Source organism: Nocardioides albus (assembly GCF_014648255.1).
In the GTDB taxonomy this organism is placed as follows: Bacteria; Actinomycetota; Actinomycetes; order Propionibacteriales; family Nocardioidaceae; genus Nocardioides; species Nocardioides albus.
Window position 1 is genome coordinate 113,071 of the sequence record NZ_BMQT01000002.1, and the last position, 228,823, is coordinate 341,893.

The 228,823-nt window shown below is 69.3% G+C and carries 205 protein-coding genes, 2 tRNA genes and 1 pseudogene (2 of these 208 running past the window's edge); 133 read left to right on the forward strand and 75 right to left on the reverse strand.

Annotated elements, in window-relative coordinates; translation table 11 throughout:
* Together IEY84_RS03870 and IEY84_RS03875 are read left to right on the forward strand one after the other, a co-directional pair.
* On the forward strand, positions 1 to 704 hold the end of the coding sequence (locus tag IEY84_RS03870) for an APC family permease (protein ID WP_183545322.1). The gene continues 760 nt to the left of window position 1, outside the view; 704 of the gene's 1,464 nt are visible here — the last part of the coding sequence; its start codon lies off the left edge, out of view; the stop codon is at positions 702 to 704.
* Positions 705 to 816: 112 nt separating this feature from the next.
* Complete coding sequence (locus tag IEY84_RS03875; protein WP_183545321.1) at positions 817 to 2,157, forward strand: class II 3-deoxy-7-phosphoheptulonate synthase; 1,341 nt, start codon at positions 817 to 819, stop codon at positions 2,155 to 2,157.
* Here IEY84_RS03875 and IEY84_RS03880 read toward each other — a convergent pair.
* From IEY84_RS03880 to pknB, 4 genes are all read right to left on the reverse strand, one after another.
* Positions 2,154 to 2,621, reverse strand: a complete 468-nt coding sequence (locus IEY84_RS03880; RefSeq protein WP_183545320.1) for a GNAT family N-acetyltransferase — start codon at positions 2,619 to 2,621, stop codon at positions 2,154 to 2,156. The genes IEY84_RS03875 and IEY84_RS03880 overlap by 4 nt on opposite strands.
* Positions 2,622 to 2,636: 15 nt before the next feature.
* Positions 2,637 to 3,641 carry a hypothetical protein gene (locus tag IEY84_RS03885; RefSeq protein WP_183545319.1) on the reverse strand — a complete coding sequence of 335 codons (1,005 nt, stop codon included), beginning with the start codon at positions 3,639 to 3,641 and terminating at the stop codon, positions 2,637 to 2,639.
* 262 nt (positions 3,642 to 3,903) lie between these two features.
* Positions 3,904 to 4,797, reverse strand: coding sequence for a deoxyribonuclease IV (locus IEY84_RS03890; protein WP_229788297.1), 894 nt, complete (start codon positions 4,795 to 4,797; stop codon positions 3,904 to 3,906).
* A gap of 2 nt (positions 4,798 to 4,799) precedes the next feature.
* On the reverse strand, positions 4,800 to 6,977 hold the full coding sequence (pknB, locus tag IEY84_RS03895; protein WP_373292281.1) for a Stk1 family PASTA domain-containing Ser/Thr kinase: 2,178 nt from the start codon (positions 6,975 to 6,977) through the stop codon (positions 4,800 to 4,802).
* Between the two features lie 41 nt (positions 6,978 to 7,018).
* Between pknB and IEY84_RS03900 the strand changes: the two genes are divergently transcribed.
* The 3 genes from IEY84_RS03900 to IEY84_RS03910 are packed head-to-tail and all read left to right on the forward strand — an operon-like array spanning position 7,019 to position 8,269.
* On the forward strand, positions 7,019 to 7,390 hold the full coding sequence (locus tag IEY84_RS03900) for an Rv2175c family DNA-binding protein (RefSeq protein ID WP_183545317.1): 372 nt from the start codon (positions 7,019 to 7,021) through the stop codon (positions 7,388 to 7,390).
* 34 nt (positions 7,391 to 7,424) lie between these two features.
* Positions 7,425 to 7,841 (forward strand): guanyl-specific ribonuclease, encoded by a 417-nt coding sequence (locus IEY84_RS03905; RefSeq protein ID WP_183545316.1) that lies wholly within the window; start codon positions 7,425 to 7,427, stop codon positions 7,839 to 7,841.
* 5 nt (positions 7,842 to 7,846) lie between these two features.
* Positions 7,847 to 8,269, forward strand: coding sequence for a barstar family protein (locus IEY84_RS03910; protein ID WP_183545315.1), 423 nt, complete (start codon positions 7,847 to 7,849; stop codon positions 8,267 to 8,269).
* On the opposite strand, the gene IEY84_RS03915 is transcribed toward IEY84_RS03910, so the two are convergent.
* Positions 8,270 to 9,808, reverse strand: coding sequence for a molybdopterin-dependent oxidoreductase (locus IEY84_RS03915; RefSeq protein WP_183545314.1), 1,539 nt, complete (start codon positions 9,806 to 9,808; stop codon positions 8,270 to 8,272).
* A gap of 103 nt (positions 9,809 to 9,911) precedes the next feature.
* Here IEY84_RS03915 and sigK point away from each other — a divergent pair, with 103 nt between their 5' ends.
* Both sigK and IEY84_RS03925 read left to right on the forward strand, forming a co-directional pair.
* Positions 9,912 to 10,535: an ECF RNA polymerase sigma factor SigK gene (gene sigK / locus IEY84_RS03920; protein WP_229788299.1), complete on the forward strand. Its 624-nt coding sequence runs from the start codon at positions 9,912 to 9,914 to the stop codon at positions 10,533 to 10,535.
* Entirely contained in the window at positions 10,525 to 11,202 is a 678-nt protein-coding gene (locus tag IEY84_RS03925; RefSeq protein WP_183545424.1) for an anti-sigma factor, read from the forward strand. Before sigK ends, IEY84_RS03925 begins: the two co-directional genes overlap by 11 nt.
* Positions 11,203 to 11,337: 135 nt before the next feature.
* Here IEY84_RS03925 and IEY84_RS03930 read toward each other — a convergent pair whose 3' ends face one another.
* Positions 11,338 to 12,423, reverse strand: coding sequence for a polyprenyl synthetase family protein (locus tag IEY84_RS03930; RefSeq protein WP_229788304.1), 1,086 nt, complete (start codon positions 12,421 to 12,423; stop codon positions 11,338 to 11,340).
* Between the two features lie 34 nt (positions 12,424 to 12,457).
* Here IEY84_RS03930 and metF point away from each other — a divergent pair, with 34 nt between their 5' ends.
* Complete coding sequence (gene metF, locus IEY84_RS03935; RefSeq protein WP_183545313.1) at positions 12,458 to 13,348, forward strand: methylenetetrahydrofolate reductase [NAD(P)H]; 891 nt, start codon at positions 12,458 to 12,460, stop codon at positions 13,346 to 13,348.
* 7 nt (positions 13,349 to 13,355) lie between these two features.
* On the opposite strand, the gene IEY84_RS03940 is transcribed toward metF, so the two are convergent.
* Positions 13,356 to 14,681: a phytoene desaturase family protein gene (locus IEY84_RS03940; protein ID WP_183545312.1), complete on the reverse strand. Its 1,326-nt coding sequence runs from the start codon at positions 14,679 to 14,681 to the stop codon at positions 13,356 to 13,358.
* Positions 14,682 to 14,760: 79 nt separating this feature from the next.
* The gene (locus tag IEY84_RS03945) at positions 14,761 to 15,396 is read right to left on the reverse strand and encodes a DUF4126 domain-containing protein (RefSeq protein ID WP_183545311.1); all 636 of its coding nucleotides are present in this window, start codon (positions 15,394 to 15,396) and stop codon (positions 14,761 to 14,763) included.
* Positions 15,397 to 15,543: 147 nt separating this feature from the next.
* On the opposite strand from IEY84_RS03945, the gene IEY84_RS03950 reads away from it, so the two are divergent.
* From IEY84_RS03950 to IEY84_RS03970, 5 genes are all read left to right on the forward strand, one after another.
* Positions 15,544 to 16,137, forward strand: coding sequence for a hypothetical protein (locus tag IEY84_RS03950; RefSeq protein ID WP_183545310.1), 594 nt, complete (start codon positions 15,544 to 15,546; stop codon positions 16,135 to 16,137).
* Between the two features lie 193 nt (positions 16,138 to 16,330).
* On the forward strand, positions 16,331 to 16,771 hold the full coding sequence (locus IEY84_RS03955) for an SAV_6107 family HEPN domain-containing protein (protein ID WP_183545309.1): 441 nt from the start codon (positions 16,331 to 16,333) through the stop codon (positions 16,769 to 16,771).
* A 37-nt stretch (positions 16,772 to 16,808) separates the two neighbouring features.
* On the forward strand, positions 16,809 to 17,537 hold the full coding sequence (locus tag IEY84_RS03960) for a methyltransferase domain-containing protein (RefSeq protein ID WP_221208751.1): 729 nt from the start codon (positions 16,809 to 16,811) through the stop codon (positions 17,535 to 17,537).
* Between the two features lie 156 nt (positions 17,538 to 17,693).
* Positions 17,694 to 18,899 carry a DNA polymerase IV gene (gene dinB / locus IEY84_RS03965; protein ID WP_183545307.1) on the forward strand — a complete coding sequence of 402 codons (1,206 nt, stop codon included), beginning with the start codon at positions 17,694 to 17,696 and terminating at the stop codon, positions 18,897 to 18,899.
* A 145-nt stretch (positions 18,900 to 19,044) separates the two neighbouring features.
* A complete protein-coding gene (locus IEY84_RS03970; protein WP_183545306.1) occupies positions 19,045 to 19,413 on the forward strand; it encodes an SCO2097 family morphological protein in 369 nt (122 codons plus the stop codon).
* Between the two features lie 31 nt (positions 19,414 to 19,444).
* Here the strand turns inward: IEY84_RS03970 and IEY84_RS03975 are convergent, their stop codons facing one another.
* From IEY84_RS03975 to IEY84_RS03985, 3 genes are read right to left on the reverse strand one after another with little or no spacing between them, the layout of a single operon-like run.
* Positions 19,445 to 21,733, reverse strand: a complete 2,289-nt coding sequence (locus IEY84_RS03975) for a transglutaminase TgpA family protein (RefSeq protein ID WP_183545305.1) — start codon at positions 21,731 to 21,733, stop codon at positions 19,445 to 19,447.
* Entirely contained in the window at positions 21,730 to 23,058 is a 1,329-nt protein-coding gene (locus IEY84_RS03980) for a DUF58 domain-containing protein (protein ID WP_183545304.1), read from the reverse strand. The genes IEY84_RS03975 and IEY84_RS03980 overlap by 4 nt, the downstream gene beginning before the upstream one ends.
* A gap of 26 nt (positions 23,059 to 23,084) precedes the next feature.
* On the reverse strand, positions 23,085 to 24,062 hold the full coding sequence (locus IEY84_RS03985) for an AAA family ATPase (protein WP_183545303.1): 978 nt from the start codon (positions 24,060 to 24,062) through the stop codon (positions 23,085 to 23,087).
* A 255-nt stretch (positions 24,063 to 24,317) separates the two neighbouring features.
* Between IEY84_RS03985 and mraZ the strand changes: the two genes are divergently transcribed.
* The 22 genes from mraZ (at position 24,318) to IEY84_RS04095 (ending at position 46,827) form a co-directional block, all read left to right on the forward strand.
* Positions 24,318 to 24,740 carry a division/cell wall cluster transcriptional repressor MraZ gene (gene mraZ, locus IEY84_RS03990; RefSeq protein ID WP_183545302.1) on the forward strand — a complete coding sequence of 141 codons (423 nt, stop codon included), beginning with the start codon at positions 24,318 to 24,320 and terminating at the stop codon, positions 24,738 to 24,740.
* 246 nt (positions 24,741 to 24,986) lie between these two features.
* Positions 24,987 to 25,997 carry a 16S rRNA (cytosine(1402)-N(4))-methyltransferase RsmH gene (gene rsmH, locus IEY84_RS03995; RefSeq protein WP_183545301.1) on the forward strand — a complete coding sequence of 337 codons (1,011 nt, stop codon included), beginning with the start codon at positions 24,987 to 24,989 and terminating at the stop codon, positions 25,995 to 25,997.
* A complete protein-coding gene (gene ftsL / locus IEY84_RS04000) occupies positions 25,994 to 26,581 on the forward strand; it encodes a cell division protein FtsL (RefSeq protein ID WP_183545300.1) in 588 nt (195 codons plus the stop codon). The genes rsmH and ftsL overlap by 4 nt, the downstream gene beginning before the upstream one ends.
* A gap of 79 nt (positions 26,582 to 26,660) precedes the next feature.
* Positions 26,661 to 28,463, forward strand: coding sequence for a peptidoglycan D,D-transpeptidase FtsI family protein (locus IEY84_RS04005; protein ID WP_183545299.1), 1,803 nt, complete (start codon positions 26,661 to 26,663; stop codon positions 28,461 to 28,463).
* 80 nt (positions 28,464 to 28,543) lie between these two features.
* The gene (locus tag IEY84_RS04010; protein WP_229788307.1) at positions 28,544 to 28,975 is read left to right on the forward strand and encodes a MarR family winged helix-turn-helix transcriptional regulator; all 432 of its coding nucleotides are present in this window, start codon (positions 28,544 to 28,546) and stop codon (positions 28,973 to 28,975) included.
* Positions 28,976 to 29,030: 55 nt separating this feature from the next.
* Positions 29,031 to 30,260 carry an MFS transporter gene (locus IEY84_RS04015; protein ID WP_260173601.1) on the forward strand — a complete coding sequence of 410 codons (1,230 nt, stop codon included), beginning with the start codon at positions 29,031 to 29,033 and terminating at the stop codon, positions 30,258 to 30,260.
* A 167-nt stretch (positions 30,261 to 30,427) separates the two neighbouring features.
* A complete protein-coding gene (locus tag IEY84_RS04020; RefSeq protein ID WP_476739285.1) occupies positions 30,428 to 31,966 on the forward strand; it encodes a UDP-N-acetylmuramoyl-L-alanyl-D-glutamate--2,6-diaminopimelate ligase in 1,539 nt (512 codons plus the stop codon).
* A 138-nt stretch (positions 31,967 to 32,104) separates the two neighbouring features.
* Positions 32,105 to 33,223 (forward strand): phospho-N-acetylmuramoyl-pentapeptide-transferase, encoded by a 1,119-nt coding sequence (mraY, locus tag IEY84_RS04025; RefSeq protein ID WP_183545298.1) that lies wholly within the window; start codon positions 32,105 to 32,107, stop codon positions 33,221 to 33,223.
* Complete coding sequence (gene murD / locus IEY84_RS04030) at positions 33,223 to 34,701, forward strand: UDP-N-acetylmuramoyl-L-alanine--D-glutamate ligase (RefSeq protein WP_183545420.1); 1,479 nt, start codon at positions 33,223 to 33,225, stop codon at positions 34,699 to 34,701. Before mraY ends, murD begins: the two co-directional genes overlap by 1 nt.
* A 269-nt stretch (positions 34,702 to 34,970) precedes the next feature.
* Positions 34,971 to 36,263, forward strand: a complete 1,293-nt coding sequence (gene ftsW, locus IEY84_RS04035; protein ID WP_183545297.1) for a putative lipid II flippase FtsW — start codon at positions 34,971 to 34,973, stop codon at positions 36,261 to 36,263.
* Between the two features lie 13 nt (positions 36,264 to 36,276).
* A complete protein-coding gene (murG, locus tag IEY84_RS04040; RefSeq protein WP_183545296.1) occupies positions 36,277 to 37,353 on the forward strand; it encodes an undecaprenyldiphospho-muramoylpentapeptide beta-N-acetylglucosaminyltransferase in 1,077 nt (358 codons plus the stop codon).
* Positions 37,350 to 38,768 (forward strand): UDP-N-acetylmuramate--L-alanine ligase, encoded by a 1,419-nt coding sequence (gene murC, locus IEY84_RS04045; RefSeq protein WP_183545295.1) that lies wholly within the window; start codon positions 37,350 to 37,352, stop codon positions 38,766 to 38,768. The genes murG and murC overlap by 4 nt, the downstream gene beginning before the upstream one ends.
* Before the next feature lie 17 nt (positions 38,769 to 38,785).
* Positions 38,786 to 39,691 (forward strand): cell division protein FtsQ/DivIB, encoded by a 906-nt coding sequence (locus IEY84_RS04050; protein WP_183545294.1) that lies wholly within the window; start codon positions 38,786 to 38,788, stop codon positions 39,689 to 39,691.
* Positions 39,692 to 39,912: 221 nt separating this feature from the next.
* The gene (ftsZ, locus tag IEY84_RS04055) at positions 39,913 to 41,139 is read left to right on the forward strand and encodes a cell division protein FtsZ (protein ID WP_183545293.1); all 1,227 of its coding nucleotides are present in this window, start codon (positions 39,913 to 39,915) and stop codon (positions 41,137 to 41,139) included.
* Between the two features lie 11 nt (positions 41,140 to 41,150).
* Positions 41,151 to 41,861 carry a peptidoglycan editing factor PgeF gene (gene pgeF / locus IEY84_RS04060; protein WP_183545292.1) on the forward strand — a complete coding sequence of 237 codons (711 nt, stop codon included), beginning with the start codon at positions 41,151 to 41,153 and terminating at the stop codon, positions 41,859 to 41,861.
* Positions 41,861 to 42,565: a YggS family pyridoxal phosphate-dependent enzyme gene (locus IEY84_RS04065; RefSeq protein WP_183545291.1), complete on the forward strand. Its 705-nt coding sequence runs from the start codon at positions 41,861 to 41,863 to the stop codon at positions 42,563 to 42,565. The genes pgeF and IEY84_RS04065 overlap by 1 nt, the downstream gene beginning before the upstream one ends.
* Before the next feature lie 36 nt (positions 42,566 to 42,601).
* Entirely contained in the window at positions 42,602 to 43,087 is a 486-nt protein-coding gene (locus IEY84_RS04070; RefSeq protein WP_183545290.1) for a cell division protein SepF, read from the forward strand.
* A gap of 152 nt (positions 43,088 to 43,239) precedes the next feature.
* Positions 43,240 to 44,007 carry a DivIVA domain-containing protein gene (locus IEY84_RS04075; protein ID WP_229788310.1) on the forward strand — a complete coding sequence of 256 codons (768 nt, stop codon included), beginning with the start codon at positions 43,240 to 43,242 and terminating at the stop codon, positions 44,005 to 44,007.
* Positions 44,008 to 44,467: 460 nt separating this feature from the next.
* On the forward strand, positions 44,468 to 44,896 hold the full coding sequence (locus IEY84_RS04080) for a TraR/DksA family transcriptional regulator (protein ID WP_183545289.1): 429 nt from the start codon (positions 44,468 to 44,470) through the stop codon (positions 44,894 to 44,896).
* Positions 44,897 to 44,925: 29 nt separating this feature from the next.
* Positions 44,926 to 45,444 carry a signal peptidase II gene (gene lspA / locus IEY84_RS04085; protein ID WP_229788312.1) on the forward strand — a complete coding sequence of 173 codons (519 nt, stop codon included), beginning with the start codon at positions 44,926 to 44,928 and terminating at the stop codon, positions 45,442 to 45,444.
* A 71-nt stretch (positions 45,445 to 45,515) separates the two neighbouring features.
* Positions 45,516 to 46,382, forward strand: coding sequence for an RluA family pseudouridine synthase (locus tag IEY84_RS04090; protein WP_229788388.1), 867 nt, complete (start codon positions 45,516 to 45,518; stop codon positions 46,380 to 46,382).
* A 4-nt stretch (positions 46,383 to 46,386) separates the two neighbouring features.
* The gene (locus tag IEY84_RS04095) at positions 46,387 to 46,827 is read left to right on the forward strand and encodes a GNAT family N-acetyltransferase (RefSeq protein WP_183545286.1); all 441 of its coding nucleotides are present in this window, start codon (positions 46,387 to 46,389) and stop codon (positions 46,825 to 46,827) included.
* A 1-nt stretch (position 46,828) separates the two neighbouring features.
* Here the strand turns inward: IEY84_RS04095 and mmuM are convergent, their stop codons facing one another.
* Positions 46,829 to 47,692, reverse strand: a complete 864-nt coding sequence (gene mmuM / locus IEY84_RS04100; protein WP_183545285.1) for a homocysteine S-methyltransferase — start codon at positions 47,690 to 47,692, stop codon at positions 46,829 to 46,831.
* A gap of 166 nt (positions 47,693 to 47,858) precedes the next feature.
* Here mmuM and dnaE point away from each other — a divergent pair, with 166 nt between their 5' ends.
* From dnaE to IEY84_RS04115, 3 genes are all read left to right on the forward strand, one after another.
* A complete protein-coding gene (dnaE, locus tag IEY84_RS04105; RefSeq protein WP_183545284.1) occupies positions 47,859 to 51,443 on the forward strand; it encodes a DNA polymerase III subunit alpha in 3,585 nt (1,194 codons plus the stop codon).
* Positions 51,428 to 52,057 (forward strand): hypothetical protein, encoded by a 630-nt coding sequence (locus IEY84_RS04110; protein ID WP_183545283.1) that lies wholly within the window; start codon positions 51,428 to 51,430, stop codon positions 52,055 to 52,057. The genes dnaE and IEY84_RS04110 overlap by 16 nt, the downstream gene beginning before the upstream one ends.
* 88 nt (positions 52,058 to 52,145) lie before the next feature.
* Positions 52,146 to 53,666 carry a hypothetical protein gene (locus IEY84_RS04115; protein ID WP_183545282.1) on the forward strand — a complete coding sequence of 507 codons (1,521 nt, stop codon included), beginning with the start codon at positions 52,146 to 52,148 and terminating at the stop codon, positions 53,664 to 53,666.
* 107 nt (positions 53,667 to 53,773) lie between these two features.
* On the opposite strand, the gene ybaK is transcribed toward IEY84_RS04115, so the two are convergent.
* From ybaK to IEY84_RS04130, 3 genes are all read right to left on the reverse strand, one after another.
* Positions 53,774 to 54,298 carry a Cys-tRNA(Pro) deacylase gene (ybaK, locus tag IEY84_RS04120; protein ID WP_229788314.1) on the reverse strand — a complete coding sequence of 175 codons (525 nt, stop codon included), beginning with the start codon at positions 54,296 to 54,298 and terminating at the stop codon, positions 53,774 to 53,776.
* Positions 54,298 to 54,960, reverse strand: coding sequence for an LON peptidase substrate-binding domain-containing protein (locus tag IEY84_RS04125; RefSeq protein WP_183545280.1), 663 nt, complete (start codon positions 54,958 to 54,960; stop codon positions 54,298 to 54,300). The genes ybaK and IEY84_RS04125 overlap by 1 nt, the downstream gene beginning before the upstream one ends.
* 144 nt (positions 54,961 to 55,104) lie before the next feature.
* Positions 55,105 to 55,884, reverse strand: coding sequence for a hypothetical protein (locus IEY84_RS04130; RefSeq protein WP_183545279.1), 780 nt, complete (start codon positions 55,882 to 55,884; stop codon positions 55,105 to 55,107).
* A 147-nt stretch (positions 55,885 to 56,031) separates the two neighbouring features.
* Between IEY84_RS04130 and hisD the strand changes: the two genes are divergently transcribed.
* From hisD to hisF, 11 genes are all read left to right on the forward strand, one after another.
* Positions 56,032 to 57,339 (forward strand): histidinol dehydrogenase, encoded by a 1,308-nt coding sequence (gene hisD, locus IEY84_RS04135; RefSeq protein ID WP_183545278.1) that lies wholly within the window; start codon positions 56,032 to 56,034, stop codon positions 57,337 to 57,339.
* Positions 57,336 to 58,433 carry a histidinol-phosphate transaminase gene (locus IEY84_RS04140; protein WP_183545277.1) on the forward strand — a complete coding sequence of 366 codons (1,098 nt, stop codon included), beginning with the start codon at positions 57,336 to 57,338 and terminating at the stop codon, positions 58,431 to 58,433. Before hisD ends, IEY84_RS04140 begins: the two co-directional genes overlap by 4 nt.
* Positions 58,430 to 59,044, forward strand: coding sequence for an imidazoleglycerol-phosphate dehydratase HisB (gene hisB / locus IEY84_RS04145; RefSeq protein ID WP_183545276.1), 615 nt, complete (start codon positions 58,430 to 58,432; stop codon positions 59,042 to 59,044). Before IEY84_RS04140 ends, hisB begins: the two co-directional genes overlap by 4 nt.
* Positions 59,041 to 59,685, forward strand: coding sequence for an imidazole glycerol phosphate synthase subunit HisH (gene hisH / locus IEY84_RS04150; protein ID WP_183545275.1), 645 nt, complete (start codon positions 59,041 to 59,043; stop codon positions 59,683 to 59,685). The genes hisB and hisH overlap by 4 nt, the downstream gene beginning before the upstream one ends.
* Entirely contained in the window at positions 59,686 to 60,018 is a 333-nt protein-coding gene (locus IEY84_RS04155) for a hypothetical protein (RefSeq protein ID WP_183545274.1), read from the forward strand.
* A gap of 9 nt (positions 60,019 to 60,027) precedes the next feature.
* Complete coding sequence (locus IEY84_RS04160; protein ID WP_183545273.1) at positions 60,028 to 60,480, forward strand: DUF1801 domain-containing protein; 453 nt, start codon at positions 60,028 to 60,030, stop codon at positions 60,478 to 60,480.
* A 112-nt stretch (positions 60,481 to 60,592) separates the two neighbouring features.
* Positions 60,593 to 61,042 (forward strand): GNAT family N-acetyltransferase, encoded by a 450-nt coding sequence (locus IEY84_RS04165; RefSeq protein WP_221208749.1) that lies wholly within the window; start codon positions 60,593 to 60,595, stop codon positions 61,040 to 61,042.
* A gap of 26 nt (positions 61,043 to 61,068) precedes the next feature.
* The gene (locus tag IEY84_RS04170; protein WP_183545272.1) at positions 61,069 to 61,539 is read left to right on the forward strand and encodes an SRPBCC family protein; all 471 of its coding nucleotides are present in this window, start codon (positions 61,069 to 61,071) and stop codon (positions 61,537 to 61,539) included.
* Between the two features lie 61 nt (positions 61,540 to 61,600).
* The gene (locus IEY84_RS04175) at positions 61,601 to 62,320 is read left to right on the forward strand and encodes a VOC family protein (RefSeq protein WP_183545271.1); all 720 of its coding nucleotides are present in this window, start codon (positions 61,601 to 61,603) and stop codon (positions 62,318 to 62,320) included.
* Positions 62,321 to 62,479: 159 nt separating this feature from the next.
* A complete protein-coding gene (gene priA / locus IEY84_RS04180; RefSeq protein WP_183545270.1) occupies positions 62,480 to 63,229 on the forward strand; it encodes a bifunctional 1-(5-phosphoribosyl)-5-((5-phosphoribosylamino)methylideneamino)imidazole-4-carboxamide isomerase/phosphoribosylanthranilate isomerase PriA in 750 nt (249 codons plus the stop codon).
* Positions 63,226 to 63,987, forward strand: a complete 762-nt coding sequence (gene hisF, locus IEY84_RS04185) for an imidazole glycerol phosphate synthase subunit HisF (protein WP_183545269.1) — start codon at positions 63,226 to 63,228, stop codon at positions 63,985 to 63,987. Before priA ends, hisF begins: the two co-directional genes overlap by 4 nt.
* A 57-nt stretch (positions 63,988 to 64,044) precedes the next feature.
* Here the strand turns inward: hisF and IEY84_RS04190 are convergent, their stop codons facing one another.
* Together IEY84_RS04190 and IEY84_RS04195 are read right to left on the reverse strand one after the other, a co-directional pair.
* Complete coding sequence (locus IEY84_RS04190) at positions 64,045 to 65,472, reverse strand: YncE family protein (protein WP_183545268.1); 1,428 nt, start codon at positions 65,470 to 65,472, stop codon at positions 64,045 to 64,047.
* 111 nt (positions 65,473 to 65,583) lie between these two features.
* Positions 65,584 to 66,207 (reverse strand): TIGR03085 family metal-binding protein, encoded by a 624-nt coding sequence (locus tag IEY84_RS04195; RefSeq protein ID WP_183545267.1) that lies wholly within the window; start codon positions 66,205 to 66,207, stop codon positions 65,584 to 65,586.
* 85 nt (positions 66,208 to 66,292) lie between these two features.
* Here IEY84_RS04195 and IEY84_RS04200 point away from each other — a divergent pair, with 85 nt between their 5' ends.
* The 4 genes from IEY84_RS04200 to IEY84_RS04215 all read left to right on the forward strand — a co-directional run bounded on the left by IEY84_RS04200 (position 66,293) and on the right by IEY84_RS04215 (position 70,987).
* On the forward strand, positions 66,293 to 68,077 hold the full coding sequence (locus IEY84_RS04200; protein ID WP_183545266.1) for an ABC transporter ATP-binding protein: 1,785 nt from the start codon (positions 66,293 to 66,295) through the stop codon (positions 68,075 to 68,077).
* Positions 68,074 to 69,891, forward strand: a complete 1,818-nt coding sequence (locus tag IEY84_RS04205; RefSeq protein ID WP_183545265.1) for an ABC transporter ATP-binding protein — start codon at positions 68,074 to 68,076, stop codon at positions 69,889 to 69,891. Before IEY84_RS04200 ends, IEY84_RS04205 begins: the two co-directional genes overlap by 4 nt.
* 182 nt (positions 69,892 to 70,073) lie before the next feature.
* On the forward strand, positions 70,074 to 70,442 hold the full coding sequence (gene hisI, locus IEY84_RS04210; RefSeq protein ID WP_183545264.1) for a phosphoribosyl-AMP cyclohydrolase: 369 nt from the start codon (positions 70,074 to 70,076) through the stop codon (positions 70,440 to 70,442).
* Entirely contained in the window at positions 70,439 to 70,987 is a 549-nt protein-coding gene (locus IEY84_RS04215; protein ID WP_183545263.1) for a Trp biosynthesis-associated membrane protein, read from the forward strand. The genes hisI and IEY84_RS04215 overlap by 4 nt, the downstream gene beginning before the upstream one ends.
* 31 nt (positions 70,988 to 71,018) lie before the next feature.
* On the opposite strand, the gene IEY84_RS04220 is transcribed toward IEY84_RS04215, so the two are convergent.
* Positions 71,019 to 71,354 (reverse strand): DUF4190 domain-containing protein, encoded by a 336-nt coding sequence (locus tag IEY84_RS04220; protein ID WP_183545262.1) that lies wholly within the window; start codon positions 71,352 to 71,354, stop codon positions 71,019 to 71,021.
* A 207-nt stretch (positions 71,355 to 71,561) separates the two neighbouring features.
* Between IEY84_RS04220 and IEY84_RS04225 the strand changes: the two genes are divergently transcribed.
* Positions 71,562 to 71,762, forward strand: coding sequence for an HGxxPAAW family protein (locus IEY84_RS04225; protein ID WP_179657199.1), 201 nt, complete (start codon positions 71,562 to 71,564; stop codon positions 71,760 to 71,762).
* Positions 71,763 to 71,837: 75 nt separating this feature from the next.
* Here IEY84_RS04225 and IEY84_RS04230 read toward each other — a convergent pair whose 3' ends face one another.
* Positions 71,838 to 72,167, reverse strand: a complete 330-nt coding sequence (locus tag IEY84_RS04230; RefSeq protein WP_183545261.1) for a DUF4190 domain-containing protein — start codon at positions 72,165 to 72,167, stop codon at positions 71,838 to 71,840.
* A 147-nt stretch (positions 72,168 to 72,314) separates the two neighbouring features.
* Here IEY84_RS04230 and trpC point away from each other — a divergent pair, with 147 nt between their 5' ends.
* From trpC to pyk, 9 genes are all read left to right on the forward strand, one after another.
* Positions 72,315 to 73,097 (forward strand): indole-3-glycerol phosphate synthase TrpC, encoded by a 783-nt coding sequence (gene trpC, locus IEY84_RS04235; protein WP_183545260.1) that lies wholly within the window; start codon positions 72,315 to 72,317, stop codon positions 73,095 to 73,097.
* A 19-nt stretch (positions 73,098 to 73,116) separates the two neighbouring features.
* Entirely contained in the window at positions 73,117 to 74,361 is a 1,245-nt protein-coding gene (trpB, locus tag IEY84_RS04240) for a tryptophan synthase subunit beta (RefSeq protein WP_183545259.1), read from the forward strand.
* On the forward strand, positions 74,358 to 75,167 hold the full coding sequence (trpA, locus tag IEY84_RS04245; protein WP_183545258.1) for a tryptophan synthase subunit alpha: 810 nt from the start codon (positions 74,358 to 74,360) through the stop codon (positions 75,165 to 75,167). Before trpB ends, trpA begins: the two co-directional genes overlap by 4 nt.
* Entirely contained in the window at positions 75,164 to 75,781 is a 618-nt protein-coding gene (locus tag IEY84_RS04250; RefSeq protein ID WP_183545257.1) for an SCO family protein, read from the forward strand. Before trpA ends, IEY84_RS04250 begins: the two co-directional genes overlap by 4 nt.
* Before the next feature lie 8 nt (positions 75,782 to 75,789).
* On the forward strand, positions 75,790 to 76,752 hold the full coding sequence (lgt, locus tag IEY84_RS04255) for a prolipoprotein diacylglyceryl transferase (protein WP_229788316.1): 963 nt from the start codon (positions 75,790 to 75,792) through the stop codon (positions 76,750 to 76,752).
* A gap of 277 nt (positions 76,753 to 77,029) precedes the next feature.
* Complete coding sequence (gene gltB / locus IEY84_RS04260) at positions 77,030 to 81,586, forward strand: glutamate synthase large subunit (RefSeq protein ID WP_183545255.1); 4,557 nt, start codon at positions 77,030 to 77,032, stop codon at positions 81,584 to 81,586.
* Between the two features lie 68 nt (positions 81,587 to 81,654).
* Positions 81,655 to 83,121, forward strand: coding sequence for a glutamate synthase subunit beta (locus IEY84_RS04265; protein WP_183545254.1), 1,467 nt, complete (start codon positions 81,655 to 81,657; stop codon positions 83,119 to 83,121).
* Between the two features lie 122 nt (positions 83,122 to 83,243).
* Entirely contained in the window at positions 83,244 to 83,699 is a 456-nt protein-coding gene (locus tag IEY84_RS04270) for a winged helix-turn-helix transcriptional regulator (RefSeq protein ID WP_183545253.1), read from the forward strand.
* Positions 83,700 to 83,792: 93 nt separating this feature from the next.
* A complete protein-coding gene (pyk, locus tag IEY84_RS04275; protein ID WP_183545252.1) occupies positions 83,793 to 85,262 on the forward strand; it encodes a pyruvate kinase in 1,470 nt (489 codons plus the stop codon).
* Here the strand turns inward: pyk and IEY84_RS04280 are convergent.
* A complete protein-coding gene (locus IEY84_RS04280; protein WP_183545251.1) occupies positions 85,259 to 86,002 on the reverse strand; it encodes a helix-turn-helix domain-containing protein in 744 nt (247 codons plus the stop codon). The two genes, pyk and IEY84_RS04280, sit on opposite strands and share 4 nt — an antisense overlap.
* 52 nt (positions 86,003 to 86,054) lie before the next feature.
* Positions 86,055 to 86,130: transfer RNA gene (locus IEY84_RS04285), tRNA-Leu, on the reverse strand.
* 92 nt (positions 86,131 to 86,222) lie between these two features.
* On the opposite strand from IEY84_RS04285, the gene IEY84_RS04290 reads away from it, so the two are divergent.
* The 5 genes from IEY84_RS04290 (at position 86,223) to IEY84_RS04310 (ending at position 91,087) form a co-directional block, all read left to right on the forward strand.
* A complete protein-coding gene (locus IEY84_RS04290; RefSeq protein ID WP_183545250.1) occupies positions 86,223 to 86,852 on the forward strand; it encodes an ANTAR domain-containing response regulator in 630 nt (209 codons plus the stop codon).
* 192 nt (positions 86,853 to 87,044) lie between these two features.
* Positions 87,045 to 88,385, forward strand: coding sequence for an ABC transporter permease subunit (locus IEY84_RS04295; RefSeq protein ID WP_183545249.1), 1,341 nt, complete (start codon positions 87,045 to 87,047; stop codon positions 88,383 to 88,385).
* Positions 88,386 to 88,393: 8 nt separating this feature from the next.
* A complete protein-coding gene (locus IEY84_RS04300; RefSeq protein WP_183545247.1) occupies positions 88,394 to 89,386 on the forward strand; it encodes a branched-chain amino acid ABC transporter permease in 993 nt (330 codons plus the stop codon).
* Position 89,387: 1 nt separating this feature from the next.
* Positions 89,388 to 90,314, forward strand: a complete 927-nt coding sequence (locus tag IEY84_RS04305) for an ABC transporter ATP-binding protein (RefSeq protein ID WP_229788328.1) — start codon at positions 89,388 to 89,390, stop codon at positions 90,312 to 90,314.
* Positions 90,311 to 91,087: an ABC transporter ATP-binding protein gene (locus IEY84_RS04310; RefSeq protein ID WP_183545243.1), complete on the forward strand. Its 777-nt coding sequence runs from the start codon at positions 90,311 to 90,313 to the stop codon at positions 91,085 to 91,087. The genes IEY84_RS04305 and IEY84_RS04310 overlap by 4 nt, the downstream gene beginning before the upstream one ends.
* Before the next feature lie 58 nt (positions 91,088 to 91,145).
* On the opposite strand, the gene IEY84_RS04315 is transcribed toward IEY84_RS04310, so the two are convergent.
* Positions 91,146 to 91,739 carry a GNAT family N-acetyltransferase gene (locus IEY84_RS04315; RefSeq protein ID WP_183545241.1) on the reverse strand — a complete coding sequence of 198 codons (594 nt, stop codon included), beginning with the start codon at positions 91,737 to 91,739 and terminating at the stop codon, positions 91,146 to 91,148.
* A 309-nt stretch (positions 91,740 to 92,048) separates the two neighbouring features.
* Here IEY84_RS04315 and IEY84_RS04320 point away from each other — a divergent pair, with 309 nt between their 5' ends.
* Positions 92,049 to 93,293: an ABC transporter substrate-binding protein gene (locus IEY84_RS04320; RefSeq protein WP_229788330.1), complete on the forward strand. Its 1,245-nt coding sequence runs from the start codon at positions 92,049 to 92,051 to the stop codon at positions 93,291 to 93,293.
* 56 nt (positions 93,294 to 93,349) lie between these two features.
* Here the strand turns inward: IEY84_RS04320 and IEY84_RS04325 are convergent, their stop codons facing one another.
* Positions 93,350 to 93,799, reverse strand: coding sequence for a hotdog fold thioesterase (locus tag IEY84_RS04325; protein WP_183545237.1), 450 nt, complete (start codon positions 93,797 to 93,799; stop codon positions 93,350 to 93,352).
* Between the two features lie 61 nt (positions 93,800 to 93,860).
* Here IEY84_RS04325 and polA point away from each other — a divergent pair, with 61 nt between their 5' ends.
* The gene (polA, locus tag IEY84_RS04330) at positions 93,861 to 96,548 is read left to right on the forward strand and encodes a DNA polymerase I (RefSeq protein ID WP_183545235.1); all 2,688 of its coding nucleotides are present in this window, start codon (positions 93,861 to 93,863) and stop codon (positions 96,546 to 96,548) included.
* An 11-nt stretch (positions 96,549 to 96,559) separates the two neighbouring features.
* Here polA and IEY84_RS04335 read toward each other — a convergent pair whose 3' ends face one another.
* Positions 96,560 to 97,801: a lipopolysaccharide biosynthesis protein gene (locus IEY84_RS04335; RefSeq protein WP_183545418.1), complete on the reverse strand. Its 1,242-nt coding sequence runs from the start codon at positions 97,799 to 97,801 to the stop codon at positions 96,560 to 96,562.
* Positions 97,802 to 97,981: 180 nt separating this feature from the next.
* On the opposite strand from IEY84_RS04335, the gene IEY84_RS04340 reads away from it, so the two are divergent.
* A complete protein-coding gene (locus tag IEY84_RS04340; protein ID WP_183545233.1) occupies positions 97,982 to 99,670 on the forward strand; it encodes an MmpA family trehalose lipid delivery protein in 1,689 nt (562 codons plus the stop codon).
* A 20-nt stretch (positions 99,671 to 99,690) separates the two neighbouring features.
* Positions 99,691 to 99,846 (forward strand): hypothetical protein, encoded by a 156-nt coding sequence (locus IEY84_RS04345; RefSeq protein WP_183545231.1) that lies wholly within the window; start codon positions 99,691 to 99,693, stop codon positions 99,844 to 99,846.
* Between the two features lie 63 nt (positions 99,847 to 99,909).
* Here IEY84_RS04345 and IEY84_RS04350 read toward each other — a convergent pair whose 3' ends face one another.
* Complete coding sequence (locus IEY84_RS04350) at positions 99,910 to 101,067, reverse strand: glycosyltransferase family 4 protein (protein WP_229788331.1); 1,158 nt, start codon at positions 101,065 to 101,067, stop codon at positions 99,910 to 99,912.
* A 152-nt stretch (positions 101,068 to 101,219) separates the two neighbouring features.
* Between IEY84_RS04350 and IEY84_RS04355 the strand changes: the two genes are divergently transcribed.
* The 5 genes and pseudogenes from IEY84_RS04355 to IEY84_RS26595 all read left to right on the forward strand — a co-directional run.
* Positions 101,220 to 102,017 (forward strand): class I SAM-dependent methyltransferase, encoded by a 798-nt coding sequence (locus tag IEY84_RS04355; protein ID WP_183545229.1) that lies wholly within the window; start codon positions 101,220 to 101,222, stop codon positions 102,015 to 102,017.
* On the forward strand, positions 101,984 to 103,480 hold the full coding sequence (locus IEY84_RS04360) for a UbiA family prenyltransferase (protein WP_221208747.1): 1,497 nt from the start codon (positions 101,984 to 101,986) through the stop codon (positions 103,478 to 103,480). The genes IEY84_RS04355 and IEY84_RS04360 overlap by 34 nt, the downstream gene beginning before the upstream one ends.
* A complete protein-coding gene (locus IEY84_RS04365) occupies positions 103,477 to 104,784 on the forward strand; it encodes an FAD-binding oxidoreductase (RefSeq protein ID WP_183545227.1) in 1,308 nt (435 codons plus the stop codon). Before IEY84_RS04360 ends, IEY84_RS04365 begins: the two co-directional genes overlap by 4 nt.
* Entirely contained in the window at positions 104,781 to 105,524 is a 744-nt protein-coding gene (locus IEY84_RS04370; protein WP_183545225.1) for an SDR family NAD(P)-dependent oxidoreductase, read from the forward strand. Before IEY84_RS04365 ends, IEY84_RS04370 begins: the two co-directional genes overlap by 4 nt.
* A 101-nt stretch (positions 105,525 to 105,625) precedes the next feature.
* A pseudogene (locus IEY84_RS26595) lies at positions 105,626 to 107,539 on the forward strand (alpha-(1->3)-arabinofuranosyltransferase domain-containing protein); the annotation flags it as partial.
* Positions 107,540 to 109,647: 2,108 nt separating this feature from the next.
* Here IEY84_RS26595 and IEY84_RS26600 read toward each other — a convergent pair.
* Both IEY84_RS26600 and IEY84_RS04380 read right to left on the reverse strand, forming a co-directional pair.
* Positions 109,648 to 110,799, reverse strand: coding sequence for an acyltransferase family protein (locus tag IEY84_RS26600; protein WP_229788332.1), 1,152 nt, complete (start codon positions 110,797 to 110,799; stop codon positions 109,648 to 109,650).
* Positions 110,796 to 112,622, reverse strand: coding sequence for a hypothetical protein (locus tag IEY84_RS04380; RefSeq protein ID WP_183545221.1), 1,827 nt, complete (start codon positions 112,620 to 112,622; stop codon positions 110,796 to 110,798). The genes IEY84_RS26600 and IEY84_RS04380 overlap by 4 nt, the downstream gene beginning before the upstream one ends.
* Before the next feature lie 110 nt (positions 112,623 to 112,732).
* Between IEY84_RS04380 and pgfA the strand changes: the two genes are divergently transcribed.
* Complete coding sequence (pgfA, locus tag IEY84_RS04385) at positions 112,733 to 113,695, forward strand: cell envelope lipid trafficking protein PgfA (RefSeq protein ID WP_183545219.1); 963 nt, start codon at positions 112,733 to 112,735, stop codon at positions 113,693 to 113,695.
* An 83-nt stretch (positions 113,696 to 113,778) separates the two neighbouring features.
* Here the strand turns inward: pgfA and IEY84_RS04390 are convergent, their stop codons facing one another.
* Positions 113,779 to 114,666, reverse strand: coding sequence for a class I SAM-dependent methyltransferase (locus IEY84_RS04390; protein ID WP_229788334.1), 888 nt, complete (start codon positions 114,664 to 114,666; stop codon positions 113,779 to 113,781).
* A gap of 273 nt (positions 114,667 to 114,939) precedes the next feature.
* On the opposite strand from IEY84_RS04390, the gene rpsA reads away from it, so the two are divergent.
* A complete protein-coding gene (gene rpsA / locus IEY84_RS04395) occupies positions 114,940 to 116,421 on the forward strand; it encodes a 30S ribosomal protein S1 (protein WP_183545217.1) in 1,482 nt (493 codons plus the stop codon).
* A gap of 90 nt (positions 116,422 to 116,511) precedes the next feature.
* Here the strand turns inward: rpsA and IEY84_RS04400 are convergent, their stop codons facing one another.
* The 8 genes from IEY84_RS04400 to IEY84_RS04435 form a co-directional block, all read right to left on the reverse strand.
* Positions 116,512 to 116,868 carry a hypothetical protein gene (locus IEY84_RS04400; RefSeq protein WP_183545215.1) on the reverse strand — a complete coding sequence of 119 codons (357 nt, stop codon included), beginning with the start codon at positions 116,866 to 116,868 and terminating at the stop codon, positions 116,512 to 116,514.
* Entirely contained in the window at positions 116,852 to 117,637 is a 786-nt protein-coding gene (locus IEY84_RS04405) for an ABC transporter ATP-binding protein (RefSeq protein ID WP_183545213.1), read from the reverse strand. The genes IEY84_RS04400 and IEY84_RS04405 overlap by 17 nt, the downstream gene beginning before the upstream one ends.
* A complete protein-coding gene (locus IEY84_RS04410) occupies positions 117,634 to 118,488 on the reverse strand; it encodes an ABC transporter permease (protein ID WP_221208746.1) in 855 nt (284 codons plus the stop codon). Before IEY84_RS04410 ends, IEY84_RS04405 begins: the two co-directional genes overlap by 4 nt.
* Entirely contained in the window at positions 118,488 to 119,312 is an 825-nt protein-coding gene (locus IEY84_RS04415) for an ABC transporter permease (protein ID WP_221208745.1), read from the reverse strand. The genes IEY84_RS04410 and IEY84_RS04415 overlap by 1 nt, the downstream gene beginning before the upstream one ends.
* Positions 119,309 to 120,436, reverse strand: a complete 1,128-nt coding sequence (locus IEY84_RS04420; RefSeq protein ID WP_183545210.1) for an ABC transporter substrate-binding protein — start codon at positions 120,434 to 120,436, stop codon at positions 119,309 to 119,311. Before IEY84_RS04420 ends, IEY84_RS04415 begins: the two co-directional genes overlap by 4 nt.
* Before the next feature lie 38 nt (positions 120,437 to 120,474).
* On the reverse strand, positions 120,475 to 121,401 hold the full coding sequence (locus tag IEY84_RS04425; RefSeq protein WP_229788389.1) for a sugar kinase: 927 nt from the start codon (positions 121,399 to 121,401) through the stop codon (positions 120,475 to 120,477).
* A gap of 7 nt (positions 121,402 to 121,408) precedes the next feature.
* On the reverse strand, positions 121,409 to 122,062 hold the full coding sequence (locus IEY84_RS04430) for an RraA family protein (protein ID WP_183545206.1): 654 nt from the start codon (positions 122,060 to 122,062) through the stop codon (positions 121,409 to 121,411).
* Between the two features lie 89 nt (positions 122,063 to 122,151).
* Complete coding sequence (locus tag IEY84_RS04435; protein ID WP_183545204.1) at positions 122,152 to 123,150, reverse strand: LysR family transcriptional regulator; 999 nt, start codon at positions 123,148 to 123,150, stop codon at positions 122,152 to 122,154.
* 318 nt (positions 123,151 to 123,468) lie between these two features.
* Here IEY84_RS04435 and IEY84_RS04440 point away from each other — a divergent pair, with 318 nt between their 5' ends.
* Together IEY84_RS04440 and IEY84_RS04445 are read left to right on the forward strand one after the other, a co-directional pair.
* Entirely contained in the window at positions 123,469 to 124,653 is a 1,185-nt protein-coding gene (locus IEY84_RS04440; RefSeq protein ID WP_183545202.1) for a mannonate dehydratase, read from the forward strand.
* 18 nt (positions 124,654 to 124,671) lie between these two features.
* The gene (locus IEY84_RS04445; RefSeq protein ID WP_183545200.1) at positions 124,672 to 126,219 is read left to right on the forward strand and encodes a TCP-1/cpn60 chaperonin family protein; all 1,548 of its coding nucleotides are present in this window, start codon (positions 124,672 to 124,674) and stop codon (positions 126,217 to 126,219) included.
* A 22-nt stretch (positions 126,220 to 126,241) separates the two neighbouring features.
* On the opposite strand, the gene IEY84_RS04450 is transcribed toward IEY84_RS04445, so the two are convergent.
* Together IEY84_RS04450 and IEY84_RS04455 are read right to left on the reverse strand one after the other, a co-directional pair.
* Positions 126,242 to 127,666 carry a mandelate racemase/muconate lactonizing enzyme family protein gene (locus IEY84_RS04450; protein WP_183545198.1) on the reverse strand — a complete coding sequence of 475 codons (1,425 nt, stop codon included), beginning with the start codon at positions 127,664 to 127,666 and terminating at the stop codon, positions 126,242 to 126,244.
* A 173-nt stretch (positions 127,667 to 127,839) separates the two neighbouring features.
* Positions 127,840 to 127,986 carry a hypothetical protein gene (locus IEY84_RS04455; protein WP_183545196.1) on the reverse strand — a complete coding sequence of 49 codons (147 nt, stop codon included), beginning with the start codon at positions 127,984 to 127,986 and terminating at the stop codon, positions 127,840 to 127,842.
* Positions 127,987 to 128,073: 87 nt separating this feature from the next.
* Between IEY84_RS04455 and IEY84_RS04460 the strand changes: the two genes are divergently transcribed.
* The 4 genes from IEY84_RS04460 to IEY84_RS04475 all read left to right on the forward strand — a co-directional run bounded on the left by IEY84_RS04460 (position 128,074) and on the right by IEY84_RS04475 (position 132,281).
* Positions 128,074 to 129,036: a helix-turn-helix domain-containing protein gene (locus IEY84_RS04460; RefSeq protein WP_183545194.1), complete on the forward strand. Its 963-nt coding sequence runs from the start codon at positions 128,074 to 128,076 to the stop codon at positions 129,034 to 129,036.
* A 25-nt stretch (positions 129,037 to 129,061) separates the two neighbouring features.
* A complete protein-coding gene (gene coaE, locus IEY84_RS04465) occupies positions 129,062 to 129,643 on the forward strand; it encodes a dephospho-CoA kinase (protein ID WP_183545192.1) in 582 nt (193 codons plus the stop codon).
* Positions 129,644 to 129,739: 96 nt separating this feature from the next.
* Positions 129,740 to 131,032 carry a glycoside hydrolase family 3 N-terminal domain-containing protein gene (locus IEY84_RS04470; RefSeq protein WP_221208794.1) on the forward strand — a complete coding sequence of 431 codons (1,293 nt, stop codon included), beginning with the start codon at positions 129,740 to 129,742 and terminating at the stop codon, positions 131,030 to 131,032.
* An 85-nt stretch (positions 131,033 to 131,117) separates the two neighbouring features.
* Positions 131,118 to 132,281, forward strand: a complete 1,164-nt coding sequence (locus IEY84_RS04475) for a DNA polymerase IV (protein ID WP_183545187.1) — start codon at positions 131,118 to 131,120, stop codon at positions 132,279 to 132,281.
* Positions 132,282 to 132,446: 165 nt separating this feature from the next.
* On the opposite strand, the gene IEY84_RS04480 is transcribed toward IEY84_RS04475, so the two are convergent.
* The 3 genes from IEY84_RS04480 to IEY84_RS04490 all read right to left on the reverse strand — a co-directional run bounded on the left by IEY84_RS04480 (position 132,447) and on the right by IEY84_RS04490 (position 137,208).
* On the reverse strand, positions 132,447 to 133,394 hold the full coding sequence (locus IEY84_RS04480) for a sigma-70 family RNA polymerase sigma factor (protein ID WP_141803993.1): 948 nt from the start codon (positions 133,392 to 133,394) through the stop codon (positions 132,447 to 132,449).
* 205 nt (positions 133,395 to 133,599) lie between these two features.
* The gene (locus tag IEY84_RS04485; RefSeq protein ID WP_183545185.1) at positions 133,600 to 135,747 is read right to left on the reverse strand and encodes a S9 family peptidase; all 2,148 of its coding nucleotides are present in this window, start codon (positions 135,745 to 135,747) and stop codon (positions 133,600 to 133,602) included.
* A 150-nt stretch (positions 135,748 to 135,897) separates the two neighbouring features.
* A complete protein-coding gene (locus IEY84_RS04490) occupies positions 135,898 to 137,208 on the reverse strand; it encodes a DNA polymerase IV (RefSeq protein WP_183545183.1) in 1,311 nt (436 codons plus the stop codon).
* Between the two features lie 137 nt (positions 137,209 to 137,345).
* On the opposite strand from IEY84_RS04490, the gene IEY84_RS04495 reads away from it, so the two are divergent.
* Positions 137,346 to 138,272 (forward strand): DUF4192 domain-containing protein, encoded by a 927-nt coding sequence (locus tag IEY84_RS04495; RefSeq protein WP_183545181.1) that lies wholly within the window; start codon positions 137,346 to 137,348, stop codon positions 138,270 to 138,272.
* On the opposite strand, the gene IEY84_RS04500 is transcribed toward IEY84_RS04495, so the two are convergent.
* Together IEY84_RS04500 and IEY84_RS04505 are read right to left on the reverse strand one after the other, a co-directional pair.
* Positions 138,269 to 138,733, reverse strand: a complete 465-nt coding sequence (locus tag IEY84_RS04500; RefSeq protein WP_229788335.1) for a hypothetical protein — start codon at positions 138,731 to 138,733, stop codon at positions 138,269 to 138,271. The genes IEY84_RS04495 and IEY84_RS04500 overlap by 4 nt on opposite strands.
* Before the next feature lie 61 nt (positions 138,734 to 138,794).
* A complete protein-coding gene (locus tag IEY84_RS04505; RefSeq protein ID WP_183545179.1) occupies positions 138,795 to 140,015 on the reverse strand; it encodes a glycosyltransferase in 1,221 nt (406 codons plus the stop codon).
* Between the two features lie 117 nt (positions 140,016 to 140,132).
* On the opposite strand from IEY84_RS04505, the gene IEY84_RS04510 reads away from it, so the two are divergent.
* The 3 genes from IEY84_RS04510 to IEY84_RS04520 all read left to right on the forward strand — a co-directional run bounded on the left by IEY84_RS04510 (position 140,133) and on the right by IEY84_RS04520 (position 144,512).
* Positions 140,133 to 140,711, forward strand: coding sequence for an HhH-GPD-type base excision DNA repair protein (locus tag IEY84_RS04510; RefSeq protein WP_221208744.1), 579 nt, complete (start codon positions 140,133 to 140,135; stop codon positions 140,709 to 140,711).
* 166 nt (positions 140,712 to 140,877) lie between these two features.
* On the forward strand, positions 140,878 to 142,413 hold the full coding sequence (locus IEY84_RS04515; protein WP_444544189.1) for an RNA polymerase sigma factor: 1,536 nt from the start codon (positions 140,878 to 140,880) through the stop codon (positions 142,411 to 142,413).
* Between the two features lie 131 nt (positions 142,414 to 142,544).
* Positions 142,545 to 144,512 carry an N-acetylmuramoyl-L-alanine amidase gene (locus IEY84_RS04520; RefSeq protein WP_229788337.1) on the forward strand — a complete coding sequence of 656 codons (1,968 nt, stop codon included), beginning with the start codon at positions 142,545 to 142,547 and terminating at the stop codon, positions 144,510 to 144,512.
* 18 nt (positions 144,513 to 144,530) lie between these two features.
* Here the strand turns inward: IEY84_RS04520 and IEY84_RS04525 are convergent, their stop codons facing one another.
* Positions 144,531 to 145,031 (reverse strand): DUF456 domain-containing protein, encoded by a 501-nt coding sequence (locus tag IEY84_RS04525; RefSeq protein ID WP_183545171.1) that lies wholly within the window; start codon positions 145,029 to 145,031, stop codon positions 144,531 to 144,533.
* An 88-nt stretch (positions 145,032 to 145,119) separates the two neighbouring features.
* Positions 145,120 to 145,326, reverse strand: a complete 207-nt coding sequence (locus IEY84_RS04530) for a DUF7455 domain-containing protein (RefSeq protein ID WP_183545169.1) — start codon at positions 145,324 to 145,326, stop codon at positions 145,120 to 145,122.
* Between the two features lie 382 nt (positions 145,327 to 145,708).
* Here IEY84_RS04530 and IEY84_RS04535 point away from each other — a divergent pair, with 382 nt between their 5' ends.
* Positions 145,709 to 147,802: a DNA gyrase/topoisomerase IV subunit B gene (locus IEY84_RS04535; protein WP_505816080.1), complete on the forward strand. Its 2,094-nt coding sequence runs from the start codon at positions 145,709 to 145,711 to the stop codon at positions 147,800 to 147,802.
* 16 nt (positions 147,803 to 147,818) lie between these two features.
* Positions 147,819 to 148,229 carry a hypothetical protein gene (locus tag IEY84_RS04540; RefSeq protein WP_183545167.1) on the forward strand — a complete coding sequence of 137 codons (411 nt, stop codon included), beginning with the start codon at positions 147,819 to 147,821 and terminating at the stop codon, positions 148,227 to 148,229.
* 9 nt (positions 148,230 to 148,238) lie between these two features.
* Here the strand turns inward: IEY84_RS04540 and IEY84_RS04545 are convergent, their stop codons facing one another.
* Positions 148,239 to 149,144 carry an RNA polymerase sigma-70 factor gene (locus tag IEY84_RS04545; protein WP_183545165.1) on the reverse strand — a complete coding sequence of 302 codons (906 nt, stop codon included), beginning with the start codon at positions 149,142 to 149,144 and terminating at the stop codon, positions 148,239 to 148,241.
* An 80-nt stretch (positions 149,145 to 149,224) separates the two neighbouring features.
* Between IEY84_RS04545 and IEY84_RS04550 the strand changes: the two genes are divergently transcribed.
* Positions 149,225 to 150,214, forward strand: coding sequence for an NAD-dependent epimerase/dehydratase family protein (locus IEY84_RS04550; RefSeq protein WP_183545163.1), 990 nt, complete (start codon positions 149,225 to 149,227; stop codon positions 150,212 to 150,214).
* A 35-nt stretch (positions 150,215 to 150,249) separates the two neighbouring features.
* Positions 150,250 to 150,702 (forward strand): PaaI family thioesterase, encoded by a 453-nt coding sequence (locus IEY84_RS04555; RefSeq protein WP_221208790.1) that lies wholly within the window; start codon positions 150,250 to 150,252, stop codon positions 150,700 to 150,702.
* A gap of 45 nt (positions 150,703 to 150,747) precedes the next feature.
* Here IEY84_RS04555 and tuf read toward each other — a convergent pair whose 3' ends face one another.
* The 6 genes from tuf to IEY84_RS04585 all read right to left on the reverse strand — a co-directional run bounded on the left by tuf (position 150,748) and on the right by IEY84_RS04585 (position 160,435).
* Positions 150,748 to 151,935 (reverse strand): elongation factor Tu, encoded by a 1,188-nt coding sequence (tuf, locus tag IEY84_RS04560; RefSeq protein WP_183545159.1) that lies wholly within the window; start codon positions 151,933 to 151,935, stop codon positions 150,748 to 150,750.
* 299 nt (positions 151,936 to 152,234) lie between these two features.
* Positions 152,235 to 153,476, reverse strand: coding sequence for an HNH endonuclease signature motif containing protein (locus IEY84_RS04565; RefSeq protein WP_183545157.1), 1,242 nt, complete (start codon positions 153,474 to 153,476; stop codon positions 152,235 to 152,237).
* Positions 153,477 to 153,993: 517 nt separating this feature from the next.
* Complete coding sequence (locus IEY84_RS04570; protein ID WP_183545155.1) at positions 153,994 to 156,261, reverse strand: FdhF/YdeP family oxidoreductase; 2,268 nt, start codon at positions 156,259 to 156,261, stop codon at positions 153,994 to 153,996.
* A 10-nt stretch (positions 156,262 to 156,271) separates the two neighbouring features.
* The gene (locus tag IEY84_RS04575) at positions 156,272 to 158,884 is read right to left on the reverse strand and encodes an ABC transporter permease (RefSeq protein WP_183545153.1); all 2,613 of its coding nucleotides are present in this window, start codon (positions 158,882 to 158,884) and stop codon (positions 156,272 to 156,274) included.
* Positions 158,885 to 158,969: 85 nt separating this feature from the next.
* The gene (locus tag IEY84_RS04580; RefSeq protein ID WP_183545151.1) at positions 158,970 to 159,755 is read right to left on the reverse strand and encodes an ABC transporter ATP-binding protein; all 786 of its coding nucleotides are present in this window, start codon (positions 159,753 to 159,755) and stop codon (positions 158,970 to 158,972) included.
* Positions 159,756 to 159,937: 182 nt separating this feature from the next.
* Positions 159,938 to 160,435: a beta-class carbonic anhydrase gene (locus IEY84_RS04585; protein ID WP_183545149.1), complete on the reverse strand. Its 498-nt coding sequence runs from the start codon at positions 160,433 to 160,435 to the stop codon at positions 159,938 to 159,940.
* Between the two features lie 62 nt (positions 160,436 to 160,497).
* Here IEY84_RS04585 and IEY84_RS04590 point away from each other — a divergent pair, with 62 nt between their 5' ends.
* Positions 160,498 to 162,519: a M3 family metallopeptidase gene (locus tag IEY84_RS04590; RefSeq protein ID WP_183545147.1), complete on the forward strand. Its 2,022-nt coding sequence runs from the start codon at positions 160,498 to 160,500 to the stop codon at positions 162,517 to 162,519.
* A 3-nt stretch (positions 162,520 to 162,522) separates the two neighbouring features.
* Here IEY84_RS04590 and IEY84_RS04595 read toward each other — a convergent pair whose 3' ends face one another.
* Entirely contained in the window at positions 162,523 to 162,720 is a 198-nt protein-coding gene (locus tag IEY84_RS04595; RefSeq protein ID WP_183545145.1) for a hypothetical protein, read from the reverse strand.
* Positions 162,721 to 162,784: 64 nt separating this feature from the next.
* The gene (locus IEY84_RS04600) at positions 162,785 to 163,360 is read right to left on the reverse strand and encodes a hemerythrin domain-containing protein (protein WP_183545143.1); all 576 of its coding nucleotides are present in this window, start codon (positions 163,358 to 163,360) and stop codon (positions 162,785 to 162,787) included.
* A 160-nt stretch (positions 163,361 to 163,520) separates the two neighbouring features.
* Here IEY84_RS04600 and IEY84_RS04605 point away from each other — a divergent pair, with 160 nt between their 5' ends.
* The 4 genes from IEY84_RS04605 to IEY84_RS04620 all read left to right on the forward strand — a co-directional run bounded on the left by IEY84_RS04605 (position 163,521) and on the right by IEY84_RS04620 (position 165,359).
* A complete protein-coding gene (locus IEY84_RS04605) occupies positions 163,521 to 164,141 on the forward strand; it encodes a helix-turn-helix transcriptional regulator (RefSeq protein ID WP_229788338.1) in 621 nt (206 codons plus the stop codon).
* Positions 164,142 to 164,324: 183 nt separating this feature from the next.
* Positions 164,325 to 164,858: a sigma-70 family RNA polymerase sigma factor gene (locus tag IEY84_RS04610; protein ID WP_183545133.1), complete on the forward strand. Its 534-nt coding sequence runs from the start codon at positions 164,325 to 164,327 to the stop codon at positions 164,856 to 164,858.
* A gap of 29 nt (positions 164,859 to 164,887) precedes the next feature.
* On the forward strand, positions 164,888 to 165,031 hold the full coding sequence (locus tag IEY84_RS04615; RefSeq protein ID WP_183545131.1) for a hypothetical protein: 144 nt from the start codon (positions 164,888 to 164,890) through the stop codon (positions 165,029 to 165,031).
* 1 nt (position 165,032) lies between these two features.
* The gene (locus IEY84_RS04620) at positions 165,033 to 165,359 is read left to right on the forward strand and encodes a plasmid stabilization protein (RefSeq protein ID WP_183545129.1); all 327 of its coding nucleotides are present in this window, start codon (positions 165,033 to 165,035) and stop codon (positions 165,357 to 165,359) included.
* 80 nt (positions 165,360 to 165,439) lie between these two features.
* On the opposite strand, the gene IEY84_RS04625 is transcribed toward IEY84_RS04620, so the two are convergent.
* Together IEY84_RS04625 and IEY84_RS04630 are read right to left on the reverse strand one after the other, a co-directional pair.
* Positions 165,440 to 165,661, reverse strand: coding sequence for a hypothetical protein (locus IEY84_RS04625; RefSeq protein ID WP_183545126.1), 222 nt, complete (start codon positions 165,659 to 165,661; stop codon positions 165,440 to 165,442).
* A gap of 59 nt (positions 165,662 to 165,720) precedes the next feature.
* On the reverse strand, positions 165,721 to 166,515 hold the full coding sequence (locus IEY84_RS04630; protein WP_183545124.1) for a sigma-70 family RNA polymerase sigma factor: 795 nt from the start codon (positions 166,513 to 166,515) through the stop codon (positions 165,721 to 165,723).
* A 176-nt stretch (positions 166,516 to 166,691) separates the two neighbouring features.
* On the opposite strand from IEY84_RS04630, the gene IEY84_RS04635 reads away from it, so the two are divergent.
* The 3 genes from IEY84_RS04635 (at position 166,692) to IEY84_RS04645 (ending at position 169,427) form a co-directional block, all read left to right on the forward strand.
* Positions 166,692 to 168,833 (forward strand): catalase, encoded by a 2,142-nt coding sequence (locus IEY84_RS04635; protein WP_183545122.1) that lies wholly within the window; start codon positions 166,692 to 166,694, stop codon positions 168,831 to 168,833.
* A gap of 118 nt (positions 168,834 to 168,951) precedes the next feature.
* On the forward strand, positions 168,952 to 169,095 hold the full coding sequence (locus IEY84_RS04640; RefSeq protein ID WP_183545120.1) for a GPGG-motif small membrane protein: 144 nt from the start codon (positions 168,952 to 168,954) through the stop codon (positions 169,093 to 169,095).
* Between the two features lie 83 nt (positions 169,096 to 169,178).
* A complete protein-coding gene (locus tag IEY84_RS04645; protein ID WP_183545118.1) occupies positions 169,179 to 169,427 on the forward strand; it encodes a metallothionein in 249 nt (82 codons plus the stop codon).
* A 2-nt stretch (positions 169,428 to 169,429) separates the two neighbouring features.
* On the opposite strand, the gene IEY84_RS04650 is transcribed toward IEY84_RS04645, so the two are convergent.
* The 5 genes from IEY84_RS04650 to IEY84_RS04670 all read right to left on the reverse strand — a co-directional run bounded on the left by IEY84_RS04650 (position 169,430) and on the right by IEY84_RS04670 (position 175,678).
* Positions 169,430 to 171,268, reverse strand: coding sequence for an MFS transporter (locus IEY84_RS04650; RefSeq protein WP_183545116.1), 1,839 nt, complete (start codon positions 171,266 to 171,268; stop codon positions 169,430 to 169,432).
* Between the two features lie 157 nt (positions 171,269 to 171,425).
* A complete protein-coding gene (locus IEY84_RS04655) occupies positions 171,426 to 172,148 on the reverse strand; it encodes an LppX_LprAFG lipoprotein (protein WP_183545114.1) in 723 nt (240 codons plus the stop codon).
* 72 nt (positions 172,149 to 172,220) lie between these two features.
* Entirely contained in the window at positions 172,221 to 173,210 is a 990-nt protein-coding gene (locus IEY84_RS04660; protein WP_221208743.1) for an MBL fold metallo-hydrolase, read from the reverse strand.
* Positions 173,211 to 173,438: 228 nt separating this feature from the next.
* Positions 173,439 to 174,629, reverse strand: coding sequence for an MFS transporter (locus IEY84_RS04665; RefSeq protein ID WP_183545108.1), 1,191 nt, complete (start codon positions 174,627 to 174,629; stop codon positions 173,439 to 173,441).
* Positions 174,630 to 174,751: 122 nt separating this feature from the next.
* Positions 174,752 to 175,678 carry a LysR family transcriptional regulator gene (locus IEY84_RS04670; RefSeq protein ID WP_183545106.1) on the reverse strand — a complete coding sequence of 309 codons (927 nt, stop codon included), beginning with the start codon at positions 175,676 to 175,678 and terminating at the stop codon, positions 174,752 to 174,754.
* Between the two features lie 117 nt (positions 175,679 to 175,795).
* On the opposite strand from IEY84_RS04670, the gene IEY84_RS04675 reads away from it, so the two are divergent.
* From IEY84_RS04675 to IEY84_RS04725, 11 genes are all read left to right on the forward strand, one after another.
* Positions 175,796 to 176,923 carry an FAD-dependent monooxygenase gene (locus tag IEY84_RS04675; RefSeq protein WP_183545104.1) on the forward strand — a complete coding sequence of 376 codons (1,128 nt, stop codon included), beginning with the start codon at positions 175,796 to 175,798 and terminating at the stop codon, positions 176,921 to 176,923.
* 27 nt (positions 176,924 to 176,950) lie between these two features.
* The gene (locus IEY84_RS04680; protein WP_229788340.1) at positions 176,951 to 177,928 is read left to right on the forward strand and encodes a VOC family protein; all 978 of its coding nucleotides are present in this window, start codon (positions 176,951 to 176,953) and stop codon (positions 177,926 to 177,928) included.
* A 9-nt stretch (positions 177,929 to 177,937) separates the two neighbouring features.
* A complete protein-coding gene (locus tag IEY84_RS04685) occupies positions 177,938 to 178,909 on the forward strand; it encodes a fumarylacetoacetate hydrolase family protein (protein WP_183545102.1) in 972 nt (323 codons plus the stop codon).
* Between the two features lie 25 nt (positions 178,910 to 178,934).
* The gene (locus IEY84_RS04690) at positions 178,935 to 180,107 is read left to right on the forward strand and encodes an alpha/beta hydrolase family protein (RefSeq protein WP_183545100.1); all 1,173 of its coding nucleotides are present in this window, start codon (positions 178,935 to 178,937) and stop codon (positions 180,105 to 180,107) included.
* Entirely contained in the window at positions 180,104 to 181,090 is a 987-nt protein-coding gene (locus IEY84_RS04695) for a cyclase family protein (protein WP_183545098.1), read from the forward strand. The genes IEY84_RS04690 and IEY84_RS04695 overlap by 4 nt, the downstream gene beginning before the upstream one ends.
* Positions 181,091 to 181,834: 744 nt before the next feature.
* Entirely contained in the window at positions 181,835 to 182,605 is a 771-nt protein-coding gene (locus IEY84_RS04700) for an SDR family NAD(P)-dependent oxidoreductase (protein WP_229788342.1), read from the forward strand.
* A gap of 28 nt (positions 182,606 to 182,633) precedes the next feature.
* On the forward strand, positions 182,634 to 184,085 hold the full coding sequence (locus tag IEY84_RS04705) for a GntP family permease (RefSeq protein ID WP_183545096.1): 1,452 nt from the start codon (positions 182,634 to 182,636) through the stop codon (positions 184,083 to 184,085).
* Positions 184,082 to 185,014, forward strand: a complete 933-nt coding sequence (locus IEY84_RS04710) for an NAD(P)-dependent oxidoreductase (RefSeq protein WP_221208742.1) — start codon at positions 184,082 to 184,084, stop codon at positions 185,012 to 185,014. The genes IEY84_RS04705 and IEY84_RS04710 overlap by 4 nt, the downstream gene beginning before the upstream one ends.
* A 1-nt stretch (position 185,015) precedes the next feature.
* Entirely contained in the window at positions 185,016 to 185,894 is an 879-nt protein-coding gene (locus IEY84_RS04715) for a transketolase (RefSeq protein WP_183545094.1), read from the forward strand.
* Entirely contained in the window at positions 185,891 to 186,901 is a 1,011-nt protein-coding gene (locus IEY84_RS04720; protein WP_183545092.1) for a transketolase family protein, read from the forward strand. Before IEY84_RS04715 ends, IEY84_RS04720 begins: the two co-directional genes overlap by 4 nt.
* A gap of 90 nt (positions 186,902 to 186,991) precedes the next feature.
* A complete protein-coding gene (locus IEY84_RS04725; RefSeq protein ID WP_183545090.1) occupies positions 186,992 to 187,654 on the forward strand; it encodes a GntR family transcriptional regulator in 663 nt (220 codons plus the stop codon).
* Positions 187,655 to 187,751: 97 nt separating this feature from the next.
* Here the strand turns inward: IEY84_RS04725 and IEY84_RS04730 are convergent, their stop codons facing one another.
* Positions 187,752 to 190,229, reverse strand: a complete 2,478-nt coding sequence (locus tag IEY84_RS04730) for a DNA gyrase/topoisomerase IV subunit A (RefSeq protein ID WP_183545088.1) — start codon at positions 190,227 to 190,229, stop codon at positions 187,752 to 187,754.
* Positions 190,230 to 190,393: 164 nt separating this feature from the next.
* Here IEY84_RS04730 and IEY84_RS04735 point away from each other — a divergent pair, with 164 nt between their 5' ends.
* Complete coding sequence (locus tag IEY84_RS04735; RefSeq protein WP_183545086.1) at positions 190,394 to 190,621, forward strand: type II toxin-antitoxin system VapB family antitoxin; 228 nt, start codon at positions 190,394 to 190,396, stop codon at positions 190,619 to 190,621.
* Between the two features lie 15 nt (positions 190,622 to 190,636).
* Here IEY84_RS04735 and IEY84_RS04740 read toward each other — a convergent pair whose 3' ends face one another.
* Positions 190,637 to 191,032: a PIN domain-containing protein gene (locus IEY84_RS04740; protein WP_183545084.1), complete on the reverse strand. Its 396-nt coding sequence runs from the start codon at positions 191,030 to 191,032 to the stop codon at positions 190,637 to 190,639.
* Positions 191,029 to 191,325 carry a type II toxin-antitoxin system Phd/YefM family antitoxin gene (locus tag IEY84_RS04745; RefSeq protein WP_183545075.1) on the reverse strand — a complete coding sequence of 99 codons (297 nt, stop codon included), beginning with the start codon at positions 191,323 to 191,325 and terminating at the stop codon, positions 191,029 to 191,031. The genes IEY84_RS04740 and IEY84_RS04745 overlap by 4 nt, the downstream gene beginning before the upstream one ends.
* Positions 191,326 to 191,397: 72 nt before the next feature.
* On the opposite strand from IEY84_RS04745, the gene IEY84_RS04750 reads away from it, so the two are divergent.
* From IEY84_RS04750 to IEY84_RS04765, 4 genes are read left to right on the forward strand one after another with little or no spacing between them, the layout of a single operon-like run.
* The gene (locus IEY84_RS04750; RefSeq protein WP_183545073.1) at positions 191,398 to 194,100 is read left to right on the forward strand and encodes a bifunctional acetate--CoA ligase family protein/GNAT family N-acetyltransferase; all 2,703 of its coding nucleotides are present in this window, start codon (positions 191,398 to 191,400) and stop codon (positions 194,098 to 194,100) included.
* A gap of 33 nt (positions 194,101 to 194,133) precedes the next feature.
* Positions 194,134 to 194,733, forward strand: coding sequence for a DUF5998 family protein (locus IEY84_RS04755; protein WP_183545071.1), 600 nt, complete (start codon positions 194,134 to 194,136; stop codon positions 194,731 to 194,733).
* A gap of 4 nt (positions 194,734 to 194,737) precedes the next feature.
* Entirely contained in the window at positions 194,738 to 195,862 is a 1,125-nt protein-coding gene (locus tag IEY84_RS04760) for an alkaline phosphatase family protein (RefSeq protein WP_183545069.1), read from the forward strand.
* Between the two features lie 18 nt (positions 195,863 to 195,880).
* On the forward strand, positions 195,881 to 196,525 hold the full coding sequence (locus tag IEY84_RS04765) for a thymidine kinase (protein WP_183545067.1): 645 nt from the start codon (positions 195,881 to 195,883) through the stop codon (positions 196,523 to 196,525).
* A 141-nt stretch (positions 196,526 to 196,666) separates the two neighbouring features.
* On the opposite strand, the gene sepH is transcribed toward IEY84_RS04765, so the two are convergent.
* The gene (gene sepH, locus IEY84_RS04770) at positions 196,667 to 197,971 is read right to left on the reverse strand and encodes a septation protein SepH (protein WP_308424443.1); all 1,305 of its coding nucleotides are present in this window, start codon (positions 197,969 to 197,971) and stop codon (positions 196,667 to 196,669) included.
* Here sepH and IEY84_RS04775 point away from each other — a divergent pair.
* The gene (locus tag IEY84_RS04775; RefSeq protein ID WP_229788344.1) at positions 197,874 to 198,503 is read left to right on the forward strand and encodes a trimeric intracellular cation channel family protein; all 630 of its coding nucleotides are present in this window, start codon (positions 197,874 to 197,876) and stop codon (positions 198,501 to 198,503) included. The genes sepH and IEY84_RS04775 overlap by 98 nt on opposite strands.
* A gap of 15 nt (positions 198,504 to 198,518) precedes the next feature.
* Here IEY84_RS04775 and IEY84_RS04780 read toward each other — a convergent pair whose 3' ends face one another.
* Complete coding sequence (locus IEY84_RS04780; RefSeq protein ID WP_183545061.1) at positions 198,519 to 199,061, reverse strand: hypothetical protein; 543 nt, start codon at positions 199,059 to 199,061, stop codon at positions 198,519 to 198,521.
* On the reverse strand, positions 199,058 to 200,827 hold the full coding sequence (locus tag IEY84_RS04785) for a PHP domain-containing protein (protein WP_183545059.1): 1,770 nt from the start codon (positions 200,825 to 200,827) through the stop codon (positions 199,058 to 199,060). Before IEY84_RS04785 ends, IEY84_RS04780 begins: the two co-directional genes overlap by 4 nt.
* A 243-nt stretch (positions 200,828 to 201,070) precedes the next feature.
* Between IEY84_RS04785 and IEY84_RS04790 the strand changes: the two genes are divergently transcribed.
* Positions 201,071 to 201,733 (forward strand): DUF3159 domain-containing protein, encoded by a 663-nt coding sequence (locus IEY84_RS04790; protein ID WP_183545057.1) that lies wholly within the window; start codon positions 201,071 to 201,073, stop codon positions 201,731 to 201,733.
* Here IEY84_RS04790 and IEY84_RS04795 read toward each other — a convergent pair.
* Positions 201,726 to 202,595, reverse strand: coding sequence for a LysR family transcriptional regulator (locus tag IEY84_RS04795; RefSeq protein WP_183545055.1), 870 nt, complete (start codon positions 202,593 to 202,595; stop codon positions 201,726 to 201,728). The genes IEY84_RS04790 and IEY84_RS04795 overlap by 8 nt on opposite strands.
* 99 nt (positions 202,596 to 202,694) lie before the next feature.
* Here IEY84_RS04795 and IEY84_RS04800 point away from each other — a divergent pair, with 99 nt between their 5' ends.
* A complete protein-coding gene (locus tag IEY84_RS04800) occupies positions 202,695 to 203,048 on the forward strand; it encodes a nuclear transport factor 2 family protein (protein WP_183545053.1) in 354 nt (117 codons plus the stop codon).
* A gap of 5 nt (positions 203,049 to 203,053) precedes the next feature.
* On the opposite strand, the gene IEY84_RS04805 is transcribed toward IEY84_RS04800, so the two are convergent.
* Entirely contained in the window at positions 203,054 to 203,848 is a 795-nt protein-coding gene (locus tag IEY84_RS04805) for an alpha/beta fold hydrolase (protein ID WP_183545051.1), read from the reverse strand.
* 111 nt (positions 203,849 to 203,959) lie between these two features.
* On the opposite strand from IEY84_RS04805, the gene IEY84_RS04810 reads away from it, so the two are divergent.
* Positions 203,960 to 204,031: transfer RNA gene (locus tag IEY84_RS04810), tRNA-Val, on the forward strand.
* Positions 204,032 to 204,133: 102 nt separating this feature from the next.
* Here IEY84_RS04810 and IEY84_RS04815 read toward each other — a convergent pair.
* From IEY84_RS04815 to IEY84_RS04835, 5 genes are read right to left on the reverse strand one after another with little or no spacing between them, the layout of a single operon-like run.
* Positions 204,134 to 205,507, reverse strand: coding sequence for an MFS transporter (locus IEY84_RS04815; RefSeq protein WP_183545049.1), 1,374 nt, complete (start codon positions 205,505 to 205,507; stop codon positions 204,134 to 204,136).
* The gene (locus IEY84_RS04820; RefSeq protein ID WP_183545047.1) at positions 205,500 to 206,417 is read right to left on the reverse strand and encodes an amidohydrolase family protein; all 918 of its coding nucleotides are present in this window, start codon (positions 206,415 to 206,417) and stop codon (positions 205,500 to 205,502) included. The genes IEY84_RS04815 and IEY84_RS04820 overlap by 8 nt, the downstream gene beginning before the upstream one ends.
* A 4-nt stretch (positions 206,418 to 206,421) precedes the next feature.
* The gene (gene ligK / locus IEY84_RS04825) at positions 206,422 to 207,105 is read right to left on the reverse strand and encodes a 4-carboxy-4-hydroxy-2-oxoadipate aldolase/oxaloacetate decarboxylase (protein WP_183545045.1); all 684 of its coding nucleotides are present in this window, start codon (positions 207,103 to 207,105) and stop codon (positions 206,422 to 206,424) included.
* A gap of 28 nt (positions 207,106 to 207,133) precedes the next feature.
* The gene (locus IEY84_RS04830; protein ID WP_183545043.1) at positions 207,134 to 208,171 is read right to left on the reverse strand and encodes an amidohydrolase family protein; all 1,038 of its coding nucleotides are present in this window, start codon (positions 208,169 to 208,171) and stop codon (positions 207,134 to 207,136) included.
* Positions 208,168 to 209,379, reverse strand: a complete 1,212-nt coding sequence (locus IEY84_RS04835) for a 4-oxalomesaconate tautomerase (RefSeq protein WP_308424444.1) — start codon at positions 209,377 to 209,379, stop codon at positions 208,168 to 208,170. The genes IEY84_RS04830 and IEY84_RS04835 overlap by 4 nt, the downstream gene beginning before the upstream one ends.
* Before the next feature lie 41 nt (positions 209,380 to 209,420).
* Between IEY84_RS04835 and IEY84_RS04840 the strand changes: the two genes are divergently transcribed.
* The 5 genes from IEY84_RS04840 to IEY84_RS04860 all read left to right on the forward strand — a co-directional run bounded on the left by IEY84_RS04840 (position 209,421) and on the right by IEY84_RS04860 (position 220,501).
* Entirely contained in the window at positions 209,421 to 210,140 is a 720-nt protein-coding gene (locus tag IEY84_RS04840; protein WP_229788346.1) for a GntR family transcriptional regulator, read from the forward strand.
* A gap of 146 nt (positions 210,141 to 210,286) precedes the next feature.
* Entirely contained in the window at positions 210,287 to 213,970 is a 3,684-nt protein-coding gene (locus IEY84_RS04845; protein ID WP_183545039.1) for a DUF4132 domain-containing protein, read from the forward strand.
* Positions 213,971 to 213,972: 2 nt separating this feature from the next.
* A complete protein-coding gene (locus IEY84_RS04850; RefSeq protein ID WP_229788348.1) occupies positions 213,973 to 215,103 on the forward strand; it encodes an ATP-binding protein in 1,131 nt (376 codons plus the stop codon).
* The gene (locus IEY84_RS26605; protein ID WP_221208741.1) at positions 215,094 to 218,768 is read left to right on the forward strand and encodes a DUF5682 family protein; all 3,675 of its coding nucleotides are present in this window, start codon (positions 215,094 to 215,096) and stop codon (positions 218,766 to 218,768) included. The genes IEY84_RS04850 and IEY84_RS26605 overlap by 10 nt, the downstream gene beginning before the upstream one ends.
* Positions 218,765 to 220,501, forward strand: a complete 1,737-nt coding sequence (locus IEY84_RS04860) for a hypothetical protein (RefSeq protein ID WP_183545037.1) — start codon at positions 218,765 to 218,767, stop codon at positions 220,499 to 220,501. The genes IEY84_RS26605 and IEY84_RS04860 overlap by 4 nt, the downstream gene beginning before the upstream one ends.
* A 27-nt stretch (positions 220,502 to 220,528) precedes the next feature.
* Here the strand turns inward: IEY84_RS04860 and IEY84_RS04865 are convergent, their stop codons facing one another.
* On the reverse strand, positions 220,529 to 221,182 hold the full coding sequence (locus IEY84_RS04865; RefSeq protein WP_183545035.1) for a GNAT family N-acetyltransferase: 654 nt from the start codon (positions 221,180 to 221,182) through the stop codon (positions 220,529 to 220,531).
* 169 nt (positions 221,183 to 221,351) lie between these two features.
* Here IEY84_RS04865 and IEY84_RS04870 point away from each other — a divergent pair, with 169 nt between their 5' ends.
* The 7 genes from IEY84_RS04870 to IEY84_RS04900 form a co-directional block, all read left to right on the forward strand.
* A complete protein-coding gene (locus tag IEY84_RS04870) occupies positions 221,352 to 222,818 on the forward strand; it encodes an alanine/glycine:cation symporter family protein (RefSeq protein WP_221208740.1) in 1,467 nt (488 codons plus the stop codon).
* 72 nt (positions 222,819 to 222,890) lie between these two features.
* Positions 222,891 to 223,790 (forward strand): dihydrodipicolinate synthase family protein, encoded by a 900-nt coding sequence (locus IEY84_RS04875; protein WP_183545031.1) that lies wholly within the window; start codon positions 222,891 to 222,893, stop codon positions 223,788 to 223,790.
* 81 nt (positions 223,791 to 223,871) lie between these two features.
* Positions 223,872 to 225,335 (forward strand): aldehyde dehydrogenase (NADP(+)), encoded by a 1,464-nt coding sequence (locus IEY84_RS04880; RefSeq protein WP_183545029.1) that lies wholly within the window; start codon positions 223,872 to 223,874, stop codon positions 225,333 to 225,335.
* Positions 225,332 to 226,333, forward strand: a complete 1,002-nt coding sequence (locus IEY84_RS04885) for a proline racemase family protein (RefSeq protein WP_183545027.1) — start codon at positions 225,332 to 225,334, stop codon at positions 226,331 to 226,333. Before IEY84_RS04880 ends, IEY84_RS04885 begins: the two co-directional genes overlap by 4 nt.
* Complete coding sequence (locus IEY84_RS04890; protein WP_229788350.1) at positions 226,330 to 227,493, forward strand: NAD(P)/FAD-dependent oxidoreductase; 1,164 nt, start codon at positions 226,330 to 226,332, stop codon at positions 227,491 to 227,493. The genes IEY84_RS04885 and IEY84_RS04890 overlap by 4 nt, the downstream gene beginning before the upstream one ends.
* Positions 227,490 to 227,765, forward strand: coding sequence for a (2Fe-2S)-binding protein (locus IEY84_RS04895; RefSeq protein ID WP_183545025.1), 276 nt, complete (start codon positions 227,490 to 227,492; stop codon positions 227,763 to 227,765). The genes IEY84_RS04890 and IEY84_RS04895 overlap by 4 nt, the downstream gene beginning before the upstream one ends.
* Positions 227,758 to 228,823: the 5' portion of an NAD(P)/FAD-dependent oxidoreductase gene (locus IEY84_RS04900; protein WP_183545023.1), read on the forward strand. It continues 407 nt past the right edge of the window; only the first 1,066 of its 1,473 coding nucleotides appear in the window; it begins with the start codon at positions 227,758 to 227,760; its stop codon lies off the right edge, out of view. The genes IEY84_RS04895 and IEY84_RS04900 overlap by 8 nt, the downstream gene beginning before the upstream one ends.

The window sequence follows — 228,823 nt, forward strand, 5'->3', positions numbered from 1 at the left end:
CGCTCCTCTACATCCTGGTCGCCATCTCGGTGGTCAGCGTGCTCAGCCCGGGTGAGCTCGAGACCATCCGTGAGTCCGAGGGCCGGGCCCTGCTCGAGGTGGTCGAGAAGGGCGCTCCGGACTTCCCGATCGACAAGGTCTTCCCGTTCCTGGCGGTCTTCGCCGTCGCCAACACCGCGCTGATCAACATGCTGATGGCCAGCCGGCTGGTCTACGGCATGGCCAAGCAGCGGGTGCTGCCCAAGCAGCTGGGTGCGGTTCTGCCCGGCCGCCGCACGCCCTACATCGCGATCATCTTCACCACGGTGCTGGCGCTGCTGCTGATCTGGTACGTCTCCAGCGACCCGGACAGCAACATCGTCTCCAACCTCGGCTCCACGACCGCGCTGCTCCTTCTGTGCGTGTTCGCGATCGTCAACGTCGCCGCTGTGGTCCTGCGCAACCGACGTGGCGACACGGACAAGGTGTTCTTCACCGCGCCGAAGTGGGTGGCTCCGGTTGCCGCCCTGCTGTGCGTCTACCTGGCCGGCCCGTGGGTCGACCGCGACGGCATCGTCTACGAGATCGCCGGCGGTCTGATGGTCATCGGACTGATCCTGTGGGCGGTCACCTGGCTGATCAACAAGTTCGCCAACAAGGACGATGAGCCGCCGCACTTCCAGGACATCGAGCACATGGACGTCAACCCGGAGGACGACAAGTAACCGGGTGACTTCGGCCGGGGCCGGCGTACGTTCTCCGATGGGGAGGTGCGCCGGCCCTGTCGTGTCTGAGATGACTTCGTAACCACCGTCCTATCCGCGTACCCTGAGCCTCGTGAACGACGCCTTCCCCTCTCTCGAGCAGCTGCACGCCATCGGAGCCCTCCAGCAGCCGACCTATTCCGACCCGGCCGCGCTGGCCGCGGCGGTCGAGAAGCTGAGGAACCAGCCGCCGCTCGTCTTTGCGGGGGAGTGCGACCAGCTCAAGAGCTCGATCGCCGCCGCCGGCCGTGGTGAGGCGTTCATCCTGCAGGGCGGCGACTGCGCCGAGGTCTTCGCCGAGGCGACCGCCGACAACACCCGCAACAAGCTGCGCGTGCTGCTGCAGATGGCAGTGGTCCTGACGTACGCCGCCTCCGTCCCGGTCGTGAAGATCGGCCGGCTCGCGGGGCAGTACGCCAAGCCGCGCTCCTCCGACACCGAGACCCGCGACGGGGTGACCCTGCCGGCCTACCGCGGCGACGCCGTGAACGGCTTCGAGTTCACCGAGGAGTCCCGCATCCCCGACCCCCAGCGGCTGCTGGACGTCTACCACGCCTCCTCCTCGACGCTGAACCTCGTGCGCGCGTTCACCACCGGCGGCTACGCCGACCTGCGCCAGGTGCACACCTGGAACTCCGAGTTCGTGCGCAACTCGCCCGTCGGTGCGAAGTACGAGGCGATGGGCTCCGAGATCGAGCGCGCGATCGCGTTCATGGAGGCCATCGGCGCCGACCCGGAGGAGTTCCACCGGGTCGACTTCTACTCCTCCCACGAGGCGCTGCTGCTCGAGTACGAGCACGCGATGACCCGCATCGACTCGCGCACCGAGACGCCCTACAACGTCTCCGGCCACTTCGTCTGGATCGGTGAGCGCACCCGGCAGCTCGACGGCGCCCACGTCGAGTACTTCCGCCACCTCAACAACCCGATCGGCTGCAAGCTCGGCCCCACCGCGACCCCCGACGACGCGCTCGCGCTGGCCGCCAAGCTCAACCCGAAGAACGAAGAGGGCCGGCTCACCTTCATCACTCGCTTCGGCGCGGGGAAGGTGCGCGACGGGCTGCCCGGGCTGGTCGAGAAGATCACCGCCGAGGGCGTCAACGTCACCTGGATCTCCGACCCGATGCACGGCAACACCTTCTCCACCTCCAACGGCTACAAGACCCGCCGCTTTGAGGACGTCCTCGACGAGGTCCAGGGCTTCTTCGACGTCCACCACGCCCTCGGCACCGTCCCCGGCGGCATCCTGGTGGAGAACACCGGCGACGACGTCACCGAGATCATCGGTGGCGGCGAGGAGCTCGACGAGGCCGGCCTCGTGCACCGCTACGAGTCCGTCGTCGACCCGCGGTTGAACCGTGTGCAGTCCCTGGAGATGGCCTTTCAGGTCGCCGAGATGCTCCGCTCCCGCTAGTCCCGCGCCCAGGCCAACTGCATGATCTCCTCGCCGTCGCGGAGGGTGCTGCGGTTGCCGGTGTCGGTGAAGCCGGTGCGCTCGTAGAGACGCTGGGCGCGCCGGTTGTCGGTGCGGGTCCACACGCTGAGGCCCTCCCAGTCGCGTGACTGGAGGTCGCGGATCATCTCGGTGCCGACATGAGAACCCCAGACCGCCGGGTCGACGAAGACCATCGAGAGGTGGCCGTAGCCGGGGAGCGGGACGCCGTCGACGAGGTAGGTCTCGGCCACCAGCATTCCCGCGGGGCGAGGGCCGTAATGGGCGAGCAACGCGAGCTCGGCCGCTGCCAGCTTCCCCTCAACCCTGCGGATCCGACCCGCCGTGGCGTTGCGCCGACGAGCGGCATTGGCGGCCCGCCAGATGTCGACGGCGACGGCGCGCTGCTCGGTGCTGTCGATCTCGGCGACGATGATTCTCGGCATGTGCAGGACGCCGGGCTACAGCGTCATCAGCCAGATGCCGAGCACGAGCGTCACGATCATGAAGATGGCGCCTACCCACAGCAGCACGACCCAGGTCGAGGGGTTGTCCTCGGCCTCGCCGGCCATCAGGGAGGAGACGTACTCCTGCTGCGCGCCGTAGTCGCCGAAGTCCTGCTCGAGAGGCTCCTGCTCGCCGACGTATCCATAACCGCTCTGCCAGTCGTTGGTCCCCTCGGTGGCAAAGGCCTCCTCGGCGTAGCCGGTCGCATAGGCGGGCTGGGTGTCGTAGACCTGATCGGTCGAGGTCTCCTCCGGCACCGCCTCCGAAGGCGGGGCCCAATGACGCGCCTTCCCGTTCCGCGACTCCTGCACGAGCGTCCCGGAGGGCTCGACGAAGGGTCGGTACGCAGCTTCGGCCGTGGCCTCGGAGACCGGCTCCGGCTCGGGGATCGGGCCGGGGACAGGATCGGGCCCTGGGACGGGCTCCGGGGCGGGGACGGGTTCGGGCCCTGGGACCGGCTCGGGCTCCGGGACCGGCTCGGGCTCCGGGACGGGGCTCGGGTCAGGGCTCGGGTCTGGGAAGGGCGAGGGGTCCGGGAGCGGCGACGGCTCCGGATCAGGGATCACGGCGTCGGTGCCGGTCGGCCTCTGCGCCGGCGGCGGTGTGGTCGGTGGTGCGAAGGCCGAACGGACCGCAGTGGACTCGTTCGGCTCGTCGTCGGTGTCGAGGCGCTCCTCGACGTCGGGGGACGTGCGCCTCGAGGTGCGCTCGGCGGGCTCGTCCTCCGCAACCGCGGCCGACGACGCCGGGCCGGGCAGGTTGTCGTCGCCGTAGGCGCTGATCCGGGGCAGGCTCAGGGAGGTCTGCTCCGCTTCGGGAACGTCGTCGATCGCCTCCGGGGCGGTCGACGCGGCCGGCTTCCGGATCACGGTCGACTCGTTGGGCTCGTCGGACCCCGGCGTACTGTCGTCGTTCGCAGCAGCGTGCGTGGCTTCGGGCTTCGCTTCAGCACTGGACACGGGTGGCGTCCTTTCCTCTACATCGATGGAGTCGGCCTCGGCGGCTCGGTCGGGCTCCGTGGCGACCTCGAGACCGCACATCGGACACGTGGGCTCATCAGCGAACCGGTGTCCACACTGTGCGCAGCTGGTCATGCCACCCCCATGGCGTCGAAGATCACTCTCGTGCAGTTCCCAGCGTAGACGACCGGAGTGAGGGCGAGCGGTGAGCCAGCTCGTCCGCAGGTGCCGAGCGAGGGAGTGTCCAGGCCGAACATGGTGGTCACCTGTCCGATCGGTGCGCCGATGCGCGCAGATCGCGGAGCAGCGCCATGTCGGGGTTGTCCGCGTCGCGGGAGCCCGGCGTCTCGAGGATGAAGGGCACCCCGGCAGTCGCCGGATGAGCGAAGAGCTCCTCGAAAGCCCGGGTGCCGATGTGGCCGCGACCGATCTGCTCGTGGCGGTCGAGATGCTTGCCGCGTACGTCCTTGGAGTCGTTGGCATGGATCAGCCGGAGCCGCCCGGGGCCGCCGATCTCGACGATCTGATCGACGCATGCGGTGGCCCCACCCGGCTCGTCGAGCGGGGCCCCGGCGGCGAAGACGTGGCAGGTGTCCAGGCAGATCCCGGCCTTGGGGTGGAAGTCGACTGCGTCGAGGTAGGTGGGCAGATCCTCCACACCCGCGCACAGCGACCGTCCCTGCCCGGCGGTCGGCTCCAGCAGCAGCCAGGGAGCGTCGTCGGCAGAGATCTCGTCTAGCACGGGGAGCAGCGCCTCGCGTACCTGCTTCATCGCGGCAGCGTGCTTCTCGACCGCGTCGCCCTCGGGAGAGACGAACGAGCCGGTGTGGATGACGACGCCCTCGGCGCCGATCTCGGCGGCCCGGCGCAGGTTGTGCGCGACCAGGGCAGCCGACCTCTCGTACGTCGCCGGGGTCGGTGAGCCGAGGTTGACCAGGTAGGGAGCGTGGATGAAGGCACGCATCCCGCGCCGTTCGAGCTCGGCCCGAAAGGCCCTGTCCTCGGCCGGCTTGCCGGCCGAGAGCGCCCAGCCCCGCGGGTTGCCGACGAAGATCTGCAGGGTCTCGCCACCGACCGCGTCGGTGTTGGCGAGGGCACCGGCGACGAGGCCCTTGCCGACCTGTACGTGGGTGCCGATCGGGTTTCTCAGGGTCAAGATCAGTTCAGCCAGATCGTGATCATGGAGCCGTAGGGCGCCTCACCGCTCGCGGGTTCCTGACGCGTCACGTAGCCCAGCCCGAGGATGATCTCTGCCTCCGGCAACTCCGTGACCTGGAACCCGGCGGACTCGAGTGCCTGTCGGGCGGTCGCCTTGTCGGCGCCGACGACGTTGGGGACCGGCACCGCGGCCGGGCCCTTGGCCACGACCAGCGTCACGGTCTCGCCCTTGGGGAGCGTGCCGGAGCTCGGGCTCTGGCTGAGCACGGTGCCGGGCTGGATCTCCTGGTTCTCCTCCTCGGTGATCTCGACCTTCAGGCCGTCGGCCTCCAGCGACTTCTTGGCTCGCTCGGCGCTGCGGCCGGTCCAGTCGATGATGTCGACGGGTGCCGGGCCCTTGCTGATCACGAGGACTACGGCCTTGCCGGGGCGCACCAGCGTGCCGGGTCGGGGCTGGGAGTTGATGACGTGGCCCTCGGGGACATTGTCGTTGAACCTCTTGATCGGATCGCCGACGTTGAGCCCGACATCCTGGATCAGGTCTTGGGCATCGTCGGCGAGCATGCCCTTGACCTTGGGCACCGAATACTCCTCCACGCCCTTGCTCACGCTGATCTCGACCGTCGCGCCGGGGAGCGCCTTGTGGCCGCGACCGGGGTCGGAGTCGATGACCACGCCCTTGTCGACCGTCTCGGAGAACTCGGTGTTGGCCGTGACCTCGAAGCCGGCCTCCTGCAGCTCCGTGGTCGCCGCCGCCTTGCTCAGGCCGGCCACCGACGGCACCCGCTCGTAGCGGCCGTCGACGAACCACCAGATGCCGGTCGCCACCAGGGCGACGGCGACCACGGCGGCGGTGATCGCGATCGGACCCTTCCAGGGCGCCGGCATGCCTCGACGCTGCTTCGGCTGCTTGGGGGTGGGAGCGATGCGTACGTTCTCCTCGGGCTCGCTCAGCGAGAGCCGTGCGCCCGAGGGGAGGCCGACGGGAGGCGGTCCCGGCGGGCCCGAAGGACGGCCCGGCGGCGGACCGGAGGGTCCCAGGCCGAGCGCGGGCAGGACCGCGGTCGATTCGGCGCTGGACTCGTCGTGGGTACGTGCCGGGAAATCGGCGGCCCGAGTCCCGTCGTCGGCTGCGCCGGCGGTGGGGAGCGCCAGGTCGGCGGTGAGGTCGGGGTCGTCGAAGATGCCCGCCGACAGGGTGGCCATGACGCGGGTGACCATGCGCAGCAGCACGCCGGCGTCGGCGGGGCGCAGCTCCGGGTCGCGGGCGGTCGCGCGGGCGACCAGCGCATCGACGTATCGCGGGATTCCGGGCGCGGCCTTCGACGGCGGCGGGATGTCCTCGTGGACGTGCTTGTAGGCGATGTCGACCGGGGACGGTCCGCTGTGGGGCTTGCGCCCGGTGAGCAGCTCGTAGAGCACGACGCCGACGGCGTAGACGTCGCTGCGCGGCCCGGACTTGGACTCGGTGACCAGCTCGGGCGCCAGATAGGAGACCGTGCCGACCAGGTTGCCGGTGGTGGCGTCGTTGGAGTTGTTGGTCATCACCCGCGCCAGACCGAAGTCGGCGACCTTGACCCGCTGCGAGATCGAGCCGGGGCCGGTGGTGATGAGCACGTTCTCGGGCTTGATGTCGCGGTGCACGATCCCGACCGCGTGCGCCGCGGTCATCGCGCTCAGGATCGGCTCGACGTACGCCAGCGCCTTCGCGGCGCCCAGCGGCGCCTGCGACGCGATCGTGTCGCGCAGGGTGTGGCCCTCGATGTACTCCATCGCGAGGAAGGCGACGCCGTCGTCCTCGTCCTGGTCGTAGACGGCGACCACGTTGGGGTGGGACAGCTTCGCGGCAGACCTGCCCTCGCGTACGAACCGGTCGGCGAAGTTGCCCTCCTCGTCGAGGTCCTGGTGCATGACCTTGACGGCGACGATGCGGTCCAGCCGGGTGTCGTGGGCGACGTAGACCGTCGCCATCCCGCCCTTGGCGACCTTCTCGACGATCCGGTAACGCATCCCCAAGACCTTGCCCAGAAGGGGGTCGGATGCGGTAGCCGAGCCTCCGCCGTGGCGTCCGACGACGCTGTCACGGGGGTCCGCCTCACTAGCCACGCGATCCTCCTGTCTCCGGTTGGAGAAGTATTCCGGACCGGGCAATGGTACGGACCAGCGGGTCCGACTCACGACTTTCCGCAGTGGCTACCCGGGCCGGTAATGTGATTGTTATGAGCGAATTGCGGCTGGCCGAGCAGGATCTGGGTGTCCTGGTGGATGAGTGGATCGACTGGGCCACGGCCGCGTCGCAGCTCGGTGTGACCGTGGGGAAGGTGCGCACCATGATCCGCGAGCACGAGCTCGCCGCGGCGGTTCCTCCGGGGATGAAGGGCCAGCACATCCCGGCCCTGTTCATCCAGGACGGTCTGCCGGTCAAGGGCCTGGGCGGGCTGCTGCACGTGCTCCACGACGGACGCTACGACGACCGCGAGATCATCGCCTGGCTCTTCCTCGACGACGATCTGCCCGGCCGCCCGATCGACGCACTTCGTGAGAACCGCGGGTCGGAGGTCAAGCGCCGGGCTCAGGCCATGGCACTCTAGGCCGAGCCCGGTCCCGTACGTCTCGGAGGAACCCGTGAGGTCGAAGTCTGCCCTGGTTGGCCTGCTGCTCGCAGTCGCGCTGGCGCTGTTCGCCGGATGCGGTGGTGGATCCGGAGACGGGTCCGGTTCGGGGGAGGGCCAGAAGAGCGGCACCGACCCCGAGAGCGGGGTCGCCTGGATCGCGGAGTCGGACCTGCCACCTGAAGGGGTGGAGACGCTGGAGCTGATCGACGCGGGCGGCCCGTTCCCGTATCCGGGCAAGGACGGGAGCACCTTCGGCAACCGCGAGGGGATCCTGCCGGACGAGGCGTCGGGCTACTACGCCGAATTCACGGTGCCCACGCCCGGCTCCGAAGATCGTGGCGCGCGGCGTATCGTCACCGGTGAGGGTGGAGAGTTCTACTACACCGAGGACCACTACGAGTCGTTCTCACGGATCGACCGGGGGTGATGGGAATGAGCGGACTGGCAGGTCTTCTTGCCGGGAGGACCGATCCCGGCGTCTATCGCTGGCACACCGAGCTGGCGGCTGCTGATCTCGCCGACTCGGTGGCTGCGGCCGGCTGGTCGCTGGCCGAGGTCTCCGACGTCGCCGAGACCAAGGACGAGGTGCTGGCCGCCATCGGCGCCGCACTCGGGTTCCCGGCCCACTTCGGCCGCAACCTCGACGCGCTGTGGGACTCGCTGCGCGACCTCGCTGCGCCGACGGTGCTGCTGTGGGAGACGTGGGGGAGCGCTGCGTACGCAGATCGTGCTGGTTTCGACAAGATCGTCCGGGTCCTCACGGACCGTGCGGCGGAGATCTCCGAGGACCGGCCGGCGTTCACCGTGCTGCTGCGCGGGGACGGCCCGGAGACCGATCTGACCGATCTGGGCTGATCACCCGACGGTGACGGTTCGGGTCGGGTAGCCGGTGGCTCCGTCGGGAGCGGGCGGCGCCTCCCAGTCGGTCTGCGGTTCGCCGGTGCGGTCGAAGGCACGCGCCTGGACCCGGTGCTCGCCCTCGGTCGCGTCCCAGCGGTAGGTCCACTGACGCCAGGTGTCGATGCTGTCCTCGGCGGCGAGCTCGGCGGGCTGCCAGGGACCGTCGTCGATGCGTACCTCGACCTTGCTCACGCCGCGGTGCTGCGCCCAGGCGACGCCGGCGACGGTCCGTTTGCCGGGCATGACGTCTTCACCGGGCAGGTCGATGCGGCACTGCGTCTTGATCGGGCCCTCGGCAGACCAGCCGCGGTCGGTCCAGTAGGCGCGGAAGTCGGCGAAGCGGGTGACCTCGAGCTCGGTGAGCCACTTGGTCGCCGAGACGTAGCCGTAGAGGCCGGGGACGACCATGCGGACGGGGAAACCGTGGTCGCGGGTCAGGGGTTCGCCGTCCTGGGCGATCGCGAGCAGCGAGTCGCGGCCGTCGGTCAGCGCCTCGAGCGGGGTGCCGATGGTGATGCCGTCGGCACCGGTGGACTTCACCGCGTCGGCATCAGGATCGACGCCGGCCCGCGCGAGGACGTCGCGGATGCGTACGCCGGTCCAGGTGGCGTTGCCGATCAGGTCGCCGCCGACCTCGTTGGAGACGCAGCAGATCGTCACCCGGCGCTCGTAGAGCGGCATCGCGAGCAGGTCCTGGTAGGTCAGCTCGACGGGGTTGTCGACCAGGCCGTGGATCTTGAGCCGGTAGTCGGCGACATCGAGGCGTGGGGTGAGCAGGGCGATGTCGATCCGATAGAAGTCCTCGACCGGGGTCAGGTGGGGCGTGAGGCCATCGATACGGAGCTCCGCGCCCGCCGGGAGGGGCGCGGCGGGAGAGACGGTCGCGGGGATCGCGACCTTCGTCGCCGGGTGGCGGCGGCCGGTGACCACCTTCGCGCCGACCCCGCTCGCCACCCCCACCGCGGTCACGGCCGAAGCCGCCACCAGGAACCTACGGCGGTCGAACCCGTCGGGTGCCTCCGCCTCGATGGCTGCGCCGGTCCGCGAGGCCTGCCTCAGGCGTCGGGTCAGCAGGACCAGTGCGGTGATGCCGGCGGCCAGCCCGATCAGCAGCGCGATGATCCCTGCTGTCCCGTTTCCAGATCGGTCGGCGAGCAGGGCGGCGATGTCCACGGCGCCGAGGATCAGCAGCATGCCTACGCCGAGCGCGAGGCGGCGTACGGCCAGGGCACCGGCCACGCCGAGCAGGCCCAGCGTCACGAGCGCGACGCAGGCCAGCAGGATCGGCTTGTCGGCGGTGCCGAAGGTGGCGACCGCCGCCTCCTTGAGCCAGCGCGGGGTGAGGTCGATGACCCGGTCGCCGAGCGCGAGCAGGGGAGAGGCGCCGCCGGCGAGGGCGGCGATGAGCTCGGCGATGCCGAGGCCGAGTACGCCGGAGGCCACCCCGGCGACAGGGCCGACGACGGGGCGGCTCGGGAGCGTGCGGGATGTCATGCTGTGGGTTCGTGGCTGCTCGATGCTCGGATGGGACCAATCCTCCCACTCTTCGGCTGCGAATCCGTGGTGAGAGCTGTCGATTCTGTAGGAGGGAGTGCGCGTGCGGCGAGCGTTGCGGGTCGTGGGCGAGGAGTCGTCACGCGACCCGGATGACGGCCTGGACGCGGCGGGGGTGCTCGCCGCGGTCGCGGGTGGTGATCTGCACGCCTTCGGACGGATCTACGACGATCTGGCTCCGCTCGTCTTCGGCGTGGCGCGGCGGGTGGTGCGGGACCCCTCCCGCGCGGAGGAGGTGACCCAGGAGGTGTTCACCGAGGTGTGGCGCCAGGCTGCTCGGTTCGACGCGTCGCGTGGTTCTGTGCGGACCTGGGTGCTGACGATCGCGCACCGGCGTGCGGTGGACACCGTGCGCTCCTCGGAGGCCTCGCGTGCGCGAGAGGAACACGTCGCCCGGCGCGAGCCGGTCGAGGTCGCCGGCCCGGAGGACGCGGTGGTCACGGCCTCGGAGCACGATGGCGTACGCCGCTGCCTGGAGTCGCTCACGCCGCTGCAGTCGCAGGCCGTGCGGCTCGCCTACTACCAGGGCTTCACCTACCCCGAGGTCGCGGAGATGCTCGGCCGGCCGCTGTCGACGGTGAAGACGCGCATGCGGGACGGGCTGATCCGTCTCCGGGACTGTCTGGCCCAGGCAGAGGCCGAGGGAGGGACTCACGATGGCGCCTGACGTACACGGACTGCTCGGTGCCTACCTCCTCGACGCGCTGGAACCGAGGGAGCGTGCAGAGTTCGAGGCCCACCTGGCGGCCTGCGCCGAGTGCCGCGAGGAGGTCGACTCGCTGCGGCCGGCGACCGCATCGTTGGCCGGTGGGGTCGCCGCGACACCGCCCGCTCCGCTGCGCGCCCAGGTGCTGCGTACCGTCTCCCAGACGCCGCAGCTGCCACCCGTGGTGGCTGCGGATCGGCCACGCCGCCGGTGGCTGGCGCTCGCGGTGGCCGCGGCCGCCGTGCTGCTCATCGGCGTCGGGGTGAGCGTCGGAGTGGTCGTGGGAGACGACGATCCGCCCACCATGACCGCCGCCCAGGTGATCTCGGCCCCGGACGCGAAGATGCACAAGGAGGACACCTCCGACGGTGAGCTGATGGTCGCGATGTCGCCAGAGATGCACATGGTTGCCGTGGACGCTGCCCGCCTCGACTGTCCCACCGGCATGACCTACCAGGTCTGGTGGCACACCGCCGCCGGGATGGAGTCCGCCGGAGTCCTGGGCGAGGAGATGTCGGTCGCCGTACCTGTCGAGGACGGCGACCTGATGGTCACCATGGAACCGGTCGGCGGCTCCGACGAACCGTCCGACAAGGTCCTTTTCGAGATGCCCGCGACCTCGCTCTAGCCGAGACGTCAGTTAGGTCGGCCGAGACGTCACTCCGGTCGACCGAGATGGCATCCAGGTGACGTCTCGGCCGACCGGAGTGACGCTTCGGCCGACGTACGTGACGTCTCGGCCGACGTACGTGACGTCTCGGCGTCAGAGGGTGCGCTGGGTGGCGGCGGTGGCGAGGGCGCGGAGGACTTCGGCGGCGTTCGCGTCGAGGACTCGTGACGTCCTGGCGTCGTCGAGGGCGGTGAGGCCCTGGTCGGCGAGCTCGGTGATGGTCTTCTCGACCTGCTGCTCGGCGCCGGAGGAGGCGATGATCGTACGCAGCGTGGAGACCTGGTCCTCGGTGAGCGGCTGGCCGAGGGAGCGGTCCAGGAGATCGGCTTCGGCGGGAGCCGAGCCGGTCAGGGCGAGGGCGACCAGGACGGTGCGCTTGCCCTCGACGAGGTCGTCGCCGGCGGGCTTGCCGGTGACGGACGGATCGCCGAAGACACCGAGCAGGTCGTCGCGGAGCTGGAAGGCCTCGCCGACGGGCAGGCCGTAGGCCGAGAGCGCCTCGATCTGGTCGGCGGAGGCGGCTGCGAGGGCGGCGCCGACGTGGAGGGGGCGCTCGACGGAGTACTTGGCCGCCTTGTAGCGCACCACCTTCATCGCGGCCTCGACGTCCGCGACACCACGGGCCTGGACGGTGATGTCGAGGAACTGCCCGGCGATGACCTCGCTCCGCGTGTGGTCGAACACCGAGAGCGCGGCGGCGGTCTCGGCAGCCCCGAAGCCAGAGGTACGCAGCAGCTCGTCGGACCAGGTCAGCAGCAGGTCTCCGAGGAGCACCGCGGCGGCATCCCCGTAGGCACGGGACCGCCCGGGCCAGCCGGCCGCGGAGTGGTCCGCCTCGAACGCGCGGTGCGCGGCCGGGGCGCCGCGCCGGGTGTCGGAGTCGTCGATGACGTCGTCGTGGACGAGAGCCGAGGCCTGGAGCAGCTCGAGCGCGGCGGCCGCCCGTACGAGCGACTCCTCCTCGGCCGGAGCAGGGGAGGGGTGGACGGCGCGGAAGCCCCAGTAGCAGAATGCGGCGCGCAGCCGCTTGCCACCGGACATCGACTCTCGGGCCCGGCGCAGCAGCGGTTCGACCTCGTCCCCGAGCGCGGCCAGCCGCTCGGTCTGCATCGCGAGGAAGGTGTCCAGAGCCCCCTGGACGCGACGGCGGAATTCATCGGCGTCCCACGTTTCATTCACTCTCTGAGCCTAGGCCACTGCCTACGATGGTCCGATGGTGACCGGACGTGGACGCTCCCTCGCGGAGCTGATCAACGAGGGCGAGCGCTCGTTCTCCTTCGAGTTCTTCCCACCCAAGGACGAGGCCGGTGAGGAGCAGCTGTGGAACGCGATCCGTACGTTGGAGCCCTACCGGCCGACCTTCGTGAGCGTCACCTACGGCGCCGGCGGCTCGACCCGTGACAAGACCGTCGCCATCACCGGCCGGATCGCCGCGGAGACCGAGCTGCTGCCGGTCGCCCACCTGACCTGCGTCGGCCACACCCGTGACGAGGTCGCGGGGATCCTGGACTCCTACGCGGCGAAGGGTGTCGAGCACGTGATGGCGCTGCGCGGCGACCCCGCCGAGGGGCCGCGCGCCGACTGGACCCCGACGCCGGGCGGACTCGACTATGCGATCGACGTGGTGAGGCTGGCCCGGGAGCGCGGCGACTTCCGCATCGGTGTCGCCGCCTTCCCCGAGGGCCACCCGAGCGCCGAGTCGCTCGAGACCGATGCCGACGTGCTGGTCGCCAAGGCGGAGGCCGGCGCCGAGTTCGCGGTCACCCAGATGTTCTTCCGCGCGGCCGACTACTTCGGCCTCGTCGACCGGGTCCGTGCCCGCGGGGTCGACATCCCGATCCTGCCCGGGATCATGCCGATCCTGAACCTCGCCGCCATCCGCCGTCAGAGCGAGCTGATCGGCGCCCAGGTCCCCGAGGAGATCGTCGAGCGCCTCACTGCCGCCGGCCCGGAGCCCGCCGACATCCGTGCCGAGGGGATCGCCGTGGCCGCCGAGCTGTGCCAGGAGCTCCTCGACGGAGGCGCTCCGGGGCTGCACTTCTACACGCTCAACCGCTCCAAGGCGACGCTGGAGATCTTCGCCAAGCTCAACGTGACGCCCTAGCCTGCGCTCACTTCTCGGCAGGCCCGATCGACTGCGCGACCAGCGCGGAGGACAGCCCGGTGAACGGCAGCCCGGAGCCGGGCGTGGCGTGGGCACCGGCGGCATAGACGTTCGGGACAGGGGTGCGCGGACCGAGGCGCTGGAACACCGTGCTCCGTCCCACCCATTTCACGCCCAGCGGGGACCCGCGCCAGCGGCGTACGAGCTCGGCGGCGCCCAGGTCTACACGGTGCACCACGTGCTCGCGCAGGTCGATCTTGTGGCGGGCCAGCGCGAGCAGGACGTCCTCCATCAGCTTGCCGTAGGAGTGGACCGTCCAGGCGTGCTGGCCCTCGGGCGCGAGCCCGCGGGTGCGTACGACAAGGGTGGGCTCTCCGTGCAGGACCAGCTCGTCGGGCAGGTCGAGCAGGTGCTCGGGCAACGAGGAGAGCCCGAGGTGGAACGTCATCGGCGGGATCGCCGGCAGGGTGCGGTCCACCAGCGGCCGCAGTGCGGGCAGCGAGCGCGGGTCGAAGGCGACCACGACCGCGCCGTCGGCGCCGACGTCGATCTCGCCGGCGGTGGTGCTGACCGCGACCGCGCGTCCGTCGCGGACCACGATGTCCTCCACCTGGGTCGCGGTCTGCACCGAGACCCGGCGGGTCGCCATCCGGGCGGCGAGCACCTCGGCGACCACGCTCATCCCGCCCTCGATCCGCCACACGCCGAAGCGCTGCTCGAGATAGGCGGTGAGCCCCGCCCAGGCAGGTACGTCACGCAGCTCCTGCCCCGCCGCGACGAACGGGTGCGCCGCGACCAGCCGGAGCCGCTCGTCCTTGAACGTCTTGCGCAGCCGCTTGTGGAGGGTCTCGCGCGACCGGAACCGCTCCGCGACGGCCGCGGGCAGCGCCGAGGGCTCCCACGGCACCTCGAAGTAGTGCTGGCGCAGCACCTCCCAGTCCTCGCTGAACCTGGCGACATAGTCGGTCCACTGCTGGCCCATGCCCGGGCCCAGCTCGTCGAAGGCCGCCAGCTGGGCGCCGCGGGTGCCCCCGGGCACCGCCACCGAGGTCTTGTCGGCGAACCGGTGCTCGCGGATGACGTCCATCGGCACCAGCTCGAGCTCGCGCTCCGCGGGTCGCCCGGACTTGCGGAACAGGTCGCGCATCACCGCTGGCAGCAGCGTCGAGGTCGCCGAGGCGTCCCAGGTGAACCCCTCCTCGCGTACCGGCACCAGCGCGCCGCCGAGCTGACCGGAGGCCTCGAGCAGGGTCACCGAGTGGCCGAGCTTGGCCAGCCTCGCCGCGCTGGCCATCCCGGCGTACCCGCCCCCGAGAACGACGACTCTGGTCACGTCGCCACCTCCGTAGCGCAAGCGCAAGAGTACGGACGCGACGACGTGTTGTTCCTACTGTTCACTCGCTGGCGCTCGCTCACTGGACGGGGTAGGGCTTGGTGGCGCCGTCGGAGGGCCCCTCCGGCGGTGGGGCACCCCGTCTTCCGCGGCGGGTGAGTCTGCGCCAGCCGCCGCGAACGGTGCGGACGATGAAGTACACCAGCACCAGCCCGGCCGCCAGCAGAACGGCGGCGATGCCGGCGGCAGCCAGCGGGTGCTCGGTCGCGAACCACACCACGCCGAGGACGAGGCCGTCCTCGGCCAGGCTGACCACCGAGTTGGAGACCGGCTCGGGGGAGGAGTTGACCGCCAGCCGCTCGCTGGCCTTGACCAGGTGGGACATGAACGCCGAGGTGCCGCCCACGACGCCGCCGACGGCCGCGTTCAGCGAGTCGGCCTCACCGGCGAGCAGGACGCCGATCACGGCGCCGATCGTGGGCCGGATCACCGTGGAGATCGAGTCCCAGGTCGAGTCGATGTAGGGCACCTTGTCCGCGACGAACTCGATCGCGAACATCACCCCCGCGGCCGCGAGCACCGGCCAGGTGCCGAGCACGTCGGGGATCTCCTCGGCTCCGGTCGTGCGCTGCACGACGCCGAGCACCAGCACGACCAGGTAGGCGTTGATGCCACTGGCCCATCCGCTGGAGAAGGTCAGCGCGAGAGATTCCATGGGGACATCTTGGCGTACGCCTCCCCGAAGCGGGTCGAGACCCGGCTGCGTCGCGGATCGAGCGCCGATCTCGGTATTTACCCTGGTTGCATCCCGTACGGCAGAATGGGTTGACCGATACAGACCCCCACGTGGCAAGGAGACCGGATGACCATGACGACACCCGACGAGAACGAAGGTGTGGTCGTGAACGAGGACCCGGAGGCTGCCGTTGAGGTGGCCGCCCTCGCGGCCGACCCTGCGCCGCGGGAGATGACGTGGGCGATCCGGCTGATCATCGGACTGATCGCGTTCAGTGCCGTCGTGGTCGTGGTGATGGTGCTGCGTTCCGACGACCTGGTGCGCGCGTGGGCGGAGGGCAACCCCTCGGCCAAGCGCATCCTGGAGACCGAAGGGCTCGAGGCTCTGATCAACCCGCCCACCGACAACCGGGTCAGCGCGCCGGCCTTCATCGCCCCGGCGATCACCCTGTTCGGGGTGATGGCGACCATGATGGGCGTGCTCGCGGTCTTCCTCCGTAACGGCTTCGAGTGGGCCCGCATCACGATCACCTTCTTGGTGTTCATCTCCGCCGTGGCCAGCGTCGGCGGCATCCTGACCGGCCCGCCGGTGATTATCAGCGTGCTCACCGCGGTCGCGATCGTCATCGCCGTGGCTCTGCTGGTGGTCATGTGGCTCCCGGCGAACACCCGCTACATCCACCCGCCGCACCAGATCCGCGGCGCTGTCGCCGACGATTGAGCGGCCCGCAACAGCTTCTCGACACACCCCGTCCCGGTACGTCCTTGTGACTGTCGGTGGCGGGGTGTAGTTTGATCCTGTGTTCGAACAGATGTTCGAACACCCAGGCTCTGGCGGGTGTCGTCCTCGACCCCCGGCGCCCGCCGGAGCCGTCCACTGCGGGGTCGACCTTTGAGCGAGAAGGACGACCCCGATGCATCTGCTTCCGGCGACGACACACAACTACCTCTTCCGCGCCACCGAGACCCTCTCGGAAGCCATCGTGGCCGGCGACGTGCCGAGCAGGTACGCCATCGCGCACGTCGCAGCCCTCCAGGCCGCCGCCGCGTTGATCGCCGCCCGCACCGACCCCGTCGAGGCCGCCAGTCGCGCCGGACGTCGCCGTCCCTGGAACGCCTGGGTCCGTCTCAAGAAGGTGGCGCCCGAGCTCTCCGAGTGGGCCGACTACTTCGCCGCCGGCGCCGCCAAGCGCGCCGCCGCGGAGGCGGGCTCGATCCGGGCCGTCACCGCGGAGGAGGCCGACGACCAGGTGCGTGACGCCGACCGATTCCTCGCCGTCGTCGAGGAGTCGCTCGGGCTGATGGCCCACACCTCTGTGGTCACCCGGCCCCGGCACGACCGCCTCGTGGGCTGATTCAGGTGAGGTGGGCACAGGGCCTACGCTTGGCACCATGGCAGCTGGCTCCGCATCAACCGGTCGTCGGGCAGGCGCCCGGACCATCGCCGTCTGGGACGCGCTCGACCCGATCCTGGCTTCCGGCTCGGTCGACGTCCTCGACATCGGTGGTGGCACCGGCACCTCCGCCGTACGCATCGCTGGGCTCGGTCACCGGGTCACCGTGGTCGACCCCAGCCCCGACGCGCTCGCCGCGCTCGACCGGCGCGCCCGTGAGGCCGGCGTCTCGGTCGACGCGCGCCAGGGTGACCTCGCCGCACTCTCCGACGTCGCCGACCCCGGCGGCGCCGACGTGGTGCTCTGCCACGGCGTCCTCGAGGTCGTCCCCGACCCGGCGGCGGCACTGGCGGGGATCCGCGAGGTGCTCCGTCCCGGCGGCACGCTCAGCCTGCTGGTCGCCCAGCGCACCGCCGCCGTTCTCTCCCGTGCCCTTGCCGGTCACTTCGCGCAGGCCGCCGAGCTCCTCGACGACACCGCCCCGCAGGGGCGCTCGGGGCGCCGGTTCTCGCTCGACGAGGTTCGTGGGCTGCTCGAGGCGGCAAGGTTCGAGGTCACGGACGTTCGTGGCGTACGTGTGTTCGTGGATCATGTTCCGGGGTCGCTGCTCGATGCGGATCCGGGTGCGACCTCCGCGCTCGTCGAGCTCGAGCAGCGGGCTTCTACTCGGGCGGACTATCTGCCGATGGCTTCGCAGGTGCACCTGGTCGCTTCGCTTCGGGGTTAGCTCGCTTCGCTTCGCAGCTTGCTCGCTTCGCTTTGCTTACGGCTCGCTTCGCTTCGCCGGGTGGCGCCGACGCGGCGCAAATGTCCCACCTCCGCTAGCGCTCCGGCGGGACATTTGCGCCGAGTCAGCGCTGGTCCGCGTCCTTGGAGGATCGGGGTGACCTCCTCCGCTGGCGCTCCGGAAGCCACCCCGATCCTCCATGTCGACATGGACGCCTTCTTCGTGTCTGTGGCGATCAGGCACCAGCCCGATCTCTGGGACCAGCCGGTCGTCGTCGGGGGACATGCCAGAGGCGTGGTGACCTGCGCCAACTATCCCGCCCGGGCCTACGGGATCCATGCCGCGATGCCCGGCTCGATGGCGAGGCGGCTGTGCCCGCAGCTCGTCTCGGTCCGTCTCGACTTCGGTGAGGTCGCGGAGGTCTCCCGTCAGGTCCGCGAGATCTTCCGTCGCGCCACCCCGCTGGTCGAGGTGGTCAGCGTCGACGAGGCGTTCCTCGACGTCAGCGGGGCGACCCTGCTCTTCGGGAGCCCCGAGCAGATCGCGCAGCGGATCCGGCGCCAGATCGCCGAGGAGCTCAAGATCACCTGCTCGGTCGGCGTCGCGCCGACGCCGAGCGTGGCCAAGGTCGGCAGCCGCAAGGCCAAGCCGGACGGCGTGGTGGTCGTCCGCCCCGAGGACATCCCCGGCTTCCTCCACCCGCTCGACGTCGGTGAGCTCTACGGCGTCGGCCCGAGCACCCGGACCCGGCTCAGGCGGCTCGGGTTCGAGACGGTCGGCGACCTCGCCCGCACCCCGGTCCCGACCCTCCACCAGATCCTCGGCCGGCGCCTCGGTGGCCATCTTCACCGGCTCGCCACCGGCACCGACCGGCGCGAGCTGACCGGGCGGCTGGGTCCGGAGCTGCCGGACCGATCAACCGGGGCCCAGGAGACCTTCGGCCACGACCTGAGCGACCGCGAGGACATCGTCCGCGAGCTGCTGCGCCTCTCGGCCCGCGTCACGCGCCGGATGCGAAAGGCAGGCACGGTCGGCCGCACGGTCGCCCTGACGGTCCGGTTCACCGACTTCAAGACGATCTCCCGCTCCCGCACGCTGCCCGACCCCACCGATGTCACCCAGGAGGTGCACGCCACGGTCGTCCGTCTCTACGACGAGCTGAACCTCCGTGGCCGGGCGCTACGCCTGGTCGGGGTCCGGGTCGAGCACCTGGTCGAGCGTGAGGGGACCGACCGCCAGTTGGTGCTCGGCGAGCGGGAACGAGGCTGGTCCGACGCCGATCGCGCCGTGGACCAGGTCGCCGAGCGCTTCGGATCCAGCCTCGTACGCCGCGCCAGCCTCCTCCGCAACGGCCAGGGTTGACGCAACCGCCGGTTTGCTTGACACAATCAGCTCAGGTTGTGCCATGTGGCAGAACGTCGAGGGGCAAGAATTTTCCGGGCTCCCTACCGCCTTCAGGGTGGCGAGCCTAGACTTGGAGATGCCCCAACAGGACATGGGAGGTACGGTGCCACTCTCGGAAGAGGAGCTTCGCCTGCTCGAGCAGATGGAGCGCGCGCTCTCGGCGGAGGACCCGAAGTTCGCCTCCGCCCTCCGAGGCACGGCTTTGCGCCGTGCCCAACGTCGGCATGCGGTCATCGCGGGCGTCGTGCTCGCCGGTGGAGTCGCGCTGCTGATGACCGGTGTGATCTCACAGATGTGGGTCGTCGGGGTGGTCGGCTTCTTGGTGATGCTGGCCTCGACCTCTGTGCTGCTCACCGCTCTGCGCGGCGCTGCCACGGTCGAGGACGACGACGGGGACCGCGAGCCACGCAGCTCGTTCCTCGATCGCGCCAGCGAGCGCTGGAAGCAGCGTCGCCGCGACAACGACCTCTAGACCCTGGATCTCGGTCAGAGAAGAGGCCGTCTCACGACGAGATCAGCTCCCGCTCGGACCGCGCTGTCGGTCCGGCGGCTGCTGCCGTCGGACGGCGGAAGACCGACGCCGGCCACAGGCGAGCCCGGCGCCGGGTACGTCGGTCGGCGTGCTCCCTGAGGGCGGCCGAGACCAGCCGTACGTCGTCCCCGACCGATGCGGCGTCGCCGTGCTCGGCGTAGCGGTTGCGCTCGACGGCAGCGACGATCCGCTGCAGCGCGTACATCGGCTCGCGATCCAGCAGGTGCGGGGCGAGCCCGGTCGCCTCCTCCCGCGGTGATCGTGCCCCGGACCAGGGGAGATCCAGGTCGATCGCGGTGTCGCCCAGCTCGGCCCATCCGGCTTCCGCGTCGCCCGCCAGCCGAGCCGTACGCCGCCGGCGCCGGATCAGGGCCGGCGCCGTGAGTGCCGCCGCGCCGATCAGGGCCGCGATCCCCAGACCGATCCAGACAGCGCCGGCCCCGGACTCCTCGGTGCCGGTCTCGGCGACCTCGGTGGTGTCGGGCTCCTCGCGCTGCGGCCGGTTGGGGACCGGTGCGGCGCTCGCGTCGGTGCTCGGGACAGGCGCATCCGGCTCGGCACGGACGTTGCCCAGTGCGCCCGTGGTGTAGTCCGGCTCGCTGGTGTCGGCGGCCGCCGGGGTGGGTTCGAAGCGGATCCAGCCGATGTCCTCGAACCACAGCTCGGGCCAGGCGTGCAGGTCGCGGCCACGGAACTGCCAGGCGCCGTCCGCGTTCTGGTCGCCGCCGAGGAAGCCGAAGGCGACCCGAGCCGGGATGTCGAGCTGGCGGGCGAGCACGGCCATCGCCGTGGCGTACTGCTGGCAGTAGCCGACCTTGTTATCGGTCAGGAAGTCCACCAGTGCGGCGCCGTCGGTGCCGACGTCGCGTTCCAGGCTGTAGGTGAACTCGCCGCTGTGCCGGAACCAGTTCTGCAGGGCGACGGCTTTGGTGAACGGCCTGTCCTGGCCGGCGGTCCGCTCCAGGGCGATCTCCTCGATCTCGTCGGGGAGCAGCGGGAGCTCCGTCATGCCCGTCGGGGCGCCGACACCGGGCTCGCCGGCGGCCAGCAGGCGCTCCTGGGTGGGTTCGACCGGGGCCGCTGTCACCCGCCAGGTCTCTCCGGCGATGGTCTCGTCGCGGCCCTCGGTGGACATGAAGTCGAGGGTGTCCTCGTCGTAGCGCCAGGGCCCGTTCGCGGTGACGTCGAGGGGGTGGGTGAAGACCGGGAGCCACGTCGACTCGAAATTGTCGCTGGCTCTCAGCTCATAGGTCGTGGGCTCGCCCAGCAGGGTCTCGTCCGACATCGGCGGCTCGAAGGTGGCCACGCCGGTCTGGTCGGAGGGCACGTCGCGGTTGCCCGAGGTCCACTCCGTGCCGGTGAACTTGGTCAGCGCCCCCACCCGCAGATAGGACGGGGGAGTCTCGGTGTCACCGTTGGTGGGGAGCACGGTCACCATCACCTGGTCGCTCTGCCGCCGCAGGTCGTCGTAGAGCCCGACGGTGGGGTTGATCACCCGCAACGGCCCGTCGCCGTCGCCCGCCCCCAGGCCGGGGAGGGTGACGCTCGGGCTGGGCAGCCAGGCCGGGGCGAGCAGGGCGATCGCGACGGCGGAGACGCCGATGACCGCCGGGCCGGCGGCGGGCACCACCGGCAGGTCCTCGTCGAGACGCCTGCCCCAGCGACCGAGCTGCTGAGCACGGTCGAGTCGCAGCATCACCAGGAACGAGGTCGCAGTGAGCGCGAAGACGACCCAGGAGACCCCGCCCCAGCCGCCGGCGCCGATGATCGTGAACGGCACCGTGAAGACGCCGAGGACCACGAGGCCCATCATCGGCGGGCGCCGCAGCGTGACGGCCAAGATGTCGGCCAGCAGCACCGCCGCCACCCCGCTCGGGACGAGATAGGCGGCCACCTCCGATGCTGACATCGGCAGGTCGAACGGGTTGAACGCGGCGTACGCCTCGGTCATCTCGGCCACGACTCGCGCCCGACCGCTGCCGACGACGGGGAAGGGGTGCTGCACGACCAGCAGGCCGGTCGCGATCGTCCCGAGAAGCACCTGCAGCAGCACCACGACCGAGCCGTGCACGCGCAGCAGCCGCGCGGAAATGCCGGTGCCGACTACGAGCAGGCCGGCAACCAGGATCGGGCCCAGGTAGGGGAACCGGGAGCTGGTGAACGAGCCCCACGAGGACAGCGACAGCAGGACGGTCACGAAGCACGTCAGCGGCACCACCATCGCGGGCGCGACGCCGCGTACGTCGGAAGAGGTCATCATCGCGCGGCCCCCGCTCCCGCCGCCGCGCCTCGGGTGCCGAGCTCGCGCCAGCGGGTCGCCACCGAGTCACCGGGGGCGAGGTCGACCGCCTTCCAGCCATGCTGGACCAGAAGAGGTACGCCGCTGGGCCGCCGTTGCTCGGGCGCGAGGTGTACCGCGCTCCAACCGTCGACGGCGAGCGCGAAGGCGAGTGCGGCCCCGGTGTGGTGCCGCACCCGGCGCAGGACCCCGGCGTCCTCCTCGTCGAGAGAGCCGAGGATCGCCACGGTCACCCCACCCTGTCCGGCCTCGCCGATCCAGGAGGCGTCGATGCGATGGTGATGGACGGTCTCGACCACCGCGAGCGCCTCCAGCAGGGCAGCCGCGTCGGCCTGTCCCTCACGATCGTGCCAGCCGGCGCTGGGCTGGCTGCCGCCTGCCGCGGCGAAGCCGGAGGCGATCCCGCCGCCCGAGCCGGCACCCGCCGCGGAGCCGGCCGAGGTCACCAGGCGCACGGAGTAGCCGGCCTCGACCAGATGCACCGCGACGGAGGCAGCGACCACGACTGCCTGCTCGAAGGACGAGCCCGCGCCCTGGCCGCGGTGGACCGAGCGCCGGTTGTCGAGGTAGACGGTGGCGCGCGCCTGCCAGGGCTGCTCCTCCCGGCGGACCATCAGCTCGCCGAGCCGGGCCGAGCTGGGCCAGTGCACCCGTCGGAGCTCGTCGCCGCGACGGTATTCACGCACGGTGACGTCCTCGGCGCTGCCGCCGAGGAACGCCCGAGGCCGAGAGTCGCCCGAGGAGGTGGCGTTGCCGGTCAGCGGAGTCGGAGGCAGCGGGACCACCCGCGGCGTGACCGTGAACGGGACCGTCGACTGGAAGGCGCGGTTGAGCTCGACCAGGCCGAACGGGTCGGCCACCGTCACCCGCATCGGGCCGATGTCGAACCGGCCCCGGATCTCCGAGCGGATCTGATAGCCGAGCTTGTGGCGCCACCCGAAGCCGATCCGGTCGACCACGAAGCGTGGACGTCCACCTAGCGCGTAGGGCACCGTCTCTTCCAGCAGCAGGGTGCCGGTGGGGATCCGGCCCTCGTTGGCGATGGTGAGCTCGACCCTGGCGGGCTGACCGGCCTCGGTCAGGTGCGGGTCGATGTTGCGTACGAGCGCGAGCCGGTAGCGGCCCAGGGCGGCGATCACCGCGGTGACCAGCGGCAGCGCGACCAGCAGCATCCCGATCCGAGACAGCGTGGACTGCTCGAGCAGGATCCCGCAGACGACTGCGGTGATCCCGGCGGCCAGGAATGCCCGGCCCCGGACGGTCAGTCCGGACAGCGCCTCGCGCATCGTTTTCCTCCCTGGAGCCCGGCAGGTCAGGTCTGCGGCACCGGAACGGCGGACACGACGGTCTCGAGGATGTCGTTGACCGACCGACCGTGCATCGCCGCGGAGGCGCTGGGGAGGAGACGATGGGCGAGGACCGGGCCGGTCAGCCTGCGTACGTCGTCGGGGAGGACGAACTCGCGTCCGTGCAGAGCAGCATGAGCCTTCGCAGCCCGCAGCAGGTGCAGGCTGGCCCGCGGAGACGCGCCCAGAGCCAGCTCGTTGTTGGCCCGGGTCGCCGCGGTCAGAGCCACCGTGTAGCGGCGCACCGCGTCCGCGACGTAGATCTGGTTGACCACGCCGACCAGCTTGCGGATCTCGGCCGCGTCGGTCACCGGGTCGAGGTCGTCGAGCGGGTTGGAGGCGCTGTGGTTGGCCAGCATCGCGATCTCGGAGGCGACCGGCGGGTACCCGACCGAGACCCGTGCCATGAAGCGGTCGCGCTGCGCCTCGGGCAGCGCGTAGGTCCCCTCCATCTCGATGGGGTTCTGGGTGGCGATCACCATGAACGGCGACTCCAGCTGGTAGGTCGCGTTGTCGACCGTGACCTGATGCTCCTCCATGCACTCCAGCAGCGCCGACTGCGTCTTGGGAGAAGCGCGGTTGATCTCGTCGCCGACGACGATGTTAGCGAAGATGCCGCCCGGGCGGAACTCGAACTCCCGGGAGTTCTGGTTGAAGATCGAGACCCCGGTGACATCGCTCGGGAGCAGATCGGGCGTGAACTGGATGCGGCGCACCGAGCAGTCGATCGAGCGCGCCAGCGCCTTCGCGAGCTGGGTCTTGCCGACCCCGGGCACGTCCTCGATCAGGAGGTGGCCCTCGGCGAGCAGCACGGTCAGCGTGGAGTCGACGACGTCGGTCTTTCCTTCGATCACCTTCTCGATGCTGTCGCGAATGCGGCCCGCGACCCGCACCAATGTCTCGATCTCTGCCTCGTGCGATGAGGCCTCAAACGGCGTCGTCACATCGCGTCCTTCCGACTCACACCTGCTTATGGGGAACACCGTACGGGGTAGTGCCCACGGCGTCTGCGGCATTCACCCGACTGTGACCTGTGGACAGGGCCTTCGACGGCCGCTTTCGTGCCCGCGGCCAAGGGCCGGATGTGGTGGCAGAACGCACCGAGGGGGAGGAAGGTGGTTTGAAAGTGGGGAATAGTGGGGTACGGTGGGGCAAAGTGGAGGAACGATCCACGTTGAGCTGACCGCGGGGGCGAGCACATGTTCTTCATGGGCACGTACACGCCGAAGCTCGACGAGAAGGGCCGGGTCTTCCTCCCGGCAAAGTTTCGAGATCGACTGGCGGAGGGGGTTGTCGTGACGCAAGGTCAGGAGAACTGCCTCGTCGTCTGGCCCGAGGACGTCTTCATGCAGGAGGCGCAGCGGGCCCAGCAGACGCCGCTCACCTCTCGGGACGCACGTGACTACGCCCGTGTCCTCTTCGCGGGGGCCGAGCAGACGACACCCGACAAGCAAGGCCGGATCGGCATCCCGCCGCTCCTGCGTGACTACGCCGGGATCGTCAAGGACGTGGTCGTGATCGGTGTGATGGACCGGATCGAGATCTGGGACCCGGCCAAGTGGGCGGAGTACTCCGCGGGTGCACAGGCCAAGTTCGCAGACCTGGACGAGTCGGCGGACTGATAAAGGGACAGATCGACAAAGCGACAAGTACCGAGCAGATCAGAAACAAGACAAGTCAACAGCGGATCCGCAGGACGAGGTCTCAGTCCCGCTCCACCCATCCAGCCATCCGGGGCACCTTCCCCGGTTCCGGACGGCACCCGATGACGGAGCGGGCATGAGACCTGGCTCTGCGGATCCGTGGCGTTGTCAGCCCGTCGCACTGCCACAGGCGGCGGGAGAACACACACCAGACGAAGCCGTGCGATGGGGGTCGAGGCGGTGACGAACCAGAAGCACGTGCCGGTGATGCTCGACCGCATCGTCGACCTGCTCGCGCCGGCGCTCGCCGATGGCGGCGTCCTTGTGGACTGCACGACCGGTCACGGTGGCCACACCGAGGCGGTCTTGGAGCGGATCCCCGGTGCCCGGGTGATCGGCATCGACCGGGACACCTACGCCCTCGGCATCGCGGGGGAGCGGCTGGCCCGTTTCGGTGACCGGTGGACGGGCGTCCACGCGGTCTACGACGAGATCCTCGACGTGATCGCCGAGCAGGGCCTGGACGAGGTCCAGGCGGTGCTCTTCGACCTCGGCGTCTCCTCGATGCAGCTCGACCAGCGCGAGCGCGGCTTCGCCTACGCGGAGGACGCGCCGCTCGACATGCGGATGGACGCCACCCGGGGCCAGACCGCGGCGGACGTCCTCAACACCTACTCCGCGGCCGACCTGACCCGGATCCTGCGGGACTACGGCGAGGAGAAGTTCGCCAAGAAGATCGCCTACGCCGTCGTCAACCGTCGCGAGAAGGTGCCGTTCACGACGAGCGGACCTCTGGTGGAGCTCCTCTACGCGGAGATCCCGGCTCCGGCCCGTCGCACCGGCGGACATCCGGCCAAGCGCACCTTCCAGGCGCTGCGGATGGAGGTCAACGACGAGCTCGGGGCGCTGCGTACGGCACTTCCGGCCTCGCTCGAGGCCGTCGGTGTCGGTGGCCGGGTGGTGGTCGAGTCCTACCACTCGCTCGAGGACAGGCTCACCAAACGAGCCTTCGCCGAGGCGACGAAGCTGGACGTACCTCCGGACATGCCGTTCGTGCCGCCCGAGGCGGAACCGTCGTTCCGTCTGCTCACCCGTGGTTCCGAGCAGGCCAACGAAGCAGAGATCGAGGAGAACCCGCGCGCCGCCTCGGTGCGACTTCGCGCGGTGGAGCGCACGAAGCGCCGGACCAATCCACGAGCCAATACAGCCAAGCCAACCCCTGGAGCGACCAGATGAGCATCGCCGCCGCGCCACAGGCGCCTGTGCGTGGCCCGGACCGGGCCCGCGAGACGACCCAGACCCGGCTCACCGCCGTCCCGGCACCGCTTCCGGCGCCGACGGCGCCCCGACTCCCGTTCGTCGTGCTCGTCTCGATGCTGCTCGTCGGCGGCGTCGTGGGCCTGCTCGTCTTCAACACCTCCATGCAGCAGTCGGCCTTCCAGGAGCAGCGCCTCCAGGAGCAGGCGACCACCTTGGCCGCCCGGGAGCAGGCGCTCGACGGTGAGCTGAAGAAGATGGAGGATCCGCACAAGATCGCCGCCGAGGCGAAGGAGCTCGGCATGGTCGTCCCGCAGAACGCGGCCATGCTGCGGGTCCCCGACGCGAAGGTCGAGGGCGAGGCGGCCCCGGCCAACCGCTCCGCGACGCCGCCGCTGCACCCCAAGGTCGCCAAGCCGTACAGCGTGCTGGTCGCCGAGCAGAAGGCTGAGGACGCGGCAGCCGCGAAGAAGAAGGCGGCCGAGCAGGCGAAGAAGAAGCGCGCCCAGGAGACGACGCAGGTGCAGGAGCAGCAGCGTACGTCTCCGGATGAGGCTCGCTGAAGGCGAGTCGCTGGCTGGTCCCAGGGGTCGCCTGGGACACACTGGCAACACCAGTCACATCAGTAGGGAGGGGCCGGCGATGGCCGAGCGACAGGTCAAGCGGAAGGTGCGGAGGCCCGCTCAGAAGGCGACGCAGCGACGCGGACCGGTGCACATCCGGCTCCGCGTCGGCTTCATCCTGGTGGCGATGGTGCTCTCCGTCTTCGGCGGCCGGCTGGTGCAGCTGCAGGGCATCGACCCCCACTCGTACGCAGCGATGGCGGCCGCCGAGAACGTCGTCGACGTCGTGCTGCCCGCCGAGCGCGGCGAGATCCTCGACCGTGACGGCGAGGCGCTGGCCGACTCCGCCGACGGGCTGATGGTCCTGGCCGACCCGAAGCAGACGAAGAAGGACGCTGCGGCGATCGCCGCGTTCCTGGCCAAGGAGCTCGGGGTCGACTACGCGACCGCGCTCGCCAAGCTCCGCAAGGACGGGAGCCGGTTCCAGTACATCAAGCGGCAGGTGCCCGCGACGCAGGCGACCGCCGCGGTCGAGAAGGCCGCCAAGCAGGGCTACCAGGGGCTGTGGACGAGCCGTGACCCGCTGCGCAACTACCCCAACGGCGACGTCGCGGCCAACCTGGTCGGCTTTCTCGGCAACGACCAGCGGCCGCTGGCGGGCCTGGAGTCCGCTTTCGACAAGCACTTGGCCGGCAAGGACGGGCATGCCGAGTACGACGCGACCAGCCCGATCAGCGGCACCCGGATGCCGCTGGGCACCAACAACCGGGTCGCTCCCGTGGACGGCAACGACCTGAAGCTGACCATCGACCGCGACCTGCAGTACTACGTGCAGCAGACTTTGATGGACGCGGTGCAGAAGTCGCGCGCGGAGTCGGGGATGGCGGTCGTCATGGACACCCAGACCGGCGAGATCCTCAGCCTGGCCGACTACCCGACCTTCGACGCCCGCGACCCCGCGGCCTCGCCGAAGACGCTGCGCGGGAGCAACGCGCTCTCCAACGTCTACGAGCCGGGCTCGGTGCAGAAGGTGCTGACCGTCGCGGGCCTGCTCGACCAGGGCCTCGTCTCGCCCTCGACCCGGATCAAGGTTCCGGAGTCCTACATGTCGGGGGGCGCTCCGATCCGCGACTGGTACCCCCATGGCGTGGAGAAGCTCACCCTCGCAGGCGTGATCGCGAAGTCCTCCAACATCGGTACCGTGATGGCCGCCGACAAGTACGCCGACGGCCAGCTGCGCGAGTACCTGTCCGCGTTCGGCATGGGGCGGCGTACGGGGCTGGGTCTCGACACCGAGTCGAACGGACTGCTGGCCTCCCCGGAGACCTGGAACGCCGCTGACGAGGACCGCATCGACTTCGGCCAGTCGATCTCGGTCAACGCCGTGCAGATGACCGCCGCGCTCAACACGATCGCCAACGGCGGCGTACGCATCGACCCCAGCCTGATCGCCGGGGGCGCCACCAACAACTCCGGCGCCGAGGTCGGCACCGACACCGCCCAGCGCACCCGGGTGGTGTCGCAGGACGCCGCCGCCCAGACCGCGGAGATGATGGAACGGGTCATCAACGACCCCGTCAACGGCACCGCCAAGCAGGCCGCCGTCCCCGGCTACCGCGTCTCCGGCAAGACGGGCACCGCGCAGCGGGTCAACTCCGAGTGCAAGTGCTACGACGGCACCAACACCGTCTCCTTCGGCGGCTTCGCCCCGACCGACGACCCTCGCTTCACCGTCTACGTCGCGATCCACGATCCGGCCAACGGCGGTGGCGGTGGCTCGGTCACCGGACCGGTCTTCTCCCAGATCATGTCCTTCGCGCTCCGCCGCTACGGCGTCCCGCCGACCGGCACCGAGCCGTCGAAGATGCCTACCGGTTGGTGAGCGTCTGCCGAGTCGGCTCGTTCTGACGAACTTTCCCGCCGACTCGGCGGCACGATACATAAGCGTGTTATGTTGTTCGGGTGAGCACAGAGCTGAGCGGACGAGACCTGGCGCCTGTCATGGAACGGCTGGTGCGGCTGGTGCGGGAGGTCTCGACAGCGGGGGAGGTGTCCACGACCGGGGCTGCGGTGATCGCCCGACTCGGGCGCCTCGGCGGGCAACGGATCACTGACCTGGCGCGAGCCGAGGGCGTGTCCCAGCCCGCGATGACCCAGCTGGTCAACCGCCTCGAGGGTGACGGCCTGGTGCGGCGCGCGGCCGATTCGGCCGACCGGCGTGGGGTCCTCGTCGAGACGACCGACCGTGGCCGCGAGGTCATCGACGCCAGGCGTACGCAGCGGGCCGAAGCGCTCGAGGCGGCGCTGGGTCGCCTCGACGCGACCGACCGGGCCGCCATCGCGGCGGCGCTGCCGGCGCTCGACCGGCTCGTCGACGCGGTGCTCGATTCCTGACGCGCCGGCCTGCCGGCGACGCGTACGAAAGAACGTCTGAGAAGAGGCAAGAAGTATGGGCTCCCACTCCGGGGCAGCAGTAAGTCCGTTCAAGCAACCACGCGCGGTGTGGGCGGTCGCGTTCGCATGCGTGGTGTCGTTCATGGGGATCGGTCTCGTCGACCCGATCCTGCCGGTGCTCGCCGAGGAGCTGGCGGCGACGCCCGCGCAGGTGTCGCTGCTGTTCACCAGCTACCTCGTGGTGACCGCCGTGGCGATGATCGGGGTCGGCTGGGTCTCCAGCCGGATCGGCGCGAAGTGGACGCTGGTCCTCGGTCTGGTGCTGATCGTGGTGTTCGCCGGGCTGGCCGGCACTGTCGACGGGGTCGACGGCATCGTCGGCTTCCGGGCCGGGTGGGGCCTGGGCAACGCGCTGTTCATCTCCACCAGCCTCGCCGTCATCGTCGGCTCGGCGACCAGCGGGTTCGCGGGCGCGATCATCCTCTACGAGACCGCGCTCGGCCTCGGCATCGCGGTCGGCCCGCTCCTCGGCGGCGTGCTCGGTGGGATCTCCTGGCGCGGCCCGTTCTTCGGCGTCTCCGCGCTGATGGCGATCGCGCTGGTCGCCACGCTGGTCTTCCTGCCGCCGACGCCCAAGCCGGAGAAGAAGGTCACCCTGCTCGCGCCGCTCGCCGCGCTGCGCCACCGCGGGCTGCTGACGATGGGCATCATGGCGCTGCTCTACAACTGGGGCTTCTTCACCCTGCTCGGCTACGCGCCCTACCCGATGGGGTTGCACGATCCGCTGCAGCTCGGCTGGGTCTTCTTCGCGTGGGGCATCCTGGTCGCGATCTTCGCCGTGTGGGGTGCGCCGTGGGCGCAGCGACGCTTCGGCACCGCGCCGACCCTCTACGTCAACCTGCTCGGTCTCGGGGCCCTGCTCGCCGTCATCGGCCTGGGCGTCTCCTCACCGACCGTGGTCATCGTGGCCGTGATCCTGTCCGGCATCTTCGTCGGCCTCAACAACACGCTGACCACCCAGGCGGTCATGCTGGTCTCGCCGGTGGAGCGGCCGATCGCGTCGTCGGCCTACGGTTTCGTACGCTTCATCGGCGGCGGTCTCGCGCCGTTCGCCGCGGGCAAGATCGCGGAGGCGACCGACCAGTCGGTGGCCTTCTACGTCGGTGCCGCGGCGTTCCTGATCGCGATCCCCGTCCTGGCCAGCGGCCACCGCCTGATCACCGCCGCCGAGTCTGCGGAGGCCGTCGAGCCGGGTGCGTCCACCTCAGAGCCCGTCCACGCCTGAGACCGCGCCTGAGATGCGCCACGCCGGTGGCCGGTCCGCGATCGTCGGGGTAGTCCGGGAGCAAACTGCCCATATACCGCCAGTAATAGGCAGTTTGCTCCCGGACTACCCCGAGATGGGGCCGGTCCGACGAGACCCCGTCCCCCTGGGCGGATAACCTTCGCCAGGTGAGCAGTGCGTACGAGACGGCGGATCCGAAGAGCCCGACCCGCCCGCGAGTGACGGAGCCGGTGACTCTGGCCGCGCTGGCCGGCGAGTTCGGTCTGGAGGTTCGGGGTGAGGCCCGTGTCACCGGGGTCACGCTGAGCTCTCAACGGGTGCTGCCCGGTGACCTGTACGCCGCCCTCCCCGGCAGCCGGGCGCACGGCGCCAGCTACGCCGCCGGCGCCGTCGAGGCCGGTGCGGTGGCCGTGCTCACCGACGCCGCCGGCGCCGCCGCGCTGGAGGCCCAGGGCCTCGGCGAGGTGCCCGTGCTCCTCGTCGAGCAGCCGCGCAAGGTGCTCGGCGCGCTCTCGGCCCGGGTCTACGGCAACCCCTCGAGCAGGCTGCGGCTGATCGGGGTGACCGGCACCCAGGGCAAGACCACGACCACCCGGCTCGCCGAGAGCGCCCTGCTCGACGCAGGCCACCGGGCCGGCGTCATCGGCACCGTCGGCACCCGGATCGGCGGGCGCGACGTGAAGACGCCGTTGACCACGCCCGAGGCGCCCGACCTGCACGGTCTGTTCGCCCGGATGGTGGAGGAGGGGACCGAGGCGTGTGCCATGGAGGTCTCCTCCCACGCGCTGGTGATGGGGCGCGTGGACGGGGTCGTCTTCGACGTCGCCGTCTTCCTCAACCTCGGCCGCGACCATCTGGACTTCCACGAGACCGTCGAGGACTACTACGCGGCGAAGGCCGACCTGTTCACCCCCGAGCGGGCGATGTTGGGCATCGTCAACATCGACGACGAGCACGGCCGGCGCCTCGCCGCCGAGGCGACCATCCCGATCCTCACCTACGCCCTGCACGACGACTCCGCCGACTGGCGCGCCACCGACGTCGAGCTGCGCCCCGACGGCTCCAGCTTCACCGTCCACGGCCCCGACGGCCTGGAGTTCCCGGCCGCCAGCCCGCTGGCCGGCGACTACAACGTCAGCAACACCCTGGCGGCCCTGGCGAGCATCCACCACGCCTACGGGGATGCGACGGTCGTACGCGATGTCGCCACCGCCCTCGCCAAGGGCTCCGGTGTCCCGGGGCGCCTCGAGCGGGTCGACGAGGGCCAGCCGTTCACCGTCGTGGTCGACTACGCGCACAAGCCGGATGCGGTCGAGGCCGCCCTCGGCACGCTTCGTCCGCTGACCGAGTCCCGGTTGATCGTGGTGATCGGTGCCGGGGGAGACCGCGACACCGGAAAGCGGCCGATCATGGGAGAGATCAGCGCGCGCCTGGCCGACCACGTCATCGTCACCGACGACAACCCCCGCACCGAGGATCCGGCGAGTATCCGGCGACAGGTGCTGGAGGGCACGACCGGTGGAAGCGCGAGCGTCGAGGAGATCGGTGACAGACGCGCCGCGATCGCCCGTGCGATCCGCCTCGCCGAGGCCGGCGACATCGTCGTCGTCGCAGGTAAGGGGCATGAGACGGGTCAGGAGATCAACGGCGTCACCCACCCGTTCGACGACCGCGAGGTGGTTCGTGAGGCGCTGTCGTCACACTGATCGATGTGCTGATACGGCGGGGTGCCGCAGAGCCGGCGAACCCGTAGGGAAGAATGCCCGGGGCCGGTGTCTTCGCTATGCACACCGGCCCGGGGGCAAGGACCAGGAACGGCATGGCAAGGAAGGCACCCGGCTGACATGAGAGCGATCTTGCTGAGCGGAGCGATTGCGCTTCTGTTCTCGCTGCTCGGCACCCGATTTGCGATCGTCCAGTTCACGAAGTTGGGCTACGGCCAGGAGATCCGCGAGGACGGGCCGACGACCCACCGCACCAAGCGCGGCACCCCGACCATGGGTGGCGTGGCGATCGTGATCTCTGTCGTCGTGGGCTACTTCGCGGCCAAGCTGCTGACCGGCGACGCACCGAGTGCGACGGCGTACCTGCTGCTCTTCCTGCTCGTGGGCATGGCTGCGGTCGGCTTCGTCGACGACTTCATCAAGGTCTTCATGCAGCGCAACCTCGGTCTGCGCGCCTGGTCCAAGATGGTCGGACAGACACTGGTCGCGGTCGGCTTCGGCGCAGTCGCGATCCACCCTGCCCTGGAGAACGACGACGGCATCACGCCGGCCGCCGACCAGCTCTCCTTCATCCGTGACTTCGGACCACACTTCCTCGGCGGCGACGGGATCCTCTACTGGCTCGGCGGCGCGCTGCTGCTGGTCATCTTCTGGATCATGGTCACCGGCACGTCGAACGCCACCAACCTCACCGATGGCCTGGACGGGCTGCTCGCGGCCTCCTCGGCGATCGTCTTCGCCGCCTACACGATCATCTCGATCTGGCAGAACAACCAGCGCTGCGGCCGGCCGAGCGTGGAGATCGGCACCTGCTACGAGGTGCGCGACCCGCTCGACATGGCGATCCTCGGCGCCGCGATCAGCGGTGCGTGCATCGGCTTCCTGTGGTGGAACGCCAGCCCCGCGAAGATCTTCATGGGCGACACCGGCTCGCTGGCGCTCGGCTCCGTGCTGGCCGGCTTCGCGATCCTGTCGCACACCGAGTTCCTGCTGATCATCCTCGGTGGTCTGTTCGTGATGGAGACCGCAGCGGTGATGCTGCAGGTGAGCTGGTTCAAGCTCTCCCGCCGTCTGACAGGCACACCGAAGCGGATCTTCCGGATGACGCCGATCCATCACCACTTCGAGTTGCTCGGCTGGGAGCAGGTCACGGTGACCATCCGGTTCTGGATCCTCACCGGCCTCTTCGTGGCGGTCGGCCTGGGAATCTTCTACGCCGAATGGGTGGCGACGATCTGATGACCGATCCCGACGACAAGCGCAAGAAGCTCGACGAGCTCGGTCGCAACGACTCCTGGGAGGGCGTGAAGGCGGTCGTGGCCGGCTTCGGCGTCTCCGGCTTCGCCGCCGCCGACAACCTCACCCACCTGGGCGCCGCCGTGATCGCGCTCGACGAGTCGCCGGGCGACGAGGAGCGCCAGGAGAAGGCCAAGCTCCTCGGCATCCTCGGCGCCGACGTACGCCTCGGCGAGGGCTCCACCCACGTGCTGCCCGACGACGTCGACGTCGTGGTCACCTCTCCCGGCTGGCGGCCGACGGCTCCGCTGCTCGCCCAGGCGCGCGAGCGCGGGATCCCGATCTGGGGAGAGGTCGAGCTCGCCTGGCGGCTGCGCTCCACTGGTCCAGATGGCAACGCCGCCCCCTGGCTGGCGGTCACCGGCACCAACGGCAAGACCACGACCGTGCAGATGCTCGACAACATCCTGCGTACGGCCGGGCTCCGGTCCGTCGCCGTCGGCAACGTCGGCCTGCCGATCGTCGAGGCCGTGATGGACCCCGAGCCCTACGACGTCTTCGCCGTGGAGCTCTCCTCCTTCCAGCTCCACTACACCTCCTCGATGGCCGCCGAGGCGGCCGTGGTCCTCAACATCGCCGAGGACCACCTCGACTGGTACCCGTCGATGAAGGAGTACGCCGCCGACAAGGGCCGCGTCTACGAGGGCGTCGAGCTGGCCTGTGTCTACAACGTCGCCGACGAGGCCACGATGCACCTGGTCGAGGAGGCCGACGTCGTCGAGGGCGCCCGCGCGATCGGCTTCACCCTCGGCACCCCGGCGGTGGGTCAGGTCGGGATCGTCGAAGACATCCTGGTCGACCGGGCCTTCATCGAGGAACGCCAGACCTCCGCCGCGGAGCTGTGCCAGATCTCCGATCTCGCCTCCGCCGCACCCCACTACGTCCAGAACGCCCTGGCCGCGGCCGCGCTCGCCCGGGCGCACGGGGTCTCCCAGGCCGCCGTACGCGACGGACTGATGTCGTTCCGCCCCGACGGCCACCGCATCGAGGTCGTCGCCGAGGCCGGTGGCATCACCTGGGTCGACGACTCCAAGGCGACCAACCCGCACGCCGCCCAGGCCTCCTTGCAGGCCTACGACCCGGTGGTCTGGATCGCCGGCGGCCTGGCCAAGGGCGCCCGCTTCGAAGACTTGGTCGCCTCTGTCCACGACCGGCTGCGGGCCGTCGTCCTGATCGGTCAGGACCGCGACGTCATCGCCGCCGCCCTCGCCGCCCACGCACCCCAGGTCGAGATCGCCGACATCGCGACCGCCGACGGTGAGGCCGCCATCGCCGAGGCCGTCCAGATCGCCGCCGCCCTCGCGAAGCCGGGCGACACCGTCCTCCTCGCCCCAGGCTGCGCCAGCCAGGACCAGTTCCGCGACTACAAGGTCCGCGGCGACGCCTTCGCCGATGCCGTACGCCGAAACGTCAGTTCCTGACGCCGAGACGTCAGTTCCTGACCGCGAGACGTCAGTTTGTGACCGCGAGCGGTCGATTCTTGACGCCGAGTGCCAGCAGCTGTCGCGATTTCGACAACTGACTTCTCGATCTCAGAAATCGACGCCTCGCGGTCAAGAATCGACCTCTCGACGTCAGAAACTGACTTCTCGGGGCAGGGGCGACACGCGGGGCCAGATGTGAAGGGTTGGGGAGGTAGGCGGGGAGAATGTAATGGACGTACGTCGCACCGCAACTGGGAGGTAGGGCCGTGACGACCACCAGCCCCGACCAGACCGGTGCCGGCGCGAACGAGCAGGCGAAGGCGTACCCGAAGACGGTTCTCGACTACCTCAAGGCCTGGTTCCACGCGCTGCGGGTGGCGCTGAACCGACCGCTGGCGGCCTACTACCTGCTGCTCACCAGCACGGCCCTGCTGCTGACCATCGGACTGATCATGGTGCTGAGCGCCTCGAGCGTGTGGTCCTACCAGAACCTGGACAACTCCTACGCGGTCGTCGGGCGGCAGGTGCTCTGGGTGATCATCGGCGTCCCGTGCGCGTTCATCGCCTCCAAGATCAGGCCGAAGCACCTGCGCCGGCTGGCCTGGCCGGGCTACATCGTCGCCTGCGTGCTGCTCTTCCTGACGATCTTCCTGGGTCACGACGTCAACGGACAGCAGAACTGGATCGGGGCCGGCCCGGTCAAGATCCAGCCGAGCGAGATCGCCAAGCTGGCCATCGTGCTGTGGGCGGCTCATGTCTACGCGCTCAAGGAGCGCCGGCTCGACAGCCTCCACGAGGTGCTGATGCCGGTTCTGCCGGGCATCGCGCTGGCCACCGGGCTGGTCCTCGCCGGCCGGGACCTCGGCACCGCACTGGTCTTCTTCACGATCGTGCTCGGGATGCTGTGGGTGGTCGGGGCGCCCGGGCGGCTGTTCGGGATGGCGATCTCGATCATCGGCGTCTCGGTGCTGTTCCTGATCAGCACCGACACCGAGCGGCTCGCCCGGCTGACCAGCTTCGCGGACCCGTTCAAGGACTACCACGGGCAGGGCTGGCAGCCCTCCCACGGTCTCTACGCCCTCAGCTCGGGCGGCGTCCTGGGCCAGGGGATCGGCGCCTCGCAGCAGAAGTGGGGCGACCTGCCGGAGGCCCACACCGACTACATCTTCGCGGTGCTGGGCGAGGAGCTCGGCCTGGTCGGCACCCTGCTGGTCGTCGGCCTCTTCCTGACCCTCGCCTTCGCGCTGGTCAAGGTGGCCCGCCAGACCGACCGGCCGTTCGTACGCTACTTCAGCTTCGGTGTGCTGGTCTGGCTGCTCGGCCAGATGATCATCAACGTCGGCATGGTGCTCGCCCTGCTGCCGGTCATCGGCATCCCACTGCCACTGGTCTCCTACGGCGGCTCGGCGCTGATCCCGTCGATGGTCGCACTCGGCGTCGTCATCGGCTTCGCCCGTCGCGAACCCGCAGCTGCCGCGGCGCTGAAGCACCGTAAAGCCTTGGCAAAGGATCGGGCGCGCCAGGCAGCCGCCTACCGGTCCGCGCAACGCACCCGATAAGTTCTGACGCATCATGAAGGCCCTCCTCGCCGGCGGTGGCACCGCCGGACACACGTCCCCCCTTCTCGCCACGGCTGATGCCCTGCGCCGTCTGGACCCGAGCGTGGAGGTGACCTGCCTCGGCACCCCTCGCGGCTTGGAGAACCAGGTGGTGCCGGCTGCGGGATACCCGCTCGAGCTGATCCCCCCGGTCCCGCTGCCGCGCCAGCTCAGCAGCGACCTGCTCAAGGTGCCGGCCAACCTGAAGGGCGCGGTCGAGGCGACCTACGAGGTGCTCGACCGGGTCCGGCCGGACGTCGTCGTCGGCTACGGCGGCTACGTCTCGATGCCTGCCTATCTCGCCGCGAAGCGACGTCGCATCCCGATCGTCGTGCACGAGGGCAACGCGATGCCCGGGCTCGCCAACAAGGCGGGTGCCCGGGTCGCCGACCGGGTCGCGGTGAGCTTCCCGGACACCAAGCTGCCCAAGGCCGAATACATCGGGCTGCCGATCCGCCGGATGATCTCGACGATGGACCGCTGGGCGCTGCGCGCGGAGGCCCGGAGCTTCTTCGGGCTCGACCAGCACCGTCCCACCATCGTGGTCACCGGTGGCTCCCAGGGCGCCCGGACGATCAACGACTCGGTCTCCGGCGCCTACCGCACCCTGGCCAGCAACGGGATCCAGGTGCTCCACGTGATCGGCCCGAAGAACGACCTGGCCTCGCCCGGCCCCGGCTACCACGTGCTCAACTACGTCGACCGGATGGACCTCGCCCTGGCCGCGGCCGACCTGATGATCTGCCGCTCCGGGGCCAACTCGGTGATCGAGGCGAGCGCCGTGGGAGTGCCGGCCGTCTACGTGCCGCTCCCGATCGGCAACGGCGAGCAGGCGCTCAACGCGCGGGCCGTCGTCGACGCCGGTGGTGCCGTGCTGGTCTCCGACGCGGACATGAACGCCGCCTGGGTCGCTGCCCACGTCCCCCCGATCGTCACCGACCGCGCCCGGCTCGAGGCGATGTCGAAGGCCGCCAGCGACCTGGTGCCGCGCGATGCCGACGAGCGGCTGGCACGGATCGTGCTGGAGACGGCGCAGGGAGGTAAGTCATGAGGGTGCCTGTTCCCGAGCACATCCTGCCGGCCGAGCAGCTGGGCCGGGTCCACTTCATCGGCATCGGCGGCGCGGGCCTGTCCGCGATCGCCCGGGTCATGCTGGCGCGGGGGATCGAGGTCTCCGGCAGCGACGGCGCCGACTCGTCGATGGTGGCGGCGCTGCGCGAGGAGGGTGCGACCGTCTACGTCGGTCACGACGCCTCCCAGGTCGACGGCGTCGACACCCTGATCGTCTCCACCGCGATCCGCGAGGACAACCCTGAGTACGTCGCGGCGCGCGAGAAGGGCCTGCGGATCTATCCGCGCTCGGCCGGCTTGGCCTCGGTGATGGAGGGCCGCCGCGTCCTTGCCGTCGCCGGCACCCACGGCAAGACCACCACGACGTCGCTGCTGACCGTCGCCCTGCAGACGGCCGGCGCAGCACCGACCTACACGGTCGGCGGTGAGCTCGCGGCGTCGGGCACCAACGCCGCCGAGGGCTCGAGCGACCTGTTCGTCGCCGAGGCCGACGAGTCCGACGGTGCCTTCCTGGTCTACAAGCCGTATGCCGCGGTCGTCACCAACGTCGAGGCCGATCACCTCGACCAGTGGGGCACCGAGGAGGCCTACCGCGAGGGTTTCGCCCAGTTCGTGGGGCGGCTCGCTCCCGACGGGTTCCTGGTCGCGATCATCGACGACCCTGGCGCCGCCGACCTGCGCCACGTCGCTCACTCGCTCGGGCGCCGCTTCATCGGCGTCGGTGAGTCGGAGCTGGCCGACGTACGCGCGGTCGACATCGTCCTGGAGGGCACCACCTCCTCGTTCACCGTCGTCGACGGGCTCGACGAGCTGGGCCGGATCAGGCTGCAGATCCCCGGGCGCCACTACGTCGCCGACGCGCTCGCCGCGCTGACCGTGGGCCTGCGCCTGGGCCACTCCTTCGACCTGCTCAAGGCGGGGCTGGAGTCGTTCACCGGCACCCGGCGGAGGATGGAGCGCAAGGGCGAGGCCGCCGGCGTACGTGTCTACGACTCCTACGCCCACCACCCCTCCGAGATCGCCGGCGACCTCGTCTCCGGCAGGTCCGTGGCCGGCGACGGGCGGCTCATCGTCGCCTTCCAGCCGCACATGGTCTCCCGCACCCGGATCTTCGGCGAGGAGATGGGCCGCGTGCTCGGTGCCGCCGACGAGGTCGTCGTCCTCGACGTCTACCTGGCCCGCGAGGACTACGACCCCGAGGTCACCGGCAAGCTCGTCGCCGACGCGGTGCCGCTGCCGCCCGACCGGGTCGCCAGCGTCTCGGGGCTCGAGGAAGCCGCTGCCGAGCTGGCCCGCCGCGCGCGTCCGGGTGACCTGGTTCTGACCCTCGGGGCAGGTACCGTGACCGAGGTGGGCCCGATGGTGCTGGCCAGGCTACGTACGGCCGAGCAGTAACGCTGGGGGAGGCGAGCATGGGGGAGAACGGGTCGGGCGTCGAGACGAGCGAGGGAGTGGGCGCGCAGATCGACCAGTCGGCGTCCGGGGAGCGCGAGATCGACCTCGGCTCGGCGGAGGCGAAGGCCGGCGCTGAGCCGCGCAACGAGTCGACCCCGGAGCCGGATGGTCCTGGAGTCGACGCGACGACCCTCAAGAGCCGCAAGGCGTTCGCCCGCCGCCAGTGGCGGCGACGCTGGCTCGCCTGGCGCTATCTCATCGTCGGCACCCTGGTCATCGCGCTGCTGCTCGGCGGGATCTGGGCGGTCTACTTCTCCACCTGGCTGCAGGTCAAGGGCACCTCGGTGCACGGCTCGATGAAGATGACCAGCGCCAAGGAGGTCGTCGAGTTCGCGGCGGCCCCGCTCGGGGAGCCGCTGGCCACCGCCGACCTGGAGGCCGTGCAGGTGCGCGTGCTCAACGGGCTGCCGATGGTGCGCTCGGTCAACGTCTCGCGAGAGTGGCCCGACAAGATCCGGGTCGACGTCACCGAACGTACGCCGGTAGCGGTCGTCTCCATCGGCGGGCGACTGCGCGCGCTCGACGAGACCGGCACCGTCTTCTGGGGCTACAAGAAGGCGCCGGCCGGCCTGCCGATGGTGAACACCGTGACCGGCACCAACTCCGATGCGCTCCGCGAGTCGGCCGCGGTGGCCTCGGCCCTTCCGGCGGAGCTGGCCAAGAAGGTCGACCACGTCGAGGTGACCACCGTGGACTCGATCTCGCTCGAGCTGCGCAACGACAAGCGCGTGGTGTGGGGGAGCAGTGCTCAGTCCGACACCAAGGCCGACGTACTGGTCGCGCTGATGAAGGCGGAGCCCGATGTGGCCCGCTACGACGTCTCCGTGCCCGGCCAGCCGGTGACCAGCAAGAGCGTCGACTGATCCTGAGCGAGGTCGTCCTACTGACGGCTCTGCCACATCGCCTCTACCGGACGGTACGAGATCGGCACAACTGATCCGCGTCCGCGTGTCGCGCCAGTTTGAGGACGTACGTCTGCCTACTGTTCTGAGAACGGCGAGGTTGACATAACTATAACCCTCAGGCTGAGGGTAAGGGTTTAACCGGCCGTAAGAACCAACCAGCGATCGAAGGGGCGACCACCGTGGGAGCTGCACAGAACTATCTGGCGATCATCAAGGTCGTCGGCATCGGTGGCGGCGGCGTCAACGCTGTCAACCGGATGATCGAGGTCGGCCTCAAGGGGGTCGAGTTCATCGCCATCAACACCGACGCGCAGGCTCTGCTGATGAGCGACGCCGACGTCAAGCTCGACATCGGTCGTGAGCTCACCCGCGGTCTCGGTGCCGGCGCCAACCCGGGCGTGGGGGAGAGCGCAGCCGAGGATCACGCCGACGAGATCGAAGAGGTCATCAAGGGCGCCGACATGGTCTTCGTGACCGCCGGCGAGGGGGGCGGGACCGGCACCGGCGGCGCCCCGGTCGTGGCGCGGATCGCCCGCAGCCTCGGTGCGCTGACCATCGGTGTTGTGACCCGCCCGTTCGCCTTCGAGGGCCGCCGCCGCGCCAACTCCGCCGAGGACGGGATCGCCAAGCTCCGCGAGGAGGTCGACACCCTCATCGTCATCCCCAACGACCGGCTGCTGTCGATCTCGGACCGCAACGTTTCGGTGATGGACGCGTTCCGCCAGGCCGACCAGGTGCTGCTGCAGGGTGTCTCCGGCATCACCGACCTGATCACCACTCCCGGCCTGATCAACCTCGACTTCGCCGACGTGAAGTCGGTCATGTCCAACGCCGGCTCGGCGCTGATGGGCATCGGGTCCGCCCGCGGCGACAACCGCAGCGTCGAGGCCGCCGAGATGGCCGTCTCCTCCCCGCTGCTGGAGGCGTCGATCGACGGCGCCCACGGTGTCCTGCTCTCGATCGCGGGTGGCTCCGACCTCGGTCTCTTCGAGATCAACGAGGCCGCCGCGCTGGTCGCTGACGCGGTCCACCAGGAGGCCAACATCATCTTCGGTGCGACCATCGACGATGCGCTCGGCGACGAGGTCCGGGTCACCGTGATCGCGGCCGGGTTCGACGGCGGCATGCCCAAGCGTCGCGAGGGCCAGTCGGCGCTCGGCACCGTGCAGGGCCGTGCCAGCACCCCGCCGCCCACCAACAACGGTGAGACCGCCGCCGTGGCCACGGCAGTGGCCACCCGGCGCGCCGAGGAGCCCGAGGAGACTTCGGCCCCGGCCAAGCCCGCGGCCCCGGCCACGCCTCCGCCCGCGGCTCCGCCGGCCGAACCGGCTCCGGTCGCCAAGAAGCCCGCGCCGAGCGTCCAGTACAGCGACGACGAGCTCGACGTCCCCGACTTCTTGAAGTAAGGACCCCACGCTTGTACAGCTTCCGAGCCTCAGCAGGCCTCGTCGACCTGGCGTTCACCGACAGGTACGGCGGGGTCAGCCGTGCTCCGTACGCCGAGCTCAACCTGGCTGTCAACGGCTCCGACTCGGCGGAGGCGAAGGCCGAGAACCATCGTCTGCTGCTGGCCGACTTCGCCGACGGCGCACCCTACGCCGACCTCTACCAGGTCCACGGCGATGTGGTCGTCGACGCGGAGTGCGGGACCCGTCCCGAGGCGGACGGGATCGTCACCACCGAACGTGACCTGGTGCTGCTGGTCCGCACCGCCGACTGCGTACCCGTGCTGTTCGCGGACGAGGCGGCCGGGGTGATCGGCGCCGCACATGCCGGACGCAAGGGGATGGCGGCCGGGGTCGTGCCCGCGACCATCACCCGGATGCGCGCGCTCGGCGCGACCCGGATCACCGCATGGGTGGGTCCGCACGTGTGCGGCAAGTGCTACGAGGTGCCTGCCGAGATGCAGGAGGAGATCACCGCGGTCGAGCCGGCCACGCGCGCCACCACGAGCTGGGGCACCCCGAGCCTCGACGTGGGCGCCGGAGTGCTCGCCCAGCTCGCCCGCGAGGACGTCGAGACGGTCGACGCCAGCCGCTGCACCCGTGAGTCCGAGGACCTCTACTCCTACCGCCGCGACGGTGCCGGCATGTCGCTGGGCGCCCTGATCCGGATGCGGGGTGCCTGATGGTGACCACTCGCTCCGATCAGATCGCCGCAGGACTCGCGGGGACCCGCGAGCGGATCGACGCGGCGGCTGAGGCCGCCGGTCGCCCCGCCGAGGACGTCCACCTGGTGGTGGTCACCAAGTTCTTCCCGGCCTCCGACGTACGCATCCTGGCCGGTCTCGGTGTCACCGACGTGGGTGAGAATCGTCACCAGGAGGCAGCGGCCAAGGCGGCCGAGTGCGCCGACCTGGGGCTGCGCTGGCACTACATCGGCGGGCTCCAGTCCAACAAGGCGGCCGCCGTGGCCGGCTACGCCGACGTGGTCGAGTCCGTCGACCGGTCCTCGCTGCTGCCCCGGCTCAGCCGCGGTGCTGGCGAGCGCGGCCAGCTCATCGACGTACTCCTGCAGGTCTCCCTCGACCCGCCCGGCCGCGAGGGTCGTGCGGGAGCGGATCCCGGTGACGTTCGCGACCTCGCTGCTGAGGTCGTGGCGACCGAGGGGCTCCGACTGAGCGGACTGATGGCGGTGGCGCCTCTCGGCGAGGAACCGGAGCCGGCCTTCGCTCGACTCGCCCGGATCCGGGAGGACTTCCTGGTCGAGCATCCCGATGCGACAGTGCTGTCTGCGGGGATGAGCGGCGACCTGGAACAGGCGATTGCCCATGGCGCGACACACGTACGTGTCGGGTCTGCGGTCCTCGGAGAGAGGCCAACTGTCAAGTAATGTCTCGGACAGCAATACTTTGGGGAAGGTGGGAACATGGGCGGCGCAATGCGCAGGTTCGGTGAATACCTCGGCCTGCTGGAGGACACCGGCTACGACGACGATGTCTACGAGGGCGACGACGACGAGACCCGCTCCCATGAGGCCGTCAAGGCGCCGGTGCGGTCGAAGCAGTCCCGTCCGGCCCCGGTGGCCGATCTGTCCGAGAGGCGACGAGCAACGGTGGTTCCTGCAGTGGCAGAGCTTTCCAAGATCATCACGCTGACCCCGACGTCCTACAACGAGGCGCGTCAGATCGGCGAGAACTACCGCGACGGCACCCCGGTGATCATGAACCTCACCGAGATGAACGATCCCGACGCGAAACGGCTCGTCGACTTTGCGGCCGGCCTGATCTTTGCTACCTATGGGAACATCGAGAGGGTCACCAACAAGGTGTTTCTCATCTCGCCTGCGAACGTCTCGGTCACGGCCGAGGCCAAGCAGAGGATCGTCGAAGGCGGCTTCTTCAACCAGAGCTGAGACCTTCGTCACCTGCCCGTGGGCGCCTTGATGCGGTCCGCATCTGGCATGTCTATGGACAGGCGCTAGAGTTTCGACAGCATTACCTGATGCCGCCCCCCGGCGGTGCAGTCCGTACGTCTGAGTCAACCGAGTAATGAATGGGTGAGGTCATGCCGCTGACGCCAGAGGACGTGAGCAACAAGCGCTTTACTCCCGTCCGGCTCCGCGAGGGCTACGACATGGGCGAGGTGGACCAGTTCCTCGACGAGGTCGAGGCCGAACTGGCACGTCTCACCCGGGAGAACGACGACCTTCGCGGGAAGTTGGCATCTGCGCAGTCGGGTGGGGGTCCGTCCTTCCCGATGGCTCCCGAGCCGCCTGCTCCTGAGCCGATGCCGGCTCCCGAGCCGGTGTCCCACCAGATGCCGATGTATCAGGAGGCACCGCAGACCGGCGGTATCGAGACGATCCGGGTCGAGACCGTGCCGGAGGCGTCCAACGCCGCCGCGCGCCTGCTCGAGCTGGCCACGCGCAACCACGACGCGCTCATCGACACCGCGAAGAACGACGCCGACAAGATCGTCGGCGAGGCCCGCACCAAGGCCGAGCGTCTCGAGGCCGAGTCGAAGTCGAAGGCCGACCGCATGGAGGCCGACGCGCGTACTCGTGCGCAGATGCTCGACAGCGAGACCGCCGAGCGTCGTCAGCAGCTCTTCGGCGAGCTGGAGCGGGAGAAGGACAACCTGACCACCGAGGTCGACACGCTGCGCAACTTCGAGCGTGAGTACCGGTCGCGTCTCAAGAGCTACTTCACGCAGCAGCTCGACGCGCTCAACAACTCGGCTGAGTCACAGGCGCCGGTCATGGCCGCCGCCGTCAACGAGTCGGGCCCTGCGCCCAAGCGTCTGCGCTCCATCCTGGGGGAGGACGAGGGGTAGATCTCCTCGTAGTCAGGCTTCCGTCGGCCGGTCCCGCTTCGCGGGGCCGGCCGATGCGTGCGTTCACTGTTGTTTGCTGATCTCTGAGCAGATCGCGTTGTAGCAGGTCAGGCAGGTCCTGTATGAGGATTGCCTGATTTTTCCGCGCTGCGGACCAATATCCGTGCAGTTTCGGTGTGTTTGTTGAGTGGAGCCCGTTCCCGGGCTACATTCCGGGCACGCACTCCGCACCGACTCGGCGGCGCGAAGTGATGGCAGGAGAAAGGGGACTCCATGTCCGTATCCATGAGCGGTCGCGTCGGTGCGACCGTTGGACGCATCTGTGTGGTGCCGTCCGAGCTTTCTGGGAATACCAGCCTCTCGACCATGGCTTCCACGTCGGTGGCCGTGGCGAGCGCATAGCCAACCTGACCACTGCGCGGCCCGGGGGGCCGTGTTCTCACACCAGAAAGCGAGTGCCGTGCCTAAGAAAGCAACCAAGACCGTCGTCTCTCCCGACCAGCTGAAGGTCAGGGACGGAGAGGACCCGTGGACCAAGGATGAGCTCAACGAGGTCATCGACGAGCTTCACGAGATGAGGGCTCACAGCCACGAGGTGCTCACCGCCCTCGAGGCCGAGCTCTCGGGCCTGATGAAGGACTCCGGCGACGGCGCCGGCCAGGATCAGGCCGACATGGGCGCGACCAGCTTCGAGCGTGACCACGAGCTGACCGTGGTCAACAGCGAGAAGGACAAGCTGGCCCAGATCGAGCGTGTCCTGGGATACCTCGAGGACGGCACGTACGGCATCTGTGAGTCCTGCGGGGAGCCGATCGGCAAGATGCGGCTCATGGCGTTCCCGCGTGCCACACTGTGCATGACATGCAAGCAGCGCGAGGAGCGTCGCTGAGCGACGCGCATACCGGTCCTGAGTCCGACGTGCGTCCTGTTCGATGGGCGGAGTTCGCGGCCGTCGCAGTGCCTCTGCTGGTCATCGACCAGCTCACGAAGCTCTGGGCGGTCGCGAATCTCGTTCCCGGGCAGCCGCAGGAGCTGATCGGCTCGGTGCTGCAGCTCAACATCATCCGCAACCCGGGAGCGGCCTTCTCGGCGGGGACCGGACACACCTGGATCTTCACGACGCTCTCGATCGTGGCCACGATCGGCGTGCTCTGGTTCGCCCGTCGGGTGCGTCACCGGGGGTGGGCCTTCGCGCTCGGCATCCTGATCGCCGGCATCTGCGGGAACCTGATCGACCGGCTGACGCGTGAGCCCGGGTTCTACCTGGGACACGTGGTCGACTTCCTGCAGCTTCCCAACTGGCCGATCTTCAATGTCGCCGACATGTGCATCAACGTGGCGGCGGTGCTGATCGTGATCCTCTCGTTCAAGGGGATCGGGCTCGACGGGTCGATCGACGGCGGTGCGGCAGACGAGGCCGAAGGCGAGAAGAAGTGAACTTCGGTCATGCCGACCAGCGCACGCTGCTCGTTCCCGACGGCCTGGAGGGAGAACGGGTCGACGCCGCCATGGCGCGGCTGTTCGGTCTCTCTCGCACCCGCGCCGCGGAGCTGATCGCCGAGGGGCTGGTGACGGTGGACGGCTCGCCGGTGGCCAAGAGCGACCGGGTCGGTGCCGGGTCGGTGCTCGACGCCACGATCCCGTCGCTGGCCGACCCATTGGAGATCAAGCCCGAGATCGTCGAGGGCATCAAGATCATCTATGACGACGACGCCTTCGTGGTGATCGACAAGCCCGTCGGTGTGGCCGTGCACCCGTCGCCGGGCTGGCAAGGCAAGACCGTCGTCGGGCACCTCGTGGCCGCCGGCTTCCGGATCTCCACGTCGGGCGCCAAGGAGCGCGAGGGCATCGTCCAGCGCCTGGACGTCGGCACCTCGGGCGTGATGGTGATCGCCAAGTCCGAGCACGCCTACTCCGTCCTCAAGGACGCGTTCCGGCAGCGTACGGTCGACAAGACCTACCACGCGCTCGTCCAGGGTCATCCCGACCCGCTCCAGGGGACGATCGACGCCCCGATCGGGCGCAACCCGAAGTACGACTACAAGTTCGCGGTCCGGGCCGACGGCCGCCACTCGGTGACCCACTACGAGACACTGGAAGCGCACCGGTTCGCCTCGCTGCTCGAGATCCACCTCGAGACCGGCCGCACCCACCAGATCCGCGTCCACATGTCGGCGCTGAAGCACCCCTGCGTCGGCGACCTGACCTACGGCGCCGACCCTGCCCTCGCGCAGCGCGTCGGGGTCGAGCGGCAGTGGCTGCACGCGGTGAAGCTCGGCTTCGACCACCCCGAGACCGGTGAGTACGTCACCTTCGAGTCGAGCTACCCCGACGATCTCCAGCACGCGCTCAATGTCATCCGCGACTCCGACTGAGGCGGTGCTCCGCCCCGCGGAGTCCGAGGACATCGCCGAGATCGTCCGCACCTACGTCGAGGCCCGTTCCGCCGCGCCGATGCCGGCCCCGATCTACCCGGAGTCGGACATCCGGGAATGGCTCGCGGTCAAGGTCCTGGCACCCCAGAAGGGGTCTCAGGTGTGGGTCGCGGAGGTCGCAGGGGTCGTCTCGGCCTTCGTCGCCTTCACCCCGACCTGGCTCGACGACCTCTTCGTCCACCCTCGCGCCCAGGGCACCGGCCTGGGCACGATGCTGCTCGACCTGGTGAAGTCGCTGACCCCCGACGGCTTCGGCCTCTGGGTCTTCGAGATGAACACCCCGGCGCGAGCCTTCTACGCCCGTCACGGCCTGCGCGAGGTCGAGCGCACCGACGGCTCAGCCAACCAGGAGAAGACCCCCGACGTACGGATGGCCTGGCCCTGACCTACTCGCCCTTGAGGTGGTCCATCTCGGCCGCGATGAGGGCGATCTCGGCCGGTCCGACGCGGCAGCAGCCGCCGACGTACGCAGCCCCGGAGCGCGCCCAGGACAGGGCCTCTCCGGGCCGGAAATGAGGGGTGCCGGTCCAGGCGCCGTCGGCGTAGGTCTCACCGGTGTTGGGGTAGACCACGGCGGGCTCGCCGGTGGCGGTGGCGAGCTGGATGGCAGCGGGGACGTCGGCCGGGTCGCAGCAGTTGACGCCGACGGCGACGACCGAACGGATGCCCGCGGCGAGCGCCAGGGCGTCGGCCAGGGGTTGGTCCGCACGGGTCCGGGTGCCGGTGCAGGAGTAGGAGAACCAGACCGGGAGGCCGATGTCGTCGAGGAGGTCGACGAGCACCTCGGCCTCCTCGACGTCGGGGATGGTCTCGACGGCGATGAGGTCGGGATCCTCGGTCTCGAGCAGCGCGAGCCGGGGTGCGTGGAAGTCGCGCAGCGTGGCCGCCGAGACCCCGTAGCGGCCCCGGTACTCCGAGCCGTCGGCCAGGTAGGCGCCGTAGGGGCCGATCGAGGCGGCGACCAGACGCCCGGGAGCCTCCTCGGCGACCTCGCGCGCGACGCGGACGCTGCGGCGCAGCAGCTCGGTGGCGTACGTCTGGGTCATCCCGGCCTCCACGAAACCGGGCACGCTCGCCTGATAGCCGGCGGTGGTGGCGACGTCGGCGCCGGCGGCGAAGTAGGCGCGGTGGACCGCGGCGATCTCCTCGGGCGACTCGTCGAGCAGCCGAGCGGTCCACAGCGCACCGGAGACATCATGACCGCGTGCTTCCAGAGCGTTCGACAGGCCACCATCAAGGATTGTCACCACAACCCGACCATATCTCCATAGATCCCTCACAGGGACCGGCCCGGCTACCGAATCTGTCGGTGGTGAAAGGTAGTCTGTAGCCCTTCCCCCAGGTTGTCCGTGAACACGTTGAACGGGCCCCTGCGCCCACCGTTCCACGTACGACCTCGAGGAGGGCTCCACGCCAATGGCGGCCGGCTCCAAGGACTCTTTCGTCCACCTTCACGTCCACACCGAATACTCGATGCTGGACGGAGCCTCGCTCCTCGACGGGCTGTTCTCGCGCACCGCCGAGCTGGAGATGCCGGCGATCGCGATGACCGACCACGGCAACATGCACGGCGCGTACGACTTCTGGTCGAAGGCCCGCAAGCACGACGTGAAGCCGATCATCGGCATCGAGGCCTACATCACGCCGAACACGCCGCGCGGCGAGCGCAAGCGGGTGCGGTGGGGCAAGGGCGACCAGGCCCAGGAAGGCGGCGACGACGTCTCGGGTGGTGGCGCCTACACCCACATGACGATGTGGGCGGAGAGCACCGAGGGGATGCACAACCTCTTCCGGCTCTCCTCGCGCTCCAGCCTGGAGGGCTACTACTTCAAGCCGCGGATGGACAAGGAGATCCTCGCCGAGCACTCCAAGGGGATCATCGTCTCCACCGGCTGCCCCTCCGGCGCCATCCAGACCCGGCTGCGGCTGGGACAGTGGGACGAGGCGCTCAAGGAAGCCGGCGAGCTGCAGGACATCTTCGGGAAGGAGAACGTCTTCCTGGAGCTGATGGACCACGGCATCTCCATCGAGAAGCGGGTCCGCGACGACCTGCTCAAGCTCGGCAAGGCGATGAACATCGCACCCGTCGCGACCAACGACTCCCACTACAACAACCCCGAGGACGCCGCCGCCCACGAGGCGCTGCTGTGCGTCCAGTCGGGCAGCCGGATGACAGAGCCGCCCTACTCCAAGGGCGGCAAGCGGTTCGCCTTCGAGGGCAGCGGCTACTACATCAAGTCCGCCGCGGAGATGCGCGAGCTGTGGGGGCGCCAGGACCTGATCGAGGCCTGCGACAACACCCTGCTGATCGCCGAGCGCTGCGACGTGCAGTTCACCGAGTCGACCGGCGGCTACATGGCGCTCGCCGACATCCCGCCGGGGGAGACCGAGGAGTCCTGGCTGCGCAAGGAGACCTGGCGCGGCATCGAGCTGCGCTACCCGGGCGAGAAGACCACGCAGGAGGTCCGGGACCGCGTCGAGTTCGAGATCGACGTCATCCTGCAGAAGGGCTACCCGGGTTACTTCCTCGTGGTCGCCGACTTCATCCAGTGGTCCAAGGACAACGGCATCCGGATCGGTCCGGGCCGCGGGTCCGGTGCCGGCTCGATCGTGGCCTATGCGCTGCGGATCACCGACCTCGACCCGCTCGAGCATGGCCTCTTCTTCGAGCGGTTCCTCAACCCCGAGCGTCCCTCGATGCCCGACTTCGACATCGACTTCGACGACCATCGCCGCGGCGAGACCATCAAGTACGTCACGGAGAAGTACGGCGCGGAGAAGGTCGCCCAGATCGCCACGTTCGGGCGGATCAAGGCCAAGCAGGCGATCAAGGACGCCGCCCGCATCCTCGACCACGGCTTCGCGATCGGCGACCGGATCACCAAGGCGCTGCCGCCCGACGTGATGGGCAAGGGGGTGCCGCTCAAGGAGCTGTTCAACCCCGACCACAAGCGCTACGGCGAGGGCGGCGACTTCCGGGCGCTGCACGACACCGACCCGGACGTGAAGAAGATCTACGAGACCGCGCTCGGTCTCGAGGGTCAGATCCGGCAGACCGGCATCCACGCCGCGGGCGTGATCATGGCCTCCGAGCCGATCATCGACATCGTCCCGCTGATGGAGCCGAAGCAGGACGGTCAGGTCGTCACTCAGTTCGAGTATCCGACCTGTGAGGCGCTCGGCCTGGTCAAGATGGACTTCCTGGGCCTCTCCAACCTCCACACCCTCGAGGACGCGCTGGACAACATCCGCGCCAACCGCGACATCGACCTGGTGCTCGAAGAGGTCCCCTTCGACGACAGGGCGACCTACGAGCTGATGCAGCGAGGCGACACGCTCGGCGTCTTCCAGCTCGATGGTGGTGGCATGCGTGCCCTGCTGCGCTCGATGCTCCCCGACCGGTTCGCCGACATCACCGCGGTCTCCGCGCTCTACCGCCCCGGCCCGATGGGTGCCGACTCCCACAACAAGTACGCCCACCGCAAGAACGGCCGAGAGCCGATCGTGCCGATCCACCCCGAGCTCGAGGAGCCGCTCGCTGAGGTGCTGGGGGAGACGTACGGGCTGATCGTCTACCAGGAGCAGGTGATGTCGATCGCCCAGGTCCTGGCGGGGTTCTCGCTCGGACAGGCGGACAACCTGCGCCGCGCGATGGGTAAGAAGAAAAAGGCCGAGCTCGACAAGCAGTACGCCGGATTCCAGGCCGGCATGCTCGAGCGCGGCTACTCCCAGAGTGCGATCGACACGATCTGGGAGATCCTGCTGCCGTTCTCCGACTACGCCTTCAACAAGTCGCACTCGGCGGCCTACGGCGTGGTCACCTACTGGACCGCCTACCTGAAGGCCAACTACCCGACCGAATACATGGCGGCGCTCTTGACCTCGGTCAAGAACGACAAGGACAAGATGGCGATCTACCTCAACGAGTGTCGCCGGATGAAGATCGCGGTGCTGCCGCCCGACGTCAACGAGTCCTCCCACGACTTCACCGCGGTCGGCTCCGACATCCGCTTCGGCCTGACCGCGGTGCGCAACGTCGGCGCCCAGGTGGTCGACGGGATCGTCGAGGCGCGCACCTCGAAGGGGCGCTTCGCGGACTTCAACGACTATCTCTCCAAGGTGCCCGAGCGGGCCTGCAACAAGCGGGTGATCGAGTCGCTGATCAAGGCCGGTGCCTTCGACGACATGAAGCACCGCCGCCGCGCGCTGGTCGCGATCCACGAGACCGCGGTGGACCAGTACATCGACATCAAGCGCAACGAGGCGATCGGGCAGGACTCGCTCTTCGGCGGCCTCGACGAGGACGGCGGCGACGGCTTCGGCGTCTCGGTGGCGATCCCGGACATGGACGAGTGGGACAAGATGACCCTGCTCGGCCATGAGCGGGAGATGCTGGGCCTCTACGTCTCCGACCACCCGCTCATGGGTCTCGAGCACGTGCTCGCCAACGGCACCGACTGCACCATCGGTCAGCTGATGACCGACGAGACGCGGCCGCACAACACCACCGTCACGGTCTCCGGCCTGGTCACCAACGTCAACCGCCGCATCACCAAGAAGGGCGACGCCTGGGCGACGGTGACCCTGGAGGACCTGGAGGGCTCGGTGGAGGTGCTGCTCTTCCCGTCGTCCTACCAGCTCGCCGCGCCACACCTGGTCGAGGACTCGATCATCCGGGTCAAGGGCCAGCTCTCCCGCGACAAGGACCAGCCCGAGCTGCGCGGCCAGGAGGTCACCGTCCCGGACCTGACCGGTGGGCCGGGTGCCGCCGGCGGGCCGGTGGTGATCTCGCTGCCTTCGACGCGGTGCACGCCGCAGGTGATCGCCTCGCTGCGTGACGTATTGACCACCTATCCCGGAGTAGCCGAGGTCAGGCTACGGTTGATGACACGGGACGCGACCCGGGTCATGAAGCTCGATGACCGGCTGCGGGTGGCACCGACTCCCGAGCTGTTCGCCGACCTCAAACACCTCCTCGGACCAGGATGCCTGACAATCTGATCGTGCCGCCGCCGCCCAGTCTCGCCGCGCCCATCCGCCGCACCGCCCGCCCCGACCTGTCCCGACCCGTGCTGGTCCAGGTGGCCATCATCATGGTCGCCTTCGTCGTCGGTGGCCTCGTGGCCGGTCTTGCGGCGGTGACGTTGTGGACCCCGCCGACCGGGATGGTGCTCGAGGGCAAGTGGTATCGCGGACTCATCTCGATCGACCCGCCCGCCATCGGGCAGAACATCGACCAAGGCGTCTTCGCCGCGACCGCCTGGTTCTCCGTCTGCGCGATCGTGCTCGGCCTGCTGGTCGGCATCGCGGCCGCGATCTGGCTCAACCGCTCTGAGCTGGTCACCCTCGCCGCGCTGACGCTCGGCGGCACGATCGGCGGTGGCCTGATGCTGCTGGTCACCTCGCTGCTCTCGCCCGAGGACCCCAACGGTCTCGCCAAGGGGGCCGCCGACGGCACCGTGCTCGAGGACAGCTTCCAGCTGGCCTCGCCGTGGCTGGTTCTGCTCGTGCCGGGCTCGGCGATGCTGGCGCTGATGGTGATCTTCCTGATGTGGGCACCGCATCCGGCCGAGGTCCACGAGCTCGACGGGCAGCAAGCTGCGGTCGAAAGGTGAATTCGGCGGACAGACGCCGCTGGGCGGCGTAGATTCAACAGGTTGGACGGTTGGCGCAGTGCTGACCGACAGAACCTGAAAGTCACTGATGTCAGAGAACACTCCCGGTCAGAGCCCGTCCGGACCGGAGGCGACAGAGATCCTCGACCTCGGCGAGAACCCTGCCGGAAAGAGCAAGAAGCCGCTGATCATCGGCGCGGCAGCCGTCGTGGGGGTCGCTGTGCTGGCGACCGCCGGCACCGTCACCGCAGTCGCACTGAGCAACGCCGGTGGTTCCCCGGCAGAGGCGTTCCCGGCCTCGACCGTCGCGTATGCCGAGATCGACCTGACCGAGGCCAAGGACGCCCTGCCGACGCTGCGCAAGCTGCCTTCGCTCGAGAAGGAGCTCGGTCTCAAGAAGGGCGAGGACCCGCGCGAGACGCTGTTCACCAACGCGTGTGACGACCTCGACTTCGCCGCGGACGTCGAGCCATGGATCGGCTACAAGGCTGCGGTCGGCGCGGTCCCCACCGACGCCGAGCCGGTGTTCGCGTTCGCCCTCCAGGTCACCGACGAGTCCGATGCCGAGGCGGGTCTTCCCAAGCTCGCCGAGTGCGGCGGCTCGGAGTCCGCGTGGGCGGTTGCCGACGGTTGGGCGATCATCGCTGAGACCGACGACGATCTGGCCACGATCGAGAAGGCGGTGGAGGCCGGCACCCTGGCCGAGGACGCCGGCTTCGAGAAGTGGACCGGTGACGTCGGCGGGACCGGGTTCATCACGGCGTACGCCGCCAAGGAGCTGCCCGAGGTGATCGCCGACGCGGCTGAGAGCGGCGCGCTCGACGAGGCCGAGGGTGAGCTTGCCGAGAACCCGATGGGCGGGATCGCACCGATGCCCGACCCGGGCGCTCTGGCCGACACGATTCGGTCGGCGATGAAGGACTTCGGTGGTGGGGCCTTCACCGTACGCGCAGAGGAGAACGCCTTCGAGCTCGAGGCCGCCTCGACGGTGGGCGATCAAGCCAAGTCAGTGGAGGCCGGCACCATCGCCGGCACGCTGCCGAAGGACACCACCGCGGTGATCGCGGCCAACCCCGCAGACGGCTGGCTCACGACCGGCCTGGCCGGGAGCGGTGCCGAGGACCAGTTCACGCAGATGCTCGGAATGGCTCCCGGTGACCTCGAGAAGCTCCTCGGTGACAGTTTCGCGATCGCTGCCGGCGAGATCGACCTGAGCGGTCCGGGCTCCCTGGACTTCGGGATCAAGCTCGATGGCGCCGACTCCGCCGACGTCGAGAAGTTCGTCGGCGACCTCACTGCCGGCTTCGGTGCCGAGGGCATCGTCAGCGTCGACAGCGAGGGTGAGATGACGTCCGTCGGGATGGGGGACTACGGCAAGGAGCTGCTCACCGACGGCGGCCTCGCAAAGACCGACAAGTTCAAGAACGCGGTCCCGAACGCCGAGGACGCCTCCGGAGTGGTCTACGTCGACTTCGACGGACTCGACGGGCTGGTGACGGCCGAGGCTCCCGAGGTCGCCGACGACATCGAGGCGCTCGGCCAGCTCGGCTTCAGTGCCTACCTGGACGGCGACACCTCGCGAGCCCTGGCTCGCCTCACCGTCGACTGACCTGCCAAGCCGGGTCAGCACGAGCTGACAAGATCCGTCGCCGAGTCGGCTCGTCATGACGAGCCGACTCGGCGTGGGTTTTGGTCAGTTCGCGCCGACTCGACGGGTCATCTGGCGATGGGGGCTGTGGTGGCGTACGTGATCTTGATCAGGTCGGCAGGGGAGAGCTCGATGTCCAGGCCGCGTCGGCCACCGGAGACGTAGATGGAGTCGTACGTGGTCGCGGACTCGTCCAGGACGGTCGGGTGGGGACGCTTCTGGCCGACGGGTGAGATGCCGCCGGCGACGTAGCCGGTCGCGCGCTCGGCGGCGGTGACCTCGGCCATCTGCGCCTTCGAGCCGCCGAGGGCACGAGCGAGCGCCTTGAGGTCGAGCTGGCCGGTGACCGGGACGATGCCGACGACGAGCTTCCCGTCCAGGGACGCCATCAGCGTCTTGAAGACCCGCTTCGGCTCGACGCCGAGGGCCTCGGCGGCCTCCAGGCCGTAGGACTCGGCGCGCGGATCGTGCTCGTAGGGGTGGAGCGTGTAGTCGATCCCGGCTCGGGTGAGTGCGACGGCCGCCGGAGTTCCTCCGCCGGCCTGTTTCCCGGTCTGTTTCCCGGTCTGTTTCCCGGTCTGTTTCTTGGGCATCAGTTGGGTGACCATCTCGTGCGGGCGACCTCGGTGGCGGGCAGCGAGGGGATGACGTTCATCGCCTTCAGCTCGGCTCGGAGCAGGTCGGTGACCATACCGAGCCGGATGCCGGCGTCGGGTGCCTCCAGAAGCGCCTGCCGGTCGGGCATCGGCAGGGGAGTGGTGGCCGAGATGGTCCAGGAGAGGAACTCCGGATCCTTGGGGAGCGAGCCGGTGAACGGGTCCTCACGGAACTCCAGCAGTGCGGCGCGGTAGGCGGTGAAGGTCGCCCGCGCGGTGTCGACGATGGCGCCCGGGACAGCGACGTGCTCCTCGGGCAGGTCTTCGACGTCGGCGACAGGGAAGTCCCCGCTGCTGACCAGGCTGTCCATCCGGATCCTGTCGATCGCGAGCACCTCGAGGTCGAAGGAGCCGTCGTCGTGCTGTTCGACCTCGGTGATCAGCAGCTTCACGCCGACCCGGTAGAGCGATTGAGCGCCGGTCTCGCCGACCTCGTAGCCCTCACGGATCGCGACCGAGCCGAGGTGGCGCTCCTCCTCGTCCTGACGGAGCAGATGGTGCACCATTGCGCGGTAGCGGTCCTCGAAGACCCGCAGCGGCAGCGTCACGCCGGGGAACAGGACAGTGTTGAGCGGGAACATCGGCAGTCGGTCGCTCACGCTCCCACCGCCGTGGCGCGAAGGTACGGAGCGCGATGGCACGGAGGTGGCGGCGCGAGGTCTGCGTTCACGGGCACCAACCTATGGGGGCCGCGGGCATGTGCGCCCGCGAACCCCCGTGTCTGCCCCAGGTCGGTCGGATCGTCAGGCGTCGTAGGTCGCCCGGTCGATCTTGGTGTGGTAGCGCTGGCCCGTGGCCGAGCCCAGGAGCGCCCCGACGAGCATCACGGCCAGGAGTGCGAGGCCGGCGATCGCCGCGCCCCAGCCGAGCTGATCGGCGTTCAGCCCGACGTTCGGCAGGTCGACCTGCTGCATGATGTCGTAGCTCGAGCCGAACAGTGCGCCGGCAATGGCAGCGATGATCATCACCACGATGGCAACGATCCACACGCCCAGGCCCTGTCGGCGGGCATCGAAGCGGGACATCCGTGCCGCGACGTACCCTCCGGCGTAATAGCCGATGAACAGGATCACGGCGAACGTGATCGCGGCCGCGATACCGGCCGAGTCCGCCATCGACTCGAGATCGGCTCGGGTCCAGTTCTGCTCGGTGCCGACCGCGGAGGCGATCGCGGAGATGATCCCTCCGAGCAGGACGGTGAGGCCGACGGCGACGAGCCAGCCGAAGAAGCAGGCGCCCCAGTTGATGCCGCCGTAGGTGTCGTGGAGAGCGGCGCGTCGGCCCTCCTGTGAGTGGCGGTGGTGCTCGACCGCGTCTCCCTCGTGGGGGTGGCCGACCGGCGCGACCGGCGCGACTGGTCCGACCGCGCCTGCGGTGCTGTGTCGGCGTTCGACGCTGTCGTCGTGGCCGACGACCGCGGGGCCGTCCGGGTGCTCCCGGGTCTCTGCGTAGTTCTCGTGAGTCCCCGGGTGGCTCTCGTCGGCATGTTTGTGATCTCTGTGGAAAAGTCCGCTCAGTGCCATGACGATCCCTCCTAGATGGGTCGACCCTCCGGGTACCCGGATCGGTGTGCTGTATGCGTCGTGCTCGCCGCGGCGAAAGGCGCCCGCCGACGTCCACGTGGCGTCGGCAGATCGGCTCCCCGGGTGGCTCACTCGTAGACTTGAGGCATGATCCGCCGCATCGACCTGAGGGGTGCCGACAGAGGCTCCGCTTCGACCATCGACTACCGCGCCGCCGTTCCGCGCGCCGAGTTCGACATCGAGGCGGCCACTCATGCGGTGCAGCCGATCATCGACGCCGTCCGCGAGCGCGGTGCCGAGGCGATCGCCGAGTTCTCCGAGAAGTTCGACGGCGTACGCGTCGACGACATCCGGGTTCCGGCCGCTGCCCTGACCAAGGCCCTCGACGAGCTCGACCCGGCGATCCGGGCCGGGCTCGAGGAGTCGATCGCGCGGCTGCGTACGACCTGTGCGGCCGAGCTCGAGCAGGACGCGGTCACCGACCTGGCGCCCGGCGCCCGGGTGACGCACCGCAAGGTGCCGGTGGGGCGCGTGGGGCTCTATGTGCCTGGTGGTCTGGCTCCGCTGGTCTCCTCGGTACTGATGAACGTCGTCCCGGCGCAGGTCGCCGGGGTTCCTTCGATCGCGCTGGCCTCGCCGCCGCAGAAAGAGTTCGGCGGCCTGCCGCAGCCGACCATCCTGGCCGCGTGCGCGCTGCTGGGTGTCGATGAGGTCTACGCCGTCGGTGGCGCCCAGGCGATCGCGATGTTCGCCTACGGGATCGAGCCGTGCGAGCGCGTCGACATGGTCACCGGTCCCGGCAACATCTACGTGGTCACCGCAAAACGCCTGCTCAAGGGGCAGGTCGGGATCGACTCCGAGGCGGGTCCGACCGAGATCGCGATCCTCGCCGACGAGACCGCCGAGGCCGCCTACGTCGCCGCCGACCTGATCTCCCAGGCCGAGCACGACCCGCTGGCCGCCTCGGTGCTGGTCACCGACTCCGAGACGCTTGCCGCAGACGTGGAGGCCGAGCTCGACAAGCAGGTCGCCGCGACCAAGCACGTCGAGCGGATCCGTACGTCGCTGACCGGCGCCCAGTCGGGCATCGTGCTGGTCGACGACGTCGACCAGGGCGTCGACGTCGTGAACGCGTACGCCGCCGAGCACCTCGAGATCCACACCGCCGACGCCGCACAGGTCGCCGGCCGGATCCGCAACGCCGGCGCGATCTTCGTCGGTTCCTACGCTCCGGTGTCACTGGGTGACTACTGCGCCGGGTCCAACCACGTGCTGCCCACCGGCGGCTGCGCCTGCCACTCATCAGGGCTCTCGGTGCGGGCCTTCACCAAGTCGATCCACGTCGTCGACTACTCCCGTGAGGGCCTCGCGGCGGTCAAGGACCACGTGGTCACGCTCGCCGAGGCCGAGGACCTGCCGGGTCACGGCGCGGCGGTGTCGGTGAGGTTCTCGTGACCAGCTGGCCGCCGATCCGTGCCGAGCTCGCCGGGATCGAGCCCTACGGAGCTCCGCAGCTGGACGTCCCGGTCCAGCTCAACGTCAACGAGAACCCCTACCAGCCCTCCGCCGAGACGGTCGCCGACATCGCGGCCAGCGTCGGAGAGGCGGCGCGCACGCTCAACCGCTACCCGGACCGTGAGTTCGTCGCGCTCCGGGAGGGGCTGGCTGCGTACCTCTCCTCGGATGTGGAGGCGCAGATCGCACCGGAGCAGGTGTGGGCGGCCAACGGGTCCAACGAGGTGATGCTGCAGCTGCTGCAGGCCTTCGGCGGTCCCGGGCGCACCGCGATCAGCTTCGCGCCGACCTACTCGATGTATCCGGAGTACGCCCGCGACACCAACACCGAGTGGGTCGTCGGACACCGCGAGAGCGACTTCGCGATCGATCTGGAGAAGGCGCGCGCGCTGGTCGAGGAGACCCGGCCCCACGTCGTGCTCCTCCCGAGCCCCAACAACCCCACCGGCACCGCGCTTCCGCCGGAGGCCGTCACGGTGCTGTGCGAGGCCGTTGGGGACGGCGGGATCGTCGTGGTCGACGAGGCCTACGGCGAGTTCCGGCGGACCGGGGTGCCCTCGGCGCTGGAGCTCCTCTCCGAGCACCGCAACCTGGTGGTCACCCGCACCATGTCGAAGGCGTTCGCCGGGGCCGGTCTGCGGCTCGGCTACCTGGCGGCCGACCCGGCGATCTGTGACGCGATCCGGGTCGTACGCTTGCCCTACCACCTCTCGGCGGTCACCCAGGCGGCGGCGAGCGCGGCTCTGCGGCACGCGCCGGAGCTGCTCGGCTACGTGGCCAATCTTCGCGAGGAGCGGGACACACTGGTCGAGTGGCTGCGTGAGCAGGGGCTCGAGGTCGCCGACTCGGACGCCAACTTCGTCCTCTTCGGGCGCTACGCCGACCGGCACGCGGTCTGGCAGGGGCTGCTCGACCGCGGCGTGCTGATCCGCGAGACCGGCCCCGACGGATGGCTGCGGGTCTCGGTCGGGACGCCCGACGAGATGGACGCTTTCAGACAAGCTTTGACCGATGTGAACGGAGCACGCGCATGAGTTCGGCAAGGACTGCCCGCATCGAGCGGGAGACCTCGGAGTCGAAGGTCGTCGTCGAGGTGAACCTCGACGGCACCGGACGGGTCGACGTCTCGACCGGCGTCGGGTTCTACGACCACATGCTGACCGCCTTCGGGCGGCACTCGCTGGTCGACCTCACCGTGCACTCCGAGGGCGACGTGCACATCGACGCCCACCACACCGTCGAGGACACCGCGATCGTGCTCGGTCAGTGTCTTCGCGAGGCACTGGGGGACAAGAAGGGCATCCGCCGCTACGGCGACGCGACCCTGCCGCTCGACGAGGCGCTCGTACGCTGCGTCGTCGACGTCTCCGGGCGGCCCTACTCGGTCCACACCGGTGAGCCGGAGGGCCAGCAGTACGTGCTGCTCGGCGGCTCCGGGGTGCCCTACCTCGGCTCCCTGACCCAGCACGTCTTCGACTCCATCGCCCACCACGCCCACCTGACGCTGCACGTCAACGTGCTCGCCGGGCGCGAGCCGCACCACATCGTGGAGACGCAGTTCAAGGCGTTCGCGCGGGCGTTCCGCGACGCGATCGCCTACGACCCGCGCGAGACCGGGGTCCCGTCGACGAAGGGTGCCCTATGAGTGCGCCGTCGGTGGTCGTGCTCGACTATGGCTCCGGGAACGTACGCTCCGCCGTCCGCGCCGTCGAGCGCGCCGGTGCCTCGGTCGAGCTGACCGGTGACCTCGACGCCGCGATGGCGGCCGATGGGCTGCTGGTGCCCGGCGTGGGCGCGTTCGAGGCCTGCATGAAGGGCCTGCGCGCGATCCGCGGCGAGCGGATCATCGCCCGGCGGCTGGCCGGCGGACGTCCCGTGATGGGGATCTGCGTAGGGATGCAGATCCTCTTCGAGACCGGGATCGAGCACGGTGTCGAGACCGAGGGATGCGGCGAGTGGCCGGGCGTCGTCGAACGCCTGCAAGCGCCGATCGTGCCGCACATGGGCTGGAACACGCTCGACGTACCGTCCGGAACCTCGCTGTTCGCGGGGGTCGAGAAGGAGCGGTTCTACTTCGTGCACTCCTACGGCGTGCGCGACTGGACCCTGGTCACCAACGACCGCACCGTCGCACCGCTGGTCACCTGGGCCGAGCACGGTGGCGACCGATTCGTCGCGGCCGTGGAGAACGGTCCGCTGACCGCTACCCAGTTCCACCCGGAGAAGTCCGGGGACGCCGGCGCCGCGGTCCTACGCAACTGGGTGCTCTCCCTGAAGGCGGCCTAGGTGGCCCAGACCGGAGCCCGGGCGAAGGCCCGCGCCGAACGGGAGCGGCTGGCCGCGGCCGCCGCTGAGGAGAGGGCCGCTCGCCAGGCCAAGGAGGCCGCTCGTCGGGCTCGGAAGGCGCGGTTGGCCGAGTGGATCCCGGCTCGCCGGTCCCGTCCCGCGAGCCCGCTCGCGGAGCGCCGGCGGCGCAACGTACGGATCCTGATCGTCGTCCTGCTCCTCCTCAACGCGCTCGTCTACCTCGTCACCGAGGACGTCGGCACGGTGGTCTTCTCAGCCATCGCGTCGGTGCTGGTCGCGCCTGTGGTCTACACGATGCTTTTCCGCCGTTAAGGTGGACCGATGGCGAAGACGACCTGGACCGACGCCGACCCGGTGAGTTTCGTCGAGGCCGTCTCGCCGGAAAAGCGGCGCACGGACGCGAAGACGCTGCTTGACCTGCTGCGGCGCGCGACCGGGGTAGAACCGAGGATGTTCGGCACCGCGATCGTGGGCTTCGGTGAGTACCACTACAAGTACGCCAGCGGCACCGAGGGCGATGCTCCGGCCGCGAGCTTCTCGCCGCGCAAGGCCGCCTCGGTCGTCTACCTCAACGACGGCATCTCCACCCACGAGGAGCTCCTCGCCCGCCTCGGCCCGCATACCACCGGCGTCGGCTGCCTTTACCTCAAGGACATGGCCGCCGTCGATCTGAATGTTCTCGAGGAGATCGTCAGCCGCTCGTACGCCACGCTGACCAGCGGCACCTACGGCAGTCGCGCCGCTCGCGCTGTTGGCGACCACTTCGAGTCTTGATCTGGCTGCGACACGCCGGGGCGTCGGCGTGTCGCCGCCAGATCGCGCCTCTTCGTGGTCGGTGGTCGGGTAACCAAGCCCCCACTCGTACGATCGGGTACGGTCGCGAATCGTGGGCCCGCACATCGAAGCGCTGGGGACCGACGACATCGGATGGGTCTGGGATCTCTATCGGGTGACGCTCCACGCAGACCATGCGGCGGCCACCGGCCGGACCGACGATGAGCTGTATGCCGCGCAGTTGTCTGCGCTCGCGTCTGGCTCGGTCTCTGCTCTTCTCGATGGTGGCGGAGCGCGTGTCGGGTACATCCGGGTCACCGACGACGGAACCGACCTCACGATCCGGGACATCGCGATCCGGCCTGACCAGCAGGATCATGGCTTCGGCAGCGCTGCCATCGTGCTGGTCGCAGCGCGGGCGGCTACGTCCGGGCAGGATCTGGTTCTCCGGGTCCTCCACACCAATCCACGTGCTCGTCGCCTCTATGAACGGCTCGGTTTCGAGGTCGATGAGGAGCGCGGCCGATCAACCCAGATGCGGCTCCGCGTGGCGCGGATCTGATCGCCGCCGGAGGTAGGGTCAGGGACATGACCGACTACGAGGTCTCCAGGTCCGCCGTGCTGCCGTGTGACATCGGGAGGGTGCACGCCCTGATCGACGACTTCCGCGAGTGGCCGGCGTGGTCGCCATGGGAGGAGCTCGATCCTGACATGTCACGCACCTACTCGGGTGCGGACGCTGGTCTCGGGGCGCGTTATGCCTGGTCAGGAAACAAGCGCGCGGGTGCCGGTGCGATGGAGATCATCGAGTCGAGACCGGACCGCATCGAGGTCGCGCTGGAGTTCCTGAAGCCGTTCAAGAGTCGGAGCACGGTGAGCTTCGACCTGGCCACCGTCGCTGATGGTACGCAGGTGATCTGGACCCACGCGGGGTCGCTGGGTCGCCTGGTGAGCCTGGTGTCCAAGGTCTACCCGATGGAGAAAGCGATCGCGCCCGACATGGAGAAGGGGCTCGCCAAGCTAGCCGCCGTGGCGGCGAGCTCGGGCGACACGGACTGACCCGTCAGCGCGGCTGTGAAACCGGTTGCGTACGAGGCATGTCGTACCTAGGTTGCCCGCCATGACACCTCGCCGGTTCGGAATCTGCATCGACGCCATCGATCCGGAGCGGGTAGCGGAGTTCTGGGCCGCGGCGCTCGGCCGAGAGGCTGAGGTCGGAGGCGAGGAGATCAGGCTGCTGCCGCGGACGGAGGACGACCTCCTGATCCGGTTCCTGCCGACACAGGAGCCGAAGACGCTGGCGAACCCGCATCATCTCCATCTGACCAGCAGGTTGCCGGGCGACCAGCAGCGGACCGTCGATCGACTGATCGGACTCGGCGCGACCCATCTCGACGTGGGCCAGCGGCCGGAGGAAGACCACATCGTGCTCGGCGACCCTGAGGGCAACGAGCTGTGCGTGATCCCGGCGGGCAACAAGTGGCTGGCCGGGACGGGTTTCCTGGGAGAGGTCGCCGCCGACGGGTCGCGGGAGAACGGGACTTTCTGGAGCGCGGCGCTCGGCTGGCCGCTGGTCTGGGACCAGCACGGCGAGACCGCGGTCGCGGCCCCGTCGGGCAGCGCCAAGGTCGCGTGGGGCGGACCGCCGCCGGTGCCGCGCGGGCCGCGGGACCGGTTCCGCTTCGACCTGATCGCGCCCGAGGACACCGGTCCTGCCGGTGAGATCCGTCGCCTCGTCGGGCTCGGCGCCACGCTGGTCGCAGAGACCTATGGGGACGGGCGGTGGGCCAAGATGACGGACCCCGATGCGTACGAGGTCGAGGTGCTGGCGCCTCGCTGAGGCGGCTGGTTCGTCTAGGTGTGCAGCCGAAGCGACGCTTCCCGTGCGGAACTCCGCGAGGGAAGCAACGGTTGGCCTGCATACCTTGACGAACAGACACCGTCTCGCAGCCCGACGGCGGGGCGGGGGTGGCGGCGTACAGAACATAGGATCGTCCCCATGGGTGACTACCTCGAGCTTCTGCCGGCCGTCGATGTGAAGGGCGGCCAGGCCGTTCAGCTCGTTCAGGGCGTGGACGGGTCGGAGAAGCGGTTCGGCGATCCCTTCGAGGCCGCGCTGAGGTGGCAGGAGACCGGCGCCGAGTGGATCCATCTGGTCGACCTCGACGCCGCGTTCGGCCACGGCAACAACCGCGAGATCCTCGCCGGGATCGTCGGCAAGCTCGACATCAAGGTCGAGATGAGCGGCGGAATCCGCGACGACGAGTCGCTCGAGGCCGCGATGGCGACCGGTTGCCGGCGCGTCAACATCGGCACCGCCGCGCTGGAGAACCCGGAGTGGACCCGCCAGGCGATCGCGACCTACGGCGACCGGGTCGCGGTGGGCCTGGACGTACGCGGCCGAACCCTCGCCGCGCGCGGCTGGACCAAGGACGGCGGAGACCTCTACGAGACCCTCGCCCGCCTCGACTCCGAGGGCTGCGCGCGCTACGTCGTCACCGACGTCAACAAGGACGGCATGCTCCAGGGCCCCAACCTCGACCTGCTGCGTGCGGTCTGCGAGGCCACCGACCGTCCGGTCGTGGCGAGCGGGGGAGTGACCACCATCGACGACATCGAGGCGCTGATGGGCCTGGTGGAGATCGGCGTGGAGGGTGCGATCGCCGGCACGGCGCTCTACACCGGGTCTCTCGACCTCGCCGACGCGCTCGACCTCACCCTCGGCCGGCCGCGCGGAGACCAGTCATGAGTTTGGCAGTACGCGTCATCCCTTGCCTCGACGTCGACGCCGGTCGTGTCGTCAAGGGGATCAACTTCAAGGAGCTGCGCGACGCCGGCGACCCGGTGGAGCTGGCCGAGACGTACGACAAGGAAGGCGCCGACGAGCTCACCTTCCTCGACATCTCCGCCTCCCACGAGGGCCGCGCGACGACGCTCGAGATCGTCACCCGCACCGCTGAGCAGGTCTTCATCCCGCTCACCGTCGGCGGCGGCATCCGCAGCGTCGACGACGTGGACCGGATGCTCCGTGCCGGTGCGGACAAGATCGCGGTCAACACCGCGGCCATCGACCGCCCCGAGCTGATCGCCGAGATCGCCGACCGGTTCGGCAACCAGGTGCTGGTGCTCTCCGTCGACGCCCGGCGGGCGCCGGCCACCGACTCCGGTTTCGAGGTGACCACCCACGGCGGCCGCAAGTCGGCCGGGATCGACGCGATCGAGTGGGCCGCGAAGGCCGTCGAGCTCGGGGCCGGCGAGATCCTGCTCAACGCGATGGACGCCGACGGCACCGAGGACGGCTTCGACATCGACCTGATCAAGGCCGTACGCAGCGAGGTGACCGTCCCGGTCATCGCCTCCGGAGGAGCGGGGAAGGCCGAGCACTTTCCGCCCGCCGTCGACGCCGGCGCGGACGCCGTCCTTGCAGCCACCATCTTCCACTTCGGCAAGGTGCGCATCGGCGAGGTCAAGCAGGCGCTCTCCGGCGCTGGCGCGCCTGTTCGCTGACGGATCGCCCGCGGCAGATCCCGCCATGGCGGGAATCTGCGCCCCCTCGCGCGGGCTCTATCCCAGCAGCGAGCTCGGGACCTGCCCGTGGCGTACGCGCTGGGGATGGTTGCCGACGTCCAGGTAGGCGAGCTCCTCGCCGGTGCGGAAGTCGATCACCGCGACCGCGTCGGCGTCCGACAACGACGCCCAGCAGGTGTTGCCGAGGCCCTCGGTGGTCCAGTAGGGCTTGCCGTAGTAATTGCCGGTGGTCGCCTCGTCCAGCGTCGTGAACTCGCCGGTCGTGCGGTCGACCATCGCGACATAGTCGTCCATCGTGCCCGCGGCGCACAGCGTCTTGCCCTTGGCGTCGATCGAGAGACCGTGGTGGGCGGAGTCATTGACATAGAGCTCGCGCGGCAGCTTGGTCCGCTTGGGCAGCGGGATGACCCGCGTGACGGCGCCGGTGCGGGGCTCCTCGACGGAGCCGGTGGAGTAGCCGACCTTCTCGTCGATGTCGGCCGCTTGGGTGTCGAACTCGACGATCCCGTGCAGGAACGACATCTGGAAGTAGATGAACCGCTCGCCCGGCGCGACCGCCATGGGGCGTACGGCCGAGGAGATCGAGGCGTAGCCGGCCTCCTCCAGCTCCTTGCCCATCTCCCAGCGCTGGGAGACCTCGAAGGTGGACTCGTCGACGATCTCGAACCAGCGGTCGCCCTTGATCGCGTCGTGGATCGGGCCGATCTTGATCGGCGGGAGCAGGTCGGTCCCCGGGATGGTGCCGAGCCCGAGCTGGTCGAGGTTGAGCAGCGGCAGCGAGTCGAGGGAGATCTCCTTCTGGTCGCCGGGCAGGTAGACGCGGCCGATGGAGGCGTGGAAGATCCGCGAGCCGTCCTTCGAGTAGTTGTTCTCGTGGGGCGTCTCGCCCGACTCGAACGTACGCAGCCGCTCGCCCGTCCGCGGGTCACCCGCGCCGCCCATCCAGTACTCGTGCACCGAGCGCGAGGTCGAGTCGGAGACCAGCAGCTTGGTGCCGTCGGGGGAGAGGCCCATGTGGTCGGTGCGGTGGCCGTCCATCTGCTGCTCGACCACGACGGAGTCGGGTGAGCCCGCGAGCGCCTTCTCGATGTCGATCCAGACCACGTCGGCGAGGCTGGGCCGGGAGACCGCCAGCAGCTTGCCGTCCCGCGTGGTGAACATGTCGTCCACGAGCTGGTCGTTGCCTTCACCGGGGCCGTAGCGGACCAGGTAGTACATCGCCAGCCGCTCGGGGTCCTGGTGGATCTCGGCGATCTCCTCGTCCTTGTCCGGGACCAGATCGATGCCCTTGCGCACCACCTCGAGGGTGCGAGCATCGACGATCGAGGCCGTCCCGTCCCAGTTGTTGCCCACGATCATCACGTCGCGCAGCGTCGTCGGCGCGGTCGCGCTCAGGGCGGGGACGGCTGCGGTGAGCGAGAAGACGAAGAGCATGGCGACGGTGACTGCTGCCGCACGACGCATCGTGGACCTCCTGGGGGACTCGGTCATCTCGACTACAACCCCGCGAGTCGTACGGAGGTTACGGGCGCCACGCCCGCAGCGGCCCGCTGAGCGGAACGCCGACTACCACGCTCAGAAGCCGAGGCTGGCGTTCTCCAGCTGAGTGATCTTCTCCGCGGGCCCGTCGAAGGACAGCCCGCGCACCTGGTGCCGTCCGAAGCAGAAGAGCATGAGCTCGCTGGCCGGCCCCGTGACGGTCACCGGCTCGTCGCCGCCGCGGAGAGTGGCGGTGTCGGTGCCGTTGCTGACCACCACCGGTGTGCCCGCGGACCGGACCAGGCCCTTGCCGAGCAGCTTCAAGGTGCGCCAGAGGTCACGCTCGGCGGCGGCGGGCAGCGTACGTGGCGCCCAGCCGCTCTGGGCGCGCCGGAGATCCTCGTGGTGGACGAAGAGCTCCACCGTGTTGATCATCCTGTCGATCGGCGCGATCGAGTAGAGCGTGCCCTTCGGATCGCGGAGACGAACGGCGAGATCCTCGAGCGGCTGGGCGGCGTACGCAGCCTCGGACTTCCTCAGCAGGGGCGCGAGCGGCGGCAGGAAGATGCCCGCCGCGGCCCACGGGCGTCGCTCCCGCACCAGCAGGTGCACGAGCAGGTCCTTGACGTCCCAACCCTCGCAGAGCGTCGGGGCCGCTGGCCCGAGCGAGACGGCGGTGTCACACAGGGCGAGGCGCTCGGAGCGCGCGAAGGAAGCCACGCTCGCACCCTATCCAGCCATCCGGCGATGGGCGGTCTTAAAAGATTCGTCGCATTCGCGGTGCTGTCCTAGGCTTTACCTCGAGATGAGTGACGAGGATCCAACACCCCAGCGGGCCACCACGACCGACGGGTTCAAGGTCCTCGGAGTCGCCATCCGACGCGAGTGGGCGGTCTTCACGCTCTCGACCCTCGGATCCGCGCTCTTCGGCGCGCTGACCGTCGCCGATGCCTGGGTGCTGGGCTGGTCCACCGACCACGTGCTGGTGCCCGCGCTTCGTGACGGCGAGATCGCCGCCGGCTGGCTGTGGGCCGTGGTCGGGCTCTTCGTGGGCGTCGCGATCCTGCGTGCGGTCGGGGTGGTGGCGCGCCGGCTGGGCGCCGGCGTGATGCAGTACCGCATGCAGGCGCACTCGCGCCGCGCGGTCACTCGGCAGTACCTGGCGCTCCCGCTCGCCTGGCACCACCGGCACCCGACGGGTCAGCTGCTCTCCAACGCCAACTCCGACGTCGAGGCGTCCTGGGCGCCGATCGCGCCGCTGCCGATGGCGGTCGGCACCCTCGCGATGATGGTGATCGCGATCGGGCAGATGTTCTGGACCGACGTCGTGCTGGCGTCGGTCGCGATCCTCGTCTTCCCATTGGTCGTGGTCGCCAACCTGGTCTTCCAGCGCTTCTCCTCCCCGTTGATGACCCGCGCCCAGCAGCTGCGCGCGGAGCTCTCCGGGATCGCCCACGAGTCCTTCGACGGCGCGCTCGTCGTCAAGACGCTGGGTCGCGAGGCGGAGGAGACCACCCGCTTCCAGGACAAGGCCCAAGAGCTGCGCGACGTCAACATCCGCGCCGGCCGGATCCGCGCCGCGTTCGACCCGATCCTGGCCGCACTGCCCAACGTCGGGGTCCTCGCCGTCCTGGCAGTCGGTGTCGGCCGAGTCTCCAGCGGCGCCGCCGCGCCCGGCGACGTCGTCCAGATCGGCTTCCTGCTCACCATCGTCGCCTTCCCGATCCGCTCCTTCGGCTGGCTGCTGGGGGAGTTCCCGCGCAGCGTGGTCGGCTACCGGCGGGTGCAGCAGGTGCTGGACGCAACCGGACGCCTGGCCTACGGCACGGCGAAGACCCACCGTGATTCGAGCGGCGCGCGCGTCCGGGTCGACGGCGTCTCCTATGCGTACGCCGATGGTCCGACGCTCCTCGACGGGGTCGACTTCGACGTCGAGCCCGGGCGCACGGTGGCGATCGTCGGCGAGACGGCCTCCGGCAAGAGCACCCTGACGATGCTGCTGGCCCGGCTGGTCGACCCGGAAGCGGGCCGGATCATCCTGGACGGCACGGACCTGCGCGACCTGCAGGCGGGGGAGTGGGCCAAGGTGGCGGCCCTGGTGCCGCAGACAGCCTTCGTCTTCGACGACTCCGTTCGCGGCAACGTCACTCTCGGGGCCGACGTCACCGACGACGAGGTCTGGTCCGCGCTCAAGGCGGCCCAGGCCGACGGTTTCGTCACGGCACTCCCGAAGGGGCTCGACACCACTCTCGGCGAGCGGGGTGCGAGCCTCTCCGGTGGCCAACGTCAGCGCCTGGCGCTGGCCCGAGCCCTGGTACGCCGCCCGCGGCTGCTGATCCTCGACGACGCGACCTCGGCGGTCGACCCCGAGGTCGAGCAGCGCATCCTCGCCGCGCTGCGGAGCGGGGCCGGTGACACCAGTCTCGTCGTGGTCGCCTACCGCAAGGCCACGATCGCGCTCGCCGACGAGGTCGTCCATCTCGAGGGCGGCCGCGTCCGCGACCGCGGCACCCACGCCGAGCTGCTCGCGCGCGACGAGTCCTACGCGCGCCTGGTCAACGCCTACGAGACCCCGGAGGTGGCCCAGTGACGACAACTCTCGAGCCCGAGACCCGGGTCGGCACAGGCGAGGACCTCGGCGCCATCGAGACCATCCGCCGAGGCATCAAGCACTCACCGGAGCTGGTCGAGGGCATCCGCGGCACCATGGTGCTGGCCGTGCTCGCGAGCGTCGGCCAGGTCGTCGTGCCCGTCGTGGTCCAGCAGACCCTCGACAACGGACTGAGCGGCCCGGACGGTCCTGACCTCGGCTACGTCCTGCGCGCCGGCCTCATCGCGGTGGTCGCCATCGCCGTCACGGGTTGGGCGTCGTTCATGATGACCAGCCGGCTCTTCACCGCCGCCGAGCGGGGTCTGGCGACGCTGCGTACGAAGGCCTTCCGGCATGTCCACGACCTGCCGATGCTGACCCAGTCGACCGAGCACCGCGGGGCCCTGGTCTCGCGGGTGACCAGCGACGTCGACCAGGTCAGCCAGTTCATCGTCTTCGGCGGTCTGCTCTTCATCGTCAGCATCGGGCAGATGCTGATCGCCACCGTCGTGATGGTGGTCTACTCCTGGCAGCTCGCGATCCTGGTGTGGCTCTGCTTCGGCCCGCTCTTCCTGAGCCTGCGCTTCTTCCAGCGCAAGCTGTCCGCGGCCTACACGCTGTCGCGTCGGCAGGTCGCCAAGATGCTCTCCGCGGTCTCCGAGCCGGTCGTCGGCGCTGCCGTGGTGAAGGCCTACGCCGTCGAGGACCGCACCCAGGAGCGGATCGACCGCGAGATCGACGCCACCAGCGCCGCCCAGATCAAGGCACAGGCCTACACCTCGATCTTCTTCAGCCTCGGTGGCCTCTCCGGCGGGCTCGCCAACGCCGGCGTGATCGTCGGCGGTGTGCTGCTGGCGCTCGCCTATCAGGGCAGCGGCGGTGAGCTCAGCGTCGGCGAGATCCTGGCGTTCGCGTTCCTGGTGACGCTCTTCGTGGGGCCTGTGCAGATGGGCACCCAGATCCTCACCGACGCCCAGAACGCGATCGCCTCCTGGCGGCGCACGATCGGGATCCTGGAGACGCCCGCAGACCTCGTCGACCCGGGCCCGGGCGGCGTCGTCCTGCCCCGCGGCCCGCTCTCGATCGAGTTCGAAGCCGTCACCTTCTCCTACCCCGGCGGCCGCCCCGTCCTGCACGACATCTCCTTCGGGATCGAGCCCGGACGTAGGGTCGCCGTGGTCGGCGAGACCGGCTCGGGGAAGTCGACGATCGCCAAGCTGCTCACCCGGGTCATGGACGTCACGCACGGGCAGGTCCGGCTCGACGGCGTCGACGTACGCGAGATCGGCAACGCCTCGCTGCGCACCAGCGTCGTGCTCGTCCCGCAGGAGGGCTTCCTCTTCGACTCCACGCTCGCCGACAACGTCCGTTATGGGCGGCTGGACGCCACCGATGACGAGATCGTGGAGGCGGCCCGGGTGCTCGGCCTGGGCGACTGGCTGGCCGGCCTCCCGGCCGGCGTCCGCACCAACGTCGGTCAGCGCGGCGAGTCGCTCTCGGCCGGCGAGCGGCAGCTCGTGGCACTCCTGCGCGCCCAGCTCGCCGATCCCGATCTGCTCGTCCTCGACGAGGCCACCTCGGCCGTCGATCCGCGCCTGGAGATGCGGATCAACCGCGCCCTGGAACGGCTGATGAGCGGTCGCACATCGGTGACGATCGCCCACCGTCTCTCCACCGCCGAGGCTGCCGACGAGGTGCTCGTCATCGACGCCGGCCAGCTCGTCCAGCGTGGCCCGCACGCCGACCTGGTGGCGCAGCCAGGCTCGACGTACGCACGCCTGCACGCCTCCTGGATCGCCCAGCAAGGCGCCTGACCCCCGCCCGCCCGGGCGCCGAGCCGTCAGTTCCTGACGCCGAGAGGTCAGTTTCTGAGCGCGAGAGGTCAGTTTCTGGCATCGAGACTCGCGCCATGCTCAGAAATCGACCCTTCGACGTCAGAAACTGACGCTTCGGGGTCGGATGTGTCAGCGCTGTTGCCCGGCGGGATACTGGAGCCGTGACTAGATCCACGAGCGAGGGGCTGGACCCCGCCATCGCCGACCGCCTCAAGCGCGACCCCGACGGGCTGGTGCCCGCGGTGGTGCAGCAGCATGACACGGGCGAGGTGCTGATGCTCGGCTACATGGACGACGAGGCGCTGGCGCGCACGCTCGCGACCGGCCGGGCGACGTACTGGTCCCGCAGCCGGCAGGAGTACTGGGTCAAGGGGGAGACCTCCGGTCACCACCAGTACGTCAAGGAGGTGCGCCTGGACTGCGACGGCGACACGATCCTGCTCAAGGTCGACCAGGTCGGCCCTGCCTGCCACACCGGCGACCACACCTGTTTCGACGCCGGGCTGCTCTCGCAGGGTGCGGCTTCGTGAGGTCTTTCGGGCCGACCCTCACTGCCGGACTCGCGGGTGCGGCGCTGGCCGCCTGGGCCGGCTCCAACGAGTGGGTCAAGGTGACCGCGCCGGCCCAGATGCCGGCCGACCTCAACGACTCCCCGGCCACCACCGGCTTGGCCCTGGTCGCGCTCGCTGCCTGGGGTGTGGTTCTGGTCACCCGAGGTCTCGTACGCCGCCTGGTGGCCGGCCTCGCGGGTCTAGCCGGCGTCGGTGTGATAGTCACGTTCTTCGGCCATCCCGGCATCGACGCGCTCGGCCGGGCGATCGACTCCGAGGTCGTGTGGGGCGAGACCGAGCACGCGACCACTCTGTGGCCCTATCTGGCACTCCTCGGCGCGCTCTTGACCGTAGCCGCGGCCGTCGCGGCTCTACGCCTGGCGCCGTCGTGGCCCGAGATGGGACGGAAGTACGACGCCCCAGCCGCTGCTGAGCCCGAGCAGAAGCCGCTGGAGGAACAGTCCACGATCGATGTCTGGAAGACCCTGGACGAGGGTCGGGACCCGACATCGGACGAAGACTGAAGACACGGCGACACCGCGCCGTTTCGCGGGCTCAGTTGATCCGCTCTCCGTTGAAGGTCATCGGAATCACTCCGACGACGACCAGCAGCCAGTAGATGATGCCGATCACCATCGCGACAATGCCGAGGACGAGACCGGCGGTCGCCATCCCGGCGCCGCCCTTGGCCCCGCCTGAAGCGGCAATGTCCTTACGGGCGATGATCGCGAAGACGATGGCAAGGATGCTGAAGACGAACCCGGTGCAACAGATGAACCCGAAGATGCCGAGGATCAGTGATGCGATAGCCATCCCCGACGTGCCGCCAGCCTGCGCGTAGCCGGGTGCTGCACCGTATTGCGGCGGGGGTGGCGGTGTTCCGTAGCTCATGTCTGGTCTCCAAAGTCAGGCGGGCGTGAGCGGATGCGAGAAACCTAACGGTTCGGGAGAGCGAGCGACCGCGATTCGGGCGTGTCATGCTGGCGGAGCAGTCCACGATCGACGTCTGGAAGTCGTTGGACGAGGGTCGGGACCCGACGACGGGGGATCAATGAATACACTGCACCCAAGCAAAAGAACTCGTAGAGGAGTCATCGCATGTCCGCCAGCCACGGCAACACCCCGGCAGCCTGGATCGCAGTCGCGGTCGGCCTCCTCGGCTTCCTGATCGGCAGCGTCGCCATGATGCTCGACCCGATCAGCTGGTTCATCTTCTGGGTCGGTGTGGCTGTCACCGTCGTCGGCGGCCTGCTCTTCATCGTGCTCGCCAAGCTCGGCTTCAACACCGAGTCACACTGAGCCTGTGAACTGAGTCCGTGAGACAGCGAGGCCCCCGGCGGATCCGCCGGGGGCCTCGCTGATGTGCAGCTGTGCTCAGTAGGTGTTGGCGTTGACGCTCAGCGCGCCGGTGGCGTACAGGATGATCGCCAGGACGGTCCAGACGATCGAGATGATCCCGAGGATGAAACCAGCGGTCGCCATCCCGCGCCCGCTGATCGCTCCGCCGGAGGCGTCGATCTCGCCCTGCGCCTGCTTGCCGAGGATCAGAGCGGGGATTCCGGTGAAGATGCCGCAGCAGACGAGGCCGAGAATGCCGAGGACGAGCGCCCAGATCGCCTTCTTGCTGTTGCCCGCAGGCTGGCCGGGCTGCCCGGGTGCCGGCGACCCGTACTGCGGGGGCGGCGGCGGTGTTCCGTAGCTCATGTGTCTGACCTCCAAAGTCAGGCGAGTTGGGTAGAGATGGGAGAAACTTAACGTTTCCCGCCCGCACTGTGGCGCCAAATCGGGCGTGTCACGTCTCGGGTGAGAGGCTTTGCACGTGGGTCATACCCGGAAACGAGAGGTTTAAACATGTCGGTGCTCGAAAAGATCATCGACGGCGTACGCCTGGACCTGGCGCAGCGGCAGGCGACGGTGTCGGAGGCGGACCTGCGGGCCCGGCTGACCGACGTCGACGCGCCCCGCGACCCGATGCCGCACCTGCGTGCGGCGGGCAGCAGCGTGATCGCCGAGGTGAAGCGGAAGAGCCCCTCCAAGGGTGCTCTCGCCGAGATCCCTGACCCGGCCGAGCTGGCCGCCAAGTACGCCGCAGGTGGTGCCGCCGCGATCTCGGTGCTCACCGAGGAGCGCCGTTTCGGCGGGTCTCTCGCCGATCTGCGCGCGGTCCGGGCCGCCGTCGAGACGCCGATCCTGCGCAAGGACTTCATCGTCGAGCCCTACCAGCTGCTCGAGGCCCGGGCCGCGGGCGCGGACCTGGCGCTGCTGATCGTCGCCGCGCTGGACGACGACACGCTGCGCAGTCTCTATGAATACGCGCGCGAGCTCGGGCTGACCGTGCTGGTCGAGACCCACGACGAGGCCGAGGTCGCCCGGGCGGTCGATCTCGGCGCCGATCTGATCGGTGTCAACGCCCGCAACCTGAAGACATTGGAGATCGACCAGGACGTCTTCGGACGGCTCGCGCCGCTCATCCCCGAGGACCGGGTGAAGGTCGCCGAGTCGGGCATCTTCACCGCCACCGACGTCAAGCGTCACGTCTCCGAAGGGGCCCGCGCGGTCCTGGTCGGCGAGGCGCTGGTCAAGCATGGCGACCCGCAAGGCACGGTCGCCGAGTTCACCGGAATCCAAGGCTAGGCCGAGAGCAGATACAGCCATGACAACTCACATCCACGAAACGACGAGCTACGACGCCGACGAGTTCGGCTGGTTCGGTGGCGAGGCCGAGGGCTTCGGCGGCCGCTTCATGCCCGAGGCGCTGATGAAGGCGCTCATCGAGCTCGACGACGCCTGGCAGAAGGCCAAGGCCGACCCCGCATTCGTGGCCGAGTTCGATGCGATCCTGCGTGACTACGCCAACCTGCCCAGCCCGCTCTACCACGCGACCCGGCTCTCCGAGCAGCTCGGCCTACGGGTCCTCCTCAAGCGGGAGGACCTCAACCACACCGGCGCCCACAAGATCCGCAACGTGCTCGGCCAGGCCCTGCTCACCAAGCGGATGGGCAAGACCCGGGTGATCGCCGAGACCGGCGCCGGCCAGCACGGCGTGGCCTCGGCGACGGCGGCCGCCTACTTCGGTCTCGACTGCACCGTCTACATGGGTAAGGTCGACACCGACCGCCAGGCGCTCAACGTGGCCCGGATGCGGCTGCTCGGCGCCGAGGTCGTCCCGGTGCCCTCCGGCAGCGGCACCCTCAAGGACGCGATCAACGAGGCGCTGCGCGACTGGGTAGCGACCGTCGACCACACCGCCTACCTGTTCGGCACCGCCGCCGGACCGCACCCGTTCCCGACGCTGGTCCGGGACATCGTGCGCGGCATCGGCGACGAGGCCCGGGCGCAGTCCATCGAGCAGTTCGGTGGGCTCCCGAACGCCGTCGTCGCCGCGGTCGGTGGCGGCTCCAACGCGATCGGGCTCTTCACCGCGTTCCTGGATGACGAGGACGTCGAGATCCACGGCTTCGAGGCCGGGGGAGACGGCTTCGAGACCGGTCGCCACGCCGCGACCATCCAGGCCAACGACCCGGGCGTGCTCCACGGGGCCCGCACCTACGTGCTCCAGGACGAGGACGGCCAGACCATCGAGTCCCACTCGATCTCCGCCGGCCTCGACTACCCCGGGGTCGGCCCACAGCACGCCTGGCTGGCCAAGTCCGGCCGCGCCTCCTACACCTCGATCACCGACAAGGAGGCGATGGACGCCTTCGCGCTGCTGTCGCGCTCGGAGGGCATCATCCCGGCGATCGAGTCCGCCCACGCGATCGCCGGCGCCATCAAGATCGCGCCGCAGATCAAGGAGCGCCACGGCGAAGGCGCCACGATCCTGATCAACCTGTCCGGTCGCGGCGACAAGGACATGGGCACCGCCATCGATTACTTCGGACTGGGAGACGCAAAGTGAGCACGTCGGTAGCGTTCGAGAAGGCGAAGGCCGAGAACCGCGCCGCCCTGGTCGGCTACCTCCCGGCGGGCTTCCCCACGGTCGACGGCTCGATCGAGGCGCTGACGACGATGGTCGAGGCCGGCTGCGACATCATCGAGATCGGCCTGCCCTACTCCGACCCGGTCATGGACGGCCCCACGATCCAGGATGCGGTGCAGCAGGCGCTCGACGGCGGCGTACGTGTCGACGACGTGTTCCGCGTCGTCGAGGCCGTTGCCGCGACCGGCGTGCCGACCCTGGTGATGACCAGCTGGAACCCGATCGAGCGCCGTGGCGTGGACCGCTTCGCCCAGCAGCTGCTGGACGCGGGTGGCGCGGGTCTGATCACGCCCGACATCACCCCCGACTTCGCACCGGAGTGGATCGAGGCCGCCGACGCCCGCGACCTCGACAAGGTCTTCCTGGTGGCGCCGAGCAGCACCGACGAGCGAATCGCGATGACCACGGCCGAGTGCCGCGGCTTCGTCTACGCCACCGCGGTCATGGGCGTCACCGGCGCGCGTGCCAAGACCTCCGACCTGGCCGCCCCGCTCGTAGCCCGCACCAAGCAGCTCAGCCCGTCCGGGACCGACCTGCCAGTCGGTGTCGGCCTCGGAGTGAGCAACGGCGCCCAGGCGGCCGAGATGGCTGCCTACGCCGACGGGGTCATCGTCGGCTCCGCCTTCGTGCGTACGCTGCTGGACAACCGTGCCGACGAGCAGGCGGCGCTCAAGGCGCTGGCGAGCCTGACCGAGGACCTGGCTGCGGGAGTCCGCGCGCGTTGAGACTCCTCGTACTACCTGTTCTGCTGACTCTGGTCGGACTCCTTGCCGGCTGCGGGGCGCCCGGCACCAGCCAGAAGCCTGCCTCGGCGATGACCGGGCAGGAGCACACGCCCTACCAGCTCTCCGACACCGCGCTGACCGACACCGCCGGCGAGCCGTACTCGATCGCCACCGACGCGGAGCGGCCGCTGACGCTGGTGTTCTACGGCTACACCCAGTGTCCCGACGAGTGCCCGCTGGTGATGTCGAGCCTGACTTCGGCGCTGACCCGTCTCGACCCCGCTGAGCGCAAGCAGGTCGACGTCGTCTTCGTGACCACCGATCCGGCACGCGACACGACGAAGGTGCTCGAGAAGTACCTCGACCGCTACGACGAGGACTTCATCGGCCTCACCGGCGAGCTGAAGGACATCGTCACCCTGGCCGAGTCGATGCGGCTCTACGTGGGGGAGGCGGACCGGCTACCGAGCGGGGGCTACGATCTCGGGGTCCACGACACCCACGTCTCCGCCGTCTCTCAGGGGCAGGCCAGCGTGGTGTGGTCGATGAACACCTCGCCCAAGCAGTTCGCCGACGACATCCACCACCTCCTTGAGGAAGTAAACGCCGCATGATGCTCCCGATGTCCATCCCCAGCCCGGCCGAAGGCGTGCTCTGGCTCGGGCCGGTCCCGTTGCGCGGCTACGCCTTCGCGATCATCCTCGGCATCATCGTCGCGGTCTGGGTCTCCGAGCGGCGCTGGCAGGCTCGCGGCGGCCGAGCCGGCGACATCCAGGACATCGCGCTGTGGGCGGTTCCGTTCGGGCTGATCGGTGGCCGGCTCTACCACGTCATGACCGACTGGCAGCTCTACTTCGGCGACGGCGCCAACCCGATCGAGGCGCTCTACATCTGGCGCGGTGGGCTCGGCGTGTGGGGTGCGATCGCGTTCGGCGCGGTCGGCGCGATCATCGGTGCCAAGACCAAGGGCATCAAGATCATCCCGCTGCTCGACACCATCGCCCCGACCTGTCTGCTCGCGATGGGCATCGGCCGCTGGGGCAACTGGTTCAACCAGGAGCTCTTCGGCAGGCCCACCGACCTGCCCTGGGGCCTGGAGATCGACCCGTCGTTCTACCCCGAGGGCCCCGGCCAGTTCCCGGCCGGCACCACCTTCCACCCGACGTTCCTCTACGAGTTCTGCTGGGACATCCTCGCCTTCTTCGTCATCGTCTACCTGCAGAAGAAGCTGCGCCTGGGCGGCGGTCGCGTGGTCGCTCTCTACGTGATGGCCTACTGCCTGGGCCGCGGCATGATCGAGACCCTGCGCATCGACAACGTGCAGCTGGTCGACGTGCTCGGCCTGCGCTGGAGCGAGTGGATGTCGATCATCCTGTTCGTCCTCGCGGCCGCGTGGTGGACATATGCCACGCTCAGCGGCCGGGGTATGGTCGAGGAGGAGGTCTACAGCGATCCTGCCAAGGCCCCGGCGAACGACACCACGAACGACCCTGCGGACGACACCGAGAATGACGCCGACAAAGACAACGCCAGCGACGTGAGCGACAACGGGACCGACGACGAGGAATCCTCGACAAAGGCCTGATCAGGCATAGATATCGGGCGCAATGGAGCGCCCTGCCGGAGGGTGTCCACCGTTCGACCCTCGTGCGCAACCTACGCGTGACACAGTGGTAACCTAGCCGCACTCGCGCGGGCCAACGCTGTCCCCTGCAGATTGCCAGTTTCATCCCCGCAAGGGCGCGCGCACCTGTCGCAGACATCCCCCGCTCCGGACCCGACTCGAAGCAGAGCCGGAAATCCGGGGCTATCGGGCTGCGTCGGGCCGTGCGTACCCGAGCCCGGACAGACGGGAGATCCCGGTGCCGTACGAGCACTCGTATCCATCCCCCCAGGGCCTCTATGACCCTCGGTTCGAGAAGGACGCCTGCGGCGTCGCCATGGTTGCGACGCTGACCGGTGAGGCCAGCCACGACATCGTGAAGCAGGGCATCCGTGCCCTGGTGAATCTCGACCACCGCGGCGCCGCCGGCGCCGAGACCAACTCTGGCGACGGCGCCGGGATCCTGCTGCAGGTCCCCGACGCCTTCCTGCGTGAGGTCGTCGACTTCGACCTTCCGGCCGAGCGCGCCTATGCCGTCGGCACAGCCTTCATCCCCGGCGACGCCGACCAGGTCGAGCGCACCGCCAAGATGGTCGAGGAAATCGCGACCGAGGAGGGCCTGGAGGTTCTCGGCTGGCGTGACGTGCCGGTGAACCCGGACTCCCTCGGTGCCACCGCCAAGGCGGTCATGCCGACCTTCCGGCAGCTCTTCGTCGCCGGTGCCAAGCAGCGCGTGACCGGGCTGGCCCTGGAGCGGCTCGCCTTCTGCCTGCGCAAGCGCGCGGAGAAGGAGACCGACGTCTACTTCCCCTCGCTCTCGAGTCGCACCATCGTCTACAAGGGCATGCTCACCACGCCCCAGCTGGCCCAGGTGTTCCCCGACCTGGTCGACGAGCGGATGGCCTCCGCGATCGCCGTCGTCCACAGCCGGTTCTCGACCAACACCTTCCCGAGCTGGCCCCTGAGCCACCCGTTCCGGTTCATCGCCCACAACGGCGAGATCAACACCGTGATGGGCAACCGCAACTGGATGAAGGCACGCGAGTCGCTGCTCGAGTCCGACCTGATCCCCGGCGACCTGGAGCGGCTCTTCCCGATCTGCACCGAGGGCGTCTCCGACTCGGCCTCCTTCGACGAGGTGCTCGAGCTGCTCCACCTCTCGGGACGCAGCCTGCCCCACGCCATGCTGATGATGATCCCGGAGGCGTGGGAGAAGCACGAGGAGATGGACCCCGCCCGCAAGGCGTTCTACGAGTTCCACTCCTCGCTGATGGAGCCCTGGGACGGTCCCGCATCGGTCGTGTTCACCGACGGCACCCAGATCGGCGCGGTCCTCGACCGCAACGGCCTGCGCCCCTCTCGCTACTGGGTCACCGAGGACGGCCTGGTCGTGCTCGGCTCCGAGGCCGGCGTGCTCGACGACATCGACCCCGCCACCGTGGTCCGCAAGGGTCGGGTCCAGCCGGGCAAGATGTTCTTGGTCGACACCGCGGAGCACCGGATCATCGAGGACGACGAGATCAAGTCCGAGCTCGCCTCCGAACACCCCTACGACGAGTGGCTCCACGCCGGTCTCGTACGCCTCGAGGACATCCCCGAGCGCGAGCACATCATCCACACCCACGCCTCGGTGACACGGCGGCAGCAGGTCTTCGGCTACACCGAGGAAGAGCTCCGCGTCCTGCTCGCGCCGATGGCCAACACCGCGGCCGAGCCGATCGGCTCGATGGGCACCGACAGCCCGATCGCTGCGCTGAGCGACAAGCCGCGGATGCTGTTCGACTACTTCGCCCAGCTCTTCGCGCAGGTCACCAACCCGCCGCTGGACGCGATCCGCGAGGAGCTGGTCACCAGCCTGGCCGGCACCATCGGCGCCGAGTCCAACCTGCTCAGCCCCGGACCGGCCTCGTGCCGTCAGATCGTGCTGCCGTTCCCGGTCATCTCCAACGACGACCTCGCCAAGATCCGCCACATCAACCGTGACGGTGACATGCCGGGCTTCGCGGTCCACGTCGTCCGCGGCCTCTACGAGGTCGACGGCGGCGCGGAGGCGCTTCGCGCCCGGCTGGACGAGATCGCCGCCGAGGTCTCCCAGGCGATCGAGGACGGTGCCCGCATCATCGTCCTCTCCGACCGTCACTCCACCCAGGAGATGGCGCCGATCCCGTCGCTGCTGCTCACCGGCGCCGTCCACCACCACCTGGTCCGCGAGCGCACCCGTTCGCAGGTCGGCCTCCTGATCGAGGCCGGGGACGTACGCGAGGTCCACCATGTCGCGCTGCTGATCGGCTACGGCGCCGCCGCGGTCAACCCCTACCTGGCGATCGAGTCCGTCGAGGACCTCGCCTACGAGGGCTACTTCGTGAAGGCCGACGCCGAGGCGGCGATGGCCAACACGATCAAGGCGCTCGGCAAGGGTGTCCTCAAGGTGATGTCGAAGATCGGCGTCTCCACGGTCGCCTCCTACACCGGCGCCCAGATCTTCGAGGCCGTCGGCCTCTCGAAGGAGGTCGTGGACCGCTACTTCACCGGCACCACCTCCAAGCTGGGCGGCATCGGCCTCGACGTGATCGCCGAGGAGGTCGCGAAGCGGCACGCCACTGCGTACCCCCGCGACGGAGTCGCCAACGCCCACCGCGCGCTGCCCATCGGCGGCGAGTACCAGTGGCGCCGCGAGGGTGAGCCGCACCTGTTCGACCCGGAGACCGTCTTCCGGCTCCAGCACGCCACCCGCAGCGGCCGCTACGACGTCTTCAAGCAGTACACCGACCGCGTCAACGAGCAGTCCGAGCGACTGATGACGCTGCGCGGGCTCTTCAAGCTCAAGGGCGCCGAGGAGCTGGGCCGGGCGAAGATCTCGATCGACGAGGTCGAGCCCGTCGAGGCGATCGTCAAGCGCTTCTCGACCGGCGCGATGTCCTACGGCTCGATCTCCCAGGAGGCTCACGAGACGCTCGCCGTCGCGATGAACATCCTCGGCGGCAAGTCCAACACCGGTGAGGGCGGCGAGGACCCGGATCGTCTCTACGACCCGAAGCGTCGCTCGTCGATCAAGCAGGTCGCCTCGGGGCGCTTCGGCGTCACCAGCGAATACCTGACCAACGCCGACGACATCCAGATCAAGATGGCCCAGGGCGCCAAGCCCGGTGAGGGCGGCCAGCTGCCCGGCCACAAGGTCTACCCGTGGGTGGCCAAGACGCGTCACTCGACGCCGGGCGTGGGCCTCATCTCCCCGCCGCCGCACCACGACATCTACTCCATCGAAGACCTGGCTCAGCTGATCCACGACCTCAAGAACGCCAACCCGAGCGCTCGCGTCCACGTGAAGCTCGTGGCCGAGGTCGGCGTCGGCACCGTCGCCGCGGGTGTCTCCAAGGCCCACGCCGACGTGGTCCTGATCTCCGGTCACGACGGCGGCACCGGGGCCTCCCCGCTGACGTCGCTCAAGCACGCCGGCGGTCCCTGGGAGCTCGGCCTCGCCGAGGCGCAGCAGACGCTGCTCCTCAACGGGCTGCGCGACCGGATCGTGGTGCAGACCGACGGTCAGCTCAAGACCGGTCGCGACGTGGTCATCGCCGCGCTGCTCGGTGCTGAGGAGTTCGGCTTCGCCACCGCGCCGCTGGTCGTCTCCGGTTGCGTGATGATGCGGGTCTGCCACCTCGACACCTGCCCCGTCGGCGTCGCCACCCAGAACCCGGTCCTGCGCGAGCGGTTCACCGGCAAGGCGGAGTACGTCGTCAACTTCATGCGCTACATCGCCGAGGAGGTCCGCGAGCTCCTCGCCGAGCTCGGCTTCCGGAGCATCGACGAGGCCGTCGGCCACGCCGAGGCGCTCGACGCCCGCGACGCGATCGACCACTGGAAGGCCTCCGGGCTCGACCTCGCGCCGATCTTCACCCGCGTGGAGTCGCCGGAGCAGTTCGTCGACCAGACCCTCTACAACACCAAGGGCCAGGACCACGGGCTGGAGAAGTCCCTCGACCTCACCCAGCTCGTACCGCTGGCTCAGCCAGCGCTCGAGAACGGCGAGCCGGTGCGGGCCCAGCTGCCGATCCGCAACGTCAACCGCACCGTCGGCACGCTCCTCGGTCACGAGATCACCAAGCGCTACCGCGGTGAGGGTCTCCCCGAGGGGACGATCGACATCACCTTCACCGGCTCTGCCGGCCAGTCGTTCGGCGCGTTCATCCCCAAGGGACTGACGCTGCGGCTGGAAGGGGACGCCAACGACTACGTCGGCAAGGGTCTCTCCGGTGGCCGGGTGGTCATCCGGCCGGAGCGTACGGCCGGGTTCAGGGCCGAGGACCACATCATCGCCGGCAACACGCTGGCCTACGGCGCCACCAGCGGACGGATCCACATCCGCGGCGGCGTGGGGGAGCGGGCCGCGGTCCGCAACTCCGGGGCGACCATCGTCACCGAAGGCGTCGGCGACCACGGCTGCGAATACATGACCGGTGGTCGTGTCGTCGTGCTCGGCCCGACCGGGCGCAACTTCGCCGCAGGCATGTCCGGCGGTATCGCCTGGGTCCTCGACTTCGCCGAGCAGCGCCTCAACAGCGAGCTCGACGACGCCACCCCCGTAGAGGAGAAGTACGCCGCCGAGCTCGAGCAGCTCGTCCGCGACCACCTCGAGGAGACCGGCTCGGCCGTCGCCGAGGCGCTCCTGGCCGACTGGCCGAACTCCCTGACCCGCTTCACGCAGGTCATGCCCAGTGACTACAAGCGCGTGCTCGAAGCCCAGGAGGAGGCCCTCGAGGAGGGCCTCGACGAGGACGAGGCAGCGCAGCGGATTATGGAGGTACTTCATGGATGAGCTTGCGAAGTCCATGAACATCCAACACAGCATGGCTGACCTTGCTGAGTCGAAGAAGGAGGCCTTCTGTGGCTGACCCCAAGGGCTTTTTGAAGAACGGTCGCGAGGTAGCGACCCGTCGTCCCGTGGACGAGCGGGTCAAGGACTGGCACGAGGTCTACCCGGGCAAGGTCGGCAAGACCCTGCTCCCGATCATCAACACCCAGGCCTCGCGCTGCATGGACTGCGGCATCCCGTTCTGCCACCAGGGCTGCCCGCTCGGCAACATCATCCCCGAGTGGAACGACCTGGTCTGGCGCAACGACTGGGAAGGCGCCTCCGAGCGTCTGCACGCGACCAACAACTTCCCCGAGTTCACCGGTCGCCTCTGCCCGGCTCCGTGCGAGTCGGCCTGCGTGCTGGGCATCAACCAGCCGGCGGTGACCATCAAGAACATCGAGGTCGCGATCATCGACAAGGCCTGGGACTCGGGCCACGTCAAGCCGCAGCCACCCGAGTGGCTCTCCGGCAAGGCGGTCGCCGTCATCGGCTCCGGCCCCGCGGGCCTCGCCGCCGCCCAGCAGCTCACCCGGTCGGGTCACACCGTGGCCGTCTACGAGCGGGCCGACAAGATCGGCGGGCTGCTGCGCTACGGCATCCCTGAGTTCAAGATGGAGAAGTCGCAGGTCGACCAGCGTCTGGCGCAGATGCGCCGGGAGGGCACGGTCTTCCGCCCGGGCGTCGACGTCGGCACCGACATCACCGGTGCACAGCTCCAGGACCGCTACGACGCGATCGTGCTGGCCAACGGCTCGACCGTCGGTCGCGACCTGCCGGTCCCCGGGCGCGAGCTCGACGGGATCCACCAGGCGATGGAATACCTGCCGCAGTCCAACCGCGCCTCGCTCGGTGAGGCGGTCGAGGACCAGATCCTGGCCGAGGGCAAGCACGTGGTCATCATCGGTGGCGGTGACACCGGCGCCGACTGCCTCGGGACCGCGATCCGCCAGGGCGCGGAGTCGATCACCCAGCTGGAGATCATGCCGCGCCCGCCGGAGGAGCGTCCCGACGCTCAGCCGTGGCCGACCTACCCGATGACCTACCGGGTCGCCTCCGCGCACGAGGAGGGTGGCGAGCGCGTCTACGCGGTCTCCACCAAGGAGTTCCTCGGCACCGAGGACGGCCGCGTACGCGCGTTGAAGCTCGTCGAGGTCGAGTTCATCGACGGCAAGCTGACCGAGAAGGAGGGGACGGAGAAGGAGATCCCCGCCGACCTCGTCCTGCTGGCGATGGGCTTCACCGGCCCCGAGAAGGACGGCCTCCTCACCCAGCTCGGTGTCGAGTACGACGCTCGCGGCAACGTCGCTCGCGACGACTCCTTCGCCACCTCCGTCCCCGGCGTGTACGTCGCCGGCGACGCGGGTCGCGGACAGTCGCTGATCGTGTGGGCGATCGCCGAGGGGCGGGCGGCAGCTGCCGCGGTCGACACCTTCCTCACCGGCTCGACCAACCTGCCGGCGCCGATCCGTCCGACGGACCGGCAGCTGATGGTCTGAGACCCGCAGGTCTGAGAACACCAGGCACAACGGCGTGCCGACCACTGGCCCGGCACCTCCACAGCGGAGGTGCCGGGCCAGTCGGGTTTGGGAGGACGTACCGGTGGCGCGAGACTGGGCCCATGCCGGACGTACCTGCCGTCGCGACTCCCCGGGAGTGCACCATCGCCGACGCGCTCGAGATCGTCGGCGACCGCTGGAGCCTGCTCGTCGTACGAGAGCTCTTCTATGACCAGCTCCGGTTCTCCCAGATCGCCCGCAACACCGGGGCGCCGCGCGACGTGCTCACCGTGCGGCTGCGCAAGCTGGTCGAGCACGGCGTGATCGCGCGGGAGCAGTACAGCGCGCGACCGGTGCGCTACGAGTATCGGCTGACCGCCGCCGGTCGAGCCCTGTCGCCGGTGCTGCTCACGCTCAAGAAATGGGGGAGCGACCATGCCCGCACCGGACCCGATCCGGCGCCGCTCCTACACACTTGTGGCGAGGAGTTTGTCGCTCACGTGCATTGTCGCGCCTGTGGGCAGAGGCTAGCCGCCGGCGCCCTCACGCTCGACGTGCCGCGGGCAGGCGACATCTGAGGCCGGGACCTGGGTGAATGCTCGATGAATGGCCATCTCGGGGCACCCCGCGGGTGCTGGTTTGAACGTTCCAGAGGGGTAGTCTGGGCTCCCGTGAGAAGAGCCAAGATCGTCTGCACCCTGGGACCCGCCGTCGGGACGGAGCGTCGCATCCGCGAGCTCGTCTACGCAGGCATGGACGTCGCCCGGATGAACATGAGCCACGGGTCCCACGACGACCACTCCAGCAACTACGCGCTGGTGCGGGACGCCGCTGCGGCGAGCGGTCACAGCGTCGGCATCTTCGCCGACCTGCAGGGCCCCAAGATCCGCCTCGAGCGCTTCGAGGAAGGGTCGACCACCCTCCACCGCGGTCAGGCGTGGACGATCACCACCCGGGATGTGCCCGGCACCGACAAGATCTGCGGGACGACCTACAAGGGCCTCCCGGGTGACGTGAAGGTCGGAGACCCGATCCTGATCGACGACGGCAAGCTGCGGCTGCGCGTGACTGCGGTCGAGGACACCGAGGTCCACACCGAGGTGCTGGTCGGTGGGCCCGTGTCCAACAACAAGGGCATCAACCTTCCCGGCGTCGCCGTCTCCGTGCCGGCGCTGTCCGAGAAGGACGAGGAGGACCTGCGGTTCGCGCTCAAGCTCGGCGTCGACATGGTCGCGCTCAGCTTCGTACGCAACGCGAGGGACTACGAGGACGTCCGCAAGATCATGGACGAGGAGGGGCGTGTCGTCCCCGTCATCGCCAAGATCGAGAAGCCGCAGGCGATCGACAACCTCGACGAGGTCATCGCCGCCTTCGACATGTTCATGGTCGCCCGCGGAGACCTCGGTGTGGAGTGCCCGCTCGAGGAGGTCCCCTTCTTGCAGAAGCGGATCATCGAGCTCGCCCGCCTCAACGCCAAGCCGGTCATCGTCGCCACCCAGATGCTCGACTCGATGATCTCCAACCCCGCGCCCACCCGCGCCGAGGCCAACGACGTCGCCAACGCGGTCCTCGACGGTGCCGACGCGGTGATGCTCTCCGCCGAGACGAGCGTGGGCGACTATCCGATCCACACCGTCGAGACGATGGCGCGGATCATCGCCGCCACCGAGCGCCACGCGTTCTCCTCCGAAGGCAGCCGCGCCGCCGAGCTGAGTCCCATCGACTGGGACCCGCACACCCGCTCCGGGGTCATCGCCAAGGCCGCCGCCGAGGTCGCCGACCGGGTCGGCGCGAAATACCTGGTCGCCTTCACCACCTCCGGTGACTCCGCCCGCCGACTCTCTCGGCTGCGCGGTGTGATCCCGTTGCTCGCCTTCACCCCCTCCGACGCCGTACGCAGCCAGCTCGCGCTCAGCTGGGGCACCGAGACCTTCCGCACCGACGAGGTCGAGCACACCGACGAGATGGTCCGCCAGGTCGACGAGAACCTGCTCAAGCTCGGCCGTGTCGAGGAAGGTGAGTTCGTCGTCATCATCGCCGGCTCGCCTCCCGGCATCCCCGGCTCCACCAACGCCCTGCGCATCCACCGCATCGGCGACGCGATCAACGCGGTCGCGCCTGCTTACGAGCGCAAGAGCTAGCTCTTCGGGCCGATCAAGGCGTCGAGCGCCGCGACAGCTTCGCGGCGCGAGACGCTGATCGTCTTCCAGTTGGACTGACGCCATGGGATCTCGACGAGGTCGAGGGCCCATGCGCACAGACCGCGGATGTCGTCGGAGACGTTGACGAACTGCCAGCGAGGATAGACGTAGGTCCGACGACCGCTCGGGAAACGACGGGTGACGGTGTTGACGCTGCGGGAGCCGTCGCTGTGGAAGAGGCCCCGGAGGAAGTCGGCCGGGCAGCTCTCGACGATCTTGCGCTGCCACGGTTCGAGGACGATCGACCGGGTGTGCTTGCGGCCCGTTCCGTGCTGGGGGAACAGGCAGGGCCAGTGCATCCAGTTCGAATGGACATCCAGGCATCCGGTCCGTGGCACGCGAAAGACCCGGCCACCCGGCCTGATCCGATCGAGCAGATCCACCACGTCCTCGATGATCCGCGGATAGACGAGGTCGCAGGAGATGCGGAGGGAGTAGTAGCGGGCAGCTCTCGCGATGTAGCCGTCTCCGAGATAGAAACCGAGAAGCGCGGCGTACGCCTCCTCGTCGATCTGCAGGTCATCGCACCGCGGGCAGGCGCCGGGTCTGCTGCTGGGTTCGCGGTCCCGCCACTCTCGAATCGTCGATCGCGCGACGCCCGTCGCCCTGGCGACCGCCGACAGCGACTTGCCTTGTGCGAGGAGCGCGAGGGCCTCAGCGCGGACAGGGGCGGCGTACATCCCCGTAGTCTGCGCTCGAGCACCGACACTTCGGTGGAATGCACGAACGATCTGGTGCCCCGAGTCGGATTCGAACCGACACTATACGGTGTTTGAGACCGCCCTCTCTGCCGTTGGAGTACCGGGGCTCCTCGGCCCGCGTACGGGCCCGGCAATGGTCAAACTTACCGGACCGTGGGCGGGATCACTGAACCGGGACCTGCCTGCGATGCCCTAGTCTGTGCTCGTGACGGAGAGCAACCCCAGCAGCACCCCGGAGACCCACACGCGGCGCACGGTCGTCATCGCGGAGGATGAGGTCCTGATCCGGATGGACCTCAAGGAGATGCTCACCGAGGAGGGTTACCACGTCGTCGGCGAGGCCGGGGACGGCAAGGCCGCGATCGAGCTCGCCACCGAGCACCGACCCGACCTGGTCATCCTCGATGTGAAGATGCCGGTGCTCGACGGGATCGCCGCAGCGGAGGCGATCGCGCGGGACCGGATCGCCCCGGTCGTCATGCTGACTGCGTTCTCCCAGCGTGAGCTGGTGGAGCGGGCACGCGACGCCGGCGCGATGGCCTACCTCGTCAAGCCGTTCAACATCACCGACCTGGTGCCTGCGATCGAGCTGGCCGTGAGCCGCTTCCAAGAGCTCGCTCAGCTCGAGAAGGAGGTCGCCGGCCTGACCGACCGGCTGGAGACCCGCAAGGCTGTGGACCGGGCCAAGGGGATTCTGCAGGAGGGTCTCACGCTCAGCGAGCCGGAGGCGTTCCGGTGGATCCAGAAGACCGCGATGGATCTGCGGCTCTCGATGCGTCAGGTCGCCGAGGGCGTCATCGAGCACGGGGTCAGCGGCCCTCAGGCCTGACTCCTCAGGCCGCGACTCCGCGGCTTCGTGTAAACGCAACGTCACAGATCGGTTGCGGTATTCACCCAGTCGTCAGACCCGTGTCCTTCCTGAACAAAGTCTGCCTAGACTGCCCCGGCGGATCCGGCTGACCAGCGACCCCACAGCTGGTGTCAGGGTCCGTCCCTAGGACACACAGGTAGGAGTACCCACGTGCGCAAGCGGCTCTACAGAGTCCTGGTCGCGCTCATCGGTGCGCTGATGGTGCTGATGGTAGGAAGCACGGTAGCCGCACAGGCGACCGAGACCCCACCGCCAGACGCCACCGCGATCCAGGTGACGCTGCAGGACGAGGCCAACAAGGATGCCCAAGGCAATCCGAAGCCGATCGAGGGCGTGACCCTCGTGGTCACCAAGGACGGCGACAAGGTCGGCGAAGGCGTCACGGACGCCAAGGGTGTGGCGATCATCGAGGTCGAGGAGCTCGGCAAGCACGTCGTGAGCCTCGACGAGAAGTCGCTCCCTTCGGGGACGGTCCTCGACGAGAACACCAAGAACGAGGCCACCGTCCAGGTGCGCTTCCAGGGCCCCAACAACCGGGCCATCTTCCCGATCGGGGTCACCGCCGGCGAGCAGTCGAGCTTCGGCAAGGACCTGGCTCAGAACCTGCGCGCGGGCATCGTGTTCGCCCTGGTCCTGTGCCTGGCCGCTCTCGGTTTCTCGCTGATCTTCGGCACGACCGGCCTGTCGAACTTCGCCCACGGTGAGCTGCTCACCTTCGGCGCGCTGATGGCCTGGACCTTCGATCAGCTCTTCAAGACCGGCGGTCTGGCCACGGTCTCGGTGATCCTCGCGGGCATCATCGCGGTCGTGCTCGGTGGGGTCGGCGGCTACGTCCAGGACAAGGTGCTGTGGGGGCCGTTGCGGCGACGTGGCACCGGACTGATCGCGATGATGATCGTCTCGATCGGCCTCTCGATCTTCCTGCGCTACCTCTACCAGTACTTCTACAGCTCCTCGACCAGGTCGGTGTCCCAGTACTCCGGTCAGCAGCGTGAGGAGCACTGGTACTACCTCGGTCTCGCCTTCGCCGACCGTGAGGCGATCACCGTGCTGATCTCCATCGTCACCATCACGGTGGTCTGCCTGTGGCTGGCCAAGAGCCGGATGGGCAAGGCGATGCGGGCGGTCTCCGACAACCCGGCGCTGGCGGCGTCCTCCGGTCTGCGGGTCGACGGTGTCATCACGAACGCCTGGGTGATCGGCGCGGCTCTGACCGCGCTGTCCGGTGTTCTCTACGCGCTCACTCTGCAGGTCAACGTCTTCATGGGGATGCGGATCCTCCTGGTCATCTTCGCCGCGGTCACGCTCGGTGGCCTCGGCACGATCTGGGGCTCCCTGGTCGGCTCCTTGGTGATCGGGCTCGTCTACGAGCTCGGGCCGCTGTTCGGCGTACCCACGTCGATCAAGGAGGTCGGCCCGCTGCTGATCATGATCGTGATCTTGCTGGTCCGGCCCCAGGGCATCCTGGGCCGTAAAGAGCGGCTCGGGTAGGAGAGACAATGGATATTCTCGACATTCTCCGGGCAGCGCTGCAGCAGGCGCTGGGCCCACAGGCGATCGTCTTCGTCCTGGCCGCCATCGGCCTCAACATCCACTTCGGCTACACCGGGCTGCTCAACTTCGGTCAGGCCGGGTTCGTCGCGGCGGGTGCGTACGGCATGGCCGTCACCGTGGTCACCTTCGACGCCCCGTTCTGGATCGGCGTGCTGATGGCGATCGTCGCCCCGCTCGTGCTGGCGGTGATCCTCGGTGTTCCGACGCTGCGTCTGCGCGCCGACTATCTGGCCATCGTCACGATCGCCGCGGCCGAGGTGCTGCGGTTCGTCTTCGGTGCGGTGGAGACCAAGGACACCTTCGGTGGCTCCAACGGTCTCAACGGCTACGCCAAGCCGTTCCAGGAGGCCAACCCCTTCAGCAGCGGCCTCGACCTGGGCATCGTCTCGTTCGGACGCAACGACCTGTGGTCGTTGACGGTTGGCTGGGCCCTGGTCGCGCTGTGCTGCCTGCTGGTGTGGGCTCTCATGCGCAGCCCGTGGGGCCGCGTGCTCCGCTCCATCCGTGAGGACGAGGACGCCGTCCGCTCGCTGGGCAAGAACGTCTTCGCCTACAAGATGCAGGCGCTCGCGCTCGGTGGCGTCATCGGTGGTCTGGGCGGTCTGTTCCTGGCGCTCAAGCAGGCTTCCGTCGTACCGAGCGACTACTCGACCCTGATGACCTTCTACGCCTTCGCGGCGCTGCTCCTCGGTGGCGCGGGCAGGGTGATGGGTCCGGTCATCGGTGCGTTCGTGTTCTGGTTCCTCATCGCCGGTCTGGGCTCGTTCTTCAGCCAGTCGGCCGGTGACGGTGGCTGGATCCCGGAGGTCATCATGACCGACACCCAGGCCAGCCTGATCCGATACATCATGCTCGGCCTGGCCATCATGCTGCTGATGATCTTCCGCCCACAGGGCATCATCGGCGACCGTAGGGAGATCGCGATCGATGGACGCTGACATGACTGACCAGACGAAGACAGACACGGCCCAGACCGGGCCGGCGGGACTCGTCGGCGTGAGCACGGAGCCGGGTGCCAAGAAGCCCGACCCGATCCTGGTCGCCGACAGCATCACGCGTACGTTCGGCGGACTCACCGCCGTCGACGTCGAGCACGTCGAGATCCAGCGGGGCGCGATCACCGCCCTGATCGGTCCCAACGGTGCCGGCAAGACGACGTTCTTCAACCTGCTGACCGGCTTCGACCAGCCGAACACCGGCTCGTGGAGCCTGGAGGGCAAGTCGCTCAAGGGCGTCGCTCCCTACAAGGTCGCCCGCCTCGGGATGGTGCGCACCTTCCAGCTCACCAAGGTGCTGGCCAAGCTCACCGTCATCGAGAACATGCGCCTGGGCGCCACCGGCCAGAAGGGCGAGCGGATCTGGGCCGCGCCGTTCAAGTTCCTGTGGGGCAAGCAGGAGGACGAGGTCACCAACAAGGCCGACGAGCTGCTGGCCCGGTTCATGCTCGACAAGAAGCGCGAGGACTTCGCGGGATCCCTCTCGGGTGGTCAGCGCAAGCTGCTGGAGATGGCTCGTGCGCTCATGGTCGACCCTGAGGTGGTGATGCTCGACGAGCCGATGGCGGGGGTGAATCCGGCCCTGAAGCAGTCGCTGCTCGGCCACGTGAAGTCGCTGCGCGACGAGGGCCGTACGGTCCTCTTCGTCGAGCACGACATGGACATGGTCCGCGACATCTCCGACTGGGTCATCGTGATGGCTCAGGGGAAGATCGTCGCCGAAGGCACTCCGGAGTCGGTCATGGCCGACCAACGTGTCATCGACGCCTATCTCGGGGCTCACCACGACACCGACCTGAGCGAGCTCGACGAGGCTCGCCTCGAGGCCGAGGTCGAGGCCGAGATCGCCCAAGAGGAGGACTCGAAGTGACATCCACCGATGCGGACAAGTTCCGCGAGACGCACCAGCGTGAGGCCGAGGGTGCGGTGTTGCGTGCCGACGGCCTGATCGCCGGCTACCTCCCGGGCGTCAACATCCTCAACGACACCGACCTCTACTGCCAGCCCGGCGAGCTGGTCGGCATCATCGGCCCCAACGGCGCCGGCAAGTCGACGCTGCTCAAGGCGCTGTTCGGGCTGGTGAAGATCCACGAGGGCTCCGTACGCCTCGAGGGTGAGGACATCACCGGCAAGCGGGCCGACGAGCTGGTCAGCCGCGGGATCGGCTTCGTCCCGCAGACCAACAACGTCTTCCCGAGCCTGACCATCGAGGAGAACCTCCAGATGGGCTGCTACCAGGCCCCGAAGAAGTTCACCGAGCGGTTCGACTTCGTGACCGCGATCTTCCCGGCGCTGGGCGAGCGGCGAAAGCAGCGCGCCGGGGGACTCTCCGGCGGTGAGCGCCAGATGGTCGCGATGGGTCGGGCGCTGATGATGGAGCCGTCCGTGCTGCTGCTCGACGAGCCCTCCGCGGGTCTCTCCCCGGTCATGCAGGACGAGGTCTTCGTCCAGACCCGCAAGATCAACAAGGCCGGCGTCTCGGTCGTGATGGTCGAGCAGAACGCCCGCCGCTGCCTGCAGATCTGCGACCGCGGCTACGTGCTCGACCAGGGTCGCAACGCCTACACGGGTCCGGGGCGCGAGCTCGCCGACGACCCGAAGGTGGTCGAGCTCTATCTCGGCACCTTGGGTGCCAAGGACTGACGGTACGTCTCGACGGCAAGGGCCCCGGAGCAGCACGCTCCGGGGCCCTTGCCGCTGTTCAGGCGACGGTGTGCGAACGTCGCTGGGAGCGCCGGGCGGCGAGCAGCTCGCCGACCGCGGTGGAGTGCTTCGGGCTGCGCGAGAGCCCGGCATGGTGAGGCAGGGCTCTGCCGAGGACGTTGAGCCGAGAGCGTACGACCGCGGTCGGTGCCGCGCGCATGATCGCCTGGGCGCCGAGGCCGAGGCGAGCGAGGAACCGGTTTCCGTCCCGGCCGGCGGCGGAGCCCGTGGCCACGATCGTCCTGATCCCGCGGTCCTCGGCGAAGACGACGGCCGAATCCATCAGCATCCGGCCGACGCCACGGCGGCGAAAGCTGGGGACGACGTGGGGAGCGAAGACCTGCACCGTCGGCTCCAGGTTGAGCGGACCGAGCGTGGTCGCCCGCACGTAGACCGCCCCGACGGGCTCGCTGCCGCACTCGGCGACCAGGAGGCGCTGGTCGGAGGAGGCCTCGGCCTCGGCGATGACCGTCTCCAAGTCGCTCAGCTGCTCCTGGGCGTCGGCCATCCGTAGCGAGTCCTGCCAGATGCCGAGAAGGAAGAGCGCATCGTCGGCTCGTGCCTCTCGCATCGTCACCGGCACCCTGCTCATCGAGTCCGTCCTTCACAGGTGCGGTGCGTACAGATCATCACAATTCCTCCACGATCGAGCCTGTTCCTGGCGGGAATCGGGTTTCCCGAGTGATCATGGGTCACCACGGCTCCGATGATACGGAGCCGATCATGGCGGCAACCCAGGCAATGATGCCATGGGGGAGATGTAACGGATTGGTGAAAAGACACGTCCCTCGGGTGCTTCACCCCCCGTGCGTCTCTAATGTTTCTCCGCAAGGTCCGACGTGAGCCGGGCCAGCCCATACGAAAGAGGGACCAAGCAGTGAACTCATCATCCTCTACCTGGGTGAAGCTGACCGCAGGCGCTGGCGCCTTGGCGCTCAGCTTCACCCTCGCCGCCTGCGGCGGCGAGACCGCATCCGAGGAGCCGGAGAAGAAGGCTGCCGCCAAGGGCGACGGCACTCTCACCATCGGGCAGCTCCTCCCGCAGACCGGAAGCCTCGCGTTCCTCGGCCCGCCCGAGTTCGCCGGCGTCAAGCTGGCGATCCAGGACATCAATGCCGCCGGTGGTGTGCTCGGCAAGGACGTCGTTCCGGTCCTCGCCGACTCCGGTGACACGACCTCCGCGATCGCGCCGACCGAGGCCGACAAGCTCCTCTCCGCCAAGTCCGACGTCATCATCGGCACGGCCTCCTCGGGCGTGTCGATGACCGTGATCGACAAGATCATGTCGGCCAACACGGTGATGTTCTCCCCGGCCAACACCTCGACCGAGTTCGACGAGGGCGACTACGCCAAGCCCGACCTCTACTTCCGCACGGCTCCGTCCGACATCCTGCAGGGTGCCGTCATGGCCAACCTGCTGCTCGAGGACAAGCGCACCAACGTTGCGATCCTGGCTCGCCAGGACGCGTACGGTGAGACGCTGGCCGAGGAGGTCAAGGCCAACCTCGAGGGCGCCGGTTCCAAGGTCGCGACCACGGCGTACTACTCCGAGGACGCCTCGTCCTACAGCGCCCAGATCAACGAGATCGCGGGCTCGGGCGCGGACGCGGTCGTGGTGATCGCGTTCGAGGAGACCAAGAAGCTGATCCCTCAGCTGATCTCCGCGGGCGTGGGCCCGGCCAAGCTGCCGACCTACTTCGTCGACGGCAACCTGTCGGACTACTCCGCCGACTTCGGCAAGGGCGAGCTCACGGGCGTCAAGGGCACCCTCCCGGGCGCCGAGACCGCCGGCGACTTCAAGGACCAGCTGCTGAAGGTCGACCCGAAGCTGAAGGACTACTCCTACTCGGCCGAGTCCTACGACGCCACGATCGTCTCCGCGCTGGCGGCGATCAAGGCTGACAGCGACGCCGGTGAGGCCATCGCCAAGGAGATCGTCGACATCACCACCGGTGGTGAGAAGTGCGAGACGTACACCGACTGCTCCAAGCTCCTCGAGGACGGCAAGGACATCGACTACGACGGCAAGTCCGGCCCGATCGAGCTCGGCGAGACCGGTAGCCCGACCGCGGCGTCCATCGGCATCTACCAGTACAACGACAAGGGCACCTACGCCCCGGTCAAGTACATCGCTGGTGAAGTCTGATCTACCCATGGAAGGGCCCCGAAGCGTTCCGCTTCGGGGCCCTTCTGCGTGGTCAGCTACATCGAGATGCGGTCGGCGTCGATGAGCGAGCAGGTGATCCGCGAGGTGCAGACCCGCTTGCCGCGCTCGTCGGTGATCACGACCTCGTAGGCCGCCGAGCTGCGGCCGAGGTGGATGGCCGTCGCGGTGCCGGTGACGATGCCGGAGGTCGCCGAGCGGTGGTGGGTGGCGTTGATGTCGACGCCGACCGCGATCTTGCCCAAGGACGCGGCGTGCACGCCGGACCCCGTGGAGCCGAGGGTCTCGGCGAGAGCGACCGAGGCACCGCCGTGCAGCAGGCCGTACGGTTGGGTGTTGCCCTCGACCGGCATGGTCCCGACGACCTTGTCGGCCGAGATCTCCAGGATCTTGACGCCCATCTTGTCGTTGAGCCCGCCCATGCCGTGGGGGAGCGAGGCGAAGAACGTCTCGCCTGCGGTCTGGTCTGCGGTCGATGCATCGGTCATATCTGCATGTTCGCACGTACGCGGTCGCGCTGTTGTCGGTGGTCGTGGATAGAGTCGGACCGTGGCTGACGTGACGCGCGACCGACTGCTCCTTCTCGATGGGCACTCGCTGGCCTACCGGGCCTTCTTCGCCCTGCCGGTGGAGAACTTCTCGACCGTCACGGGGCAGCACACCAATGCCGTCTACGGCTTCACCTCGATGCTGGTCAACGTGCTGCGTGACGAGACGCCGACCCATGTCGCGGTCGCCTTCGACCTGTCCCGGCAGACGTTCCGGCTGGAGGAATACTCCGAATACAAGGCCAAGCGCAACAAGACGCCCGACGAGTTCAAGTCCCAGCTGCCGCTGATCCAGCGACTGCTCGATGCGTTGCACATCCGCCACCTGTCGCTGGCCGGCTACGAGGCCGACGACATCATCGCGACCCTGGTCACCCAGGGGCTGGAGGCCGGGATGGAGGTGCTGATCCTGACCGGTGACCGCGACTCGCTGCAGCTGGTCACCGAGTCCTCGACGGTCCTCTACCCGATGCGGGGCGTCTCCGACCTGGCCCGGATGACGCCGGAGGCCGTGGAGGCGAAATACGGTGTGCCCCCGCACCGCTATCCCGAGATCGCCGCGCTGGTGGGGGAGGACTCCGACAACCTGCCCGGCATCCCGGGCGTCGGGCCGAAGACCGCCGCGAAGTGGATCAACACCTACGACGGCCTCGACAACGTGATCACCCACGCAGACCAGATCAAGGGCAAGGCAGGCGACAACCTGCGTGCCCACCTCGGTGACGTGATGCGCAACCGGCGGCTCAACGCCCTGGTGCGAGACCTGTCCCTGGAGATCGGTCCGGACGATCTCGGGCGGGTCGAGTGGGACCGTGCCGCCGCGCTCGAGCTCCTCGACGAGCTCGAGTTCCGCGGAGAGATCCGCACCCGGATCACCGACGTGCTCGCGCCGGAGGACGACGTACCCGTCGACGAGAGCGGGTTCGCGCTGGAGGGCGAGACCCTGGCTCCCGGCGCCGTCACGGCCTACCTGGAGGGGCTCGGGACCACGCCCGTGGGCGTGCACGTGCGCGGGTCCTGGGGCTCTGGCACCGGTCGCGTGGACGGGTTCGGCTTCGCGACGCCGGAGCGGGCTGCGTACCTCGGGGTGGACGGGCTCACGCCCGAAGACGAGGCGGCACTGGCCGGCTGGCTCGCGGACGCCTCGAGGCCGAAGATCATGCACGACGCCAAGGGCGCCGAGCTGGCGATCGACGCCCATGGCTGGTCGTTGCGCGGGCTGACCACCGACACCGCGCTGTCGGCCTACATCGTGGCTCCCGACCAGCGCTCCTACGACCTCGCCGACCTGACGCTGCGCTATCTCAAGCGGGAGCTCAAGCAGGAGGACGACGGCGGCCAGGAGTCGCTCTTCGGCGACGACGAGGTCGGCGGCGACGGCGTCTCGAAGACCTCGATGCTCTACGCCCGAGCGGTGCTCGACCTCGCCGCCGAGCTCGACTCGGCGGTCGAGGCCGCCGGCGGACACCGGCTGCTCTCGGAGGTGGAGCTTCCGCTGCTGCACCTGCTGGCGCGGATGGAGAAGACCGGCATCGCCGTCGACACCGAGCATCTCGACGCCCTGGAGCGCCACTTCGCCGGCCAGATGAAGCAGGCCGCCGACGAGGCGTATGGCGTGATCGGCAAGGAGATCAACCTCGGCTCGCCCAAGCAGCTGCAGGTGGTGCTCTTCGACGAGCTCGACATGCCGAAGACGAAGCGTACGAAGACCGGCTGGACCACCGATGCCGATGCGCTCCAGCAGCTCTACGTGAAGACCGAGCACCCGTTCCTGATCGCCCTGCTGCGTCACCGCGACGTCACCCGGTTGCGGGTCACCATCGAGGGCCTGCTGAAGACCGTGCAGGACGACGGCCGGATCCACACCACCTTCAACCAGACCATCGCGGCCACCGGGCGGCTCTCCTCGACCGAACCCAACCTGCAGAACATCCCGGTACGCACCGAGGAGGGTCGCGGGATCCGCAAGGGATTCGTGGTCGGCTCAGGGTTCGAGTCGCTGATGACCGCCGACTATTCGCAGATCGAGATGCGGATCATGGCGCATCTGTCCGAGGACGAGCTGCTCATCGAGGCGTTCCGATCCGGGCGTGACTTCCACTCGATCACCGCAGCGCGGGTCTTCGGCGTCGACCCCGACGCGGTCTCGGTCGAGCAGCGGGCCAAGATCAAGGCGATGAACTACGGCCTGGCCTACGGTCTGTCCGCCTTCGGCCTCTCGCAGCAGCTCGGGATCGAGCCGAGCGAGGCGCGTGGCCTGATGGAGGAATACTTCGAGACCTTCGGCGGCATCCGCGACTACCTGCGCAGCCTGGTCGAGGAGGCCCGGCGCACCGGCTACACCGAGACCATCATGGGCCGCCGCCGCTACCTGCCCGACCTGCTCTCCGACAACCGTCAACGTCGCGAGACCGCCGAGCGGATGGCGCTCAACGCTCCCATCCAGGGCTCCGCAGCCGACCTGATCAAGGTCGCCATGCTGCGGGTTCAGGCCGCGCTCGACGAGGCTGGTCTGACCTCGAGGATGCTGCTCCAGGTCCACGACGAGCTCGTCTTCGAGGTCGCCGCGGGGGAGCGGGAGGCGCTGGAGGCCCTGGTCCGTGAGCAGATGGGCTCCGCAGCCGACCTCAACGTCCCCCTCGACGTCTCCGTCGGCACCGGCCTCTCCTGGCACGAAGCCGCCCACTGACCCCTGGGTGGTCAGGAGCGTTGGGGGCTCTGGCTGAGGCGCCAGAAGGTGACCGTCAGCAGGACGGCGGCCAGGGCGGCGTCGATGACGAGGACTGTCCAGACCAGGCCCTCGATGGTCGTCTGCGCCGAGCCGAGGACGAGGACGGCGGTGACGGCGATCCAGAGGAGGTACGCCGAGAGCCGGCTGCGCCGGGCCAGAACCGAATAGACGAGCAGCTGGAGCACGGACAGCACCATGCCGAGGGTCGCGAAGACCCAGAGCTGATCTTCGACCTGGGCGTACTTGTCGCCGCCGATGAAGTACATCGCCAGCCCGGACAGCAGCCATGAGCCGGCGATCGCGCACAGGCCGAGCCCGCCGACCAGCGCCAGCGACTTGGTCAGTGCGGAGCGGCGGCTGGACTCGGCCGACATCGACGGGAAGGCGATGATCACCACGAACTGTGGGAGGAACAGCACCGCCTTGGTGAGGATGAGGCCACCTGCGTACAGGCCGGAGACGTGATCGGAGAGCACGTTGCGGGCGATCAGGATGTCGACGTTGGAGAGGGCGAAGAAGCCCAGCAGCGCGAACGAGCCGTGCAGCATCTCGATGACGACGGGCTTCACCGGGCCGACCGGCCCGGTGGGAGGCGTACGTCGCCGCAGCACCCACCACCCGACGACCGCCGGTGCGAACTGTGCCAGCGCCACCCCAGCCATGGCGGCACCCTCGGTGGGACGGATCCACATCGCCGCGGTGGTGACCACGACCCGGGGGATGCCGAGGGCGAGGTAGACCATCGCCAGTCCGAGCCATCGGCGCTCGCCCTGCAGCACGCCGGCCTGACCACCCATGATCGTCAGCGGCACGGCGCAGACGGCGACCAGCAGAGCCGGATAGATCGAGTCCAGCCGCAACACCCGCCAGACCAGCGGGGAGGCGGCGAGCATGACCACCCCGAGGACGATGGCCGCCCGGTAGGTCGCCCGCAGCACCGTCTGCTCGATGGCGCGCTCCTGGCCGGGCGTCTCGGTCACCCGGCGAGATGCTGTCGCCTGCATCCCGAGCTGGACCACGCCGACCACGAGGAGCAGCGACATCATCGACGCCACGCCACCGTACTGGCTGGGGCCGAGGATACGGGCGGCGATGATCTGGAACCCGTAGGTCGCGATGTTGGTGACCATGATGCAGACCGCGAGGAATCCGCTGCTGCGGACGAGCGCAGACAGCCTGCGCCGGCGGGCGCTGATCGGGCTGGCGGTCATCGTGGGCACTTGGAAAGCCTAGGGCGCGCGCGGCCACATGCCGGCACCGGCATCCGCCCAGCACTGGAACTCGATCGCCACAACTGACGTCTCGCCCGACGTAACTGACGTCTCGGCCGACGTAACTGACGTCTCGGCCGACGTAACTGACGTCTCGGCGTTGGGGTCTAGAGTTGCCGAGTGATCGAGCGGGTGGTGCCTACGGTGTGGGCGGGCGTGCTCGCGGTGCTGTTGCTGGGGCCGGCGCTGGGGCCGGGGTTCGTGCTCAGCTACGACATGGTGTGGGTTCCTGACCTCACCTTGACGCGCGACGTACTCGGGCTCGGGTCGGGTCTGCCGCGGGCGGTGCCCTCGGATGCGGTCGTCGCGGTGCTGGACGAGATCGTGCCGGGTTTCCTGCTGCAGAAGCTCGTCCTGGTCGGTGCGCTGGTGGGCGCCGGGGCCGGGGCGGCGGAGCTGGTGCGTGACCGCTCGCTCGCCGCGCGGCTGGCGGTGGTGAGCCTGGCGGTCTGGAGCCCGTACGCCGCAGAGCGCCTGTGGATGGGTCACTGGCCGATGCTGCTGGCCTATGCCGCCGTGCCCTGGCTCGTGATCGCGGGCCGCCGTCGAGCAGCGGGGGAGCGGAGCCCGGTGTGGCTGCTGCCCGTTCTCATCGCCGGGAGCCTGAGCGCGAGCGCGGGCCTGGTCGCGGGTGCCGTGCTGCTCGCCACGGGGTTGCGGCGCGGGAGGCGACCGATCCTGCTGGTGGTCGCGGTGGTGGCCGTCAATGCGCCGTGGCTCGTCACCGGTCTGACCCACAGCGGCCAGGCGGCAGCAGCGAGCGGGTTCGAGGTGTTCGCGCTCCGTGGCGATGCTCTGCCCGCCCCGCTGGCCGCGTTGTCGCTCGCCGGGATCTGGAACACCTCGGTCGTCCCCGCCAGCCGCGACGGCTGGCTGGCCTGGGCCGCCTTGGCGTTCCTGGTGGTGCTGGTCGTCGCGGGGTTCCGCAGATGGTGGCGGAGCGACGAGCAGCGGGTCTCGATCCTCACGCTGTGGGCCGCCGGTCTCACCGTCGCGGTCGCCGGCTGGGCGGCGCCGGAGGCGCTCGACGCCCTCGCCCAGGATGTCCCTGGGCTCGCCCTGCTCCGGGACAGCAGCCGCCTGCTCCCGCTCTGCCTGCCGCTGCTGATCCTGACCGTTGCAGCCGGTGTCGACGTCGTGGGGGAGAGGCTGCGCGGCTCCGCGCCGCGATGGGCGGCCGCGATCGTGGTCGCGCTCGCCCCGGTTGCGCTGCTGCCGGACGCCGCCTGGGGCCTGGCCGGCGGGATCGGCACCGCCGACTATCCGGCCTCGTGGCAGCAGGCCCGGATGACGCTGGCGGAGGAGAGGGCGCCCGGCGACGTCTTGGTCCTGCCCTGGTCCGCCTACCGCGCTCCGGAGTGGAACGCGCGCCGGCCTGTCCTCGACCCGCTGCCGAGAATGCTCACCAGGCCGAGCGTGACCGACGGCGATCTCGTCGTCGGTGGAACCACGATCCCTGGCGAGGACCGGCGGGCGACCTCGGCCGCCGAGGCCCTCGCCGTCCCGGACCCTCAGGCGCGGGCGAGCGCGCTGAGACGCCTCGGGATCGGCTACGTCATCACCGACCGCACCGCGGGCGAGGCGCCGCGCGTGGCCGGCAAGGCGGTCTTCGACGACGGCGGGCTGCTCCTGCAGCGACTGCCCGAGGAGAGGGACGCAGTGACAGGGCACGCGACCCACCCCGCGACGCTCGTGGCAACGATCGGGGCGTGGGCGGCGTACGTCCTGGTATGGCTCGTCGCCACAACGTCAACAGTTCTGCTACTGATCAGTATGGCTCGCCGCCGGACTGCTAGGGTTCGCGGCTAGGAGAGGGAGGTCACATATCCATGGGCAACATCATCGCCATCGTCGCCAGCATTCTTGTGGGCGGCGGCGTCGCCGCAGCGACTGTCGTCGGAGTCGTCACCAGCAGCACGGACAACACCGTCAAGAATCCTCCGACCGTCTCTGAGTCGACGATTCAGTACGGCACCAGCGACTGAGCGTACGAAGCTGACAGGGGCCCGGCGGTGATCCGCCGGGCCCCTTCTCCGTCCAGGGTGGGATCAGTCCGCGCCGACGACGTGCCCCTGCAGCGTCGAGGCGAGCACGGCGTTGAAGTTGAGCTGGCTCTGCTCCCAGGTGTGCTTGCGGGCGTGCCAGCGAGCCCCTTCGGCCAGCTCCTTGCGCCGGATCTCGTCACCGAGGAGGTCGCCGAGCGCAGCCACGAACCCGGCCTGGTCGTCGACCAGGATCCCGGACTGGCCGTCGTCGATCGACTCCGTCGTGCCGCCCGCATGGCGGAAGGCGACCGTCGGCGTGCCGTGCTGCGCGGCCTCGGTGACCACCAGGCCCCAGCCCTCCTTCAGCGACGGCAGCGCCATCAGCCAGGACCGCTCGTAGACGGTCTCCTTGGTCTCCTCGTCGACGTGTCCCAGCATCTCGACGACGTCGCCGGCCCCCACCCGGGAGACGTACGCCGCCAGTTCGTCGGCCCACCAGCCGTCCCCGACGACGGTGAGCCGAAGGTCCGGGTAGGTCGCCCGCAGGGCCATCGCCGCATCGATCGCGAGCTCGACCCGTTTGTGCGGCACGAGCCGTCCGACGACGCAGACGGTGGGGTGCTCGGTCTTCGCCGGCCGGTCGCTCAGCGGGGCCGCGGCACCGTTGTGCACGACCGCGACGTGGGCGGGGTCGACCCCGAGCGTCGCCAGCTCGGCGCGGGTGGCGCGGGAGACCGCGACGTACTGCTTGCGACGGTAGAGCCGCGGTGCCAGCCGGGACTCGACCCACCAGCCGATCCTTCCTGACAGCCCCGGGTAGACCACCGGCCACTGCTCGCGGTGGACGTGGTGGACGAGCACCGTGACCGGCGCTCGGGTGCCGAGCGGTGTGAAGAAGGGGAGCCCGTTCTGCACGTCGATGACCGCGTCGACCCGACCGATCGGGCCCAGCCGGCCCAGGGCCAGCAGGAGCACGCCCCACAGGTAGATGCTGAGCTTGCCGCCGCGGCGTACGTAGCGGATACCGTCGCGCTCCTCCCGGGCACGCGCGCCCGGGTAGGCCGCGGTGAAGACGGTCACCCGCGCTCCGGCGCCCACCAGGCCGGCGGTGATCTGGTGGAGATAGTGCTCGGCCCCACCGGCTTCAGGATTGTCTGTGTCGCGCCAGCTGAAGACCGCCACATGGCATGCGTCCAGCCGCGCTCCCTTGTTGGCGCGCAAATCCGTGCTCCCCTGGTCTCGCAGTTGCCCCGCTGCCGAGCGCTCCCTCCCCAGGGGTTGCGCGACCGGTGTCCCTCAACACCGTTACTGGAGAGTAGGACAGATCGTGACCGAATGCACACCCTGTGGGGTAATCGGTTAGGGTTCCCGCCGTGTCGAACCTCCTCGAACCCCGGAGCGGGGCCCAGACCGATGCCCCGGCGGGCAACGGCTGGAAGGCGACGCTTCGACGCTCCGTAGGTCTCTTCAACGACTTCCGTGTCGAGCAGACCGATCCCGCGCGGTTCTACACCGCGCTCGCCGCGGACTCCGTCGGCCAGCTGGCCCATTACACGGCTGGCGAGACTCTCGAGGGCACCGTCCTGCTCGACGTCGGCGGCGGCCCGGGCTACTTCCGCGACGCCTTCATGGATGCGGGCGCGACCTATCTCGCGCTCGACGCCGACGCCGGGGAGATGCAGGGCGCCGGGATCGTCGCCGAAGGCAGCATGCTCGGCGACGGGATGCGGCTCCCTGTCCGCACCGGCTCGGTCGATGCCTGCTACTCCTCCAACGTGCTCGAGCACGTCCCGACCCCGACCGCCATGCTCGACGAGATGCTCCGCATCACCAAGCCCGGCGGTGTCGTCTTCTGCTCCTACACGTTGTGGTGGGGTCCCTGGGGCGGTCACGAGACCAGCCCGTGGCACCTGCTCGGTGGCCGGTTCGCCCGCCGCCGCTACCAGCGCAAGCATGGTCACGAGCCCAAGAACAGGTACGGCGAGTCGATGTACGCCGCGACCGCCTCCGCCGCCTTGCGCTGGGCGTGCGCCCAGCGCAAGGCGGGGAACGCCGAGATCCTGGCTGCGGTCCCGCGCTACCACCCGTGGTGGGCGGCGTGGCTGATGCGGGTCCCGGTGGTGAGGGAGGTGTTGACGTGGAATCTGTTGCTGGTGCTGCGCAAGATGTGACCGCGGTCGCCGACGCCGTGGTGGAACGGCGCACGGGGGCTGACCGCCCGCTTGTCGTCGACCTCGACGGCACTCTGCTCCGAACCGACCTGCTCCACGAACAGGCCAACGCCCTGCTCGTCGGCAGCCCCCGCTCCGCGCTGTCCGCCGCAGTCTCGCTGCGACGCGGCCGAGCGGCGCTCAAGCACGAGTTGGCACGGCGAGCCGGCCTGGACGCCTCCGGGCTGCCCTACCACGATGAGTTCGTCGCGTGGCTTCGGGCCGAGCGTATGGCCGGTCGCAGCCTCGTGCTCGCCACGGCCAGCGACGCCGCCATCGCCCGCCAGGTGGCTGAGGACCTGGGCATCTTCGACGAGGTGATCGCCTCCGCCGACGGCGTCAACCTCAAGGGCGAGGAGAAGGCCGCCGCCCTGGTGGCACGCTACGGCGAGGACGGGTTCGACTACGTCGGCGACCATTCGGTAGACCTCGCCGTGTGGCGGCGGGCGCACACCGCTCATGTGGTCGGCTCCGAACGGCTTCGCCGTCGCGCCCACGCCGTGGCCGAGCCCGGCAACGTCTGGACCGGCCGCAGGACACGGCCTCGGGACTTGCTCGGTGCGGCCCGGCCGATGCAGTGGCTGAAGAACCTGCTGGTCGTGGTGCCGCTGTTCACCGCGCAGCGAATCGGCGTCGTCGAGGACGTCGTGAGCACGGCACTCGCCTTCGTGGCGTTCTGCCTGGTCGCCTCTTCGATCTACCTCCTCAACGACCTCGCCGACCTTGCCAACGACCGCCGCCACCCGACCAAGAAGAACCGGCCGTTCGCCGCGGGGAGGGTGAGCCTCCTGACCGGGTGGGTCGTGTGGCCGGTGTTCGCGGCCGCGGGATTCGCGCTGAGCCTCAGCTTTCTACCACTGGTGTTCACGGGGGTGCTGCTCGGCTACCTGGTCGCCACCTCGGCCTACACCTTCGTCCTCAAGTCGCGCCCGGTCCTCGATGTGGTCACGCTCGGCGGCCTTTACACGCTCAGGATCGTCGCCGGTGCGGCAGCGTTGAACGTCGAGCTGTCGATGTGGCTGCTGACCTTCTCGATGTTTTTCTTCTTGAGCCTGGCGCTGATCAAGCGGGTCAGCGAGCTGAGCCGGGTGCGGCGTACTGCGGGCGAGATCAACGGACGTGGCTATGTGGAGTCCGATCTGGAGCTGCTCTCCTCCTTCGGTGTGGTCACCGGCGTGGCCTCGATCGTGATCTTCTCCCTCTACGTCGATGACCCGTTGACATCGGTTCTCTACCGCACCCCGGTGATCCTGTGGGCCTCGGTCCCGGTCATGCTCACCTGGCTGCTGCGGGTCTGGATGCTCGCCCACCGCGGGCAGATGAACGAGGACCCGGTCCTGTTCGCAGCCCGGGACCGGTTCAGTCTGCTCTGTTTCGCTGCCGTCGCGGCCTGCTTCGTGCTGGCGAAGGTGGTGGTCTGGTGAGGACGACCACTCACGGCTGGGGCCGCTATCCCGTGGTCGAGACCGAGGTCCACCGCCCCCGGACGTACGCCGCAGCAGCGGCGGCGCTCGACGCCGGGCCGCTCATCGCCCGCGGCCTCGGTCGCAGCTATGGCGACAGCTCACTGGCGCCGCGACAGCTCGACCTGACCGGTCTGGACCACCTGCTCGCCTTCGATCCGGCCACCGGTCTGCTGACGTGTGAGGCGGGTGTCTCGCTGGCGACGGTGATGGACACGATGCTTCCACGTGGCTGGTTCCCGCCGGTCACTCCCGGCACCCGCTACGTCACGGTGGGTGGTGCGGTCGCCTCCGACGTACACGGCAAGAACCACCACAAGCACGGCTCGTTCACCGACCACGTCACCTCGATGAAGGTGCTCCTCGGCACCGGCGAGATCGTCGAGACCTCCCACACGGCACACCCCGACCTGTTCCGTGCCACCTGTGGCGGGATGGGGCTGACCGGCGTCGTGCTCGAGGTGACCTTCCGGCTGATCCCGGTGCGCTCGAAGAACGTCGACGAGACGGTCGTCAAGGCGCCCGACCTCACCGCCGCGCTCGATGCGCTCGAGGAGCACGACAAGGCGACCTACACCGTCGCCTGGATCGACCTGCTCGCCCGGGGTTCCCGGCTCGGCCGCTCGCTGGTGATGGCGGGTGAGCACGCCGAGGACGGCGACCTCGCCGCCGACCGCTCCGCCGCTAGCGCCAGGGTGCCTTTCGACACGCCCTCGCCCCTGCTCAACAAGGTGACCGTGAGTGCCTTCAACCGGCTCTACTACGCGCGTGTCCGCAAGCCGCTGACGCATCACACCGTGGGCTACGAGCCGTTCTTCCACCCGCTCGACGCCATCGCCGACTGGAACAGGCTCTACGGTCGCCGGGGGTTCGTGCAGTATCAGTTCGTGACCCCGCTCGAAGCCGGTAGCGACGTGGTCCGCGAGGCGATCAGGAGGGTGGCCGACGCCGGTCTGGCGTCCCCGCTGGCGGTGCTGAAGGTCTTCGGGCCCGGTAACGACAACCACCTCTCCTTCCCGACGGCGGGCTACACCCTCGCCCTCGACTTCAAGGCCGACCAGCGCGCGTACGCGCTGTGCGACGAGCTCGATCAGCTGGTCATCGCTGCGGGCGGCCGGCTCTACCTGACCAAGGACGCACGGATGTCGCCCGAGACGTTCGCACAGTCCTACCCCCGGCTGGCCGAGTTCGAGGACGTACGCCGCCGCTACGGCGCCGTGGGCGTCTTCGCCTCCGCGCAGTCTCGACGTCTGGGAGTGACATGACCACCATCGCCGTACTCGGTGCCACCAGCGGTATCGCGCAGGCGTGCCTGCGCGCCTGGCTCGGCCCGGAGGTGAGCTTCCGCCTCTCCGGACGATCGCCGCAGGCGCTGGACCGGGTCGCTGCCGATCTGCGCACCCGCGGGGGCGACACAGTGCACGTCGAGACCGCCGTCCACGACCTCACCGACACCGCGAGCGTCGTGGAGGCCGTGGACTGGATCTTCGGCCGGGGCGAGGTCGACATCGTGCTCGTCGCCTTCGGCACCATGCCCTCCCAGGAGGACGCCGACGCCGACCCGCAGGTCGCGGCCGGGCTGCTCACCGTCAACGGTTCGGCCACCGTGCTCGCCGCTCACCTGGTTGCCCTGCGTCTGCTTGAGCGGGGCACCGGGCGGCTGGCCGTGATCGGCTCGGTGGCCGGTGACCGGGGCCGTGCCTCCAACTATCTGTACGGGTCGGCCAAGGCGATGGTCGCCACCGCCGTCGGCGGTCTCCAGCATCGTGCCGCCGGCACCGACGTACGCATCACCCTGGTCAAGCCCGGACCGACCTCCACCCCGATGACCGACCACCTCCGTGGCGGGAAGTTGAAGCTGGCCAGCCCCGACGCCGTCGCCGCCGACATCGTCGGCGCCGTCGAGGCGGGCCGTCAGGTCGTCTACACCCCCTCGAAGTGGCGCCTGATCATAACGGTGATCCGTCTGCTGCCGCGCCCCATCTTCGAGCGTTCGAGGCTGTGAGCAGCACCGAGACCCGGCCGGAGCCGGAGCGCACGGACGAGCGGGCGGAGACGGGAGGGTCGGCCGGCCCACTGTCCCGGCTCCGGATGGCCGGCTATGCCATGGTCTGGACCGCCCTGGCGTTCGCCCAGGCCACCGGGAGGATCGTCGCCGACACCAAGTTCGACCTCGTCGCCGACCCGGCGCGGTTCCTGGCCGGCTCCACCCGGTTGTGGGACGCGGGTGCTGCCTTCGGGCAGGTCCAGAACCAGGCGTACGGCTATCTGTGGCCGATGGGGCCGTTCTTCTGGGTCGGCGACCTCGTGGCCGTCCCGGAGTGGATCATCCAGCGGCTGTGGTGGGCGCTGCTGCTGAACCTGGCGTTCTTCGGGATGCTGAGACTGCTGCGCGACATCCGCATCGGTGGGCCCCGCTCCCAGGTCGCCGCCGCGGCCGCCTTCGTGCTCGCCCCACGGGTCACCTCGATCCTGGGGGAGACCTCGGTGGAGCTGTGGCCGACCGCGCTGGCACCGTGGATCCTGATCACGCTCGTACGCTGCGGCGGGGACAGGCCGGTGCTGCGGTCGGCCGCTCTGGCCGCCCTCCTGGTGGCCTGTTGCGGCGGTGTGAACGCGACCGCGGTCTCGGCGGTCATCCCGGCCGGGGTCATCTGGCTGCTCACCCGCGAGCGCGGCTGGCACAAGTGGCGTCTGCTGGCGGCCTGGGGAGGGCTGACCGTGCTGGCGACGTCGTGGTGGCTGGTGCCGTTGCTCTACCAGGGCACCTACTCGGCCCCGTTCCTGGACTACATCGAGAACGCGGCGCTGACCTCGGCGGTCACCGACCTGGGCAGTTCCTTGCTGGGCGTGTCGAACTGGACGGTCTACGCCGGCGCCGGCTATCCCGCCGGCAGCACGATCGTGTCCACGCCCTTCATCCTGCTCGACGCCGCTGCGTTCGCGGCGATCGGGGTAATCGGGCTGACCAGCCGTGGCCTGGCCCACCGGCGGTTCGCCGTCCTCACCCTGCTGACCGGTCTCGTGCTGGTCGGCCTGGGCTGGGCGGGAGAGGTCCACGGCTGGTGGGCGTTGAGCCGGCAGGCCTCGCTCGACGGCGTGCTCGCAGCCCTGCGCAACACCCACAAGTACGACGTGCTGATCCGGATGGCGCTCGCGATCGGCTTCGCCCACGCCGTCTCCCGGCCGATCCCCGAAGCCTGGTCGCGCGGCTCGTTGCGGCTCGGCGGGCTTGACCTGCCGGTCCTGGCCCGCCGGGTCACCACGGCCGTCGTCGTCGCCGCGCTGGTCGGCCTCGCCTTCCCGTGGATCCGCGGCCAGGTGCCCGCTCCTGGAGCGTTCGAGAAGGTGCCTGACTACTGGTCGGCGGTCGCCGATCATGTCGGCGACCAGCGCGGCACTGCCCTGGTTGTACCGGCTGCTTCCTTCGGCGACTACACCTGGGGCAGCACCCACGACGACGTCTTGCAGCCGTATGCCAAGGGTCCGTGGGCGGTGCGCAACGTCGTCCCCCTGGCGCAGCCCGGCAACGTACGTCTCTTGGACCGGATCACCGAGGAGCTCGAGTCCGGCCGGGGGAGTGCTCGTCTGGCAGGTCTGCTTGCGAGCGCGGGCGTCGGCACCCTGGTCGTCCGCAACGATCTGTCTCGGTTCACCACCGGCACCCCGGACCCGGCCTATCTCCACGCCGCGCTCGACTCGAGCCCCGGGCTGAGGAGGACTAAGGGCTTCGGCCCAGTCCTCGGTGAGAGACGGTCGTTCCTCGCCAAGGACGGCACCCGGGTCTTCCGTGACCGAGGCCTTGCCGGGCGCTATCGCGCCGTCGAGGTCTATCAGGTCGCGAACGAGGGTTCGGGTGCGGTCCGGCTGCCGGCAGAGGTGACCGTGATGGGCGACCCCGGCTCCGGCACCGTCCTCACCCCCGACGCCGCCGAGGCCGAGCGGGTGATCCTCACCGACGGTCTGCGCCGACAAGAGACCGCCTTCCAGGCCGTACGCGGCAACCTCGCGGCAACCTCCGCGGCCGATTCGGTCACCGCCGGCTACGGCAAGGAACAGTTCCACCGGCTCTTCCCCGACCAGGAGCGATGGCAGACCACGCTGGACTGGGAGGGCGCGGACTATGTCTCGGCCTCCGCGTCGCGAGCGGAGAAGGGAGCCAGCACGCCGCTGGTTCCCGGCGACCAGGCGGCCTCAGCGGTCGACGGCGACCCGGAGACCGCCTGGTGGACACCAGCCTCCTCGCGGCCGGCCGGCTCCTGGTTGGAGCTGGGTCTGACCGAGCCGGCCGATGTCGAGGAAGTGACCGTCGCGATCCCTGCGGGAGCGGCACTCGTGAACAGGTTGCGCGTCTCCGCGGGAGCGGTGACGCGCACGGTGGCGGCACCAGCGCCCGGGAAGAGCGTCACTGTGCGGCTCGACGCCGATGACGTACGCCGCGTCCGAGTCGCCGCTCTGGGCCCGAGCGCCAAGACAGGGACCTGGGGGATCAGCGAGCTGACCGTGCCCGGGGTCTCGGTGACCCGAAGGCTGCTCCTGCCCACGCCTCCGGCCGGGTCGGAGGTCACCGAGATCCGGATGTCTCGCGACCGTGGCCGGGAGAGGTGCCCGAGCGTCGCCGGGATCATCACCTGCCTGGGGTTCGAGGGCAGCACCGGGGAGGACGGCGACCGCATCGCCCGGGTCGTCGACCTGCCGGGCACAGCGGACTACGAGGTGGCAGCGACCGGGTCGCTCCGGCGCAGCCCGGCACTGGGTGATCAGCTGGCGCAGGCCGCCGGCGCGCAGCTGACCACGACCGGGTCGTTCGCGCGCGACGTGGCCGAGTCGTCGGCCGCGATGGTCGACGAAGATCCAGGCACCACCTGGCACGCGTCGCTCGGCGCCAAGATCAAGGTCGAGTTCGAGACGAGGGTCGCAGTGCACGCCGTTGCGCTGAAGCTCGAGGACGACGCCCCGTTCAGCGCTCCGACCAAGGTCAAGGTGGGCGCCGGACAGCGCTCGATGACCGGCACTCTGGTCGACGGTCGGCTGAAGCTGCCGCAGGTGGTGAGAACCAAGCAGCTCGAGATCACGATCCTGGCAGCCTCGGCTGCGTTTACCACCTCGGGTACCCAGGAGGATGTGCTCGATCCCGGCGTCACCGAGCTGCGGGTCAACGCGAAGCGCCTCAGCGAGGACGAGGTGTACTTCGGCTGTGCCAAGGGACCGGCGATGGACCTCGCTGGCCGGTCGGTGCGGTCGCGCGCTTCCGGCGACCTCGGCGAGCTCCTTCGTGGTGGTTCGGTGAGGCTCGAGCCGTGTGCCGAGCCGCCCGCGAAGACGGGGAAGCCAGGCAGGGGAGAGAAGGCGAAGGCGAAGGCGAAGGCTGAGGCGGCCGCGGCGGAAGTTGCGAAGGAGGCCGCCGACGCTGCCGGCCGCGTGAGTCTCGGGACCGCTCCATCCACGCTCGGGGTCATCCCCAGCGCCATGCTGCGTGGCGACACCATGACCCTGACCGCGGTCGATCCGACTCGGACCAGCTTGACGCAGACCGACGACCAGGTACCGGAGCCGCTGGTGCTGGAGCGCGATTCCCACGGAGCGCCCATGACGGCGCAGATCGGCGTACGCCCCCAGGACACCGTCCTCGCCGTTCCGCAGAACTTCAATGAAGGGTGGGCGGCGACGGCCAACGGGAACCTCCTGACACCGCAGCGGGTCGATGGGTGGCAACAGGGATGGCGGGTCCCCGCAGGTGTCGGCGGACAGGTGCGGTTCAGCTATCAGCCGGGGGCGGGCTACCGCTGGGGTCTGGTCCTGGGTGGGCTCGCCCTGCTGTCGGTGGTGGCACTCGCCGCAGCCCTTCAGCTCCGGCACGTCCAGGCGCGTCGCAGCGGTTCGTCGAAGGTGGGGACACCGAGCCTCGAACCGCAGCCTGAAGGGCGGGTCGGGCTGGCGGATGCCGCTGCCGTGGTGCTCGCGCTCGGGCTCCTGGCCGGCTGGCCGGGTGTCGTCGCCTGTGTCGGCTTCGCGCTCGTGAGACTAGTCTCGGGACGTACGCCCTGGGGTCTTCTCGTCGGCGCCGCGCTGATGCTCAGCGCACTCCCGAAGATCGTGCCCAACTTGACCGATTGGGGGGCGACCGGTCAGTGGTCGGCGTTGCTCGCCGTCGCGGTCGTGGCCGGATCGATGCTCAGCCTCGTAGAGGGCTTCGGCTTCAGACGAAGGAACGGACCCTCCACGAACCGGCGCGAGAGGGTGGCCGCGACCAGCGAAACCGACAGGGTCACGGCCAGCACGAGCGTGAAGTGACCGGTGAACACCTCGACGTTCAGCAGCCGCATCGCCATGACCAACACCAGCATGTGGATGCAGAAGACGCCGTAGGAGATGTCACCCAGCCAGGTCGGGATCGGTCCGGCCATCCAGCGCCGCACCGGGCCGGCTAGCTGGTCGCCGAAGACCAGCGGCACGACCAGACACAGCGCAGCGCCACCGTAGAGGAGCGACTTGGCCAGCGCCTCCCACGCTGTGGGCGGGACCAGCAGTCGCGGCCCTGCCAGGTCGCTGCAGGCGAGTGCGAACAACCCGAGCGCGAGCGTCCACCAGCCGGTGAGATCGCGAGACGTGGCCGCCAGCCGCTTTGAGGCGTGCGGATCGGCGCTCAGCGCGGCCAGGACCACCCCGCCCAGGAACCACGGAAGGTAGACCGGCAGCCACTGTCCCACGTGCGTGCCCGGTTCGAACAGCAGCGGCGCGGCCGCGCCGAAGCCTAGGCCGAGGATGGAGAGGGCCGCACAGCGGACGGCCACCCGGCGTACGCCGAACCCACCGATCAGCAGCACACGGACCAGGACGGGCAGCATCAGGTAGAAGGCGACCTCGGTGCACAGGCTCCACATCTGGGTCAGACTGCTCGCCAACGGCGCCGGCCGGTAGATCTGGGTGAGCGTGAGCGTCGAGATCCAGTCGGCGAGGGATGCCCGCCGGTTGGCTGGGTCGATCAGCAGTGCGGCCACCACGACGACCCAGTACAGCGGCAGGATCCTCAGCGCCCGCTTCCGCAGATAGCCGAGCAGTCCGGGCTGCGGCGCACCGGTTCGCCCGGCCTCGAGCCGCGGGCGGGCCAGCAGGAACCCCGAGACCACGAAGAACAGGGCCACGCCGAAGTCGAGGCGGGAGAGCACCGCCCCGGTCCAGCCGTCGTTGATCCGGCCGGTGTTGAACGCACAGTGCGTCAGCACGACCATGAGCGCCCCGGCGCCGCGTACGGCATCAAGGGTGGGGAAGCGGGTCACGACGGTGGCTCCACGACCGTCGGGGAGCCGAGTTCGGCCTCGATGACGCACACGGCGGAGTCGTCGCTGAGACCGCTGAGGACGATGGAGTCGAAGCGTTCGGCCCCGGCCACGAAGAACAGGCTGTGGAGGCCTTCCTCGACCTTCCAGGTGTAGACCTCGTCGCCGGCGGTGACGGTGACCGGGCCGTCCGCCGAGGCCCGATAGCTGACCCGTGTCCACCATCCCGTTCCCAGCACCGGGCCGTCCAGCGGAACGGTGATCGACCCGTCCTCGGCGGGGTAGGGGCAGGTCGTCGACGTGCTCGGCGCCTGGCGGCGTACGGCGTCGATGACGAGCGGACCGAGCTCGCCCTTCTCCGAGAACGTCTCGATGCTGTCGGTGCGGATCGAGGGGAACGTGGTCTCTCCGACGAGATCACGGAACACGTGCGAGACGGTGTTGGTGGGGTAGTTGTAGGCCCACATCACGAACATCGGCACCTGTGAGTCGACCACGTAGAGGTGCTCCCCGGAGCGGTTGGCCTCCTCCAGCGTGGCTGCCACGCCTTCGATGTACGTCCTCGGCTCGTCGTTCGTGGCCTCCTGCCAGTGGCGGACGTAGCCGTAGGAGGAGTACGTCCCGAGCACGACCACCGCAAGGGTGGCGGCCAGCACTCTCTGGGGCTGGTCGAGGAAGGCGCTGGGCCGGGCCGGCGAGACGACCTGGTCCGCGCCGCGCAGCGGCAGCACGGCCAGAGCCAGCGCGATCGCCGCGAACGCGGACAGCTCGGTGATGTAGCGGTATTCCAGGGCCAGGTAGGGGCCGAGCACGGCTCGTCCGGTGGTCACCAGCGCGATGTCGGCGGCGAGCGGGACCGCGACCAGGAGCAGCGCCCGGGCAGAGCCGGTACGCACCTGGCAGATGTGCCACAGGGTGGTGACCAACACGATCCCGGCAGCGAGCGCGGGCACCGGCCCCGGCGCGGCCAGCCAGAACTCGGCTTCGGAGTCCCAGGTGAAGGGACCACCCAGGATCCCCGAGGTGAACGAGACTCCGGCCATCCCCTTGGCGACCTCGTAGAGTGGCTGGTCGTCGGTCGGTGTGGGGCTGAACGTCATGCCTTTCGACAGATAGAGCGCCAGGTAGCCGGTCGCGACCAGGCCGTAGAGCACGACCCCGGTCGGATAGCGCCTGATGACCTGCTTGACTCGGTTGATCACGTCTCCGCTCGCGAAGTAGGCGACCGGGAGGAAGGCATAGAGCCAGAAGACGAACAGCGACTTCTCCTGGAACGCGAGTGCGACCACGGTGATCACCATGGTCGCCACCGCCCACCGGAGCCGTCGGGTGCGGAGATAGCGCAGATGGGTCCAGCCACCCCAGAAGATCGCGACCAACAGCGGCGTCTGGTTCACCCCGACCGCCCACCAGATCGAGGCCGGCAGGGTCAGCACGGTGAACAGGTAGATCGCCAGCGGTGGCAGGATGCCGGCCCGGCGTCCGAACGCGGAGACGAGGAAGGCCAGCGCACCGAGGTCGGCCAGTGCGATCCCTGAGACCAGCTCGACCGCGGTGAGGTCGAAGTCGAGCCCGGCGACCTCGTGGTTGAGCCAGGTGAGGAACAGTCCGGCCGGCATCAGGTGGCCGCCGTAGCTGTTCAGCAGTGAGTCGGCGCCGATCCCGTCGGTCTGCACCTGCGACATGAAGACGAAGTCGTCGAAGCTGAACCAAGAGCCGAACACGGCCCAGGCGCGGAAGCCGAGCTGGGCCGCGATCATCGCGAGCGCGGTGATCAGAACCAGCCGCGGGCGACGCTCGGATACGGGTTGGGGGATCTCCACGAGGACGGAGTGTCTCACAGCATGATGTGACTCGTTGCACACACCGGGAGGTATTGCTGCTACGGTTCGCGGATCGAGGGGGGACCTGAGGCCTTGGGAGGGGCAAGAACATGCGAAGAGTGATTGGTTGCGTCTTTGTGCTGGTCGGCGCGTTCGCGCTGGTCGCGGCCGGAGTAGCCGGCTTCTGGGGCAGGGACGCCGCGGCGACCGTGCCGCTCAACGTCAACACCACGACCGTCCTGGAGGGCACCGCGAGCGGTGCGCTGGCCAAGTCGGACGACCCGGTGAAGGTGAAGTACACCCGGACGACCGAGGCCGCCCCGAAGGACTCCACCGACGACGTCGTCGTCTTCGTCGAGGCCGGCTGCATCATGATCCAGGAGGGCGACACGCCCGACTGTGCCCGTGCTGAGGTGGACCCCCGCGTGGTGACCACGACCGAGCGCGCCTACGCCATGGACCGCAAGACCTCCGAGGTCGTCGAGGACCAGGCCAAGTACGTCGGTGAGGACAAGGCCGTCCCGAACATGACCGGCCTGGCCGGAAAGTTCCCGTTCAACACCGAGCGCCACGACTACGAGTACTGGGACGACACGCTCGGCAAGACCGTCATCGCCACCTATGTCGACGACGTCGACGTCGAGGGTGTGAAGACTTACCAGTTCGAGGTCTCCGCCTCCGCCGAGGACGAGTCGCTCTCGCCGGGAGACGACGGGGTCAAGGACACCGAGGACGACGTCCGTGGCTCCTACGAGGCCACCCAGACGATCTACGTCGAGCCGACGACCGGCTCCTACATCGACCAGAGCGCGACCCAGAAGATGGTCACCAGCACCGGCCTGGAGCTGATCGACGCCGAGATGAGCTACACCGACGAGACCGTCGCCAACAACGCCGAGGACGCCAAGGCCAACATCTCCAAGCTCGACCTGATCGGCACCTGGATCCCCGTCGGCGGCGTCGTCGCCGGCCTGCTCCTCCTGCTGATCGGCCTGTGGCTGGTCCTGCGCGGTCGCAAGCCCAACGGTGGTGCCCACGCCTCCTCGGACGACCGCACCCTGGTTGACGCCTGAGGCTCAGGCACACACCGCTGTCGTACGAACGCGGGCCCGGGAGCTGAACAGCTCCCGGGCCCGCGTTTCGGTGTCCTGCGGTTCTAGCTGCTCGCCAGGTCCGCGCCGAAGATCGCGGTCCCTGGGGTCAACAGCCCTCGGGTGCGCGACCAGCCGCCCCAGATCCGCTCGTGGTCCTCGGGCCACTCGGGCTCGACGAGGTCGGTGATCCGGAACCCGGCGCCGGCCAGGATCGAGACCCAGTCGCCGAGGGTGCGGTGGTGCTCGACGTACGACACCTCTCCGGTCTCGTCGTCTACTTCGACGTAGGGGGTGCGGTCCCAGTAGGACTGGGCGGCGATCAGACCCTCCGGGCCGGGGTCGTCGGGGAACATCCACCGCGTCGGGTGGGTGATCGAGAACGCGAAGCGGCCGCCGGGGCGGAGCACGCGGGCGGCCTCGGCGACGGCATGGGTGATGTCGCTGACGAACTGCAGCGCTCCGAAGGAGCAGAAGACCACGTCGAAGGAGCCGGCCGCGAAGGGCAGGTCGGTCGCGGTCGCCTGCACCGCGGGAACGACGACCCCGGTCTGCTCGTCGAGGCGCCGGGAGTGCTGGAGCTGGCGGCCCGAGAGGTCCAGGCCGATCGCGCGCCCACCTCGGGTGTTGACCCACCGGGAGCACTGGCAGGCGCCGGAGCCGAGCTCGAGGACGTCCAAGCCGTCGACGTCGCCGAGGATGCCGAGGTCGGCCTCGGTCAGCCCCTCGGGGCCCCAGACGAACCCGGCCTCGCCGAGGAACGGTCCGTGCGTGGCCTGGTACTCGTCGGCGTACCTGTCCCAGTCTGGGCCGTTGGCGCGGCGGGAGTCGGCCTCGCTGACCGATCGCCGCTCCGCTCTGACGACGGGGCCGGTGGTGTCGATGGTCTCGATCGCGCCGAAGGGATCGATGGGGGCCTCCGGTCGAACGACCGGGCTGATGGCTTGGTCCACCTCTACAGCGTATGCCTCCCGGCCTGAACGCGGGAATGCGGCAACCAGGCCTCGGCAGTTGGACGGGGCCCGTACGCGGAGCGTAGGCTAAGAAACTGCGTCTGAAGTCTGCTCGGGTCCCGGACCTAGTGGACCTTGGCTTGCTACCTCGGCCGCCGGCAACCACCGGGCGACGAAGCCTGTTGGGCTGGTGCCGGCGAGGGGTTGCCGACCAGAGACTTCAGCCGTGTGTGACCCGACGATATCTGTCCACCCAAGGAAACCACCTCCCTTATGACGAGCACGCTCAACATTCCTCTCCCCGACTACGACGCGCCTCAGGTCGCGATCAACGACATCGGGTCGGAAGAGGACTTCCTCGCCGCGATCGACGAGACCATCAAGTACTTCAACGACGGCGACATCGTGGACGGTGTCATCGTCAAGGTCGACCGGGACGAGGTCCTGCTCGACATCGGTTACAAGACCGAAGGTGTCATCCCGTCGCGCGAGCTCTCGATCAAGCACGACGTCGACCCGTCCGAGGTTGTCGAGGTCGGCGACAAGGTCGAGGCCCTGGTGCTCCAGAAGGAGGACAAGGAAGGCCGCCTGATCCTGTCCAAGAAGCGCGCGCAGTACGAGCGCGCCTGGGGCACGATCGAGCAGGTCAAGGAGGAGGACGGCGTCGTCGAGGGCGCGGTCATCGAGGTCGTCAAGGGTGGTCTCATCCTGGACATCGGCCTGCGTGGCTTCCTCCCCGCCTCCCTCGTCGAGATGCGTCGCGTCCGCGACCTGCAGCCGTACGTCGGCCAGACCCTCGAGGCCAAGATCATCGAGCTCGACAAGAACCGCAACAACGTGGTCCTGTCGCGCCGTGCCTGGCTCGAGCAGACCCAGTCCGAGGTTCGCCACGGCTTCCTGACCCAGCTCCAGAAGGGTCAGATCCGCAAGGGTGTCGTCTCCTCGATCGTCAACTTCGGTGCGTTCGTGGACCTCGGCGGCGTCGACGGTCTCGTCCACGTCTCGGAGCTCTCCTGGAAGCACATCGACCACCCGTCCGAGGTCGTCACCGTCGGTGACGAGGTCACCGTCGAGGTTCTCGACGTGGACATGGACCGCGAGCGTGTCTCCCTGTCGCTGAAGGCGACCCAGGAGGACCCGTGGCAGCACTTCGCCCGCACCCACCAGATCGGCCAGATCGTCCCGGGTAAGGTCACCAAGCTGGTCCCGTTCGGTTCGTTCGTCCGTGTCGAGGAGGGCATCGAGGGCCTGGTGCACATCTCCGAGCTGGCCGAGCGCCACGTGGAGATCCCCGAGCAGGTCGTCCAGGTCAACGACGACGTCATGGTCAAGATCATCGACATCGACCTCGAGCGTCGCCGCATCTCGCTCTCGCTCAAGCAGGCCAACGAGACGGTCACCTCGACCGACGTCGAGGAGTTCGACCCGACGCTCTACGGCATGCCGGCGACCTACGACGACCAGGGCAACTACATCTACCCCGAGGGCTTCGACCCGGAGACGGGCGAGTGGCTCGAGGGCTACGACGAGCAGCGCGCGAAGTGGGAGGAGCAGTACGCTCAGGCCCACGCTCGCTGGGAGGCCCACATCAAGCAGCAGCAGGAGGCCATCGAGAAGGCCGCGGAGGCCGGCGAGGCCACCTCGTACTCCTCGGGTGGCTCGGTCGACGAGACCGTCTCCGAGGACGAGGGCGGCTCGCTCGCCTCCGACGAGGCGCTGCAGGCGCTTCGCGAGAAGCTGACCGGCGGTCAGTGAATCGCTTGAGCTGAGGCTCTGACGCAATAACGCGAAGGCCCGACCACCAGCTGGTGGTCGGGCCTTCGTGCATCTCGGGGAGCAGGGTGGTCAGGAGGTTCTGCCCTCGCCCGGAGAGATCTCCTCGATCCAGTAGAAGTGGGCCAGTGCGTCGACCCCGGCGTCGGAGACCCCGCGCAGGTGGACCGTCTCGCCGTCGGAGCCGGAGACCCTGCCGTGCTGCTGCAGCTCGAGGATGTGGAAGCGCTCCGGGGCGAAGTCGAGCCGTACGTCGACGGCGAAGCGGCCGTTCGGCTCGGGGTCGAGACCGACCTCCTCATCCACCTTGCCGATGGTCTGGATCGAGAGCCACAGCTGGTAGGCGAGCACGAGGGCGACCAGGATCAGGACGCGGCGTACGACCTTGTTGCGCCACAGGCTGCCGGCTTGCTCAACCAGCCTGTGCATCCGGCTCACCTCCGCCCAGCCGTTCCTCGATGTGGTGGGTGTACTCGCGGAAGCGAGGGTCCTCGACGGTCTCCCGCCAGGTCCGTGGCCTCGGCAGGTCGACGTCGATGATCTCGGCGACCGTGCTGGGCCGGGCCGAGAGGACCACGACCCGATCGGAGAGGAAGACCGCCTCGTCGATGTCGTGGGTGACGAAGAAGACCGTCGGCCGGCGCTTCTCGAAGATCTCGGTCAGGTCCTGCTGGAGCTTGCGGCGGGTCTGGGCGTCGATGCTCGCGAACGGCTCGTCCATCAGCATCACCTCGGGCTCGTTGACGAGGACGCGGGCGAGGCCGAGACGTTGCTGCATGCCGCCGGAGAGCTCGTGCGGATACTTCCGCTCGAAGCCGCTGAGGCCGACGAGCTCGAGGATGTCGGCCGCTGCTCGTTCCCGCTCGACGCGGGGGACGCCCTTCATCCGGAGCCCGAAGGTGACGTTGCCCAGCACGGTCTTCCACGGGAAGAGCGCGTGGCTCTGGAAGACCACACCGCGGTCGGGACCGGGGCCGTGCACGGACTTGCCGTGGACGAGCACGTCCCCGGCGGTGTGGTCGATGAAGCCGGCGACGATGTTGAGCACGGTGGTCTTCCCGCATCCGCTCGGTCCGAGCACCGAGACGAACTCACCCTCGCCGATGGAGAAGGTCACCTCGCCGATGGCCGGGATCGTCTCTCCGGTGTAGTGGTCGACGTACTCCTTGCGGAGGTTGTTGATCTCGAGGGTGTTCATCTGGCTGCCTCCATCTGGCGTACGAGTCCCCATCGCTCCACGGTCGCCCGTTCGAACGGGGCGAGGATGAGTGCGTCCAGGGCGTACCAGAGCACGCCGAGCACGATCATCCCGAGGAAGACCTGACTGACTTCACCCGCTCGGCGGGCGTCGAACATCATGAAGCCGATACCGCTGGTGCCGACGATGATCTCGGCGGCGATCAGCGCCCGCCAGCCGTAGCCGAGGCCGGTGCGGACGCCGCTTGCGACGGCGGGCAGCGAGCCGGGGACGATCACCTCGAAGAAGACCCGGAGTCGGCCGGCACCGAGGCTGCGGGCCGCGTTGACGAGCTCGCGCGGCACCTGGTCGACTCCGGCGACGATGCCGAGCATCAGCGGGAAGACCACGGTGTAGACGATCACGAAGGTCACCGAGGTCAGGCTGAAACCGAACCACACGATCAGGATCGGCAGCCAGGCGATGTCGGCGATCGCCTGGAAGAAGAGCAGCAGCGGCCAGGTGAGGCGGCGCGCCCACGAGGAGAGCGCCACGACGAAGCCGAGGGGCAGGCCGATCAGGAGGCCGAAGCCGACCCCGTACGCCAGTCGCTCCAGCGAGTCGCCGAGGTAGCTCGGCATCATCCCCTTGCGAACCAGCTCGGTGAACGACTGCCATACCTCGCCGGGGCCGGCGAAGAAGGCCGCGTTGACCGATCCGGTCGCGGCGACCGCCCACCAGATCAGCAGGAACGGGACGAACGGCCCGAGCGTACGGACGATGGGGTGGGCGAGAAGCACCGTCCCGAGGCGACGCAGCAGCGGCACGCGCGCGGGGGCACGGGTCGGCGCCGGGGGAGTCATCGTCGTCATCAGGACACCGCCTTCATGCCCCAGCGTTCGACCGTACGCCGCTCGAGCGGCGCCAGCAGGAGCCGGTCCATCAGCAGCCACAGGACGCCGATGATGACCATCGACGCGATGATCACGCCGGTGTCGAACTGGCTCTGGGCGAGGAACAGGGCATATCCCAGGCCGGCGTTGGTGGCGATGATCTCGGCCGCGACCAGACCACGCCAGCCGTAGCCCAACCCGATCCGCAGGCCGGTGACGATGCTGGGCAGAGCGCCGGGGAGCAGCACCTCCCAGACGATCCGCGGACCGCGGGTGCCCATCGAACGGGCGGCACGCACGGTCTGCACCGGGATCTGCTGGACTCCGAGGACCGTGTTGTAGGTGAGCGCGAAGAACATGGCGTTCCAGACGATGAAGATGACCGCGCGGTCCCCGTAGCCCAGCCAGAGCGTGGCGATCGGGATCCACGCGATCCCGGCGAGGGCGACGGAGAACCGCAGCAGCGGGGAGAAGAAGGCGGACAGGCGGGGGCTGGACCCCAGGGCGATGCCGAACGGGATCGCGGTGACGACGGCCAGCACCGCGCCGATCAGCATGCGTTGCAGGCTGGCGCCGAGGTGACGGGCCAGGTCGCCGCTGGCGGCCATCTCCGCAAGTGCCGCGATCACGTCGGTGACCTGCGGGAACGTACGCGCCGTGGTCCCCGTGACCTCGACGACGAGCCACCAGATCGCGACGAGCAGGACGAACGGGACGACGAACCAGACTGCCTCCGAGCCGCGGCGAGGCCCGGGTCGACGTACGCGCCCCACGGTGCGGGCGGGCGAGTCGATCGTGGTCACGGGCAGGCCTTGTCAGCGGCAGCCTGGTCGTAGGTGTAGCCCTCCTCGACCTGGGCAGGCGCCGGGACCTCGGGAAGACCCTCGAAGAGGTCCGGGTTCTCCTCCATCACCTTCAGGATCGGTGCCGGGTCGAAGTACGGAGCGGGGTCGAAGTCCGGCTCGGCCGCATCACCTTGGGCCATCAGGTCGGCCACGGTGTCCAGGGCGAGGTAGTTGCACGCGCTGAAGCGGGGATCCAGCTGCTTGACGTTGTGCTGCATCGCCTCCTGCGCCACAGCGCTCTCTGTGCCGGGCAGCCAGCGAGTCGCGGCCTCCCCGGCCTCGTCGGGGTTCTCGCGGATCCACTTGTCCACCTCCGCGCGGGCGGCGAGGTAGGCGGCGACCTCGTCGGGGTGCTCGTCGAGGAACTCCCGCGTGGTCACCTGATAGCCCACGAACGGGATGTGGCCGCCGCCGCGCATGACCTCCTCGGCGCCGTCCACCTGGTCGGTGATGGTGATCGGCCACGGGTCCCAGACGATCGCGGCGTCGATGCCGTCGGTCTCGAGCGCGACGCCGAGGTCGGGCGGTGCGGTGTTGACGATCGTGACGTCCGAGGTCTTCAGGCCCGCCTTCTCCAACAGGCCCAGCAGGTAGAGATGGTTGATCGAGCCGACCGAGACCCCGACCCGCTTCCCGCGCAGGCTGTTGAGGTCGTCGGCGGTGATGCCGGCGTCGGGGGTGGCGACGACGGCCATCGTGTCGTCGATGCTGGCCTGGCTGGCCGAGCCGGTGTAGTTGCCGACGAGCACCAGCTCGTCGCCCTTCTGCGCGGCCGGCACCAGCGGGGTTCCGACCTGGACCAGGTCGACCTCGCCGGCCTGGAGGGCGTTGAGCGCGTCGACGCCGGTCGGGAACGGATCGGCGATGTCGACGTTGAGCCCGCGGTCCTCGAAGTAGCCGTTCTCCAGGGCGAGCGGCAGCCCGACCTGGTCGATCGCGGAGAGGTAGCCGGCCCGCAGCGAGGCGGCCGAACCCTCCGCTCCGGGGTCTTCGACGGTCGCGCCGCCACCGCACCCGGTGAAGGCACCGAGTGCGAGGACAGAGACGGCGGCGGAGAGGCGCTTCCTTGTCGTGGTGAGCATGTGTCTTCCTTCGTGGGAGAGAGGGGTGATCCGAGGAGTCACCGCAGGCCGCGCGTCTCGAGCACGGCACTGCGAGCGGGGATGGGATCGACCGCCCCCGCGCCGAGGGTGGTCAGGGCGGCTGCGTGGACGGCGTACGCGGCGGCGTCACGGGGAGTGGCGCCGGCGAGGAGCTGAGCGAGGAATGCGCCGTCGAAGGCGTCACCCGCACCGGTGCTGTCGATGGCGTCGACACGTGGTGCGGCGAGGCGGGTGATCTCTCCGCCATGGGCCAGCAGGGCACCGGCGCTGCCGAGCTTGAGCACGATGATCCGCGGGCCCAGGTCGACGAGCTTGGCCAGGACGTCCTCGGGAGCGAGGAAGCCGGTGAGCAGACGCCCCTCGGACAGGTTGGGCATCACCAGGTCGGCCTCGGTGACGGTCTGCCGGATGACGGCACGGGCGCGCCCGGTCTCCCACAGCGCAGGGCGGTGGTTGGGGTCATAGGAGACGAGCGTCCCGGCGTCCCTGGCCACCTCGATCGCGCGGAACACGGCGTCGCACGCCGAGGTGCTGATCGCCTGGCTGATCCCGGAGATGTGCAGCGCCCGGGTCGTACGGATCGCCGCCTCCGGCACCCAGGCGGGCGACATCCGGGTGGCCGGTGAGTTCGAGCGGTAGTAGGTGAACGCGCTGTGCTCAGGGTCGCGGGAGATGAAGTAGATGCCGGTGGTCCCGTGCTGCTCGCGTTCGACGAGCGTGGTGTCGATGCCTTCGTCGGTCCAGAGCCGGAACAGGGAGTCCCCGAAGGCGTCGTCGCCGATGCGGGTCGCATAGGCCACGTCGGCCCCCGAACGTCGGGCGGCGACGGCGACGTTGGAGGTGTCCCCTCCGTAGCCGACGCTGAAGGTGCGGGCGGAGTCGAGCGGATCGCCGTTGACCGGGTTGAACTCGACCAGCGGCTCGCCGAGGCAGATGAGGTCCATAGCCACGTCAGACCCGGTTGTAGAGCTCGAGCCCGGTCTTGAGGGACCGTGCCTCCAGGATCAGCCTGGTCTGCTCCGACTCGCGCCGCTCGATCTCCTCGGCGGTCACCAGGACCTGCTCGACGAGAGCCGCGGGGACACGTACGACGCCGTCGGTGTCGGCGACGATCAGGTCGCCCGGGTGGACCTCGACGTCACCGAGGAGGACCGGCTGGTTGCTCGAGACGGAGCGGTAGCGGCCCACGGTGGTCGCCGAGACCTTCCCGGCGGCGTAGACGGGGAAGTCCGGATAGTCGCGGGTGATCTCCTCGACGTCACGGACGGCAGCGTCGAGGACGACGCCGGCCAGCTCGTTGACCACGGCTCCGGCGGCCATCAGACCCCCGAAGACGGCGACGTCGGCGCCGCCGGCGGCGATGCAGAGCACGCTTCCGGCCGGAGATGCGTCGATCGCGTCCAGAGCGTGGGTCGGTGGCTCGACCGTGTCGCTGGGCTCCTCCAGCACGGTGACCGCCGGCCCGACGATCTTTCCCGGCCGTATCTGGCCGACTCTGCCCGCGAGGTAGCCGCGGTGTCCGTGCTGCTCCACGGCGTCGGCGACCGAGGCCGAGGCGATCTTTCGGAAGCGGTCGATGATCTGGGGGTCGGAAGAGGCGGTCACGCGGACTCCTAGGGGGTATGGCGGGGCGTCGTGCTCGATCGACGCTAGTGAGCCGCGTCACCGGTGAGAACGACGTCTCTCGTATGCCCCTATTCGGATGCCGGATGGATCCGTCGAGGAGGTGCGATCACCTGACGTACGCCGGGCCGCGATCGGTCGACGGGCCGGGTCCCCACGGGCGCCGGTGCCTGTGCCAGCGCGGTGAGCACCGTCCGTGCGGCGGGGGAGAGCACGGCATCGGCGTTCCAGCACACCGCCACCACTCGCTCGTGCGGTCCGTTCAGCTCGCGGACCTTCACCCCGGAGAGGTCGGAGATCTGGGCGGCCAGCGCGTTGGTGAGACCGATGCCCAGGCCGGCACGGACCATCGAGACCAGAGACTGGGGCTGGTTGGTGGCCTGTACGGGGTTCAGCTCGTAGCCCTCGTCGCGGAAGAGCTGATAGGCCTCGAACGAGGGTGGCACGTCGGACTCCAGACGGCCGATGGAGATGAGGTCGCGATGGGCGATGTCGGCGACGTCGAGAGGCTTGTCCTCCGCAGCGAGCAGGTCGCCCTCCGGGATGACCGCGACGAGCCGCTCCCGCCACAGCGGACGGGTGCGGATCGCCCCTTGGGTGGGCCGCGGCGTGACCGGTCGCAGGCACAGGTCGATCTCACCGCGCAGCAGCGCGCTGTCGAGCTCGAGGGTGTCGGTCTCCACCAACGAGACGGTGATGTCGGGCTCCGACTCGGCGAGGTCGCGGAGGACCTGGGGCATGAAGGCGGCGCTCGCGCTGGGGTAGGCACCGAAGTTCACGACGCCGCGGGCACCACCGCGGAAGCTCGACATCTCCGCCTCGGCCAGCTCGACCTCCCGCAGGATCGACCGGGCGTGCCGAAGGAGGGCGGCGCCTGCCGGGGTGACCTCCGAGGGTCGCTTGCGTCGGTCGAGGACCGGCACCCCGACCGCCCGCTCGAGCGAGGCGACATGCATGCTGACCCGCGGCTGGGAGCGGTGGGTGGCCTCCGCGGCCGAGCTGAATCCACCGGTCTCCACCACCGCCAGGAACGAGACCAGCCACTCGAGTCGTACGTCGGTGTTCAGCATCGCGTTCCTCCGTCGGCAGGTGGGGGTGCACGCGAAGCCGTGGTCGGTGACGAAGCCGGATCCTGCCCGCCGACGACTCCGAGCGGCTGTGACGTGCGTCATACCGAAGGTAAAGAGTACGACATTCGCGGCATCACGCAACCGGTTGTGGCCCGTCGTGGACTTCGTGCCGCCGAGCGGGATGGCGATCGGCCCAGTTCGGCCGAGCCCATCAGTTTTCCTGATCGAGGCATCCGGAAGTCGCCGTTGTCAGGGGCGGGTGGCCCGCCCTTCACTGATCACGACCTACGACGTGTTCCGAACCGAAGGGACAGTTTCATGACAGATCACTCCCGCCGCGGCGTCCTCAAGCTCAGTGCGGCCGCTGCGGCTGCGTCCGCAGCCGCTGTCCACCTCCCGGGCAGTGCGGCTGCCGAGGGTCGGCCCGGGCCGTACCCCGACGTTTCCTGGCCGGGGGACGTGGCCGAAGGCCCGGACACTCCGAAGCTGTGCCAGTGGTTCTCCCGCAACCCCGACGAGGCGACCGTACGACGCTGGCGACAGGCCGGGGTCACCGGAGCGCTCGTCACGGATCCGCCGCCGCTGCCGTGGAGTGCCGCGGCCCTGCGGGCAGACCGGGACCGGCTGGAGTCCCAGGGCCTGCACATCACGGCGTACCTCATCGCGGTCTCGCAGTCGATCGTCCAGGGCACCGCGGCCCGCGATGCGGACCTGGAGAAGGTCATCGCCTCGGTGCGGGCAGCGGGTGAGGCCGGGATCCCGGTCGTCGAGTACAACTGGTACATCCACCGGCTGACCGAGGGCTACTACGAGCAGGTCGATCAGACCGACCGGATTGGCGCCGGCTACACGGCCTTCGACGCCGACCGCGAGGTGGACGGCGTCAAGGTCAAGGACCTGCCGCCGCGGGACGGGACGCCCGTCTACACCCGCGAGCAGCTCTGGGAGAACTACGCCTACTTCCTCGAGCGTGTGGTGCCCGTCGCGGAGGAGGCCGGTGTCCGGCTCGCGGTCCATCCGAACGACCCGCCCTACCAGGTCAGCCGGGGCAACCCGCAGATCATGGGCAGCGTCCCGGACTGGCAGCGGATGGTGGAGACGGTCGACAGCCCGTCCAACGGGATGACCGTCCACTCCGGGGTCACCGCCGAGGTGGGCTTCGACTCGGTCTCCTTCCTGCGCTGGATGGCGAGGAAGGACCGGGTCAACCACATTCACTACCGCAACGTCGTGGTGGAGGAGCCGCACGTGCGCTACGCCGAGGTCTTCCCCGACAACGGCGAGACCGACATGTTCGCGTTCATGCGCGAGCTGGTGCGCTCGGGCTACCACCTCGGGGTGCTCGCCGAGCACCCGCGGGCCCTCGACTTCGACCGGGAGAACGGCTCGATCGGCGGCCAGTACGCCGACGTGGGCGGTGGCGGTCACGGTGGCGAGCTCTACGACACCGGCTACGCCCGCGCGATGCTCCAGGCCGCGATGATCACGGAGAAGCACCGTTGAGCCCCGATCGGAGCGGCTGTGGTCGTCCTCTCGTCTGAGAGCACGGTCGGCTGCGCTCGGGCCGGGTTCCGCGCCGCGGCCCGAGCGGTGGCGCCGCTGATCGACGGGTCCGGACGGACGGTCGTGCTCGGTGCTTCGAGCGGGCCACCGGAGGTGACCGCGGATGCAGACCGGGTGCTGGCCTCGCTCCGTCCGGACGCGGGTGGATCCCGGCTCGCGCTGCAGGTGCTGAGGCAGGCCGCTGCCGAGGTGGTCCGAGACGCCGGTGGCGGCGCGGCCCACACCGTGGTGCTCGCCGATGCCCTCCTGCAGTCGGCGGCGCGGCAGGTGGCGGCCGGGATGGACCCCGTGCTGCTACGGACCGGGCTCACGAGTGCGAGCGAGGCGGTGCTCGCGGCCATGGCCGACATGGCCCGTCCGGCCTCGTCCGCCGAGCTGCGGCGAGTCGTGGACACGGCGCTCGGGCCGTGGTCGCGGGCCGCCACCTCGGCGAGCGGCGGTGCGGCCGGATCGAACGGTTCGATCGGGTCGCTCGTGCTCGAGGCGGTGGCCCACTGCGGCCCGGGCCGCTCGCCCAGCGTCGTACCGGCGCTGAGCCATGTTGAGCTGAGCCATGTGGAGAAGGTGACCCTCGAGGTCGGGACCGGCGTGGTCCTGGACGCCGGCCGGCTCAGCCCGTCGATGATCACCGACCGAGGAGCGGACCTCGCCGAGATGTACGGCGCCCGGGTGCTGCTCTACGACGGGCCGGTGCGCTCGGCCGACGAGCTCCTCCCGCTCCTCGGCCGGCTCGCCGAGGGCTCGGACGGACATCGACCACTGCTCCTGGTGGCTGATCGGATCGCCTCGGACGCGCTGGCGGTGCTGGTCGTGAACCACCTGCAGGGCCCCTTCCAGGTGGTCGCCGTGGCTGCTCCGCACCTGGGGGCTCACCGGCGTACGCGGTTGGCGGAGGTGGCTGCGCTGACGGGTGCGAGCGTCCTCGGCCTCGAGCGTGGCGTCCCGCTGCAGACCGTCACGCCGGACCTGCTCGGGACCGCACATCGGGTGGAGATCGACGGGAGCCGGTGTCTGATCGAGGGACAGGGGGCGCAGGACGGCTCCGGCTCCCGTGATCGGTGGGCACGGCTTCGGGTTCCGGCCGACGGCCTCGTCGGGCGGGCGATGCTCCCTGCCGTACGAGGCGCTGTCGCCGCCGCCGGTGCGGCGGTCGCCGACGGCGTGCTTCCCGCCACTGCTTGGGAGGTCGCGGCGAGCTCGCTGCCGGACGTCGACCGGACAGGGAGCCGCGACGGCGCTGCGCACGCCCTCCGGAGCGCGCTCGGGGCGATGGCCAGTCGCACCACGTCGGAGGCGGTGCTCCCGCTCGCGCTGTTCCGGGCGAGCCTGCGGGCTGCGTGCTCGGTGACGGGCCTGATGGTCAGCAGCGGCGGCATAGTCCTGGACACCGCCTCAGACCGGCACGCCACCGAGGTGGCCCGGCAGGAGGAGCGCCGGGCTCACCAGGGCGGCAACGGTCATGGGCACGGTCACGGGCACGGTCACGGGCACGGTCACGGGCACTGACCGGGTCGCGTGGCCGTGGCGGTCAGCTCCACTGGCGGTCGTGGGTGATCTGCCAGTCGTCCCACTCCTTGGTCGCGGCGAAGTACTTCTCGCCCTCGGCCAGGTGCTCCCGGACGACGTCCTCGACCAGCTCGAGACCTAGTCCGGGAGCGTCCGAGACGTGGTAGTAGCCCTTGTCGACGAGCGGCTTGGGCAGGCCGGTGACCAGGTCCTCCCAGAAGTCCACCTCGGAGGAGTGCTGCTCGAGCGCCATGAAGTTCTCCGTCGCCGCGGCGACGTGGGCGGCCGCCATCGCGCCGATCGGTGAGCCGGCGTAGTGGATGAACATCGGGATGTTGTGCTCCTGGGCGAGATCGCCGATGCGCTTGGTCTCCAGGATGCCGCCCGCGGTCGCGATGTCGGGGTGGACGTAGTCGCACGTACGGCCCTCGAGGAGGGGTCGGAAGCCGTCGAGCCCGTAGACGTCCTCGCCGGTCATGATCGGGGTCGAGGAGGAGTCGGTGATCTGCTTGAACTCCTTGTGGTGGAACCACGGCTGGATGTCCTCGAGGTAGGCCAGCGAGTACTCCTCGAGACGGCGGGCGAGCCGGATGGCGCTGTTGACGCCGAAGTGGCCGATGTGGTCGATGCCCAGCGGGATGTCCCAGCCGATCGCCTCCCGCATCGCTGCGGGGAACTTGGCGATCTCGTCCATGCCCTTGTCCGTGATCTCGATGCCGGTGTAGGGGTGCTCGGTGGAGCCGTAGGAGTCGCTGGGCGGGTCCAGGTCGTACTGTCCCAGGTCACCCCACGGCTTGGCGCCGGTCAGGGTGCCCGGGATCTTGCGGATCAGCTCGATCCCGACGTCCATCTTGACGAAGGTGTAGCCGAACTCGTCGATCTTCTTCTTCATCTGCTCGGCGTACGCCTCGGGAGTCTCCGCTCCGGCGGTGTCGGTGTAGAGCCGGATCTTGTCGCGATACTTGCCGCCGAGCAGCTGGTAGACCGGGACCTCGAACGCCTTTCCGGTGAGGTCCCACAGTGCCATCTCGACCCCGGACACGCCGCCGCCTTGGCGGCCGTGGCCGCCGAACTGCTTGATGATCTTGAAGATCTTCTCGACGTTGCAGGGGTTCTCGCCGAGGATGCGGCTCTTCAGCATGAGCGCATAGCGCTTGTCGGCGTCGTCGCGTACCTCTCCGTAGCCGCTGATGCCCTGGTTGGTGTCGATGCGCACGATGGGGGAGGTGAACGGCACGCCCGCCACCACCGCGATCCGCATGTCGGTGATCTTCAGCTCGCTGGGCGAGGAGGCGCGGCGTACGTTCTGGGTCAGATGGGAGAGCTGGTCTTCGATCGGCCGGTCGAGGATCTGGGCGACGGATACGCCCGCGGTCGCGATCCCGGCTGCGCTGAGGAGTGATCGCCGGTTGAGGGCGGTGGCGGTGGGGTTTGTGAACAGGCTCATAGATGCAGACAAGTGGATCCGAGCCTGGAGGACAATCGCGCTTTCGTGATCGTCCTATTCCGCTCTCACATGCGGCGGAATCCGGATCCTGACATCGTGATCTCGAATGGCGGTCGGGTTCCGCTCTGGGGCGGGGGCTGCTACGGGCAGCGGTTCGGAGGGGCGCTCTCCGGTCACGGCCACCTGACCACGGGCTCGAAGGCCGGGTCGGTGGCGTGGGACCGAGGGGTGGTCCTGGGTCGATCGGCGTGGATGGTGGCGAACGTGGCGTAGGCGGCGGCGACGAGCAGGACGATGAGGACGAGGAGTGCTGTATTCATGGCAGCAATTCTTCTCTCTAGGAGATCCTGCCACATTGGCAGAAATACCTAATTGCGCGATTTCCTGCCAGGTGGCACCCTTCTGAGGTGCTTACGAATGTGGCGGCCGTGATCTGGGACGGTGTCGCTCCCTTCGAGTTCGGGGTCGTGTGCGAGGCGTTCGGGCTCGACCGGCGCGAAGACGGGGTGCCGCTGCTGGAGTTCGGCGTCTGCTCGCTCGAGCCCGGCCTGGTCCGCTCCAGCCTGGGCTTCGGGATCGAGGCTCTGTGCGGTCTGGAGCGCGCCGACGAGGCCGATCTGGTGTGCGTCCCGGCCATGCGCAGGGGCGACCCGGTGCCGCCGCGGGTGGCCGAGATGCTGCTGCGTGCCTACCGCCGTGGTGCCCGGATCCTGACGGTCTGCGGGGGAGCGTTCGCCCTGGGGGAGGCCGGTCTCCTCGACGGACGCGAGTGCACCACCCACTGGAAGTACACCGACGAGCTCGCGGCCAGGTTTCCCGAGGCGAAGGTGGTCCCCGAGGTGCTCTACGTCGACACCGGGCAGATCATCACCAGCGCCGGCACCGCGGCCGGGCTGGACGCGTGCCTGCACATCTGGCGGCAGGAGTACGGCGCCGCGGTCGCCTCCGCGGTGGCCCGCCGGATGGTCGTGCCGCCACAGCGTGACGGTGGCCAGGCCCAGTTCATCTCCCGCCCCGTGCCCGAGGTCGACGCCGAGACGCTCGGACCGCTGCTGGCCTGGATCCTGGAGAACCTCCACGAGGAGCTCGACGTGGACTCCCTTGCCCGCCGGGTGCTGATGTCGCCGCGTACGTTCGCCCGCAGGTTCCGTGCCGAGACCGGCGCGACGCCCTATGCCTGGATCACCGCCCGGCGGGTCCACCGTGCCGAGGAGCTGCTCGAGCGCACCGAGCGGCCGGTCGAGTGGATCGCGAGCGAGGTCGGGTTCGGCAACGCCGCCGCCCTGCGCCATCACTTCACCCGCGTACGCGGCCTGTCACCGCAGGCCTATCGGCGCCGGTTCGCCTGCGGGGACGCCGAGAGCGCCTAGGAGATGCCCTAGTAGGTTGACGCCCATGCGCGTAGGACTGACCGGCGGGATCGCCTCGGGGAAGAGCACGGTGTCGGAGCTGCTGGCCGAGCTCGGGGCAGTGATCGTCGACTCGGACAAGATCGCCCGGGAGGTCGTCGAGCCGGGTACGCCGGGGCTCGCCGCCGTCGTGGAGGAGTTCGGGCCGTCGGTGCTGACCGAGGCCGGTTCGCTCGACCGGGCCAAGGTGGGGGAGATCGTCTTCGCCGACGAGTCCGCCCGGGCGCGGCTCAACGCGATCGTGCACCCGTTGGTCGGCGCGCGCTCCGCGGAGCTCGAGGAAGCCGGACGGGTCGCGGGGAAGCTCGTCGTCAACGACATCCCCCTGCTGGTCGAGGTCGGCTATGCGCCCTTCTTCGACGAGGTGATCGTCGTCGACGTGCCGGTCGAGACCCAGATCGAGCGGGCGATCGCCCGCGGGATGACCGAGATCGACGCCCGCGCGCGCATCGCCGCGCAGGCCAGCCGCGAGGAGCGGCTCGCCGTGGCGACGTACGTCATCGACAACACCGGCACCCTCGAGGACCTGCACAAGCGGGTGCGGGAGATCTACGACTCACTCGCCTGAACGTGTCGGTAGGTGGGGGTTGCTGCCATACTCGGCCGGGTGACTGGGGGCAAGCACACCGATTCAGAGGATCAGCGACGCCGTCCGCGGCGTTGGATGCGGCCGGTGATCGCGGGCGCCGTGCTGGCTCTTGCGGCAGGGGCGGGCGCGGCCGCGGTGACCGTCGGCATGCCGACACGGGTCGATGACGAGCCGAACAGGCCGGCCAACGCCACCACGAAGACCGACCCGACAAAGGACACCACGCCGTTGGCCTGGGGCCCGACGCGCGGAGAGCTGGCTACCGCTCGCGAGCTGGTGGCCGGTTGGGACGAGGAGCGGCTGGCCGGCCAGGTGATCGTCGGCCGCTACCACGGCACGGATCCGGCCAAGGCAGCGAAGATGGTGCGCAAGCTCCACCTCGCCGGGGTCAGCGTGACCGGCGAGAACGTCGTCGACGAGGCGCAGGTGCGCGAGACGACCGCCGCGGTCTCCCGTGCGGTAGCAGCCGATGGCCGCACGTTCCCCGCGGTGATCGGCGTCGACCAGGAGGGTGGCGTCGTCTCCCACCTGCGCGGCGTGGCCACCGAGTTCCCGGAGTTCGCGCGCGCCGGGGACGCCATCGAGACGAAGCCGCGCAAGGGCGTCAGGGTGACGACCGACGCAGCGCGGACGACCGCCCTCGAACTGCGGGACCTGGGCTTCACCTGGGCGTTCGCGCCGGTCGCCGACGTGACCGTCGGCGCGACCGACCCGACGATCGGGTCGCGCTCGCCGAGCGAGGATCCGGCGATCGCCGCGACGGCGGTCTCCGCGGCCGTGCAGGGCTACAACACCGCCGGTCTGGTCTCCACCACCAAGCACTTCCCGGGCCATGGCGCGGTCACCGGTGACACCCATCTCGGGCTCCAGGAGCTCGACTTCGGGGTGAAGAAGCTGAAGCGTCGTGACCTGGTGCCCTTCGACGCAGCAGTGGACGCCGGGGCGCCGGCCGTCATGATCAGCCACGTCGACGTGAAGGCGGTCGCTCCCGGGGAGCCGGCCAGCATGGCGCCCCCGATCTACGATCTGCTCCGCGACGATCTCGGCTTCACCGGCATCGCGATCACCGACTCGTTGGGGATGGGTGCGGTCACGACCACCACCAAGAAGCCCTCCGTGGTCGCCCTCGAGGCCGGTGCCGACCTCCTGTTGATGCCGGCCAACTCCCGAGCCGCCCACCGCAGCGTCGTCAAGGCGCTCCAGTCCGGCCGCCTCGACCGCGAGCGTGTCGAGGAAGCGGCGGCGAAGGTCGTCGCCATGCAGATGTGGCAGCAGCGCACCGCCGACGCGGTCCCGGTCCCCGGTGACGTACGCGAGCAGGCGGAGCAGGCCTCCGCGGCCCTCTCCGAAGCCGGCTCCCAAGGCTGATACGCCGAGACGTCAGTTCCTGGCGCCGAGAAGTCGGTTTCTGATGTCGAGACGTCACTGAGCGCGTTCGTGGCACCATCGACGCATGAGCGAGCGCCAGCGAGCGAACATGAGCCTGGTGCTGCACGTCGACCTCGACCAGTTCATCGCTGCGGTCGAGGTGCTGCGGCGTCCGGAGCTGGCCGGGAAGCCGGTGATCGTCGGTGGGCGCGGTGACCCGACCGAGCGGGCGGTGGTCTCGACAGCGTCCTACGAAGCGCGGGCCCACGGGGTCGGCTCCGGGATGCCGCTGCGACTAGCCGTGCGGAAGTGTCCCGAGGCGGTGCTGCTGCCGGTCGACCACGCCGCCTACGACGTTGCCTCCGCCGGCGTCATGGACACGCTGAGATCGCTGGAGTGGGGCGGCGTACCTGTCCTGGTCGAGGTCCTCGGCTGGGACGAGGCGTTCCTCGGGCCCGGCCCCGGTCACGGCGACCTCGGCGATCCGGCGGCCTTCGCCCAGGACGTACGCGATCTCGTGCTCGAACGCACCCGGCTGCGCAGCGGCGTCGGTGTCGGCGACAACAAGCTGCAGGCGAAGCTCGCCACGGGGTTCGCCAAGCAGCGGGTCGACGGTGCCCTCGCGCGTGAGGCCGGCGCGGGCGGCCACGAGCCCGGTCCGGGCGGGCAGCTGCGGGGGACCGGCGTCTACCGGATCACCCATGAGACCTGGGACGCCGAGATGGGTCACCGTCCGACCGACGCGCTGTGGGGGATCGGGGCGAAGACCGCGAAGCGGCTCGCCGGGCTCGGGATCGAGACGGTCGCCGACCTGGGAGCGGCCTCGGCGGAGCGTCTGGCCGCCGAGATCGGCCCCACGACCGGCCCCTGGCTGCGCCGTCTGGGCCGTGGCGCCGACACCAGCCCCGTGGACCCGTCGCCGTGGGTCGCGCGCGGCCACGGCCACGAGGAGACCTTCCAGCAGGACCTCGTCGAGTGGCCCGACATCGTCGCCGCGACCCGCCGCCTGTGCGGCGAGTGCCTCGTGGATGTGGTGAAGGAGGGTCGCCCGGTGACCAGGGTCGAGATCAAGGTGCGGCTCAAGCCGTTCTTCACCGTCACCCGCGGCCACAAGCTCCCCGAGCCCACCCTCGACCCCGACCGTCTCGCCGACGAGGCAGAGGCGCTCCTGGAGCGGGTCGAGAAGGACCGCCCGGTCCGCCTCATCGGCGTACGCCTGGAGATGGCTCCGCCGCCTGGCGGCTACTGACCGCCCGGCACTCCAGTTGTGGCGGTCGAAACCGCAGACATGGAGACCGAATCGGCACCTTTGGGCGGCGAAACTCTACTTTCGTCGCCCAGAACTACATTCTCGGCACGCCAAAACTACAGATTCGGCGCCCCTCCAGGAGGAGCGCCGAATCTTGGGTTGGGATCAGGCCGCGAGGTCGGGGTCTGCGAAGCGGCGCAGCTTCTGCAGGGCCTCGCGCTCGAGCTGGCGTACGCGCTCGGCGGAGATGCCGTGCTTGACACCGATGTCGGCGAGCTTGTGCTGACGGCCGTCCGTGAGTCCGTAGCGGGAGCGGACGATGTCGGCGGAACGCTCGTCGAGCTGGCCGACCAGCGAGTTGAGCCGCTCGCGCGACTCGACGTCGATGACGTCCATGTCGGGCGAGGGTGAGGACTCCTGAGCCATCAGGTCACCCAGCGAGGTGTCGCCGTCCTCATCGATCGGCGTGTCGAGCGAGACGTGGTCCCGACCCCAGGAGAGCAGGTCGAGGACACGGTCGATGTCCATTCCGAGCTCGCCGGCGATCTCCTCCGGCTCCGGGTCGCGGCCGAGCTGACGTTCCAGGGTGCGGCGGGCGCCGCCGACCTGGTTGAGCTCCTCGACGACGTGGACCGGGAGCCGGACCACACGCGCCTGCTGGGCGATGCCACGGGTGATCGCCTGGCGCACCCACCACGTCGCGTACGTCGAGAACTTGTAGCCCTTGGTGTAGTCGAACTTCTCAACGGCCCGGATCAGGCCGGTATTGCCTTCCTGGATCAGGTCGAGCATCGGCATCTGCGCACGGCCGTACTTGCGCGCGATGGACACCACCAGTCGCAGGTTGGCGTTGATGAACTGACGGGTGGCGCGGTGGCCTTCCTCGGCCAGCCACTCCAGCTCGGCTCGGGTGGCTCCACCGGGTGCCTTCTTGCGGCCGACGCGGCCCTCGGCCAGCAGATGCTCGGCCATCAGGCCGGCCTCGATCGCCTTGGACAGCTCAACCTCTTTGGCAGCATCCAAGAGCTCGTTGCGGGCGATCTCGTCGAGATACAGCCCGACGCTGTCACGGCCCTCGATCTCTCGGGTGGCAGTGGCGGTGCGTGTCGCCATGGGAACCTCCTCACGGTGAGGTTTGTGGCCTCACGGTGGTTTCAACGCTTCGCCCCTCCCAGGTGTTCCCTGGTAGAGCGCCTTGTCATCGAATCCGTCTTCGATCTCTTGTCCGGTTCGACGTACGCCGCGGGCGATAAGTTGCATCGCGAGGTGAATCTCAGGGGTTTCTCATGGAGTACCCCGAGATCCCCGCAGATATGCCCTACGAAGAGGTCACCTGGTCGATCATCCAGGCGAGACTGAACGCCCGGTCCTCCCACGCCTTGTAGCGCCCCGAGACTCCTCCGTGTCCGGCCGCCATCTCCGTCTTCAGGAGTACGTCACCAGGATTCTCTGCCGTCGCGCGCAGCTTGGCGACCCATTTCGCGGGCTCGACGTAGAGCACCCGGGTGTCGTTGATGCTGGTCTCGGCCAGGATCGGCGGGTAGTGCTGCCGGGTGACGTTCGTGTAGGGGTCGTAGGAGGACATGTAGTCGTACGTCTCCTTGTCGGCCTCCGGGTTGCCCCACTCGTCGTACTCGGTGACGGTCAGCGGCAGCGTCGCGTCGAGCATCGTGGTCAGCGCGTCCACGAACGGCACCGCGGCCACGATCGCGCCCACGGCGTCGGGCGCCTGGTTGGCGACCGCGCCCATCAGCAGGCCGCCGGCGCTGCCGCCCTCGGCGATGATCTGGCTGGGCGTCGACCAGCCCGACTCGGTCAGGTGGCGGGCGCAGGCGATGTAGTCGGAGAAGGTGTTCTGCTTCTTGAGCATCTTCCCGTCGTCGTACCAGGCCCTGCCCATCTCACCACCGCCGCGGATGTGGGCGATGGCGAACCCGATCCCACGGTCCAGCAGGCTCAGCCGGGCGATGGAGAAGTAGGGGTCCATGCTGGCCTCGTAGGACCCGTAGGCGTAGAGCAGCACCGGGATCGGCCCCTGCTCGTGGAGACCCTTCTTCGCCACGATCGAGATCGGAACACGTACGCCGTCCTCGGCCGTCGCCCAGAGCCGGTGCTCCTCGTAGTCGTCACGGTCATAGCCACCGAGCACCGGGGCCTGCTTGAGCAGGGTCAGCTCGCGGCTGCGTACGTCGTAGTCGTAGACGGAGGCAGGGGTGCGCATCGTGGTGTAGCCGAGGCGAACGACGGGGGAGTCGAAGGTGGGGTTGGAGCCCGAACCGATGGTGTAGAGCTCGTCGTCGAACTTCACCAGGTAGTCGTCGGAGACCCCACCTGTGCCTCCTTCGGGGCCGAGCTCGAGGATGCGGAGCTGGGTCAGGCCCTCGCTGCGCTGGTGCACGACCAGGTGGCCGGCGAAGGCGTCGACGTCCTCCAGACGTACGCCCTGGGTGTGAGGGACGAGCGGCTGCCACTCGCTTCGCGGGGTCGGGGCGATCGGGGCGGTCGCGATCTCGAAGTCCGGGCCGGAGGCGTTGTGGGTGACCAGAAAGACGTCCTCGCCGGCGATGGTGGCGTGCTCGAGGGAGTATTCGACGCCCTCCTCGCGGGCGGCGAAGACCTGCCAGCCGGCGTCGGGGTCGTCGAGATCGAGGAAGCGGTATTCGGCGGTGACCTTCGCGGCGGTGCCGATGAACATGAACCGGTCGGATTTGGTCCGTCCCACGCCCACCCAGAACCGGTCGTCGGTCTCGTGGAAGACGAGCTCGTCCTGGTCCTGGCTCGTGCCGAGGCGGTGGCACCAGATCTTGTCGGCACGCCAGGACTCGTCGGCGGTCGTGTAGTAGAGCGCCGCGGAGTCGCGGTCCCAGGTGGCGCCGCCGTGGACGTTGGTGAGCTCGTCGTCGAGCGGCTCGCCGGTGGTGAGGTCCTTGACGCGTACGGTGTAGCGCTCGTCGCCGGCGACGTCGGTCGCGTAGGCGAGCAGGGTGGTCGACGGGCTGACGGAGGAGCCGCCGAGGCTGAAGAAGTCGTGGCCCTCGGCGAGCGCGTCGAGGTCGAGCAGCACCTCCTCGCCGGGGAGCGCTGGCTGGTCGGGGGTGACGTCGGCGGGGGTCGGCGGGGCCCAGTCGTCAGGGTCGGTGGCCTTCACCCGGCAGCTCGCGCCGTACTGCTTCCCCTCGAAGCTGCGGCCGTAGTACCAGTAGCCGCGCGATCGCGTCGGGACGCTGAGGTCGGTCTCGAGAGTGCGCGCCTTGATCTCCTCGAAGATCTGCGTACGCAGGTCGGCGAGATGGTCGGTCTGGTCCTTGGTGTAGGCGTTCTCGGCCTCGATGTAGGCGATGACCTCGGGGTTCTCCTTCTCCCGAAGCCACTCGTAGTCATCAGTCCGGGTCAGGCCGTGGAACTGCTTGGACGAGGGCTTCTTCGGGGCGATCGGCCAGGGCGTCGAGGAGAGGTCGGCAGACATGAACGAGACCCTATCCCCGCCACCCTCGCTGCCTCGACCACGGGATCAGTGTCCCGGACGCATTGCAACGCGCTATCGCACACCCAAGTCGTCTCGCGCAATACTGCACCCGCTCGCCGTGACGGCCAGATCGAGCCGGGGGAGCGGGCGTCAGGACTCGATGAACGGCTGCAGGTCGGGGTCATCGACGGCGTACGACCGCACGGGGCCGGCGGGAGTCTCGGCGGTCTCGAAGCGCACGGTCACGACGCCGCGCCCCGAGCCCCAGACCCAGCCGCGGCCCATCTCGGCGTGGACGACGTCCATCCCGGCCGCCCAGGTCGGTCGCCGCACCGGCTCGGGCAAGGGGAGGTCGGGCTCGGCGTCCTCGTCGGTGTCGTCCCCGAAGAGGTCTTCCTGGATCCAGTCGGCGAGTCCGGAGACGCCGACCCCGAGAAGGCGTACGCCGCCGGCCGTCTCGCCTGCGGTGAACAGCTCACCGAGCAGGGCCCTGGCCAGACGGGCGATGGCACCGGCTTGGTCGGTCGGGGCCGGCAGGGTCGTGGACCGGTTGATCGTGGTGAAGTCGTAGAGCCTGACCTTGATCGTGATCGTGCGGCCCGAGAGCCCGTTCTTCTTCAACCGCGCGGCCACCTCGGTGGCCTGTCGGGTGAGGATCTGCTCCATGAGCGGCCGGTCGGTCAGGTCGGTGTCGTAGGTGCCTTCCACGCTGACCGACTTGGTCTCGCGCTCGGGCTCGACGCGACGGTCGTCCTGGGCCCTGGCCAGCTGGTAGAGGTTGGTCCCGTGGGACTTGCCCACGAGGCGCACGAGCTCCTCGACGCTGACCTGCTCCAGATCGGCCACCTTGTGGATGCCCGCGCGGCGTAGGCGCTCGGCGGTGGCCGGACCGACGCCGGGGATCACCTTCACGTTCATCGGGCGGAGCAGGTCGAGCTCGGTCCCGGGCGCGACCACGACCAGCCCGTCGGGCTTGTCGAGGTCGCTGGCGATCTTCGCGATGAACTTCGAGCTGGCCAGGCCGACGCTTGCGCTCAGGCCGCCGGTGACCTCGGCGACCTCGGCACGGATCCGGGCGGCGGTCTCGGCCACAGTGTCGATCTCGAGGTCGGGAAGGTCTGCGGCGGCGAGATCGACGAAGGCCTCGTCGAGGGAGAGCGGCTCGACCAGCGGCGACAGCTCGCGCAGGATCCCGAAGACCTGCTCGCTCACCTTCTTATAGGCATGGAAGCGTGGGTAGAGGAAGGCGGCGTGCCCGCACAGTGCGCGGGCCTCGCGCGTCGACATCGCCGAGCGGACACCGAAGGTCCTGGCCTCGTAGGAGGCCGTGCTGACCACGCCGCGTCCGCTGATGCCGCCCACGACCACCGGCTTGCCGCGCAGGGACGGCTTGTCGCGCTGCTCGACGGAGGCGAAGAACGCGTCGAGGTCGAGGTGCATCACCGACGCGTGCGGTCTCATGGTGGCAACCTATCTGGCAGCGGGGACAATCCATCGCATGCCAGTTACCGTCCACAGGAGCGATTGAGGACGGGGTTGTCCACAGGCCCGCCTATTGGCCGAGAAACTGTCGGTGGGTCGCGGGGAGGGTGGTCGCTATGACCACAAAACTCTCCATCACCCACCCCGAGGACGTCTTGGCGGCAGTGCCTGTCCTGCTCGGCTTCCAGCCCGAGAAGTCGATCGTCATGCTGACCTTCGGCGGTGCTCACCAGGTCCACGGCAGGATCGACCTACCGCCTCCGAGCGAGGTCGAGAGCTGTCTCGACAGCCTGCTCCTGCCCGCGATCCGCCACCAGGTGCGCGGCGTCCTGCTCGTCCTCTACGACAGCGGCCCGCGCTTCGGGGCGAAGCTCGCCCGCCGTCTCGCCGAGCGGCTCGCCGAGAGCGACATCGATCTGATCGGCTGCCTGCGGGTCCAGGCCGGACGGTGGTTCGACCCGCTCGGGTTCCATGACGTCCCCGACGATGGCGTGCCCTTCGATGTCGACGCGCATCCGATCCTCGCCCAGGCGGTCTATGACGGGCACCCCGTGCGCCGCTCTCGCACCGAGCTCGCCGCCTCGATCGCCGCGGTCCCCGCGGCCGTCGCCGAGACAGAAGCCGCGCTGGGGGAGGCCTCGGCGATGAAGCCCTACGAGGTCGGTCGCCTGGTCGACGACGCCGTCGCCGGGACGGTGCTGTCTGCCGGTCAGGTCGCCTCCCTGCTGCTTGCCCTTCGTGATCCGCAGGGTCGCGATGCGGCCTGGGGTGGGATGTCCCGTGAGGAGGCCACGGCTCACGTGCGCCTGTGGACCGATGTCGTACGCCGCAGCCCCGACGACCACGTCGCCCACCCTGCCGCGGTGCTGGCCTTCGCAGCTTGGCTGGGTGGCGACGGGGCGCTCGCCTGGTGTGCCCTCGACCGTTGCTTCGCGAGCGAACCCCACCACGGTCTCGGGGTGCTGGTCGCGCAGATGCTCGACGGTGCCGTCCCGCCGGCCACCTGGGAGGAGGCGCTCGGTCGGTCCGACCACCCGGCCTAGCTGGTGCGGTAGCGCAGCCGCTTCCACCGACGGGTCAGCCCGGAGCGGGGGTCGACCCACGCGTTGCGGGTCACGACGACGTACGTCAGGGGCGCCTGGATCTCGCGGAACGCCTGCCGGGCCGCAGCGAGCCAGCGGAGGTCGACATCCTCGACCTCCAGGTCACCGGCGCGCGTCAGCCACACGATCGGGTCGGGCGCGCCGACCCTGCGCCGCATGCTGTGGATGATGTCGGCGCGCAGCCACTGGTCCGTGGGTTCGTCCTCGCGATGGGCGTGGACGACTTCCTTGCCGCCCGGGACGCCGAGGTGGACGAGCGCCAGGAACGAGCGCCGGTGCTCGCTGGCGGTGTGGTCGAGCACCGCCCGTCTCAGTCGCTTCTCCAGCACCGGCGACAGCGGCTCGTGAAGACCTTCGACAGATGCCTCGGACAGGGCGGGCAGGGTGGACATGGTGGCCATCGACCTAGCGTGCAACGGATGCCGGATTCGCGCGACCCGCTATCCACAGGGCACCGACCGCCTATATGCCCGCTTCGATGATCCGGGCAGATGCGGCGGCGCCGTCGGCTCCGACGTACGCCTGCTGCACCTCCGAGGCTGCGGCGTGGATGCCCCGATCGGCAAGAACGCGACGCACAGCTGCGACGAACTCAGGGGACCCGACGCGTTTAGGCGATACCGCGATGGCGTTCCCGCGCCGCTCGCACAAGCGCACGTGCCAGGTCTGTTCCGGCTGCAGTCCCATTCCGACGAAGGGGATACCGGTGGCGCAGGCCGTCTGGATCGTGCCCTGTCCGCCGTGCAGGACAGCCGCATCGACCAGGCCGCCGAGTTGGTGCGCGGGCAGAAGCCCGGTGACGTGAACGTTCGAGGGAAGGCTTTCGCCGCTGTCCAGGTAGTGGGAGATGGGAGCGATCACGTTCACCGGAAGCGCACCGAGGGCGTGGGCAGCGGCGACCGCGAGCCGGCGGTTCGCCGAGGATCCCAGGCCGAGATAGACCAACGGCCGCGACTCGGCTGCCAGCTCCTCGACTATCGGGGGCATCGGCGCCTCGATGTGGGCGAAGATCGGCCCGACCCGCTCGAATCCTTCTGGCAGCGTGAAGCCGTCGAGCTCCCAGGGCATCTCGGTGATCAGGTTGCGATCAGCGGTGATGAGCGACGAGATGGTTCGCATCGGAGGCACGCCGTTCGCGACCGCTACGGCCGCGAACGAGCGCGGGGCGAGCGGGGCCCGGGTGTAGACCGCGCGAAACGCGGCTGTTGCCAGCCGATCCGCGAATCGTGCCGCACGACCCCGCCCATCGACGAGGAACAGGTGACGTGCCTGACGCACCTGCGGCTCGGTCAGCGCAAACGGGACCGGGTAGTAGAGCGGCACCCCCTCGGCACGGGCGGAGATGTAGGACGTCAGGTTGGACCCGGTCGCCACGGCTGAAGCACCCTGCTCGCGGATCACCTCCCGCTCGATGGAGACGCGGTCGGTGACCACCTTCTCCGTGTAGGGGTTCTTCAGCGTCTTGCCCTGATCGAAGGCGATCAGCTGCTCGCGGTCCTGGCGCGTGAACACCGGAGCTCGCGAGACGTACTCGAACCCTGAATCGCGAATGAGGTCGACATAGTCGTCCTCGTAGCCCATGAACACGGCGCGATGCTCCGGACTCAACGCACGAGCGACCTGGATCATTCGAGTGGTCTCGGCGAGGTTGAAGGTCACCGGACAGAACAGCACGGTCGCCATCGAAAACGTCCCTCCTGGACTCGGTCGGTCCGCGCCCGCTGTGCCTGCTGCATCGAACGTATCGCCGCGGGCTCCCTTTCTGCTTCGACCGCGTGTCGTTTCGTCGGATGAGGCAAGATGGCTCTTATGCCTTCGCTCCACATCACCGGCGACGAGGCCGCTGACAAGTTGCTCTCCGAGGATCCTTTCGCACTGCTCCTGGGTATGGCCCTGGACCAGCAGTATCGGATGGAGGATGCGTTCAAGGGAGGTCACAAGCTGGCGACCCGCCTCGGCCATCTGGATCCCGCCAAGATCGCCGAGATGGATCCCGAGGAGTTCAAGACGGTCGCCTCGACCCCGCCGGCGATCCACAGATTCCCGGGTTCGATGTCTGCCAAGGTCCAGGGGATCGCGACCATCGTCACCAACGAGTACGGCGGCGACGTCACCCGGCTGTGGACCGAGGCCACCAGCGGCAAGGATCTGCTCAAGCGGGTCCAGGCGCTCCCGGGTTTCGGGAAGCAGAAGGCCCAGATCTTCGTCTCGCTGCTGGCCAAGCAGCTGGGAGTGCGGCCCGAGGGCTGGGAAGAGGCGGTCGGGGACTATTCGATGGATGGTTACCGTTCTGTGGCTGACGTCATCGACGTCGAGTCGTTGCAGAAGGTGCGTGACTATAAACAGCAGAAGAAGGCCGCAGCCAAAGCAGCCGGATGAGTCTCTGGCTGAAACCACGCCCCGGATGGGGACTGTTCACCATCACCGTGGCAGAATGAATCTGCGGCTCTTGACGACCCCGGGCCCTGCCGCGCCCAAACTCAGTTTTTGATAAGTCTCGACCAAGTTCGACGGAGAGGTGTTCGTGTCCTCGAACGCGCGCAAGATACCCGCTGAGGTACTCGCCCACCCTGCCGTGAAGGCACTGATCGACCAGGCCAAGCCGACCGGACGGGTGAGCCCAGACCAGGTCCGCCAGGCCAGCGAGGATGCCGCGGTCGAGCCCAGGCATCTCAAGGCACTGCTCGGCCACCTGAGCACGCTCGGCATCTCGGTAGACCTCGGCACCGCCGTGACCGGCCGTGCCGCGGCGGCGACGACCTCGACCCGCAAGACGACCACGGCCAAGGCGCCAGCGAAGAAGGCCGCTGCCAAGAAGGCCGAGGCCGAGAAGCCGGCCAAGAAGGCCGCGGCGAAGAAGGCCGACGCGCCGGAGCCCAAGAAGACCACCGAGATCGACGAGGACGGCGAGGAGATCATCCTCGAGGACGTCGAGGTCGATGTCGACGACATCGTGGTCGAGGACTCGGACACCGAGGCGGAGACCCCGGTCGTCCCGATCGGCCCCGATGGCAAGAAGGTCCTGCCCGACATCCCCGACGAGCAGTTCGAGAAGGACGTCGCCGCCGACCCGACGATCAAGGAGGACGAGAAGGAGGCCTCGAAGCAGAGCTTCGTCGTCTCGACCTCCGACGACACCGACGAGCCCGAGCAGACCGTCATGGTCGCCGGTGCGACCGCCGACCCGGTCAAGGACTACCTCAAGCAGATCGGCAAGGTCCCGCTGCTCAACGCCGAGATGGAGGTCGAGCTCGCCAAGCGGATCGAGGCTGGCCTCTTCGCGGAGGAGAAGCTCGGCAAGGGCGGCAAGATCACCCCGAAGATCCTCGACGAGCTCGAGTGGATCGCCGAGGACGGCAAGCGCGCGAAGAACCACCTGCTCGAGGCCAACCTCCGTCTGGTCGTCTCGCTGGCCAAGCGCTACACCGGTCGCGGCATGCTCTTCCTCGACCTGATCCAGGAGGGCAACCTCGGTCTGATCCGCGCGGTCGAGAAGTTCGACTACACCAAGGGCTACAAGTTCTCCACGTACGCCACCTGGTGGATCCGTCAGGCGATCACCCGCGCGATGGCCGACCAGGCCCGCACCATCCGTATCCCGGTGCACATGGTCGAGGTCATCAACAAGCTGGCCCGCGTGCAGCGTCAGATGCTCCAGGACCTGGGCCGCGAGCCCACCCCGGAGGAGCTGGCCAAGGAGCTCGACATGACCCCGGAGAAGGTCATCGAGGTCCAGAAGTACGGCCGCGAGCCCATCTCACTGCACCCCCCCCTGGGTGAGGACGGCGACTCCGAGTTCGGTGACCTGATCGAGGACTCCGAGGCGATCGTCCCGGCCGACGCGGTCTCCTTCACCCTGCTCCAGGAGCAGCTGCACGCCGTGCTCGACACGCTCTCCGAGCGTGAGGCCGGCGTGGTGAGCATGCGCTTCGGTCTGACCGACGGTCAGCCGAAGACTTTAGACGAGATCGGCAAGGTCTACGGGGTCACCCGCGAGCGCATCCGACAGATCGAGTCCAAGACGATGTCGAAGCTGCGACACCCGTCGCGCTCGCAAGTGTTGCGTGACTATCTCGACTGAACCACGTTAATCACACCGAACGCCTTCCCGGATTTCTGGGAGGGCGTTCGCCATTTCTGAAGATTCGCCCGCCGCAGGTGCGGGTTCCGCTAGGTTTCACGGGTCGGATGCCCCTTCCTGGGAGGTTTCTCGTGCCTGTACGTCTCTTACGTTCACACCGATCCGCGCTGGTCGCGGCCGGAACACTTCTCTCGGGCCTGGTGGTCGCGGTGCCGCTCACTGCGGCGGCCTCGGGCTCCGGGACCGACTGGGGCGTCTGTCTGGAGGGCTCCCGCGATCGACAGGCCGTCTTCGATCGAGCAGCCGAGACCAGCGGGGTGCCGAAGGAGGTGCTGCTGGCGGTCTCCTACATGGAGTCGCGCTGGGACGCCCACGGCGAGTCGCCCAGCACCTCGGGCGGCTACGGTCCGATGCATCTGACCGACCTGCCGGCCTTGGCGCAGGACACCGAGGCCCACCCCGACCCGCTCGGCAAGGGCGACGGCTCCGACCAGGAGCGCACCCCGCAGCAGCGCGAGGAGGCGGTCCGGCTGGGGGAGGTCGAGACGTTGCGTACGGCCAACGACCTCACCGGGATCCCGGTCGCCGACCTGCGAGCGGATGCGGTCGCCAACATCTGCGGTGGCGCCGCGGTCCTGGCCGACTACCAGAAGGCTGCGGGTGGAGCCGACGAGCTCGCCGACTGGAGCGCTGCGGTCGGCCGCTACAGCGGCGCCGCAGACGAGGCGACCGCGCTCAAGTTCGCCCGCCAGGTGTTCTCGACCCTGAGCGAGGGGGAGTCGCGTACGACCAACGACGGACACGAGGTCACCCTGGCCGCGAAGCCGGTCACCGTCAGCGAGGAGGCCGTCGGACGGCTCGACCTCGCTGACTCCGAGGCCGCGGCGGCTGTCGAGTGCCCGGTGGCGCTGGGCTGCGAGTCGCTGCCCGCGCCGTACGAGCAGACCGGCGACTCGATCGGCGACTACGGCAACCACGACCTGGCCGACCGGCCGGAGAAGGGGTCGGTCGACTACATCGTCATCCACGACACCGAGACCTCCTACAACGGCACGGTGAGGCTGGTCCAGAACCCGACCTACCTCGGCTGGCACTACACGCTGCGGTCGGTCGACGGGCACGTCGCCCACCACATCCCGGGGAAGAACATCGGCTGGCACGCCGGCAACTGGTACGTCAACAGCCACTCGATCGGGCTGGAGCACGAGGGCTACGCCGCGAACGGCGCGTGGTACACCGAAGCGATGTACCAGACCTCGGCCACCCTCGTCGGCTTCCTGGCCGAGAAGTACGACGTCCCGCTGGACCGGGCCCACATCATCGGCCACGACCAGGTCCAGGGTGTCGCTCCAGCCAATGTCGCGGGCATGCACTGGGACCCGGGCCCCTACTGGGACTGGAACCACTACTTCGACCTGCTGGGGTCGCCGATCATGCCCGACCGCCGCTCGCGCAGCGACATCTGGACGGTCAAGCCTGACTTCCAGACCAACACCGGCAATGTGATGACCGGCTGCACCACTGCGGGCGTCGCGTGCCCGAACGACCGGGGCACCAACTTCGTCAACGTCTATTCCGCACCGTCCACCGACGCACCGTTGCTCCCGGACACCGTCGTCGGCGGCTCGGCGCGCGTCTCCAACTGGGGCCCACGCCTCGCGGCCGGGCAGAAGGTCGTCGTCAACGACCGGACCCGACCGGACTGGTGGGGCGTCTGGTTCGGCGGCAAGCAGGGCTGGATCCAGAACCCCGACGAGGCCCTCCTGCCCTCGGACGGCAAGGTGATCACCCCGAAGCCCGGCACCACCGCCAAGATCTACGGCACCGCCTACCCGACGAAGGCCAGCGACTACCCCGCCGGGGTCACGCCGCGGACGATCGCGCCGCTGCAGTACACCATCCCCACAGGCCAGGAGTACGTCGTGGCCGATGCCGAGGTCCCGACCGACTATTACAAGGCGAACAACTTCAACTGCGCCGCTGTCAACGGCGTCCCGGACTGCATCGTGATCAGCGGCGACACGACCTACTACCAGATCTGGTTCAACCACCGGATCGCGTACGTCATGGCCGAGGACGTGACGGTCACCGACGGCTGACGCAGACGGGTCGTGGGATCAGGTGAGGAACAGCCCCACGACCCAGGTGATCGTGGCGAGCGTCGCGGCGGCGGCGTCGATCAGGATGAACAGGCCCATCGCCTTGAGGGCCGTCCAGGTCGACGCCCAGGCGTCGCCCGCGTCGCCGTGGTGACGGCGCAGCTCGGCGAGGAAGACGCCGAGCGGGAAGCCGATGAAGAGCCCGACCACCGGGATCACGAAGAAGCCGACGATGGCGAGGATCGCGCCGACGATCTGGGTGGACAGCGGCATCCCGGAGTCCTTGAGACGCTTGCCGGGGACGGCGTACTTGGTGATCAACCCGACGGCGATGAACGCGGCGGAGATGCCGAAGACCACCCACCCGGTGGGCTCTCCCAGCCAGATGGCCCAGCCGAGGATGGCGGCCGCGACGAGCAGCGCACCGCCGGGAAGGATCGGGACGATGATGCCGGCGATGCCGAAGGCGATGACCAGCGCGACGAGGCCAACGACGAGAGATTCAGGGACGAGACTCACGGAGCGAACCCTAGCCCCGTGACCCGGCCGGGTACGCCGAAGGCCCGGACCATGGTGGTCCGGGCCTTCTCAGGAGTTGGTGGGCGGGTCAGCTCTTGTCGGTGAGCTTGTGGGTCTCGTCGACGATCGAGCTCGCGATCTCCTTGAGCTTCTCACCGTGCTCGCGGGCGTGGTGAGCGCAGAACAGGAGTTCGCCGCCGGAGCTGAGCTCCGCGCGTACGTAGGCCTGCGCTCCGCACCGGTCGCAACGGTCCTCGGACGTGAGCGGCGAGCTGGTGGCAACGGCAGTGGTCACATCGGCCTCATTTCTGAATCATGGTTGCGCCGGGATAACGTACGTGAGCCTTGGAAGATTCCCTAGGTCGCTAGCGTCTCTTCGCGGACTCTTACCGCCGTCGCACCTCTAATCCTTGCAGTTGTCGCTCCAAGTCGGGGATCCGGGTCGGAACCTACCCCGCGGGACATCGCTGTCCGTGAGAGACATTCTTACCTGTCAACCGACCATTTCGTGCATCGAAACCCGCAAGTTCCGCGTAACGGACCGATCACGACGTACGCGTGCCGCTCGACGGCGCACCGGTCGTTGCCGCGTGCCTGCGTGAGAGCCGGGCGTGTCGCACGGTAGATTTCATCTGAGCAACGCCCCCCACGCAGCTGCACCGAGAAACAGCGCAGTATTGCAGTACAGCCAGGAGCCGATCATCTCTGACAACACCTACAACGCCGCGCACCTCCTCGTCCTCGAGGGCCTGGAGGCGGTACGCAAGCGTCCCGGTATGTACATCGGCTCGACGGATACCCGCGGCCTCATGCACTGCCTGTGGGAGATCATCGACAACGGCGTCGACGAAGCGCTGGCCGGGTTCGCCAGCCACGTCGAGGTCACGATGCATCCCGACGGCTCCGTCGAGGTCTACGACGACGGCCGCGGCATCCCCACCGACAAGGAGCCCCGCACCGGGCTGCCCGGCGTCGAGGTGGTCGCGACCAAGCTGCACGCAGGCGGGAAGTTCGGTGGCGGCTCCTACAACGCCACGGGCGGTCTGCACGGCGTCGGGCTCTCGGTCGTCAACGCGCTCTCCAGCCGGATGGACATCGACGTGGACCGCTCGCCGGCCCAGCAGGGGATGTCGTTCCGCCGTGGCGTGCCCGGGGTGTTCGACGGCGACGGTCCGACGGCCGGTTTCACGCCGCAGAACGGCCTGACCCGTAAGGGAAAGCGCGTCGCCAAGGGCAAGAACGGCACCCGGGTCAGGTTCTGGCCCGACCGGCAGATCTTCACGAAGGACGCCCGCTTCGAGCTCGAGGGGCTGCTCGGCCGCGCCCGGCAGACGAGCTTCATCGTTCCCGGGCTGGAGCTGGTCATCCGCGACCTGTCCGGCACCGGCACCGAGGGCCCGGTCGAGGAGAAGTTCCGTCACGACGGCGGCATCGCCGAGTTCGTCGACTTCCTGGCCAAGGACGAGCCGGTCAGCGGCGTACTCCGCCTGCAGGGTTCTGACACCTTCACCGAGACCGTGCCGATGCTCGACGACGCCGGCCACATGACCCCGCAGGACGTCGAGCGTGAGCTCGGGGTCGACATCGCGGTGCGGTGGGGCAGCGGCTACGACACCGAGATCCGCTCGTTCGTCAACGTGATCGCCACCCCGAAGGGCGGCACCCACGTCAGCGGCTTCGAGAACGCACTGACCAAGACGTTCAACGATGCCATGCGTGCCGCCAAGGTGCTGAAGGTCAACGACAAGGACATCGTCAAGGAGGACGTCCTCGAGGGCCTGACCTCGGTGGTGACGGTGCGTCTGGCCGAGCCGCAGTTCGAGGGGCAGACCAAGGAGATCCTTGGTACGCCGGCCGCTCGCGCGGTGGTCCGCAAGGTCGTCTCGGCCGAGATGAAGAAGTTCCTCACCGAGTCGCGTGGCGCGGCCAAGCAGCAGGCCAAGCTGGTGATGGAGAAGGTCTACTCCGCCTCCAAGACCCGGCTCTCGCTGCGTCAGCAGAAGGAGAACCAGCGGCGCAAGAACGCGCTGGAGTCCTCCGCGCTGCCCTCCAAGCTCGCCGACTGCCGCACCACCGACGACCGGGCCGAGCTGTTCATCGTCGAGGGTGACTCCGCGCTCGGCACCGCCAAGGTGGCCCGCAACTCGGAGTTCCAGGCGCTGCTGCCGATCCGCGGCAAGATCCTCAACGTCCAGAAGGCCTCGGTCGGCGACATGCTGAAGAACACCGAGTGCTCCTCGATCATCCAGGTCGTCGGGACCGGCACCGGTCGCGGCTTCGACCTGGACGCGGCGCGCTACGGCAAGATCATCTTCATGGCCGACGCCGACTCCGACGGCGCCCACATCCGGACGCTGCTGGCGACGCTGTTCTTCAAGTACATGCCCGAGCTGATCGCCGCCGGCAAGGTCTACACGGCGGTCCCGCCGCTGCACCGGATCGAGATCTCCAACCCCAAGAAGGGGATGGAGAAGTACGTCTACACCTACTCCGACCAGGAGCTGCAGCGGAAGCTCGCCGAGCTGAAGAAGAAGAACGTCTCTTGGAAGGACCCGGTGCAGCGCTACAAGGGTCTGGGCGAGATGGACGCCGACCAGCTGGCCGAGACCACGATGGACCCGCGCCACCGTACGCTTCGCCGGCTGACCCTGGACGACGCCGACGAGGCTGCGGCGGTCTTCGACCTGCTGATGGGCTCCGAGGTGGCTCCGCGCAAGGAGTTCATCGTCGCCGGGGGCGGTCAGCTCTCCGAGACCGACCTCGACTTCTAGGACCGGAGCATCACCGATGGACCAGAAGGCAGCCCGGACAGCGGCGACGAAGGCGTTCAAGGCCGGCGGCATGCCGCTGCGCAAGGGCCATCACCGGCTCGGTGACCCCAAGAGCGACGACATCGTCTGGTACGTCGACCTGCGCGCCCAAGGAGCCGGGCCGAGCGCGCCGCTGCGCTTCGAGATCGGCTGCTGGGTCGCCGCCCTCGCCCACCCGGAACCAGAGGGCGGTCCGGTCGACTGCCCGCTGCTGCTGGACCGTCCGGTCGCCTCGACCACCCCTGCCGAGATGGGCGAGGAGGTCGGCGATCTGGTCGGTCTCGTCGGCGACCTGGACTCGGTCGCCGCGCTGCGCGATGCGTTGGCCGAGGGGAGGCTGGGGCGACCGTTGGTCGACCAGTCGCTGCGTACGTTGCTGGACGGGTAGCCGGGACGCTCAGCGCTCGGCGAGCAGCGCGAACAGGTCGCCGACCTCACCCAGGTGGCCGAGCTTGTCGGGGTTGAGGACGTTGTGCATGCGTACGATCCGGCCGCCGTCGACGTCGAGGGCGATGACGCCGAGCAGGGCGCCGTCCGCGCCGCGGGTGAGCATCGCCGGCTGGCCGTTGGCGTGCGAGAGCTCCAGACGTACGCCGAAGCGTTCGCCCTGACGCATCAGCCCGAGCAGGAAGCGGGCGACGGCGACGGCACCGAGCATCGACCTCTGGATCGCGGGCGCCCGGCCGCCGCCGTCGGCGACGAACACGACGTCGTCGGCGAGCAGCCGCTCCAGGCCGGCGATGTCACTCGCGGACAGCGCGGCGACGAACTGTGAGGCGAGCTGGTCGCGGCGCTCGCGGGACGGGTCGAACCGCGGCGTGCCGTCGGCGATCCGCTTGCGGGCGCGGGTGAAGATCTGGCGGCAGTTGGTCGCGCTCTTGTCGACGACGGGGGCGATGTCGTCGTAGTCGTAGCCCAGCACCTCGCGCAGCACGAAGACCGCACGCTCGACCGGCGTGAGCGACTCCAGCAGGACCAGGAACGCGGTGCTGACGGTCTCGTCGAGCTCGATGCGGTGGCTCGGGTCCTCGTCGGAGACCAGGATCGGCTCGGGCAGCCACGGGCCGACGTACTGCTCGCGGCGGTGGCGGGCCGAGCGGAGGGTGTCGATGGCGATCCGGGTGGTGACAGTGGTGGCGTACGCATCGAGGTTGTCGACGGTCTCCGTGGACTGAGCGCTGCGGTGCATCCGCAGGAACGCCTCCTGCACGACGTCCTCCGCCTCGGCGACGCTGCCGAGCATCCGGTAGGCGATCGAGAACATCAGCGGGCGGAGCCCGTCATGAGCGCTTGCGAGGTCCACGAGTGCAGGACCTTACGCCAGCTGTCACAGGAGCGCAGGTCGTTTCGTCGGTGGGATCAACAACGACGAGAGGAAGCACGATGCGTATCTTCATCGCAGGCGGAACCGGCGCGGTCGGCCTCCGGATGGTGCCGCTGCTGGTGGCAGGCGGGCACGAGGTCTACGGCTCGACCCGCCACGACGCCGGTCGCAACACGCTGGCCGGCATGGGCGCTACCGGGATCGTGATGGACCCGCTCGACGCTCGGAGCGTCCAGGACGCGGTGGCCGAGGCCGAGCCCGAGGTCGTCGTGCACCAGCTCACCGCCCTGAGCGGTATCAGCGGGAACCTGAAGAGGTGGGACCAGGATTTCGCGATGACCAACCGGCTGCGCACCGAGGCCACCGACCACCTGCTGGCTGCCGCTCGGGCGACCGGGGTGCGGCGGTTCGTCGCACAGAGCTTCGGCGGCGGCTGGACCTATGAGCGCACCGGCGGCTGGGTCAAGGACGAGAGCACCCGGCTGATCGCCGACCCGGGCAAGGAGGCGCGGGGCGCGCTGGCGGCGATCCGGCACCTCGAGGACGCCGTGGCCATCTCGACAAGCTCGATACACCGCTCGACAAGCTCGACCTCCGATGGAGCCGGCCTCGAGGGCCTGGTGCTGCGCTACGGCAACTTCTATGGCCCCGGCAACGCGGCGTCGCGCGACGGTGCCATCGGGGAGCTGTTGCGCAAGGGCAAGATGCCCGTGGTCGGCGGTGGCACCGGCGTGTGGTCGTTCGTCCACATCGACGACGTCGGTGCCGCGACCGTCGCGGCGGTCGAACGAGGCGCACCCGGCATCTACAACATCGTCGACGACGAGCCGGCGCCGGTGAACCAGTGGATGCCGTTGCTGGCCGAGCAGGTCGGCGGCCGGAACCCGATGAGTCTCCCGGCCTGGCTCGCCCGGCCGCTGATCGGCGAGTTCGGGGTCGCGCTGATGACCTCGGTGCGCGGCTCCTCGAACGCCAAGGCCAAGCGCGAGCTCGGCTGGACGCCGTCCTACGCCAGCTGGCGTGAGGGCTTCCGAACCGGGATCGGCTGAGGACGCGCACGGGTGGTTATGGTGGCGCAGTGAAGATGATGGCGTTGCAGGACGAGTGGTGGCCGACGATGACCTGCTTCGGGTGCGGGCCGGCCAACGCCGAGGGGCTCCGGCTGAAGAGCTATCCGCAGCTGGACGGGAGTGTGACCGCGACCTTCCAGCCGTGGCCGCAGCACGACAACGGCGGTGGGTTCCTCAACGGAGGGGTCATCGCGACCCTGCTCGACTGCCACAGTGCCGCTGCGGTGCACCAGGAGGCCTTCCTCAACGGCTGGATGCCCGCCGAGGGGGAGTCGCTGGCCTATGTGACGGCAGGGATCGACGTACGCTACCGGCGGCCGGCTCCGCTCAAGGAGCCGGTCACGCTGGTCGCCTCCACCAAGAACGTCAGCGAGGACCAGATCACTGCGCTGGTGCGGCTGGAGTGGGACGGAAAGGTCCGGGCCGAGGGCGAGGCGCTGTGGAAGCGGTGGCGCCCCCGGACATGAGAAATGCGGAACGACCCCCACCAAGGTGAGGGCCGTTCCTGTTTTCTAGTCGAGCAGCTCCGTCACGGTGCCCGCGGCGACGGTGTGACCGCCTTCGCGGACCGCGAAGCCGAGACCGACGTCCATCGCGATCGCCTTCTCCAGCTCCACCCCGAGCTCGACCGTGTCGCCGGGCATGACCAGGGCGATCTCACCCAGGTCGATCCCGCCGGGCACGTCCGTGGTCCGGAAGTAGAACTGCGGCCGGTAGTCCGCCGCGAACGGCGTGTGTCGGCCACCCTCGGCGGTCGACAGCGCGTGCAGGTTCGCCCGGAACTTCCGGTGCGGCTGCACGCTGCCGGGCAGCGCCACGACCTGGCCTCGACGGACCTGGTCGCGCTTGACGCCGCGCAGCAGTACCGCGGCGTTGTCGCCCGCCTCAGCGGACTCCAGCGACTTGCCGAACGTCTCCATACCGATCGCCGTGCTGGTGACCGTCTCGCCGAGGCCCACGACCTCGACCGCGTCGCCGACCTTCAGCGAACCGCGCTCGACGGCACCGGTGACCACCGTGCCGCGGCCGTTGATGGTGATGACGTTCTCGATCGGCATCAGGAACGGCTCACCGAGCTCTCGCTCGGGAACCGGTACGTAGCCGTCGATCGCGTCCAGCAGGTCGCCGATCGCCGCGGCCCACTCCGGGTCGCCCTCCAGGGCCTTCAGCCCGGAGACCCGGACGACCGGCAGGTCGTCGCCGGGGAACCCGTACTCGGAGAGGAGGTCACGGACCTCCAGCTCGACCAGGTCGAGCAGCTCGGGGTCGTCGACGGCGTCGGCCTTGTTGAGCGCGACCACCAGGTACGGCACGCCTACCCGGCGCGCGAGCAGCACGTGCTCGCGCGTCTGCGGCATGGCGCCGTCCTGCGCGGAGACGACCAGGATCGCGGCGTCCACCTGGGCGGCGCCGGTGATCATGTTCTTCACGTAGTCGGCGTGCCCGGGCATGTCGACGTGCGCGTAGTGCCTGGTGGCGGTCTCGTACTCGACGTGCGAGATGTTGATCGTGATCCCGCGCTGCAGCTCCTCCGGCGCACGGTCGATGCCGTCGAAGGCGATGAAGCGGTTCACGCTCGGGTCCCGCTCCGCGAGCACCTTGGTGATCGCGGCGGTCAGCGTCGTCTTGCCGTGGTCGACGTGACCCATGGTCCCGATGTTGAGGTGCGGCTTGGTCCGCACGAACTGGCCCTTGGCCATGAGAGTTCCTTTGTGTGTCAGAAGATTTCCGGGATGAGCCAGGACCCTCCGGCAAGCCCTCGACGCGCTGTCACCGCGTGAGGGGGCCGGTGCGGGCCACCCTCCTCCGCGGGTCCTGCGAGGCAGGAGGAGGGTCAGCTTTCGGCGCCGGTGCAATCGACTGACGGAGCCCACGTGGGAGCGCCCGTCAGGCGGGTGCCTGACAGGTGGTGCTCGGAAACCACGCGGAACATGCTGATCACGTTAGGTCCAAACATCGGACCCGGCAAATGAATTCCTCGCGGACTCGTGCCCGCGGCCTATCTGCGTCGGGTGAAGCGGATGTCGCCGTTGGGGAGGCGTTCATGCAGGTATGCGGTGTCGTGGGCGCGGTGGTGGTGATGACTGCAGAGCAGGGCAGCGTTGTCGAGATCAGTCGGACCGCCGAGGGCCCAGGCGAGCCAGTGGTGGGCCTCGGCCCAAGTCCCGGGGATGTCACACCCCTCGGCCTCACACGTTGCTGACCGCAGCAGGAGGGCGCGGCGCTGGGCGGCTTGGAAGAAGCGTTCTTTGCGTCCGAAGTCCAAGACCTCAGAGGGACCGCCGAGGACGGCGGGGATGATGTTCGCGGTGCACGCCAGGCGTCGGGCTTCGGCTGCGGTGATCGGGCTGCCGCCCACGATCTGGCCGATCCCGGCCTCGGTGCGGAGCTGGTCGAGGCCGATGGTCACGATCACGGTGGTGGCGTCCCCGCCATGGACCGGCAACCGGGCCGGATCCAGGGTCTCCAATAGCTGGCAGAACGCCCGCCCGAGCCGTCGGGCGTAGGGCAGGTAGTCGCCGGTCTCGGTCCGGGTCCCGTCATCACGCCGGGGAGAGGCGAACGCCTCCAGGTTGGTCGCGAGCCGGTCCGCGGTCGCGTCCGGGACCACCGTAGTGATCCGGGTGGTGCCGTCTCCGAGACGGCGCATGGTGAGCCGGGTCTTCTTCCGGGCGTGGGCCTCCTCGGCCGCGAGCCGTTTGGCCTCTTCGGCCTCAGCGATCTCGGGGGCGATGACGTCCAGGATCCGGCGTCCCAGGCGCCGCAGCTGGGTGGGGTCGAGCTCGGTGGCGTAGCCGACCAGGGCTTCCTCGGCCCTGGTCTTGATCTCAGGGTCGAGGTCGGCGGGAAGGTCGTCGAGGGCTGCGGTGATCACGGTGGCTTGGGCTGGGTTGCATTCACCGGCGCGCATCGCTGCCGCGACTTGGTGGTAGGTCCGATCCAACGCCTGCGCGAGGCGTAGGTCGGCGCGCAGGTCCTCGGGTCGCTGGTGGGTGTGGTGATGCAACCAGGCCGCGACATCACGAGCCGCGCTCTCGGCGGCCACGTCATCAGCAGCCGCGAGGACTCGTAGCTCGAGCTCGGCCAGCTGGGCCTTGGCCCGGGCGATCTCGACCAGCGTCGCAGCCTTCTCCGAGGTGGTCATGAACGTCGGGTTCGCCCCGGCGACCCCGTCCAAGCAGGTAGTGATCGCGGCCACGGCCTCAAGCACGGGGTGCTGTGGCTGCTGCAGCGCGGTCATCACGTTCACCTCCGGACGTACGAACTCTTCACACCCGCAGATGCGGATGTGTTCTGGTTCGCTGGTCCCGGAGGCCCGGCAGTACGGGCTATTACTTACCCTCGCAGCTCGGCGCTCACGCCCCTGGATCCCCTGGATTACCCCGCACCCGTTGTGTCCCGGGTGAGTGGCACGCCTCAGTCTGAGGTGGTCGGCCATCACGCTCGCGCCTGCGCCGAGCCTATCACGCCCAGCAAACTGAATCCAGCGAAAACGATGCAAAACCCGGTCAGGGACAGATATCCCAGCGAGAACCAAGACCGCTGCTGGAAGCCCGCAAGACAGTCGAATGGCACCCAGCCCGAACATCCTGGTTCTAGATCTCCCAACCCAGACAACGTATTGGCCCCACCCGTGCTGGAACTCTGTCACGAGACCAACGGACACACATCCAGCCGACCCACACGGCAGGCGGCAGCGAGCCGCCACCCCAAAGAAGGTGCGCATGCAGACGTTCCGCCCCTCCGCGCGAAGCCTCTCAGCGGCGAGGTTCGAGGCGAACCACGACGGACTTCGAGGTCGGCGTGCGGCTGCCGTCGGCGTAGGAGTCCAGGGGGATGAGGACGTTCGTCTCCGGGAAGTACGCCGCGGCGGAACCTCGAGGGGTGGCATAAGCGACGACGCGGAACCCCTCGGCGCGGCGCTCCCCGTCGGTCCAGACCGAGACGATGTCGACGGTGTCGCCGTCGGCGATACCGAGCTCGAGGAGGTCTTCGGCGTTGACGAACACGACGTGGCGCCCGCCCTTGATGCCGCGGTAGCGGTCGTCGTAGCCGTAGACGGTGGTGTTGAACTGGTCGTGGGAGCGCAGCGTCTGCAGCAGCAGGTGTCCTGGGGGAGCCGAGATCGCGGTCAGCGGGTTGGCGGTGATGCCGGCCCGCCCGGTGGCGGTGTGGAAGGTGCGGGTGTCGCGGGGGCCGTTGGGCAGGGCGAAGCCGCCGGGCGCCTTCAGCCGGGTCTCGAAGTCCTCGAAGCCCGGGACCACCGCGGAGATGTGCTGACGGATCCGGGAGTAGTCGGTGCCCATCCCGGCCCAGTCGACCTTGTCGGAGGAGCCGAACAGGGCGTCGCCGATAGCGCAGATGATGCCTACCTCGCTGCGCAGCTCCTTCGAGCCGGGCAGGAGCCGACCGTAGGAGGCGTGGACCATTCCCATCGAGTCCTCGACGGTGACGTACTGCTCGCGGCCGCCGGTCTCGTCGCGCTCGGTGCGACCCAGGCAGGGCAGGATCAGGGCCTCGCGGCCGTGGTGGAGGTGGCTGCGGTTGAGCTTGGTCGAGATCTGGACGGTGAGGCCGACGTTGGCCAGCGCCGCGGTGGTGACGGCGGTGTCGGGCGTCGCCGCGGCGAAGTTGCCGCCCAGAGCGATGAAGACGTCGACCGCGCCGTCGCGCATCGCCTCGATCGCGGCGACCACGTCGAAGCCCTCCTCACGCGGTGGCGTGATGCCGAACTCGTCACCGACCGCGTCCAGGAACCACGCCGGAGGCTTCTCCCAGATGCCCATCGTGCGGTCGCCCTGCACGTTGGAGTGGCCACGGACCGGGCAGGCGCCCGCACCGGGCTTGCCGATGTTGCCGCGCAGCAGCAGGAACGAGGCGATCTCACGGATCGTGGCGACCGAGTTCTTGTGCTGGGTCAGACCCATCGCCCAGCACACGATGATGCGCTCGCGGGACTCGACCAGGTCGGTCAGCGACTCGATCTCCTCACGGGAGATGCCGCTGAGCCGGGTGATCTCGTCCCACCCCATCGCTGCCCAAGCCTGTGCCGCGACCTCGAAACCGTCGGTGTGCTCCTCGATGAAGGGGTGCGCGATGGCGTCGCGCTCGACGAGCAGCTTGTTGATCCCGGCGAACAGCGCCAGGTCGCCGTTGACCTGCACGGGCACGTGGACGTCGGCGAGCTGGGTGCCGACGCCGGTGACGCCGCGTACGGTCTGCGGGTTGCGGAACCGCCCCATCCCAGCCTCGCGCAGCGGGTTGATCGAGACGACCTTGGCGCCGTTCTCCTTGGCGGACTCGAGCGCGGTCAGCATCCGTGGGTGGTTGGTGCCGGGGTTCTGGCCGACCACGAAGATCAGGTCGGAGTGTTCGGCGAGGTCGTCGTAGGTCACCGTGCCCTTGCCGATGCCGATGACCTCGCCGAGCGCGGTGCCGCTGGACTCGTGGCACATGTTGGAGCAGTCGGGCAGGTTGTTGGTGCCGAGCTGGCGGGCGAGCACCTGATAGGCGAAGGCGGCCTCGTTGGACGCCCTCCCGGAGGTGTAGAAGACCGAACGGTCCGGATCGGTCGCACGCATCCGGTCGGCGATCAGCGAGATCGCGTCCGACCAGGTGATGGGGGAGTAGTGGGTCGCGCCGGGAGCGAGGTGCATGGGCTCGGTCAGGCGGCCCTGCGCCTCCAGCCAGTGGTCGTCGCGCTCGTCGAGCGAGGCGACCGAGTTGGCCGCGAAGAAGTCGCGGTCGACCCGCTTGCGGGTGGCCTCCCACGCCACGGCCTTGGCGCCGTTCTCGCAGAACTCGGCCGCCTTGCGGTGGTCGGGATCCGGCCAGGCGCACGATGGACAGTCGAAGCCGCCGACCTGGTTGACCTTGAGCAGCGTCTGCAGACTGCGCTTGGGGCCCATCTCGCGCAGCGCGTACTCCACGGAGTGGGCCACACCGGGGAGTCCGACCGCGGCCGTCTCCGGCTCGGTGACGCGGAGGGTGGGTTCGGGCAGGTCGACGGAGTGCTCGGTGCTCACCCGAAGCACACTACTCCGAGGCGATGGCCTTGAGGACGTCTTCCCTCCCTGCGCGGATGGCCGGGAGGAGCGCGGCCAGGACGCCGACGACCACCGCGATCGCCATGAAGACGGCCAGCTGATCGAGCGGCACCCGCAGGCTGGTGAGGTCTTCGCGCAGCGCGTCGCGCAGCAGCACCCCGAAGAGCACCCCGAGGGCTAGCCCGAGGACCGCGCCGAGGACCGCGATCGTCACCGACTCGAGGGTGATCATCCGGCGCAGCTGGCCGCGGGAGAGGCCGATGGCGCGCAGCAGACCGATCTCGCGGGTGCGCTCGATGACGCTGAGACCCAGGGTGTTGACGATGCCGATCACGGCGATCACGATCGCCAGCGCGAGCAGGCCGTAGATCATGTAGAGCAGCTGGTTGACCTGACCCTTGATCGACTCGGCGAACTCGTCCTTGTCCTGCACCGCGACCACCGGACGGTCCGCGACGAGCTTGTCGAGACGCTCGTGGACCACGGCCGGGTCGGCGCCCGGCGTGAGAAGAATGCTGAGCGAGGCGTCCTCCCGCGGCACCTTCGCCTCGACGAGGTCCTCGATGCGTACGGTGATGTCCCCGGTGACCTGGGTCTTCGCGATGATCCCGCTGATCTGCGGATGCAGCTGGCGGCCGCTGCGAAAGGTGAGGTCGATGCGTTCCCCGAGCTGCCACTTGTGCTCCTTCGCGGCCTCCTCGGTGATCAGCACCTGGCCGGGCTTGACGTCATCGCTGCCCTCGAGCACGTCCAGGTCGTAGATCCGCGGCATGTCCTCGTCGACGCCGAAGAGGAACGCGGGCTCGTTCTTCTTCGGGTTCTGCAGGTCCACCTTGCCGATGACGGCCTGGGCCACCTGGGAACGGGAGACGGTCGCGACGCCCTCGACCTTCTCCATCTCGTCGCCGATCGAGGTCGGGAACGGGGTGAAGGTCGGACTCTGCACGATCAGGTCGGGCTTGAACTCCTCCTCGACCACATCGCTGATCGAGGCGTTCATCGAGGCGGCGAGCACCCCGATCAACGAGACCAGCGCCAGCCCGATCATCAACGCCGACGCGGTGGCGCCGGTGCGCCGCGGGTCGCGCATCGCGTTCTGCCCGGCGAGCTTGCCGGTCATCCCGAAGACCAACCCTGAGACGGTACGCAGTGCCGCCAGCACCGGCCGGCCCAGGAAGGCGCTGATCCAGGCGACCGAGAGGATCGAGACACCAGCTCCGACGCCCACCCACAGTGCCGGGCTCGTCGGCACCTCGAACCCACCGGGCAGGCTGATCTCGGGGATCCCGATCCGTGGCATCGCCGCGAGCACGAGGCCGACCGCCAGCAGGACGAGCCCCACCGACGTACGCAGGACGGTGGATCTGGCGGGCGGCTGGGTGTCCTCGCGCATGGCCGCCACCGGCGGGACCTTCGCGGCCCGGCGCGAGGGAAGCAGTGCGGCGGCGAGCGTGACGAAGACGCCTACGGCGTAGGAGATCCCGATGGTGCGTGGGGTGAGGTCGAGTACGTCGGAGGCGATCTCCAGCCCGGCCTGACGGAAGACGGCGGCCAGGCCGTGAGCCAGTCCCCAACCGGCGAGGACCCCGATGGTGGCCGCGATCAGCGCCATCACCAGCGCTTCGAAGAGCACCGAGACGGTGACCTGGCGGCGCGAGGCGCCCAGGGCGCGCAGCAGAGCCAGCTGACGCGAACGCTGCGCGATCAGGATCGAGAACGTGTTGACGATGATGAAGGCACCGACGATCACTGCGATCACGGCGAAGACGATCAGGAAGACCGAGATCACATCGAGGAAGTCGCCGATGGCATCCTCGGACTCCGCGACCACCTTGTCGCCGGTGACGGCCTCGAAGCCGTCCGGGACGACCGTGTTCGCAGCCTCGACCAGCTCCTTCTGGCTGACACCGGGGGCAGCGGTCAGGGAGACGGCGGCGTAGACGTCCTTCCCCTCGGTGAACAGCTCCTGCGCACCGGCGGTGCTGAAGACGAGCAGCTGCGCGCCGGCGGTGCCGCCGCCGTTGAAGGCGGCGATGCCCGTGAGGGTGGCCTTGCGCCGGGTCTCGCCCTGAGGCGCGATCAGCGTGACCGCGTCGCCCACCTCGTAGCCGGCCTTCTCCGCGGTCGCCCCGTCGAGGACGAGCTCCTTCTCGGTCTTCGGCCAGCTTCCCAGGTCGAGCTCGAGCATCGGCTCGCCGAGGAGGTTGGGCGAGCCGGTGTGGTTGAACGCCAGCGTGGGTGCGCCGGAGCTGCTGACCAGCTTGTCCTCGGTGTCGAGCACGTAGAGTCCGGCACCCTGGACGACGCCGTCGGCGCGGGCGACCTCCGGCAGCGTACGCAGCCTCTCGATGGCCTCCGGTCGCAGCATCGCCTCGCTGCCGCCGCCGGGACGAGCGGCGTCCTCGGTCGCGGTGGTGCTGTTGGCCGGCCGCACCTGGGCATCGGGGGTGGAGCCGTTGATGATCCCGGAGAAGGTGCGGTCGAGGCCGTGGGAGAAGGTGAGTACGCCGGCCAGGAACGCCACGCCCAGCACGATCGCGAGGGTCGACATGAGCAGGCGCACCTTGTGCGCGGCGAGGTTGCGCAGCGTCAGCCGGAGCACGCCGCCACCTCGGTCGCGCAAGCGCCAGGGTACGGAGGTGGCGGCGTGCCGATTGTCTGGTTCACTCGCTGACGCTCGTTCACCCTCAGGCGTCCTCGCCGATCGGGGCCAGCCCCATCGCCCGCGACTGCAGGTCGGCCATGTGGGCCAGGATCTGCTCGCGGCTCGGCTTGGCCAGCTCGTCGACGATGCGGCCGTCGGCCAGGAAGATCACCCGGTCGCAGTAGGAGGCCGCCACCGGGTCGTGGGAGACCATGACGATGGTCTGCCCCAGATCGTCGACGCTGTGGCGCAGGAAGTCGAGCACCTGGGCCGCCGAGGTGGAGTCGAGGTTGCCGGTGGGCTCGTCGGCGAAGACGATGTCGGGCCTGGAGACCAGCGCCCGGGCGCAGGCGACCCGCTGCTGCTGCCCGCCGGAGAGCTCGCTCGGCTTGTGGTCGAGCCGCGGCCGCAGCCCCACCGTGTCGATGACCTGGTCGAACCAGCCCTTCTCCGGCTTCCTCCGCGCGAGCGAGAGGGGCAGCAGGATGTTCTCCTGCGCGGTCAGCGTCGGAACCAGGTTGAACGCCTGGAAGACGAACCCGATCTTGTCACGGCGCAGCGCCGTGAGACGACGGTCGCGAAGCCGGCCGAGCTTGCGACCGCCGACGACCACCTCGCCGGACGTGGGCTTGTCGAGTGCCGCCAGGCAATGCATCAGCGTCGACTTGCCCGAGCCGCTCGGGCCCATGATCGCGGTGAACTGCCCGGCGTAGAGGTCCAGGCTCACGCCGTCGAGCGCGCGGACCTCCGCGGCGCCCTTGCCGTACGTCTTGTGCAGGTCGATCGCCTGGGCGGCGATCTCACGCGGTGCCGGGTCTGTGAGGCTCACGCCTCAACTCTTGCCTACAGGTGGTTGGGGTGCATGCCAATTCGGGGCGTAGAGCGCGGCACGTTGCTTCTAGGTGTGGATCTCGACCCGCTTCGCGGGTTCGCAAGCTCACCCGCTGCGCTCGCTCGATCTCCTCGCGTTACGCCCCTGCTCGCTTCGCTCGCAGGGGCGTAGGCTCGGACTCAGATCTTCTGGCTGAGTAGACCCGTGTCGACGTCGTAGATGAACCCGCCGACCTTGACGTCCTCGGGGACGAAGGGGTGGGAGCGAACCTTGGCGACGTCCTCGGCGAGCGCGCGGGTCTGGTCGTCGACGACGACGGTCAGGTCGAGCCAGGAGGCGTCCTGGTCCGCCGACTCGGCGAGCTTGGCGCGCAGCTCGACCTCGGTGTTGGAGGCGACCGCACAGCGGGTGTGGGGCACGATCAGGATGCGCTTGACGTTGAGGAGGTGGACGCCGAGCACCAGTGCCTCCATCGCCTGCGGGGTGACCCGGCCGCCGGGGTTGCGGAAGATCTTGGCGTCACCCAGACCCAGGCCGAGCATGGCGAGCGGCTCGATCCGGGAATCCATGCAGGTCACGATGGCGACGCCGGCGTGAGCGACGCCGTCGAAGCCTCCGTCATCGAACTTCTCGGCATAGTCGCGGTTCGCAGCAAGCAGGTCATCGAAGTCGGCCATAGGGCCAAAAGTAGCCGATATCGCGGCGACGACCTCGACGTGTGTCAGATAGCGTGCGCGATGTGATCGACGCCCTACTCGAGCCCAGCGACCTGCCCCACCGACTGCCCCGCTTCGCGGACATCTCGATCGAGGACTACGGCCCGGCGATCGAGCAGGGGATGGCCGAGCAGCTGGCGGCGCTGGCCGCGATCACCTCGTCCACCGACGAGCCGACCTTCGAGAACACCCTCGTCGCCCTGGAGCGGTCCGGCGAGCGGCTGGACCGGGTCCTGCGGGTCTTCTTCTCGCTGCTCTCCGCGGACTCCGACGACGACCTGGACGAGCTCAACGCTGCGTACGCTCCTCGGCTGGCCGCCCACCACGACGCCCTGCTCCTCGACGACGCGCTCTTCGCCCGGGTGAACGCGGTCTACGAGAACCGGGCCGAGCTGGAGGGCGAGGACCGCTACCTGGTCGAGCGCTACCACCGCGACTTCGTGCTCGCGGGGGCGGCGTTGGGTCCCGCGGAGAAGGCGCGGTTGCGAGAGCTCAACCAGGAGATCTCGGGGCTCGAGGCGGCCTTCGGGCAGGCGGCGCAGGCCGACTCCAACGACCTCGCTGTCGTCGTCGACACGGTCGAGGAGCTCGCCGGGCTGACCCCGGGGGAGATCTCGGCGGCTGCGGCGGCCGCCGAAAACCGAGGGCTGGCGGGCAAGTTCCTGATCACGTTGACCCTGTTCACCGCCCACCCCTACCTGTCAGTCCTGGAGAACCGCGAGCTCCGGCAGCGGCTGTTCGAGGCCCAGCTCGCCCGCGGCTCGCGCGGCAACGCCAACGACACTCGTGCGATCGCGCTCGATGCGCTGCGGCTGAGGGCTGAGAAGGCGCAGCTGCTCGGGTTCGACAGCTACGCGGGCCTGGTGACCGCCGACAACACGGCCGGCACACCGAAGGCCGTCCGCGACATGCTGGAGCGGCTCGCCGCCCCCGCGGCGCGCAATGCCCGCGCCGAGCAAGCAGCCCTCGAAGCATCGGCCGGCGGACCGATCGAGGCCTGGGACTGGCCCTACTACGCGGAGAAGGTCCGGGTCTCGGAATACGACGTCGACCTGGCCGTCCTGCGGCCGTGGTTCGAGGCCGACCGGGTGCTGCACGACGGCGTCTTCTTCGCCGCCGGCCGGCTCTACGGGCTGACCTTCGAGGAGCGCCCCGACCTGCAGGGCTACCACCCCGAGGTACGCGTCTTCGAGGTCTCCCGCGACGGCGAGCCGATCGGGCTCTTCCTGCTCGACCTCTACACCCGCGACTCGAAGAAGGGCGGTGCCTGGATGAACTCCTACGTCACCGCCAACACGCTGCTGGGTGAGCCGTCGGCGATCGTGACCAACAACCTCAACGTGCCCAAGCCGGCGCCGGGGGAGCCGACGCTGCTCACCTTCGACCAGGTCAACACGCTCTTCCACGAGTTCGGGCATGCGCTCCACGGGCTGCTGGCGCGGGCGACGTACCCGCGGTTCGCGGCGACCTCGGTCTACCGCGACTTCGTCGAATACCCCTCTCAGGTCAACGAGATGTGGATGCTCTGGCCGGAGGTGCTGGCCAACTACGCCGTGCACCACGAGACCGGCGAGCCGATCCCGGCCGACGTGCTCGGCAAGCTCGAGGCGTCCGCCACGTTCAACGAGGGGTTCGCGACCTCCGAATACCTCGCTGCTGCGCTCATCGACCTGGCCTGGCACGAGCTCGGTCCGGCCGACGTGCCGACCTCACCGGAGGCGGTGGGAGAGTTCGAGGCAGCCGCACTCGCGGCCGTCGGCCTGGACAATCCGGCGGTGCGGTCGCGGTACCACACGGCGTACTTCAAGCACATCTTCGGCGGCTACGCCTCGGCGTACTACTCCTACATCTGGTCCGAGGTCCTCGACGCCGACACGGTGGCGTGGTTCAAGGAGAACGGCGGCCTGACCAGGGAGAACGGCGAGGCGTACGTCCGCTATGTGATCGGCATCGGCGGCACCCGCGACCCGCTGGAGTCCTATGCGGAGTGGCGCGGGCGGCCGGCCCCGATCGCGCCGTTGCTGGAGCGCCGGGGCCTGGCCTGAGGGTCAGCGGTCGCGCGGGTCCTCGGGGCCTGCCCAGCTGGACTGCGGGTCGCTGGCGGGGAACGTCTCTTCCTCGGTCTCGTCCTGGGGATCGCGCTCCTCGCCCTCCTCTTCAACCCGGTCCGGCGTTGGGAAGGGGATCGGGGACTCGGTGCTCTCGTCAGCGCCGGTCACGGGGTCCTTGGTTTCCTTCTCGACCATGGTTCTGCTCCCATCTGAGACGTGGTGATGTCATCGATGCTGTTCCGGTACCCACTGTGCCATCTCACGATCGGCTCAGTGCGTCCCTGACGCGGTCCACGACGGAGTGGAACGGCATCGTGGCGAGCTGTCTGGGCATCGACCCGGTGGCGCCGGGGTGCGGGCGAGTCGGTGCGACCCGCTCGGCCGCGGACAGACGTGTGCCCATCGTGTGGCGAGCGGCCTCGTCGAGCTCGGCGAGGAGCAACGGGAGCTCGACCCGCTCCTCTTCCTCGGCGTGCTGCTCGACCGCGATCTGAAAGATCGGGAAGGTCGCGTCGAACTCGGGGCTGTCGACGCCGACCTCCTCGAGCTGGGCCAGCATCTCGGTGACCTCCTTCTCATCAGCGGTGAGCGCCTTGGTGAGCGTCTCGCCACCATGGACCGCGGCGACCGGATGGACGACAAGCTCCTCGGCGGTCTCGTGCACCGCGAGCAGCACGCGCAGGTCGTCGAACGCCTGACGTCTGGCCGGGCCTGTTGAGCTCCCCACGGTGGCGCAGAGCTGCCGGATGCCGGCGTGCTGCTGCAGCAGGATCCTGACCACGTCGCCCTCGGGCAGCTCCGAGGCCTTCTTGAGGGCTTCGGTCACGTGGGACATGTTTTCGCTCCTGTCTCCGGTTCCGTGTGGGCGTAAGCCCAGTACCCCCCGGCGTGTTGCGGCTATACATCTGTCCAAGCGACCGCCGATCTGAGAAGGTTCAGGTGTGATGAGGTCGGGGGTTGTGCGGGTAGCGGTGGTCAGCCCGCAGGAGGTTGTCATGCGCGGGCTCACCACCATGCTCGCGGACTATCCAGACCGGCTGGTCGTGACGGCGCTTCCGGCCGTACGCAGCCGGGCGCCGGGGGTTGATGTGATCCTCTACGACACCCTCGGCCTGCACCTGACCGATGGCTCCGACCTCAGGTATCTGCTGTCCGAGACCGATGCGAAGGTGCTGATCTTCAGCCGCGACATGCGCCCCGACCTACGTGCCAAGGCCTACTCGCTGGGCGCGCAGGCATGGGTGTCGATGAGCGTGCACGCCGGTGAGCTCGTACGCAGCATCGAGCTCGCCGCTTCCGGCGAGCCGATCGACGAGTCCGAGGATCGGTTGGCAACGGTCGCCGGCCTCACCACCCGAGAGGTAGAGGTGCTCGCCCTGATCACCCAAGGGCTGTCCAACAAGGACATCGCCGAGAAGCTCGTCGTGAGCGTGAACACCCTCAAGAGCCACATCCGACAGGCCTACCGCAAGATCGAGGTGACGACCCGCAGCCAGGCGGTCAGCTGGGCGATCACCCACGGGTTCGCGCCGCCCGATGCGAGTTCCTTGGAGTCGGGTGCATCCGTCGGGGCGCGGATGGTTACCGGAGACCTGTCGGTGGAGCAGTCGGGGTGACTCCTTCCGTGCCGCGGCACGGCTGACACCACGGGTGCGCCGCTGATGCCGCGGCCTCGGCACGGACTCGGGGTCGCGGCCTAACCCTCAGGGGTGGGCGGCCGTGGGGGCAACCCCACCCCTGAGGACCAAATCCCGCACGGATCCGGGTATCCCCGGGGGTATTGGAAGCAGACTCGGTCCATGGACACGACGCAGGACTCATCGCTTCCGACTCAGTTTCAGCAGGACTCCGTGCAGCCGGAGGACCTGGTCGTACGCCACCTCCCGGTGGCCCGTTCCCTGGCCGCGCGCTACGCGGGCCGCGGTGTCGAGGTCGACGACCTCCGTCAGGCCGCGAGGGTCGGGCTGGTGAAGGCCGCCCGCCGCTATGACCCCTCGCAGGGTGCTTTTCTGAGCTATGCCGTGCCGATGGCCACCGGCGAGATCCGCCACTGCTTCCGTGACCTGGCCCGCTGCGTACGTCCTGAGGGGGAAGACGAGCTGTTCGACCAGATGGGGGAGCCCGATCCCGGCTTCGAGCGTGCGGAGGCACGCGTCATCGTCGAGCAGGCGATGGAAGGTCTCGACGAGACCGACCGGACGATCGTGCAGCTGCGCTACGTGGCCGGCCTGAGCCAGGCCGAGATCGGCGAACGGATCGGTGCCACCCAGGCTCAGATCTCGCGGGCTCTGGCGCGGATCGTCCGCCAGATGCGCATCGGGCTCGCCGCGTAGTCGGCAGCGATCGTGGGTACCGAACCGCTATGAGCACCCCTGTAATCATCTTCGCCCTGATAGGTGTGATGGTCGTCCTCGTCGCCGTCGCCGCCTGGCTCTACGACGCCAGGCGGAACAAGGATGTCGCCGAGGACGACGAGCGCGTGGAACAGCCGAGAAGGAGGAACTGAGATGCCGCAACGTGCTTGGAGCAAGAAGCGAGAGCGTCAGTACGAGCACATCAAGGAAGGTGCCCTCGACCGTGGCGAGAGCGAGGACACCGCTGAAGAGATCGCGGCTCGTACGGTGAACAAGGAGCGTGCTCGCAAGGGTGAGTCCCGCGAGCGCAGCCGCACCTCCACCAAGGACATCTCCTCAGGCCGCCGCGGTGGCTTGCGCAGCCACCGCGGCTCGGGAGGGCGGACCAAGGCTCAGCTGTACGAAGAGGCCAAGAAGAAGAACATCGAGGGGCGCTCGAAGATGAGCAAGGCCGAGCTCGAGAAGGCTGTCGGGCGTTAGCCGAGGCAACTGAGTGAACCGGCCTATATGCGTATCGCATATAGGCCGGTTCGCTTGCGTCCACGGTCAGGTACTGGCCCTCACTTCTTCGCGCCGCCCGTGAGCTTGCGCATCACCGCGTCGGTCCCCTTCTTGCGCACCATGGTGGCGATGACCGTCATCGCCACGGGCACCACGAATGCGGCCACAGCGAGGATCCGCTTGCCCCAGGAGGACTCCTGCCACTTGGTCTTGGGTGTGCCGTTCCACAGCGAGCGCTGGGCGGTGTCGTCGCGCTCGCCGGTGATCGTTGAGTACGTCATGCCAGTCTCCTTGGTTGTCGGGTCGGCCGGTTCGGTCCCGTACCCGTCGTGGTTGTGAGTCATGCGGCGATGCCGACGCCTTCGAGCTGTCCTCGCAGCTCGTCGATGATCCGGGTCAGGATCCGGGAGACCTGCGTCTGGGTGACGCCGATGGCCTCGCCGATCTCGGCCTGGCTGTGGTCCTCGAGGTAGCGGAGCCGGACCACGAGCTGGTCACGCGGACACAGCGTCTTGATCGCCTGCTCCAGCGTCAGCCGGGTCTCGCAGTCGGAGAGGCCGCCGTCGATACCGGGCAGCATGTCGCCGATGGTCGCCTCGCCCGAGGACTGGGCCTCGCTGGTACGCAGCGGCGCGTCCAGCGAGGTGGGGGTGAAGCAACCTCGCGCGTCGAGCGCCTCGCGCACCTTCTGCTCCGGGACGTCGGCGATCTCGGCCAGCTCGGAGGTGGGCAGGTTTCCGCGCTCGGAGCCGATCCGCAGCAAGGTGCTCTGCAGCTCCTGGATCGGCCGCGGGGGGCGTACCGTCCAGCCGTGGTCACGGAACCAGCGCTTCACCTCACCTCGGATGGTGGGCACGGCGTAGGTGAGGAAGTCGTCGGCACGGTCGGGGTGGAAGCTCTTCGCAGCCCGGACCAACGCGATGTACGCCACCTGCTCCAGATCGGCGCGGGGGATCCCACGGCCGGTGTAGCGGTGAGCGATCGAGCGGGCGACCGCGGCGTTGAGGAGGATCACCTCCTCGAGGAGCCGATCCTTCTCCTCTCCTTCGGCGTCGTGCGCCTGCGCCAACAGCTCTGAGGTCAGACGCTGTCGCTCGGCCCTGGGAAGGTCTGTCTCGAAAGTTGTCGTCGTCATGTGTAGGTAGTGCCGCGCTCGACCGCTCTCCAACGGCTTCGACGAGAAGTTCACCCGCCCGGGTGTGCCTGTTCGCGGCCGCAACCACCCCTTCGGGTGACAAATGCTCGCCGGGCATGGCCGGCGCCGGCCAGGGGTACGGGACCCACGAGTCCGTCCCCGACCGAAGGAGCGTCATGTCCGACATCCCGATCCCCGGTGCCCCCGCTCCGGAGCCGCCGCCGGTGGAGGAGCCCACAGAGCCGGTGCCGCCGCCAGGCCCCAAGCCCGACCAGAGTGCGCCCCAGGTGCGGACCCCGACGGGCGTGCGAGCCCACGACGACCAGGGCGTCAACGCCCAGCAGGGTGAGTGGCTGACCACCTCCGGCGGGGTGCGTCTGCGCGAGACCGACAAGTCGCTCAAGGCGGGGGAGCGCGGCCCTACCCTCCTTCAGGACCACCACCTGCGCGAGAAGATCACCCACTTCGACCACGAGCGGATCCCCGAGCGCGTGGTCCACGCCCGTGGCGCCGGCGCGCACGGCACCTTCGTGGCGTACGGCGGTGCCGAGTCGGTCACCAGCGCGGGTTTCCTCGCAGAAGGCCGGGAGACGCCGGTCTTCGTGCGGTTCTCGACGGTCCTCGGCTCGCGCGGAAGCGCCGACACCGTGCGCGACACCCGCGGGTTCGCGACCAAGTTCTACACCGACGAGGGCAACTTCGACCTCGTGGGCAACAACATGCCGGTCTTCTTCATCCAGGACGGCATCAAGTTCCCCGACATCATCCATGCCGGCAAGCCGCACCCGGACCGCGAGATCCCACAGGCCCAGTCCGCGCACGACACCTTCTGGGACTTCGTCTCCCTGCACACCGAGGCGCAGCACCACACGATCTGGAACATGTCCGACCGCGGCCTGTCCCGCTCCTACCGGATGATGGAGGGCTTCGGCGTCCACACCTTCCGGCTGGTCAACGCCGCCGGCGAGACGAGCCTCGCCAAGTTCCACTGGAAGCCGAAGCTCGGCGTGCACGGCCTCCTCTGGGAGGAGGCTCAGATGCTCGGCGGCTTCGACCCCGACTTCCACCGCCGTGACCTCGCGGACGCGATCGAGGCCGGCGCCCACCCCGAGTGGGAGCTGGGCATCCAGGTCTTCCCCGACACCCCCGAGCAGACGTACGCCGGTATCGACCTGCTGGACCCGACCAAGCTGGTCCCGGAGGAGGTTGCGCCGGTCCAGAAGATCGGCCGGATGGTCCTGGACCGCAACCCGTCCAACTTCTTCGCCGAGACCGAGCAGATCGCGTTCCACGTCGGCAACCTCGTGCCCGGCATCGACGTCACCGACGACGCGCTGCTGCAGGCTCGGCTGTTCTCGTACGTCGACACCCAGCTGACCCGGCTCGGCGGGCCGAACTTCAACCAGATCCCGGTCAACCGTCCGCACGCCCCGGTCAACGACATGCTGCGTGACGGGTTCCACCAGGACGCGGTGCACCGTGGCGTGGCGCCCTACCACCCCAACTCGCTCGACGCCGGCTGCCCGTTCCTGGCCGGTGACCCGCAGGGAGCCTTCCGTGACAACCCGGTGACGGTGCCCGAGACGGTCAAGCAGCGCGCCCAGTCGGCCTCCTTCGACGACCACTTCAGCCAGGCGCGCCTCTTCTGGCTCTCGATGACGCCGGTCGAGAAGCAGCACATCATCGCGGCGTACTCCTTCGAGCTGGGCAAGGTCTACGAGCCGGCGATCCGCGAGCGGCAGCTGCAGTGCCTGGCCAACATCGCCGCAGAGCTGTGCGGTGGGGTCGCGGCCGCACTCGGCCTGCCGGCGCCGTCCCCGACCGTGGAGCTCGCCGACCCCGAGCCCAGCCCGGCCCTGTCGATGCTCGGCGGCTCCTACCCGCCGGACGGACGGGTCGTCGGCATCGTCGCGGGCCCGGACAGTGGAGCCGACCAGATCGACGGGGTGCGCACGGCGCTGTCCGGCGCGGGGATGACTCCGCTGCTCATCGCCCCCACGGGCGCGCCCGTAGGCGGAGAGCTGGCCGTGCAGCGTACGTTCGCAACCGCTCGATCGGTGGAGTACGACGCGCTGGTGCTCGCCGACGGTGCCAGCGCCGTCGCCGCAGACCCGCAGCTGCTTCTCCTGGTCGAAGAGATCTTCCGGCACGGCAAGGCGCTGCTCGCCTGGGGCGACGGTGCCGAGGCGATCGCGTCGGCCGGGATCGCGGTGCCGGCACCGGGGGTCAAGGCGGTGGGATCCGGAGCCGAGGTCGCCGCCGAGCTTCCCGATCTGCTGGCCGCGCACCGCTCGTGGGAGCGATTCGCACTCTCCTGAGAGGTTTGCCGTCAGGGGGAGTATCCGGACGCCGGGGTGGGTACCGGTGGGCCGTAGCCGCTCGGACGACAAGGTCCGAGCATCCCCCGCAACAACTACACACCGAGGTGAGATCCGAATGGCAACAATTCTCTGGCTGATCGCGGCAGTCTTGGTGATCGGCGGCATCGTGTCGCTGATCCGTGGCCAAATCCTGTGGGGAGCAGTCCTCATCGTGGTCGGCCTCCTGGTCGGCCCCGGTGGGGTGAGCATCTTCACCTAGAAACCGTGCGGCCCGGTGCCCTCTCGAGGGTCCCGGGCCGCGCGGTGTCCAGGTGAGATGTCCAGTGTGACGAAAGGACCGACATGGGTAAGTGCGTGACGTGTGGCAACGACTATGACGAGAGCTTCGAGGTGACCACGGCGTCGGGCGAGCATCACGTCTTCGACTCGATCGAGTGTGCGGTCGCGGTGGTCGCTCCGGTGTGCGTCAACTGCGGCACCCGCATCCTCGGGCACGGGGTGCAGAACGAGGAGCACATCTTCTGCTGCGCTCACTGCGCCACCGCGGTGGGCGTGACCGGCGTGAGCGACCGCGTCACCAGCGGTTCCTGAACCTACAGAGCGGTGACGGTCTCGGTGGGGGAGAGAGCTCGGGTCGGCGCTCCCCGGAGCAGCACGACCGACAGCAGCGCGGCGATCGCGGCGCAGACGGCAGCGCCGGCGAAGACGGTGTGCTCCTGGGCGATGGCGGCGCCGATCAGCAGGTCCTGGTACTCCTCGCACATGCCACCGCCGGTGCACACCGAGGACAGCGACGGCAGGTCGGCCTGGGCGGCGTAGTAGCTGCGTAAGCCGATCGTGGTCAGCGCGGAGATGCCCACGAGCATGCCGACCATGCGCGCGACGACCGTGAAGGACGTGGTCAGTCCGTGCATCGACTGCTCGGTCGTGGCCAGGACCGCGGCGTTGACCGGCGCCAGCGCGAGACCGAAGCCGAGGCCGCCGGTCACGAGCACGACGGTCGACGAGAGCGAACGGAGCGCCTCGGCGTCCCAGCGGGCCATGAAGACGAAAGCCACCGCCGCGAGCAGCATCCCACCACCCGCGATCACGCCCGCGGGCAGCCGCCGGGTGAGGAAACCACCCAGGACGGCACCCACCGGCAGCGCGACCAGGAACTCCAGCAGCACCAGGGCCGCCTTCAGTTGGCTCTCGCCGTAGACGGTGGTGCGGGCGAAGAGGGGTACGTCGATCAGCGCGGCCACCAGCGCGGCGCCGACGAAGAACGAGACGAGCACCGAGCCCCACGCAGGCATCCGGGCGAACGCACCGCGCGGCACGATCGGGTCCTGCGCGCGGCGCAGGTGGAAGACGAAGCCGAGCGCGGCCAGAGCAGCGGCGAGGAGATACCAGGTGCCCTGCTCGGAGAAGACCGCCACCTCGGGATCGGCGGTCGCGAAGGCCAGGATCACCCCGGCTAGAGCGATCGATAGCAGCAGCGCCCCGAGGAGATCGACCTCGGCCGAGATCCGACGGAGCACGCCGCGTACGCCCGGTCTCATGCCCCACTTCGCCAGGAACCCGACGGTGGCGACGATCGTGACGAGGCCGAGCGGCGTCAGCCAGCGTGACGACCCTGCGGCCGGCACGTAGAGCGCGCCCCAGGTCAGGTCCTGGACGAGAGCGGCGGGTTCGATCGCCAGCAGTACGAACGCGGCGGCGGCGACCAGCAACATCAGCAGCGCCGCTACGTCGGTCGAGCCGCTGGAGCCGCCAGGCGGAGGCGTGTCGAGCGGTGTATCGAGATTGTCGAGATGACCACCAGGGCTCGGAGCCGACTGTGTTGGTCTCGACACCGGCTCGCTGCGCTCGCCGGGCTCAACCAGCGAGGCTCGCGGGTCGGCGCTTCGGCCCAGTCTGCTGATGGCGATCGCCAGCACGACGCCGACGACGAGGTTGAGGAGGAAGATCGCCCGCCAGTCCGCGACCGCGAGCACCGCGGCCCCGATCAGCGGACCGAGCACCGAGCCGAGCTCCTGGACAGCGGAGACCAGCCCGAGCGGCACCCCACGGCGCTCGACCGGGTAGAGCGCCGCCACCAGAGCGAGGGTCGCCGGCACCAGAGCGCCACCGCCCAGCCCCTGGAAGAACCGGCCGACCACCATCGCGGTCAGGTCCCACGAGAGCGCGGTCAGGAAGGAGCCGAACGCGAAGACGACGAGTCCGCCGACGAGCACCGGCAGGTGACCGAGGAGGTCGGCGAGCCGCCCGATCAGCGGCAGCACCGCGACGTAGCCGAGCAGGAAACCCGAGATGAGGGGCGCGGCCCGCTGCAGCTCTTCGATCGAGAGCCCGACGCCCGCCATCATGTCCGGCAGCGCCAGGACGACGACGTAGGTGTCAGCGGCGGCGAACGCCACCGCGACGGCCGCCAGCCATACAAGAGGTCGCATGGTCAGGGCCGCCTGCTGCGCGCCGCGAGACCCGCGACCTGGCGGCGTTGCGGTCTCTCGCCGGTACACCACACCGCCGTCGAGCCCGCGCCTTGCCAGGCCACGCGTCTCGCGACGCTCGCGACGGCGCCCCTGACCATGCGACCTCTTACTGCCCTCACGGCTTGGCGATCTCCTTGTCCACGCCGTACTCGGTCACGTCGATCGTGTAGGAGTACACCGCCTCGTCCTCACCGCTGAAGTGGCCCTTGATGGTGGCCTCGGTGAGCTCGTCGGCGTCGTTGATGATGTAGGTGACGTCGAAGTCTCCGGACGCGCCGGCGAGGATCTTCTTGACCGCGGTGTCCGGGAGCGTGCCGGTGTAGGTCGAGAGGATCTCGTCGTTGTCGGCGCCACCACGCACCGACTTGCCGACCTTCACGTCCTGGGTCGCCGAGAGCAGCGAGGAGATGCCGGTCTCCGGAGCGATCAGCGCGGCCGGGTCGGGCACGCCGTACTCGGCCGGGTCGAGCTCCTGGAACGAGGTCGTGAACGGCAGCTTCGCGTAGACGACACCGTCGACCGAGACCACCTCGACCTGCGCTTCCGTGCCCATCACGGGCACCGTGAGGGTGCCTTCGAAGGCGGGCTGCCGGGTCAGCGTCCCGGTCGCCGCCTTCAGCGTCGTGATGCCCTCGGGCAGGTCGTCGGAGGCGATCGAGAAGTTGATCCCGCTGGTCTCGTCGAGATGCTTCTGTGCCGCGGCGAGGACCTGCAGCGGCGTACGTCCCTTGGCGGGGTCCTCGTCCCCGCAGGAGGTCATCACGAGGAGCGCGGCCAGGAGGGCGACGAGGGTGAAGGCGAGGCGCGGCAGGTTCCGCCCCAGAAGCGTGCTGAGCATGCGGGTCAGGATGCCACGCCTCGCAACCCCGTGGGGTGTTCAGGCCCGATCGGTCGTGTCGGGAGCCGCCGTTCAGCTGGTCCGGCGGGCGCGACCGACGGGGATGACCTTCAGGTCCTCGCCGATGACGAGACTTCCGGAGAAGCCCTGCTGGGCCCTGCGCCAGCGGGAGGGCGGATTGTCGCCGGGGACGAGGTGAGAGAGGGCGAGAGTGCGGACGCCGGCGGGCTCGGCGACGTCGCGGCCGATCTGCTCGATGGTGGTGTGCGACTCGAGCAGGTGCTTGCGGACCGGGTCGGCGGTCTCGGGCGGCAGGGACGCGGTGAGGCGCTCGATGAACGCCGGGTCGATCACCTCATGGACCAGGACATCCGCACCGCGCGCGAGATCGATGAGGTTCTGGCTCACACAGGTGTCCCCGGAGACCACGACAGACCCGTCGGGGGTGTCGAAGCGATAGCCGTACGCAGGAGCGGTGGGGTGATGGTCGACCAGCGTCGCCGTCACGGTGACCTCGCCGTCCTGCCAGACCTGGATCGGGGCCTCGAGCCTTGGCGGCACGCCTTCGGGGTCGATCGTCCACACCGCCGAGTGGTCGATGTCGTGGATCTCGAAGAGGGTGTCCGGGTCGGGGAAGTTGCTGTCGCGCAGTCGGTCGTTGAAGTCCTGCGCGAAGGCGTTGCGCAGATGGTCGGTCATCGAGGAGATGCCGGGCATCGGATCGGCCGGGTTGACGACGGCCGGAGCCGGACGTGTGGGCGGGAAGACGCGGGTGAGCGTGTCGCGGGCCGCCGGACCGAAGACCTGGATCGGTCCGTCGGAGCGTCCGACGATGTTCATCGACCCGATCGCGTACGTCGTGGGCCAGTCGACCGTGTGGTCGCTGTGCAGGTGGGTGAAGAAGATGCCGCGCACCGAGGAGAGGGCCGATCCCAGGCCGGTCTCCGGGCCGAGGCCGCTCTGCTGCAGACGGCCGAAGGCGCCCACCCCGAGGTCGACGACGTAGACCTTGTCCTCGAACGCGATCGCGGTCGAGGAACCGTGCCGGCCGCCGTCGAGCACGCCGGCCCCCCGGCCGTACCGAGCAGGACGACCCGCGTCCGGGCATCCGGGCGGCCCGCTGACCGTGCCTGCGAGGCGGCGGCCGCCGCCGGCGTACGCATCGTGGAGGCGGTGACCGCCCCGACCGCCCCTAGGCCGACCATCGACAGCAGTCGACGCCGGTCGGTCGCGGGGACTGCGGCGACGGCCTTGTTGATGACATGACACATCTGGATCGGTCTCCTTGGCTCAGGCGGGGACGGGAAGGGCGCGGGTGAGCACCCGGCGGGTGACGATGGCGAGGACGAGGGCGACAGCACCGACGAGTCCGACGGCGGCGCCGAGACCGCCGAGGGCACCGGTGAAGGCGACGACGAGAAGGGGGCAGACGAACTCGCCGAGGAACAGCGCGGCGGTCCACAGTCCCGTGCCGCGGCCGCGCTGCTCGAAGGTGAGGCCGGACAGGGCCCAGACGAGCAGGGTGGGCAGCATCAGGCCGGTGCCTGCAGAGGCGATGACCGCGCCGAGCACGATGACCGGCACCACCGAGGTGGCACCGAGCACGACCAGGCCGATCCCGGCCAAGCCGAAGGCGATCGGAAGCAGCGTGGCGGTGCCGCGGCCGGAGACTCGGCCGAAGGCGTACGCACCGCTGGCTGTGGCGAGGGAGGCGAGCGCCGCGAACGCGCCGATGGCGGGGACGGCAGTGATCCCGGCCGCGTCGAGCACGTAGGGGAGCTCCACGATCGGGGTGTAGAAGACGATGCCACCGACGACCGTGACGGCGCACGGCAGCGCGAGGGCGCGGGTGGGCAACGGCGGGAGCGGGGCGTGCTCCTCGGCGGAAGCGGACTCGCCGGCGGGCGGCCAGATGAGCGCCGCGGCGAGGACGAGGAAAACCAGGCTGGAGGCGTAGAGCCAGAACGGGTTGCGCCAGTCCTGGGCACCCAGCGCCCCGCCTAGCGCGAAGAACAAGGTGGCCGACAGCGATGCGAACACGGTCTGCATGCCGAGCCAGCGGTCGCGCTCGGTGCCGGAGAAGTAGTCCGAGATCAGCGTCGTGCAGCAGGTCATGATCGCCGCCTCGGCGACGCCGACCCCGGCACGGCTGAGCACGATCGCGCCGAGGCCGTCGAGCCACAGCGGCGCGGTGCCGAAGACGGCGTAGACGGCCAGGCCGATGAGCAGGAGCCGCTTGCGGCCGAACCGGTCGACGATACGACCCGCGAACGGCGCCAGCAGCGCGATCATCAGCGCCGGGACGGTGAGCGAGAGCGGCACCAGCGCGGTCGCCGCGCCGCTGTGACCGAAGTGGTCCTGCATCCTGGGCAGGACGGGGGCGAGCAGCACGGCGCCGAGGATCGGCAAGCAGCTCATGAACATCAGCAGGAAGCCCTGGGGGCGTCCGGCGCGCCGGGCAGGCGTGGTGGTGTCGGGCATGGGGTCTCCATGGATCGGGCCGAGACGATGTGACAGCAGTCACAGAAGCGTGGGAGATCCAGGAGGTATTGCGGAAGCCAAACCTGCTTCTGTTGGGTATCAGGCGCGTCGATAGACCGAGGTCAGTCCGCCTGATCCAGACGCACGGCGGCGTGCTTGATCATCCGGCGCAGCCATCCGTGGGCGGGGTCGGCGCGATGGGCGGGGTGCCACCAGAACGCCTCCTTGAGCGGGACCACGTCCCAGGGGCAGTCGAGGATGCGTACGCCGGCGGGCTCGGCCAGCCGGTTCGCGAGCTGTCGCTGCAGCAGGGCGACGCGGGGAGTCCCGGCAACCAGGAAGGGGACCGGGAGGAAGCTCTCGGTGACCACGTGGACGTCGGGCTCGACCCCGATCATGCTGAGCTGGCGGATGGCGGGGGTGAAGGCGGTCGGGGCGTGATGGGTGACGACCCAGGGCATCTCGGCGAGCTGGTCCATGGTGATCGCGTCGCCGACGGCCTCGTTGTCGGCGGACACGACCAGCACCCAGCCGTCGGTGTGCAGCTCGACCGCGGGCAGGTCCTGGAGGAAACCGTGGGGGAGGACCATCCCGTCCACGTGCCGCAGCGACTCCGGCGCCTGATCGACGTCCCCGTGGGTCTGCAGCTGGAACCGGAGGCGTACGCCGGGGGCCTCGCGAGCCAGCTCGGTGGCGAGGTGGTCGCCGAGGACGGTCGTGGAGTAGTCGGAGGCGACGACCGTGAACTCGCGGGTCGAGGTCGCCGGGTCGAAGCCCGGCTCGGCCTCGAAGACCCGGCGTACGCCGACGAGTGCTGTCGTCGTGTTCGGACGCAGCTGGGTGGCCAGGGGAGTGAGGTCGTAGCGATTGCCGGTGCGGACGAGGAGCTCGTCGCCGAAGTGGCGCCGAAGACGCCGCAGCGCGGCCGAGACCGCCGGCTGGCTCAACCCGAGCCGCGCCGCCGCGCGGGTCACGTTGCGCTCTTCGAGTAGCGCGTCCAAAGAGAGCAGAAGGTTGAGATCGAGGTTGCGGAGTGGATCGGTCGCCATGGTCTGACTATAAACGTGGTGTATAGGCGGGATAGGAAATCTGCTCTTCCCGAATAGTTGCGTGCGGTTCAGAGTGGTGCTCGTCACTTCACCACCTCGCATATCCAGGGAGACCTCATGCCCGCCATCACCTCGGCTCTCGTCATCGGCGCCGGAACCGCCGGGACGGCGACCGCGATCCTGCTCGCCGAGCGCGGCGTCTCGGTCGACCTCGTCGAGGCCAAGCCGGACGTCTCCGCCCTCGGCTCCGGGATCACGCTCCAGGGCAACGCGCTGCGGGTGCTGCGCGACCTGGGGGTGTGGGAGCAGGTGCGCGCGGAGGGATACGGCTACGACACTCTCGGGCTGCGGGCTCCCGACCCGGCCGGCACCCTGCTGGTCGAGATGGAGGACCACCGCACCGGCGGACCGGACCTGCCCGCCACGATGGGGATGTACCGGCCCGTCCTGGCCCGGATCCTCCTCGAGCGGGCGGTGGCGGTCGGCGCCAAGGTGCGCTTCGGGATGTCGGCGACCGAGCTCGCCCAGGATGACGCCGGCGTCGATGTCACCTTCGCTGATGGCTCCCAGGGCCGTTACGACCTCGTCGTCGGCGCCGACGGTGTCCGGTCGTGGACCCGGCGCGCGATCGGCATCGACGTCGAGCCGGAACCGGTCGGGATGGGCATCTGGCGGGCCTTCACCGACCGGCCCGACTCGGTCACCCGCACCGACCTCGTCTACGGCGGACCGTCCTACATCGCCGGCTACTGCCCGACCTCGGACGACAGTCTCTACGCCTACATCGTCGAGGCGGCCCAGGACCGCAGCGGTCTCTCGGCCGAGGACGGGCTCGCGGTGATGCGCGAGCTCGCCGAGGCCTACCACGGCCCCTGGGACGAGATCCGCGGATCGCTGACCGACCCGTCCCGGGTCAACCACACCCACTTCGAGAGCCACGTCGTCGACGGCCCCTGGAACCGCGGCCGGGTCGTGATCATCGGCGACGCCGCCCACAGCTGCCCGCCGACCCTCGCCCAGGGCGCCGCCCAAGCGCTCGAGGACGCTGCCGTGCTCGCCGAGCTGCTCACCGCTGCCGACGATCTTGCCTCCGTCTGGCCCGCGTTCACCGAGCGCCGGCTGCCCCGCGCGAAGGCCGTCGTCGAGGCCTCGCTCCAGCTCTGCACCTGGCTGAAAGCGCGCGAGCGCGGTGACGTGCCCGGACTGATGGCCCGAGTCGCCGCGCTCGTCACCCAGCCCGCCTGACCACCCCGATCTCACGAGGAGAAAACCGTGACCGACCCAGTGACCGAGACCATCATCGAGACCCCGCGCGCCGAGCGGCTGATCACCCACCTGCGCCACGTCGACCTGGCCGTACCCGACTACGAGCGGCAGCTGGAGTTCTACACGAACACCTGGAAGCTCAAGGCCGAGACGACCGACAGCGGGCTGGCGTTCCTGGCCGCGGAGGGCTCCCCGGAGCACTACTCCGTCCGCCTGCGCCGTGCTGACGACAAGCGCCTGGACCTGATCGCGTTCGGCGCGGCCAGCCCGGCCGACGTGGACGCGATGGCCGAGCGGCTCGGCCGCGCCGGGGTGAAGCTAGTCAGCGAGCCGGGCCCGGTCCTGACACCCGGCGGCGGCTACGGCTTCCGCTTCTTCGACAACGACGGACGTACGGTCGAGGTCTCCTGCGACGTCGCCGTGCGGCAGCACCGCAAGATCGAGGAGGGCGAGGCGGTCCCGGTCAAGCTCTCCCACGTCGTCATCAACTCGCCCAACCCCGAGCAGACCGTGGCGTTCTACCAGCGCCACCTCGGCTTCGCGCTCTCCGACACCCTGATGCACCCGCGGCTGGGCTCGATGATGTGGTTCCTGCGTACGAACCGGTTCCACCACAGCCTCGCGATCGCCCGCGGGCCCCACGTCGCGCTGCACCACGCCTCCTTCGAGATGCGCGGGCTGGACGAGTACATGCGCGGCACCGGGCGGCTGCTGCGGGCCGGCGTCGAGAAGATCTGGGGGCCGGGCCGGCACCTGGCCGGCAACAACACCTTCAGCTACTTCCTGGACCCGCACGGCAACACCGTCGAGTACACCACCGAGCTCGAGGAGCTCGTCGAGGACAGCTGGCACCCGCATCTGTACGACTTCAGCGACCCGGAGGTCTCCGACCAGTGGGGCACCGCCAACCCGATGGACGAGCTCGTCGCCGGCAAGTCCTTCAACGACCCGGACAAGGGCGTCTTCGTCGCCCCGCCGGTCTGAGGAGGGACGATGAAGCTCGCCACCTATCTCGACACCGATCTCGGAGTCCCGCGCGTCGGCCTGGTCACCGACGACGGCCTGTACCCGTTCGCCGTCCGGCACTCCATGCGCTCGCTGATCGAGGCCGGGCGTGACGTGCTCGACCGGGCTGCCGACCATGCCCGGGCGGCGGAGCCCCTCGATCTCGCCGAGGTCGAGCTGATGGCACCGATCGAACCCGCCTCGGTCCGCGACTTCGTCGCGTTCGAGGAGCACGTCGAGGGCGTACGCCGCTCGGTCGACGGCGTCAGCGGCGTCCCGGACGCCTGGTACGAGGCCCCGGCCTTCTACTTCACCAACCCGCACGCCATCCTGGGCCCGGGTGCGGAGGTCCCGTTCCCCGCCGCCTGCGAGGCCCGCGACTTCGAGCTGGAGGTCGCCGTCGTCGTCGGCGCCGAGGCGCGCTCCGTCTCGGCGCAGGAGGCCGAGACGTATGTCTTCGGCTACACGATCATGAACGACTGGTCCGCCCGCGACCTGCAGGGTCGCGAGATGCAGGTCGGTCTCGGGCCGGCCAAGGGCAAGGACTTCGCGACCACGCTCGGCCCGTGGATCGTGACCGCCGACGAGCTGGACCCCTACCGCGACGAGGACGGCTTCCTCGACCTGCTGTGCACGGTGTCGGTCAACGGCGTCGAGGTCGGCCGCGACCGCCTCTCGAACGTCGGCTGGACCTTCGAGACGATGATCGCGTACGCCTCCCGCGACTCCCGCGTGGTCGCCGGCGACGTCCTCGGCTCGGGCACCGTCGGCAACGGCGGCTGCCTGGCCGAGCTGTGGGGCCGGCGTGACGCGCAGGATCCGCCGCCGCTGCAACCCGGTGACGTGGTCACCCTCGAGGTCGAGGGGATCGGCACCCTCACCAACACCGTCGGGGTCGCGCCGCCCGCACCCGACCTGCCGCCGGTGCGGCGCCGCGCTCCCGCCGCCCGGCTGCGCTGATATCCACCAAGAAGAGGACTAACAGATGTTCGAGTACTTTCCCGGCAACTACGTCTGGAACCTGGGTGTGGTCGCCACGCTCAACTCCGGTGGCCTGATCGACGAGGTCGACCGCGCCTGCCGGCCGTTGAAGGAGCTGGCCGCGCAGGGCTCCGACGTGGGCACCGCCGAGTTCATGGCCGCCTGGCGCGGCGTCGCCGACCAGCTCGAGGAGCAGTCGGCCGAGGCCGAGAAGGCCGGCCACCGGCGTACGGCCGGGCAGAAGCTCTTCCGTGCGTCCGTCTACGTCTCCCAGGCCGAGCGGATGCAGCGCGCGAAGGACCCCGGCCGCAACGCCGAGTACCAGCGCAGCGTCGACCTGCTGGTCCGCTCCTTCGAGCTGCTCGACCAGCCGACGGTCAAGGTCGCCATCCCGTACGTCGAGAACGGCCGCGAGACCACCCTGCCGGCCTACTTCCACCCGGCGGTCGGTGACGGCGAGAGTGCGCCGGTCATGATCGTGTGGAACGGGCTCGACTCGACCAAGGAGATGATGGTCGGCGCCGGGGTCCACACCGAGATGGCCGCCCGCGGGATCTCGACGCTGATGGTCGACTGCGGCGGCGCCGGTGAGGCGCTGCGTCTGGACGGGCTCACCGCGCGGGTCGACACCGAGGCCTGGGCCGCAGCCTGCGTCGACTGGCTCGAGACCCGCTCGGACGTACGTGCCGACCGGATCGGGCTCGTGGGCTGGTCGCTGGGTGGCTACTACGCGCCTCGCGCCGCGGCGTACGAGAAGCGGCTGGCGCTGTGCGTGGCCTGGGGTGCCAACCACGACTGGGGCGCGGTGCAGAAGCGCCGGCTCGACCGTGAGGGCGAGAACCCGGTGCCGCACTACTGGGACCACGTGCTGTGGGTGTGGGGACAGCCCGACATCGACACGTTCATCGACTTCGCCGAGGACGTCAACCTCGACGGCGTGGTCGAGGAGATCACCGTGCCGTTCCTGATCGCCCACGGCGAGAACGACCGCCAGATCCCGCTCTCCTACGCGCATCGCTCTTACGATCAGGCGGTCAACAGTCCGAAGCGCGAGCTGCGGATCTTCACGCCGGAGGAGGGCGCGACCGAGCACATCGGCTTGGACCACTTCCCGCACGTCGTCGGCTTCATCGCCGACTGGGTGGCCGACACCTTCACCGAGCTGGACGCGTCGTGACCTCCCTTGATCGGAGCGATCCCGAAGGCGAGATCGCGAAGACGGTCGCCCGCGTCTCGAACTGGGGTCGCTGGGGCGAGGACGACGTCCACGGCACGATGAACTTCCTCACCGATCAGATGAGGATCGAGGCGGCGGGGCTGGTGCGGACCGGCCGGTCCTACTCGCTCTCGCTGCCCTTCGACATGGACGGGCCGCAGAACGGCTGGCGGCGGCGTACGAACCCGGTGCACACCATGCTCGACACCGGCACCGACGCGGTCGCCGGTATCCAGGGGTTCCCGCACGGGATCGGCGGCGCGGACGACGTCATCGCGATGCCGCTGCAGTGCTCGACCCAGTGGGACGGGCTCGGCCACATCTTCGACCACGGGCAGGCCTGGAACGGCCGCCCGGCGGAGTCCGTGGTCACCTCGCTGGGCGATGGCGTCACCGGGATCGAGACGGTCGCGGACGTGGTCTGCGGTCGCGGGGTGCTGCTCGACGTCGGCCGCGCAGTCGGCACCGACGGTGAGCTCCCCGACGGCTTCGCGATCACCGAGGAGCACCTGGAGCACACGATCGCCGCCCAGGGGGCCAGCGCGGCCGTGGGCCGCGGCGACATCGTCGTCGTACGCACCGGGCAGCTCTCCCGCGCCCGCCGGGGCGTCGCCGCGGGTGAGGGCTGGGGCGGCTATGCCGGGGGAGCGGCCCCCGGTCTCTCCTTCACCACTGCCGACTGGCTGCATCGCACCGAGATCGCCGCGATCGCCACCGACACCTGGGGTTTCGAGGTCCGGCCCAACGAGTTCGACGAGGCCTTCCAGCCCCTCCACCAGGTCGCCATCCCGCACCTCGGCCTCTTTCTGGGCGAGATGTGGGACCTCGACGGCCTCGCCGCCGCGTGCGCTGAGGACGGTCGGTTCGACTTCCTGCTCACCGCGGCGCCCCTGCGGGTCACCGGCGCCGTCGGCGCCCCGGTCAACCCCATCGCCCTGCGCTGACCACGCTGGTCGAGCCGCGAGGCCGCCTGCGGCCGAGCGTGTCGAGACCAACACAGTCCCATCGAGCGCGAAGGCGACCGTGTTGGTCTCGACACGGATTCGTTCGTTCCTCACGAATCCGGCTCGACCAGCGGGGCGGTTGGCGGGGCAATCTGCTGGCGACCGGGCCGGAGACGGCGTCGATGGGCTGCTCGAGAGGGATCCCGGAGCAGCGCCGACCCAGGCGAAGACGATCGAGTCCTCCTCACCCTTGAGATAGCGGTGCGTGCGTACGCCGCCGGTGGCACGGCCCTTGGCGGGGTACTCGCTGAACGGGGTGGTCTTGACCGAGCCCGGCCCCGCGCCGGCAGAGCGATCGAGGTTCCGACCGCCACCGACACCAGGGCCAATGAGAATCCAACGTTCCGTGTGCGCTCTAACGTCCGCCCGAACCGGCACGAACGAGAACGTGCGGGATGGCTTCATCTTGCCGACCGATGCCCGAGGGGTCGTCAACGATGCGATCTCGTCAGCAGTAGGCACGGGGCATCCGGTGCCGACCCCCTGACCGTCCGCTCGCTCGCCCGAGTCTCGCGTTCGGTCTGTGCGACATCGCCGGTGCGCGGCGGTCGCGACCGCCGTCGAGATCTGTCTGTCGACGGCTTCGTCGCGAAGGTGGGCCGTTGACTGTTAACAGTCAACTGTGCCACTCTGGTGACGTTCGCCACATGCGACCACCGTCACAGTCAGCGTCAGGAGACCATCGTGAGCACTCGTCGTACCGCCGTCATCACCGGAGCCGCCTCGCCGAAGGGGATCGGCCTCGCCACGGCCCATCGCTTCGTGAACGAGGGTTGGGACGTCGTGGTCCTCGACCTCGACGCCGACGGTGTAGCCGGAGTGGCCAAGGAACTCGCCGACCACGGCATGGCACGGTCCTTCGGCCACGTGGTGGACGTAGCCGACGAGGTCTCGGTCCTCGCCGCTCGTGACGCGGTTGCGGCGGAGGTGGCCGCGGAGCGGCTCGCTCCGGTCGGCGCGGTGGTCAATGTCGCAGGCATCACCTCGCCGGTGGACTTCCTCGACACCACGCTCGAGTTGTGGAACCGGGTGATGGCTGTGAACGCCACCGGGACGTATCTGGTCACCAAGGCGTTCCTGCCGGCGATGATCGAGCAGGGCTGGGGTCGGGTCGTCAACATGTCGTCGGTCTCCGCGCAGCGAGGCGGCGGAGTGTTCGGCAAGGTTCCCTACTCCTCGGCCAAGGCCGCCGTCCTCGGTTTCACCAAGGCGTTGGCTCGCGAGCTCGGTCCCACCGGCATCACCGTCAATGCCGTGACCCCAGGGGCGGTAGACACCGACATCCGGGTCGGCAGCACGGACGAGCAGGAGGCCGAGATCGCGCGTGCGATCCCGGTAGGGCGGACCGCCACCACCGACGAGGTCGCGGCGTCGATCGTGTTCCTGGCGTCCGAGGACGCCGGCTACCTCACCGGCGTCACGCTCGACATCAACGGCGGAAGCCACCTTCACTGACCCGTAGCGACCCATCTAGGAGTTGAGCATGGATACCGCCGTACTCGTCCATCTGATCATCGCCGTCGTCGGCATCGTGGTCCTGATCGCCTGGGCCAAGATCAACCCGGTCATCTCGCTGGTCGTGGGTGCGCTCTATCTCGGCGTGGCCGGAGGACTGGGATTCGCCGACACGGTCGCCGCAGTCAACGAGGGCTTCGGCAACCTGATGGCCGAGGTGGGCCTGATCATCGGCTTCGGCGTGATGATCGGCACCACCCTCACCGCCACCGGGACCATCCAGCGGGTCGTCGACGGGTTGCTGCGGCTGGTCGGACCGCAGAAGTCGCCGTACGTGCTGGGGTTGAGCGCCGGCATCATCTTCCCCTCCATCTACTTCGACGTCGCCCTGGTCATCCTCGCGCCGATCGCAGGAGCACTCGCCAAGCGCACCGGTCGAAGCATCGCGACGATGGCCGGTTCCTTGGCGATCGGGCTCGAGGTCGCACTGTTGATCGTGGTCCCGGGTGTGGCGGCGGTCGCGGTCGCCGGACCCCTCGGCGTCGACCTCGGCACCCTGTTGCTGTGGGGCATCCCGCTGGCCGTGTTCTTCATCATCTCCAGCATCTATCTCCACGACCGACTGATGCGGCTCATCTTCGACCCGGTGAAGGACCGTGACGACGCCTTCGACGACTCCATCTTCGGTGTCGAGGGCACCGAGAAACCGTCCACCGGCGGCGACGACACTGATGGCGATGGCGATGGCGATGGCGATGGCGATGGCGATGGCGATGGCGATGGCGATGGCCGTGTGAGCGTGGCGACGGCGCCTGCGCCCACCGCGACGAAGTACCGCATGCCGCTGGTGGTCGCACTCCTTCCGGTGATCGTTCCGGTGTTACTGATAGTCGTCGACACCATCGCCCGAGTCGCGGGGCAGGAGGTGCCGCTGCTGTCCTTCCTCGGCAGCCCGGTGGTGGCCCTGCTGATCGGTCTGTTCATCGGCATCCTGCTCGCCGTCCCTGCGGTCACTCGAGACGGCGTCGACGAGCTCATCACCAGGGGAGCCCAGACCTCGGGGTCGATCCTCCTGTTCACCGGGGTCGCGGGCTCCCTCGGCCAGGTGATCACCGAGGTGGGCGTCGCAGACATGCTCAGTTCTGTCTTCCAAGCCAATGCCTCGATTCCGGTGCTTCTGGCCTGGGCGGTCGCCGCCGTTCTGCGCCTGGCGCAGGGCTCTGCGTCGGTGGCAGCGATCACCGCGGCCAGCCTGCTCGCACCGGTGCTCGGCTCGATCGATACCGCGGCGATCCTCATCCTGCTGGCCTCGGGCTGCGGCGCGGCATTCGGTGGCCACGTCACTGACAACACCTTCTGGATCTTCAAACAGATGCTCGGCTTCACCACCAAGGGCACCTTCAAGATCTATACCCTCGCGCAGTCGACCTTCGCCGTCGTCGGCCTGGTCACCTGCCTGGCACTGGACCTGGTGGTATGACGATGTCCGCTACCTCGCGAACCCCCAAGCAGCGCGTCACCTTCGTCGGCGTCGGCGCGATCGGCCTCCCGATGGCGAAGCAGATCCTGCGGCACGGCCATGAGGTCGTCGCCGTCGACCCCGGTGCCGCCCAGAGAGAGCGCGCCGAGGCCGTCGGCCTCCGCGCCGGCGCCACCCCCGAGTCTGCCGCCGAGGCCGATGTGGTGATCTGCATGGTGGCGACCCCCGATCAGCTGCGCACCGTTGCTATCGGCAGCGATGGCGTCCTGAGCCGCATGCGCGCCGGCAGCATCTTCGTCGTCATGAGCACAGTCGGCCCGCAGGCGGTCACCGATCTGGTGAACGTAGCGCCCGAGGGCGTACGCATCCTGGATGCACCGGTGACCGGAGGCGTCGCCCGTGCTCGCACCGGAGATCTGCTCGTCTTCGCTGCCGGCCCCGACGCGACCATCGAGACCGCACGACCGGTGCTCGAGGCGTTGGGCAGCATCGTCGAATGTGGCCCGGACGCCGGCCAGGGGCAGGCGTACAAGGCGGTCAACCAGCTGCTCTGCTCGGTGCACATCGTCGCCGCGGCCGAGGCTCTGGCGCTGGCCGAGCGGCTCGGACTGGACCCCGAACGAGTGTTGCCAGCCGTCGCCGGCGGTGCCGGTGGCTCCTGGATGCTCTCGGACCGGGGACCGCGGATGCTGCAGGGCCTCGACGCCGAGGTCACCAGTGCCATCGAGATCTTCGTCAAGGACGCCTCGCTGGTCACACAGATCGCCGATGACATCGGCTTCGAGGCTCCTCTGATCGCGGCCGCCCGGGCGAAGTACCTCGATGCCCGTGACGCCGGGCTCGGCAAGCACGACGACTCCCAAGTGATCGCGACCTACCGCCAGCAGCACCGAGACCCGTACAGACTCCCGCACGAAGGAAGTGAGTGACATGTCCACCCATCAACCCGCCGCCGCACCAGCTCGGGTCGCCGACAGCGCTGACGAGCATCGGCTCCAGCGCATCCGTGAGGCGGCCCAACGGATCCGGGCGAACGCGCTGGTGCAGGCAGAAGTGCAGGGACAGGGCTACATCGGCCAGGCCCTCGACATCGCCGATGTGCTCGCCGTCCTGTACGCCGACCAGCTCCGTCTGCGTCCCGACGACCCGACGTGGGAGGGGCGCGACCGGTGCCTGCTCTCCATCGGCCACTACGCCCTGGCCCTGTACGCGGCCTTGGCCGAGGCCGGCGTGATCCCGCGTGAGGAGCTGACCACCTACGCCACCGACGGCTCGCGACTGCCGATGTCGGCGATGGCGTCCTACACCCCCGGCGTGGAGATCTCCGGTGGCTCCTTGGGCCACGGCCTCACCATCGCCAACGGCGTCGCGCTCGGCCTCAAGCGCAAGAGCAACGACGCCTTCGTCTACAACATCCTCTCCGACGGCGAACTCAACGAAGGTTCCACGTGGGAGGCGGCCGCGGTCGCCGCCCACCACGGGCTCGACAATCTGATCGCCATCGTCGACTTCAACAACCAGCAGGCCGACGGCAAGAGCAGCGAGATGCTCGGTATGGAGCCCATCGGGGCCAAGTTCGAGGCCTTTGGCTGGGTCACCCGACGAGTCGACGGAAACAACGTCGCCGAGGTCCTCCCGGCGCTCGAGGAGCTCCGCTCCGTCGAAGACCCGGCGCCACGCTGCCTCGTCGTGAACACCAAGCTCGGCAAGGGGGTCGACTTCCTCGAGCAGCGCGAGAAGCTCCACTTCATGCAAGTGGCGCCGGAGGAATGGAAGCTCGCCCACGACCAACTGAAGGAGCAGGCATGAGCACCGTCAACCAGAGCCCGAAGCGGCTCACCTCCGACGCGATGAGCGCCTCGCTCGCCCGCGCGGACCAGCGCGTCACCGCAGCTCCGCTCGGGCATGCGCTCGTCGCCCTGGCCGAACAGGACGAGCGGGTCCTCGGACTCTCGGCCGACCTCGCGAAGTACACCGACCTGCACATCCTGCGTGACGCTTTGCCGGAGCGCTTCTACCAGATCGGCATGGCCGAGCAGGCGCTGCTGGGTGCCGCCGCGGGCCTGGCCATGGAGGGTTTCATTCCGTTCGCGTCGACCTACTCCGTCTTCGCGACCCGGCGCGCCTACGACTTCCTGTGCTTGGACATCGCCGAAGCCAACCTGAACGTCAACATGGTGTGTGCCCTGCCCGGACTGACGACCGGCTACGGCCCCTCGCACCAGGCCACCGAGGACATCGCCATCCTGCGCGGCATGCCCAACCTGACGATCGTCGACCCCGCCGACGCGGTGGACATCGAGCAGGCGGTTCCCCAACTGGCCGCCCACGACGGACCGACCTACATGCGGGTCCTGCGCGGCAAGGTGCCGCGGGTGCTCGACGAGTACGACTACACCTTCGAGCTCGGCAAGGCGAAGCTCATCCGCGGCGGCGGTGAGGTGCTGCTCATCTCTACCGGGCTGATGACCGAACGCGCCCTGGAGGCCGCCGCCGCGCTCGAGGAGGCAGGCGTCGACACCGCCGTGCTGCACGTGCCCACCCTCAAGCCGTTGGACGAGGAGACGATCCGACGCGAGCTCGGCCGCGACCGGTTGGTGCTCACCTGTGAGAACCACACGATCATCGGAGGTCTTTTCGACGCGATCGCCCACATGCTGGTGCGTGACGGGACCGTCCGACGGATCACTCCGGTCGGCCTGCCCGACGAGTTCCTCGACGCCGGCGCCCTGCCGACGCTGGCGGACAGGTACGGCGTCAGCACGGACAAGCTGGTGGAGCGGGTCCTGGGCCTGCGTCGCAGTCAGGACGCCTGAGGACGAGCCGTGACCGCGGCTGCCGGGTCCGCTCACTATCATGGGGAAGACCAGCCACCGACTACCTCAGTCCCGGAGGATCCGTATCCCGTGAGCACCCAGTCAGCCGCCCTGTCCGGCCTGGCACGGACCAACCTCCGTGAACAGGCGCTCTCGGCATTGCGGCAGGCCATCAGCACGGGCGAGCTACCACCGGGCACTCACCTGGTGGAGGTCGACCTCTCCGAGCGTCTCGGCATCAGCCGCGGAACGCTGAGGGAGGCCATGCGACAGCTGCAGCAAGAAGGCATCGTGTCGACGAACGCCCGCGGGCGCCTGGCCGTGCGTACATTGGACGCCAAGGAGGTCGCCGACCTCTTCATCGTGCGGGCGGCACTGGAGTCGGCCGCAGCTCAGACACTGTGTGAGCGGGAGGACCGCGACGAGATCGTCAGTGTCCTGCGCGAGACCCTGCGCATGATGGATGAGGCCGTCGAATCGTCGCTGGAGGAGCGCATCGAGACCGACCTCAACTTCCATCTGACGCTGTGCCGGCTCACCGGCAACGCCACCCTGCTTCACTCCTGGCGCAACCTCGAGGGCGCGATCCGGATGTCCTTCATGTGGGCGGGCGAGGCCAAGGCAGTCGGCAACATGCGGGTCGACCGTCACGCGGCCATCGTCGACGCCATCGAGGCCGGCGACGGGGAGACGGCCCGAGCTGTCGTCCTCGACCACATGGCCGAGGCCTCGGCCAACCTCGTCCGAGGCTGACCGAGGCCGCGACCTCGACGCTGGTCGCCAGGCACGTCAACGGATTCGTTCGTTCCTCACGATTCCGGCTCGACCGACGGGCAAAGGCTGGCGCGGGCTACCTGTTGGCGACCGGCCCGGCGACGGCGTCGATGGGCTGTTCCAGCGGGATGCCGGAGCCGTCGCGGCGCGGGTCGATCTCGGGCAGCTCGATGGGCGCCCCGGAGGCTGCTGCCGCCATGGCAGGAGCGGCGCCGACCCAGGCGAAGACGATCGAGTCCTCGCCCTTGAGGTAGCGGTGTGCGCGTACGCCGCCGGTGGCACGGCCCTTGGCGGGGTACTCGCTGAACGGCGTGGTCTTCACCGAGCCGGTCTCGGTGCCGGGCAGAGCGCTCGAGGAGCCGGCGACGGTCACGACCGCGGCACCCTCGGGGGCGTCGGGGGAGACGACGCCGAAGAAGACGACCTTGGACCCGTGGGCCATCCGGACGCCGGCCATCCCGCCCGCGCTGCGGCCCTGGGGGCGTACGACATCGGCGGGGAAGTGGAGGAGCTGGGCGTCGGAGGTGACGAAGACGAGCGACTCGGTGCCGGTGCGCAGCTCGGCCGCGCCGACCACCTCGTCGCCGTCGGCGAGCTTGATGACCTCCCACTCGTCCTTGTTGAGCAGCACCTCCGGGTTGACCCGCTTCACCACGCCCAGGCGGGTGCCGAGCGCAATGCCGGGACCGTCGGTGGCCAGCGTCGTGAGCGCCAGCGCACGCTCGTCGGACTCCAGCGAGAGCAGCGCGGACAGAGGCAGACCGCCGGAGAGGTTCGGGTCGCCGTGGGTCGGCGGCATCGCCGGCAGGTCGAGCACACCGAGACGTACGAGGCGCCCGCGGGAGGTGAGCACGCCGATCTGGCCGCGCGCGGTCGCCGGGACCACCGAGACGATCACGTCGTGGTTGGCGCGGCTCCCCCCAGATCCAGCAGAGCCAGTGGAGAACGGCTCGGCATCCGAGGAGCGGGCCAGGAGACCGGTCGAGGAGAGCAGCGCAAAGCACGGGTCGTCGGCGACCTCCAGGCTCATCGCCTCGAGCGCCGGGGTGCCGGCGGAGGCGAGCAGCACGGTGCGCCGCGGGGTGCCGAACGTCTTGGCCACCTCGGCCAGCTCGTCGGAGACGACCTTGCGCAGCATCTCGTCGTCGCCGAGGATCGAGTCGAGGTATTCGATCGTCGAGCGCAGGTCGTCGCGCTCCTTCTCCAGCTCGATCTTGGAGAACTTCGTCAACCGGCGCAGCGCCATGTCGAGGATGTACTCCGCCTGCGGCTGGCTCAGGTCGAAGACCGACATCAGCCGCTCCTTGGCCTCGCCGGCGTTGTCGGAGGAGCGGATCAGCTGGATGACCTCGTCGATGTCGAGGATCGCGATCAGCAGGCCGTCGACGAGGTGGAGCCGGTCGGCGGCCCGGTCGCGGCGGAACTGCGAACGGCGGCGGACGACCTCGTAGCGGTGTCCCAGGAAGACCTCGAGGAGCTCCTTGAGGCCGAGGGTGCGCGGCTGGCCGTCGACGAGCGCGACGTTGTTGATGCCGAAGGAGTCCTCCAGCGGCGTCATCTTGTAGAGCTGCTCGAGGACGGCCTCGGGCACGAACCCGTTCTTGACCTCGATGACGAGCCGGGTGCCGTGCTCGCGGTCGGTGAGGTCCTTGAGGTCGGCGATGCCCTGGATCTTCTTCGACTGCACCAGCGTCTTGACCCGCTCGATGATCTTCTCGGTGCCGATGTTGAACGGCAGCTCGGTGATCACGATGCCCTTGCGGCGCCCGAACGGCTCGATCCGCGTGGTGGCGCGGATCTTGAAGGAGCCACGGCCGGTCTCGTACGCATCCCGGATCCCGTCCAGGCCGACGATGGTGCCGCCGGTGGGGAGGTCGGGGCCGGGGATGAACTTCATCAGCGTGTCGAGCTCGGCGCCCGGGTGCTTGATCAGGTGGCGCGCGGCGGCGATGACCTCGATCAGGTTGTGCGGGGCCATGTTGGTGGCCATCCCGACCGCGATCCCGGTGGCGCCGTTGACCAGCAGGTTGGGGATCGCGGCGGGGAGCACGCTCGGCTCCATCTCCCGCGAGTCGTAGTTGGGCCGGAAGTCGACCGTGTCTTCCTTGATGTCATCGGTCATCGCCTGCGCGGCCGGACCCATCCGGGCCTCGGTGTAACGCATCGCGGCAGCCGGGTCGTCGCCGCCGGGGGAGCCGAAGTTGCCGTGACCGTCGATCATCGGCAGCCGCATCGCCCACGGCTGCGCCATCCGGACGAGGGCGTCGTAGATCGCGCCGTCACCGTGCGGGTGCAGCTTGCCCATCACCTCACCGACGATGCGGGCACACTTCACGTGGCCCCGGTCAGGGCGGACGCCCATGTCGTTCATCGTGTAGAGGATCCGGCGCTGCACCGGCTTGAGACCGTCACGGGCGTCGGGCAGCGCCCGCGAGTAGATGACGGAGTAGGAGTACTCCAGGAATGAGGACCGCATCTCGTCCCCGATGTCGGTGTCGAGGATGTGCTCCTCGAAGTCGTCGGGGACGTCCTGCTTGGTCTTGCCGCGTGCCATAAGGGGCATTGTCTCGAATCCCTGTGCGAACGCCACACCGGGCTCGCCGATTGAGCCCAATCAGTCCGCCGGCCCCTTCCGTACGCCGCACATCCGCGTACATTGGCTGTAGAGACCAAACCGTCCAGGAGTCACCGGTTCAACGCACATGGAGGTGCTTGAAGATGGCTGTCACCCAGATCGAGCTCGACAACGAGCTGCTCGCGGAGGTCCAGCGGATCTCCGGCGCGACCACGCCCCAGGAGGCGGTGGAGTTCGCCGTGCGCGAGCTCGTCCTCCGCAACCATGAGGGCGACGCCCCCAAGCACGCCCAGAAGCTGGCGCGGAACTGGGACTACGACGGTTGGCGGGTGCTCAACGAGCGCGACCGCGCCAACGCCGTACGCCACTGACGGCGGGGGCCTGTCCTAGACAGGGACCACCGTGAGGATGTGCTCAAGGCCCTTGAAGTCCCCGGGATTACGGGTGAGGAGCGCAGCCCGGGCGTGACGGGCGGTAGCCGCGATCATGAGGTCGGCTGTTCTGCTCCGTGGATTTCGGCCGCCTGTCTTCACGGCAGCGGCTATCGCGCCATACCAGTGTGCGACCTCGACGCTGTAAGGGATCGGGTCGTACGCGGCGAGGACGGTCCTATAGCGATGCTCGCGTTCCGCGGACTTGATCGGGTCCGATGTGTGCAGCCCGAATGAAAGCTCGCCGACCGTGACGGCCGAGATAGCTACGTGGGCCGCGAGGTCGGCGAGGTCGGGTGGCGGCGCGATGACGACCGAGGTGTCAAGGAGGCCGAGATCGTGGATGCTCATCCCTGCTGCTCTTCTTCCCACGGATCACGAATGGTGTCGTCGATGAATTCGTCGAGGCTGCGAATGTCGGCGAGCCAATCGAGGGCGACATCGTCGTTCGCTCCGGGCTCGTCCCAGCGAGGGATGTTGTCGGAACTGCGCCAGACCGGGGGCTTCGTGTTCGGGACGTGAGGCACGAGATCTGCAACCGGGACGCCGTCGCGGGTCACGGTGAACGCTTCTCCGGCGCGGACGCGGTCGATGATCTGAGCGTTGTGGTTGCGAAGATCGCGTTGCGGAATCGTCGTGCTCATACCGACAGTGTAGCAAGTTCTGCTACGACTGTGTCGCAGTCGGCAACTGGTGCGTACCGCTAGATTTCTCTCGTGACCGCGCAGCAGACTCCGCCGTACCCCTCCCACTGGGAGGCGGACGTTCTGCTGCGCGACGGGCGGACGGCGCACATCCGGCCGATCCGGTCGGCGGACAAGGACCTGCTGGTCGACTTCTACGACCACCGGGTCAGCGACGAGTCGAAGTACTACCGCTTCTTCTCGCCGATGCCGCACCTGTCCGCGCGTGATGTCGCGCGCTTCACCGAGGTCGACCACAAGGACCGGGTCGCCTTCATCCTCACGCTCCGAGGCAGGATGATCGCGGTCGGGCGCTACGACGTGGTCAAGCCGGGGGAGGCCGAGGTCGCCTTCCTCGTCGAGGACGACTACCAGGGCCGCGGGATCGCGCAGATCCTCCTCGAGCACCTCGCCCAGGCCGGACGAGAGCGTGGGGTCACCAAGTTCACCGCCGACGTGCTCCCCGACAACGGCCGGATGATCCAGACCTTCCGCGACGCCGGCTACAAGGTGGCCTCGGTCTACGAGGACGGCGTCATCTCGCTGCAGTTCTCGATCGACGTCACCGACACCGCGGTGGGCCGCCTCGCCCTGCGGGAGCACGAGGCCGAGTCCGCCTCGATCCATCGCTTCTTCAACCCGCGCTCGGTGGCCGTGATCGGCGCCAGCCGACGGCAGGAGACCGTCGGCCAGGCGCTGGTGCGCAACCTGGTGATCGGCGACTTCACCGGCCGGGTCTACATGGTCAACCCCAGCTCCACCGCGGTCAGCGGCATGCCGGCCTACAAGAGCGTCCAGGACATCCCCGACGACGTCGACGTGGCGATCGTCGCGGTCCCGGCCGACGCGGTGCAGGACGTCGTGCTCGACTGCGCGGCCAAGGGCGTGCACGGGCTCGTGGTCATCTCCAGCGGCTTCGCCGAGACCGGCGAGGAGGGCCGCCAGCGGCAGCGCAGGCTGGTGAACCTGTCCCGCTCCTACGGGCTGCGGCTGATCGGGCCGAACGCGCTCGGCGTGATCAACACCGACCCGCAGGTCAGGATCAACGCCAGCCTCGCGCCGACGATGCCGCCGCGCGGGCGCGCGGGCTTCTTCTGCCAGTCGGGTGCGCTCGGCTCGGCGATCCTGGAGAAGGTCAACAACCGGGGCCTGGGTCTGTCGACCTTCGTCAGCGCCGGTAACCGCGCCGACGTCTCCGGAAACGACCTCCTCCAGTACTGGGAGGAGGACGCCTCGACCGAGGTCGTGATGATGTACCTCGAGTCGATCGGTAACCCGCGCAAGTTCTCCCGCATCGCTCGCCGTGTCTCGCTGCGCAAGCCGATCGTCGCGGTCCGCTCGGGACGTACGACGCAGGGTGTGCCGATGGGGCACGCGGTCCGCAAGATCAGCGCCCCGCCGGCAGCGGTCGACGCGATGTTCCGTCAGGCCGGGATCATCCAGGTCGACACCCTCGACGAGATGTTCGACGTCGCCCAACTCCTCGCCCACCAGCCGCTCCCGCGCGGGCGCCGGGTGGCCATCGTCGGCAACTCCGACGCGCTCGGCCTGCTCGCCGCCGACGCCGCCGTCTCGGTCGGGCTGCAGGTCAACAAGCAGGTCCCGCTGCCGACCGAGCCGAGCGCCGAGGACTTCGAGGACGCGCTCGACGCAGCCATCGACGATCCCGAGGTCGACGCGGTGATCTCGGTCTACATCCCGCCGCTCAACGTCTCCGGCGAGGAGATCGCCAACGTGCTCGCCGCGGTCGGTGAGCAGTCCGACAAGCCCCTGGTCACCAGCTTCCTCGGTGCCGAGGGTGTCCCCGAGCTGCTCCGTGTGCCCGACGTCGCCGGATCGACCGCGGGCCGCGGCTCGGTGCCGTCCTACTCCTCGGTCGAGTCGGCCGTACGCGCCCTGGCCAAGGTCGTCGAGTACGCCGTGTGGCTGCGCTCCGCCGACGGCGAGACGCCGTGGCTCAGCGCTGACGAGTGCGACCCGCGCACGGCGCGCAAGATCGTCACCGACGTGCTCGCCGCGCGCCCCTCGGGCGGGGACCTGAGCCGCGAGGACCTCACGATGGTGCTGGCCGCCTACGGGATCAAGCTCTGGAACACCCACCGGGTGACCACGCTCGAGGAGGCGATCTCCGCCGCCGAGGACCTCGGTTGGGACGTCGTGCTCAAGGCGACCATCGAGAGCGTCCGGGAGCGCCCCGACCAGGCCCACGTCGTACGCAACATCGACGACGTCGACGAGATGACCGAGGCCTGGGAGCTGATCACCAGCCGGATCCCGCCCGAGACCGGCGGGCTGACCGTGCAGCGCACCGCGCCGCCCGGCGTCCCGGTCGCGATCCGGTCCATGGAGGACCCGCTGTTCGGGCCGGTGGTCTCCTTCGGCATCGCCGGACCGATCACCGAGCTGCTGGCCGACCGCGCCTACCGGATCCCGCCCCTGTCCAAGCGGGACGCGGCCTCGATGGTGCGCGAGATCAAGGCAGCGCCGATGCTCTTCGGTTACCGCGGCGGCGACATGGTCGACGTCGACGAGATCGAGCGGCTCGTCCTCAAGGTCGCCCAGCTGCAGAACGACCTACCCCAGATCTCCTCGCTCGACCTGTCCCTGGTGCTCGTCGGCCTCGAATACTCGGCGGTCCTGACGGCCACCGCCAGGGTCGACCTGGTTGCCGATCCCCGCTCCGACTGGTTCGTACGCCGCCTCAACCCGGCGGTGGGAGACACACTGCCCGGCTAGGTCGCCGTGGCGCCGCGTGGAAGGATGGGTGTCATGAGCACCCGCACCGATCCGTCACTTTCGGACTCGGCCGACCGCGCCGACGACCTGCGCGCCGAGATCGACCGCACCGGCTACTACCCCGAGGTGGTGGCAGACTGCGTCGCCTCCGCCGTGGCGGGGGAGAAGGTGTCCTCCTTCTTCCTGCACCACGAGCCGACCTTCGACCGTGACGAGGTGCGCCGTCACCTCTCGGTCCTGGTGCTGACCCCGAGCCGGCTGATCCTGGCCCACACCGACGAGCACGCCGGCGACGACCTGCTGCCCGAGCCCTACACCTCGACCTCGACCGAGGCCGTCCGCATCGACTCGGTCAACTCCGTGGTCGTCACCCGGATGATCGCCAACCCGACGAAGGGCTCGAGCAAGCCTGCCGAGGTCGTCATGACCATCGGCTGGGGCGGCGTCAACCGCGTCGACCTGGAGCCCGCGGGCTGCTCCGATCCCAACTGCGACGCCGACCACGGCTACACCGGCGTGCTCACCCCCGACGACTTCTCGCTGCGCGTCTCGGCTGCCGCCGACGGTCACGACTCGGTCGACCGCCTGCTCTCCTTCGCGGAATCGCTCTCGGCTCGCACCCACAGCCGGTGAGCTGATGACCGGGTTTCTCGCTCCTGCGTACGGGGAGCGTTCACTGGGTGACGTCCTGCCGGCGGTGGCGGCCGCCATGGACGTCCCGCTCGGCACCGCGGAGGCGCGACCCGGTCTCGAGCTGCCCTCGGCTGCTGCGTACGTCGTCTTCCTGGTCGACGGGATGGGGACGAACCTGCTGCGGCGCTATGCGCACGCGGCGCCGTTCCTGGCGTCGCTGAGCGAGGACCAGCAGCCCGGCACGGCCGGGGTGCCGTCGACGACGGCGACCAGCCTCACCTCGTTCGGGACTGGGCTGACCCCCGGCGGTCACGGGCTGGTCGGCTACACCTCCCGGATCCCCGGCACCGAGCATCTGCTCAATGCGCTGCAGTGGCCCAAGGACGTCGACCCGGTCGAGTGGCAGCCCAACCAGACCGTCTTCCAGCGGTTGGGGGAGGCCGGAGTTCCGGTCACCGTGATCAACAAGCGGGTCTTCGGTGGCTCGGGTCTGACCATCGCCGCCCACCGCGGCGCGGAGTTCGTCGGCGCCGACCGGGTCGGCGAGCGGATCGCGTCCGCCGTCGCCCTCTCGAAGGTGCCCGGCTCGCTGACCTACCTCTACGACGGCGACCTCGACTGGACCGGCCACAAGTACGGTGTCGCCTCCTCGCCGTGGCTCCAGCAGCTCTCGATGATCGACGCCGAGGCCGAGCAGCTGCGTGACGCCCTGGACCCGTCCGTACGGCTGCTGGTGCTCGCCGACCACGGCATGGTCGACTCGCCTTCGACGTCCCGCACCGACATCGACGACTTTCCCGAGCTCCGCGACGGAGTCGCCCTGGTCGGCGGCGAGGCTCGCTTCCGACACCTCTACTGCTCGCGGGGCGCGGTCGACGACGTGGTCGCGACCTGGTCGGAGAGGCTGGGCGACAAGGCCGACGTGATGACCCGGGAGACGGCGATCCGGCGCGGCTGGTTCGGACCGGTCACGCCGTCTGTGCTGCCACGGCTCGGCGACGTCATCGTCGCCTCCCACGGGAAGCACGCGGTGGTGTCGACGAGCCTGTTCCAGTACGAGACGACGCTGGTGGGGTTGCACGGATCACTCACCCCGGACGAGATGCTGATCCCGCTCCTCGTCTCCTGACGCACTAGTGTTCTCCAAGTGGCTGAGCTGACTTTCTGGACCGGGACGATGGACGCGGGGAAGTCGACCCTCGCACTGCAGACCAACCACAATCACGCGGCGCGTGGCAGGGTGGGCCTCATCTTCACCGTCCACGACCGCTCCGGGGAGGCCGTGGTCACCTCGCGGCTCGGCCTGACCCATGACGCGATCGAGGTCACCGAAGACTTCGACTTCTGGCGTCACACCGTCGATGCGCTCACTCATGGTGCCCGGGTCGACTACTTCATCTGCGACGAGGCCCAGTTCTACACGCCCGAGCAGATCGAGGCGCTCGCGAAGATCACCGACGAGCTGCAGATCGACGTGTTCTGCTTCGGGATCCTCACCGACTTCCGCACCCGGCTCTTCCCGGGTGCTGCTCGGCTGGTCGAGCTCGCCGACCGTACGGAGGTGCTGCAGGTCGAGGCGCTGTGCTGGTGCGGCAAGCGGGCCACCCACAACGCCCGGGTCGAGGACGGCGTCATGGTGACCGAGGGCGACCAGGTCGTCGTCGGCGACACCGACGAGGCCCCTAGTGCGGTCTCGTACGAGGTGCTCTGCCGCCAGCACCATCGCCGGCGCCTGACCGCGGCGCGGGCCCAGTCGGTCTCCTTGGTGCCCGAGCCGCTGCCGTTCGGCTGACCCCGCTGGTCGAGCCGCGAGGCCGCCTGCGGCCGAGCGTGTCGAGACCAACACAGCCCATCGAGCGCCGACGGGACCGTGTTGGTCTCGACACGCCTTCGCCTAGCGGCTCCGGCGGCTCGACCAGCGTTGGCGGTCAGCTCACTCCGGCTTGCCGCCGCCGAACATGATCTCGTCCCAGCTGGGCACCGAGGCGCGCTTACGTCGTGAGGACGCCTTCTTGGCGGGCTTCTGGGTCGTCTCTTCGGCGGCCTCGGGCTCGGTCTTAGCCTCAGCGGTCGCGGGCTCGGCGGATGCCGACTCCGCGACCGGCTCGGGCTCGGCCGGGACCGGGGGCTGCTTCTCCGTCGGCGTCTCCGCGCTGCGCGCGGTCACGTCCTCGTCTTCGAGAAAGGCCTCGAGCGGAGTGTCCACGTCGACCGGAGCCGACTTGGCCGCCGGAGCAGGCGTCGGCGCCGGGGGAGGAGTGGCCGGTGCGGCAGGAGCCGCCGGCGTCGAGCTCTGAGCACGGCGCCGCCGGGCGGCGAGCATGTCGTCGGTGACGGCCGGCTCCGGCGCCGGAGCCGGGGCCTCGAGCTTCTCGCCGGTCAGCCAGCGGGCGTCGTCGTTCTCGAGCTCGACGAAGTTTCCGGGGATGTCGTAGGTCAGCTCGGCGATGCCGGAGCGTTCGGGCGTCTCGTACTCACCGGTGAGCTTCCAGCGGCCGTCGGGACGCCGGTAGGAGTCCCAGTTGACCGAGTCGGGGTCGGTGTACATCGTCTGGAAGTGAGCGCCGACCGCCTCGCCCAGGGTGCGGGCGGTGCTGGAAGCCTCACCGGGCCGACGTCGTACGGAAGCCTGCTGGGCACGCTGCGCCATGTGCTCGCGCTCGGCGAGAACGGGGCCGGCGAAGGCCAAGATCTTCTCGACCGTGGTGCCGGCGACAGCGGCGACCTCCTCGGCACTCTCGCCCGCACGGATGCGGGTCTGGATGTCACGGGGCCGCAGGCTGCTGCTCGGGGTCTTGTTCACGGTTTGCTCCGATCGGCGGGTCGACACAGCCTCGAGTGCTGCACGGAGACGGTCGTCGATGTCGGCGGTGTATTCACGGTCCTCGTCATCGACGAGAAGCATGCGTAGACCATCGTCACTGACCGAGATGAGCCGCAGAAGGACGGGTCCAGCCTCATCCGGAGCCTGCTCTTCGAGCTGGCCCGGAGTCAGGGGCAATCCTTCGGCTGACATCCTCTTCTCAATTCTAGATACGGTTGTGACGACCCTACGCCACTGACCTGCATCGTATGGGGTGCCCATGCGGCGTGGTCGTGGCATTTGGGGTTTTTGGGACCTGCGAGGCGACCATTTGGCAGTGGAACAGACGCTGACCCTTCTCGTGCTCGACCTGGTCGGGTGCTTCGTCTTCGCGCTCTCGGGCGGCCTGATGGCGGTCCGCAAGGAGCTCGACATCTTCGGGGTGATCGTCCTCGCCTGCGTCACCGGCCTCGGCGGCGGCTTCCTCCGCGACATGGCCATCGGCGCGACACCGGTCGCTGCGCTCTCCGACTGGCGCTACCTCGTGGTGCCGATGACGGCCGGTCTGCTGACCTTCTACTTCCACCCGGCGCTGGGCCGGCTCGGGACGCTGATCAACGTCTTCGACGCCCTGGGTCTGGGTCTCTTCGTCATCGCCGGGGCGGTCAAGGCGCTCGACTTCGGGCTCTCTCCGCTCGCCGCCGCGGTCATGGGCCTGGCCACCGGCGTCGGCGGCGGTGCGATCCGCGACGTGCTCGCCGGCCAGGTGCCGGTCATCCTGCGCCGCAGCGTCTTCTACGCGATCCCGGCCTTCGCCGGTGCGGCGATCGTGGCCTTCGGTCTGTTCCTCGCGATGCCCCAGTCGCTGGTGATGGCCACTGCCTTCGTCGTGTGCGTCGGCTGGCGGCTGCTGGCGATGTGGCGCCACTGGGAGGCGCCGCTGCCGCGGGGGTCCGCCTCGGTCTGAGGCGCCTCGCCGTGCTCAGTGGTCGGAACAGCAGGGGATCTGGTGGCGCACCTCGAACGGCACCAGGCCGTCTGCCGAGCGCTGGACCAGCAGTACGCAGCGCCCCTCACGCCACACCGGTCGCGCGAACCCGGTGAGATCGAGAGTGTCGTCCGGGTCCAAGGCGGTCCCGGCCAGCCCCTCGACGATGTCGACGACGCTGTCCGACTCCACCGTCGCCACCGTGGTCACGGTCTCGATCCTGGTGCGGCCGGGGTAGCGGGCCAGGCGCCCGGCGCTGCGCGCGGCGGCCTCGTTGATCGCGGGGGAGTCGGTGGTGACGTACGCCTGGGGGAGCCCGTCGGCGAGCAGAGCGGTCAGCTCCTCGACCGCCGGGCCGTCGGGCCAGTCCAGGACGGCGACGAGGCGGGCGGTCGGCTCGCGCACGACATGGGTGCTGATGACGTACGCATCCTCGGGCTGCCCCGCGCCGAGCACCTCGTCCAGGCGGTGGACGAGATGCTCGGCGGCGGCGAGGTCCCGGGCGTCGGCGTCGACGGCCAAGGGTCGGGTGGTCATCGAGTCGGGACGACCCAGACCGGGTTGGTGTAGAACCACAGGTCGACCCACGGGTCGGCGTCGCCGACGACGTCGATCGCGGGGCCGGCCGGGTCGACGCTCGCGCCGAGGTAGCCGGGCTGGGACCGGTTGGCGTCGGTGCCGCGGACACGTACATAGAACGCCTCCTCGACCCGACCGAGGTCGTAGCGCAGCTGGAAGGTGCCGCTGCGGCCCGAGGTGTCGGTCTGCTCGATGACCTTCGTGTCGGGCGCCTTCCAGGTGTCGCGGTCGGAGACGTACGTCGGGTCGACCGCTCCCCGGATCACGTCGACCCGGTTGAGGCTGGGGAGGAACTGCGACCAGTTCGGGACGTCCTGGGCGGCGATGGTGACGACCAGCGAGATCCGGCTGCCCTTCTTCGCCTTCAGGGTGCCGCCGAGGCTCTCCGAGCCACCGTCGGAGGAGACGACGCGGACGTCGACCGACTTCACCAGCGCACCGTGGTCGACCCAGACGCGGCCGTTGCGCAGGCCCTTCATGACCGCGCCGTAGCTGCGTTCGGAGGCGCCGACGTGGGTGCGGCTGTAGTAGCCCGGCCAGTAGTCGCCGGCGGTGGTGTTGAGGGAGCCGGCGTAGACCGGGTCGCCGTAGCGGCCGTTGGCGTTGAACGAGGCCGAGTCGGACCCGTCGGGGCGGCGCGAGGTGGTGCCCCAGTTGACGTGGGAGTCGGAGTTGGCGCTGATCGACCACGGCTTGCCCTCGGCGAGCAGCGAGTCCCACAGGCCGCCGACGGTCGAGGTGAACCAGTCGAAGCCGCCCCAGGAGCGGTAGGACTCGGCCGGGTAGCCGGGGAAGGAGTTCGGGCCCGGGCTGTTGCCGTAGTAGCCACGGGCGCTGCCCGGGCCGTAGCCGGCGGGCAGGCCTGCAGCCTGGTGACCGGGGGCGCCCTCCCAGCCGATCGCGACCCGCGGGTCGGCGTCGCGCCAGGCGCGGACCTCGTGGGGGCTGTCGATGCCGTTGCGGGCAGGGTGGTTGGCCAGGAAGAGCGCGTCCGGGACGCGGCGCTTGTCGACCTGCTTGCCGAGCCACTGGATGCCGGCGACGGCGAGCGCCTCGTTCTGCGGGGTGTTGCCGCTGGCGCCCTTGACGGAGCCGTCGTAGTCGTTCTCGAACTGCTTGAGCACCGCGACCTCGTTGGCGCCGGGCGCGACGAAGACGGTGCCGTGCTCGGCGGCCGGGATGTTCCACTCCAGCCCTTGGAAGATCAGGGTGTCCTTGAGCACCTTGCGCGCAGCCACGATGTCGGGGTTGACCAGGTCGACCCCGATCCGGGCGTGGGTCGCCCCGCCATGGTCGGTGATGACCAGCCAGTCCAGGCCGTACGCCGCGCCGTGCTGGGCCTGGTCGATGACCCGGTACATCGCGTCGGAGCTGTGCTGGGTGTGGATGTGGTGGTCGCCGGCCAGCCAATATCGGATCTTCGCCCGGTCGCCGCCCCTCGTGGTGGCGACGGTGGCGGCCTCGGCCATCGCCGGGGTCACGCCGGTCATGCCGGCCATCCCGGCGGTCACTGCGCCGGCGATCCCGGCCGCGCGAAGCAGGTTGCGTCGGGTGACCTCGGCGGGCCGCAGGTCGCCGTCGGACGCGTCCGACGAGGCGGCGAGGGTGATCTCGTCGACCTCGTGGGAGTGCGTGTGGCCGTGCTCAGGGCCGTGCTCATGGCCGTGCTCGTGGCCGTGAAGGTGGCTGTGATCGTGGGAGTGGGGGCGGTGCTCGTTCGACACGTTGATTCCTCCGCGTGAGATGTGGCGTCTCCGCGTGCCCGAGCAGCGGCGCCCGTCGAGCCAAGCGCCACCGGATGGCCGGGGTGCGTCCGCGGGTTGCCCGCCCGATGAACATTGCCGAGGCGTCACCCACGTCGGCCGAGACGTCACTCCCGTCGGTCGAGGCGTCGCCCCCGTCGTTCGAGACGTCACATACGCAGACCGAGACGTCACCCACTTGCGAGTAAGGCTACCCTTACTCGCGTGAAGACAGCCGGCCGCCGAGACGATGACGCCGAGACCCTCGCAGACCTCCTGGGAGGCGCTCGCGGAGCGATCGACGCCACCATCCCGCCGGTCGCGTTCGCGGTCGGCTGGCTGGTCAGCAGAGAGCTGTGGGTGGCGACCGTGGTCTCCCTGGTGGTCGCTGCGATCGTCGCGGTCTGGCAGTGGCGCAAGGGCCGCAAGCCGCGCGCCGTGCTGCTGGGCGTGGCCGGGGTAGCGGTCGCCGCGATGATCGCGCTGCGTACAGGACGGGCGGAGGACTTCTTCGTGGTCCAGCTCGCCGCCAACGCGGCGAGCGCCCTGGTGTGGTTGGTCAGTATCGTGTTCCGCTGGCCGCTGCTGGGTGTGGTCGTCGGCCTCATCCTGCGGCAGCGCGGAGCCTGGCGGCGCGACCCGGCGCTGCTGCGCGGATACTCCCGCGCGAGCTGGGTCTGGGTCGGCCAGTACGTCGTCCGGGTCGCGGTCTTCGCACCGCTGTGGTGGTCCGGCGACGTGTTCGCCCTGGCCGTGGCGAGGGTCGCACTCAGCTGGCCGTTGGTCGCGCTGTGCCTGCTGGTGAGCTGGATCGTCCTGCAGCGCTCGCTCCCGCCCGAGCATCCCGGGCTGCGGCACCCTCAGGTGCCCGAAGGCGTCCTCAGGTGAGGGCGGCCCGGAGCAGGTCGTAGAGACGCCTGGTGGCGCGCTGCTGGTCGCCGTCGCGGATCACCAGCGCGAGCCCGGCCCGCACCTCGGCGTCGACGATAGGGGTGGCGACCAGGTCGGTGCCGCCTGCCATGGACCCGGCAAGGACGCAGACGCCCAGGCCGCGGGCGGTGAGCCCGAGCAAGGTCTCGGGGTTGGACCCGGACAGGTCGACCTTCGGCTCCACGTCTGCCCGCGCGCACGACTGTTCGAAAGCCGTACGGATGCCGGTGCCCGGTGGGATGCACAGCACGGTCTCCTCGTGGAGATCGGCGAGCCGCGGCTGGCCGCCGGCCAGGCGGTGGCCGGGAGGGGTGATCACGGCGAGCTGCTCGTTGCTGACGGACTCCGTGGCCAGGCCGTCGATGACGGGACCTGCGTGAGAGATCAGGCCAAGATCGAGCTCCCCGGCCAACGTACGCCGCTGGAGGCGGTCCGAGGTGTCCTCCACGAGCTCGACGGTGACACCGGGATGCTCTTGGTGGAAGGCCGCGACGGCGTCGAGGAATCCGGGGATCGTGCAGCCGGCGATCATCCCGAGGCGGACGCGGCCGCGGATCAGGTCGCGTAGCTCGTCGGCGCTCTGCCGCACCCCCTCGACCGCGCGGATCGCCTCGCGGGCGCGGGGGAGAAGCGTCTCGCCGGCGTGGGTGAGTCGTATGGTGCGCGGTCCCCGGACGAGCAGGTCGTGCCCGAGCTCGCGCTCGAGCTTGGCCAGCTGGGCGCTGATGCCCGACTGGCTGACGTGGAGCCGTTGCGCCGCGGCCGTGAACGAGCCGTGGTCGACGACGGCGACGAAGTAGCGGAGCTGGCCTATTTCCATCACCATTGATGCTAGCAAGTAGCAGAACTATCTGTTTGAGTGTTCGCTCGGCTCGGGACAGGCTGGGAGATGAAAGCCGAACCGACCTGAGGAGATCCGATGACCGCATCCGCTGCCGAGCTCGCCGAGGCGTACTTCACCGCCTGGCAGGAGCGCGACTTCACCCGCCTCCACACGCTGCTGGCCGACGACGTGAGCTTCGCCGGCCCGCTCGCCACGATCGAGGGCGCCGACGAATGCGTCGCCGGACTCGAGGGCATGGCCCAGGTGCTCGACAAGATCGAGGTGAAGGAGCGGCTCGCCGACGGGCCGAGCGTGATCACCTGGTTCGATCTGCACACCACCGTCGCCGAACCCGCCCCCACCGCCAACTGGATGCGCGTCGAGGACGGATTGATCGCCGAGATCCGGGTCGCCTTCGACCCCCGCGGGATCCTCGCCGCTCGCGGTTAGGCGACCTACTGGCCGCGTGACTGCGTCCGGGCGGTCTCGCGGATGACCTCGGCCACCAGGTCGGGATCATCGTTCATCGGTACGTGCCCGCAGCCCGCCAGCCATCGGTGGGTCGCGTGCGGGAGGCGCCGCGCGGCCACCTTCGCCTGATAGGGGAGAAGGGTGAGGTCGCGCGTCGCCCAGGCGATGGTGGTCGGTACGTCGGTCTGCACCGTCCCGGGATAGCGGTAGGCGCTGCTGAAGAAGGTCTTGATCCCCTCGCGCGAGGCGACCATGTTGGCTGTGTCGCCCGCCGCGACCGCGGGGTCGATCCGCTCCGGGTGGGCGAAGAAGCAGCCCATCGTGGCCGTACGCACCACCCGCGACTGCAGCACCGTCCCCGCCACCGGCGCCAGCGGCCGCGCGACCGCCTGGATGCCGGCGAAGAGGCCCCTCACATAGAGGTAGTCGACGCCGTTGACCCAGAACCCGGCAGGGGAGAGCGCCGTCACCGACCGGGCGTGCCCGGAGTCGCCCATCTCCAGGGCGAGCAGCCCGCCGAGGCTGTTGCCGGCCACGTGCGGCCGCTCGATCTCGAGCGCGACCCGGAGTGCGTTGAGCTCGTCCGTCACGGCCGCCCGCACCGTACGCCCCGCCAGGTCGAACGCCGGTGACTCACCGTGCCCCGGCAGGTCGACCGTGATCACGTCGAACTCCCCGGCCAGCCGCTCCACCACCCCGCCCCACGCCTGCCGACGGTGCGCGATGCCGTGGATCAGAAGCAGCGGCTCCCCGCTGCCGGTCCGTTCGTACGCGAGCATCCTCGCTCCTTCGGTTGCCTCTGGGTGTCCTGCCGATGGCCGGGAGCCTACGTCTCGGCAGGGCCCGAATGTGGGTCCGGCGGACCGATGCGCTAATGTTTCACCCGCAACGCGTGATTGGCGCAGTGGTAGCGCACCTCGTTCACACCGAGGGGGTCACTGGTTCGAACCCAGTATCACGCACAAGCGAAACCGGGCCTTGACTAGGAGTTCTGCTAGTCAAGGCCCGGTTCGTTTTGGTTCATGGGCGTGCGGCTGCTTGGGCTGCCCGATCAGACTGCGCGATCAGTCGTTCAGAGACGCCGCGGGAGCGGCGCCGGCTTCGACGGCAAGGCGGGCTTTGCCGGTCGCGGGGCCGAAGATCGCAAGCGCGAGCGCCCCGACCACCCAAGTGCCGGCGATGAAGTAGAAGACGGCCTGGTAGCCCAGCCCGCTGTAGAGACCGGCGATGATCAACGGGCCTGCGGCGTTGGAGAGCCGGCCGAGACCGTATGAGAGCGACGTGCCGAGTGAGCGGCCCCTGGTGTCGTAGAGCTCGGGGGAGTAGGCGTAGGCAAGGGCCGTATAGCCGCGCTCGAACAGGTTCACCAGGAACCCGAAGGCGACGATCAGCAGCGGGGTGAAGGTGAGCCCGTAGAGCAGACCGGAGCCGGCGATGATCAGGCCGAAGACGACCAGGCACCACTTGCGCTCGTAGCGGTCGGTGACCAGCGAGGCTAGGAAGGAGCCGAGCGGGGCGCCGATGGTGGTCAGCGCGACGTAGAAGATCGAGTCCTCGACGCTGACGCCCTCGGCCGCGAGCAGGGTGGGTGCCCAGGAGGAGAAGCCGAAGAAGCCGATCGTCTGGGAGATCCACAGCACCGAGAGCAGGATCGTCGGGTAGAGGAATCGCTTGTCCTTCAGCATCGCCAGTCCGGCTCGGGTGGCAGGGCCGGCGTCGAATGGCGGCAGCGGTTCGGGGAGGGTGCCGTGCTCGACGGTCGCGTCGCGCTCCAGGCCGGTCAGAATCTCCTCTGCCTCCGCATGGCGCCCCCGCGACTCTAGCCATTGCGGCGACTCCACCAGGCGGCGTACGAAGAAGAGGAAGAGGACACCGAGAGCGCCCCACAGGAATACCAGGCGCCAGGTCCAGTCCGCGATCGGGACCACCGCGGAGGCGATCAGGTTGGTTGCGGGGGTGCCGCAGATGCCAATCATGATGACGTACGCCTGGAACTTGCCGCGCTTGGCGCGCGGGAAGAGCTCATTCATGTAGACCACGGCGACCACGGTCATCGCGGAGAGTCCGGCGCTGGTCATCACCCGGAAGAAGCCCATCGAGACGATGTCCCAGGCGAAGACGCTGGCGAAGGACCAGATGGAGAACCAGATGGTGGTCGCCACGAGCGTACGTTTCCGGCCGAGCCGGTCTGCCAGGCCGCCGGCGACCACGGAGCCGATGAACATGCCGACGAACGAGAGCGAGGTGACGTAGGCGATGTGGTTGATCGTCACGCCCCACTGCTCGCGCATCACCGGTGCTGTCGTGGCGAAGGTGTTGATGTCGGCGAACTCGAAGAAGTAGGCGAACGCCAGAGCCACGGTGGCGGCCTTGTGGAACCTGGAGATCGGCAACCGGTCGAGCCGGTTGGCGGCGTTGGTGGGGGTGAGGTCAGGCACTGTGCTCTCCTTCGGGCCAGTACAAGTGCATGGGGTTGTCCACGAGCAGCGCCTGCTGCAGCTCGGGGGTAGGGGCGATGTGAGGGATGTGGTCGACCAGCAGGCCGTCGTCGGGCATGTGATCCTTGAGGTTGGGGTGGGGCCAGTCGGTGCCCCAAAGAACGCGGTCGGGGAAACGTTCGACGACCGTTCGGGCGAACGGGACGACGTCCCGATAGGCCTGCCGCTGACCGTCGAGCGCCGGCGGGCCGGTCACCGTGAGACGCTCGGGGCACGAGACCTTCACCCAGACGTCGTTCGCCGCGACGAACGCGAGGAACTCGGCGAACTCGGGGCCGTCCGGGTCCCGGGTCACGTCGGGACGGCCCATGTGGTCGACGACCAGCGGGACCGGCAGACTCGCGAAGAAGTCCTTCAGGCCGGGTAGGTCGGCGGCCTCGAAGTAGATCACCACGTGCCAACCGAGCGGTGCGATCCTCGCCGCGATCGTCTCTAGCACCTCGGTCGGGGTGACGTCGACGAGGCGCTTGACGAAGTTGAAACGTACGCCGCGCACGCCGGCCTTGTGGAGCCGGACGAGCTCATCGTCGGTGACGTCGGCCCCCACCGTCGCGACGCCGCGGGCGCGGCCCCCGGAGTGCTGGAGCGCGTCGACCAGGGCGCTGTTGTCGGCACCATGACAGGTCGCCTGGACGAGGACGTTGCGGGCCAGCCCGAGACGGTCGCGGAGAGCGAAGAGCTGGTCCTTGGAAGCGTCGACCGGGGTGTACTTCCGCTCGGGCGCGAACGGGAACTCTGCGGCGGGACCGAACACGTGACAGTGCGCGTCGACCGCGCCTTCGGGGAGTTTGAAGGCGGGCTTGGTTGGTCCTTCGAACCAGTGCAGCCAGCCGGGGGTGACCGTGACCATCGGATCAGTCCTTGTAGGTGAGGCCGAGCTCGGCGAGCTTCCGGCGCATGTCGTAGATGTCGAGGCCGAGCTCGCCGGCTTCGAAGCGTGTCCGCTTGTCGGCCTCGGCGTCTTCGCGCCTGCGCGACGCCTCGGCGACCTCGGCCGCGCGTGCGGCCGGGACGACGACTACGCCGTCGGCGTCGGCGACGACGACGTCGCCGGGGTTGACCAGCGCGTTCGCGACGGTGACCGGGACGTTGACCGAGCCGAGGGTCGCCTTGACGGTGCCCTTGGCGTTGATCGCGCGGGAGAAGACCGGGAAGTCCATCTCGCGCAGCTCGTCGAGGTCACGGCAGCCGCCGTCGATGATCAGCCCGCGGGCGCCGCGGCTACGCAGCGAGGTGGCCAGCAGCTCGCCGAAGAATCCGTCCTCGGACTCGGTCACGCAGCCGGCCACGACGACATCGCCGTCCTGGACCTGCTCGGCGGCGACGTGCAGCATCCAGTTGTCGCCGGGCTGGAGCAGCACGGTGACGGCCGTGCCGCAAAGCCTCGCACCCTCGTAGATCGGGCGGATGTAGGGCCGCATCAGTCCGAGCTGCCCCATCGCCTCATGGATCGTGGCGACGCCGAACTGCGCCAGGGCGTCGACGGCCTCACGGTCGGCGCGCGTGATGTTGGTGTGAACTACTCCGAGCTCGTGCACGTGGTGGTCTCCTTGATCGGGGGCGCGCTCAGCGGCCCTGGGCGGTGAGCCGCTGGTCGAGGCGGGGGTAGACGCGCCGGGCGTTGGTCTCGGTCAGGGCGGCGAGCTCGGCCTCGGTGAGGGCGTTGCGGGCGGCGTACGTCTCGACGTAGCGGCGGGTGTCGTCGAAGTGGTGACCGGTGTCCGGGTCGATGCCTCGTACGGCGCCGATCATCTCCGAGGCGAACAGCACGCTGCTGTGCGGAACGACGTCGAGGAGGAGGTCGATCCCGGGCTGGTGGTAGACGCAGGTGTCGAAGAAGACGTTCCTCAGCAGCGTCTCTGTGCGATCCGGCTTGTCGAGTGCCTGGGCGAGCCCGCGAAAGCGACCCCAGTGGTACGGCACCGCGCCGCCGCCGTGGGGGATCACCAGACGCAGATCGGGGAAGTCGGCGAAGAGGTCTCCGGTCAGCAGCTGCATGAACGCGGTCGTGTCGGCGTTGAGGTAGTGCGCCCCGGTGGTGTGGAAGGCCGGATTGCAGCTGGTGGAGACGTGGATCATGGCCGGTACGTCGAGCTCGGAGAGCTTCTCCCAGACCGGGTACCAGGACCTGTCGGTCAGCGGAGGGGAGTCCCAGCGGCCGCCGGAGGGGTCGGGGTTGACGTTGACCGCGACCGCGCCGAGCTCGGTGACCGCCCGCTCGAGCTCCGCGACGGTGGTCGCGGGGGAGACGCCGGGCGACTGCGGGAGCATCGCGCCGGCGGCGAACCGGGTCGGGTAGAGGTCTGCCACCCGGGTGCACAGGTCGTTGCAGATCCGAGCCCACGCTGTGGAGGTCTCGAGGTCGCCGATGTGGTGGGCCATGAACGATGCCCGCGGGGAGAAGACGGTCATATCGATGCCGCGCTCGTCCATCTGCCGCAGCTGGTTGGCCTCGATGGTCTCTCGGATCTGGTCGTCGGAGATCCGTGGCCCGGCGGGGTCCGGGGCCTTGCTCGGGTCGGTGAGTGCGGCGACCTGGGCGTCGCGCCACTCACCCAGCGGCGCCGGGGCCGTCGTGTAGTGGCCGTGGATGTCGATGATCATGCGGAGGCTTTCTCGGTCGGGGCATCGGCGGCACCCGGGACCATGGCCTGCCCGGCCATGATCAGGCGAGCCGTACGCAGCAGGGCGGATCGGATAACGGTCGTGGGGTCGTCGGGGTCCAGCCCGAGGGTCACGCTGAACTCACCGCTGGGGTGCTCGACGCTGAGCGTGGTCTCGGGGCCGTCCGCGGTCGCGGTGACGGGGGGAGCGATGGCGAGGTCGTAGGCGACGGAGCCGGGCAGCACGGCCGCGGTCGCCGCGGTGACGGCCGCCAGAACGCCGATCGAGCGGTGGGTGCGGTGCGGGATCAGGCTGCGGGTGCAGATCGCGCCGCCGTTCCTCGGGGCGGAGACGAGCGTCATCTTCGGATAGCTCTTCGCTGTCACGTCGCCCAGGCCCATCGCATGACCGGTGACGATCCGAAGCGCCTCGACCCGGGCCTTGAGCGCGTCGTCGGTGTCGATCTCCTCGAGGCTCTCGGCGCCGGTCGCGCCCAAGTCGCGGGCGTCGACGATCACCAGCGGCTGGCCGTTGTCGATCATGGTGACGTCGATCTGACCGACGCCGGCGACGTCCACGGTGTCGCGTACGTTGCCGGTCGGCAGCAGGCTCCCGGCCACCGATCCGGCGGTGTCGAGGAACCCGATCCGCACCGGCGCCGCCGTGCCCGGGACGCCATCGATGCGGGTGTCGCCGTCGTATCGTACGAAGCGCTGGCCGTCCGGCCCGGCTGGAGTCTCAACGGTGATTTCGGCGACCGCGCCGGTGTTGCGGGTCAGAACGCGAGCGGTGGTGGTGTCACCGGTGGGGGCGACCATCCCGGTCTCGATCGCGAACGGGAGCACCGCAGCCAGCATGTTCCCGCAGTTGGAGGTCGTGTCGACCCGGTCCGAGTCGGGCTGGAGCTGGGCGAAGGTCCACTCGACGTGGACGCCTGATGCGGTCCCCGGGGCGACGATGCCGACCTTGCTTGTCAGAGGGTGTCCGCCGCCAAGGCCGTCGACCTGGAGCGGGTCGGGGGAGCCCATCACTGCCAGCAGCACCGCGTCGCGGCTCGCGGTGTCGGCGGGCAGGTCGCGGGCGTCGAAGAACGGTCCGCGGGAGGTCCCACCGCGCATGAGGAGACACCGCACAGGCGCCCGGTCTCTCTGGTCCATGGTTGCTGCCCCTTTCGTGGGGTGTGTCTCGTGACGCTCGTCACGGACCATAGATCATCTACAAGATTGTTAGCAATCTCGTTGACCAAATCATGAACGAGCAGGTGATCGCGGCCTCGGGCCCAGCGCGCGGTATTGTCAACAATGTTCGAATCGACGTTGAGCGTGATGACAGAGAGGACGCGATGGACGACGCCCAGGTGCGCGAGGCGCTGCGGGAGGCGATTCTGAGGGGAGAGTTCGTGCCCCGGCAGCGTCTGGTCGAGGTCGACCTGTGCGAGCGATTCGGGGCTAGGCGGTTCGCAGTGCGTGCGGCGCTCCAGGATCTGACTGCCGAAGGCCTGGTCGAGCGTCAGCCGAATCGCGGGGCGCGGGTCCGTGAGGTCAGCCTGGACGAGGCCATCGAGATCAGCGAGATCCGCCGTGTCGTCGAAGGCCTCGTGGCCGCGCGAGCGGCCGAGCGGCTGACTGATGCCGACGCGAGTCGATTGAAGTCGATCGGCCAGCAGATGCGGACGGCCGTCGAGACAGGTGAGGCCGGGACGTACAGCGATCTCAATGCCGAGCTGCACGCGACGCTGCGTGAGATCGCTCGGCACGAGATGGCCAACCGGATCATCGCGCAGTTGCGTGGACAGATGGTTCGCCACCAGTTTGCGCTCTCTCGCGTGCCGGGGCGCTCTGTCGCCTCGCTCGCCCAGCACGAAGCAGTGATCGATGCCGTCGTCGCCCGTGACCCGGCAGCGGCAGAAACGGCGATGCAGGCACACATCACGTCGGTGATCGAAGCGCTCCGCGCGCTCGGACGGTAGCAAGGCAAGTCGCTGTGTCGCCCGCCTGAATCGAGCTCACGACCGTAGTGGCCAGCAAACTGTCGGCGCCTACCGCTACCTTCTGGCGTACCGCAGATCGCGGTCGGCTCCCTGCAGGGGTCGAAGACCTCTGAGGAGTACGGGCGATGGCGAACATCCTGGGCAGACTGGTGGGCGGCAAGGGGCCGTCGCGAGAGCTGCGGGACGCGCTGAAGGCGCTGCTGCTCGAGTCCCAGGAGCTGTTCGACCAGGCGGTCGGCTATGTGCACGACGGGTCGACGCCTGAGGTGCTGATGGCTCTCGATGGTCGGGATACGAGTGCGGTGAACACGGTCATGGGTGCCCCGGGAAGCGCGACTTCCTACCGCTGGGTCGACCAGGCGCTGGCCGGCCGGACGCGAGAGGTCACCGAGTGCACCCCGGACCGCATCAGCGCGGCCCGTTCCAACCTCTATGAGGTGGACGGGAGCCTCACGATCGAGCAGGAAGTACGCCTCGCCCGGCTGCTGACCGCGATCGCCACCGATGTCGAGGGCGCCAGGGAGGGTGTCCCAGCCTGGCTGACCGTGCTGGTGAACGACGTTGCGACCTCGGCTGCTGCCCATCAGCGATGCAAGCACCCCTCGGCCGGCAGGCGGGAGCGGTGGACTGCGGAGCATGTGGAGCGAGTCGCCCGCGAAGGTGGTCTGGCCGACCCGGTGACGATGACCCTTCGAGTGCTGCTCGAGGACCCGGCCCCCAGCACGTGGCGAGACAACCCGCTGGCGCTCTTCCACCAGGGACACGGTCTCGAGACCTACCTGGTCGACCACCCTGCAGAGGTGGCGGCTGCCGTCCCGAAGCTGAGCGCTTCCGGCCGTACGGTCTTCTTGACGATCGTCTCCGAGCGGCATGTGCCGACGTTCGTCGACGTCGTCGCGAGCCTGGTGGCAGACCCGGCCAAGGGCGTGCGCAAGGAGGCCGGGCTTCTCATCGCCAAGGCTGATGAGAAGCAGCAGGTCGAGCTGTTGGCACCGCTGCTAATCACGGCCCCGAGCGCCGTCCTGGGTGATCTGGCCGACCGGGTCGCCGCCCTCCCCGGCGGTGCGCCGGCGATCGAGGAACGACTGGCCCAGGTCAAGGGCGCACGAGCGGCGGCTCTGACCAAGGCGCTGGATCGCGCGAAGGTCCTAGAGGCTCCGGTGGCCGCGATCGAGGTGCCGCCGTTCGAGGAGCTCGCCGGGACCGACCTCACCGATGACCTCGTGCGGCTTGCTGAGGCAGCAGTGACCGAGACCATCGCACGAACCGAGAAGGTCCTCGCGCAGAACGACCAGTACGACCCCCACGGCTGGCGACGGGAGGCGGCCAAGCGGCAACGCAAGGAGGCGGCGGGTCTGACCCCGAGAGACTTCCGTCGACTGGGCGAGGTTCTCGGCGGCACCGAGGACGCTGGTGACCCCGGTGTACGGCGGGCCGCGATGTTCGTGACGGGCAACCACCTGCTGAGCAACGTGCCCGGCGCGACGCTTTTCCACTGGCTCCGTCTGGCCGCGCTCATGCACAAGGGCCGGAGCTTCTCCTGGTATCACGTCGTGCCGCATCTGACCCCGGAGGTCGACGTACGCGCGATCGCCGCGGCCCTGCACGGCGCAGGTCTGTCGCCGACCGAGGTCGACGAGGCGGTCGACGCCTTCGTCTTCTCGAGGTGGCACTGGATCGGCGAGCCGCTCGAGCCGGCGGCGGTGTGGCCCTATTACGCGGAGCGCCTGGAGGTGCTCGACCGGCACCTGGCAGGTGTCGACACCGGCTCGCCCGCACCCGCACGCGCCCTCGAGATCCTCGCGGCCTTTCCGACGGTGCCGGTCGAGCTGTTGCCACGGGTCACCAGTCTCGCGCTGGGGGAGGGGAAGACCTTCCGCCACGCTGCACAGGTGACCCTCGAGGCCCATCCAGGCGTACGCCTCCTCGCCGAGCAGGGCCTGACCGACAGCAAGACCGAGGTCCGTACGACGGCGGCGGTCTGGGTGCGGCGGCTCGGCGACCCCGACTCCCTCCCAGCGCTGCGGACCGCCCTCGCCAAGGAGAAACGGGAGGTCGCCCGGGCCGCTCTGCTCTCCGCCCTGGAGGCCCTCGGCGAGGACATCTCCGAGCACCTCTCCCCGGAGCGCCTTCTCGCCGAGTCGGCCAGAGGCCTCAAGGCGAAGCCTCCTGCGAGCATGTCCTGGTTCCCCTACTCAGGACTGCCACAGGTCAGCTGGGCCGACGGCACGCCGGTGCCACCCGAGGTCGTACGTTGGTGGGCGGTCCTTGCGGTCAAGCTCAAGGCGCCGAGCGGTGCCGGGCTGATCGAGCGCTACGTCTCGCTTCTCGACGAGCCGAGCAGGGCGAGTCTCGGCAGCTTCGCGCTGAGCGCGTGGATCGCGCAGGACACCCTGAACCCGACCCAGGAGGAGTCGCGGGTCTACGCCGAGGAGCGTGCCCAGCGCTCCTACGACTCGGCGCAGAAGGGGATCAAGCAGCACCCGACGAACCAGTGGGCCCAGGAGCAGGCCGCGATGTCGGTCGAGGACCACTACCGCGCCTACTACCGCCGCCACCAGGCGACCTATCTGGGTTCGGCAACGGCGGACAAGGGCTTGCTCGCGCTCACTGTCGGAATGCCCGGCGGGGAGCTGGCCACGGCGGTTCAGCGGTATCTCAAGACCCACATCGGCCGCCGCTCGCAGGCCGAGTCGCTGGTGCGTGCGCTCGCCGCGAACGGCGAGCAGGCAGCGGTCCAGCTGCTGCTCGCGATCTCGAGACGGTTCAAGCAGGCCTCGGTGCAGGAGGTCGCCCGGGACCTGGCGGAGCAGCTCGCCGAAGACAGAGGCTGGACCGCCGACCAGCTGGCCGACCGTACGATCCAGACCGCCGGCTTCGACGATGACGGCGTGCTCCGCCTCGACCTGGGCAACCGGGTGATCACCGGCCGGATCACCGAGAAGTTCACCCTCGAGCTGAGCAACGCCGAGGGCAAGGTGATCAAGGCGCTGCCGGCGACCCGCGCCGATGACGACCCGGAGCTCTACAAGGCCGCGAAAGCACAGCTGAGCGCCAGCCGGAAGGAGCTGAAGGCGGTCGTCGCGCTGCAGACCGCACGCCTCTACGAGGCGATGTGCACCGGCCGCACGTGGACCTCCGAGGAGTTCACCGAGTACGTCGCCGGCCACCCGGTGATGTCCCGGCTCGCCGCTCGTCTGCTGTGGGTCTCCGACCCCGGCACTCCGACGCAGCGCGCCTTCCGCCCCGGCGACGGTGCGCTCATCGATGCCGACGACGAGGACGTCGAGCTCTCGGCAGGTGGGCAGGTCGGGCTGGCGCACGCGGTGACGCTCGGTGCCGAGGCGTCGGCGACGTGGCGCGAGCACCTGGCTGACTATCAGGTCGCACCGCTGTTCGACCAGCTCGACGGCGTCCTGCCCACGATCGCAGCGGGTGCGACCTCGATCGATGACCACAAGGGCTGGTTGACCGACAGCTTCTCGATCCGCGGACGGGCCACGAAGCTCGGCTATGTACGCTCGGCGGCCGAGGATGCGGGCTGGTTCACCGCCTACTGCAAGCCCTACCCGAGCGTGGGTCTCCGGGTCGACCTCGAGTTCACCGGTGCGTACCTGCCGGAGGAGAACATCGCCGCTGCGATGACCGAACTCGTCGTCGTGCGCACCGACCGCAAGCTCGGCAAGCTGGGGAAGGTGCCGCTGTCCGAGGTGCCCACCGTGCTGCTCGCGGAGGCCTACCGCGACTACGTGCACGTGGCGGAGGCCGGTTCCTTCGACGCCGACTGGGCGAAGAAGAGCTCCTACTGATCATGAGCACGGACAGAGAGACACAGCAGATGACGCAGCAGAGCCAGGAACAGCGACTCCCCGCTGAGGTGCGCTACGCCGACGAGCTGGCGAGACTGGCGAAGGCCGACGCCGACAACGGTGCTGAGCTGCCGCCGGGCTGGCGGTTGAGCCCGCGCGCCGTGCGCGCCTTCATCGTGGGGGACTCCGCGCTCGGCGTGACCCGCAAGTTCTACGGTGACGACCCGCTCGTGGACCGGGCAGTCGTCTCGCTCCTGGGCCGTCAGGGCCTGATGCTCGTGGGGGAGCCCGGCACCGCGAAGTCGATGCTCTCCGAGCTGCTGGCGGCCGCGGTGTCGGGCACCTCGAACCTGACGATCCAGGGCACCGCGGGCACCACGGAGGACCACGTCCGCTATTCGTGGAACTACGCGCTGCTGATCGCCGAAGGGCCGAGCGAGCGCTCTCTGGTGCCCTCTGCCATCCACACCGGGATGAGCGAGGGCAAGGTGGTCCGGTTCGAGGAGATCACCCGGTGCGCACCAGAGATCCAGGACACCCTGGTCTCGATCCTGTCGGAGAAGCAGCTGATGGTGCCCGAGCTCGGCAGCGAGGTCCGGGTCGCGGCGCGGCCGGGGTTCAACATCATCGCCACCGCCAACCTCAAGGACCGCGGTGTCCACGAGATGTCCGCCGCGCTGAAGCGGCGGTTCAACTTCGAGACCGTTGCGCCGGTGCGTGACCGTGACTTCGAGATCGAGCTGGTCGAGCGGCGACTCACCGCCGAGCTGGGACCAGCCGGCGTCCGACCGGACTTCTCCCGCGACGTACTCGAGGTGCTGGTCACGGTCTTCGCCGATCTGCGGGTCGGTGCGACCAAGGACGGCACCCCGGTCAAACGCCCCGAGACGGTGATGTCGACCGCCGAGGCGGTCAACGTCGCCATCGCGGCGTCGCTGGAGGCCCGCTACCTCGGCGACGGCACCGTCACCGCCGCCCAGGTCGCGCGGCAGGTCGCGGGTGTGGCCAGCAAGGGTGAGGAGGAGGACGCCCGCAGGATGCGTCATTACGTGGACAACGTCGTCCGTGAGCGCGCTCGTCGCGACCGTCGCTGGAAGGACTTCTTCGACGCGGCGGACCCGCTGTGGCGTTGACCGTGGAGCGGTGGGACCGGCTGGCGACACCGGCACCAGAGCGCCTGGCCCGGGCGGCCGCAGATCTGGCCCGGCTGCGCGAGGAGCGCGGGATCATCCTGATCCCCGTACGCCACCACAGCCCCGCCTGCGCGGTGGCCGTGCGTGCCGCGATCGAGGAGGTCCGCCCGGCGGCCGTGCTGGTCGAGGGGCCCGAGGAATACACGGCGCTGCTGCCGGCCCTGCTCGATGAGCGCACCGTGCCGCCGGTGGCCGTGCTCAGCCTGGAGGGGTCCGGGAGCGGACCTTCCGGCTTCTACCCGCTGGCCCGGTTCTCGCCGGAGTGGGTGGCGCTGCGCGCCGGAAACGAGGTCGGCGCAGATCTTGCCTTCATCGACCGACCCTGGGGTGAGCGGGAGCGTGCCGAACCGGCTCCGTCCGACGATGGCGAGGACCCGTTCGCGCATACGTTGATGGGCGAGCGCTACCTGGCCCACTCACAGACCGTGGCCGCGATGGCGGCCAGGCTCGGCTGCCGCGACCACGACGAGCTCTGGGACCACCTCTTCGAGACCCGCCCGAGCGGCGAGCTGCTCCACTGGCGGAACCTGTTCGAGGACGTCTTCGCCTGGGCAGCGCTGTCTCGTCTCGACTACGAGGACCAGGTTCTCGCTGCGGAGGGCTCCCTCGATCGAGAGGCTCGGATGGCGGCGCGCGCGGCTGAACACGCGGCGCATGGCGATGGTCCGGTCGTCGTGGTCACCGGCGCGTTCCACACGCTCGCGATCATCGAGGCGTTGGTAGGTGCTCCTGAAGGCGAGATGGTGCGCGAACGGCAGCCGGCAGCCGGCTACGGCGAGCTGGCGACGGCCGAGGCGTGGCTGGTGCGCTACGACCACGAACGCCTCGACGGGCTGCGCGGCTACGGGGCCGGGATGCCTTCGCCGGGGTTCTACGAGCGGCTGTTCGCCAGTCACGAGCAGAGTCTGGCGGGCCACTCCATCGGGACGTTGTCCACCGAGGTCCTCATCGACGTCGCCGCGGCCGCGGCTTCCCGCGACCACACCGTCAGCGTGGCCGAGACGATGGCCGCGGCCGAGCACGCCGTGCGGCTCGCGGCACTGCGAGAGCGCCCCCGGCCGAGCCGTACGGACGTGCTCGACGCCATCACCTCCTGCCTGGTCAAGGACGACTCCGTTGCCGTCGGCCCGGCGGAGCGTCCGCTGGGCCTTGCCGTGGCGGAGATCTTCGGCGGTCGCGCGCTGGGCCAGCTGCCACCCGGCAGCGTCTCGCCGCCACTGGTCCGCGACGCGCGCGCCCGCGTCGAGCGTGCCCGCCTCGATGTCACCGACTCGGTGCCGCGCGTGGCCCGTCTCGACGCCCGCCGCAACCCTGCTCATCGTGAGCGCCGCCAGGTGCTGGCCCTGATGGCATACGTCGGCAGCGGCTTCGCCAAGCAGCTGACCGGCCCCGACTACATCGCCGGCCGCGGTCTCGGCACGCTGCTGGAGGAGTGGGAGTACGCCTGGACCCCGCTCGTGGAGGCGGCCCTCGTGGAGTCCGGTCACCTGGGTGCGACGCTGGACGCTGCTGCCCTTGCGCGTCTGCGGGCCGCCGAGTCCGAGCTGTCCGCCGAATCACGTTCGGCCGACGCCGTCGCGGCGTTGATCGCGCAGGCCGTGGTGATCGGGCTGACCGACCATCTTCCTCGGCTGTCGGCACTGCTGCGCAGCACGCTCGACGTCGACCCGGCGCTGGCCTCGGTCGTCGCCGGGCTCCATCGTCTGCACCACCTCTGGCGGGCCCGCGGCGAGCTCGACATCGGGAACGATGCGGACGAGATCCTCTCGCTCCTCGACCACGGTCTGGCCGCCGCCGCCTACCTGGTGCCCGACCTCGGCGCGGTGACGGCTGCGGACGAGGACGCAGCCGTGGCGACGATCGTCTCCCTGCGTACGCTGCTCCGCGACACTGAACGGACCGATGCCGCCGGCCGAGCGCTGACTCGGCTACGGATCGACGAGGACGCCGCCCCAGGCGTACGCGGGGCGCTCCAGGCGCTCGCCTTCGTCGACGGCGTGCTGTCGGAGGCCGAGTTCGTCACTGCTGCCCGCGCACGACTCGCCACCGGCGCGGATCCCGAGCAGTCGACCCGCTATCTGGGCGGGATGATGCGCGCCGCCCCCGATCTGCTGCTGCACACCCCTGAGCTGTTCGACGCGGTCGACGACGGCTTGAGGGCGATGGACTCCGAGGGCTTCGTGGCAGTGCTGCCCGATCTGAGGCGCATGTTCACATGGCTGAAGCCGAGCGAGACCGGCCGCCTCGCGGAGCGGGTCGCTGCACGGACCGGTGCCCGAGCCGAACAGCTCGACGTACACGTCTCGCTGACCGAGGCTGACCTGGCTCGAGGTCTCGCCGCGGAACAGGCGTTGGTCGCCGTGCTGGCGCGCGACGGCCTGTCCCACTGGCTCGCACCTGACGAGGCGGCAAGCCGGCGACCGGCGGAGAACGTCACCGCGGAGAACGTCGCGGCGGAGCCGGTCGCCACGAAGAAGCGAGCCATCGACCAGGAGGCCGCGAGGCGCTGGCGCCTCGTGCTCGGTCGCTACAGCCAGGACGCACTGCCCGTCCAGGCCGACGACGGCGGGCTGGAGCGGGCGCTGAGCTACCTCTACGACCGTGAATACACCGGACGCGGCCATCAGCTCGGTGGCGGCCGCGGACGCGGCGGGTCGCTGGACCCGAGCGCGCTACGGGCCCTGGACTGGCTGGGCACCGCGGGGGAGCTCTTCCCGAAGGCGACCTTCGAACGGATGCAGGTCGACGCTATCGGCCGCTACGGCCTGACCGAGGTTCTCGGCGACCCCGGCGCCGTCGAGGCGCTCGAGCCGAGTCGCGAGCTCGCCACTGCGCTGCTCCAGGTCCGCGGCAAGCTCGACGAGCGGTCCGCAGCGGGGATGCGCCGAGTGATCGCGAAGGTCGTCGAGGACGTGGTCCGCCGGCTTCGGCCCCGGTTCGTCACGGCGGTCGGCGGCCGCATCGACCGCTCCCGCCGCTCGATGCACCGAGTGGCCCGCAACTTCGACTGGAAACGTACGCTGCGGGCCAACCTCTCCCACTACAGTCCCGAACACCAGCGGCTGCTGATCCACGACGTCCGTTTCTCCGCGCGCGCGAAACGGTCGTTGACCTGGGACGTCGTCGTGCTCGTCGACCAGTCGGGCTCGATGGCTGCCTCGCTCCTCTACTCCGCGGTCTGTGCCGGGATCCTGACCGGGCTGCCCGGGATCAACGTCCGCCTGGTCCTCTTCGACACCAGCATCGTCGACATGTCCCACCTGGCCCACGATCCGGTCGAGGTGCTGCTGACCGCCCAGCTCGGCGGCGGCACCAACATCGCCAAGGCTGTGCGCTATGCCGAGCAGGAGATCCGCAACCCGTCCCGCACCGTCGTCGCGCTGGTCAGCGACTTCGAGGAGGGCGGCTCCGTCTCCGAGCTGCTGGCCACGGTGAGAAGGCTGAAGAGCAGCGGCGTACGCCTGCTCGGGCTGGCCGCGCTCGACGAGGCCGCTGAGCCGGCCTATGACCGTGGCACCGCCCGCCGGCTGGCCGAGGCCGGGATGGAGATCGCGGCGCTCACCCCGGAGCGTTTCGCCGAGTGGCTGGGGGAGGTGCTGTCATGACCGGGTGGGCGACCGCGTATGCAGGATGCGACGACGCGGCCATCGTCGAGATGGCGAACGCCGGGCTGCTGCGCCGTGGACGGAAGGACGCAGCAGCGGGACTGGTCGCCGTGGTCGAGGAGACCGGCGACGGGGTCGTGGTGAGCGTCGGCACCGGCGGCGCACAGGTCCGGCTCGGGGCGAAGGGGCCTGCCGCCGCCGTGTGCAGCTGTCCCACGGCTGGCATCTGCCAGCACATCGTGTCCGCGCTGCTGTGGGCGGGCGACCAAGCCGGCGACGCCCCGGCCCCCACAGCGGAACCGCAGGCGCAGCCGGCGGTGGAGGCACCGAAGGCCAGGACCTCGAGCGCCACCAGCCGGAAGCTCTCCGCGGAAGCCCGGCGTCGTAGCGAGGCGATCGCGGAGACCCGTGCGAGCATCGAGCCGTTGGTCGCGACCGGGCTGGCCCACCTCGGCGCAGATGACGCCGCGCAGCTGCTCGCCGTCGCCGGCCGTGCGCGAGCCGCCGGCATCGAGGCGGTCAACGGGGTTCAGCTGTCTGCGGCGGTGCGCGCCGCGGCGGGTCTCGTCGGAGACCTCGCAGACCGCGACGACACGGTCGACGAGGCACAGGTGCTCGAAGCGCTGGCCGAGATCTGGGCGCTGACCGAGGCGTTGCCGTCGCGACGTCCCGAAGGTGCCGCCAAGCCCGCGACCGAGGAGCTCGATCTGCCGCGTCTGGTGCCGCTCGGCGCGCGGTGGTGGACCTCGCCCGGCGGCGGCCGCGGCGTCACGTTCATGGGCTGGGATGCCGCGGCGGCACGTGTGCGCACGGTGACGACCGGCCGCAGCGCCGGTGCCGACCCGGCCTTCCAGCGCAGCTGGGACACCCCGGTCCTGTGGGGCTGCTCCTTCTCGCGGCTGTGCGGTGGTGAGGTCGCGCTCGGCAACGTACGCCTCAACCCGGACGGCACGCTCGCTGCCTCCGGCCGTCCGCGGGTCTCTACCGGCGCCGCGTTGAGCACCGACGCGCTGCTTCCGATCGCCGCGGCGACCGAGGCCGACCCTGCCCCGGCCGACGTCGTCGGGTTCGGCAGGCGGGCAACGCAGGTGCGCCTGGTGATGGTTCGAGACTCGGGGGACGTCGGCGTCGATGAAGTGCGGCAGGAGATGACCTGGACCGTCGCGACCGCCGACGGCCACCGTCTTCAGCTGCGCCTCCCGGTTGCCGACGCGCATGGCACCAGCACGCTGCTGAGTGCGGTCGCCGTGTCGAAGAGAGTCGTGGCTGTCGCTGTCGATCGACATCAGGACCGCGACGAGCCGGTCGGCCTCTTCGTCGAGCGTGAGGGTGGCTCCCTCCACCTGGTCTGCCCGACGATCACGCCCCACTGGGAACTCGGGTCGGGCAGCCGATGGACCGCCTGGCGCCAGCTCACCCGACGGATCGAGACGCTCCGCCGACGGGCCGACAGAGTGGCACCTGTGCGGACGTCTCTCCCCCCGGCCGAGCGTGCCTGCACGATCGTCTCCGACGTGCTCGTGTCGGTGGCCACGACCGGTCGGCTCCGACTGACGCCGTCCCAGCGCACCGACCTGATCGCGGCCAGCGCGCTGGCCCGCGATCTGGGTATGCGTACGCTCGAGCACGTCCTCGCCGGCCTGACAGAGCCCGAAGGGGAGCGGATCTCACCTGAAGCGGTGCTCCGGTCGGCGTTCCTCGTGGCCCGTGCCCGTGCAGTCCTCAGCGCTTGAGACAGTTGATGCCCATGGCGGCGGTGGTCATCCAGCTGACGGTGGGGGACACCAGACCATCGTCTGCTGATGAACCGGCTTCCCCTGATACCTGACCCCTGGAACCAGCGGTGTCGACCCGTGAGCGCGAAAACCGCACTTCTCGAAGAATCGCGTCGCCCGGGTGTTCTCGACCAGTGTCTGCAGATAACAGCCAGGAACCTGCGCCTCCGTGAGCCAGTCCTGCCAGGCGCGCATGAGTTCCAAGGCGACGCCGGTCCCACGCGCCTGCGGAGCGAGGTTGATGTGCAGGTGGGCTGGCCATCGCGGATCCGCGGCTTCGCCGGAGGCGAGCTCGCCGCCTCGTAGCTTTCCGGTGGCGACATCGATGAGGCTACGTACGAAGAACGGCATCGACCGCGGCCTGAGCATCACCTTGTGGCGGATGATCGCCTGCGTCAACAGCTCGTCCTCGCCAGGGAGTGGCGCGCTGTCGGGACAGCCGGTGAGGTAGCCGACGAGCTCGTCATCGACCTCGGCGAGGAAGAGGGTGTCGGGGCAGTGGTCGATGTAGGGATCGAGATAGACCATCTGCTCTGAGGGCAGGTGTCTCCACAGTTCACCGGTGGGGGAGTCGGCGCCCGCTCGCGCAAACAGATCGATGAGTGCGCCGTGGTCAGCAGGCGTGTAGGTCCTGATCATGCAGCTCCTGTCCGCGGAGAAGTGCCGGATGTCCGGGTGCTCCTGACTCGTGCCACGAGGTTAGCTGACCCGCCCACTCAACCCCTTGTGCTAGTGCAATGTCACACCGTAGTGTTACCGACCGCTGTGTGACTCCAGTCACTTGATGCCGAGACTGAATGAGGTTGTCGTGGATCTACTGGTCAAGATCAATGAGTGGTTGTGGAACCCCTTGATCGTGCTGTCCCTGGGGTTGGGGCTCTTCCTGACCATCCGCACCCGCGTCCTGCAGGTGCGACGACTGCCGGACATGCTGCGGCAGCTCCGTGGGGGTAGCTCGTCCGCCGAGGGGATCACCTCGTTCCAGGCGCTCGCGTTGACGTTGTCGAGCCGCATCGGCGTCGGCAACATCGCGGGCGTCGCGACCGCGATCTACGCAGGCGGGCCGGGAGCGCTGTTCTGGATGGGGGTGATGGCCTTTCTCGGCGGCGCGACGGCCTTCGTGGAGTCCACGCTCGCCCAGATCTACAAGGAGCGCGTCGGGGGCCAGTTCCGCGGCGGGATCCCGTACTACCTCGAGAAAGGACTCGGTCTGCGTTGGCTGGGCGTGGTCGCGGCGGTGACAGCGGTGAGCCTGTACGCCGTGCTCGCCCCTGGCATCCAGTCCAACAACATCGCGGCGAGCTTCGAAGGTGCGTTCGGTGTGCCGACCTGGATCACCGGCCTCGTCATCGTGGCCGCGTTGGGCTTCATCGTCCTCGGCGAGCGCAAGCGCATCGTCGGGTTCGCCGACAAGGTAGTGCCGTTCATGGCGGCCGCCTACATCGTCGCCGCTGTCGTGGTGCTCGCCGTGAACATCACCGAGCTGCCGGAGGCGGTGACCCTCGTGGTGTCCAGCGCGCTCGGGCTCGACTCGGTGTTCGGCGGCATGGTCGGTGCGGCCATCGCCTGGGGCGTTCGGCGCGCGATGTTCTCGAACGTCGCCGGCGTGGGGGAGGGGACCTACGGATCGGCGGCCGCCGAGGTCTCCCACCCTGCCAAGCAGGGGCTCGTGCAGTGCTTCTCGATCTACGTCGACACCCTGATGGTGTGCATGGCGACCGGGTTCATGATCATCGTGACCGGCAGCTACAACGTCGCCACCGCGGGCGGCGAGATGGTGGTGAACCATCTCGACGGCGTCGAGGCCGGTCCGGCCTACACGCAGACCGCCCTCGACACGGTCGGCGCCGGCGCTGGAGGTCCGGTCGTGGCGATCGCGCTCGCGCTGTTCGCGTTCACGACGCTGGTCGCCTTCTACTACATCTGCGACACCAGCCTGACCTACCTGCTGCGTGGCACCAACCGTGCGGCCAGCATGGTGCTCAAGCTCGTGCTGCTCGGGATGACGTTCTTCGGCGCGGTCCAGGCGGCCGACCTGATCTGGGCGATCGGTGACGTCGGCTACGCGAGCCTCGCCTGGGTCAACCTGGTCTGCCTGCTGTTCCTGCTCAAGCCTGCGCTCGCGGCGCTGCGTGACTACGACGAGCAGCGGCGCGCAGGTGTCGACCCGACCTTCGACCCGGTCCGGCTGGGCATCCCTCACGCCGACTACTGGGTCGCTCGCCAGGCCGAGGCTGCGGAAACGGATGCTGCTGGCGGGGTCAGGCGACACTGAGCAGAGAATTCACCCTTGTGTGACAGTGCAATGTCACATAGCATTTGCGAGACATCGGAACGAGGAGAACTCATGACCCACAAGCCCTGGCGCGGCATCACCGTCGCGACCGCACTGCCCCTGACCGACGACCTGGCCGTCGACTTCGACGGATTCGCGGACCACGTTCGCTGGCTCGCCGAGAACGGAATGGACGGGGTCGCCCCGAACGGGTCGCTCGGTGAATACCACAACCTCACCGACGAGGAGCGTGCTCGAGTCGTCGAGATCGCGGTCGAGGCCTCGCCGGACGGGTTCGGCGTGATGCCCGGCGTGGCGGCGTACGGCTCGCAGGAGACGTGTCGCTGGATCGAGCAGGCCGCCTCGGCCGGTGCGCAGTCGGTGCTGCTGCTCCCGCCGAACGCCTACCGCGCGGACCGCGAGACGGTGATCGCGCACTACAGGGCTGCCGCCTCCGTCGGCCTGCCCGTCGTGGCCTACAACAACCCCTACGACACCAAGGTCGATCTCACCCCCGACCTGCTGGCCGAGCTCCACGGCGAGGGCCTGATCGTGGCGATCAAGGAGTTCACCGGAGACGTACGCCGCGCCTACGAGATCCGCGAGCTGGCACCTGAGCTGGACCTGTTGATCGGGTCCGACGACGTCCTCCTCGAGCTCGGCCTAGCCGGCGCGGTCGGATGGATCGCCGGCTACACGAACGCCTTCCCGCGTGCCTGCAAGGAGCTCTACGACCTGGCGACCTCCGGGCGCGCCGAGGACATCGAGAAGGCCCTGCCGATCTACCGCGACCTGCACTCGCTGCTGCGCTGGGACTCCAAGACGGAGTTCGTGCAGGCGATCAAGCTGTCGATGGACCTCGCCGGCCGTCGTGGCGGCCCGTGCCGCCCGCCGCGGCTCCCGCTCGCCCCGGAGACCGTCGAGCGCGTCACCGCGGACACCAAGGCCGCGATCAGCAAGGGCTTCAACTGATCTCCGCGGGTGTGCCGTCCTGACCGACCTCGGTCAGGACGGCAGACCCACCACACCGACCGCAGAGGAGAACCGAGAGCCATGGAACTGACCGACGTCGCCCGTGAACGGCTTGTCGCGGATGCCGTCCGCGCCGGCGAGATCTGGGCGCAGACCGCACCGGCGGAGCGTGCCACCGTGCTGGACGCGGTCGCCGACGCGCTCGACGCGGCCGCCGACACCCTGGTCCCGATCGCGATCGCCGAGACGCACCTACCCGAGCCGCGGCTGCGCGGGGAGCTGAAGCGGACCACGTTCCAGCTCCGGCTGCTCGCCGAGTCCGCAGCCGCGGGGGAGCACCTCGACGTCCGGATCGACCACGCCGACGACGACTGGCCGATGGGTGCGCCCCGCCCGGACCTGCGGCGTACGGCGGTGCCGTTGGGGCCGGTCATCGTGTTCGCCGCCTCGAACTTCCCGTTCGCGTTCAGCGTCGCCGGCGGCGACACCGCCTCTGCCCTTGCGGCCGGATGTCCGGTCATCGTCAAGGCCCACGGAGGGCACCCGGAGCTCTCGATCGCGACCGCCGAGGTCGTCACTGACGCGCTGGGGGCGGCCGGTGCTCCGGAGGGACTGTTCGCCCTCGTCGAGGAGGCGCCGGACGCGCGGGCGATCCTGACCCATCCGGAGATCAAGGCCGGCGCCTTCACCGGCTCGATCCCCGCTGGACGTACGCTGTTCGACCTCGCTCAGGCGCGACCCGAGCCGATCCCGTTCTACGGCGAGCTCGGCAGCGTGAACCCGGTCTTCGTCACCGAGCGAGCGGCGACGCTGCGACCCCAGGAGATCGCCGACGGGTTCCTGACATCGTTCACGCTCGGTGCCGGACAGTTCTGCACCAAGCCCGGTGTGCTCCTGGCGCCGGTCGGCTCCGCCGTGGTCGAGCGGCTGAGCGCTGCGGCCCTCCCGGCGGCGGCGCCGCTTCTCAACGACCGCATCGTGGCCGGTCATCGCCAGGTTCTCGACCAGCTCCTCGAGCACCCGGGGGTGACCGCGCTCGCGGGCGGCGGCCAGGAGCCGACCGATCCACCGTCACCGAGCCTGCTGGCGACCACGGCCGACGCCCTCCTCGAGGACGTCGACGGCATCCTGACCGAGTGCTTCGGGCCGACGGCGGTCGTGGTGACCTACCGCGACGAGAAGCAGCTGGTCGAGGTCGCCCGTGCCCTCGACGGCCAGCTCACCGCGACGGTCGCGGGGGAGACGGATGACGAGATCGTCCCCGAGCTGGTCGCGACGCTCGCCCGAAAGGCGGGCCGAGTGCTGTGGAACCAGTGGCCGACAGGCGTCTCGGTGACCCATGCCCAGCAGCACGGAGGTCCCTACCCGGCGACCACCGCCCCGGGGACCACCTCGGTGGGAACCGCGGCACTGGGCCGCTTCGTACGCCCGGTCGCCTGGCAGGGTTTCCCTGACACGCTGCTGCCCGACGAGCTCCGTGATACCCCGCACCACCCGATCGACCGGCGCATCGACGGCCGGCTCATTCCAGGAGGGACCGCATGAGAACCACCCGCGTCATCCACGCCGTCGACTCCCACACCGAGGGGATGCCGACCCGCGTCGTCACCGGCGGTGTCGGGGTCTTCCCCGGGGCCACGATGGCGGAGCGACGGGAGTGGTTCATCGAGAACAACGACGAGCTGCGTACGTTCTTGATGTGCGAGCCCCGCGGTCACGCATCGATGAGCGGCAGCATCCTGCAGCCACCGACCCGGCCCGACGCCGACTTCGGGGTGCTCTTCATCGAGGTGAGCGGACTGCTCCCGATGTGCGGCCACGGCACCATCGGGACGGCGACGGTCCTGGTGGAGACCGGGATGGTGCCGGTGGTGGAACCGGTCACGACGATCCGGCTCGACACCCCGGCGGGCCTGGTGGTGGCCGACGTCGCGGTGGAGGACGGGCATGCCCGGTCGGTGACGATCAGGAACGTCCCGTCGTTCGTGCTCGGTCTGGACCAGAGCGTCGAGGTCCCGGCGTACGGAAGCGTCGGCTACGACATGGCGTTCGGCGGCAACTTCTACGCCGTCGTCGACCTGGAGAAGCTCGGACTTCCCTTCGACCGCGCGGCCAAGGGGCAGCTGCTCGACGCCGGGCTGGCGATCATGGACGCGATCAACGAGCAGAACCGACCGCAGCATCCGGAGCGGCCCGACATCTCGGGCTGTCACCACGTCTATCTCAAGGCACCGGGCTCGACGGCGCAGCACTCGCGTCACGCGATGGCGATCCACCCCGGATGGTTCGACCGCTCGCCCTGCGGGACCGGCACCAGCGCCCGGATGGCGCAGCTGCACGCCCGCGGTGAGCTCGCCCTCGAGACCGACTTCGTCAACGAGTCGTTCATCGGCACCACCTTCACCGGACGCTTGGTCGAGAAGACCGAGGTGGGCGGCATCGAGGCCGTCGTCCCGACGATCACCGGCAGGGCCTGGATCACCGGCACGGCCCAGTACATGCTCGACCCCGACGACCCGTTCCCGGCCGGGTTCGAGCTGTGACGATCTCCGGTACGCATCCAGACGTCGTCGTCATCGGCGCCGGCGCCCTCGGAGCCGCGACCGCCTGGTTCGCGACGCGTGCCGGCCTCACGGTCGAGGTCGTCGAGCGCGGGTCGATCGTCAGCGGCACCACCAGCGCCTGCGAGGGCAACCTGCTGGTCTCCGACAAGGAGGCCGGCCCCGAGCTCGATCTGGCCCTGCTCTCGCATGACCTGTGGCGTGGCGAGCTCGGTGAGCTCGGCGGGCTGTGGGAGTTCGAGGAGAAGGGCGGGCTCGTGGTCGCCGCCACGTCCGGCGGCATGGCCGGGCTCACGGAGCTGACCGAGCGGCAGCGTGCGGCAGGGATCGAGGTGCGCGAGGTCGCGGCCGACGAGATCCACCACTACGAGCCCCATCTGACCCCGGAGCTGGCCGGCGCCGCGTTCTACCCCCAGGACTGCCAGGTCCAGCCGATGCTGATGGCCGCCCACCTGCTCCGGCTGGCCCGCCAGCAGGGCGCGCGCGTACGCACCGGCACCACGGTCACCGGGTTCCTCCGCGACGGTGATCGAGTCACCGGGGTTCGCACCGACTGCGGCGACATCTCCGCAGGACATGTCGTCAACGCCGCCGGGACCTGGGCGGGAGAGATGGCCGCCTTGGCCGGCGTCGACGTACCCGTCCTGCCCCGACGTGGCTTCATCCTGGTGACCGAACCGCTGCCGCCGACCGTGTTCCACAAGGTCTACGCCGGTGAGTACGTCGCCAGCACCCAGAGCTCGGACGAAGGGCTGCAGACGTCGACCGTCATCGAGGGCACGCGGTCAGGCACCGTGCTGATCGGGTCCTCACGTGAGCGGGTCGGCTTCGATCGGACCGTCTCGCTGTCGGCGCTGCGTGAGATCGCGAGCAAGGCGCTGGCGCTCTACCCGAGCCTGGCACCCGTCTCCTTGATGCGTACCTATCTCGGCTTCCGGCCCTACTGCCCGGACCATCTCCCGGTGATCGGCACCGACCCGCGCGCGCCGGGCCTGGCCCACGTCGCGGGCCACGAGGGAGCGGGCATCGGGCTCTCGGTGGGAAGCGCCAAGCTCCTGGTCGAGGCGATGACCGGGGCGACCCCGACGATCGACATCACCCCGTTCCGCCCGGAGCGGTTCAGCCTCCAGGAGGTGTCATGACCGACCAGGTGAACCTCACCTTCGACGGTGTCACCATCACCGCAGCTGCCGGCCAGAGCGTCGGCGCCGCGCTCACCGACGCCGGGATCCGATCCTGGCGCAGCACCCGGCGCGGTGACCGCCCGCGCGGCCTGTTCTGCGGCATCGGTGTCTGCTTCGACTGTCTGGTGACCGTCGACGGGCGCCCCAACCAGCGCGCCTGCCTGGTGCCGGTCCGCGACGGGATGCGCCTCGAGAGCGGCGGACTGCGGGAGGTGAGCGCGCGTGGCTAGGTTCGATCTCGCGGTCGTCGGGGCGGGTCCTGCCGGGCTCAGCGCCGCGGTCACCGCCGCGGAGAACGGCCTGACGGTTGCGCTGGTCGACGCCGGTACGCAGCCCGGTGGCCAGTTCTGGCGCCACCCCGACGAGCACCACCCGCGTCCGGACGAGGGCCGAGGCCAGCATCTGTGGTCCCGCTTCACCGACCTGCGCACCCGGCTGCGCGCACTGGAGTCCGGTGCGGCGACAGCCGGCCGGGTCGAGCTCGTCGTCGGGCATCAGGTGTGGTTCGTCGAGACCCTCGCCGAGGGTTTCATGCTCCACCTGTCCGCGACCCATGGCGAGACCCGGCTCCCGCAGGTCCGCGCGGCCTCGTTGGTGCTGTGCCCGGGCGGCTACGACCGGCAGCTGCCGGTCCCCGGCTGGGAGCTGCCCGGGGTGATGGCCGCCGGCGGTGTGCAAGCGCTGTTGAAGGCACACCGGAGCGTCGCCGGGCGGCGTGCGGTCGTCGCCGGGACCGGGCCGTTCCTGCTTCCGGTCGCCGCCGGTCTGGCCCAGGCGGGCGCCGATGTCGTCGCGATCTGCGAAGCCGGCTCGCTCTCCGGGTGGGCACGAAGCCCGCTCGGTGCCGCAGGGGTCCCGTCGAAGGCGCTCGAGGCGGTCGAGTACGCCGCGCTGCTCGCGCGCCACCGGATCCCTTACCGGATGCGTACGGTGATCACCGCGATCCGAGGAGAGAGCGAGGTCGGTTCGGTCGGCCTCGGTCGGCTGGATCGCAACGGTCGGCTGCGCACCGATGTCAGCCTCCCGGACCTCGACGTCGACCTGGTCGCCTTCGGCTGGGGCTTCACCCCGTCCCTGGAGCTGGTCACGGCCGTCGGCGCATCGACCCGGGTGGACGTGGACGAGTCGCTGATCGCCGACGTCGACGACTGGCAGCGGACCGATGTTCCCGGCGCGTACGTCGCGGGCGAGGCGACCGGGGTCGGCGGCGCGCTCCTCGCGGTCGCCGAAGGGGAGCTCGCCGCCCTGGCGGCGAGCCGCGACGCCGGCCGTCCGGTCTCGGAAGCAC

What these genes read in the sequence shown, in the direction of transcription:
- IEY84_RS03880 (WP_183545320.1), bottom strand. Translation starts at nt 2,621, where the DNA reads ATGCCGAGAATCATCGTCGCCGAGATCGACAGCACCGAGCAGCGCGCC.
- IEY84_RS03900 (WP_183545317.1), top strand. Translation starts at nt 7,019, where the DNA reads ATGAGCGAATTGCGGCTGGCCGAGCAGGATCTGGGTGTCCTGGTGGAT.
- IEY84_RS03910 (WP_183545315.1), top strand. Translation starts at nt 7,847, where the DNA reads ATGAGCGGACTGGCAGGTCTTCTTGCCGGGAGGACCGATCCCGGCGTC.
- IEY84_RS03915 (WP_183545314.1), bottom strand. Translation starts at nt 9,808, where the DNA reads ATGACATCCCGCACGCTCCCGAGCCGCCCCGTCGTCGGCCCTGTCGCC.
- IEY84_RS03925 (WP_183545424.1), top strand. Translation starts at nt 10,525, where the DNA reads ATGGCGCCTGACGTACACGGACTGCTCGGTGCCTACCTCCTCGACGCG.
- metF (WP_183545313.1), top strand. Translation starts at nt 12,458, where the DNA reads ATGGTGACCGGACGTGGACGCTCCCTCGCGGAGCTGATCAACGAGGGC.
- IEY84_RS03945 (WP_183545311.1), bottom strand. Translation starts at nt 15,396, where the DNA reads ATGGAATCTCTCGCGCTGACCTTCTCCAGCGGATGGGCCAGTGGCATC.
- IEY84_RS03950 (WP_183545310.1), top strand. Translation starts at nt 15,544, where the DNA reads ATGACCATGACGACACCCGACGAGAACGAAGGTGTGGTCGTGAACGAG.
- IEY84_RS03955 (WP_183545309.1), top strand. Translation starts at nt 16,331, where the DNA reads ATGCATCTGCTTCCGGCGACGACACACAACTACCTCTTCCGCGCCACC.
- IEY84_RS03960 (WP_221208751.1), top strand. Translation starts at nt 16,809, where the DNA reads ATGGCAGCTGGCTCCGCATCAACCGGTCGTCGGGCAGGCGCCCGGACC.
- IEY84_RS03975 (WP_183545305.1), bottom strand. Translation starts at nt 21,733, where the DNA reads ATGATGACCTCTTCCGACGTACGCGGCGTCGCGCCCGCGATGGTGGTG.
- IEY84_RS03980 (WP_183545304.1), bottom strand. Translation starts at nt 23,058, where the DNA reads ATGCGCGAGGCGCTGTCCGGACTGACCGTCCGGGGCCGGGCATTCCTG.
- mraZ (WP_183545302.1), top strand. Translation starts at nt 24,318, where the DNA reads ATGTTCTTCATGGGCACGTACACGCCGAAGCTCGACGAGAAGGGCCGG.
- rsmH (WP_183545301.1), top strand. Translation starts at nt 24,987, where the DNA reads ATGGGGGTCGAGGCGGTGACGAACCAGAAGCACGTGCCGGTGATGCTC.
- ftsL (WP_183545300.1), top strand. Translation starts at nt 25,994, where the DNA reads ATGAGCATCGCCGCCGCGCCACAGGCGCCTGTGCGTGGCCCGGACCGG.
- IEY84_RS04005 (WP_183545299.1), top strand. Translation starts at nt 26,661, where the DNA reads ATGGCCGAGCGACAGGTCAAGCGGAAGGTGCGGAGGCCCGCTCAGAAG.
- IEY84_RS04015 (WP_260173601.1), top strand. Translation starts at nt 29,031, where the DNA reads ATGGGCTCCCACTCCGGGGCAGCAGTAAGTCCGTTCAAGCAACCACGC.
- mraY (WP_183545298.1), top strand. Translation starts at nt 32,105, where the DNA reads ATGAGAGCGATCTTGCTGAGCGGAGCGATTGCGCTTCTGTTCTCGCTG.
- murD (WP_183545420.1), top strand. Translation starts at nt 33,223, where the DNA reads ATGACCGATCCCGACGACAAGCGCAAGAAGCTCGACGAGCTCGGTCGC.
- murG (WP_183545296.1), top strand. Translation starts at nt 36,277, where the DNA reads ATGAAGGCCCTCCTCGCCGGCGGTGGCACCGCCGGACACACGTCCCCC.
- murC (WP_183545295.1), top strand. Translation starts at nt 37,350, where the DNA reads ATGAGGGTGCCTGTTCCCGAGCACATCCTGCCGGCCGAGCAGCTGGGC.
- IEY84_RS04050 (WP_183545294.1), top strand. Translation starts at nt 38,786, where the DNA reads ATGGGGGAGAACGGGTCGGGCGTCGAGACGAGCGAGGGAGTGGGCGCG.
- IEY84_RS04065 (WP_183545291.1), top strand. Translation starts at nt 41,861, where the DNA reads ATGGTGACCACTCGCTCCGATCAGATCGCCGCAGGACTCGCGGGGACC.
- IEY84_RS04070 (WP_183545290.1), top strand. Translation starts at nt 42,602, where the DNA reads ATGGGCGGCGCAATGCGCAGGTTCGGTGAATACCTCGGCCTGCTGGAG.
- IEY84_RS04075 (WP_229788310.1), top strand. Translation starts at nt 43,240, where the DNA reads ATGCCGCTGACGCCAGAGGACGTGAGCAACAAGCGCTTTACTCCCGTC.
- IEY84_RS04090 (WP_229788388.1), top strand. Translation starts at nt 45,516, where the DNA reads ATGGCGCGGCTGTTCGGTCTCTCTCGCACCCGCGCCGCGGAGCTGATC.
- dnaE (WP_183545284.1), top strand. Translation starts at nt 47,859, where the DNA reads ATGGCGGCCGGCTCCAAGGACTCTTTCGTCCACCTTCACGTCCACACC.
- IEY84_RS04110 (WP_183545283.1), top strand. Translation starts at nt 51,428, where the DNA reads ATGCCTGACAATCTGATCGTGCCGCCGCCGCCCAGTCTCGCCGCGCCC.
- IEY84_RS04115 (WP_183545282.1), top strand. Translation starts at nt 52,146, where the DNA reads ATGTCAGAGAACACTCCCGGTCAGAGCCCGTCCGGACCGGAGGCGACA.
- ybaK (WP_229788314.1), bottom strand. Translation starts at nt 54,298, where the DNA reads ATGCCCAAGAAACAGACCGGGAAACAGACCGGGAAACAGACCGGGAAA.
- IEY84_RS04130 (WP_183545279.1), bottom strand. Translation starts at nt 55,884, where the DNA reads ATGGCACTGAGCGGACTTTTCCACAGAGATCACAAACATGCCGACGAG.
- hisD (WP_183545278.1), top strand. Translation starts at nt 56,032, where the DNA reads ATGATCCGCCGCATCGACCTGAGGGGTGCCGACAGAGGCTCCGCTTCG.
- hisB (WP_183545276.1), top strand. Translation starts at nt 58,430, where the DNA reads ATGAGTTCGGCAAGGACTGCCCGCATCGAGCGGGAGACCTCGGAGTCG.
- hisH (WP_183545275.1), top strand. Translation starts at nt 59,041, where the DNA reads ATGAGTGCGCCGTCGGTGGTCGTGCTCGACTATGGCTCCGGGAACGTA.
- IEY84_RS04160 (WP_183545273.1), top strand. Translation starts at nt 60,028, where the DNA reads ATGGCGAAGACGACCTGGACCGACGCCGACCCGGTGAGTTTCGTCGAG.
- IEY84_RS04170 (WP_183545272.1), top strand. Translation starts at nt 61,069, where the DNA reads ATGACCGACTACGAGGTCTCCAGGTCCGCCGTGCTGCCGTGTGACATC.
- IEY84_RS04175 (WP_183545271.1), top strand. Translation starts at nt 61,601, where the DNA reads ATGACACCTCGCCGGTTCGGAATCTGCATCGACGCCATCGATCCGGAG.
- priA (WP_183545270.1), top strand. Translation starts at nt 62,480, where the DNA reads ATGGGTGACTACCTCGAGCTTCTGCCGGCCGTCGATGTGAAGGGCGGC.
- hisF (WP_183545269.1), top strand. Translation starts at nt 63,226, where the DNA reads ATGAGTTTGGCAGTACGCGTCATCCCTTGCCTCGACGTCGACGCCGGT.
- IEY84_RS04190 (WP_183545268.1), bottom strand. Translation starts at nt 65,472, where the DNA reads ATGCGTCGTGCGGCAGCAGTCACCGTCGCCATGCTCTTCGTCTTCTCG.
- IEY84_RS04200 (WP_183545266.1), top strand. Translation starts at nt 66,293, where the DNA reads ATGAGTGACGAGGATCCAACACCCCAGCGGGCCACCACGACCGACGGG.
- IEY84_RS04220 (WP_183545262.1), bottom strand. Translation starts at nt 71,354, where the DNA reads ATGAGCTACGGAACACCGCCACCCCCGCCGCAATACGGTGCAGCACCC.
- IEY84_RS04225 (WP_179657199.1), top strand. Translation starts at nt 71,562, where the DNA reads ATGTCCGCCAGCCACGGCAACACCCCGGCAGCCTGGATCGCAGTCGCG.
- IEY84_RS04230 (WP_183545261.1), bottom strand. Translation starts at nt 72,167, where the DNA reads ATGAGCTACGGAACACCGCCGCCGCCCCCGCAGTACGGGTCGCCGGCA.
- trpC (WP_183545260.1), top strand. Translation starts at nt 72,315, where the DNA reads ATGTCGGTGCTCGAAAAGATCATCGACGGCGTACGCCTGGACCTGGCG.
- trpB (WP_183545259.1), top strand. Translation starts at nt 73,117, where the DNA reads ATGACAACTCACATCCACGAAACGACGAGCTACGACGCCGACGAGTTC.
- lgt (WP_229788316.1), top strand. Translation starts at nt 75,790, where the DNA reads ATGTCCATCCCCAGCCCGGCCGAAGGCGTGCTCTGGCTCGGGCCGGTC.
- IEY84_RS04270 (WP_183545253.1), top strand. Translation starts at nt 83,244, where the DNA reads ATGCCGGACGTACCTGCCGTCGCGACTCCCCGGGAGTGCACCATCGCC.
- IEY84_RS04280 (WP_183545251.1), bottom strand. Translation starts at nt 86,002, where the DNA reads ATGTACGCCGCCCCTGTCCGCGCTGAGGCCCTCGCGCTCCTCGCACAA.
- IEY84_RS04300 (WP_183545247.1), top strand. Translation starts at nt 88,394, where the DNA reads ATGGATATTCTCGACATTCTCCGGGCAGCGCTGCAGCAGGCGCTGGGC.
- IEY84_RS04305 (WP_229788328.1), top strand. Translation starts at nt 89,388, where the DNA reads ATGACTGACCAGACGAAGACAGACACGGCCCAGACCGGGCCGGCGGGA.
- IEY84_RS04315 (WP_183545241.1), bottom strand. Translation starts at nt 91,739, where the DNA reads ATGAGCAGGGTGCCGGTGACGATGCGAGAGGCACGAGCCGACGATGCG.
- IEY84_RS04325 (WP_183545237.1), bottom strand. Translation starts at nt 93,799, where the DNA reads ATGACCGATGCATCGACCGCAGACCAGACCGCAGGCGAGACGTTCTTC.
- IEY84_RS04335 (WP_183545418.1), bottom strand. Translation starts at nt 97,801, where the DNA reads ATGACCGCCAGCCCGATCAGCGCCCGCCGGCGCAGGCTGTCTGCGCTC.
- IEY84_RS04345 (WP_183545231.1), top strand. Translation starts at nt 99,691, where the DNA reads ATGGGCAACATCATCGCCATCGTCGCCAGCATTCTTGTGGGCGGCGGC.
- IEY84_RS04370 (WP_183545225.1), top strand. Translation starts at nt 104,781, where the DNA reads ATGACCACCATCGCCGTACTCGGTGCCACCAGCGGTATCGCGCAGGCG.
- pgfA (WP_183545219.1), top strand. Translation starts at nt 112,733, where the DNA reads ATGCGAAGAGTGATTGGTTGCGTCTTTGTGCTGGTCGGCGCGTTCGCG.
- rpsA (WP_183545217.1), top strand. Translation starts at nt 114,940, where the DNA reads ATGACGAGCACGCTCAACATTCCTCTCCCCGACTACGACGCGCCTCAG.
- IEY84_RS04400 (WP_183545215.1), bottom strand. Translation starts at nt 116,868, where the DNA reads ATGCACAGGCTGGTTGAGCAAGCCGGCAGCCTGTGGCGCAACAAGGTC.
- IEY84_RS04405 (WP_183545213.1), bottom strand. Translation starts at nt 117,637, where the DNA reads ATGAACACCCTCGAGATCAACAACCTCCGCAAGGAGTACGTCGACCAC.
- IEY84_RS04410 (WP_221208746.1), bottom strand. Translation starts at nt 118,488, where the DNA reads ATGACGACGATGACTCCCCCGGCGCCGACCCGTGCCCCCGCGCGCGTG.
- IEY84_RS04420 (WP_183545210.1), bottom strand. Translation starts at nt 120,436, where the DNA reads ATGCTCACCACGACAAGGAAGCGCCTCTCCGCCGCCGTCTCTGTCCTC.
- IEY84_RS04425 (WP_229788389.1), bottom strand. Translation starts at nt 121,401, where the DNA reads ATGGACCTCATCTGCCTCGGCGAGCCGCTGGTCGAGTTCAACCCGGTC.
- IEY84_RS04435 (WP_183545204.1), bottom strand. Translation starts at nt 123,150, where the DNA reads ATGCTGAACACCGACGTACGACTCGAGTGGCTGGTCTCGTTCCTGGCG.
- IEY84_RS04440 (WP_183545202.1), top strand. Translation starts at nt 123,469, where the DNA reads ATGACAGATCACTCCCGCCGCGGCGTCCTCAAGCTCAGTGCGGCCGCT.
- IEY84_RS04450 (WP_183545198.1), bottom strand. Translation starts at nt 127,666, where the DNA reads ATGAGCCTGTTCACAAACCCCACCGCCACCGCCCTCAACCGGCGATCA.
- IEY84_RS04455 (WP_183545196.1), bottom strand. Translation starts at nt 127,986, where the DNA reads ATGAATACAGCACTCCTCGTCCTCATCGTCCTGCTCGTCGCCGCCGCC.
- coaE (WP_183545192.1), top strand. Translation starts at nt 129,062, where the DNA reads ATGCGCGTAGGACTGACCGGCGGGATCGCCTCGGGGAAGAGCACGGTG.
- IEY84_RS04470 (WP_221208794.1), top strand. Translation starts at nt 129,740, where the DNA reads ATGCGGCCGGTGATCGCGGGCGCCGTGCTGGCTCTTGCGGCAGGGGCG.
- IEY84_RS04475 (WP_183545187.1), top strand. Translation starts at nt 131,118, where the DNA reads ATGAGCGAGCGCCAGCGAGCGAACATGAGCCTGGTGCTGCACGTCGAC.
- IEY84_RS04480 (WP_141803993.1), bottom strand. Translation starts at nt 133,394, where the DNA reads ATGGCGACACGCACCGCCACTGCCACCCGAGAGATCGAGGGCCGTGAC.
- IEY84_RS04485 (WP_183545185.1), bottom strand. Translation starts at nt 135,747, where the DNA reads ATGTCTGCCGACCTCTCCTCGACGCCCTGGCCGATCGCCCCGAAGAAG.
- IEY84_RS04490 (WP_183545183.1), bottom strand. Translation starts at nt 137,208, where the DNA reads ATGAGACCGCACGCGTCGGTGATGCACCTCGACCTCGACGCGTTCTTC.
- IEY84_RS04495 (WP_183545181.1), top strand. Translation starts at nt 137,346, where the DNA reads ATGACCACAAAACTCTCCATCACCCACCCCGAGGACGTCTTGGCGGCA.
- IEY84_RS04500 (WP_229788335.1), bottom strand. Translation starts at nt 138,733, where the DNA reads ATGGCCACCATGTCCACCCTGCCCGCCCTGTCCGAGGCATCTGTCGAA.
- IEY84_RS04505 (WP_183545179.1), bottom strand. Translation starts at nt 140,015, where the DNA reads ATGGCGACCGTGCTGTTCTGTCCGGTGACCTTCAACCTCGCCGAGACC.
- IEY84_RS04510 (WP_221208744.1), top strand. Translation starts at nt 140,133, where the DNA reads ATGGCTCTTATGCCTTCGCTCCACATCACCGGCGACGAGGCCGCTGAC.
- IEY84_RS04540 (WP_183545167.1), top strand. Translation starts at nt 147,819, where the DNA reads ATGGACCAGAAGGCAGCCCGGACAGCGGCGACGAAGGCGTTCAAGGCC.
- IEY84_RS04550 (WP_183545163.1), top strand. Translation starts at nt 149,225, where the DNA reads ATGCGTATCTTCATCGCAGGCGGAACCGGCGCGGTCGGCCTCCGGATG.
- IEY84_RS04555 (WP_221208790.1), top strand. Translation starts at nt 150,250, where the DNA reads ATGATGGCGTTGCAGGACGAGTGGTGGCCGACGATGACCTGCTTCGGG.
- tuf (WP_183545159.1), bottom strand. Translation starts at nt 151,935, where the DNA reads ATGGCCAAGGGCCAGTTCGTGCGGACCAAGCCGCACCTCAACATCGGG.
- IEY84_RS04565 (WP_183545157.1), bottom strand. Translation starts at nt 153,476, where the DNA reads ATGACCGCGCTGCAGCAGCCACAGCACCCCGTGCTTGAGGCCGTGGCC.
- IEY84_RS04585 (WP_183545149.1), bottom strand. Translation starts at nt 160,435, where the DNA reads ATGGCCGACTTCGATGACCTGCTTGCTGCGAACCGCGACTATGCCGAG.
- IEY84_RS04595 (WP_183545145.1), bottom strand. Translation starts at nt 162,720, where the DNA reads ATGGTCGAGAAGGAAACCAAGGACCCCGTGACCGGCGCTGACGAGAGC.
- IEY84_RS04600 (WP_183545143.1), bottom strand. Translation starts at nt 163,360, where the DNA reads ATGTCCCACGTGACCGAAGCCCTCAAGAAGGCCTCGGAGCTGCCCGAG.
- IEY84_RS04605 (WP_229788338.1), top strand. Translation starts at nt 163,521, where the DNA reads ATGCGCGGGCTCACCACCATGCTCGCGGACTATCCAGACCGGCTGGTC.
- IEY84_RS04610 (WP_183545133.1), top strand. Translation starts at nt 164,325, where the DNA reads ATGGACACGACGCAGGACTCATCGCTTCCGACTCAGTTTCAGCAGGAC.
- IEY84_RS04615 (WP_183545131.1), top strand. Translation starts at nt 164,888, where the DNA reads ATGAGCACCCCTGTAATCATCTTCGCCCTGATAGGTGTGATGGTCGTC.
- IEY84_RS04620 (WP_183545129.1), top strand. Translation starts at nt 165,033, where the DNA reads ATGCCGCAACGTGCTTGGAGCAAGAAGCGAGAGCGTCAGTACGAGCAC.
- IEY84_RS04625 (WP_183545126.1), bottom strand. Translation starts at nt 165,661, where the DNA reads ATGACGTACTCAACGATCACCGGCGAGCGCGACGACACCGCCCAGCGC.
- IEY84_RS04630 (WP_183545124.1), bottom strand. Translation starts at nt 166,515, where the DNA reads ATGACGACGACAACTTTCGAGACAGACCTTCCCAGGGCCGAGCGACAG.
- IEY84_RS04635 (WP_183545122.1), top strand. Translation starts at nt 166,692, where the DNA reads ATGTCCGACATCCCGATCCCCGGTGCCCCCGCTCCGGAGCCGCCGCCG.
- IEY84_RS04640 (WP_183545120.1), top strand. Translation starts at nt 168,952, where the DNA reads ATGGCAACAATTCTCTGGCTGATCGCGGCAGTCTTGGTGATCGGCGGC.
- IEY84_RS04645 (WP_183545118.1), top strand. Translation starts at nt 169,179, where the DNA reads ATGGGTAAGTGCGTGACGTGTGGCAACGACTATGACGAGAGCTTCGAG.
- IEY84_RS04650 (WP_183545116.1), bottom strand. Translation starts at nt 171,268, where the DNA reads ATGCGACCTCTTGTATGGCTGGCGGCCGTCGCGGTGGCGTTCGCCGCC.
- IEY84_RS04655 (WP_183545114.1), bottom strand. Translation starts at nt 172,148, where the DNA reads ATGCTCAGCACGCTTCTGGGGCGGAACCTGCCGCGCCTCGCCTTCACC.
- IEY84_RS04665 (WP_183545108.1), bottom strand. Translation starts at nt 174,629, where the DNA reads ATGCCCGACACCACCACGCCTGCCCGGCGCGCCGGACGCCCCCAGGGC.
- IEY84_RS04670 (WP_183545106.1), bottom strand. Translation starts at nt 175,678, where the DNA reads ATGGCGACCGATCCACTCCGCAACCTCGATCTCAACCTTCTGCTCTCT.
- IEY84_RS04675 (WP_183545104.1), top strand. Translation starts at nt 175,796, where the DNA reads ATGCCCGCCATCACCTCGGCTCTCGTCATCGGCGCCGGAACCGCCGGG.
- IEY84_RS04685 (WP_183545102.1), top strand. Translation starts at nt 177,938, where the DNA reads ATGAAGCTCGCCACCTATCTCGACACCGATCTCGGAGTCCCGCGCGTC.
- IEY84_RS04690 (WP_183545100.1), top strand. Translation starts at nt 178,935, where the DNA reads ATGTTCGAGTACTTTCCCGGCAACTACGTCTGGAACCTGGGTGTGGTC.
- IEY84_RS04705 (WP_183545096.1), top strand. Translation starts at nt 182,634, where the DNA reads ATGGATACCGCCGTACTCGTCCATCTGATCATCGCCGTCGTCGGCATC.
- IEY84_RS04710 (WP_221208742.1), top strand. Translation starts at nt 184,082, where the DNA reads ATGACGATGTCCGCTACCTCGCGAACCCCCAAGCAGCGCGTCACCTTC.
- IEY84_RS04715 (WP_183545094.1), top strand. Translation starts at nt 185,016, where the DNA reads ATGTCCACCCATCAACCCGCCGCCGCACCAGCTCGGGTCGCCGACAGC.
- IEY84_RS04720 (WP_183545092.1), top strand. Translation starts at nt 185,891, where the DNA reads ATGAGCACCGTCAACCAGAGCCCGAAGCGGCTCACCTCCGACGCGATG.
- IEY84_RS04730 (WP_183545088.1), bottom strand. Translation starts at nt 190,229, where the DNA reads ATGGCACGCGGCAAGACCAAGCAGGACGTCCCCGACGACTTCGAGGAG.
- IEY84_RS04735 (WP_183545086.1), top strand. Translation starts at nt 190,394, where the DNA reads ATGGCTGTCACCCAGATCGAGCTCGACAACGAGCTGCTCGCGGAGGTC.
- IEY84_RS04740 (WP_183545084.1), bottom strand. Translation starts at nt 191,032, where the DNA reads ATGAGCATCCACGATCTCGGCCTCCTTGACACCTCGGTCGTCATCGCG.
- IEY84_RS04745 (WP_183545075.1), bottom strand. Translation starts at nt 191,325, where the DNA reads ATGAGCACGACGATTCCGCAACGCGATCTTCGCAACCACAACGCTCAG.
- IEY84_RS04755 (WP_183545071.1), top strand. Translation starts at nt 194,134, where the DNA reads ATGAGCACCCGCACCGATCCGTCACTTTCGGACTCGGCCGACCGCGCC.
- IEY84_RS04760 (WP_183545069.1), top strand. Translation starts at nt 194,738, where the DNA reads ATGACCGGGTTTCTCGCTCCTGCGTACGGGGAGCGTTCACTGGGTGAC.
- sepH (WP_308424443.1), bottom strand. Translation starts at nt 197,971, where the DNA reads ATGTCGAGCTCCTTGCGGACCGCCATCAGGCCGCCCGAGAGCGCGAAG.
- IEY84_RS04780 (WP_183545061.1), bottom strand. Translation starts at nt 199,061, where the DNA reads ATGACCACCCGACCCTTGGCCGTCGACGCCGACGCCCGGGACCTCGCC.
- IEY84_RS04795 (WP_183545055.1), bottom strand. Translation starts at nt 202,595, where the DNA reads ATGGAAATAGGCCAGCTCCGCTACTTCGTCGCCGTCGTCGACCACGGC.
- IEY84_RS04800 (WP_183545053.1), top strand. Translation starts at nt 202,695, where the DNA reads ATGACCGCATCCGCTGCCGAGCTCGCCGAGGCGTACTTCACCGCCTGG.
- IEY84_RS04805 (WP_183545051.1), bottom strand. Translation starts at nt 203,848, where the DNA reads ATGCTCGCGTACGAACGGACCGGCAGCGGGGAGCCGCTGCTTCTGATC.
- IEY84_RS04820 (WP_183545047.1), bottom strand. Translation starts at nt 206,417, where the DNA reads ATGGTCACGGTCACCCCCGGCTGGCTGCACTGGTTCGAAGGACCAACC.
- IEY84_RS04830 (WP_183545043.1), bottom strand. Translation starts at nt 208,171, where the DNA reads ATGATCATCGACATCCACGGCCACTACACGACGGCCCCGGCGCCGCTG.
- IEY84_RS04835 (WP_308424444.1), bottom strand. Translation starts at nt 209,379, where the DNA reads ATGGTCCGTGACGAGCGTCACGAGACACACCCCACGAAAGGGGCAGCA.
- IEY84_RS04840 (WP_229788346.1), top strand. Translation starts at nt 209,421, where the DNA reads ATGAACGAGCAGGTGATCGCGGCCTCGGGCCCAGCGCGCGGTATTGTC.
- IEY84_RS04845 (WP_183545039.1), top strand. Translation starts at nt 210,287, where the DNA reads ATGGCGAACATCCTGGGCAGACTGGTGGGCGGCAAGGGGCCGTCGCGA.
- IEY84_RS04850 (WP_229788348.1), top strand. Translation starts at nt 213,973, where the DNA reads ATGAGCACGGACAGAGAGACACAGCAGATGACGCAGCAGAGCCAGGAA.
- IEY84_RS04860 (WP_183545037.1), top strand. Translation starts at nt 218,765, where the DNA reads ATGACCGGGTGGGCGACCGCGTATGCAGGATGCGACGACGCGGCCATC.
- IEY84_RS04865 (WP_183545035.1), bottom strand. Translation starts at nt 221,182, where the DNA reads ATGATCAGGACCTACACGCCTGCTGACCACGGCGCACTCATCGATCTG.
- IEY84_RS04875 (WP_183545031.1), top strand. Translation starts at nt 222,891, where the DNA reads ATGACCCACAAGCCCTGGCGCGGCATCACCGTCGCGACCGCACTGCCC.
- IEY84_RS04880 (WP_183545029.1), top strand. Translation starts at nt 223,872, where the DNA reads ATGGAACTGACCGACGTCGCCCGTGAACGGCTTGTCGCGGATGCCGTC.
- IEY84_RS04885 (WP_183545027.1), top strand. Translation starts at nt 225,332, where the DNA reads ATGAGAACCACCCGCGTCATCCACGCCGTCGACTCCCACACCGAGGGG.
- IEY84_RS04895 (WP_183545025.1), top strand. Translation starts at nt 227,490, where the DNA reads ATGACCGACCAGGTGAACCTCACCTTCGACGGTGTCACCATCACCGCA.